Annotated in this window: 211 protein-coding genes, 1 other RNA gene and 2 pseudogenes (2 of these 214 cut by a window edge); 136 read left to right on the top strand and 78 right to left on the bottom strand. The window is 67.0% G+C overall.

Going from position 1 to position 226643, the window contains the following annotated elements; genetic code table 11:
* The 8 genes from CFB50_RS10365 to CFB50_RS10330 form a co-directional block, all read right to left on the bottom strand.
* Positions 1-433, bottom strand: the 5' end (the start) of a protein-coding gene (locus tag CFB50_RS10365) for a polysaccharide deacetylase family protein (RefSeq protein WP_089445789.1). 464 nt of this gene lie to the left of the window's left edge; only the first 433 of its 897 coding nucleotides appear in the window; the start codon lies at positions 431-433; its stop codon lies beyond the left edge, outside the window.
* Between the two features lie 13 nt (positions 434-446).
* Positions 447-1502 (bottom strand): bifunctional UDP-4-keto-pentose/UDP-xylose synthase, encoded by a 1056-nt coding sequence (locus CFB50_RS10360; RefSeq protein WP_006482864.1) that lies wholly within the window; start codon positions 1500-1502, stop codon positions 447-449.
* The gene (locus tag CFB50_RS10355) at positions 1499-2446 is read right to left on the bottom strand and encodes a formyltransferase (RefSeq protein WP_089425588.1); all 948 of its coding nucleotides are present in this window, start codon (positions 2444-2446) and stop codon (positions 1499-1501) included. The genes CFB50_RS10360 and CFB50_RS10355 overlap by 4 nt, the downstream gene beginning before the upstream one ends.
* A complete protein-coding gene (locus CFB50_RS10350; protein ID WP_069248138.1) occupies positions 2443-3480 on the bottom strand; it encodes a glycosyltransferase in 1038 nt (345 codons plus the stop codon). The genes CFB50_RS10355 and CFB50_RS10350 overlap by 4 nt, the downstream gene beginning before the upstream one ends.
* Positions 3481-3486: 6 nt before the next feature.
* Positions 3487-4638: a DegT/DnrJ/EryC1/StrS family aminotransferase gene (locus CFB50_RS10345; protein ID WP_089445788.1), complete on the bottom strand. Its 1152-nt coding sequence runs from the start codon at positions 4636-4638 to the stop codon at positions 3487-3489.
* Between the two features lie 133 nt (positions 4639-4771).
* Positions 4772-5143 (bottom strand): EamA family transporter, encoded by a 372-nt coding sequence (locus tag CFB50_RS10340; RefSeq protein WP_011352303.1) that lies wholly within the window; start codon positions 5141-5143, stop codon positions 4772-4774.
* A gap of 13 nt (positions 5144-5156) precedes the next feature.
* Positions 5157-6833 (bottom strand): glycosyltransferase family 39 protein, encoded by a 1677-nt coding sequence (locus CFB50_RS10335; protein ID WP_089445787.1) that lies wholly within the window; start codon positions 6831-6833, stop codon positions 5157-5159.
* A 124-nt stretch (positions 6834-6957) separates the two neighbouring features.
* A complete protein-coding gene (locus tag CFB50_RS10330) occupies positions 6958-7332 on the bottom strand; it encodes an Mth938-like domain-containing protein (protein ID WP_089445786.1) in 375 nt (124 codons plus the stop codon).
* 315 nt (positions 7333-7647) lie between these two features.
* Here CFB50_RS10330 and CFB50_RS10325 point away from each other — a divergent pair, with 315 nt between their 5' ends.
* The 6 genes from CFB50_RS10325 to CFB50_RS10300 all read left to right on the top strand — a co-directional run bounded on the left by CFB50_RS10325 (position 7648) and on the right by CFB50_RS10300 (position 13988).
* Entirely contained in the window at positions 7648-8886 is a 1239-nt protein-coding gene (locus tag CFB50_RS10325) for a pyridoxal phosphate-dependent aminotransferase (RefSeq protein ID WP_046545879.1), read from the top strand.
* Between the two features lie 52 nt (positions 8887-8938).
* The gene (locus CFB50_RS10320; RefSeq protein WP_089445785.1) at positions 8939-10267 is read left to right on the top strand and encodes a homoserine dehydrogenase; all 1329 of its coding nucleotides are present in this window, start codon (positions 8939-8941) and stop codon (positions 10265-10267) included.
* A gap of 12 nt (positions 10268-10279) precedes the next feature.
* The gene (thrC, locus tag CFB50_RS10315) at positions 10280-11731 is read left to right on the top strand and encodes a threonine synthase (protein WP_069248133.1); all 1452 of its coding nucleotides are present in this window, start codon (positions 10280-10282) and stop codon (positions 11729-11731) included.
* A gap of 245 nt (positions 11732-11976) precedes the next feature.
* On the top strand, positions 11977-13224 hold the full coding sequence (locus CFB50_RS10310) for a molybdopterin molybdotransferase MoeA (RefSeq protein ID WP_089445784.1): 1248 nt from the start codon (positions 11977-11979) through the stop codon (positions 13222-13224).
* Between the two features lie 19 nt (positions 13225-13243).
* Positions 13244-13501: a molybdopterin converting factor subunit 1 gene (moaD, locus tag CFB50_RS10305; protein ID WP_031403202.1), complete on the top strand. Its 258-nt coding sequence runs from the start codon at positions 13244-13246 to the stop codon at positions 13499-13501.
* 10 nt (positions 13502-13511) lie between these two features.
* A complete protein-coding gene (locus tag CFB50_RS10300) occupies positions 13512-13988 on the top strand; it encodes a molybdenum cofactor biosynthesis protein MoaE (protein ID WP_089445783.1) in 477 nt (158 codons plus the stop codon).
* A 66-nt stretch (positions 13989-14054) separates the two neighbouring features.
* Here CFB50_RS10300 and CFB50_RS10295 read toward each other — a convergent pair whose 3' ends face one another.
* Positions 14055-14615: a group III truncated hemoglobin gene (locus CFB50_RS10295; protein ID WP_089445782.1), complete on the bottom strand. Its 561-nt coding sequence runs from the start codon at positions 14613-14615 to the stop codon at positions 14055-14057.
* Between the two features lie 248 nt (positions 14616-14863).
* Here CFB50_RS10295 and CFB50_RS10290 point away from each other — a divergent pair, with 248 nt between their 5' ends.
* Together CFB50_RS10290 and clpB are read left to right on the top strand one after the other, a co-directional pair.
* Positions 14864-15379 (top strand): Rrf2 family transcriptional regulator, encoded by a 516-nt coding sequence (locus CFB50_RS10290; protein ID WP_089445781.1) that lies wholly within the window; start codon positions 14864-14866, stop codon positions 15377-15379.
* 157 nt (positions 15380-15536) lie between these two features.
* Positions 15537-18134, top strand: a complete 2598-nt coding sequence (gene clpB / locus CFB50_RS10285; protein WP_069248128.1) for an ATP-dependent chaperone ClpB — start codon at positions 15537-15539, stop codon at positions 18132-18134.
* 103 nt (positions 18135-18237) lie between these two features.
* Here the strand turns inward: clpB and CFB50_RS10280 are convergent, their stop codons facing one another.
* Positions 18238-18675 carry a YidB family protein gene (locus CFB50_RS10280; protein WP_069248127.1) on the bottom strand — a complete coding sequence of 146 codons (438 nt, stop codon included), beginning with the start codon at positions 18673-18675 and terminating at the stop codon, positions 18238-18240.
* A gap of 88 nt (positions 18676-18763) precedes the next feature.
* Positions 18764-19381, bottom strand: coding sequence for a ComEA family DNA-binding protein (locus CFB50_RS10275; RefSeq protein WP_089445780.1), 618 nt, complete (start codon positions 19379-19381; stop codon positions 18764-18766).
* Between the two features lie 295 nt (positions 19382-19676).
* Here CFB50_RS10275 and CFB50_RS10270 point away from each other — a divergent pair, with 295 nt between their 5' ends.
* Together CFB50_RS10270 and CFB50_RS10265 are read left to right on the top strand one after the other, a co-directional pair.
* Positions 19677-20138: a MerR family transcriptional regulator gene (locus tag CFB50_RS10270; RefSeq protein ID WP_089445779.1), complete on the top strand. Its 462-nt coding sequence runs from the start codon at positions 19677-19679 to the stop codon at positions 20136-20138.
* Positions 20122-20571 (top strand): carboxymuconolactone decarboxylase family protein, encoded by a 450-nt coding sequence (locus CFB50_RS10265; RefSeq protein ID WP_089445778.1) that lies wholly within the window; start codon positions 20122-20124, stop codon positions 20569-20571. Before CFB50_RS10270 ends, CFB50_RS10265 begins: the two co-directional genes overlap by 17 nt.
* A 23-nt stretch (positions 20572-20594) precedes the next feature.
* Here CFB50_RS10265 and CFB50_RS10260 read toward each other — a convergent pair whose 3' ends face one another.
* On the bottom strand, positions 20595-22511 hold the full coding sequence (locus CFB50_RS10260) for a sigma-54-dependent Fis family transcriptional regulator (protein WP_089445777.1): 1917 nt from the start codon (positions 22509-22511) through the stop codon (positions 20595-20597).
* Positions 22512-23046: 535 nt separating this feature from the next.
* Between CFB50_RS10260 and CFB50_RS10255 the strand changes: the two genes are divergently transcribed.
* The 6 genes from CFB50_RS10255 (at position 23047) to lipA (ending at position 29148) form a co-directional block, all read left to right on the top strand.
* Positions 23047-24105, top strand: coding sequence for an ATP-NAD kinase family protein (locus CFB50_RS10255; RefSeq protein WP_089445776.1), 1059 nt, complete (start codon positions 23047-23049; stop codon positions 24103-24105).
* Between the two features lie 58 nt (positions 24106-24163).
* On the top strand, positions 24164-24940 hold the full coding sequence (locus tag CFB50_RS10250) for an SDR family NAD(P)-dependent oxidoreductase (protein WP_089445775.1): 777 nt from the start codon (positions 24164-24166) through the stop codon (positions 24938-24940).
* Positions 24941-25017: 77 nt separating this feature from the next.
* Positions 25018-26001 carry a thiamine pyrophosphate-dependent dehydrogenase E1 component subunit alpha gene (locus CFB50_RS10245; protein ID WP_059233993.1) on the top strand — a complete coding sequence of 328 codons (984 nt, stop codon included), beginning with the start codon at positions 25018-25020 and terminating at the stop codon, positions 25999-26001.
* Between the two features lie 54 nt (positions 26002-26055).
* Positions 26056-27060, top strand: coding sequence for an alpha-ketoacid dehydrogenase subunit beta (locus CFB50_RS10240; RefSeq protein ID WP_069248121.1), 1005 nt, complete (start codon positions 26056-26058; stop codon positions 27058-27060).
* Positions 27061-27064: 4 nt separating this feature from the next.
* Positions 27065-28180 carry an acetoin dehydrogenase dihydrolipoyllysine-residue acetyltransferase subunit gene (locus tag CFB50_RS10235; RefSeq protein ID WP_089445774.1) on the top strand — a complete coding sequence of 372 codons (1116 nt, stop codon included), beginning with the start codon at positions 27065-27067 and terminating at the stop codon, positions 28178-28180.
* Between the two features lie 2 nt (positions 28181-28182).
* Positions 28183-29148 (top strand): lipoyl synthase, encoded by a 966-nt coding sequence (gene lipA, locus CFB50_RS10230; RefSeq protein ID WP_089445773.1) that lies wholly within the window; start codon positions 28183-28185, stop codon positions 29146-29148.
* 11 nt (positions 29149-29159) lie between these two features.
* Here lipA and CFB50_RS10225 read toward each other — a convergent pair whose 3' ends face one another.
* The 8 genes from CFB50_RS10225 to trxA form a co-directional block, all read right to left on the bottom strand.
* Entirely contained in the window at positions 29160-30521 is a 1362-nt protein-coding gene (locus tag CFB50_RS10225) for an MATE family efflux transporter (protein WP_089445772.1), read from the bottom strand.
* 2 nt (positions 30522-30523) lie between these two features.
* The gene (locus CFB50_RS10220) at positions 30524-32356 is read right to left on the bottom strand and encodes an ArnT family glycosyltransferase (protein WP_089445771.1); all 1833 of its coding nucleotides are present in this window, start codon (positions 32354-32356) and stop codon (positions 30524-30526) included.
* Between the two features lie 144 nt (positions 32357-32500).
* Complete coding sequence (locus CFB50_RS10215) at positions 32501-32761, bottom strand: type B 50S ribosomal protein L31 (protein WP_006753671.1); 261 nt, start codon at positions 32759-32761, stop codon at positions 32501-32503.
* A 157-nt stretch (positions 32762-32918) separates the two neighbouring features.
* Positions 32919-33752, bottom strand: a complete 834-nt coding sequence (locus CFB50_RS10210) for a zinc-dependent peptidase (protein ID WP_089445770.1) — start codon at positions 33750-33752, stop codon at positions 32919-32921.
* Positions 33753-33790: 38 nt separating this feature from the next.
* Complete coding sequence (locus CFB50_RS10205) at positions 33791-35347, bottom strand: MFS transporter (protein ID WP_089445769.1); 1557 nt, start codon at positions 35345-35347, stop codon at positions 33791-33793.
* Positions 35344-35844 carry a MerR family transcriptional regulator gene (locus CFB50_RS10200; protein WP_089445768.1) on the bottom strand — a complete coding sequence of 167 codons (501 nt, stop codon included), beginning with the start codon at positions 35842-35844 and terminating at the stop codon, positions 35344-35346. Before CFB50_RS10200 ends, CFB50_RS10205 begins: the two co-directional genes overlap by 4 nt.
* Positions 35845-35977: 133 nt before the next feature.
* Complete coding sequence (rho, locus tag CFB50_RS10195) at positions 35978-37240, bottom strand: transcription termination factor Rho (protein WP_006478662.1); 1263 nt, start codon at positions 37238-37240, stop codon at positions 35978-35980.
* Between the two features lie 193 nt (positions 37241-37433).
* Entirely contained in the window at positions 37434-37760 is a 327-nt protein-coding gene (gene trxA / locus CFB50_RS10190; protein WP_006402348.1) for a thioredoxin TrxA, read from the bottom strand.
* A 405-nt stretch (positions 37761-38165) separates the two neighbouring features.
* On the opposite strand from trxA, the gene ffs reads away from it, so the two are divergent.
* The 10 genes from ffs to CFB50_RS10140 all read left to right on the top strand — a co-directional run bounded on the left by ffs (position 38166) and on the right by CFB50_RS10140 (position 47748).
* An RNA gene (gene ffs, locus CFB50_RS10185) (signal recognition particle sRNA small type) lies at positions 38166-38264 on the top strand.
* 127 nt (positions 38265-38391) lie between these two features.
* A complete protein-coding gene (locus CFB50_RS10180; RefSeq protein ID WP_089445767.1) occupies positions 38392-40761 on the top strand; it encodes a DNA polymerase III subunit gamma/tau in 2370 nt (789 codons plus the stop codon).
* 92 nt (positions 40762-40853) lie between these two features.
* Positions 40854-41180, top strand: coding sequence for a YbaB/EbfC family nucleoid-associated protein (locus tag CFB50_RS10175; RefSeq protein ID WP_006482124.1), 327 nt, complete (start codon positions 40854-40856; stop codon positions 41178-41180).
* 31 nt (positions 41181-41211) lie between these two features.
* Positions 41212-41808: a recombination mediator RecR gene (gene recR, locus CFB50_RS10170; RefSeq protein WP_006478665.1), complete on the top strand. Its 597-nt coding sequence runs from the start codon at positions 41212-41214 to the stop codon at positions 41806-41808.
* Positions 41809-41856: 48 nt separating this feature from the next.
* On the top strand, positions 41857-43062 hold the full coding sequence (locus CFB50_RS10165; protein ID WP_089445766.1) for a CaiB/BaiF CoA transferase family protein: 1206 nt from the start codon (positions 41857-41859) through the stop codon (positions 43060-43062).
* 222 nt (positions 43063-43284) lie between these two features.
* Positions 43285-44046 carry a 5'/3'-nucleotidase SurE gene (gene surE / locus CFB50_RS10160; protein WP_089445765.1) on the top strand — a complete coding sequence of 254 codons (762 nt, stop codon included), beginning with the start codon at positions 43285-43287 and terminating at the stop codon, positions 44044-44046.
* Positions 44043-44975 carry a protein-L-isoaspartate(D-aspartate) O-methyltransferase gene (locus CFB50_RS10155; RefSeq protein WP_089445764.1) on the top strand — a complete coding sequence of 311 codons (933 nt, stop codon included), beginning with the start codon at positions 44043-44045 and terminating at the stop codon, positions 44973-44975. Before surE ends, CFB50_RS10155 begins: the two co-directional genes overlap by 4 nt.
* A 5-nt stretch (positions 44976-44980) precedes the next feature.
* Positions 44981-45868: a peptidoglycan DD-metalloendopeptidase family protein gene (locus CFB50_RS10150; RefSeq protein ID WP_069248110.1), complete on the top strand. Its 888-nt coding sequence runs from the start codon at positions 44981-44983 to the stop codon at positions 45866-45868.
* Positions 45869-45879: 11 nt separating this feature from the next.
* The gene (rpoS, locus tag CFB50_RS10145) at positions 45880-46968 is read left to right on the top strand and encodes an RNA polymerase sigma factor RpoS (RefSeq protein WP_069248109.1); all 1089 of its coding nucleotides are present in this window, start codon (positions 45880-45882) and stop codon (positions 46966-46968) included.
* 3 nt (positions 46969-46971) lie between these two features.
* A complete protein-coding gene (locus tag CFB50_RS10140) occupies positions 46972-47748 on the top strand; it encodes a 3'-5' exonuclease (RefSeq protein ID WP_039360281.1) in 777 nt (258 codons plus the stop codon).
* A gap of 33 nt (positions 47749-47781) precedes the next feature.
* Here the strand turns inward: CFB50_RS10140 and CFB50_RS10135 are convergent, their stop codons facing one another.
* A complete protein-coding gene (locus CFB50_RS10135; RefSeq protein WP_089445763.1) occupies positions 47782-48636 on the bottom strand; it encodes an endonuclease/exonuclease/phosphatase family protein in 855 nt (284 codons plus the stop codon).
* A 164-nt stretch (positions 48637-48800) separates the two neighbouring features.
* On the opposite strand from CFB50_RS10135, the gene rlmD reads away from it, so the two are divergent.
* Complete coding sequence (gene rlmD, locus CFB50_RS10130) at positions 48801-50255, top strand: 23S rRNA (uracil(1939)-C(5))-methyltransferase RlmD (protein WP_069248106.1); 1455 nt, start codon at positions 48801-48803, stop codon at positions 50253-50255.
* Between the two features lie 63 nt (positions 50256-50318).
* Here the strand turns inward: rlmD and CFB50_RS10125 are convergent, their stop codons facing one another.
* Complete coding sequence (locus tag CFB50_RS10125) at positions 50319-51017, bottom strand: Bax inhibitor-1/YccA family protein (RefSeq protein ID WP_006761414.1); 699 nt, start codon at positions 51015-51017, stop codon at positions 50319-50321.
* Between the two features lie 249 nt (positions 51018-51266).
* Between CFB50_RS10125 and ndk the strand changes: the two genes are divergently transcribed.
* The 18 genes from ndk (at position 51267) to CFB50_RS10030 (ending at position 71179) form a co-directional block, all read left to right on the top strand.
* A complete protein-coding gene (ndk, locus tag CFB50_RS10120) occupies positions 51267-51692 on the top strand; it encodes a nucleoside-diphosphate kinase (protein ID WP_006478674.1) in 426 nt (141 codons plus the stop codon).
* A gap of 55 nt (positions 51693-51747) precedes the next feature.
* Positions 51748-52887 carry a 23S rRNA (adenine(2503)-C(2))-methyltransferase RlmN gene (gene rlmN / locus CFB50_RS10115; protein ID WP_089445762.1) on the top strand — a complete coding sequence of 380 codons (1140 nt, stop codon included), beginning with the start codon at positions 51748-51750 and terminating at the stop codon, positions 52885-52887.
* A gap of 164 nt (positions 52888-53051) precedes the next feature.
* A complete protein-coding gene (locus tag CFB50_RS10110) occupies positions 53052-54077 on the top strand; it encodes a helix-turn-helix domain-containing protein (protein ID WP_089445761.1) in 1026 nt (341 codons plus the stop codon).
* Positions 54078-54189: 112 nt separating this feature from the next.
* The gene (gene ispG / locus CFB50_RS10105) at positions 54190-55494 is read left to right on the top strand and encodes a flavodoxin-dependent (E)-4-hydroxy-3-methylbut-2-enyl-diphosphate synthase (protein WP_089425933.1); all 1305 of its coding nucleotides are present in this window, start codon (positions 54190-54192) and stop codon (positions 55492-55494) included.
* A gap of 16 nt (positions 55495-55510) precedes the next feature.
* Positions 55511-56851: a histidine--tRNA ligase gene (hisS, locus tag CFB50_RS10100; protein WP_039360260.1), complete on the top strand. Its 1341-nt coding sequence runs from the start codon at positions 55511-55513 to the stop codon at positions 56849-56851.
* A gap of 55 nt (positions 56852-56906) precedes the next feature.
* Positions 56907-57536, top strand: a complete 630-nt coding sequence (locus CFB50_RS10095; protein ID WP_039360256.1) for a tetratricopeptide repeat protein — start codon at positions 56907-56909, stop codon at positions 57534-57536.
* Positions 57537-57577: 41 nt separating this feature from the next.
* Positions 57578-58723: an outer membrane protein assembly factor BamB gene (gene bamB, locus CFB50_RS10090; RefSeq protein ID WP_069248102.1), complete on the top strand. Its 1146-nt coding sequence runs from the start codon at positions 57578-57580 to the stop codon at positions 58721-58723.
* Positions 58724-58970: 247 nt separating this feature from the next.
* Complete coding sequence (gene der, locus CFB50_RS10080; protein ID WP_046197066.1) at positions 58971-60308, top strand: ribosome biogenesis GTPase Der; 1338 nt, start codon at positions 58971-58973, stop codon at positions 60306-60308.
* 154 nt (positions 60309-60462) lie between these two features.
* A complete protein-coding gene (gene hfq, locus CFB50_RS10075; protein WP_006399927.1) occupies positions 60463-60702 on the top strand; it encodes an RNA chaperone Hfq in 240 nt (79 codons plus the stop codon).
* Between the two features lie 72 nt (positions 60703-60774).
* A complete protein-coding gene (gene hflX, locus CFB50_RS10070; RefSeq protein ID WP_174946413.1) occupies positions 60775-61950 on the top strand; it encodes a GTPase HflX in 1176 nt (391 codons plus the stop codon).
* A 47-nt stretch (positions 61951-61997) separates the two neighbouring features.
* Positions 61998-63338, top strand: a complete 1341-nt coding sequence (gene hflK / locus CFB50_RS10065) for an FtsH protease activity modulator HflK (protein ID WP_089445760.1) — start codon at positions 61998-62000, stop codon at positions 63336-63338.
* Positions 63339-63353: 15 nt separating this feature from the next.
* The gene (gene hflC / locus CFB50_RS10060) at positions 63354-64253 is read left to right on the top strand and encodes a protease modulator HflC (RefSeq protein WP_089445759.1); all 900 of its coding nucleotides are present in this window, start codon (positions 63354-63356) and stop codon (positions 64251-64253) included.
* Positions 64254-64290: 37 nt separating this feature from the next.
* Positions 64291-64482: a DUF2065 domain-containing protein gene (locus tag CFB50_RS10055; RefSeq protein ID WP_011352254.1), complete on the top strand. Its 192-nt coding sequence runs from the start codon at positions 64291-64293 to the stop codon at positions 64480-64482.
* 113 nt (positions 64483-64595) lie between these two features.
* Positions 64596-65744, top strand: coding sequence for an ATP phosphoribosyltransferase regulatory subunit (locus CFB50_RS10050; RefSeq protein WP_069248098.1), 1149 nt, complete (start codon positions 64596-64598; stop codon positions 65742-65744).
* 113 nt (positions 65745-65857) lie between these two features.
* Positions 65858-67204, top strand: a complete 1347-nt coding sequence (locus CFB50_RS10045; RefSeq protein WP_069248097.1) for an adenylosuccinate synthase — start codon at positions 65858-65860, stop codon at positions 67202-67204.
* Between the two features lie 7 nt (positions 67205-67211).
* A complete protein-coding gene (locus CFB50_RS10040) occupies positions 67212-67808 on the top strand; it encodes a phosphoribosyltransferase (protein WP_011352251.1) in 597 nt (198 codons plus the stop codon).
* 276 nt (positions 67809-68084) lie between these two features.
* Positions 68085-70001: a potassium transporter Kup gene (locus CFB50_RS10035; protein WP_089445758.1), complete on the top strand. Its 1917-nt coding sequence runs from the start codon at positions 68085-68087 to the stop codon at positions 69999-70001.
* Between the two features lie 152 nt (positions 70002-70153).
* The gene (locus CFB50_RS10030) at positions 70154-71179 is read left to right on the top strand and encodes an IS110 family transposase (protein ID WP_089445757.1); all 1026 of its coding nucleotides are present in this window, start codon (positions 70154-70156) and stop codon (positions 71177-71179) included.
* A gap of 293 nt (positions 71180-71472) precedes the next feature.
* Here the strand turns inward: CFB50_RS10030 and CFB50_RS10025 are convergent, their stop codons facing one another.
* A complete protein-coding gene (locus CFB50_RS10025) occupies positions 71473-73797 on the bottom strand; it encodes a Tex family protein (protein ID WP_069248095.1) in 2325 nt (774 codons plus the stop codon).
* A gap of 160 nt (positions 73798-73957) precedes the next feature.
* Between CFB50_RS10025 and CFB50_RS10020 the strand changes: the two genes are divergently transcribed.
* The 3 genes from CFB50_RS10020 to CFB50_RS10010 all read left to right on the top strand — a co-directional run bounded on the left by CFB50_RS10020 (position 73958) and on the right by CFB50_RS10010 (position 77307).
* Entirely contained in the window at positions 73958-74710 is a 753-nt protein-coding gene (locus CFB50_RS10020) for a hypothetical protein (RefSeq protein WP_069248094.1), read from the top strand.
* 76 nt (positions 74711-74786) lie between these two features.
* Complete coding sequence (locus CFB50_RS10015; protein WP_006478692.1) at positions 74787-75002, top strand: YdcH family protein; 216 nt, start codon at positions 74787-74789, stop codon at positions 75000-75002.
* A gap of 55 nt (positions 75003-75057) precedes the next feature.
* Positions 75058-77307 carry an ATP-dependent DNA helicase gene (locus CFB50_RS10010; protein ID WP_089445756.1) on the top strand — a complete coding sequence of 750 codons (2250 nt, stop codon included), beginning with the start codon at positions 75058-75060 and terminating at the stop codon, positions 77305-77307.
* A 121-nt stretch (positions 77308-77428) separates the two neighbouring features.
* Here the strand turns inward: CFB50_RS10010 and CFB50_RS10005 are convergent, their stop codons facing one another.
* A complete protein-coding gene (locus CFB50_RS10005; protein ID WP_039360216.1) occupies positions 77429-78253 on the bottom strand; it encodes an outer membrane protein assembly factor BamD in 825 nt (274 codons plus the stop codon).
* A gap of 41 nt (positions 78254-78294) precedes the next feature.
* On the opposite strand from CFB50_RS10005, the gene CFB50_RS10000 reads away from it, so the two are divergent.
* The 8 genes from CFB50_RS10000 to CFB50_RS09965 all read left to right on the top strand — a co-directional run bounded on the left by CFB50_RS10000 (position 78295) and on the right by CFB50_RS09965 (position 87918).
* The gene (locus tag CFB50_RS10000) at positions 78295-79503 is read left to right on the top strand and encodes an RluA family pseudouridine synthase (RefSeq protein ID WP_089445755.1); all 1209 of its coding nucleotides are present in this window, start codon (positions 78295-78297) and stop codon (positions 79501-79503) included.
* Between the two features lie 6 nt (positions 79504-79509).
* The gene (gene pgeF, locus CFB50_RS09995; RefSeq protein ID WP_089446085.1) at positions 79510-80349 is read left to right on the top strand and encodes a peptidoglycan editing factor PgeF; all 840 of its coding nucleotides are present in this window, start codon (positions 79510-79512) and stop codon (positions 80347-80349) included.
* A gap of 360 nt (positions 80350-80709) precedes the next feature.
* Entirely contained in the window at positions 80710-82575 is a 1866-nt protein-coding gene (gene phaC, locus CFB50_RS09990) for a class I poly(R)-hydroxyalkanoic acid synthase (protein ID WP_089445754.1), read from the top strand.
* 99 nt (positions 82576-82674) lie between these two features.
* A complete protein-coding gene (locus CFB50_RS09985; protein WP_089445753.1) occupies positions 82675-83856 on the top strand; it encodes an acetyl-CoA C-acetyltransferase in 1182 nt (393 codons plus the stop codon).
* Between the two features lie 149 nt (positions 83857-84005).
* Positions 84006-84746 carry a 3-ketoacyl-ACP reductase gene (locus tag CFB50_RS09980; RefSeq protein ID WP_069248088.1) on the top strand — a complete coding sequence of 247 codons (741 nt, stop codon included), beginning with the start codon at positions 84006-84008 and terminating at the stop codon, positions 84744-84746.
* 119 nt (positions 84747-84865) lie between these two features.
* Positions 84866-85432, top strand: coding sequence for a polyhydroxyalkanoate synthesis repressor PhaR (phaR, locus tag CFB50_RS09975; protein ID WP_006485265.1), 567 nt, complete (start codon positions 84866-84868; stop codon positions 85430-85432).
* A gap of 411 nt (positions 85433-85843) precedes the next feature.
* Positions 85844-86689, top strand: coding sequence for a lysozyme inhibitor LprI family protein (locus CFB50_RS09970; protein ID WP_089445752.1), 846 nt, complete (start codon positions 85844-85846; stop codon positions 86687-86689).
* Positions 86690-86877: 188 nt separating this feature from the next.
* Positions 86878-87918 (top strand): NAD(P)/FAD-dependent oxidoreductase, encoded by a 1041-nt coding sequence (locus tag CFB50_RS09965; RefSeq protein ID WP_179254166.1) that lies wholly within the window; start codon positions 86878-86880, stop codon positions 87916-87918.
* 23 nt (positions 87919-87941) lie between these two features.
* Here the strand turns inward: CFB50_RS09965 and CFB50_RS09960 are convergent, their stop codons facing one another.
* Together CFB50_RS09960 and CFB50_RS09955 are read right to left on the bottom strand one after the other, a co-directional pair.
* Entirely contained in the window at positions 87942-88196 is a 255-nt protein-coding gene (locus CFB50_RS09960; protein ID WP_069248086.1) for a hypothetical protein, read from the bottom strand.
* A gap of 256 nt (positions 88197-88452) precedes the next feature.
* Positions 88453-91095, bottom strand: a complete 2643-nt coding sequence (locus tag CFB50_RS09955; RefSeq protein ID WP_256978871.1) for a M16 family metallopeptidase — start codon at positions 91093-91095, stop codon at positions 88453-88455.
* 553 nt (positions 91096-91648) lie between these two features.
* Between CFB50_RS09955 and rimO the strand changes: the two genes are divergently transcribed.
* The 4 genes from rimO to CFB50_RS09935 all read left to right on the top strand — a co-directional run bounded on the left by rimO (position 91649) and on the right by CFB50_RS09935 (position 95877).
* Positions 91649-93010 carry a 30S ribosomal protein S12 methylthiotransferase RimO gene (gene rimO / locus CFB50_RS09950; protein ID WP_027787268.1) on the top strand — a complete coding sequence of 454 codons (1362 nt, stop codon included), beginning with the start codon at positions 91649-91651 and terminating at the stop codon, positions 93008-93010.
* Between the two features lie 3 nt (positions 93011-93013).
* Entirely contained in the window at positions 93014-93940 is a 927-nt protein-coding gene (locus CFB50_RS09945) for a sugar kinase (RefSeq protein WP_089445749.1), read from the top strand.
* Positions 93941-94039: 99 nt separating this feature from the next.
* Positions 94040-94582: a hypothetical protein gene (locus CFB50_RS09940; RefSeq protein WP_089445748.1), complete on the top strand. Its 543-nt coding sequence runs from the start codon at positions 94040-94042 to the stop codon at positions 94580-94582.
* Positions 94583-94695: 113 nt separating this feature from the next.
* A complete protein-coding gene (locus tag CFB50_RS09935) occupies positions 94696-95877 on the top strand; it encodes a cystathionine beta-lyase (protein WP_069248082.1) in 1182 nt (393 codons plus the stop codon).
* 87 nt (positions 95878-95964) lie between these two features.
* On the opposite strand, the gene serB is transcribed toward CFB50_RS09935, so the two are convergent.
* The gene (serB, locus tag CFB50_RS09930) at positions 95965-96810 is read right to left on the bottom strand and encodes a phosphoserine phosphatase SerB (RefSeq protein WP_089445747.1); all 846 of its coding nucleotides are present in this window, start codon (positions 96808-96810) and stop codon (positions 95965-95967) included.
* Positions 96811-96976: 166 nt separating this feature from the next.
* Entirely contained in the window at positions 96977-97918 is a 942-nt protein-coding gene (locus tag CFB50_RS09925; protein WP_089445746.1) for a LysR family transcriptional regulator, read from the bottom strand.
* 122 nt (positions 97919-98040) lie between these two features.
* Between CFB50_RS09925 and CFB50_RS09920 the strand changes: the two genes are divergently transcribed.
* The 3 genes from CFB50_RS09920 to CFB50_RS09910 all read left to right on the top strand — a co-directional run bounded on the left by CFB50_RS09920 (position 98041) and on the right by CFB50_RS09910 (position 100477).
* Positions 98041-99057, top strand: coding sequence for a zinc-binding alcohol dehydrogenase family protein (locus CFB50_RS09920; RefSeq protein ID WP_089445745.1), 1017 nt, complete (start codon positions 98041-98043; stop codon positions 99055-99057).
* Positions 99058-99216: 159 nt separating this feature from the next.
* The gene (locus tag CFB50_RS09915) at positions 99217-99768 is read left to right on the top strand and encodes a DUF6013 family protein (protein ID WP_089446084.1); all 552 of its coding nucleotides are present in this window, start codon (positions 99217-99219) and stop codon (positions 99766-99768) included.
* 235 nt (positions 99769-100003) lie between these two features.
* Positions 100004-100477, top strand: coding sequence for a PliI family lysozyme inhibitor of I-type lysozyme (locus CFB50_RS09910; protein ID WP_069248078.1), 474 nt, complete (start codon positions 100004-100006; stop codon positions 100475-100477).
* 40 nt (positions 100478-100517) lie between these two features.
* On the opposite strand, the gene CFB50_RS09905 is transcribed toward CFB50_RS09910, so the two are convergent.
* Both CFB50_RS09905 and CFB50_RS09900 read right to left on the bottom strand, forming a co-directional pair.
* The gene (locus CFB50_RS09905; RefSeq protein ID WP_069248077.1) at positions 100518-101321 is read right to left on the bottom strand and encodes an ABC transporter permease; all 804 of its coding nucleotides are present in this window, start codon (positions 101319-101321) and stop codon (positions 100518-100520) included.
* Positions 101318-102019: an ABC transporter ATP-binding protein gene (locus tag CFB50_RS09900; protein WP_089445744.1), complete on the bottom strand. Its 702-nt coding sequence runs from the start codon at positions 102017-102019 to the stop codon at positions 101318-101320. The genes CFB50_RS09905 and CFB50_RS09900 overlap by 4 nt, the downstream gene beginning before the upstream one ends.
* A 152-nt stretch (positions 102020-102171) precedes the next feature.
* Here CFB50_RS09900 and CFB50_RS09895 point away from each other — a divergent pair, with 152 nt between their 5' ends.
* On the top strand, positions 102172-104463 hold the full coding sequence (locus CFB50_RS09895) for an AsmA family protein (protein ID WP_089445743.1): 2292 nt from the start codon (positions 102172-102174) through the stop codon (positions 104461-104463).
* Positions 104464-104469: 6 nt separating this feature from the next.
* On the opposite strand, the gene CFB50_RS09890 is transcribed toward CFB50_RS09895, so the two are convergent.
* Complete coding sequence (locus CFB50_RS09890; protein WP_089445742.1) at positions 104470-104922, bottom strand: lipocalin-like domain-containing protein; 453 nt, start codon at positions 104920-104922, stop codon at positions 104470-104472.
* Positions 104923-105092: 170 nt separating this feature from the next.
* Here CFB50_RS09890 and CFB50_RS09885 point away from each other — a divergent pair, with 170 nt between their 5' ends.
* From CFB50_RS09885 to CFB50_RS09860, 6 genes are all read left to right on the top strand, one after another.
* Positions 105093-106685 (top strand): ABC-F family ATPase, encoded by a 1593-nt coding sequence (locus tag CFB50_RS09885; protein ID WP_069248073.1) that lies wholly within the window; start codon positions 105093-105095, stop codon positions 106683-106685.
* A gap of 243 nt (positions 106686-106928) precedes the next feature.
* Entirely contained in the window at positions 106929-107678 is a 750-nt protein-coding gene (locus CFB50_RS09880) for an FkbM family methyltransferase (protein WP_089445741.1), read from the top strand.
* Complete coding sequence (locus tag CFB50_RS09875; RefSeq protein WP_089445740.1) at positions 107679-108671, top strand: phosphotransferase enzyme family protein; 993 nt, start codon at positions 107679-107681, stop codon at positions 108669-108671. It abuts the gene before it with no gap.
* A gap of 1 nt (position 108672) precedes the next feature.
* Complete coding sequence (locus tag CFB50_RS09870) at positions 108673-109551, top strand: 4Fe-4S cluster-binding domain-containing protein (RefSeq protein ID WP_089445739.1); 879 nt, start codon at positions 108673-108675, stop codon at positions 109549-109551.
* Positions 109548-110609, top strand: coding sequence for an asparagine synthase-related protein (locus tag CFB50_RS09865; RefSeq protein WP_089445738.1), 1062 nt, complete (start codon positions 109548-109550; stop codon positions 110607-110609). Before CFB50_RS09870 ends, CFB50_RS09865 begins: the two co-directional genes overlap by 4 nt.
* A gap of 7 nt (positions 110610-110616) precedes the next feature.
* Positions 110617-111825, top strand: coding sequence for a glycosyltransferase (locus CFB50_RS09860; RefSeq protein ID WP_089446083.1), 1209 nt, complete (start codon positions 110617-110619; stop codon positions 111823-111825).
* Here the strand turns inward: CFB50_RS09860 and CFB50_RS09855 are convergent.
* Entirely contained in the window at positions 111782-112471 is a 690-nt protein-coding gene (locus CFB50_RS09855; protein ID WP_089445737.1) for a cephalosporin hydroxylase family protein, read from the bottom strand. The genes CFB50_RS09860 and CFB50_RS09855 overlap by 44 nt on opposite strands.
* Between CFB50_RS09855 and CFB50_RS09850 the strand changes: the two genes are divergently transcribed.
* Positions 112470-113462: a phosphotransferase gene (locus CFB50_RS09850; RefSeq protein WP_256978868.1), complete on the top strand. Its 993-nt coding sequence runs from the start codon at positions 112470-112472 to the stop codon at positions 113460-113462. The genes CFB50_RS09855 and CFB50_RS09850 overlap by 2 nt on opposite strands.
* Positions 113463-113474: 12 nt before the next feature.
* On the opposite strand, the gene CFB50_RS09845 is transcribed toward CFB50_RS09850, so the two are convergent.
* A complete protein-coding gene (locus CFB50_RS09845; RefSeq protein WP_089445735.1) occupies positions 113475-114050 on the bottom strand; it encodes a polysaccharide deacetylase family protein in 576 nt (191 codons plus the stop codon).
* An 85-nt stretch (positions 114051-114135) separates the two neighbouring features.
* Positions 114136-114684 carry a hypothetical protein gene (locus CFB50_RS09840; RefSeq protein WP_089445734.1) on the bottom strand — a complete coding sequence of 183 codons (549 nt, stop codon included), beginning with the start codon at positions 114682-114684 and terminating at the stop codon, positions 114136-114138.
* 285 nt (positions 114685-114969) lie between these two features.
* Here CFB50_RS09840 and CFB50_RS09835 point away from each other — a divergent pair, with 285 nt between their 5' ends.
* Positions 114970-115440 carry a DUF2501 domain-containing protein gene (locus tag CFB50_RS09835; RefSeq protein ID WP_089445733.1) on the top strand — a complete coding sequence of 157 codons (471 nt, stop codon included), beginning with the start codon at positions 114970-114972 and terminating at the stop codon, positions 115438-115440.
* Positions 115441-115570: 130 nt separating this feature from the next.
* On the opposite strand, the gene CFB50_RS09830 is transcribed toward CFB50_RS09835, so the two are convergent.
* Together CFB50_RS09830 and CFB50_RS09825 are read right to left on the bottom strand one after the other, a co-directional pair.
* Positions 115571-115936, bottom strand: a complete 366-nt coding sequence (locus tag CFB50_RS09830) for a hypothetical protein (RefSeq protein WP_069248063.1) — start codon at positions 115934-115936, stop codon at positions 115571-115573.
* Positions 115937-116250: 314 nt separating this feature from the next.
* Positions 116251-117012: a hypothetical protein gene (locus tag CFB50_RS09825; protein ID WP_089445732.1), complete on the bottom strand. Its 762-nt coding sequence runs from the start codon at positions 117010-117012 to the stop codon at positions 116251-116253.
* A 124-nt stretch (positions 117013-117136) separates the two neighbouring features.
* Between CFB50_RS09825 and CFB50_RS09820 the strand changes: the two genes are divergently transcribed.
* The 3 genes from CFB50_RS09820 (at position 117137) to CFB50_RS09810 (ending at position 120593) form a co-directional block, all read left to right on the top strand.
* On the top strand, positions 117137-118573 hold the full coding sequence (locus CFB50_RS09820; RefSeq protein ID WP_089445731.1) for an aldehyde dehydrogenase family protein: 1437 nt from the start codon (positions 117137-117139) through the stop codon (positions 118571-118573).
* A 122-nt stretch (positions 118574-118695) separates the two neighbouring features.
* On the top strand, positions 118696-119886 hold the full coding sequence (locus CFB50_RS09815) for an NAD(P)H-dependent flavin oxidoreductase (protein ID WP_089445730.1): 1191 nt from the start codon (positions 118696-118698) through the stop codon (positions 119884-119886).
* A 65-nt stretch (positions 119887-119951) separates the two neighbouring features.
* Positions 119952-120593, top strand: a complete 642-nt coding sequence (locus CFB50_RS09810; protein WP_089445729.1) for an OmpW/AlkL family protein — start codon at positions 119952-119954, stop codon at positions 120591-120593.
* A 75-nt stretch (positions 120594-120668) separates the two neighbouring features.
* On the opposite strand, the gene CFB50_RS09805 is transcribed toward CFB50_RS09810, so the two are convergent.
* Positions 120669-120872 carry a DUF1289 domain-containing protein gene (locus CFB50_RS09805; RefSeq protein ID WP_010095552.1) on the bottom strand — a complete coding sequence of 68 codons (204 nt, stop codon included), beginning with the start codon at positions 120870-120872 and terminating at the stop codon, positions 120669-120671.
* A 420-nt stretch (positions 120873-121292) separates the two neighbouring features.
* Here CFB50_RS09805 and CFB50_RS09800 point away from each other — a divergent pair, with 420 nt between their 5' ends.
* The 4 genes from CFB50_RS09800 (at position 121293) to CFB50_RS09785 (ending at position 125375) form a co-directional block, all read left to right on the top strand.
* Complete coding sequence (locus CFB50_RS09800) at positions 121293-122387, top strand: polyamine ABC transporter substrate-binding protein (protein ID WP_069248058.1); 1095 nt, start codon at positions 121293-121295, stop codon at positions 122385-122387.
* Between the two features lie 86 nt (positions 122388-122473).
* Positions 122474-123634, top strand: coding sequence for an ABC transporter ATP-binding protein (locus tag CFB50_RS09795; RefSeq protein WP_089445728.1), 1161 nt, complete (start codon positions 122474-122476; stop codon positions 123632-123634).
* Positions 123631-124557, top strand: coding sequence for an ABC transporter permease subunit (locus tag CFB50_RS09790; RefSeq protein WP_069248056.1), 927 nt, complete (start codon positions 123631-123633; stop codon positions 124555-124557). Before CFB50_RS09795 ends, CFB50_RS09790 begins: the two co-directional genes overlap by 4 nt.
* The gene (locus CFB50_RS09785; protein ID WP_089445727.1) at positions 124554-125375 is read left to right on the top strand and encodes an ABC transporter permease subunit; all 822 of its coding nucleotides are present in this window, start codon (positions 124554-124556) and stop codon (positions 125373-125375) included. The genes CFB50_RS09790 and CFB50_RS09785 overlap by 4 nt, the downstream gene beginning before the upstream one ends.
* A gap of 175 nt (positions 125376-125550) precedes the next feature.
* On the opposite strand, the gene CFB50_RS09780 is transcribed toward CFB50_RS09785, so the two are convergent.
* Genes CFB50_RS09780 through CFB50_RS09770 form a run of 3 tightly spaced genes read right to left on the bottom strand, consistent with a single transcriptional unit; the run spans position 125551 to position 128957 of the window.
* On the bottom strand, positions 125551-126357 hold the full coding sequence (locus CFB50_RS09780) for a sulfite exporter TauE/SafE family protein (RefSeq protein WP_089445726.1): 807 nt from the start codon (positions 126355-126357) through the stop codon (positions 125551-125553).
* A gap of 18 nt (positions 126358-126375) precedes the next feature.
* Positions 126376-128043 (bottom strand): bifunctional protein tyrosine phosphatase family protein/NAD(P)/FAD-dependent oxidoreductase, encoded by a 1668-nt coding sequence (locus tag CFB50_RS09775; RefSeq protein ID WP_089445725.1) that lies wholly within the window; start codon positions 128041-128043, stop codon positions 126376-126378.
* Positions 128044-128072: 29 nt separating this feature from the next.
* On the bottom strand, positions 128073-128957 hold the full coding sequence (locus tag CFB50_RS09770) for an MBL fold metallo-hydrolase (RefSeq protein ID WP_089445724.1): 885 nt from the start codon (positions 128955-128957) through the stop codon (positions 128073-128075).
* Between the two features lie 249 nt (positions 128958-129206).
* Between CFB50_RS09770 and CFB50_RS09765 the strand changes: the two genes are divergently transcribed.
* Together CFB50_RS09765 and CFB50_RS09760 are read left to right on the top strand one after the other, a co-directional pair.
* Entirely contained in the window at positions 129207-130604 is a 1398-nt protein-coding gene (locus tag CFB50_RS09765) for a sigma-54 interaction domain-containing protein (RefSeq protein ID WP_179254165.1), read from the top strand.
* Positions 130605-130685: 81 nt separating this feature from the next.
* On the top strand, positions 130686-131216 hold the full coding sequence (locus tag CFB50_RS09760) for a M949_RS01915 family surface polysaccharide biosynthesis protein (RefSeq protein ID WP_089445722.1): 531 nt from the start codon (positions 130686-130688) through the stop codon (positions 131214-131216).
* A gap of 108 nt (positions 131217-131324) precedes the next feature.
* Here CFB50_RS09760 and CFB50_RS09755 read toward each other — a convergent pair whose 3' ends face one another.
* The 4 genes from CFB50_RS09755 to CFB50_RS09740 all read right to left on the bottom strand — a co-directional run bounded on the left by CFB50_RS09755 (position 131325) and on the right by CFB50_RS09740 (position 138283).
* A complete protein-coding gene (locus CFB50_RS09755; protein WP_089445721.1) occupies positions 131325-132353 on the bottom strand; it encodes a MerR family transcriptional regulator in 1029 nt (342 codons plus the stop codon).
* Between the two features lie 118 nt (positions 132354-132471).
* Positions 132472-134028, bottom strand: coding sequence for an efflux transporter outer membrane subunit (locus tag CFB50_RS09750; protein ID WP_089445720.1), 1557 nt, complete (start codon positions 134026-134028; stop codon positions 132472-132474).
* 2 nt (positions 134029-134030) lie between these two features.
* A complete protein-coding gene (locus CFB50_RS09745; protein ID WP_089445719.1) occupies positions 134031-137177 on the bottom strand; it encodes an efflux RND transporter permease subunit in 3147 nt (1048 codons plus the stop codon).
* Positions 137174-138283, bottom strand: coding sequence for an efflux RND transporter periplasmic adaptor subunit (locus tag CFB50_RS09740; RefSeq protein WP_089445718.1), 1110 nt, complete (start codon positions 138281-138283; stop codon positions 137174-137176). Before CFB50_RS09740 ends, CFB50_RS09745 begins: the two co-directional genes overlap by 4 nt.
* A 186-nt stretch (positions 138284-138469) precedes the next feature.
* On the opposite strand from CFB50_RS09740, the gene CFB50_RS09735 reads away from it, so the two are divergent.
* Positions 138470-139090: a TetR/AcrR family transcriptional regulator gene (locus tag CFB50_RS09735; RefSeq protein WP_069248043.1), complete on the top strand. Its 621-nt coding sequence runs from the start codon at positions 138470-138472 to the stop codon at positions 139088-139090.
* Between the two features lie 52 nt (positions 139091-139142).
* On the opposite strand, the gene CFB50_RS09730 is transcribed toward CFB50_RS09735, so the two are convergent.
* Positions 139143-140876 carry a ClcB-like voltage-gated chloride channel protein gene (locus CFB50_RS09730; RefSeq protein ID WP_218829064.1) on the bottom strand — a complete coding sequence of 578 codons (1734 nt, stop codon included), beginning with the start codon at positions 140874-140876 and terminating at the stop codon, positions 139143-139145.
* Between the two features lie 103 nt (positions 140877-140979).
* A complete protein-coding gene (locus CFB50_RS09720; protein WP_089445716.1) occupies positions 140980-142047 on the bottom strand; it encodes a YeiH family protein in 1068 nt (355 codons plus the stop codon).
* Positions 142048-142159: 112 nt separating this feature from the next.
* Here CFB50_RS09720 and CFB50_RS09715 point away from each other — a divergent pair, with 112 nt between their 5' ends.
* The 8 genes from CFB50_RS09715 to CFB50_RS09680 all read left to right on the top strand — a co-directional run bounded on the left by CFB50_RS09715 (position 142160) and on the right by CFB50_RS09680 (position 150171).
* Positions 142160-143053 carry a LysR family transcriptional regulator gene (locus CFB50_RS09715; RefSeq protein WP_089445715.1) on the top strand — a complete coding sequence of 298 codons (894 nt, stop codon included), beginning with the start codon at positions 142160-142162 and terminating at the stop codon, positions 143051-143053.
* A gap of 162 nt (positions 143054-143215) precedes the next feature.
* Complete coding sequence (locus CFB50_RS09710) at positions 143216-143980, top strand: sugar phosphate isomerase/epimerase family protein (RefSeq protein ID WP_089445714.1); 765 nt, start codon at positions 143216-143218, stop codon at positions 143978-143980.
* Positions 143981-144008: 28 nt separating this feature from the next.
* Positions 144009-145001: a sugar kinase gene (locus CFB50_RS09705; protein ID WP_069248038.1), complete on the top strand. Its 993-nt coding sequence runs from the start codon at positions 144009-144011 to the stop codon at positions 144999-145001.
* 212 nt (positions 145002-145213) lie between these two features.
* The gene (locus tag CFB50_RS09700; protein ID WP_046545793.1) at positions 145214-146494 is read left to right on the top strand and encodes an MFS transporter; all 1281 of its coding nucleotides are present in this window, start codon (positions 145214-145216) and stop codon (positions 146492-146494) included.
* A 5-nt stretch (positions 146495-146499) separates the two neighbouring features.
* Positions 146500-147465: a 2-hydroxyacid dehydrogenase gene (locus CFB50_RS09695; RefSeq protein WP_089445713.1), complete on the top strand. Its 966-nt coding sequence runs from the start codon at positions 146500-146502 to the stop codon at positions 147463-147465.
* A gap of 440 nt (positions 147466-147905) precedes the next feature.
* On the top strand, positions 147906-148949 hold the full coding sequence (locus CFB50_RS09690; RefSeq protein ID WP_089445712.1) for a LacI family DNA-binding transcriptional regulator: 1044 nt from the start codon (positions 147906-147908) through the stop codon (positions 148947-148949).
* Positions 148950-149003: 54 nt separating this feature from the next.
* Entirely contained in the window at positions 149004-149795 is a 792-nt protein-coding gene (locus CFB50_RS09685; RefSeq protein ID WP_089445711.1) for a YhfC family intramembrane metalloprotease, read from the top strand.
* A gap of 13 nt (positions 149796-149808) precedes the next feature.
* Positions 149809-150171, top strand: coding sequence for a DUF3022 domain-containing protein (locus tag CFB50_RS09680; protein ID WP_047850836.1), 363 nt, complete (start codon positions 149809-149811; stop codon positions 150169-150171).
* Between the two features lie 33 nt (positions 150172-150204).
* On the opposite strand, the gene CFB50_RS09675 is transcribed toward CFB50_RS09680, so the two are convergent.
* On the bottom strand, positions 150205-150636 hold the full coding sequence (locus CFB50_RS09675) for a PGDYG domain-containing protein (RefSeq protein WP_069248035.1): 432 nt from the start codon (positions 150634-150636) through the stop codon (positions 150205-150207).
* A gap of 130 nt (positions 150637-150766) precedes the next feature.
* Positions 150767-151321 carry a Spy/CpxP family protein refolding chaperone gene (locus CFB50_RS09670; RefSeq protein WP_089445710.1) on the bottom strand — a complete coding sequence of 185 codons (555 nt, stop codon included), beginning with the start codon at positions 151319-151321 and terminating at the stop codon, positions 150767-150769.
* Positions 151322-151576: 255 nt separating this feature from the next.
* Here CFB50_RS09670 and CFB50_RS09665 point away from each other — a divergent pair, with 255 nt between their 5' ends.
* The gene (locus CFB50_RS09665) at positions 151577-152041 is read left to right on the top strand and encodes an Lrp/AsnC family transcriptional regulator (RefSeq protein ID WP_006481526.1); all 465 of its coding nucleotides are present in this window, start codon (positions 151577-151579) and stop codon (positions 152039-152041) included.
* Positions 152042-152047: 6 nt separating this feature from the next.
* Here CFB50_RS09665 and CFB50_RS09660 read toward each other — a convergent pair whose 3' ends face one another.
* The 4 genes from CFB50_RS09660 to CFB50_RS09645 all read right to left on the bottom strand — a co-directional run bounded on the left by CFB50_RS09660 (position 152048) and on the right by CFB50_RS09645 (position 155456).
* Positions 152048-153472: a sensor histidine kinase gene (locus CFB50_RS09660; protein WP_089445709.1), complete on the bottom strand. Its 1425-nt coding sequence runs from the start codon at positions 153470-153472 to the stop codon at positions 152048-152050.
* Positions 153448-154113: a response regulator transcription factor gene (locus CFB50_RS09655; protein WP_089445708.1), complete on the bottom strand. Its 666-nt coding sequence runs from the start codon at positions 154111-154113 to the stop codon at positions 153448-153450. The genes CFB50_RS09660 and CFB50_RS09655 overlap by 25 nt, the downstream gene beginning before the upstream one ends.
* 81 nt (positions 154114-154194) lie before the next feature.
* Entirely contained in the window at positions 154195-154635 is a 441-nt protein-coding gene (locus CFB50_RS09650) for a hypothetical protein (RefSeq protein WP_089445707.1), read from the bottom strand.
* 38 nt (positions 154636-154673) lie between these two features.
* Positions 154674-155456 carry a COG4705 family protein gene (locus tag CFB50_RS09645; RefSeq protein WP_089445706.1) on the bottom strand — a complete coding sequence of 261 codons (783 nt, stop codon included), beginning with the start codon at positions 155454-155456 and terminating at the stop codon, positions 154674-154676.
* Positions 155457-155705: 249 nt separating this feature from the next.
* Here CFB50_RS09645 and CFB50_RS09640 point away from each other — a divergent pair, with 249 nt between their 5' ends.
* Positions 155706-156806 (top strand): saccharopine dehydrogenase family protein, encoded by a 1101-nt coding sequence (locus tag CFB50_RS09640; RefSeq protein ID WP_039357959.1) that lies wholly within the window; start codon positions 155706-155708, stop codon positions 156804-156806.
* Between the two features lie 96 nt (positions 156807-156902).
* Here the strand turns inward: CFB50_RS09640 and CFB50_RS09635 are convergent, their stop codons facing one another.
* A complete protein-coding gene (locus tag CFB50_RS09635; RefSeq protein ID WP_089445705.1) occupies positions 156903-157520 on the bottom strand; it encodes an AAA family ATPase in 618 nt (205 codons plus the stop codon).
* A complete protein-coding gene (gene cydX, locus CFB50_RS09630) occupies positions 157517-157663 on the bottom strand; it encodes a cytochrome bd-I oxidase subunit CydX (RefSeq protein WP_089445704.1) in 147 nt (48 codons plus the stop codon). Before cydX ends, CFB50_RS09635 begins: the two co-directional genes overlap by 4 nt.
* 174 nt (positions 157664-157837) lie before the next feature.
* Between cydX and corA the strand changes: the two genes are divergently transcribed.
* Positions 157838-158815: a magnesium/cobalt transporter CorA gene (gene corA, locus CFB50_RS09625; RefSeq protein WP_089445703.1), complete on the top strand. Its 978-nt coding sequence runs from the start codon at positions 157838-157840 to the stop codon at positions 158813-158815.
* Between the two features lie 7 nt (positions 158816-158822).
* Here the strand turns inward: corA and CFB50_RS09620 are convergent, their stop codons facing one another.
* Positions 158823-159116, bottom strand: coding sequence for a YciI-like protein (locus tag CFB50_RS09620; protein WP_069248031.1), 294 nt, complete (start codon positions 159114-159116; stop codon positions 158823-158825).
* A 222-nt stretch (positions 159117-159338) separates the two neighbouring features.
* A complete protein-coding gene (locus tag CFB50_RS09615) occupies positions 159339-159827 on the bottom strand; it encodes an adenosine-specific kinase (protein ID WP_089445702.1) in 489 nt (162 codons plus the stop codon).
* A 145-nt stretch (positions 159828-159972) separates the two neighbouring features.
* Between CFB50_RS09615 and CFB50_RS09610 the strand changes: the two genes are divergently transcribed.
* The 17 genes from CFB50_RS09610 to CFB50_RS09530 all read left to right on the top strand — a co-directional run bounded on the left by CFB50_RS09610 (position 159973) and on the right by CFB50_RS09530 (position 183103).
* Positions 159973-160950 carry a cysteine synthase A gene (locus tag CFB50_RS09610; RefSeq protein ID WP_069249305.1) on the top strand — a complete coding sequence of 326 codons (978 nt, stop codon included), beginning with the start codon at positions 159973-159975 and terminating at the stop codon, positions 160948-160950.
* Positions 160951-161074: 124 nt separating this feature from the next.
* The gene (locus CFB50_RS09605; protein ID WP_031401741.1) at positions 161075-161560 is read left to right on the top strand and encodes an aminoacyl-tRNA deacylase; all 486 of its coding nucleotides are present in this window, start codon (positions 161075-161077) and stop codon (positions 161558-161560) included.
* Positions 161561-162387: 827 nt separating this feature from the next.
* On the top strand, positions 162388-163086 hold the full coding sequence (locus CFB50_RS09600; protein ID WP_089425491.1) for an energy transducer TonB: 699 nt from the start codon (positions 162388-162390) through the stop codon (positions 163084-163086).
* Positions 163087-163171: 85 nt separating this feature from the next.
* On the top strand, positions 163172-164083 hold the full coding sequence (locus CFB50_RS09595; protein ID WP_089445701.1) for a MotA/TolQ/ExbB proton channel family protein: 912 nt from the start codon (positions 163172-163174) through the stop codon (positions 164081-164083).
* 20 nt (positions 164084-164103) lie between these two features.
* Complete coding sequence (locus CFB50_RS09590) at positions 164104-164526, top strand: ExbD/TolR family protein (protein ID WP_089445700.1); 423 nt, start codon at positions 164104-164106, stop codon at positions 164524-164526.
* 249 nt (positions 164527-164775) lie between these two features.
* Entirely contained in the window at positions 164776-165207 is a 432-nt protein-coding gene (locus CFB50_RS09585; protein WP_069248029.1) for an ExbD/TolR family protein, read from the top strand.
* A gap of 16 nt (positions 165208-165223) precedes the next feature.
* The gene (locus CFB50_RS09580) at positions 165224-166414 is read left to right on the top strand and encodes a tetratricopeptide repeat protein (RefSeq protein ID WP_089445699.1); all 1191 of its coding nucleotides are present in this window, start codon (positions 165224-165226) and stop codon (positions 166412-166414) included.
* 303 nt (positions 166415-166717) lie between these two features.
* Positions 166718-167293: a helix-turn-helix domain-containing protein gene (locus CFB50_RS09575; protein ID WP_069248027.1), complete on the top strand. Its 576-nt coding sequence runs from the start codon at positions 166718-166720 to the stop codon at positions 167291-167293.
* A 336-nt stretch (positions 167294-167629) separates the two neighbouring features.
* Positions 167630-170431: a TonB-dependent receptor gene (locus tag CFB50_RS09570; protein ID WP_089445698.1), complete on the top strand. Its 2802-nt coding sequence runs from the start codon at positions 167630-167632 to the stop codon at positions 170429-170431.
* 238 nt (positions 170432-170669) lie between these two features.
* The gene (locus tag CFB50_RS09565) at positions 170670-172592 is read left to right on the top strand and encodes an extracellular solute-binding protein (RefSeq protein ID WP_089445697.1); all 1923 of its coding nucleotides are present in this window, start codon (positions 170670-170672) and stop codon (positions 172590-172592) included.
* 13 nt (positions 172593-172605) lie between these two features.
* Positions 172606-173658 (top strand): microcin C ABC transporter permease YejB, encoded by a 1053-nt coding sequence (locus CFB50_RS09560; RefSeq protein WP_089445696.1) that lies wholly within the window; start codon positions 172606-172608, stop codon positions 173656-173658.
* On the top strand, positions 173612-174724 hold the full coding sequence (locus CFB50_RS09555; RefSeq protein ID WP_069248025.1) for an ABC transporter permease: 1113 nt from the start codon (positions 173612-173614) through the stop codon (positions 174722-174724). Before CFB50_RS09560 ends, CFB50_RS09555 begins: the two co-directional genes overlap by 47 nt.
* Complete coding sequence (locus CFB50_RS09550) at positions 174724-176367, top strand: ABC transporter ATP-binding protein (protein WP_089445695.1); 1644 nt, start codon at positions 174724-174726, stop codon at positions 176365-176367. The genes CFB50_RS09555 and CFB50_RS09550 overlap by 1 nt, the downstream gene beginning before the upstream one ends.
* Positions 176360-177811, top strand: coding sequence for a TldD/PmbA family protein (locus tag CFB50_RS09545; protein WP_089445694.1), 1452 nt, complete (start codon positions 176360-176362; stop codon positions 177809-177811). Before CFB50_RS09550 ends, CFB50_RS09545 begins: the two co-directional genes overlap by 8 nt.
* Positions 177811-179172: a TldD/PmbA family protein gene (locus CFB50_RS09540; protein WP_089445693.1), complete on the top strand. Its 1362-nt coding sequence runs from the start codon at positions 177811-177813 to the stop codon at positions 179170-179172. Before CFB50_RS09545 ends, CFB50_RS09540 begins: the two co-directional genes overlap by 1 nt.
* A gap of 21 nt (positions 179173-179193) precedes the next feature.
* Complete coding sequence (locus CFB50_RS09535; RefSeq protein ID WP_089445692.1) at positions 179194-182355, top strand: multidrug efflux RND transporter permease subunit; 3162 nt, start codon at positions 179194-179196, stop codon at positions 182353-182355.
* A gap of 100 nt (positions 182356-182455) precedes the next feature.
* Positions 182456-183103, top strand: a complete 648-nt coding sequence (locus CFB50_RS09530; protein ID WP_089445691.1) for a glutathione S-transferase family protein — start codon at positions 182456-182458, stop codon at positions 183101-183103.
* Between the two features lie 192 nt (positions 183104-183295).
* On the opposite strand, the gene CFB50_RS09525 is transcribed toward CFB50_RS09530, so the two are convergent.
* Positions 183296-184309, bottom strand: coding sequence for a hypothetical protein (locus CFB50_RS09525; RefSeq protein WP_089445690.1), 1014 nt, complete (start codon positions 184307-184309; stop codon positions 183296-183298).
* Positions 184310-184514: 205 nt separating this feature from the next.
* On the opposite strand from CFB50_RS09525, the gene CFB50_RS09520 reads away from it, so the two are divergent.
* Genes CFB50_RS09520 through CFB50_RS09495 form a run of 6 tightly spaced genes read left to right on the top strand, consistent with a single transcriptional unit; the run spans position 184515 to position 189986 of the window.
* On the top strand, positions 184515-185654 hold the full coding sequence (locus tag CFB50_RS09520; protein WP_089445689.1) for an acyl-CoA dehydrogenase family protein: 1140 nt from the start codon (positions 184515-184517) through the stop codon (positions 185652-185654).
* A 49-nt stretch (positions 185655-185703) separates the two neighbouring features.
* Complete coding sequence (locus tag CFB50_RS09515; RefSeq protein WP_069248017.1) at positions 185704-186606, top strand: HpcH/HpaI aldolase/citrate lyase family protein; 903 nt, start codon at positions 185704-185706, stop codon at positions 186604-186606.
* Positions 186607-186613: 7 nt separating this feature from the next.
* The gene (locus CFB50_RS09510) at positions 186614-187267 is read left to right on the top strand and encodes a pyridoxine/pyridoxamine 5'-phosphate oxidase (RefSeq protein WP_089445688.1); all 654 of its coding nucleotides are present in this window, start codon (positions 186614-186616) and stop codon (positions 187265-187267) included.
* Positions 187268-187326: 59 nt separating this feature from the next.
* Entirely contained in the window at positions 187327-188511 is a 1185-nt protein-coding gene (gene metC / locus CFB50_RS09505) for a cystathionine beta-lyase (RefSeq protein WP_089446082.1), read from the top strand.
* The gene (locus CFB50_RS09500; protein WP_089445687.1) at positions 188505-189149 is read left to right on the top strand and encodes a glutathione S-transferase family protein; all 645 of its coding nucleotides are present in this window, start codon (positions 188505-188507) and stop codon (positions 189147-189149) included. The genes metC and CFB50_RS09500 overlap by 7 nt, the downstream gene beginning before the upstream one ends.
* Positions 189150-189203: 54 nt before the next feature.
* A complete protein-coding gene (locus CFB50_RS09495; RefSeq protein WP_089445686.1) occupies positions 189204-189986 on the top strand; it encodes a glutamine amidotransferase in 783 nt (260 codons plus the stop codon).
* On the opposite strand, the gene CFB50_RS09490 is transcribed toward CFB50_RS09495, so the two are convergent.
* Complete coding sequence (locus CFB50_RS09490) at positions 189909-190643, bottom strand: autoinducer binding domain-containing protein (RefSeq protein ID WP_083265881.1); 735 nt, start codon at positions 190641-190643, stop codon at positions 189909-189911. The two genes, CFB50_RS09495 and CFB50_RS09490, sit on opposite strands and share 78 nt — an antisense overlap.
* Positions 190644-190751: 108 nt before the next feature.
* Between CFB50_RS09490 and CFB50_RS39945 the strand changes: the two genes are divergently transcribed.
* Together CFB50_RS39945 and CFB50_RS39940 are read left to right on the top strand one after the other, a co-directional pair.
* The gene (locus CFB50_RS39945; protein WP_256978861.1) at positions 190752-191162 is read left to right on the top strand and encodes a transposase; all 411 of its coding nucleotides are present in this window, start codon (positions 190752-190754) and stop codon (positions 191160-191162) included.
* Positions 191054-191569, top strand: a complete 516-nt coding sequence (locus tag CFB50_RS39940) for an IS5 family transposase (RefSeq protein ID WP_256978984.1) — start codon at positions 191054-191056, stop codon at positions 191567-191569. Before CFB50_RS39945 ends, CFB50_RS39940 begins: the two co-directional genes overlap by 109 nt.
* Before the next feature lie 77 nt (positions 191570-191646).
* On the opposite strand, the gene CFB50_RS09480 is transcribed toward CFB50_RS39940, so the two are convergent.
* From CFB50_RS09480 to CFB50_RS09465, 4 genes are read right to left on the bottom strand one after another with little or no spacing between them, the layout of a single operon-like run.
* On the bottom strand, positions 191647-192078 hold the full coding sequence (locus CFB50_RS09480) for a hypothetical protein (protein WP_256978860.1): 432 nt from the start codon (positions 192076-192078) through the stop codon (positions 191647-191649).
* Positions 192079-192137: 59 nt separating this feature from the next.
* Positions 192138-193676 (bottom strand): DHA2 family efflux MFS transporter permease subunit, encoded by a 1539-nt coding sequence (locus CFB50_RS09475; RefSeq protein ID WP_089445684.1) that lies wholly within the window; start codon positions 193674-193676, stop codon positions 192138-192140.
* Positions 193673-195052: an HlyD family secretion protein gene (locus CFB50_RS09470; RefSeq protein ID WP_089445683.1), complete on the bottom strand. Its 1380-nt coding sequence runs from the start codon at positions 195050-195052 to the stop codon at positions 193673-193675. The genes CFB50_RS09475 and CFB50_RS09470 overlap by 4 nt, the downstream gene beginning before the upstream one ends.
* 9 nt (positions 195053-195061) lie before the next feature.
* Positions 195062-196510, bottom strand: coding sequence for an efflux transporter outer membrane subunit (locus CFB50_RS09465; RefSeq protein ID WP_256978859.1), 1449 nt, complete (start codon positions 196508-196510; stop codon positions 195062-195064).
* Positions 196511-196664: 154 nt separating this feature from the next.
* On the opposite strand from CFB50_RS09465, the gene CFB50_RS09460 reads away from it, so the two are divergent.
* The gene (locus tag CFB50_RS09460) at positions 196665-197501 is read left to right on the top strand and encodes an AraC family transcriptional regulator (protein ID WP_089445681.1); all 837 of its coding nucleotides are present in this window, start codon (positions 196665-196667) and stop codon (positions 197499-197501) included.
* Positions 197502-197620: 119 nt separating this feature from the next.
* Positions 197621-198988, top strand: a complete 1368-nt coding sequence (locus tag CFB50_RS09455) for a glutamate--cysteine ligase (protein ID WP_089445680.1) — start codon at positions 197621-197623, stop codon at positions 198986-198988.
* Between the two features lie 19 nt (positions 198989-199007).
* Here the strand turns inward: CFB50_RS09455 and CFB50_RS09450 are convergent, their stop codons facing one another.
* Complete coding sequence (locus tag CFB50_RS09450) at positions 199008-200120, bottom strand: 3-deoxy-7-phosphoheptulonate synthase (RefSeq protein WP_089445679.1); 1113 nt, start codon at positions 200118-200120, stop codon at positions 199008-199010.
* Between the two features lie 382 nt (positions 200121-200502).
* Between CFB50_RS09450 and CFB50_RS09445 the strand changes: the two genes are divergently transcribed.
* The 4 genes from CFB50_RS09445 to CFB50_RS09430 all read left to right on the top strand — a co-directional run bounded on the left by CFB50_RS09445 (position 200503) and on the right by CFB50_RS09430 (position 203489).
* Positions 200503-200913, top strand: a complete 411-nt coding sequence (locus CFB50_RS09445; protein WP_089445678.1) for an acyl-CoA thioesterase — start codon at positions 200503-200505, stop codon at positions 200911-200913.
* A gap of 28 nt (positions 200914-200941) precedes the next feature.
* Positions 200942-201589, top strand: coding sequence for a hypothetical protein (locus tag CFB50_RS09440; RefSeq protein ID WP_144020644.1), 648 nt, complete (start codon positions 200942-200944; stop codon positions 201587-201589).
* Positions 201586-202149, top strand: coding sequence for a shikimate kinase (locus tag CFB50_RS09435; RefSeq protein WP_256978858.1), 564 nt, complete (start codon positions 201586-201588; stop codon positions 202147-202149). The genes CFB50_RS09440 and CFB50_RS09435 overlap by 4 nt, the downstream gene beginning before the upstream one ends.
* Positions 202150-202781: 632 nt before the next feature.
* On the top strand, positions 202782-203489 hold the full coding sequence (locus tag CFB50_RS09430) for an SDR family NAD(P)-dependent oxidoreductase (RefSeq protein WP_089445676.1): 708 nt from the start codon (positions 202782-202784) through the stop codon (positions 203487-203489).
* 31 nt (positions 203490-203520) lie between these two features.
* Here CFB50_RS09430 and CFB50_RS09425 read toward each other — a convergent pair whose 3' ends face one another.
* Positions 203521-204486, bottom strand: coding sequence for a LysR family transcriptional regulator (locus CFB50_RS09425; protein ID WP_089445675.1), 966 nt, complete (start codon positions 204484-204486; stop codon positions 203521-203523).
* A 213-nt stretch (positions 204487-204699) separates the two neighbouring features.
* On the opposite strand from CFB50_RS09425, the gene CFB50_RS09420 reads away from it, so the two are divergent.
* From CFB50_RS09420 to CFB50_RS09400, 5 genes are all read left to right on the top strand, one after another.
* Complete coding sequence (locus tag CFB50_RS09420; RefSeq protein WP_089445674.1) at positions 204700-205164, top strand: RidA family protein; 465 nt, start codon at positions 204700-204702, stop codon at positions 205162-205164.
* 265 nt (positions 205165-205429) lie between these two features.
* Positions 205430-205849, top strand: coding sequence for an organic hydroperoxide resistance protein (locus tag CFB50_RS09415; RefSeq protein ID WP_089445673.1), 420 nt, complete (start codon positions 205430-205432; stop codon positions 205847-205849).
* A gap of 70 nt (positions 205850-205919) precedes the next feature.
* Positions 205920-206246 carry a DUF4148 domain-containing protein gene (locus tag CFB50_RS09410; RefSeq protein ID WP_089445672.1) on the top strand — a complete coding sequence of 109 codons (327 nt, stop codon included), beginning with the start codon at positions 205920-205922 and terminating at the stop codon, positions 206244-206246.
* Between the two features lie 61 nt (positions 206247-206307).
* Entirely contained in the window at positions 206308-206637 is a 330-nt protein-coding gene (locus CFB50_RS09405) for a DUF4148 domain-containing protein (protein WP_069248003.1), read from the top strand.
* Between the two features lie 73 nt (positions 206638-206710).
* Positions 206711-207040, top strand: a complete 330-nt coding sequence (locus CFB50_RS09400; RefSeq protein WP_089445671.1) for a DUF4148 domain-containing protein — start codon at positions 206711-206713, stop codon at positions 207038-207040.
* Between the two features lie 346 nt (positions 207041-207386).
* On the opposite strand, the pseudogene CFB50_RS09395 reads toward CFB50_RS09400, so the two are convergent.
* Together CFB50_RS09395 and CFB50_RS09390 are read right to left on the bottom strand one after the other, a co-directional pair.
* A pseudogene (locus CFB50_RS09395) lies at positions 207387-207995 on the bottom strand (class I SAM-dependent methyltransferase); the annotation flags it as partial.
* Positions 207996-208038: 43 nt separating this feature from the next.
* Entirely contained in the window at positions 208039-208566 is a 528-nt protein-coding gene (locus CFB50_RS09390; RefSeq protein WP_089446079.1) for a DedA family protein, read from the bottom strand.
* A 284-nt stretch (positions 208567-208850) separates the two neighbouring features.
* On the opposite strand from CFB50_RS09390, the gene CFB50_RS09385 reads away from it, so the two are divergent.
* The 3 genes from CFB50_RS09385 (at position 208851) to CFB50_RS09375 (ending at position 211711) form a co-directional block, all read left to right on the top strand.
* Positions 208851-209516, top strand: coding sequence for a response regulator transcription factor (locus CFB50_RS09385; protein ID WP_089445669.1), 666 nt, complete (start codon positions 208851-208853; stop codon positions 209514-209516).
* Positions 209513-210898, top strand: coding sequence for an ATP-binding protein (locus tag CFB50_RS09380; protein ID WP_089445668.1), 1386 nt, complete (start codon positions 209513-209515; stop codon positions 210896-210898). The genes CFB50_RS09385 and CFB50_RS09380 overlap by 4 nt, the downstream gene beginning before the upstream one ends.
* A gap of 96 nt (positions 210899-210994) precedes the next feature.
* On the top strand, positions 210995-211711 hold the full coding sequence (locus CFB50_RS09375) for a GNAT family N-acetyltransferase (RefSeq protein ID WP_089445667.1): 717 nt from the start codon (positions 210995-210997) through the stop codon (positions 211709-211711).
* 48 nt (positions 211712-211759) lie between these two features.
* On the opposite strand, the gene CFB50_RS09370 is transcribed toward CFB50_RS09375, so the two are convergent.
* The 5 genes and pseudogenes from CFB50_RS09370 to CFB50_RS39930 all read right to left on the bottom strand — a co-directional run.
* Complete coding sequence (locus CFB50_RS09370) at positions 211760-212215, bottom strand: MarR family winged helix-turn-helix transcriptional regulator (protein ID WP_069247997.1); 456 nt, start codon at positions 212213-212215, stop codon at positions 211760-211762.
* A 102-nt stretch (positions 212216-212317) separates the two neighbouring features.
* Entirely contained in the window at positions 212318-212446 is a 129-nt protein-coding gene (locus CFB50_RS39935; RefSeq protein WP_256978857.1) for a hypothetical protein, read from the bottom strand.
* Complete coding sequence (locus CFB50_RS09365) at positions 212443-212814, bottom strand: GFA family protein (RefSeq protein WP_089445666.1); 372 nt, start codon at positions 212812-212814, stop codon at positions 212443-212445. The genes CFB50_RS39935 and CFB50_RS09365 overlap by 4 nt, the downstream gene beginning before the upstream one ends.
* Positions 212815-213009: 195 nt before the next feature.
* Positions 213010-214110 (bottom strand): NAD(P)H-dependent flavin oxidoreductase, encoded by a 1101-nt coding sequence (locus CFB50_RS09360; protein WP_089445665.1) that lies wholly within the window; start codon positions 214108-214110, stop codon positions 213010-213012.
* 263 nt (positions 214111-214373) lie between these two features.
* Positions 214374-214514 (bottom strand): annotated as a pseudogene (locus CFB50_RS39930) (MFS transporter); the annotation flags it as partial.
* Between the two features lie 186 nt (positions 214515-214700).
* Here CFB50_RS39930 and CFB50_RS09355 point away from each other — a divergent pair.
* On the top strand, positions 214701-215339 hold the full coding sequence (locus tag CFB50_RS09355; RefSeq protein ID WP_069247994.1) for a 5-formyltetrahydrofolate cyclo-ligase: 639 nt from the start codon (positions 214701-214703) through the stop codon (positions 215337-215339).
* Between the two features lie 128 nt (positions 215340-215467).
* Here CFB50_RS09355 and CFB50_RS09350 read toward each other — a convergent pair whose 3' ends face one another.
* Both CFB50_RS09350 and CFB50_RS09345 read right to left on the bottom strand, forming a co-directional pair.
* Complete coding sequence (locus CFB50_RS09350; RefSeq protein ID WP_089446078.1) at positions 215468-216601, bottom strand: AAA family ATPase; 1134 nt, start codon at positions 216599-216601, stop codon at positions 215468-215470.
* A gap of 41 nt (positions 216602-216642) precedes the next feature.
* Positions 216643-217512, bottom strand: a complete 870-nt coding sequence (locus CFB50_RS09345; protein WP_089445664.1) for an RNA ligase family protein — start codon at positions 217510-217512, stop codon at positions 216643-216645.
* A gap of 733 nt (positions 217513-218245) precedes the next feature.
* Between CFB50_RS09345 and CFB50_RS09340 the strand changes: the two genes are divergently transcribed.
* From CFB50_RS09340 to CFB50_RS09325, 3 genes are all read left to right on the top strand, one after another.
* Positions 218246-219394, top strand: coding sequence for an RNA ligase RtcB family protein (locus tag CFB50_RS09340; protein ID WP_089445663.1), 1149 nt, complete (start codon positions 218246-218248; stop codon positions 219392-219394).
* Complete coding sequence (prfH, locus tag CFB50_RS09335) at positions 219394-220002, top strand: peptide chain release factor H (protein ID WP_306426973.1); 609 nt, start codon at positions 219394-219396, stop codon at positions 220000-220002. The genes CFB50_RS09340 and prfH overlap by 1 nt, the downstream gene beginning before the upstream one ends.
* A 382-nt stretch (positions 220003-220384) precedes the next feature.
* Entirely contained in the window at positions 220385-221845 is a 1461-nt protein-coding gene (locus CFB50_RS09325; protein ID WP_089445660.1) for an MFS transporter, read from the top strand.
* Between the two features lie 541 nt (positions 221846-222386).
* Here CFB50_RS09325 and CFB50_RS09315 read toward each other — a convergent pair.
* The 5 genes from CFB50_RS09315 to CFB50_RS09295 all read right to left on the bottom strand — a co-directional run.
* Positions 222387-223280, bottom strand: coding sequence for a LysR family transcriptional regulator (locus CFB50_RS09315; protein ID WP_059495960.1), 894 nt, complete (start codon positions 223278-223280; stop codon positions 222387-222389).
* A 60-nt stretch (positions 223281-223340) separates the two neighbouring features.
* Positions 223341-224204 carry an alpha/beta hydrolase gene (locus tag CFB50_RS09310; RefSeq protein WP_089445658.1) on the bottom strand — a complete coding sequence of 288 codons (864 nt, stop codon included), beginning with the start codon at positions 224202-224204 and terminating at the stop codon, positions 223341-223343.
* 186 nt (positions 224205-224390) lie between these two features.
* Complete coding sequence (locus CFB50_RS09305) at positions 224391-224774, bottom strand: VOC family protein (RefSeq protein ID WP_089445657.1); 384 nt, start codon at positions 224772-224774, stop codon at positions 224391-224393.
* A gap of 22 nt (positions 224775-224796) precedes the next feature.
* On the bottom strand, positions 224797-225759 hold the full coding sequence (locus CFB50_RS09300; RefSeq protein ID WP_089445656.1) for a hydroxymethylglutaryl-CoA lyase: 963 nt from the start codon (positions 225757-225759) through the stop codon (positions 224797-224799).
* Between the two features lie 24 nt (positions 225760-225783).
* Positions 225784-226643 carry the 3' portion of a CaiB/BaiF CoA transferase family protein gene (locus tag CFB50_RS09295; RefSeq protein WP_089446077.1) on the bottom strand. The gene runs 331 nt beyond the window's last position, so the window shows 860 of its 1191 coding nt (coding positions 332-1191); the start codon falls outside the window, past its right edge — the gene reads right to left on this strand; its stop codon occupies positions 225784-225786.

The raw sequence follows: 226643 nt of genomic DNA, 5'->3' as shown, positions 1-226643 counted from the left end.
GCGGCGCGCCGAAGACCTCGATGAAGCGCGCGTGACTCTTCTGCATTTCACGCGCGGTCCAGTCACGATCGCGCACGCGGACGTTGTCCTGCCAGTACACGTGATCCCACGTGTGGATGCCGCATTCGAAGCCGGCCTCGTGGATCGCGCGCATGTCGGCGATCGCGCGGCGGCCGATGTCGGGACCCGGCAGCAGCACGCCATACATCAGCTGCTTCACGCCGTAGTGTTCGACCACCGACGTGCGCGACACCTTCTTCAGGAAGCCGGGGCGGAACACGCGCCGCAGCGCCCAGCCCGTGTGATCGGGCCCGAGGCTGAAGAGGAAGGTCGCGCGCGCACTGAAGCGGTCGAAGATGCGCGCGAGGTTCGGCACGCCTTCGCGCGTGCCGCGCAGCGTGTCGACGTCGATCTTGAGGACGATGCGAGCCAAGCGAACGTCCCGGTCAGCCTTGCTGTTCGACGAGCGCGCGCGCGTCGGCGACGTGGCCGCGATACGCTTCGAAGATGTTGCGCAGCGCGTCGTCGAACGTCGCCTGCGGCGCCCAGCCGAGTTCCTGCATCGTGTTGTCGATCTTCGGCACGCGGTTCTGCACGTCCTGGTAGCCGTTGCCGTAGTAGGCGCCGGACGTCGTTTCGACGAGCTTCACCTGCTTGGCCGAATCGGCGTACTCGGGGAATTCCGCCGCCAGTTCGAGCATCTTGTGCGCGAGTTCGCGAACCGAGAAGTTGTTCTTCGGATTCCCGATGTTGTAGATCTTGCCCGACGCGACGCCGTCCTTGTTCTCGATGATCTTCATCAGCGCGCTGATGCCGTCGCCGATGTCGGTGAACGCGCGCTTCTGCGAGCCGCCGTCGACGAGGCTGATGTTCTCGCCGCGCACGATGTGGCCGAGGAACTGCGTGACCACGCGCGAGCTGCCTTCCTTCGGCGTGTAGATCGAGTCGAGGCCCGGGCCGATCCAGTTGAACGGACGGAACAGCGTGAAGTTCAGGCCTTCCATCCCGTAGCCCCAGATCACGCGGTCCATCAGCTGCTTCGAGCACGCGTAGATCCAGCGCGGCTTGTTGATCGGGCCGTAGGTGAGGGCCGATGCATCCGGGTCGAACTGCTCGTCCGAGCACATGCCGTAGACCTCGGAGGTCGACGGGAACACGAGGTGCTTGCCGTACTTGACGGCCGAACGCACGATCGGCAGGTTCGCCTCGAAGTCGAGTTCGAACACGCGCAGCGGTTGCTGGACGTAGGTGGCGGGCGTCGCGATCGCGACGAGCGGCAGGATCACGTCGCACTTCTTCACGTGATACTCGACCCACTCCTTGTTGATCGTGATGTCGCCTTCGAAGAAATGCATCCGCTCGTGGTTGACGAGGTCGCCCAGCCGATCGGTCTGCATGTCCATGCCGAACACTTCCCAATCGGTGGTTTCAAGAATGCGCTTCGACAGGTGATGGCCGATGAAGCCGTTCACACCCAGGATCAGGACTTTTTTTGCTTTCATGAATGACGGGAAGAATGAATGAACTGCGCGAATTCCGCGGGCGTCACGACGGTTTCGCTGCCGTCGCGCTGCTGCCACAGCTCGAGAATGGATAGGGCGCGGCTGTCGCCGCAGACGCCGAATAGCGCATTATCGCTTACGTGCAGGCCGGGCGGCAAATCTGCCGCGGCGGCCGCCGCCGCGCTGCCGGGCGCCGCAAGGCGCGCGCGTGCGATCACGAAACGCGTGCCGTCGACGTCCGTGAACGCGCCCGGATACGGGGGCGCGACCGCGCGTACCAGGTTGTAGACCTGCGCGGCCGGCTTCGACCAGTCGACGCGGCCGTCCTCGGGCTTGCGCCCGCCGTAGTAGCTGCCGGTCGAGAGATCGTTCGGCAGGTGCGGCGCCTCGCCCGCGAGCAGCGCGGGCAGCACGCGCCAGAGCGTCTGCTCGGCCGCTACCGTGACCTTGTCGAACACCTGCGTGGCCGTGTCGTCCGGCAGGATTGGCACCGCGGTCTGGCCGATGATCGCGCCGGCGTCGGGTTTCGCCGCCATCTCGTGCAGCGTCGCGCCGGTTTCGGTTTCGCCGTTCAGCACCGCCCAGTTGGTCGGTACCCGACCCCGGTATTTCGGCAGCAGCGACCCGTGCATGTTGTACGCGCCCTTCGGCGCGATCGCGAGCAGGTCCACCGGCAGCATGTGGCGGTAGTAGAACGAGAAGATGAAGTCCGGCTGCGCGTCGGATACCGCGCGGCGTAGCGCCGGATCGGCCGGATCGGCCGGCGTGACGACCGGAATGCCGTGCTCGGCCGCGACGGATGCGACGCTGCCGAACCAGATGTTCTCGTTCGGGTTGTCCTCGTGCGTGACGACGAGCGCGACGTCGACGCCGCGCGCGAGCAGCACCTGCAGGCAGCGCACGCCGACGTTGTGATACGCGAAGACGACTGCGCGCGGCTTCATTGCGCGGTACCCGTGCGGTTTGCGTCGGCCGGCACTGGCGGCACGCCGTCGTGCTGCTCGAGCACGGCCTGGATCAGGTAGCGCGGCCGTGCACGCACCTGCTGGTAGATGCGGCCGACGTATTCGCCGAGCAGGCCGAGTGCGAAGATGATCACGCCGAGCAGGAAGAACGTGATGGCAAACAGCGTGAACACGCCTTGCACTTCCGCGCCGACGATGAAGCGTCGCACGAGCAGCAGCACGAACAACGCGGCGGAGCCGAGCGACAGGATCACGCCGATGAACGACAGCCACTGCAGCGGCACGACCGAGAAGCCCGTCACGAGGTCGAAGTTCAGCCGGATCAGGCTGTACAGCGAGTACTTCGACTCGCCGGCGAAGCGCTCCTCGTGCGCAACCTCGATTTCGGTCGGTTTCTGCGCGAACGTGTACGCGAGTGCGGGGATGAACGTGTTGACTTCGCCGCACACGTTGATCGTGTCGATGATGCGGCGGCTGTACGCGCGCAGCATGCAGCCCTGGTCGGTCATCTTGATGCGCGTGATGCGCTCGCGCAGGCGGTTCATCATCTGCGACGCCTTGCGCCGCCACAGGCTGTCCTGGCGCTGCTTGCGGATCGAGCCGACGTAGTCGTAGCCCTCGCGCATCTTCGCGATCAGCTTGCCGATTTCCTCGGGCGGGTTCTGCAGGTCGGCGTCGAGCGTGATGACGATCTCGCCGCGCGATTGCGCGAAGCCGGCGAGGATCGCCATGTGCTGGCCGTAGTTGCCGTTGAGCAGCACGATGCGCGTCGTGTCCGGACGTACGTGGAACTGATCGGCGAGCATCGCGGCCGAGCGGTCGCGGCTGCCGTCGTTGATCAGGATCACTTCGTATGACGTGTCGAGTGCGTCGAGCGCCGGATACAGCCGCGCGAACAGCGCAGCGAGGCCGTCTTCCTCGTTGTACACGGGGATGATGACCGATACTTCGGGCCGGCCGGCGTCCAGGTGCCCGGCGGCCGGGTGCCCGGCGCGTGCTTCAAGGTGACTCATGTACGCTTATTTTCCGTATTGTTCGCAAATCTGGTTGATGGCGTCGACCACGCGACGCACGTCGCCTTCCGTCATCTGCGTGAAGAGCGGCAGCGTGACCGTCGACGCGCCATACCGTTCGGCGTGGGGGAACATGCCCTCCTTGAAGCCGCGCGCACGGTACAGCGTGAAAAGATGGATCGCCGGGTAGTGGATACCCGTGCCGATGCCGCGTTCCTTCATCTGCGCCATGAACTCGGCGCGGGTGATCGTCAGGCGCTCGAGCGGCAGCGTGACCAGGAACATGTGCCAGTTGCCGTTCTCGAATTCGGCGATCGGCAGGCCGACGCCGAGCTTCACGGCTGCACTGCCGTCGAATTCGGCGAAGTATGCACGCGCAAGCGCGCGGCGCTGCGCGGTGAAGCGGTCGAGGTGCGGCAACTGGCCGAGGCCGACGCGCGCGGCGACGTCGGTCAGGTTGTACTTGCCGCCGAGCACGTCGCAGTCCATCCCGTCGAAGCCCGTGCGCGTGATGCCCTGCAGCCGGTACTTCTGCGCGAGCGTCGCTTCTTCCTCGTTGTTCAGCACGAGTGCGCCGCCTTCGATCGTCGTCAGGTTCTTGTTCGCGTGGAAGCTGAACGACACGATGTCGCCGATCGCGCCGATGCGCTTGCCGTTCCACGTCGAGCCGAATGCCTGCGCCGCATCCTCGATCACGCGCAGCTTGTGCGCGCGCGCAATGGCGTACAGGCGGTCCATGTCGACGGGCAGGCCGGACAGGAACACGGGGATGATGGCCTTCGTGCGCGGCGTGATCGCCTGCTCGAGCTTGTCGAGGTCGATGTTGCGCGTGACGGGATCGATGTCGGCGAACACGGGCGTCGCGCCCGTCTCGAGGATCACGTTGCTGGTCGAGACCCACGACGCCGGCGTCGTGATCACTTCGTCGCCGGGGCCGACGCCCGCGATGCGCAGGCCGATCTCCAGCGTGCAGGTGCCCGAATTGAACGCGCGGACCGGACGGCCGCCGCAGTACTCGGACAGCGCCGCTTCGAATTTCTGGCTCTGCGGGCCGGTGGTGATCCAGCCCGAGCGCAGCACGTCGACGACGCCCTGGATGGTTTCCTCATCGATCTCGGGGCGGGTGAACGGCAGAAACGGAGCGGTAGTCTGGCTCATGTACGCTTTGGCCTGTAATGGCGTGTAATAAAAGGGTCGGGCGATCCCGGCCGAAACCGGCATTAAACACCGGTTGGCGGAATCGCACCGTGATTTTTTGTAGGCAGACGCTTAATGCGCGCGGCGGGCATGCTCAGCTTCGCGCGAGCACCAGCACGCCGATCAGGATGATGCCGATGCCGACCAGCCGCTGGACCGACAGCACTTCGCCGAACAGGTACCAAGCCGCGAATGCGTTGACGACGTAGCCGAGCGACAGCATCGGGTACGCGATCGACACGTCGACCCGCGACAGCCCGACGATCCAGACCACGACGCTCAGCACGTAGCAGCCGAGGCCGCCGATGATCGGCAATTGGGTCGCGATCTTCAGGCCGACCGGGATGATGTTCGCACGGCTGAATTCGAAGTGTCCAACGGCGTTGACGCCGGCTTTCAGCAGAAGTTGCGCACAGGCGTTGAGCATCACGCCGGTGATGATGCAGACGAACGAAACGGGATTCATGCAGCGGGCGTCCTTACGATTGCGGTTTCTCGACGATCACGCGGCGGTTGTCGCGTGCAATCACGCGCATCGGCACGCCTTGCGTGACCAGGGTGTCGTACAGGCCGGGCGGCATGATCGCGAGCGCATGCGTTTCCTGCTTCCAGCGCGTGATCCACTCGTCGACGGTCGGAATCCACTTGTTCGGCTCCATCGAGATCCCGAACGCGAGCTCGTCCTGGCGCTGGACCATGATTGTCGTGTGGCCCATGTAGAACGGGAACGTGTGGTCGAGCATCTCGATCGAGTAGAACGGCGTGTCGGCCGGCAGTTTCGCCAGTTCGGCGCGCACGGTGGGCGCGAGCAGCGCGCCCGAGCTGTAGCGGCCGAATTCGTCGTGGCCGGTGCCGCCGATCGTGCCGAATGCGAGCCACGCGGCGCCGAATGCGGCGAGCGCGGCGGCCACGCCCGCGCGGCGGTTCAGCCATGCGGCCGCGAGCGTCAGCACGGCCGCGACCGCGAGGCCCGCGTACAGCCACATCTGGAACGCGCGGTACAGCGCGTTCGGCGTGCGGGCATCGCCCTGGTACGCAAGGAAGATGATCCCGAACGCCGCGACGACGAGGAACACGAGGTAGCCGAGCAGGTGGCGGCGGAACCGGTCGGCGCTCATCAGCGGCAGGTACGCGCCGATGATCAGCGCGAGCGCCGGCGCGACCGGCAGCACGTACGAGATCAGCTTCGAATGCGACGCGCTGAAGAACAGGAAAATGAATGCGCTCCAGATCAGCAGCACGAGCATCGGCGAGAAGCCGTTCGGCTGGCGCGGCATCCGCAGCGCATGGCGGATGCTCTGCCACGCGACCGACAGCCACGGCAGGAAGCCGACCAGCAGCACGGGCACGAAGTAGTAAAGCGGGCCCGGGCGGTTCTGTTCCGGGGTCAGGTACCGGCGGAACTGCTGGACGATGAAGAAGAAGTTAAAGAACTCAGGGTTGCGCTGCTGGACGAGCACGAACCACGGCGTGACGATCGCGAAGAAGATCACGAGGCCGCTCACCAGGTACAGGCGCTTCCACAGCGCCCAGTCGCGTGCGATCAGCGTATAGAGCACGAGCACGGCGCCGGGCAGGATCAGGCCGACGAGGCCCTTCGACAGCACCGCGAACGCCATCGCGGCCCAGCACGCCCACATCCAGCCGCGTGCCGCGGCCGGGCGCAGCCCGGGTCGCTGCGCGAGCAGCAGCGAGCACAGCGACAGCGACATCCAGAACGCGAGCCCCATGTCGAGCGCGTTGAAGTGGCCCATCAGGTTCCAGTACGGCGCCGACGCGAGCACGACGGCGGCGAGGAAGCCAGACAGCGGGTTGAACAGGCGCGCACCGGTGTAGCCGACCAGCAGGATGCCTGCGAAGCTCGCGACGGCCGTGTAGAGGCGCGCCTGCCATTCGCCGATGCCGAACCACGCGAACGTGAGCGCATTCAGCCAGGTCTGCAGCGGCGGCTTCTCGAAATACTTGTAGCCGTTGTAGCGCGGCGTGATCCAGTCGCCGGTGACGAACATCTCGCGCGCCATTTCCGCATAGCGGCCTTCGTCGCTCGGGATCAGGTGGCGCAGCCCGAGCGGCGCGAACCAGACGATCGCGAGTGCGACGACGAGGAGGACGAGCGTGATGCGATTGAGCGGTAGCCTCGACGGCGTATCGTTCATGGATTTTCAGCCTGTTGGTTATTGTGACGGGCCGCCGGCGGGTTGCGCCGGGGGCGGGCGGCCTGGCCGGGCCGATCCGGGGGATCGACCCGCTGCGCCGGCCCGAGTTTTACCGCATCCGGGATTAACGTTCAATTAAGAGCGCGGCGGCGACTTTGCGGCCCTCGGCCATCAGGATGTTGTAGGTGCGGCAGGCAGCCTGGAAATCCATCGTCTCGACGCCGATCCGCTTCGCCGTGAGCGCCGCGACGAGCCGCGGGTGCGGGAAGCGCAGCCGCGCGCCGCTGCCGAAGATCACGAGTTCGGGTGTCGGGTCGAGCAGCATCGCGAAATGCTCGGGCGCGAGCGCGTCGAACGACGACACGGGCCAGGCCCGGACCGGCGCGCCGGGCAGTACGATGACGCTCATTTCATGGCGTTCGAGATTGACGTCGACATAATCGGGGCCGTAGCCGGTGACGGTGTTGAGCGCGCCGCTCGTGTCCTGGTGCAGTTTCAAATCGGTATTCCGCGGTTCCGTAGGGGAATGTATCGCAGGGCCACACGGGCCCGGATGGCCGGTTTCGCTTGCCCGAGCACGCGGGACGCCTGACGGCGCGGGCCCGGCGCGGCTATGGTGCATTGCGAAAGTCAGCCAAAATCCGCTAAATTATAACTTTTTGGTCGCCCCCGGGCGCCACTTGCGTCGCGCGTCGCCACAAGCCGCGCCCGACCGCCCGCTTTTTCCCAGTCTAGACAGCGCGCACAGACCGGCCGCTTTCCAGTTTTGATCCCGTCCCCCCGGCCGCAAGGCCAACCCAGGAACCGTGTCGTCGTGAAACCGATTCAGAAGTCGAACAAGCTGCTCAACGTCTGCTACGACATCCGTGGCCCGGTGCTCGAGCACGCGAAGCGCCTCGAGGAAGAAGGCCACCGCATCATCAAGCTGAACATCGGCAATCTCGCGCCGTTCGGTTTCGACGCGCCGGACGAGATCATCCAGGACATGATCCGCAACCTGCCGACGTCGTCCGGCTATTCGGATTCGAAAGGCGTGTTCTCGGCGCGCAAGGCCGTGATGCACTACACGCAGGAAAAGGGCGTCGTGGGCGTCGGCCTCGACGACATCTACATCGGCAACGGCGCGTCCGAGCTGATCGTGATGGCGACCCAGGCGCTGCTGAACGACGGCGACGAAGTGCTGCTGCCCGCGCCCGACTATCCGCTGTGGACGGCGGCGGTCAGCCTGTCGGGCGGCACGCCGGTGCATTACATCTGCGACGAGCAGAACGCGTGGATGCCCGATCTCGACGACATCCGCCGCAAGATCACGCCGAACACGAAGGCGATCGTCGTGATCAACCCGAACAACCCGACGGGCGCGCTTTATTCGGACGAATTGCTGCTCGAGCTGCTCGAGATCGCGCGCCAACACGGGCTGATCGTGTTCGCCGACGAGGTGTACGACAAAATCGTCTACGACGGCCTCGAGCACACCGCGCTGGGTTCGCTGTCGGAGGACGTGATCACCGTCACGTTCAACAGCCTGTCGAAGAGCTATCGGTCGTGCGGCTATCGCGCGGGCTGGATGGCCGTGTCGGGCCTCGGCGGCGACAACCGCCGGCACGCGAAGGATTATCTCGAAGGGCTCGGCATCCTGTCGTCGATGCGCCTGTGCGCGAACGTGCCCGGGCAGTTCGCGATCCAGACGGCGCTCGGCGGCTACCAGAGCATCAACGAGCTGATCGTGCCGAGCGGGCGCCTGTACAAGCAGCGTGAACTCGCGTACGACATGCTCACGTCGATCCCGGGCGTGACCTGCGTGAAGCCGCAGGCCGCGCTGTACATGTTCCCGCGCCTCGACCCGAAGCTTTATCCGATCCAGAACGACCAGCAGTTCATTCTCGACCTGCTGCTCGAGGAGCGCGTATTGCTCGTACAGGGCACGGGCTTCAACTGGACGACGCCGGATCACTTCCGCGTGGTCTTCCTGCCGAACCTCGACGACCTGACCGATTCGATCAACCGGATCGCACGCTTCCTCGACGGCTACCGCAAGCGCCATTCGGCCTGAGCGGCAGGACCACACGGAATTCACTACTTCTTACTCATCGATCACACGCAGCATGGAACCGATCAAAGTTGGCCTGTTGGGCTTCGGCACGGTGGGCAGCGGCACCTTCACGGTGCTGGGCCGCAACCAGGAAGAAATCAAGCGACGCGCGGGGCGCGGCATCGAGGTGACCCGCATTGCGGTGCGCAACCCGGCCAAGGCGCTGGCTGCGCTCGGCGGCGGCGCCGGCGCCGCGCAGATCACCGACGATTTCAATTCGGTCGTCGATGATCCGTCGATCGCGATCATCGCCGAGATGATCGGCGGCACGGGCATCGCGCGCGAGCTCGTGCTGCGCGCGATCGCGAACGGCAAGCACGTCGTGACGGCCAACAAGGCGCTGCTCGCGGTGCACGGCACCGAGATCTTCGAGGCCGCGCGCGCGAAGGGCGTGATGGTCGCGTTCGAGGCGGCCGTCGCCGGCGGCATCCCGATCATCAAGGCGCTGCGCGAAGGCCTGACCGCGAACCGCATCCAGTACATCGCGGGCATCATCAACGGCACGACCAACTACATCCTGTCGGAAATGCGCGATCGCGGGCTCGACTTCGCGACCGCGCTGAAGGCGGCGCAGGAGCTCGGCTACGCGGAAGCCGATCCGACCTTCGACATCGAAGGCGTCGATGCAGCGCACAAGGCGACGATCATGAGCGCGATCGCGTTCGGCGTGCCGGTGCAGTTCGACCGCGCGTACGTCGAGGGCATCAGCAAGCTCGACGCGACCGACATCCGCTACGCGGAAGAACTCGGCTACCGGATCAAGCTGCTCGGCATCACGCGCCGCGCCGAAAACGGCATCGAGCTGCGCGTGCATCCGACGCTGATCCCGGAGAAGCGCCTGCTCGCGAACGTCGAAGGCGCGATGAACGCGGTCGTCGTGCACGGCGACGCGGTCGGCACGACGCTGTACTACGGCAAGGGCGCGGGCGCGGAGCCGACCGCATCGGCCGTGGTCGCGGATCTCGTCGACGTCACGCGCCTGCACACGGCGGACCCGGAGCATCGCGTGCCGCATCTCGCGTTCCAGCCGGACAGCCTGTCGAACACGCCGATCCTGCCGATCGAGGAAGTGACGAGCGGCTATTACCTGCGCCTGCGCGTTGCCGACCAGACCGGCGTGCTGGCCGCCATCACGCGCATCCTCGCCGAATCGGGCATCTCGATCGACGCGCTGCTGCAGAAGGAGTCGGAGCAGGTCGACGGTGCGAACGGCGAAACCGACATCATCCTGATCACGCACGAAACGGTCGAGAAGAACGTGAATGCGGCGATCGCGCAGATCGAGAGCCTGGCGACGGTGGTATCGAAGGTGACGAAGCTGCGCATGGAAGCGCTGAACTGAGCTGAGGACGACATGAACTACATCTCCACGCGCGGCGCCGGCATCGGCGAGCGCCACACGTTCTCCGACATCCTGCTCGGCGGTCTCGCGAAGGACGGCGGGCTCTACCTGCCGGCCGAGTATCCGACGGTGTCCGCCGACGAGCTCGCACGCTGGCGCACGCTGTCGTACGCGGATCTCGCGTTCGAGATCCTGTCGAAGTTCTGCGACGACGTGCCGGCCGACGACCTGCGCGCGATTACGCGCCGCACGTACACGGCCGACGTGTACCGCAACACGCGCCATGGCGAGAACGCGTCCGACATCACGCCGCTGAAGACGCTCGGTACCGAGAACGGCGCGCCGCTCTCGCTGCTCGAACTGTCGAACGGCCCGACGCTCGCGTTCAAGGACATGGCGATGCAGTTGCTCGGTAACCTGTTCGAGTACACGCTCGCGAAGCACGGGCAGACGCTGAACATTCTCGGCGCGACGTCCGGCGACACGGGCAGCGCGGCCGAATACGCGATGCGCGGCAAGGCCGGTGTGCGCGTGTTCATGCTGTCGCCGCACAAGAAGATGAGCGCGTTCCAGACGGCCCAGATGTTCAGCCTGCAGGATCCGAACATCTTCAACCTCGCGGTCGAAGGCGTGTTCGACGATTGCCAGGACATCGTGAAGGCCGTGTCGAACGATCACGCGTTCAAGGCGCAGCAGAAGATCGGCACGGTCAACTCGATCAACTGGGCACGCGTCGTCGCGCAGGTCGTGTACTACTTCAAGGGCTATTTCGCCGCCACTCGGTCGAATGACGAGCGCGTGTCGTTCACGGTGCCGTCGGGCAACTTCGGCAACGTCTGCGCCGGCCACATCGCGCGGATGATGGGGCTGCCGATCGCGAAGCTCGTGGTCGCGACCAACGAGAACGACGTGCTCGACGAGTTCTTCCGCACGGGCGCGTATCGCGTGCGCAGCGCCGAGAACACCTATCACACGAGCAGCCCGAGCATGGACATCTCGAAGGCGTCGAACTTCGAGCGTTTCGTGTTCGACCTGCTCGGCCGCGACCCGGCGCGCGTGATGCAGCTGTTCCGCGACGTCGAGGAGAAGGGCGGTTTCGATCTCGCGGCGAGCGGCGATTTCTCGCGCGTTGCCGAATTCGGTTTCGTGTCGGGCCGCAGCAGCCACACGGACCGCATCGCGACGATCCGCGATGTGTTCTCGCGCTACGACACGATGATCGATACGCATACCGCCGACGGCGTGAAGGTCGCGCGCGAGCATCTCGATGCGGGCGTACCGATGGTCGTGCTCGAGACGGCGCAGCCGATCAAGTTCGGCGAGACGATCCGCGAAGCACTCGATCGTGAAGCCGAGCGGCCGGCCGCGTTCGACGGGCTCGAGGCGCTGCCGCAGCGTTTCGAGGTCGTGAAGGCCGATGCGCAGCAGGTGAAGGACTTCATCGCCGCCCATACGGGCGCATGACGCACGGCCGGGCCTGCGGGCCCGGTTGCGCAGGGACGGCCGGAATGCCGATTCGTCGAACGGATCGGGGTTCCGGCCGTTTCGTTTGGCAGCTGCCAAGCGGCGGTCGTCACAACGCGTACGAAACAAGTGTCAGACCGGCGCGTTCGCGCGAATCACAGTTTCCGCATGTCGGCCATATCGCGCGCCCGCGCGACGGCGTCGCTACAATGACGTATTGAATCCAACGATCCCCGATTCCATCGATGTCGAACCCGAATCCCGCGGCGCCGCGCGCGCCGATGCTGTCGACCGCCGAGGCGCTCGCCGCGCTGCTCGATGCCGCGAAGCCGTTGCCCGGCGCCGAAACCGTCGCCACGCTCGATGCGCTCGGCCGCGTGCTGGCAGCCGACGTGAGCTCGCCGCTCGACGTGCCGCCGATGCATACGAGCGCGATGGACGGCTATGCGGTGCGCGTCGCCGACCTGCTGCATGGCGAGCGGCGCTTGCCGGTGTCGCAGCGCATTCCGGCCGGTCATCCGGCCGCGCCGCTCACAGCCGGCACGGCCGCACGGATCTTCACCGGCGCGACGGTGCCGCCCGGTGCCGACGCCGTCGTGATGCAGGAACAGGCGTCGGCCGACGGCGATGCGGTCGAGATCCTGCACACGCCGAAGGCCGGCGAATGGATCACCGCGCAGGGCGCGGATATCCGGCAGGGCTCGGTGATCCTGCCGGCCGGCACGCGGCTCACGCCGCAGGCGCTCGGCCTGGCCGCGTCGGTCGGCTGCGCGCAGCTGTCGGTGGCGCGGCGGATTCGCGTCGCGGTGTTCTTCACCGGCGACGAACTGACGATGCCGGGCGAGCCGTTGAAGCCCGGCGCGATCTACAACTCGAACCGGTTCACGCTGCGCGGGCTGCTGGAGCGGCTCGGCTGCCACGTGACCGACTACGGGATCGTGCCCGATTCGCTCGCCGCGACGCGCGACACGCTGCGCGAGGCCGCCCGCGATCACGACGTGATCCTGACGAGCGGCGGCGTGTCGGTCGGCGACGAGGATCACGTGAAGCCGGCCGTCGAGGCCGAAGGGCGGCTCGCGCTGTGGCAGATCGCGATGAAGCCCGGCAAGCCGCTCGCGTACGGCGCGGTGCGCCGCGGCGACGATCGCCCCGATGCACACTTCATCGGGCTGCCCGGCAACCCGGTGTCGAGCTTCGTCACGTTTCTGCTGTTCGTGCGGCCGTTCCTGCTGCGCCTGTCCGGCGTGCGCGACGTCGCGCCGCGCGCGCTGTCGCTGCGTGCCGACTTTTCGCAACACAAGGGCGACCGGCGCAACGAATTCCTGCGTGCGCGGGTCAACGCGGCCGGCGGCCTCGACCTGTTCCCGAACCAGAGCTCGGCGGTGCTGACGTCGACGGTGTGGGGCGACGGCCTCATCGACAATCCGCCGCAGCACGCGATCAGCGCCGGCGAGACCGTGCGTTTCATTCCGTTTTCCGAACTGCTGTCGTAACGCGACGGCTTCCCGAACCATGAAGATTCAACTGAAATTTTTTGCCAGCGTGCGCGAGGCACTGGGCGTCGCCGACGAGCAGGCCGACGTGCCGGACGGCGTCACGACCGTGGGCGACGTGCGCGCGTGGCTGCGCGTGCGCGGCGGTGCGTGGGCCGAGACACTCGCGGAAGGGCGCGCACTGCGCATGGCGTGCAATCACGAGATGACCGATCCCGACACGCGGCTGACCGAAGGCTGCGAAGTCGCGTTCTTTCCGCCGGTCACGGGCGGTTGAGGCACCGGCAATGGCAACGGTACGAATCCAGACCGACGACTTCGACCTGAACGCCGAGGTCGCGGCATTGCGTGCGCGCAACCCGAAGATCGGTGCGGTCGCGTGCTTCGTCGGCACGGTGCGCGACCTGAACGAAGGCGATTCGGTGGCCGCGATGGAACTCGAGCACTATCCGGGGATGACCGAGAAGGCGCTCGAGAAGATTGCCGCCGAGGCCGGCCGGCGCTGGCCGGGCATCGACGTCGCGATCGTGCATCGCGTCGGCAAGCTCCTGCCGCTCGACCAGATCGTGATGGTCGCCACGGTGGCGTCGCACCGCGGCGATGCGTTCGCGTCGTGCGAGTTCGTGATGGACTACCTGAAGACCGAAGCGCCGTTCTGGAAGAAGGAAACCACGCCGGATGGCGAGCGCTGGGTCGATGCGCGCAGCACCGACGATGCCGCGCTCGCGCGCTGGGGCATCGAATCGGGCAATACGCGGCGCTGAGCGTGGCGCCAGGGTAGTGCGGCGCGATGCCGCATGCGTGCAAGCGTCGCGCGCGCCGGCTGCCCGTTACGCGTCCGGATCGCCGCTGCGCCCGATAATCTTCGTCGGAAACGGCTCACCGCGGGCACGCGACGGCAACGCGTGCGGATCGTCACCTGCATCACGACGGCGTGGCGCGATCGCGTCGAGCAGCGCCTGCTGCTCGGGCGGAATCTGGTAGTCCCAGCCGAACCGGCTCAACTGGAGGCTCTGCGCGATGCGCAGTGCCGGCTCCATGAAGCGGATCGCCGCGGGCGGCGCGTAGCGCGTCTCCACGGTCTTCAGGAACAGCGACAGCCAGCGGCTGAAATGGGCGGGCTCGATCCCGTCGAGCGGCTGGTGCGCCTGCTGCACGTTGCCGCGATAGCCCTTGGTGCCGAGCACGAGGCTCGACCAGAACGTGACCATCTTCGGCAGGTGGTCGTCCCAGCGGCCGGCCAGCTTTGCGTCGAACACGGGCCCGAGCAGCGGATCGGCGCGCACGCGGTCGTAGAACGCGTAGACGAGATCGCGGATGTTCTCTTCGGTCGGCTCGGTGTCGCGAGGGCGGGCCGGTGCGGTATCGGGTGAGGCGGGCAGGACGGTCATGGCAAAAGGGCCGGCAGAAATAGGCAACGACAGGGGCGGCGCGGGCATCGAGTAGGACGCCGGCCGAATTTTGACGCAAAATAGCGTCCAACACCCCTGAAAAACGTGTAAGTGTCACGCATCTTATTGCGCGCGCGCCATCCCGGCAACCCGGAGCCGCGGAGCAGGGCCGTCAACCGGCCTCGTGCGCATCCCGATCGGCCCGGCTCACGTAATCGGGGCACGATCGATCTTTTCCGTATTCGCCCATGAGACTCACCGACTACACCGACTATTCGCTGCGCGTGATGCTGTACCTTGCCGTGCGCGGCGAGGGGCTCGCTACGATCCAGGAGATCTCGGACGCCTACGGCATCTCGAAGAACCATCTGATGAAAGTCGTGCAGCAGCTCGGCGAGCTGGGGTGGGTCGATACCGTCCGCGGTCGCAATGGCGGGCTGCGGCTGTTCCCCGAATCGCTGCAACTGACCGTCGGCCAGGTCGTGCGTGCGACCGAGAGCGATTTCGCGCTGGTCGGCTGCTTCTCGGCCGAGGGCGAGTCGCGCGGCTGCGTGATCGAGCCGCAGTGCCGGTTGAAGGGCGTGCTGGCGGCCGCGCGCGATGCATTCTTCGCCGAACTCGACCGTCACACGCTCGGCGAACTGGTCGAACCCGCTTCGCCGCTCGCCGCGTTGCTCGGTATCCACCCGGTCGTGCGCCTGCAGGCCGAGCCTTCGCCGGAAGGCGCACCTGCGTCCGTCGAGCCGCCGTCGACGGCCGGCTGAAACGCGCTCACCGCGCGTCTCGATCCGGTCGTGGCCCGTCCCGGGGCCGCTTCAAGGATATCCATCGATTTTTGCGCTGAATCAACCCGAATTTCGCTTGAAAGCCGCATGACCATCCTCATCTTGGTGTTAATCGAAAATTGGAGGTCTCGACTAAATGAGAATCGACAAGCTCACCACCAAGTTCCAGGAAGCACTCGCGGACGCGCAAAGCCTCGCGGCAGGCCGCGACAATCAATACATCGAACCCGTTCACGTTCTCGCGGCGCTGGTCGCGCAGCAGGACGGTTCCGCCCGCTCGCTGATGTCGCGCGCGGGCGTTCACATTCAGGCGCTGCAAGGTGCGCTGAACGAGGCCATTTCGCGCCTGCCGCAAGTGACGGGCACGGGCGGCGACATCCAGATCGGCCGTGAACTGGCCGGGCTGCTGAACCAGGCCGACAAGGAAGCGCAGAAGCTCAACGACACGTTCATCGCGAGCGAGATGTTCCTGCTCGCCGTGTCCGACGACAAGGGCGACGCCGGCAAGCTCGCCCGCCAGCACGGCCTCACGCGCAAGGCGCTCGAAGCCGCGATCGCCGCGGTCCGCGGCGGCTCGCAGGTGCACAGCCAGGACGCGGAAAGCCAGCGCGAGGCGCTGAAGAAATACACGGTCGACCTGACCGAGCGCGCCCGTGCGGGCAAGCTCGATCCGGTGATCGGCCGCGACGACGAAATCCGCCGTTCGATCCAGATCCTGCAGCGCCGCACCAAGAACAACCCGGTGCTGATCGGCGAGCCGGGCGTCGGCAAGACGGCGATTGTCGAAGGGCTCGCGCAGCGGATCGTCAACGGCGAAGTGCCCGAGACGCTGAAGGGCAAGCGCGTGCTGTCGCTCGACATGGCCGCACTGCTCGCCGGCGCGAAGTATCGCGGCGAATTCGAGGAGCGCCTGAAGGCGGTGCTCAACGACATCGCGAAGGACGAAGGCCAGACGATCGTCTTCATCGACGAAATCCACACGATGGTCGGCGCGGGCAAGGCCGAAGGCGCGATGGATGCGGGCAACATGCTGAAGCCGGCGCTGTCGCGCGGCGAGCTGCACTGCATCGGCGCGACCACGCTCGACGAATACCGCAAGTACATCGAGAAGGATGCCGCGCTCGAGCGCCGCTTCCAGAAGGTGCTCGTCGACGAGCCGAGCGTCGAGGCGACGATCGCGATCCTGCGCGGGCTGCAGGAGAAATACGAACTGCATCACGGTGTGGACATCACCGACCCGGCGATCGTCGCCGCGGCCGAGCTGTCGCACCGCTACATCACGGATCGCTTCCTGCCCGACAAGGCCATCGACCTGATCGACGAAGCCGCTTCGAAGATCAAGATGGAAATCGATTCGAAGCCCGAAGAGATGGACAAGCTCGACCGTCGCCTGATCCAGCTGAAGATCGAGCGCGAAGCCGTGAAGAAGGAGCAGGACGAAGCGTCGCAGAAGCGCCTGCAGCTGATCGAGGAAGAGATCGAGCGTCTCGGCCGCGAATATGCGGACCTCGAGGAAATCTGGACCGCCGAGAAGGCCGCGGTGCAGGGCAGCGCGCAGCTCAAGGAAGAGATCGAGAAGGTGCGGGCGGACATCGCGCGCCTGCAGCGTGAAGGCAAGCTGGAGAAGGTCGCCGAGCTGCAGTACGGCAAGCTGCCGCAGCTCGAGGCGCAGCTGAAGCAGGTCACGCAGGCCGAAGAGCAGGAGCAGCACAACCCGACGCGGCCGCGCCTGCTGCGCACGCAGGTCGGCGCCGAGGAAATCGCGGAAGTCGTGTCGCGTTCGACCGGGATCCCGGTGTCGCGGATGATGCAGGGCGAACGCGAGAAGCTGCTGCACATCGAGGAAAAGCTGCACGAGCGCGTGGTCGGCCAGGACGAGGCGATCAGCGCGGTGGCCGATGCGATCCGTCGTTCGCGCGCCGGTCTCGCCGATCCGAACCGTCCGTACGGCTCGTTCCTGTTCCTCGGCCCGACGGGTGTCGGCAAGACCGAGCTGTGCAAGGCGCTGGCGTCGTTCCTGTTCGACTCGGAAGAGCACCTGATCCGCATCGACATGAGCGAGTTCATGGAGAAGCACAGCGTCGCGCGGCTGATCGGCGCGCCGCCGGGCTATGTCGGCTACGAGGAAGGCGGCTACCTGACGGAAGCCGTGCGCCGCAAGCCGTACAGCGTGATCCTGCTCGACGAGATCGAGAAGGCGCATCCGGACGTGTTCAACGTGCTGCTGCAGGTGCTCGACGACGGCCGCATGACGGACGGGCAGGGGCGCACGGTCGACTTCAAGAACACGGTGATCGTGATGACGTCGAACCTCGGCTCGCAGGTCATCCAGGCGATGACGGGTGCGCCGCAGGAAGAGATCAAGGACGCCGTATGGCTCGAGGTGAAGCAGCATTTCCGCCCCGAGTTCCTGAACCGGATCGACGACGTCGTCGTGTTCCATGCGCTCGACCGCAGCAACATCGAGTCGATCGCGAAGATCCAGCTCGCACGCCTGCACGACCGGCTCGCGAAGCTCGACATGGCGCTCGACGTGTCGCCGGCGGCGCTCGAACAGATCGCGAAGGTCGGTTACGACCCGGTGTTCGGTGCGCGGCCGCTGAAGCGCGCGATCCAGCAGGAGATCGAGAACCCGGTCGCGAAGCTGATCCTCGCGGGCCGCTTCGGTCCGAAGGACGTGATCCCGGTCGACGTCAACGACGGCCAGTTCGTGTTCGACCGCGTCGTTCACTGATCGCAGGCCTTCGGCCGCCGCCCGGTTCGCGCCGGGCGCGCAAAAACAAACACCCCGCCTCGGCGGGGTGTTTGCTTATGGAGCGTCGCAACGACGCAGCGCGTCAGCCCTGCTTGTTGCCGCCGAACATGCCGGCGATCTGCGACAGCGAGCCGAGCACGTTCGACGGGTCGACCTGTGCCTGGCCATCGGCCGGCACCGCGCCGTCCGGCGTCGCGTGGTTGACGACGTGCGGCAGCACTTGCGCGAGGACGGTCGAGGCCATTGACGGATCGACACCGAACTTGCTCGCGAGCGCACCGATCGCGTCCGAGCCGAGCACGTTCTGCAGGGTGTCCGGCGAGATCGGCTGGTTCTGGCCGGTGCCGACCCACGAGCCGATGATGTCGCCGGCGCCGCCGGCCTTGAACTTCTCGATCAGGCCATTCAGGCCGCCCGGCTGGTTGTTGATGAATTCGAGCGCGGTCGTGATCAGCGCGCTTTGCGAGTTGCCGCCGGCCTGGCCGCCGAGCAGACCGCCAACGATGTCGAGGAGACCCATGGTTCTTTACCTTTACCGATAAGGGCGCCACGCCGTGGGCGCCCGTTGAACGAATGCCGCGCGCACGCCGTCGCGCGCGCGGCGCACATCAGGCGCCCGACGCCGCGGCGGCGGAGGCTGCCTTGTCCTTCTTGCTTTTCTTCTTCGAACCCTTCGTCGCTTTTGCCGACGACGCTGCGGCCGGTGCGCTCGCACCCGCATCGGCGGATGCCGCCGCTGCTGCGGCCGCTTTTTCCTTCTTCGTCATGCGCTTGGCCTTGGCCGGCTTCGCGGCCGCATCCGGTGCGCTTGCCGCCGGTGCCGGTGCGGTGGCCGTCGTGCCGGCCGTCGCGGTCGTGGACGTCGACGTCGACGCCGTGCCGGTCGACGTCGTGGCCGGCGTGGTGGCCGATGTCGTTGCGGCCGGCTTCGACAGCTTCACGCCCTTCGGCGGCGTCGACGCGCCGCCGATCGTCAGGCCGTTTTCCTCGAGATGCCCGACCGACTTCGTGCCGAGGCCCTTGACGCGGTTCGCGAGATCGTCCGCGTCCTTGAACGGGCCGTTCTTGGTGCGTTCGTCGATGATCGCCTTCGACTTCACGGGCCCGAGACCCTTCACGGATTCGAGCGCGGCCTGGTCAGCCGTGTTGACTTCGACGGCCGCGGCAAGGCCTGCGGCGAGCGACAGCGATAGCGCGACGAACAGCATCAGCAGCTTTTTCAGCATGGAAGGCTCCCTGGTTCTGACGGATGAATGGCTGTTGCAACGGACGGCGGGGTGACGCCCGGCCGGGCGTCGCCGTTAAGCATAGGACAAATGCGTGCCCTTTTTAAGACAGGCTGAACGAATCTTGCTGAAGGCTTGCGGCGCTGTAAAGACCAAACCTGCGCCGGGCGGCGGTTTTGACCATTCTTTACGGTGTCGCCGGGGTGTCGCCGTGGGTGTCACTGACAATCGTTGCACTGGCTGTTCGACAGGGCTTGACTTAGAGTGAACTCTAACTCCTAACCTTGTTCCTGCCATGTCGAAATCCGTATCCCAATCTTCCTCCACCGGCCCGCTGACGATCGGCCAGGTCGCCGAAATGACCGGCCTGTCGACGCATACGCTGCGGTACTACGAGCAGGCCGGCCTGCTGCGCGCGATTTCGCGCACGGCGGCCGGGCACCGGCTCTATGCACCGGCCGACCTTGACTGGCTGGCCTTCGTGATGCGCCTGAAGGCGACCGGCATGCCGATCGCGCAGATGCAGGCGTTCGCGGCGCTGCGCGCGCAAGGCGAACCGACCTTCGGCGCGCGGCGCAGCCTGCTGGTCGCGCATCGCGACGCGGTGCGCGCGCATATCGCGGAGCTGCAGGCGAGCCTCGACGTGATCAGCGACAAGATCGCGTATTACGAGGCTCAGGAGCGGGATACGGCGCGACGGGCGAAACCTTCTCACTCTCTATCGGAACAGGACGGACACAATGGAACGACTCGTTGAAGATCGCTACACGCGCGGCTGGAACAAACTGAAGGAAATCGACGGCGAAGCGGGCGAGCGTGTGATCGCGGCGCTCGCGCCGATCGCGCCGGACTTCGGGCGGCTCCTGGTCGAATTCGGTTTCGGCGACATCTACAGCCGGCCGCAGCTCGACCTGAAAGCGCGCGAGATCGCGACGATCGCGGCGCTGGCCGCGCTCGGCAACGCGCAGCCGCAACTCAAAGTGCATATCGAGGCCGCGCTGAACGTCGGCTGCACGCGCGACGAGATCGTCGAGGTGTTCATGCAGATGGCCGTATACGCGGGTTTTCCGGCCGCGCTCAACGCGCTGTTCGCCGCGCACGAGGTGTTTATGCGGCGCGATGAAATCGAAGCGGCCAGCAAGTCGGGTGACACCGCGAACGCGCGTGAAGCGGCGGCGCATGCGTCATGAGTGGTAGACGCGCCGGCGGCGTGTTACGCGCGGTGCGGCGCGACGATCCGGTGCTTCGCAATGCGCCGGTACAGCGTCGCGCGCGAGATGCCGAGCGCCTGCGCGGCCGCGTCCGGCCGCCAGCGATGCGCGGTGAGCGCCGCGACGATGCGGCCGCGTTCGTCGTCGGGCAGCGTGCCGGGCGCCATGCCGCCGAGCTGTGTGGCGATCTCGGCCGGCAGGTCATGCCGCGTCACGCGCGCGGCGTCGCACACCGCGCACGCATAGCGCAGCACGTTGCGCAATTGCCGCACGTTGCCGGGCCACGGATACGCGGCGAGCTGTTCGGCGAGCGTCGCATCGAGCGTCAGCACGTGGCCGGTGGCCTGCGCTTCCTCGGTGAATACGGCGGCGATCACGTCGCGCACGTCCGCGCGCTCGCGCAGCGGCGGCAGTTCGAACGTCGCGCCGCTCAGCCGGTAGTACAGGTCCTCACGAAACGTGCCGTCGGCCACCATCCGTGCGAGATCGCGGTGCGTCGCGCAGATCACGTCGAGATCGACGCGGACGGGCGTATCGCTGCCGAGCGGCACGACTTCGCCATCGGCGAGCACGCGCAACAGGCGCGTCTGCAGCGCGAGCGGCATGTCGCCGATTTCATCGAGGAACAGCGTGCCGCCGTCGGCGAGCGCGATCTTGCCGCGCGCGCCGTGCTTGCGTGCGCCGGTGAACGCGCCGGCCGCATAGCCGAACAGTTCGCTCTCGATCAGCGCTTCCGGCAGCGCGCCGCAGTTGACCGCGACGAACGGCCGCGTACGTCGCGCGCCGGCATCGTGGATCGCGCGCGCGAATACTTCCTTCCCCGCACCGGTTTCGCCGAGCACGAGAATCGGCAGCCGCTTGCTTGCGACACGCAGCGCGAGTTCGGCCTGCTGCGCGATATGCGCATCGCTGCTTTGCAGGAACGGCGTCAGCGCGCCGACGTGGCGTTGCGCGCTTCCCGGGCGGCGCGAGGCCGCGCCGGGCTCGCGGCCGGTGCGCCGTAGCGGCGCACGCAGCCGCGCATAGAGCGGCGCGCCGGTCGCGCGCAGCCGCAGCGCGACGATCGCATCGAGCCGCGCGGCATCGCGCAGCGGCATCTCGGTCGCATCGAAGATCTCGTCGATATGGCGCGGTTCGCGCAGTGCCGGCAGCGCGTCGCGCGCTTGCCGGTTCGCGGCGACGATGTTGCCGCATTCATCGAACGCGATCAGCCACTCGGGTTGCGCTTCGACGTAGTGACGATTCGGATGCCCGAACAGGATCCAGTGCTGCGCGGTGCTGTGCACGAAGTAGCCGTCCTCGATCAGCGCCGCGCTCTGCCGCACGAGCTGATAGACGAGACGCTGGCTGTCGCGGCCGTCGGGCGAATGAACGGCCGACGCGTCGAGCACGCCGATCAGCTCGCCGCCGGGCGAGAAGATCGGCGCCGCGCTGCAGGTGAGCGTCGTGAACGCCGCACGAAAGTGATCGGTCTTGTGCACGGTGATCGGCGCGAGATCGGTCAGTACGTTCGCGACGCCACAGGTGCCTTCCTCGCTTTCCGACCAGCACGAGCCGATGTGCAGCCCCGCATGACGGAAGTCGTTGCGGCGCTCGCGGTCGATCCGGTAGTCGATCGTCACGCCGTGCGCGTCGGTCAGCATCACGCAGTAGTCGGCGACGCGGATCATCTCGTGCAGCCGCGTCAGGCACTGGCCCGACGCGCGCAGGAAGGCCTCCTCCTTGTCGCGCACTTCGCGGAGCTCGGCCGCGGTCAGCACGCGCGGGCCGATCGACGAAGCGGGGTCGAGGCTGTAACGCTCCAGGGACCGCTGCCACGACGACACGAGGCGCGTGGAGTCGGCCGGCGCGGGCAGGCGTCCGGCGAGTGCGCCGAGCACGCGGTCGGCGTGCTGGGCCTGGGGGACGGCGTAGGGCATGGTCGGCTCCGGTTCCGTACGGCGGGGATGCGATGTTCTTGTAGCACATCCCGTTCGACGGATCACATTGCATCGCAGCACGCGGCGGGCCTGAGACGTTCGTCTCACCGGTATCGCGGGCTGTCTCGTGTCGTTGAGACGCGTTCATGTGCGACAGGCGGAGATCGTCCGGCATGACGCGGCCTGCGCGGCGCCGCGATACCGCGGGGTTTGCGGGCGGAACGGTGCGCCTGCACCGGCGTCGCGGTGGTCGTTTGGTCGCATCGGCGATGTGAGACGAACAGGCCGAATTGCCGCACGCTCCGTCGTTCCAGCATCGAATCAGGGACACCTGCAGGCCGGCTGCTCCAGTACCCACAAGGGTTTCACGTTCATCGCACGCACGATGGCACGCTGCTTGCAGATATCTCGGGCAAGTCGGCGCGGTCGCGTCGACGACGACGATCCGCCGCCCGGCGATGGCAGCGGACGAGACAGGCAGGACTGCGGCGCACGCGAATGCACTGCGGCCGGCCAACTGGATGGAGACGAACCCGTGACGATGCCCGTTACCGTCGGTGTGATCGCGAACCCCGCATCGGGGCGCGACATCCGCCGCCTCACGACGCATGCCTCCGTCTTTCCGACGGCGGAGAAGGCGAACATGATCGTGCGCCTGCTGGCCGGCCTCGGCGCGATGGGCGTCGAGCGCGTGCTGACGCTGCGCGACCGGACGGGCATCGCGACGCTGCTGCTGCGTGCGATCGACACGCACCGGGCGGTCGCGCCGCACGAGCGCTGGCCCGAGGTCGAATTCGTCGACCTGCCGATCACCGACACCGTCGCGGATACCCAGGCCGGCGCCGCGTACCTGCACCGGATGGAAGTTGCGCTGATCGTCGTGCTCGGCGGCGACGGCACCCATCGCGCGGTTGCCGCGCACTGCGGCGCGACGCCGCTCGTCGCGCTGTCCACCGGCACCAACAACGCATTTCCCGAACATCGTGAAGCCACCGTCGCCGGCGTCGCGGCTGGACTCGCCGCGACCGGCGCCGTGCCGGCCGAAGTCGCGTTCACGCGCAACAAGCGGCTCGTCGTGCGCTGCGTGGCGGGCGCGCAGCCGGGGCGCGAGGAGATCGCGCTCGTCGACGTGTGCGCCGCGCGGCAGCGCTTCATCGGCGCCCGCGCGATCTCGGGGTCGGACGACATCGATTCGCTCTACCTGACATTCGCGGAACCGGACGGAATCGGCCTGTCCGCGCTCGGCGGCGCGTGGGCGCCGCTCGAACGCAGCGCGCCGCACGGGCTGGCGATGCGCTTCGCGGCCGACGGCAAGACCGCCGGCACGCCGCTCGTCGCGCCGATTGCGCCGGGCCGTGTCGATCGCGTCGTGATGCGCAGTTGCGAGCGGCTCGAGCCGGGCGCCTGGCAGACGATTCCGTTCGAGCACGGCACGCTCGCGTTCGACGGCGAGCGCGAGATCGAGGTCGCGCGCGGCGATCGCTACGAGATCTCGCTCGACTGGCGCGGGCCGCTGACGGTCGACGTCGGGCGCACGCTGCGCTACGCGTCGTCACGCCAGCTGCTGCGCGATGCCGGCGAGTGGCGCTATTGAAACACCGTTTTACCGAGTGACATTTCGATATCCATAACGATCGTCAAGGAGACATCGCATGACAGCCCCACTCGAAGGACAGGTCGCCATCGTCACGGGCGGTGCGCGCGGCATCGGCCGCGGCATTGCACTGACGCTTGCCGGCGCGGGCGCCGACATCCTGCTGGCCGACCTGCTCGACGACGCACTCGACGCCACCGCGCGCGAGGTACGCGCGCTCGGCCGCCGGGCGGCGGTTGCGAAGGTCGACGTCACGCAGGCCGCGCAGGTCGACGCGATGGTTGCGCAGGCGCTCGCCGACCTTGGTCGGCTCGACATCCTCGTGAACTGCGCGGGCGTGATCAGCATTCATCCGGTCGGCGAACTGACCGAGCGCGACTGGGATTTCGTGATGAACGTGAACGCGAAAGGCACGTTCCTCGGCTGCCGCGCGGCGCTCGCGCCGCTGAAGGCGCAGGGCCGCGGCCGGATCATCAACGTCGCGTCGATCGCCGGCAAGGAAGGCTTTCCGAATCTCGCGCATTACAGCGCATCGAAATTCGCGGTCGTCGGCTTCACGAACGCGCTCGCGAAGGAGGTCGCGCGCGACGGCGTGACCGTCAACGCGATCTGCCCCGGCATCGTGCGGACCTACATGTGGGACCGGCTGTCCGACGAATGGAAGACCGACGGCGAATCGGTCGAGGAGTCGTGGCAGCGGCACCAGTTGACGCTGATTCCGCAGGGCCGCGCGCAGACGCCGGAGGACATGGGCCGGCTCGCGCTGTTCTTCGCGACGATGGACAACGTGACGGGCCAGGCCGTGAACGTCGACGGCGGCTTCACGTTCCACTGACGGCCGCGGGCCGTGAAATCCGTCGCCGTGGCCCGGCCGCGGCGGCATTCGCAGTCAGACCTACTCAGGAGACACACATGACCGCTTCGACACAGCTCAGCAGGGACAAACTGCTGGACGCCTACCGGCTGATGCGCACGATTCGCGAATTCGAGGAGCGCCTGCACGTCGAATTCGCGACCGGCGAGATTCCCGGCTTCGTTCACCTGTATGCGGGCGAGGAGGCGTCCGCGGTCGGCACGATACTGCACCTCGGCCTCGACGACTACGTGGCCACCACGCACCGCGGCCACGGCCATTGCATCGCGAAGGGCGTCGACGTGCACGGGATGATGGCCGAGATCTACGGCAAGAAGACGGGCGTCTGTCACGGCAAGGGCGGCTCGATGCACATCGCCGATCTGTCGATGGGGATGCTCGGCGCGAACGGGATCGTCGGCGCGGGCGGCCCGCTCGTCTGCGGCGCGGCGCTCGCGGCGAAGCACAAGAAGACCGGCGGCGTCGGCGTGTGCTTCTTCGGCGACGGCGCATCGAACCAGGGCGTGATCTTCGAATCGATGAACCTCGCGTCGGTGTGGCGGCTGCCTGCGATCTTCGTGGCCGAGAACAACGGCTATGCGGAAGCGACGTCGTCGAGCTGGTCGGTCGCGACCGACAACATCGCCGATCGTGCGAACGGGTTCGGGATGCCGGGCGTGATCGTCGACGGATTCGACTTCTTCGCGGTGCACGAAGCGCTCGGCGAAGCCGTCGAGCGCGCGCGCAACGGCGGCGGCCCGACGCTCGTCGAAGTGAAATTCACACGCTATTTCGGCCACTTCGAAGGCGATGCACAAACCTATCGCGCACCTGGCGAGGTGCAGAAGCTGCGCGACGAGAAGGACTGCCTGAAGCATTTCGAAACGCGCGTCGTGCGGGCCGAAGCGCTGACGACCGCCGACCTGCGCGCGGTCGATGCCCAGGTGAAGGCGCTGATCGACGACGCGGTCGCGCAGGCCAAGGCCGCACCGGTACCCGATGCGGCCGACCTGCTGACCGACGTCTACGTGTCGTACCCGTGAGCGCCGCCTGACACCACGGCCGACACGGCGAACCGAACATTCCAGGAGACAGACATGGCAAGGAAGATCACTTATTCGCAGGCGATCAACGAGGCGCTCGCGCAGGAAATGGCGCGCGACGACAGCGTGATCGTGATGGGCGAGGACAATGCAGGCGGCGCGGGCGCGCCGGGCGAGGACGACGCGTGGGGCGGCGTGCTCGGCGTGACGAAGGGGCTGTTCCACAAGTTTCCGGGCCGCGTGCTCGATACGCCGCTGTCGGAGGGCGGCTACATCGGCGCGGCAGTCGGCGCGGCTGCATGCGGGATGCGGCCCGTCGCGGAGCTGATGTTCATCGATTTCATGGGCGTGTGCTTCGACCAGATCTTCAACCAGGCCGCCAAGTTCCGCTACATGTTCGGCGGCAAGGCCGTGACGCCGGTCGTGATCCGCGCGATGTACGGCGCCGGCTTGCGCGCGGCAGCACAACACTCGCAGATGCTCACGTCGCTGTTCACGCACATTCCGGGGCTGAAGGTCGTGTGCCCGTCGACGCCGTACGACGCGAAGGGGCTGCTGATCCAGGCGATCCGCGACAACGATCCCGTGATCTTCCTCGAACACAAGCTGCTTTATACCCGCGAAGGCGAAGTGCCGGAGGAGTCCTATGCGATTCCGTTCGGCGAAGCGAACGTGCTGCGCGACGGCGACGACGCGACGATCGTCACGTACGGCCGGATGGTGCATCTCGCGATGGACGCAGCCGCGAAACTCGCGAAGGACGGCATCCAGGTCGATGTGATCGACCTGCGCACGACGTCGCCGCTCGACGAGGAAACGATCCTCGAAAGCGCGGAGCGCACCGGGCGCGTGGTGGTCGTCGACGAAGCGAACCCGCGCTGCTCGATCGCGACCGATATCGCCGCGCTCGTCGCGCAGCGTGCGTTCCATGCGCTGAAGGCGCCGATCGAGCTCGTGACCGCGCCGCATACGCCCGCGCCGTTCGCGAGCGTGCTGGAAGACCTGTATATCCCGTCCGCCGATGCGATTGCGCAGGCGGTCCTGAAGACGAGGAGCTGACACGATGTCGATTCACATGATCACGATGCCCAAGTGGGGGCTGTCGATGGAGCAGGGGCAGGTCAACGGCTGGCTGAAGGCGCTCGGCGAACGCGTGACGAAGGGCGACGAGGTGCTCGACGTCGAGACCGACAAGATCTCGTCGGGCGTCGAATGCGCGTTCGACGGCACGCTGCGCCGGCAGGTCGCGCAGGAAGGCGAGACGCTGCCGGTCGGCGCGCTGCTCGGCGTCGTCGCGGCCGCCGACGCGAGCGATGCCGACATCGACGCGGCGATCGCCGATTTCCAGCGCGATTTCGTGCCGAGCGCGGCGTCCGACGAAGCCGCGGGCCCGCAGCCCGAGAAGGCGCAGATCGGCGGCCGGACGGTGCGCTTCCTGAAGCTCGGTGAAGGCAGCGGCACGCCGGCCGTGCTGATCCACGGCTTCGGCGGCGATCTCAACAACTGGCTGTTCAATCATGCGGATCTCGCCGCGCACCGGCCGGTGTGGGCGCTCGACCTGCCCGGTCACGGCGAGTCGGGCAAGGCGGTCGAGACGGGCAGCCTCGATGAACTGGCTGACGCGGTGCTCGCGCTGCTCGATGCGAAGGGCATCGACAAGGCGCATCTGATCGGCCATTCGATGGGCGGTGCGGTCGCGATGGCGGCGGCCGAGCGCGCGCCGCAACGGGTCGCGTCGCTGACGCTGATCGCGAGCGCGGGGCTCGGCACCGACATCAACCGCGCTTACATCGACGGCTTCGTCGCCGGGAACAGCCGCAACACGCTGAAGCCGCACCTCGGCGCGCTGTTCGCGGACAACGCGCTGGTCACGCGGCAGCTCGTCGAGGATCTCGTCAAGTACAAGCGGCTCGAAGGCGTGCAGGCCGCGCTGGAGAAGATCGCGAATGCCGCGTTCGACGGTGCCGCGCAGCGGCGCGTGTTCCGCGACCGGCTCGCGACGCTTGCGCCGCGCACGCTCGTGATCTGGGGCGAGCGCGACCAGGTGATCCCGGCGCAGCACGCGCAGGGTTTGCCGGATGGCGTGCGTGCCGAGGTGATCGCCGGCAGCGGGCACATGGTGCAGATGGAGGCGGCCGCCGACGTGAACCGCCTGATCGTCGCGTTTCTCGGAGACTGACGATGACCGCCGCGCTCGAACGACCCAGCCTCACGGCGCTCGGCCAGCCGGGCGCGAGAAGCCGTGACAAGCTTGCGCGCATTCCGGTGCGCGTCGAGCCCGCGGCCGGTGCGGCGTTGCCGAAGCCGCCGTGGCTGCGCGCGCGGCCGATGATGAGCGCGGCGGTCGCCGACATGGCGGCCGTGCTGCGCGACCATCGGCTGCATTCCGTCTGCGAGGAGGCGATGTGCCCGAACATCGGCGAATGCTTCGCGCAGCGCACGGCGACCTTCATGATCATGGGCGGGCTGTGCACGCGGCGTTGCCCGTTTTGCGACGTCGCGCACGGCCGTCCGGAGCCGCTCGATCCCGACGAGCCCGCGCGGCTGGCCGACGCGGCGGCGGCGCTCGGGTTGCGCTACGTCGTGATCACGTCGGTCGACCGCGACGACCTGCGCGACGGCGGCGCCGCGCATTTCGCCGCATGCATCGCGGCGGTCCGCGCGAGCGTGCCGGGTATCGGCGTCGAAGTACTGACACCGGACTTCCGCGGCCGCGTGGCTCGCGCGCTCGATGCGCTGTCGACGGCCTGGCCCGACGTGTTCAATCACAACATCGAGACGGTGCCGTCGCTGTATCGCGCAGCGCGGCCGGGCGCCGACTATCGCGGCTCGCTCGATCTGCTCGCGCAGGCGAAGCGGGCACGGCCGGAGCTGGTGACGAAATCGGGGTTGATGCTCGGCCTCGGCGAGTGCGACGACGAAGTGCGCGACACGCTGCGCGACCTGCGTGCGCATGACGTCGACGTGCTGACGCTCGGCCAGTATCTCGCGCCGTCCGCGCACCATCTGCCCGTACGGCGCTACGTGAGCCCGGACGCATTCGCCGCGTGGCGCGACGAGGCGCTATTGCTCGGTTTCAGGGAAGTCGTCGCCGGCCCGCTCGTACGGTCGTCGTATCACGCGGCCGACGTGCTGGAGGAGACGTAGCGGCCAGCGCGTCAGGCGGACGTGGAAGCGGCGGCATGCGCACGACTGACGCGGCGCAGGTACAGCACGAGCCCGGCGCCCGCGAGCATCAGGCTGATCGTGTTCGCGAACCAGAAGCCGCGCGCGCCGGTTAGCCACGCGGGCGCGATCCCGCCCACGTCGAAGCCGAGCGCATAGCCGCCGCTGAGCCCGACGCCCCACAGCGCGACCGCATAGATCACGGTCGGCACGACCGCGACCTTGTAGGCGCGCAGCACGAACGCCGACGTGACCTGCAGCGCATCGAAGACGTGGTAGCACGCGACGATCGCGACGAGCGGCATCGCGGCCGCGGCGACGGCCGGGTTCGGCGTATAGCCGCCGATGATCAGCGGGCGCAGCACGAACACGAGCAGGCCGTAGGTCGCGGCGATGCCGCACGCGAAGATCACGCTGTGCCGGCCGAGCAGCCGGGCTTCCTCGGGCCGTCCCGCGCCGAGCGCGCGCGCGACCAGCGTCGATGCCGCCACGCCGATCGACAGCGGCGTCATGTACAGCACCGCGCCGATGTTGCCGGCGATCTGGTGGCCGGCGAGCGTCGTCGTGCCGAACTGCGCGATGAACAGCGCCATGCACGTGTACGACGTGACCTCGATCAGGTACGACAGGCCCATCGGCACGCCGAGTTTCAGGATCACCTTCTGGCGTTCCCAGACCGGCCAGCAGAAGCGCGAGAAGATCGCGAGCGGCGCGAACACGTCGAGCTTCGCGAGCAGCGTGTAGCCGATCAGCGCGAGCGCCCAGTTGATCAGCGTGCTCGCGAGCCCGCAGCCGGGGCCGCCGAGGGCCGGCACGCCGAACCCGCCGAAGATGAACCACACATTGAGCGGAAACTTGAGCAGCAGCGCGCCGATCTGCAGGATCATCGCGAGGCGCGGCTTGCCGGCCGCGTTGGTCAGCGCGTTGTAGATGCGGAAGACGAGGCTGGCGGGCAGCCCGTACGACAGGATGCGCAGGTAGTCGACGGTGCGGTCGTGCAGCGCGGCGGGCGTATGCGCGACGCGCAGCAGCGGTTCGGGAAAATGCAGCAGGAGAAAGCCGGGCACCGCGAGCAGCAGCGCGAGCCACAGCGCCTGGCGCACTTCTTCGCCGATCTCGGCATAGCGCCGCGCGCCGTACAGCTGCCCGGTGATCGGCTGCAGCGCCGACAGGATGCCCGTCAGGCCGATATAGATCGAAATGTAGATCGACGAACCGAGCCCGAGTGCGGCCAGATCGACGGCCGAGTAGCGCCCGACCATCGCGGTGTCGATCACGCCGAACGCGATGATCGCAAGCTGGCCGACGAGCACCGGCCATGCGAGACCGACGATCCGGCGGATGTCGCCGAACATCGTCAATCGGCCGGCTGGCGGCGCGGCTGACGCCGCTTGACGGGCGTCTTCGGCCGTTCGATGCGCTCGTACAGTCGGAAGCGCTCGTCACGGTCGGCGGCGCGGCGGCCTTCCCACACGAGACGCCACACGTATTGCGACATCGAGCTCGGCTCGCCGAAGTCCGAGCGGTCCTGGCGCAGGATCACGTCGCAGTCGCCGGAGAAGTCGAAGCGCATGTTGCCGAAATACGCGAAGGTCGCGATCTGCGCGTCACCGAGCCGCACCGGGGAGATGCACTCGTAGTCGGACGGCAGGTGCACGGCGATCTGCTGCGCGACGTCGCGATAGGTCCGGCCGTAGTTGACGATCGGCAGCCACAGCGTCATCAGCAGTACCCACATCAGCGTGGTGCCCGCACCCGACAGCACGACGCTGCGCCACAGCACCTTCGGCTGCCGCGAGATGCGCCAGCGCACCAGGAAGCACCAGCACACGGTGGCGATCACCGCGCAGATGAACGACAGGATCTTGAAGTGCGGCTCGTAGCCGGGCACGAGGCGGGCGAGGTTGCGCGCGAGCGGATGCGGGAAGCCCGTGATCGAGGCGAGCCACACGAGCCACACGAAGGTGCCGAGGATCGTGAAGCTCAGCACCGCGAACCAGTCAATCGCATTGATCGCGCCGCGCTTGAGGGTCGGCAGCGCGAACGTCGCGAGCACGGCGAGCGGCGGCAGCAGCAGCATGTACATGCGGTTCGACTGCTGGCTCTGCAGGATCACGAGCGCGACGAGCGGCACGGCGACCGACAGCGGAATCGCGACGTGCGCACGTCGGCGCATGCCGGCCCAGCTCCACCATGCCCAGATCGCGAGCGGCCACGCGGGCCACGTGAACAGCGGCAGGTTCTTCGCCGCATAGCCGAGCACCGCGGTCGGCGGGCCCGAAAAGCGCATCAGGCTGCCGTGGATCCACTGGTTGAAGAACCACGCGGCATCGTCGGGCGCCGCGACGAACGCTGCCAGCGGCCACAGTGCGAAGATCGCGGCCGCGAGCGGCACGCCGACCAGCGGCAGGCGCAGGTTGCGCATCTCGGGCGTGACGAGCCACAGCACGGCAGTGCCGGCGAGCAGCGCGACGACCAGCACCGGATTGCCGGACAGCGCGACGAGGCCCATCGCGAGGCCCCACCACAGCGCGCCCTGCATCGGCTTGTCGATGCCGCGCACGATCCCGTAGACGAGCATCGCGATCCACGCGAACTGCGCGAGCTGCGGCGTCGTTTCGTGCCCGCGCTCCGCGAGGCCGAAGCAGGCGACGAGCACCAGCAGCGCGCCGTCTGCGAGCGTGCGGCCGTAGTCGCGCGGCTCGGGCTCGCCGCCGAATGCGTATTTGAACGGCTGGACTTCGGCACGCCGGCCGAGCAGGTAGGCGGCATACCAGACGAATGCGCACGCGACGCAGAACAGCACGCCGGTGTCGACGCGCGACGCGTTGCTCGCGTCGACCCACGGGCCGAGGCCGCGGATCGACAGCGCGCCGAGCCAGTAGCCGAGCGGCCCGTCGGTCGTGATGAACTTGCCGACCAGGTTCGGCAGCAGCCAGTCATGCCAGCCGCCCTTGGCCATCGTCCACATCACGCCAAAGCCCGCCGCGTCCTCGTTCTTCCACGGGTCGCGGCCGAACAGGCCGAACGCGGCGTAGACGAAGCAGAGCGTGAGCAGCAGCCAGCGCGGTAGCGCGCGCGTGGCGGAGGCGGTGAGACGGACGACAGGCTTCATGCAGATGAGCGATTTGTTATGGGCGGGTGGCCGGCGCGGATGCGCGCGGTCGAGCCGGTTTCGAGCATCCGGCATTGTAGACGCGCCCGCTGTTGCGCGTCAGGTCGATGCCCGGGCGCCGGCTGGCGCCTGCCGGGCGAGCAGAGACAAAAAAGGGCAGCCTGGGCTGCCCTTTTGTGCGGTACCGGTGCGTTGCAACCACCGGATGCAGTGCGAAGCTTACTTCGCCTTGCCGCTGGCGCGAACGCCGAACTTGTTCTTGAACTTCTCGACACGGCCTGCCGTGTCCATGATCTTTTGCTGACCCGTGTAGAACGAGTGCGATTCCGACGACACTTCGATCTTGGCGAGCGGGTAGGTCTTGCCGTCGAGTTCGATGTTTTCACGCGTCTGGATCGTCGAGCGCGTGATGAACTTGAAGCCGTTCGACATGTCTTGGAAGACGACTTCGCGGTAGTTCGGGTGGATGCCTTCTTTCATGGTCTTTCCTTGGTGAGAGCGGTAGCCAACCCGCCGCTTGTCGTGCCGGAGCGCGCACATTGCGCAAACCAGATGACGCCAAGCCCGGCGCGAGCCACTTGCCTAAGGTCGAAAAACGGCGATTATGCCAGAAAATCAGATGGTTGACGAATAATTTTCACGGTGCGTCGAGCGCGCCGGTACCGGCCGGATCCTGCCGGTAATAGCGCGCGAGCAGCCGGTACAACTCCGGAAATTCGGACTCGAACGCTTTTGGCCTGACGAACAGCGCCTCGCTGCATACCGCGAAGAATTCCGACGGGTGGTCCGCGGCATAGGGATCGATCAGCGAATCCCGCTCGAAGCGCGCCCACGCACGGTCCGGCACCGCGTCGACGCGCACACAGAACTGGTCGTACGCGTGCTCGAACACGTCGGCCCAGGCTTGCGCATCGAGGTGTGGCGCGTGCCAGCGGCGAAATAGGGGCGGATAGCCGTCGGCCGCGCCGTTGACCATGTCGATCTTGTGCGCGAACTCGTGGATCACGACGTTGTACGCGTCGCGGCCGTCCGTCATCTGCGCGTCCTCCCAGGACAGGATCACGGGGCCGCCTTCCCAGGCCTCGCCGCTCGCGTCCTGCTCGACTTCGTGGACGACACCGTCCTCGTCCTGCACCGTCTTGCGGATCACGAATTCGCCCGGATACACGACGATGCCGACCCAGCCGTCGTACAGCGACAGGTCGAGATTCAGCACGGGCAGGCAGGCCTGCGCGGCGATCGCGACGATCATCGCGTCGGTCAACTCGAGCCCGTGAGCGGTCGAGAACGATTTCTTCGCGACGAACAGGCTCGTCAGTTCGCGCAGCCGGCCGAGCGCGTCGGGCGACAGCGCCGCGAGGAACGGCAGGCGCTCGACGGTGTCCTGCCACAGCGCGTCGGGAATCGGGTGGCTGCGCAGCGCGCGGTCGCGGCGGCGGTCGTCGAACCAGCGGGTCAGTTTCGAGAGCATGAAGGCGTTTCGCGGAAATCCAATGCCTGTCTTTTAACTCAATCGATCTCTTTTTGCCATGCCGCGAAGAGGCCGCCGACGAGCGCCACGCCCGCCAGGAAGTAAAAGCCGTCGAGCGATGCGAGGAACGACGCCTGTTGCGCGACCATGCGTGCGATCGACGCGATCGCGAGGCCGTGCGCCTCGTTCAGCGCGTGGCCGGCGGCGGCATAGCTGCGCGTCAGCGCATCGACGGTCTGCTGGAACAGCGGGTCGAACACGTTTGCACGTTCGACGAGCCGTGTCTGGTGCACGGCCACGCGGTGCTGTTCGACGATGATTACCGACGACGTCGCGAACGAGATCGTCAGTTGCCGCACGATGTTCTTCAGCCGGTAGCCGTGCGTGTATTCGTCGATCGCGAAGATCCGGAACGTCAGGTTGGCCACCGGCAGCACGATGAAGAGCAGCAGCAATCCGCGCAGCAGCAGCGGGACGATCAGCGCGGCTTCGCCGACCTGCGGCGTCATCCGCGTCATCCACAGCGCGGCCGTGATGGCGATCGCGAACCCCGGCACGACGAACCACTTCTTGTGCGTGACGAATTTCGCGTAACGCAGGTACGCGAACAGCGCGGTGGCCGAAATCAGCGACATCGTGCCCACCAGCCGCCCGGCGTTCTCGACCGGATAGCCGAGCCCGCTTTCGAGAAAACGCGACGTCAGGTAACTGAAGCCCGTCGACTCGTAGTAATAGAACATATAGAGCAGCAGCCCGACCTGGAACGTCCGCTCGCGGAACGCGTGCAGGCGCACGAGCGGCGTCGGATGATGCCACTGGTGATACGCGAACCACGCAAGCGCGCCGATCCCTGCGATCGTCAGCAGGATCAGCATCGGCGAGCCGCTGTAGAGCTGGTAATGCACCTGCTGCAGCACGATCTGCAGCGCGCCTTGCGCGAGCGCGAACACGACATACGGCCAGAAGTGTCCGGAGCCGCGTTGGTCGTCGGGTGTCCGGCCCGAATCGGGCAGCGTGAGCAGCGCGAGGATCGCGAACGCGATGCCGGCCGGCGCCGAGCACGCAAACAGCGCGCGCCACGTCGAATGTGCGACGAGCAGGCCGCCGATGATCGGCGCGAGCGCGCTCCCGAGCAGGATCATGATCAGGAACGCGCGCGTCGCGGGCGGCCGTTCCTGCGGCTTGAAACTGATCTGGATCAGGATCCGGCACGCGCCCATCATCGGGCCGATGAAATAGCCCTGAAAACCGCGCGCGAACGCGAGTTCGAGCGACGTGTCGGCGAGCGCGGCCGCGATCGCGCCGAACGAGAACATCAGCATGCAGCCGGCGACGTAGCGGCGATGGCCGAGCCGGTCGACCCACCATTGCTGCTGCAGGATGCCGAGCACGGCGGTGACCGCGTAGGCGCTCGACGACCACACGAGTTCGTCGGGCGATGCGTTGATGCCGCCCGCGATGTAGCTCGCGAAGAACGAGAAGATTGCGTTGTCGAAGTAGTCGATGCCGGTGACGAGCGCGAGCGCCCACGGGAACAGGTCCGCGCGCAGGTTTGCGCGGCTCCACAGTGGCGAGCGACCGGGCATCGCGTTCATTCGCGAGCCTTGCGCGTGCGCCGCGTGCCGGCTTCGGCCTGCCGCTGCGCGATCAGCGCATCGGCGATTTCGCCGGCAAGACGCCGTTCGACGTAGTCGATGTCGTGCTGCAATTCCTTGCGCAGCGCGACGGCTTCCTTCAGTTCGCGCTGGACGGCCGCGATCCGCCGGTCGAGCGTGTCGACCTGCTCGGCAAGGCCGGCGCGGATCTCACGCAGCGACGCGTCCGAATAGCGGCGCCGGCCGTCGCCCGTTTCTTCCAGCGGGCGCTTCAGCATCTCGGTGATGCCGTGCAACGAGAAACCGAGCGCGCGCAGCCGCAGGATGCGCGCGAAGCGCTCGAGGTCGGCTTCGTCGTAGAGGCGGTAACGGCCTTCGCTGCGCGACGGCGTGACGAGCCCGCGCTCTTCGTAATACTTCAGCGTGCGCGGCGTGACGCCGAGCCGTGACGCCGCATCGCTCACGGTCAGCAGCGGGGTGGAGGCGTCGTTCGGCATCGGGAGGAGGATTGGGTTTGGGCGATGACGCGATTATAGATCAACCTGTACGTTCACGTTCAGGTTGACACCGAAAAACGGCCGCCGGGCAGGATGCGCGGGCGGCCGTTTCCGGGGTGCGGGGCGGGGGTGATCAGCCGCCGCGGCGCATCAGGTCGAAGAACTCGGAGTTGCTCTTCGTCTGGCGGATCTTGTCGAGCAGGAATTCCATCGCTTCGACTTCGTCCATGTCGTGGATGAACTTGCGCAGCACCCAGATCTTCTGAAGGATCTCGGGCTTGATCAGCATTTCTTCGCGACGCGTGCCCGACTTGTTCAGGTTGATCGACGGATACACGCGCTTTTCCGCGAGGCGGCGCTCGAGGTGCACTTCCATGTTGCCGGTGCCCTTGAACTCTTCGTAGATCACGTCGTCCATGCGGCTGCCGGTTTCGATCAGCGCGGTGCCGATGATCGTCAGCGAACCGCCTTCCTCGATGTTGCGCGCCGCGCCGAAGAAGCGCTTCGGGCGTTGCAGTGCGTTCGCGTCGACACCACCCGTCAGCACCTTGCCCGATGCCGGGATCACGGTGTTGTACGCGCGTGCGAGACGCGTGATCGAGTCGAGCAGAATCACGACGTCATGCTTCATTTCGACGAGGCGCTTGGCCTTCTCGATCACCATTTCGGCGACCTGGACGTGGCGCGTGGCCGGTTCGTCGAACGTCGACGCGATCACTTCGCCGGCGACCGAGCGCTGCATTTCGGTCACTTCTTCAGGGCGTTCGTCGATCAGCAGCACGAACAGGATCACGTCCGGGTGGTTCTGCTTGATCGCGTGCGCGATGTGCTGGAGCATCACGGTCTTGCCGGACTTCGGCGACGCGACGAGCAGGCCGCGCTGGCCCTTGCCGATCGGCGCGATCATGTCGATGATGCGGCCCGTGACGTTTTCCTCGCCGCGCATTTCGCGTTCGAGCGACAGCGGCTTGTTCGGGTGCAGCGGCGTGAGGTTCTCGAACATGATCTTGTGTTTCGAGGCCTCGGGCGGCTGCCCGTTGACTTTGTCGACCTTTACCAGCGCGAAGTAGCGCTCGCCGTCCTTCGGCGTGCGGACTTCACCTTCGATGGTGTCGCCGGTGTGCAGGTTGAAGCGGCGGATCTGCGACGGGCTGATGTAGATGTCGTCGGTGCTCGCGAGGTACGACATTTCCGGCGAGCGAAGGAAGCCGAAGCCGTCCGGCAGCACTTCGAGCGTACCGTCGCCGAAGATCGTCTCACCCGTCTTGGCGCGCTTTTTAAGAATGGCAAACATCAACTCCTGCTTGCGCAGGCGGTTCGCGTTTTCGATCTCCAGGCCATTGGCCATTTCGATCAGTTCGGAGACGTGCAGAGACTTGAGCTCGGATAAATGCATACGGAGAACCCGCCAGGGAGGAGACGACGAAAGAAATAAAGGGAGGAGGGCGAGCGGAAGCGCTCAGAGACTTAAATGCGTCTTGTAGACGTTTTTTAATTCTAGCATAGGCCGATTCGCGCTTGAGCGAGCGATCGGCGGCTTGTCGACGGACGTGTTGCCGGCTGACAACACGTCCGCGGAGCGGCCTGTATTACAGGTGGCTGTCCAGGAATGCGGTGAGCTGCGACTTCGACAGCGCGCCGACCTTCTGCGCGGCGGCCGCGCCATTCTTGAACAGGATCAGCGTCGGGATGCCGCGCACGCCGAACTTCGCGGGCGTTGCCTGGTTGTCGTCGACGTTGATCTTCGCGATCTGCAGCTTGTCGCCGTAGTCCTTCGCGACTTCGTCGAGGATCGGGGCGATCATTTTGCACGGGCCGCACCATTCGGCCCAGAAATCGACGAGCACGGGCTTGTCGGATTTGACGACGTCCTGTTCGAACGATGCGTCGCTGATGTGTTTGATCTGTTCGCTCATTGGGTCAATACCTCTTACGGTTCGGGGACTGCCTGCTTGCGCGTTGCGGCGTACCGGCCGCCGTTGGCGGCCGGCCGCTGCGGCAGGTCACTCCACTCTCCGGAAAGGAGGCGTGTAAGCGCTGCATGCCGCGGCTCGCGGGTCGTTCGGGCGTCATATTAGCCTAAATTGCTATCTGCTGCGGGCGGCGATAGTAGCCGCTACGCGAGTAGGGGTACGACGCGACGTTCGACCGTTGTGTCCTGCAGGTGGAGGCCGGCTCGCAAATTACAAGGGGTAGACGCGCAGGCCATGCGCGTCGGGTGAGCTTCGCGGCGCCCGATGCGCGTCGATTTGTCGGGTCATATTCGCATTGGTGCGAACAAACGGTCGCATTCATCCGGAAGCGATGATAGAATATGCCGTGACGGGCCTCCTCGCATGGTGGGGCGGTGAACCTGGTCAGGTCGGGAACGAAGCAGCCACAATCGTTTTCCGCCAGTGCCGAGGGTTGGGCTCGTCACCTTCCTTCTCGCCCCGTTCGCCGGGCGTTTTTTATTTCTGCACCACACTCCGTTTTACCCGCGCGTTGCCTGTCTTCCGCACCGTTTCGCGTGTCGGCGCGACGCAGCGTTACTGATACAATTTCCTGATGACCTATCAAGTTCTCGCACGCAAGTGGCGTCCGAAGGATTTCGCTTCGCTCGTCGGCCAGGAGCACGTCGTCAGGGCGCTTACGCACGCGCTCGACGGCGGGCGTCTCCATCACGCCTATCTGTTTACCGGAACCCGCGGCGTCGGCAAGACGACGCTGTCGCGGATCTTCGCCAAGGCACTCAATTGTGAAACCGGCGTCACGTCGCAGCCGTGCGGCGTGTGTCGCGCCTGTCGCGAGATCGACGAAGGGCGTTTCGTCGATTACGTCGAGATGGATGCCGCGAGCAACCGCGGCGTCGACGAAATGGCCGCACTGCTCGAGCGCGCGGTGTACGCGCCCGTCGATGCGCGCTTCAAGGTCTACATGATCGACGAAGTGCACATGCTGACGAATCACGCGTTCAACGCGATGCTGAAGACGCTCGAAGAGCCGCCGCCGCACGTCAAGTTCATCCTCGCGACCACCGATCCGCAGAAAATCCCCGTCACCGTGCTGTCGCGCTGCCTGCAGTTCAACCTGAAGCAGATGCCGGCCGGGCACATCGTGTCGCATCTCGAACGGATCCTCGGCGAAGAGCAGATTACGTTCGAGCCGCAGGCACTGCGCCTGCTCGCGCGTGCCGCACAGGGCAGCATGCGCGACGCGCTGTCGCTCACCGACCAGGCGATCGCCTATTCGGCCAATGAGGTGACCGAGTCGGCCGTGTCGGGCATGCTCGGCGCACTCGACCAGACTTACATGGTGCGTCTGCTCGACGCGCTCGCCGCGGGCGGCGGCCCGGAAATCCTCGCGATTGCCGACGAGATGTCGCTGCGCAGCCTGTCGTTCTCGACCGCGCTGCAGGATCTCGCGAGCCTGCTGCATCGCATCGCGTGGGCGCAGTTCGCGCCGGGCTCGGTGCTCGACGAATGGCCCGAAGCGGGCGACCTGCGCCGCTTCGCCGAGACGTTGAGCCCCGAACAGGTCCAGTTGTTCTATCAGATCGCGACGGTCGGTCGTGCCGAGCTCGGCCTGGCGCCGGACGAGTACGCCGGTTTCACGATGACGCTGCTGCGGATGCTCGCGTTCGAGCCGGCGGTTGCCGCCGGCAGTGCGCCGGGTGGCCAGCCGTCCGTGCCGCGTGCGGTGCAGGGTCCTCGTGCGGTGGCGGCATCGGCCGCTGCGGCGAAGCCGGTATCGGCCGCACCTGCCGAAGCAGCGCGGCCGCAGGTTGCTGCACCGGCTGCGCCGGCTGCGCCCGCGGCACCGGTTGTGCGGGCCGTACCGCAGCCCGGCGACGACGCAGACAAGCCGCCCGTGAAGCCGGCTGCCGTTCAGACATCCGCGCCGGCCCCGGTTGATGCGCCCGTCATCGAGACGCCGCAGCCGCAGACGGCCGCAGCACCGCAAGCAGAGCCGGCCGGCGACAGGCCGGCACCCGTCCGCACGGAACCCGAACCGCCTGCTGTCGTTACGCAGCGAAGCGACGAGCCGGCTGCGCCGGCCGAACCGATGCCGCGCGCTGTGTCGCCTGAGCCCGCTGCGCGTCCGACAGCGCGCTCCGGAGGCGCTGCCGCCGCGCTCGACGTGTTGCGCAATGCGGGGATGCGCGTGTCGTCCGACCGCGGGCGCGCGGGCGCCGCCGCCGCGAAACCGGCAGCCCAGCCGGCTGCCGAGAAGCCGGCCGCGCCGCGTCCCGCTGCCGTACAGGTGCCGACGCCGCGCGCTGCGGCCCGTGCGCCGCAGGCGGCCGATTCGCGCCAGGCCACGCCGCCGTGGGAGGACATCCCGCCGGACGACTACGTGCCGCTCAGCGCCGACGAGATGTTCGGCGGCCCGCCCGACGACGGCTTCGTGCCGGTGTTCGACAGCGGCCCCGACGACGTGCGCGTCACGCCGAGGCCGGCGGAAACCCGTCCGTCCGCACCGGTCGACACGCGTCCGTTGCCGCCCGCGATCGCACTCGATCCGGTCGGCTTCGACGGCGAATGGCCGGCGCTGGCCGCGCGGCTGCCGCTCAAGGGCGTCGCGTACCAGCTCGCGTTCAACAGCGAACTGACGGCCGTCGATGCGACCACGTTGAAACTTTCCGTGCCGGTGCCGCAATATGCGGACGCCGCGCAGGTGGCGAAGCTGAAGGCCGCGCTGGCCGATGCGCTCGGCAAGCCGGTCGAGGTGGCCGTCGAAGTCGGGCCCGCACGGCGTACGGCGGCGGCGCTCGATGCGGCCGCGCGCGCGGCACGCCAGCGCGAGGCCGAGCAGGAGATTCACGGCGATCCGTTCGTCCAGCAGCTTGTGCGCGATTTCGGTGCGCGCATCGTCGAGGGTTCGGTGCGCCCGCTCGCCGATGCGGCGCCGGACGGCCCGCCGCCCACGCTGCATTGAACTGAGCGCCCCGCGACAGGCACAATCACGCCCACACATTGGCCGGCACGCGCCGCGTGCCGGTTTTCACACGATCAAGAAGGAGTATTCCCATGTTGAAAGGCAACCTCGCCGGTCTGATGAAGCAAGCGCAGCAAATGCAGGAAAACATGAAGAAGATGCAGGAGCAGCTTGCGCTCATCGAAGTCGAAGGGCAGTCGGGCGCCGGCCTCGTCAAGGTGACGATGACGTGCCGCAACGAAGTGCGTCGCGTGTCGATCGACCCGAGCCTGCTCGCGGACGACAAGGACATGCTCGAGGATCTCGTCGCGGCTGCGTTCAACGACGCCGTGCGCAAGGCCGAAGCGACGTCGCAGGAAAAGATGAGCGGCATGACGTCGGGCCTGCCGCTGCCCCCGGGCTTCAAGCTGCCGTTCTGAGCGCAGCGTCCGTGTCACTTTTTGCCGCCGTATGAAACAGCCGTCCGCCCTGTCCGCGCTCGTCGAAGCGTTGCGCGTGCTGCCCGGCGTCGGGCCGAAATCCGCCCAGCGCATGGCGGTCCACCTGATGCAGCACGATCGGGAGGGCGCGGAGCGGCTCGGCCGGTCGCTGCTGTTCGCGACCGAGCACCTGCAGCACTGCGAGAAGTGCAACACGTTCACCGAAGCGCAGATCTGCGAGGTCTGCAGCGACGAGGAGCGTGATCCGACGCTGCTGTGCGTCGTCGAGACGCCTGCCGACCAGATCATGCTCGAGCAGACGATGACTTACCGCGGGCTGTATTTCGTGCTGATGGGCCGGCTGAGCCCGCTCGACGGGATCGGCCCGAAGGAAATCCATTTCGACCGCCTCGTGCGGCGCGCGTCCGACGGTGTCGTCAAGGAAGTCGTGCTCGCGACCAACTTCACGAACGAGGGCGAAGCCACCGCGCACTACCTCGGCCAGACGCTGAAGGCGCGCGGGCTTGCGGTCACGCGCCTCGCGCGCGGCGTGCCGGTGGGCGGCGAGCTCGAATACGTCGACGCGGGCACCATCGCCCGCGCGATGCTCGACCGCCGCACGATGTAAGCCGGGCGCCGCCGGCCGGCGGCGCCGTTCCTCATGCCAGGGAGACACATGAGCACCAGCCAGGGCCCGCTCGCGGGCGTCAAAGTGCTCGAATTCGGAACGCTGATCGCGGGACCGTTCGCGTCGCGGCTGTTCGCCGAATTCGGCGCGGAAGTGATCAAGATCGAGGATCCGAACGGCGGCGACCCGCTGCGCAAGTGGCGCAAGCTCCATCCGGAGCAGGGCGGCACGTCGCTGTGGTGGTCCGTCCAGGCGCGCAACAAGAAATCGGTCACGCTCAACCTGAAGGCCGACGCCGGCAAGACAATCGCGCGGCAACTCGCGCGCGAGGCCGACATCGTGATCGAGAATTTCCGCCCGGGCCTGCTCGAAAAGCTCGGGCTCGGCTACGACGTGCTGTCGGCCGAGAATCCGGGCCTCGTGATGGTGCGCCTGTCCGGTTACGGGCAGACCGGCCCGTACCGCGACCGGCCCGGCTTCGGCGCGATCGCCGAATCGATGGGCGGGCTGCGTCACATCACCGGCTATCCCGAACTGCCGCCGCCGCGCATCGGCATCTCGATCGGCGATTCGATCGCCGCGCTGCACGGCGTGATCGGCGCGCTGATGGCGCTGCATCACCGCAAGGTCAACGGCGGTGCGGGGCAAGTGGTCGACGTTGCACTGTATGAAGCCGTCTTCAACATGATGGAAAGCGTGGTGCCCGAATACGGCGTGTACGGGATGGTGCGCGAGCGCACCGGCGCGTCGCTGCCGGGCATCGTGCCGTCGAATACGTATGCGTGCCGCGACGGCAGCATCGTGATCGGCGGCAACAGCGACCCGATCTTCAAGCGGCTGATGAAGGCGATCGAGCGCGACGACCTCGCCGACGATCCCGCGCTCGCGCAAAACGACGGGCGCGTGCCGCGCACGCAGGAGATCGACGATGCGATTGCCGCGTGGCTCGCGCCGCGCACGATCGAAGAAGCACTCGTCGTGCTCAACGCGGCCGACGTGCCGGCCGGGCGCATCTACAGCGCCGCCGACATGTTCACCGATCCGCAGTTCGTCGCGCGGCAGATGATCCAGCGCTTCAAGCTGGCCGACGGCACCGACATTCCGCTGCCGAACATCACGCCGAAGCTGTCCGACACGCCGGGCGAAACGCGCTGGCTCGGGCCCGAACTCGGCGAGCATACGGACGAGGTGCTGCGCGGCCTCGGCTACGATGCGCCGGCGATTGCCGCACTGCGCGACGCGGGCGCGATTTGAGCACCCTCGAGCCTGTCGCTTCGCGCCGGGCTCCCGGAACGGCGCATTCCCCAAGGGCGCTCCGTTGGCGGGGGAAAACCCGGGGCGGCGCGGCGTTTTCCTGAGCACGCGGAACGCCGCACCGCAACGCGATGGCGCAGCGTGTCCGGGTGCCCGCCGCCGCCCATCCGCAGTCGCCGGACTGTCGCTCTCGCGCCATCTTTCCTCGGTTACAATCGCCGGATGCGAATCCTACTCAGCAACGACGACGGCTATCTCGCCCCCGGTCTCGCCGCGCTCAGCGACGCGCTGCAGCCGCTGGCCGAGCTCACGGTGATCGCGCCCGAGCAGAACTGCAGCGGCGCGTCGAATTCCCTCACGCTGTCGCGGCCGCTGTCGGTGCAGCGCGCGTCGAGTACGGGTTTCTTCTACGTGAACGGCACGCCGACCGATTCGGTACACGTCGCGTTGACGGGGATGGTCGACGCCAGGCCGGACCTCGTCGTTTCCGGGATCAACAACGGCCAGAACATGGGCGAAGATACGCTCTATTCGGGGACAGTTGCGGCCGCCACCGAAGGCATCATGTTCGGCGTGCCGGCCATCGCATTCTCGCTGGTCGACAAGGGCTGGGCCCATCTGGCGGACGCCGCGCGCGTCGCCGCGGAAATCGTCGAGCACTTTCTCGCGCATCCGCTGCCGGGCCAGCCGCTGCTCAACGTCAATATTCCGAACCTGCCGTACGACGAACTGAAAGGCTGGAAGGTCACGCGCCTCGGCAAGCGTCATCCGTCGCAGCCGGTGATCCGCCAGACCGACCCGCGCGGCGAACCGATCTACTGGATCGGCGCGGCGGGTGAAGCGCTGGACGCCAGCGACGGCACCGATTTTCACGCAGTGGCAAACGGTTTCGTGTCGATCACGCCGCTGCAGCTGGACCTCACGCACACGCAGATGCTGCCTGCGACGCGCGAATGGGCGTGCGCCGGAGGGCGGGCTTCATGAGCGGCGAGCGCGCGAAGCGGTTCCCGCTCGCGCTCGAAGATCTCAAGCGAGCGCCACGCAAGTCGGAAGGTCGGGCCGGTGAACGCCATGCGGCGGTTGCGGTGTCGAAGGCCGCCGACAAGCCAGCGGCCGTGCTGAAACCGGTTGCGGTGAAGCCGGCTGCGACGCGATCGGCATTGCCCGGCTCCACCGCCGCGAAGCCGGCGACCGCACCGAAACCGACCGCACTGAAGCCCGCGATGCCGAAGCCGGCCGCGCCGAGCGTCGCGCCGGCCGGCGCGTTCGCGCTTACGTCGGAACGTGTGCGCGAACGGATGGTCGAACGGCTGCGCGCGAACGGTGTGACCGACGCGCGCGTGCTGGAAGCGATGGCCGCGGTGCCGCGACACATGTTCGTGGATCCGGGGCTCGCGACGCAGGCTTACGAGGATTCGGCGTTGCCGATCGGCCACCAGCAGACCATTTCAAAGCCGTCGGTCGTCGCGCGCATGATCGAGCTCGCGATGGCCGGCCGCACGCTCGAGCGCGTCCTCGAGATCGGCACGGGCTGCGGCTATCAGGCCGCCGTGCTGAGCCACGTGGCACGCGACGTGTATTCGATTGAACGCATCAAGCCGCTCTACGAGCGCGCGAAGCTGAACCTGCGGCCGCTGCGCGTGCCGAACATCCGTCTGCACTACGGCGACGGGCGTGTCGGCCTGCCGTCCGCGGCCCCGTTCGACGCGATCGTGATTGCGGCGGCGGGGCTCGACGTGCCGCAGGCGCTGCTCGAGCAGCTCGCGATCGGCGGGCGGCTCGTCGCGCCGGTCGGCGCGCAGAGCGGGCAGCACCAGGTGCTCACGCTCGTCGAGCGCGTCGCGCACGCGCAATGGCGAGAGTCACGGCTTGATCGCGTTTTCTTTGTCCCTTTAAAATCCGGAGTAATTTGAAACCGATGAGTATGTTGCGCGCGATGCAAAACAACCGTTCCAGGGAACCGCTCACGCTCGCCCAGCGGGCGATCTGCGTAGCTGCGTTCTCCACGCTTCTGGCCGCCTGTGCGACGCGGCTCGACAACGCGCCCGTCGTCGATCGCTCCGGTTCGCTCGGCACGACCGGCACCGCGCAGCCCGCGGCGCCGCTTCCCCCCGCGCCACCGGGTTACTACCGGGTGAAGCCGGGCGACACGCTGTACCGGATCGCACTCGAAAACGGGCAGAACTATCGCGACATCGCCGCGTGGAACAACCTGGCGAACCCGAATCAGATTGAAGTCGACCAGCTGCTGCGCGTTTCGCCGCAGGCCGGTGCCGCCGTTGCGGGCACGCAGGTCGCCGCGCCGATCGCGGGCGCCGCCGTTGCAACTGCGCCGCTCAGCAGCGGCCCGGCAACGCCGGCCGCCGGTACGTCGTCGTCGGTCGCGACGCCGCCTGCCGCGGCCGCCGCATCGAGCGATACGGCAGCCGCGCCGAGCGGCCCCGTGACGTTCGCATGGCCCGCGCGCGGTCCCGTGCTGAACGGTTTCGATGATGCGAAGAACAAGGGCGTCAATATCGGCGGGTCGGCCGGCGAGACCGTGAAAGCGGCGGCCGACGGTCGCGTCGTCTACTCCGGCAATGGCCTGCGCGGCTACGGCAACCTCATTATCATCAAGCACGATGCAACTTACCTCACGGCGTATGCACACAATCGCGCTTTGATGGTAAAAGAGGGGGATGCGGTAACGAAGGGGCAGAAGATCGCCGAGATGGGGAATAGCGATTCCGACCGCGTGATGCTGCATTTCGAGGTTCGCCGGCAGGGTAAACCTGTCGATCCGCTGAAGTATTTGCCGCCTCAATAACCGAGACGACCATGCCGAAATCGAAGCGCCACGAGCCGCAAGCCGAATCTGAGAAAATCAGTCGAGCCACGCAAGCATCGGTGGGGCGAGCTGGTGCTTCGACGGACGACGAAGACGACGTCGCGGACAACGAGCGTGACCTCGAGGCACGCGACTCTGAAGCGGACGGTGGCGACGACGAGCGCGAAGGCCGCGCCGAGGCGGTGCCCGACGTCGACGATTTCCGCACGATGCTGCAGGCCGAGCTCACGGCCGACACGATCCAGCATTACCTGAACCGCATCAGCGTGAAGCCGCTGCTCACCGTCGAGGAAGAGCAGCGCTATTCGCGTCTGGCCAAGGCCGGCGAATTCGAGGCGCGGCAGGTGATGATCGAGCGCAACCTGCGCCTCGTCGTCAGCATCGCGAAGGGGTATCTGAACCGTGGCGTGCCGCTGCTCGACCTGATCGAGGAAGGCAACCTCGGCCTGATGCATGCAATCGAGAAATTCGACCCGACGCGCGGCTTCCGTTTCTCGACCTACGCGACGTGGTGGATCCGGCAGAGCATCGAGCGCGCGATCATGAACCAGGCCCGCACGGTGCGCCTGCCCGTGCACGTGATTCGCGAACTGAACCAGGTGCTGCGCGCGAAGCGCCACCTCGAAAAGAACTCGATGTCGACGGGTGAAGCGGCCGAGCGCCGCGAAGCCAGCATCGACGACATCGCCTATCTCACCGGCAAGACCGCCGAGGAAGTCACCGACATCCTTGCGCTCAACGAGCACACGGCGTCGCTCGACGCGCCGCTCGACCTCGATCCCGCGAGCAGCCTGCTCGACCTGCTGCCCGACGACCAGAGCCAGTCGCCCGACGCGGAGGTTCAGCACCGCGAGCTCGAGACGCTGACGCGCGCGTGGCTGTCGCGGCTGTCCGACAAGCATCGGCATGTGATCGAGCGTCGCTTCGGCCTGAACCATATCGAACCGGCAACGCTCGAAGAGCTGGCCGACGAGATGGGGCTCACGCGCGAGCGCGTGCGCCAGATCCAGCAGGAAGCGCTGGTGCGCCTCAAGCGGTTTTTCGCCTCCAACGGCGTGCGCAAGGACGCCGTTCTGTAACCGATGACTCCGATTCTTGTTTTTGACATCGAGACGATTCCCGATGTCGACGGCATTCGCCGTCTGGAAGATCTGCCTGCGACGCTCGACGATGCCGCGGTGGCCGAACATGCGTTCGCCGCCCGCCGCGAGAAGACCGGCGGCGATTTCCTGCCGCACCACCTGCAGCGCATCGCGGCGATTTCGTGCGTGTTCCGCGACAACAACGGTTTTCGCGTGCGCTCGCTCGGCACGCCGCAGGACAACGAAGCGACGCTGATCCAGTCGTTCTACCGCGTGATCGAGAAATACACGCCGCAGCTCGTGTCGTGGAACGGCGGCGGCTTCGATCTGCCGGTGCTCCATTACCGCGCGCTCGTGCACGGCATCCCCGCCAGCCGCTACTGGGATCTCGGCGAGGACGACCGCGATTTCAAGTGGAACAACTACATCTCGCGCTACCACTCGCGGCATACCGACCTGATGGATGTGCTCGCGATGTATCAGGCGCGTGCGAACGCGCCGCTCGACGCGCTCGCGAAGATGTGCGGTTTTCCGGGCAAGCTCGGGATGGACGGCAGCCAGGTGTGGCCGGCGTTCCAGGCCGGGCGGATCGAGGAAATCCGCAACTATTGCGAAACCGACGTCGTCAATACCTACCTGTTGTATTGCCGGTTCCAGTTGATGCGCGGCGGCCTGACGCCGAGCGAGTATGCGGACGAGATCCTGCTCGTGAAGAACTCGCTTGCACAGGAGCCTGCGTCGCACTGGGCCGAATACCTGGCCGGTTTCGACGCATAGCGCGGGCGACGTGCACCGCGGCCGGTGGGGCGATCATGCCAGTTCGAGCAGCACCGGCTGGTGATCGGACGCCCGCACGTCGCCGTCGATCTCGCAGCGCGTGACGCGCGGCAGCAGCGTATCGGTCACGAACACGAAGTCGCACGCGAGCGGCCCATCCGACCATTGCACCGTATCGTAGACACCCGCCGTCGGCGGTGGCACGCGACCTGGGTGCCGAGCGACCCAGGCGTCGATGAAGCGCGGCGCGTCCGGGATCGGCTCCAGGAGTCGGCAATAGGCCTCGCTGCCGAACGCGCTGTTGAAGTCGCCGCAGATGATCGCATCGCATGGCTGGCCGGTCGCGCTGAACGGCCCCTCGGCGGTTTCGGCGGGTGCCGGTCGTGCCGCGTGCGCGCAGGCCTCGCGGTGCCGGTCGCGCAATGCGTCGACCTGGGCGCGCCGCTGGCGCGCCGAATAATATTCCAGATGCGTGGTGACTACCCGCAGTGGCCCGACAGGCGTCTGCAACTCGACGTCGAGCGCGACGCGTGGCATCGACGGCGCGCCGGCGTCGGCAGGCCACGGCAGCAACTGGCGGAGCACGCGCCCGACCGGCAGCCGGGTCGCGATTGCGTTGCCGAACTGGCGGCGCGGTGCGCCCGGCTCGATGGCCGGCAGGTCGGCGCCGATCGCTTCGACGATCATATATCCGGGCAGCAGCGCCGCGAGCTCGGCAAACTGGTCGGCGCCGGGCCGGCCGGGCAGTGCGCCAAAGCCGCGCGTGACTTCCTGCAGGCACAGCACGTCGAAGTCGCCGAGCGCGCGGATCGCCGCGACGGTGCGTGACAGATCGACGCCGCCGTCCGCGTCCCGACCCCATTGGATGTTCCAGTCGATCAGTTGCATGGTCGAATCTCCTATCTGGCGGATCTCGGGCCCAGGGCCGCTCCTGAGTCGGCGCCACGGGCCACGCGGCCGCTGGTCTCTCGGGGCCGCCTGTCCGGCCGATCCGGCGCAATGCCGGGCCGTCTATGCTTAAGTATCGACCCTTGCCGCATCCAAAGCGGGCGATGCGGGCCCGCGTCGTCTACAATCTCGCCTTCTTCAACGTTTGTCAGGAAAAGCTGGTGTCCGAAGCCGTCCCCACTTCTGCGCGCAAATCAAGAAACGCGCCCGTCGCGCCCGGAATCGCCCCGGTTCTCGAGATCGAATCGCTCGACATGGAAGCGCGCGGTGTCGGCCGCACGATCACCGAGGACGGCGAGCCGGGCAAGGTCATCTTCGTCGAGGGTGCGCTGCCGGGCGAGCGTGTGACCTATTCGAGCTTCCGCCGCAAGCCGAGCTACGAGCAGGCGACGGTCGTCGACATTCTGCGCCCGAGCGTGATGCGCACGAAGCCTAAATGCGCGTTCTTCGGTACCTGCGGCGGCTGCTCGATGCAGCATCTCGACATGCGGGCACAGGTGGCGGTCAAGCAGCGCGTGCTCGAAGACAACCTGTGGCACCTGGCGAAGCTGCGCGCGGAAACGATGTTCGCGCCGATTCACGGCCCGTCGTGGGGCTATCGCTACCGCGCGCGCCTGACCGTGCGCAACGTCGCGAAGAAGGGCGGCGTGCTGGTCGGGTTCCACGAGAAGAAGAGCAGCTACGTCGCCGACATGACGAGCTGCGAAGTGCTGCCGCCGCACGTGTCGGCGATGCTCGTGCCGCTGCGCCGGCTGGTCGAGGGGCTGTCGATCCGCGATCGGATGCCGCAGATCGAGCTCGCGGTCGGTTCGGAAGTCACGGCGCTCGTGCTGCGCGTGCTGGAGCCAATCAATGCGGATGACGAAGCGCTGCTGCGCGCGTTCGCTGACGAGCACAAGGTGCAGTTCTGGCTGCAGCCGAAAGGGCCGGACACGGTGACGCCGTTCTATCCGCTCGACGTGTCGCTCGACTACACGCTGCCGGAATTCGGCATTCGCATGCCGTTCAAGCCGACCGACTTCACGCAGGTCAACCATCAGATCAACCGCGTTCTGGTGGGCCGTGCGCTGCGCCTGCTCGCGCCGTCGCGCGACGACCGCGTGCTCGACCTGTTCTGCGGGATCGGCAACTTCACGCTGCCGCTCGCGCGGCTGTCGCGCGAGGTGATGGGCATCGAAGGCAGCGATACGCTGACGACGCGCGCGCTGGCGAATGCGCGCGAGAACGGTGTCGACGGCCACACGACGTTCGCATGCCGGAACCTGTTCGAAGTGACGGGCGACGACATGCGTGCGCTCGGCGCATTCGACAAGTTCCTGATCGATCCGCCGCGCGAAGGCGCGCTCGCGGTGTCGAAGGCGCTGGCCGAGATCGCGCAGAGTGGCGAAGGCCCGCTGCCGAAGCGTATCGTCTACGTGTCGTGCAACCCGTCGACGCTGGCGCGCGACGCGGGCCTGCTCGTGCACGAGGCCGGCTACCGCCTGAAGGGCGCCGGTGTCGTGAACATGTTCCCGAATACGTCGCACGTCGAATCGATCGCGCTGTTCGAGCGCGACTGAGCCCGGCGGCGGACGTAAAAAAACCGGCCCGCGGGCCGGTTTTTTCATGGTGTGTAGCGAACGTCAGTTGCGGTTGCCGCCGAAGATGCCGAGCAGCGCGAGCAGGTTCGTGAACACGTTGTACAGGTCGAGGTAGATCGCGAGCGTGGCCGAGATGTAGTTCGTCTCGCCGCCGTTCACGACGCGCTGGACGTCGAACAGCATGTAGGCGGAGAAGATCGCGATCGCGAGCACCGACACGGTGAGCATCAGCGCCGGGAGTTGCAGGAAGATGTTCGCGACCGATGCGAGCAGGATCACGATCACGCCCATGAACAGCCACTTGCCGAGCCCCGAGAAGTCACGCTTGCTGACGGTGGCGATCGTCGCCATCGCGGCGAAGATGATGCCGGTGCCGCCGAACGCGAGCATGATCAGCGACGGGCCGTTCGAGAAGCCGAGAATGAAGCTCAGCAGCCGCGACAGCATCAGGCCCATGAAGAACGTGAAGCCGAGCAGCACGAACACGCCGGCCGCGCTGTTTTTGGTCCGCTCGATCGCGAACATGAAGCCGAATGCGATCGCGAAGAACGCGAGCAGGCTCATCATCGGGCTCGTGGCCGCGAACAGCGAGAAGCCCGTCGCGACGCCGACCCAGGCGCCCAGCACGGTCGGCACCATCGACAGCGCGAGCAGCCAGTACGTGTTTCGCAGCACGCGGTTGCGAACCTCGGCGGTGCTGACGGAACCGCCGCGGCCGAAATTGTACGGATAGTCGTTCATGGTTTCTCCTAACATTGAACGCGTGGGCGTCCGGGGCCGGTTCGGCACACGCGGTGTGCGGCGCAGCAAACCGGAGCAGCTATGGCTAAGATACGTTCCGTGCCGGGAGGTTTCAATGGCCAGGCGGCACAAAACATATGGATTCGGAACCTTTCACGTGTGTAAGGGTTCAATCGCAATGATACACGGGATCGTGCTACAATAGCGGATTCATTTGAACCTGTAACTTCTTAATTTTTTGGAGTTTTTATGGCAATCGAGCGCACCCTGTCGATCATCAAGCCGGATGCGGTGGCAAAGAACGTGATCGGCCAGATCTACAGCCGTTTCGAAGGCGCCGGCCTGAAGATCGTCGCATCGCGCATGGCACACCTGTCGCGTGCTGACGCAGAGAAGTTCTACGCGGTTCACGCAGCGCGTCCGTTCTTCAAGGACCTCGTCGATTTCATGATCTCGGGCCCGGTGATGATCCAGGTTCTGGAAGGTGAAGGCGCGATCCTGAAGAACCGCGACCTGATGGGCGCGACGGATCCGAAGAAGGCGGAAAAGGGCACGATCCGCGCCGACTTCGCCGACAGCATCGACGCGAATGCCGTGCACGGCTCGGACGCTGCTGAAACGGCAGCGGTCGAAATCGCGTTCTTCTTCCCGGAAATGAACGTTTACTCGCGCTAAGCCCTGGCTGGCAGCAAGTAGGCAGGATTCAGCGCACGCGGCAAGGCAGCACATCATGACGAGCGAAACTTCCGTCAATCTTCTCGACTTCGATGCCGAGGGTCTTGTCGCGTACTGCGGCAGCCTCGGCGAGAAGCCGTTCCGCGCCAAGCAGTTGCAGCGCTGGATCCACCAGTACAACGCTGGCGACTTCGACGGCATGACCGATCTCGCGAAGTCCTTGAGAGAAAAACTCAAGGGCCGCGCGTCGATCGGCATGCCCGAGATCGCCAGCGATCACGTTTCCACCGACGGCACGCGCAAGTGGCTGATCGACGTCGGAAACGGCAATGCGGTCGAAACCGTGTTCATCCCGGAAGAGACGCGCGGCACGCTGTGCGTGTCGTCGCAGGCCGGGTGTGCGGTCAACTGCCGCTTCTGTTCGACGGGCAAGCAGGGCTTTTCCCGCAACCTGTCGACAGCTGAAATCATCGGCCAGCTCCGGATGGCCGAATTTGCATTGCGAGCGTCACTGGGCCGCGCGCCCGGTCCGAACGGCAAGGCCGAACGGGTCGTCACCAACGTCGTGATGATGGGCATGGGCGAGCCGCTGCTGAATTACAGCGCGGTCGTGCCGGCGATGCGGCTGATGCTCGACGACAACGCGTACGGCCTGTCGCGCCGCCGCGTCACGCTGTCGACGTCCGGCGTGGTGCCGATGATGGACCGCCTCGGCGCCGAGCTGCCAGTCGCGCTGGCCGTTTCGCTGCACGCACCGAACGATCCGCTGCGCGACGAGCTGGTGCCGCTCAACAAGAAGTATCCGCTGCGCGAGCTGATGGCGGCTTGCCAGCGTTATCTGAAAGTCGCGCCGCGCGACTTCATCACTTTCGAATACTGCATGCTGGACGGCGTCAACGACACCGAAGCGCATGCACGCGAACTGCTGGCCGTCACACGCGACGTGCCGTGCAAGTTCAATCTGATCCCGTTCAATCCGTTTCCGGAATCGGGCCTCATCCGCTCGAAACCGGAGCAGATCAAGCGCTTTGCACAGATCCTCATCGACGCGGGTGTCGTCACGACCGTGCGCAAGACGCGCGGTGATGACATCGATGCCGCATGCGGCCAGCTGGCCGGCGCGGTGAAGGATCGCACGCGCCTCGCGGAACGGACGGGCGCAGCAGGAAAAATCATCGAAGTTCGGGCGATTTGACAGGGACGCCTAGCCGGGGATGCTAGGGCCTTTGAGCGGTACAACACGCGAATAGCGATCGGTCGCGGCGCCTCGGCGTCGCGCATGGTTAGGACAGTTGCGGGTGCCGGCCGGCGGGAACCGGCGGCGGCCGCCAGTGAAGAAGAATCGACGCGAGGACAAGGATGAGTGAGCCGCAGCCGTCTAACGGCGCAGAGACGAATGGCGCGAAGCCGGCACCGGCAGGGTTGGAATCGCTTGCGGCAGTCGGCAGCCGACTGGCGCAGCTTCGGGAGACAAGGGGTTGGACCGTCGACGACGTGTCGGCGCGACTCAAGGTCGCACCGCAGAAGCTTCGGGCACTCGAGGCCGGTGACATCAGCCATTTGCCCGGCGTGACGTTCGCGCTCGGTGTCGTGCGCAGCTACGCGAAGATGCTCGGCGTCGATCCGGAGCCGTTCGCGCAGGCGTTGCGCCGCGAGCGCGGCGTGCCGGAAGTCGACCTGTCGATGCCCGCGTCGTCGGGCACGGATCTGCCGCGTGGCCGCGTGTCGATTCCGCTGGGCGGGTCGTCGCGGCATCACCCGTGGCTCTGGGGCACGGGGATCGTCGTCGTCGCGGTGGTTGCCGTACTGATGTGGCACACTGGCGGCGATTCGTCGAGCCTGCTCGCGCGCTTCAAGAGCGGCGATGCCGAGCATGCGTCGGCCGCGAGCGCGCCGGCGGCATCGTCGTCTTCCGTCGAAGAGGCGGCCTCGAGCGGTGCGTCTGCCGGAGTCGCGAATGAGGTTCCGGCCCCGGCTGTTGCGTCTGCAGCCCCGGCACCGACAGTTGCATCGGCTGCTCCGGCGCCTGCGCCCGTGGCGCCGGTCGTGACGGCAGCCGCATCGCAGCCCGTCGTGGCAACGACGGCGGCCAGTGCCGCCGCGCCGGCCCAGCCGGCGAGCGTCGTGGTGGCGGCCGGCCAGTCGATGATCGAACTGAAGGTCAAGCAGGACAGCTGGTTCAGCGTGCGCGACAAGAGCGGCAAGGAGCTGTTCTCCGGGCTGGTGCACGGCGGCGAGGCGAAGCAGGTCGCCGGCGACGGCCCGTTCAAGGTCACGATCGGCAACAAGGCGGGCCTCGACGCGATCGCGTTCGACGGAAAACCTGTCGATCCGGCAAAATATTCGGCAGCGCGGGGTAATGTGGCGCGGTTCACGTTGCCCTGACGTCAAGCGCCGTGGCGAAGGCCTGTCGTCGATATCGGCAGGCCGTGAGGGCACGGCGCTTTTTCAATTCATGCGCCGCGTCGCGGCGCATTCCGCGTAAATGGATCTATCGATGCAATCCGAAGCTCAATCCCCACGCAGCAGTCAGATTTGTTCAACCGAGCCGGTGTTCGGCGGGCACCAGCCGCGCCGTGTATCGCATGCGGTGGATGTCCGCTGGGGCGGGCAGCTCGTGACGATCGGCGGCGACGCGCCGGTGCGCGTGCAGTCGATGACGAATACCGACACGGCCGACGCGATCGGCACGGCAATTCAGATCAAGGAACTCGCGAACGCGGGCTCCGAACTGGTGCGCATCACGGTCAACACGCCCGAGGCCGCGGCCGCCGTGCCGGCGATCCGCGAGCAGCTCGACCGCATGGGCGTAACCGTGCCGCTCGTCGGCGATTTCCACTACAACGGTCACCTGCTGCTGCGTGACTACCCGGGCTGCGCCGAGTCGCTGTCGAAGTACCGGATCAACCCGGGCAACGTCGGCCAGGGCGCGAAGCGCGATACGCAGTTCGCGCAGATGATCGAGGCCGCGGCCAAGTACGACAAGCCGGTGCGGATCGGCGTGAACTGGGGCAGTCTCGACCAGGACCTGCTCGCGCGCATGATGGACGAGAACGGTGCGCGTTCGCAGCCGTGGGATGCGCAGAGCGTGATGTACGAGGCGCTGATCCAGTCGGCGATCGGCTCGGCCGAGCGTGCGGTCGAACTGGGCCTCGGCCGCAACCGCATCATTCTGTCGTGCAAGGTCAGCGGCGTGCAGGACCTGATCGCCGTGTACCGCGAACTCAGCCGCCGCTGCGGCTTCGCGCTGCACCTCGGGCTGACCGAGGCCGGCATGGGCTCGAAGGGCATCGTCGCGTCGACGGCTGCACTCGGCGTGCTGCTGCAGGAAGGGATCGGCGACACGATCCGCATCTCGCTGACGCCGGAACCAGGCGCGTCGCGCACGGGCGAAGTGATCGTCGGCCAGGAAATCCTGCAGACGATGGGCCTGCGCTCGTTCGCACCGATGGTGATCGCGTGCCCGGGCTGCGGCCGTACGACGAGCACGCTGTTCCAGGAACTCGCGATGCAGATCCAGACCTACCTGCGCGAACAGATGCCGGTCTGGCGCAAGGCGTATCCGGGCGTCGAGAAAATGAACGTCGCGGTGATGGGCTGCATCGTCAACGGCCCGGGCGAATCGAAGCACGCGAACATCGGCATCAGCCTGCCGGGCTCGGGCGAGAACCCGGCTGCGCCTGTCTTCATCGACGGCGAGAAGGTCAAGACGCTGCGCGGCGAGCGGATCGCCGAGGAATTCCAGCAGATCGTCAGCGACTACGTCGAACGCAACTACGGCCGCGCTGAGGCCACGAACTAATTCGTCCACACACACGATGACTGAACAAAAACGCAAGATCGAGAAGCTCACCGGCGTCAAGGGCATGAACGACATCCTTCCGCAGGATGCCGGCCTTTGGGAGTTCTTCGAAGCTACGGTGAAATCGCTGCTGCGCGCCTACGGTTACCAGAACATCCGCACGCCGATCGTCGAGCACACACAGCTCTTCACGCGCGGCATCGGCGAGGTCACCGACATCGTCGAAAAAGAGATGTACAGCTTCACCGACGCGCTGAACGGCGAGAACCTGACGATGCGCCCGGAAAATACCGCGGCCGTCGTGCGCGCGTCGATCGAGCACAACATGCTGTACGACGGCCCGAAGCGCCTGTGGTACATCGGCCCGATGTTCCGTCACGAGCGTCCGCAGCGCGGCCGCTATCGCCAGTTCCACCAGGTCGGCGTCGAGGCGCTCGGCTTCGCGGGCCCCGATGCGGACGCCGAGATCATCATGATGTGCCAGCGCCTGTGGGACGACCTCGGCCTGACCGGCATCAAGCTCGAGATCAACTCGCTCGGCCTCGCCGAAGAGCGCGCCGCGCATCGCGTCGAACTGATCAAGTACCTCGAGCAGTTCGCCGACGTGCTCGACGAGGATGCGAAGCGCCGTCTGTATACGAACCCGCTGCGCGTGCTCGACACGAAGAACCCCGCGCTGCAGGAAATCGCGCAGAACGCGCCGAAGCTGATCGACTTCCTCGGCGACGAATCGCGCGCGCATTTCGAAGGGCTGCAGCGCCTGCTGCTCGCGAACAACATTCCGTTCAAGATCAACCCGCGTCTCGTGCGTGGCCTGGACTACTACAACCTGACCGTGTTCGAGTGGGTGACCGACAAGCTCGGCGCGCAGGGCACGGTCGCAGCCGGCGGCCGCTACGATCCGCTGATCGAGCAGCTCGGTGGCAAGCCGACCGCCGCGTGCGGCTGGGCGATGGGCATCGAGCGGATCCTCGAGCTGCTGAAGGAAGAGGATCTCGCACCCGAGCAGGAAGGCGTCGACGTGTACGTCGTGCACCAGGGCGAAACCGCGCGTGAACAGGCGTTCATCGCGGCCGAGCGCCTGCGCGACACGGGCCTCGACGTGATCTTCCACTGCAGCGCCGACGGCGCGCCGGCGAGCTTCAAGTCGCAGATGAAGCGGGCCGACGCAAGCGGCGCCGCGTTCGCGGTGATCTTCGGTGAAGAAGAGGTTGCAAACGGCACGGTGGGCGTGAAAGCGCTGCGCGGTGCGGGCGGAGACGGGGAAAAGAACGTTCAGCAGACCGTACCGGTCGAAGGCTTGACCGAATTCCTAATCAATGCGATGGTTGCATCCGCCGAAGACGGCGACGACTGATCGCGCTGGCATCCGCTCGACAAGAAAAGCCTGAACAGGAAGGAATCGCTCGCCGATGAGTTATCACGACGAACAAGAATCGATTGAAAGTGTCAAGGCGTGGTGGGCCCGCTGGGGCAATCTCACCACGTGGATCGTGCTCGCGGCGCTCGTCGTCGCGGCCGGTTTCAACGGCTGGAACTACTGGCAGCGCCGTCAGGCTGCCGAGGCGTCCGGGCTGTACGAACAGGTCCAGAAGGCCGCCGCCGCGAACGACAAGGCGACGATCGCTCGCGCGGCCGCCGACATGGAAGACAAGTTCGGCAGCACGCCGTATGCGCAGATGACTGCACTCTCCGCTGCGAAGACGCTGTACGCGGCCGGCGACTCGGCCGGTGCGAAGGCGCAGCTGCAATGGGCCGTCGATCACGCCAAGGATGACGAGTACAAGCAGATCGCGAAGCTGCGTCTCGCGTCGCTGCTGCTCGACGAGAAGGCGTACGATGCGGGCCTCGCGCTGCTGTCGGGTACGCCGGTCGATGCATTCAAGGGCCTCGTGGCCGATCGCCGCGGCGATCTGCTTGCCGCGCAAGGCAAGACCGACGATGCGCGCGCAGCTTACAAGCTCGCGCTCGACGGCCTGTCGAAGGACGACCAGTCCGCGCGTCAGCTCGTGCAGTTCAAGCTGGACGCGCTCGGCGGCTGAACCCCGGTCCCCTCAACCTCTTAACTCTGCTTCGCTAACCGATGAATTTGCTGAAACGTTACGCTGTGCCCGTTGCCTGCGCGGCGGCTGTCCTCGCACTGGCGGCTTGCTCGTCGTCGAAGGATGCGCGCCGCGTGCCGACGCCGCTCACCGAGTTCAAGCCCGTGATGGACGTGCAACAGGTCTGGAAGGCGAGCGTCGGCAAGGGCGGACGCTACCTGTTCTCGCCGGTGGCCGTGGGTGACGCCGTCTACGCGGCGGGCGAAAACGGTTCGGTCGAGAAGATCGACGCGAAGACGGGCCAGACGCTCTGGCGCGCGAAGGTCGGCTCCGACCTGTCGGCCGGTGTCGGCAGCGACGGCAACCTGACCGCGGTCGGCGCGTTGAAGGGCGGCGTGTTCGTGCTGGGTCCGGACGGCAAGCAACTGTGGAAGACCACCGTGCAGGGCGAGATCTTCTCGCCGCCGCTCGTGGGCAACGGCCTCGTGGTCGTGCGCACGATCGACGGCCAGGTGATCGCGTTCAACGCGCAGACGGGCGAGCAGAAGTGGAACTACCGTAACCGCGCGGTGCCGCTGAACCTGCGCGTGTCGGCCGGCATGACGTTTGCGGGTGACGCGGCGGTGCTGGCGGGCTTCCCGGGCGGCGGGCTGGTCGCGATCAACCTGCAGACGGGCGAGCCGTTCTGGCAGACGCCGGTGTCGTTCCCGAAGGGTGTGACCGAGGTCGAGCGCATCAACGACGTCAGCGGTCCGCCGACGCTCGTGGGCGCGGAAGCCTGCGCGGTGACGTTCCAGGGTCAGCTTGGCTGCTTCGATGCGAACTCGGGCCGCCCGCTGTGGGAAAAGCCGTTCTCGAGCCGTAGCGGCCTCGCGCAGGACGATTCGGTGGTCGCCGGCGGCGACGACTGGTCGGTCGTCACTGCGTACGACGCGGCCACGGGCAACCAGCTGTGGCGCAACGACAAGCTGAAGAGCCGTGACGTCGGCGTGCCGTATCTGCTCGGGCACGCGGTCGTGATGGGCGATTACAAGGGCTTCGTGCACTTCCTGTCGCGCGAAGACGGCAGCTTCATCGCACGGATGAAGACCGACGGCAGCGCGATTACGGCGGCGCCGGTCCTCGCGGGCAATACGCTCGTCGTGCAGACGAAGGACGGCGGCCTGTACGGATTCCGTCCGCGCTGACGCGCAGGAAACATGCGCGGCCGTGGCGCGACGGGCTTGTCCCGCGCGCCGCGGCCGCGCGACTTGAAGGCGGCCGGTGCTCCCGGCCGCTCGGTATTTGAAAGGCAGTTCGAGACGAAAGACGACGGCGCGCGACGCGCGCCAGGCGCGCGCATCCGGCGCGGCGCGAATTCGTGATATTTTCATTCAGCGCAGCCGCCCGCAGCAGCGGGCCTCCCGCTGCTGCGCTTCACCGTAGAAAACACAGATGAAACCGGTCATTGCCCTCGTTGGGCGCCCCAATGTGGGGAAATCCACGCTGTTCAACCGGCTCACGCGCTCGCGCGATGCGCTGGTTGCCGACTTGCCGGGCCTGACGCGCGATCGCCATTACGGCGAAGGGCGCGTCGGCGAGCGGCCGTACTTGGTCGTCGATACGGGCGGCTTCGAGCCCGTCGCGAAGGACGGCATCCTGCACGAAATGGCCCGCCAGACGCGGCAGGCGGTCGAGGAAGCCGACGTCGTCGTGTTCATCGTCGACGGCCGTAACGGGCTCGCGCCGCAGGACAAGTCGATCGCCGACTACCTGCGCAAGACCGGCCGGCCGATCTTCCTCGTCGTCAACAAGGCCGAGGGGATGAAGTACACGGCGGTCGCGACGGACTTCTACGAGCTCGGGCTCGGCGATCCGCGTGCGATCTCGGCTGCGCACGGTGACGGCGTCACCGACATGATCAACGAGGCGCTGGACGTCGCGTATGCGGACCGTCCGGAGGAAGAGGACGAGAACGATCCTTCGCGCGGCATCAAGATTGCGATCGTCGGCCGCCCGAACGTTGGCAAGTCGACGCTCGTGAACGCGCTGATCGGCGAGGATCGCGTGATCGCGTTCGACATGCCGGGCACGACGCGCGATTCGATCTACGTCGACTTCGAGCGTAACGGCAAGAAATACACGCTGATCGACACGGCCGGCCTGCGCCGCCGCGGCAAGGTGTTCGAAGCGATCGAGAAGTTCTCGGTCGTGAAGACGCTGCAGTCGATCTCCGACGCGAACGTGGTCATTCTTCTGCTGGATGCGCAGCAGGATATTTCCGACCAGGACGCACACATCGCCGGCTTCGTCGTCGAACAGGGCCGTGCGCTCGTGATCGGCGTCAACAAGTGGGACGGGCTCGACGAGCATGCGCGCGATCGCGCGAAAGCGGATTTGACCCGCAAGCTGAAATTCCTCGACTTCGCGAAATCGCACTTCATTTCGGCCACGAAGAAGACGGGCATCGGCACGCTGATGCGCTCGGTCGACGACGCATACGCGGCGGCGATGGCGAAGCTGCCGACGCCGAAGCTTACGCGCGCGCTGATCGAGGCGGTCGAGTTCCAGCAGCCGCGCCGTCGTGGCCCGGTGCGTCCGAAGCTGCGCTACGCGCACCAGGGCGGCCAGAATCCGCCGATCATCGTCATCCACGGTAACGCGCTCGACGCCGTGACGGAAACGTACAAGCGTTACCTGGAAAACCGGTTCCGCGAAACTTTCTCGCTGACCGGGACTCCATTGCGCATAGAGTTCCGTTCGTCGAACAATCCGTACGCGGACAAGAGCTGAAGACGTCTGTTACACGCGTCACGCAAGGGGTTGGCCGCAAGGCCTATGCCCCCGGCGGGCCAGACAAAATCGGCTATAGTGTAGCGATTGGCGCCGGATCTCTTTTTCTTCGCCGCCAATCCAGATCAACCTGCAAAAAAAGATGGAGTACGCCATGAGCAACAAAGGGCAATTGTTACAAGACCCGTTTTTGAACGCACTGCGCAAAGAGCACGTTCCCGTTTCGATCTACCTCGTCAACGGCATCAAGCTTCAAGGGAACATTGAATCGTTCGACCAGTACGTCGTGTTGCTCCGTAATACGGTGACCCAGATGGTGTACAAGCACGCCATCTCGACGGTCGTACCGGCGCGCCCGGTGAATTTCCACCCGGACGCGGAAGCCTCGTCCTAACCTATCGCAGCGGCCGGCATCCGGTCGCCGCGAGCGACCGATGCCAGCCGCCTTATCTTGACACCTGAAAATTTGATCAACGCAGCGCTCGTCGGCATCGATTTCGGCAAGACCGATTTCGAAGCCAGTCTCGAAGAACTCAGTCTTCTCGCCTCCAGCGCGGGGGCCCGTCCCGCAGTCACCCTCACGGGTCGTCGTTCCAGTCCCGATGCCAAGATGTTCATCGGCAGCGGCAAAGCCGAAGAACTCCGGCTCGCCTGCGACGCGCACAACGTCGAAATCGTCATCTTCAACCACGCATTGGCGCCCGCCCAGCAACGTAATCTGGAGCAGGCACTTAACAGGCGCGTGGTCGATCGCACCAGCCTCATCCTCGACATCTTTGCACAGCGTGCCCGCAGCCACGAAGGCAAGCTGCAGGTCGAACTCGCGCAGCTTCAGTACCTGTCGACGCGGCTCATTCGCGCGTGGACCCACCTTGAACGGCAGAAGGGTGGTATCGGCCTGCGCGGCCCCGGTGAAACGCAGCTCGAAACCGACCGCCGGCTGATCGGCGAACGCATCAAGATGCTGAAGTCGCGGCTCGACCGGCTGCGCCGGCAACACAGCACGCAACGCCGCCAGCGCGCGCGCAGCGGCACGATGTCGGTGTCGCTCGTCGGCTATACGAACGCGGGCAAGTCGACGTTGTTCAACGCGCTGACGAAAGCGCAGGCCTATGCGGCCGACCAGCTGTTCGCCACGCTCGATACGACGTCGCGGCGCGTGTACCTCGGCGACGAGGTCGGCCAGATCGTCGTGTCGGATACGGTCGGGTTCATCCGCGAGCTGCCTCACCAGCTGGTCGCTGCATTCCGCGCGACCCTCGAGGAAACGATCCACGCGGATCTGCTGCTGCACGTGGTCGATGCGTCGAGCGCGGTCAGGCTTGAACAGATCGAGCAGGTCAATGGTGTGCTGCACGAGATCGGCGCGGACACGATCCGCCAGGTGCTGGTGTTCAACAAGATCGACGCCGTGCCTGAGCTGGCGGCCCGCGGCGACGCGGTCGAGCGGGACGAGTATGGTAATATTTCGCGCGTCTTTTTGAGCGCGCGCACCGGTCAGGGTCTTGACGCGTTGCGTGCCGCCATCGCCGAAATCGCCTCCGCGGAACACCTTTCCAGCGCGACGTTACCCAACGGCGCGCTCGACGGCGCCCCCGCTGAACCACACGAAGACCACACGATTTCCGAACACGGGCGCTAACCGGTCCCGGCCGGTTCGTCGGCGTCTAATCTGGTGAACAAACTCTGGTGAACGAATACAACGAGCGGAGTACCTGGCGGCGGATGCGCGCCTTGCTGTCGATCAACGATCCCCGCTGGGGACGCGGCGAAGGCAATGGCAAAGACGGATCCCGTCCCCGCCTGAACGAATCGAAGCGTCCGCAAGGCGGCGACGGCGATGGTCCGCCCGATCTCGACGAGATGTGGCGCAACTTCAACAGGCGCCTGAACGGCCTGTTCGGCGGCAAGGGCGGAAACGGCTTCCGTCCTGACAACGGGCGAGCCGCGCGCGTCGGCGTCGGCATCGTGATCGGCGTGCTGGTCGCGGTCTACGCGGGCAGCGGGCTGTTCGTCGTGCAGGAAGGGCAGACGGGCGTCGTGCTCCAGCTCGGCAAGCTGTCGGGCACGGTCGGCCAGGGCGTGCACTGGCGCGCGCCGTATCCGTTCGCGTCGCACGAAATCGTCGATACGTCGCAGGTCCGCTCGATCGAGATCGGCCGCAACAACGTCGTGCGTCTTGCGAACGTGAAGGAAGCGGCGATGCTGACGCGCGATGCCGATATCGTCGACGTGCGCTTCATCGTCCAGTACCGCATCCGTTCCGCAACCGATTACCTGTTCCGCAGTGTCGATCCCGAGCGCAGCGTCTCGCAGGCCGCCCAGGCCGCGGTACGTGCGATCGTCGGCACGCGCAGCGCGGCCGACGTGCTGAACCAGGAGCGCGACGCGCTGCGTGGGCAGCTCTCCGCCGCGATCCAGCGCGATCTCGATCGCTACCAGTCGGGGCTCGAGGTGACTGCCGTCACGATGCAGAGCGTTGCGGCGCCCGAGCAGACGCAGGCCGCGTACGGCGAAGTCGCGAAGGCGCGCGACGAGCGCGAGGCCGCGAAGCGTGCGGCGCAAGCCTATGCAAACGATCTGCTGCCGAAGGCGCAGGGCGATGCGGCGAAGCTCGTCGACGAAGCGAAGGCGTATGCCGATCGCGTGGTCACGGAAGCCGAAGGCGATGCCGACCGCTTCAAGCAGGTCTATGCGCAGTACTCGAAGGCGCCCGCGGTGATCCGCGAGCGGATGTATCTCGAGACGATGCAGGAAATCTATTCGAATTCGACGAAGGTGTTCATCGGCAACAAGGGCGGCAACAGCGTCGTGTATCTGCCGCTCGACAAGCTCGTCGAGCAGGGGCGGCAAAACGCCGCGGCGTCCACCGGCGCATCCGCGCCCGATGCGGCGTCGGCACCGGCGGCCGTCGCGCCGGCAGCAGCGGCACCCGCGAGTGCGGCGTCGGCCGCGGCCGCGTCGGGCAACGACGTGCTGCGATCGCGCGAAGCGTTTCGCAGCCGGTCGCGCGAAGACGATACGAAGTAACGGGGAGCGCAGAACATGAACCGAATCATTGCGCTCGTCGTCGCAATCGTGATCGTTGCCTTCGCGGCATCGTCGACCGTCCTTACCGTCGATCCGCGCCACACGGCCGTGCTGTCGGGGCGTGACGGCGCGCAGCCCGAGCTGGCGGGCCCCGGCATCCATTTCAAGTTGCCGCCGCCGCTGCAGACGGCCACGCTGATCGACACGCGCCTGCAATCGCTCGAGTCGTCGGATCCGCTGCAGCTGGCAACCGAAGGCAAGCACGACCTGCTCGTCGCTTACGCGGTGAAGTACCGGATCAGCGATCCGATGAAGTACTTCACGACGACGGGCGGAGACCCGTCGGCAGCCGGCGACCGTCTCGCCGGCGCGCTGAAGAGCGCACTCGGCGACGCGTTCGGCAAGCGTGCGCTCGACGACGCGCTCGGCGGCCAGCGTGCGATCGCCGATGCGGCACGTGACGAAGTGAAGGCGAAGGCGTCCGGTTTCGGCGTCGACGTCGTTGACGTCCAGCTGACGCGTGTCGACTTGCCGGCCGCTCAGACCGACGCCGTCTATCAGCGGATGATCGGCGCGCTGCGCGATCAGGCGGCGCAGGTGCGTGCGCAAGGCGCGGCCGACGTCGAGCAGATCAAGGCCGACGCCGAACGCGAGCAGCAGGCCGTGCTCGCGAACGCGTACAAGTCCGCGCAGACGATCAAGGGCGAGGGCGACGCGAAGGCCGCGACGATTGCCGCCGACGCGTTCGGCCGCGATCCGCAGTTCTACCAGTTCTACGCGAGCCTGCAGGCTTACCGGAACACGTTCAAGCGCAACGACATCATCGTCGTCGATCCCGACAGTGAGTTCTTCCGCTTCATGCGCAGCCCGACGGGCGGTGCCGCACCGGCGGCGCCTGCTCCCCGCAAACACTGACCTTTGGGGCGCCGCGTCGAGCGGCGCCGTCGCTCGCATGGACCTGGCTGGCTCGTTGTTGCTCGCAGTAGCGCTGATGCTGATCATCGAGGGGGCGTTCCCCTTCGTGTTTCCCGTCGCCTGGCGCGACACGTTTCGTAGAATAGCTGAGCGGCCGCCGCATCATATCCGGATCGGCGGGCTGATCGTGATGGTGCTCGGGCTCATACTGCTGCTGCTCGCCACCTGACCGGGACCTGATCCAGCCGGCTTATCCGCCGTTCGTCCCGCCCGAATTCAGAATTTCCGATTCACATCGCGGCGCGCGTGTCGCGCGCTGTTTCCCGTCGTAGGACCGTACCGATGTCGACCTGGTTACTTCCCGAGAATATCGCCGACGTACTGCCGTCGGAAGCGCGCAAGATCGAGGAGCTGCGCCGCAGGCTGCTCGACCGCTTCCGTTCGTATGGCTACGAAATGGTGATGCCGCCGCTGCTCGAGTATCTCGAGTCGCTGCTGACGAGCGGCGGCGCAGACCTGCGCCTGCGCACCTTCAAGCTGGTCGACCAGCTGTCGGGCCGCACCCTCGGCCTGCGTGCGGACATCACGCCGCAGGTCGCGCGGATCGACGCGCACCTGTTGAACCGCCAGGGCGTGACGCGCCTCTGCTATGCGGGCCACGTGATGCATACGCGTCCGCGCGGCCTGCACGCGACGCGCGAGCAGATCCAGATCGGCGCCGAAATCTACGGGCATGCGGGGCTGGAAGCCGACCTCGAGATCCAGCAACTGATGCTCGACGCGCTGCATCTCGCAGGCCTGTCGCGCATCCGTCTCGACCTCGGCCACGCCGGCGTGCTCGCTGCGCTGCTGGCGCGCGACGCGCAGGCCGCCGAGCGCGGCGAGTCGCTGTACGACGCGCTGTCGGGCAAGGACGTGCCGCTGCTGAACGAGCTCACCGACGATCTCGGTGCCGATACGCGCGCCGCGCTGCGCGCGCTGCCGCATCTCTATGGCGACGCGAGCGTGCTCGCCGAGGCGCGCGCACGTTTGCCGGTGCTGCCCGAAATCACGCGGGCGCTCGACGATCTGGCGCAGCTCGCAGCACAGGCGAAAGGTGTCGAAGTGGCGATCGATCTCGGCGACCTGCGTGGCTATGCGTATCACAGCGGCGCGATGTTCAGCGCCTACATCGACGGCGTGCCGAACGCGATCGCGCGGGGCGGCCGCTACGACCACGTCGGCCAGGCGTATGGCCGTGCCCGTCCCGCTACCGGCTTCTCGCTCGACCTGCGCGAGCTCGCGCGGATTTCGCCGGTCGAGGCGCGCGGCACCGCGATTCTCGCGCCGTGGGCGCAGGACGATGCGCTGAGCGCGGCCGTCGCGGCGCTGCGCGATGCGGGTGAGGTCGTGATCCAGGCGCTGCCGGGCCACGATCATGTGCTCGACGAATTCGCGTGCGACCGCTCGCTCGTCGAGCGCAACGGCGCATGGGTGGTCGAACCCCGATAAACAGGCGTTCGCGGGACGTGCTTCGGCGTGCATATCGTTGAAGCGAAACGGAAAAATTCGGAATCGCCCGCGAACATAGGTAGAATACGTTTTTAACCAGCTAACGAATCAACATGTCTGCCAGCGCAGTGAACGTGACTCCCGGGCGCAATGTCGTCGTCGTGGGAACGCAATGGGGTGATGAAGGCAAGGGCAAGATCGTCGACTGGCTGACGGACCACGCTCAGGGCGTCGTGCGTTTCCAGGGCGGTCACAACGCCGGCCACACCCTCATCATCGGCGGCAAGAAAACGATCTTGCGCCTCATTCCGTCGGGCATCATGCGTGAAGGCGTCGCCTGCTACATCGGCAACGGCGTCGTCCTGTCCCCCGAAGCACTGTTCAAGGAAATCGGCGAGCTCGAAGAAGCCGGCGTGAACGTACGCGACCGTCTGTTCATCTCCGAAGCCACGACGCTGATCCTGCCGTACCACATCGCGATCGACCAGGCGCGCGAAGCGCGCAAGGGCGCGGGCAAGATCGGCACGACGGGCCGCGGCATCGGCCCCGCATACGAAGACAAGGTCGGCCGCCGCGCGCTGCGCGTGCAGGACCTGTTCGACGCGAAGACCTTCGCCGACCGCCTGCGCGAAAACCTCGATTTCCACAACTTCGTGCTGACCCAGTACCTGGGCGGCGCGGCTGTCGATTTCCAGGCCACGCTCGACACGATGCTCGGTTATGCCGACCGCCTGAAGCCGATGGTGGCCGACGTGTCGCGCCGCCTGTACGACGCGAACAATGCGGGCCAGAACCTGCTGTTCGAAGGCGCACAAGGCACGCTGCTCGACATCGACCACGGCACCTATCCGTTCGTCACGTCGAGCAACTGCGTCGCAGGTGCGGCGTCGGCTGGCGCGGGCGTGGGTCCGCAGAAGCTCAACTACATCCTCGGCATCACGAAGGCATATTGCACGCGCGTCGGCTCGGGCCCGTTCCCGAGCGAACTGTACGATGCGGACAATCCGCAGCGTCAGGACCAGGTCGGCGTCACGCTCGCCAACGTCGGCAAGGAATTCGGTTCGGTCACCGGCCGTCCGCGCCGTACGGGCTGGCTCGACGCAGCCGCGCTGCGCCGCTCGATCCAGATCAACGGCGTGTCGGGCCTGTGCATGACGAAGCTCGACGTGCTCGATGGCCTCGACGAAGTCAAGCTGTGCGTCGGCTACAAGATCGATGGCAAGGATGCGGACATCCTGCCGCGCGGTGCCGCTGATGTGGCCCGTTGCGAACCCGTATACGAAACGTTTGCCGGCTGGAAGGAAAGCACGGTCGGCATCAAGACGTGGGAAGCGCTGCCGGCGAACGCGCAGGCTTACCTGAGCCGCGTCCAGGAAGTGGCTGGCGTGCCGGTCGACATGGTGTCGACGGGTCCGGACCGCGACGAAACGATCCTGCTCCGCCATCCGTTCAAGGTGTAATTTTCAGATGACGCAGCAAATCACGATGACGGCGGCAGACTTGATGACTGATCCGCGCAACGACGACAAGAATCTGTGGGTAGGCTGGGACGAGTATCACCGTCTCATCGAGCTGCTCGCGCTCCAGGTGCATGCATCGGGCTGGAAGTTCGACCAGATCCTGTGTCTCGCGCGCGGCGGCCTGCGCGTCGGCGATCAACTGTCGCGCATCTACGACGTGCCGCTCGCGATCCTCGCGACGAGTTCGTACCGCGAAGCGGCCGGCACGGAGCAGGGCGACCTCGACATCGCACAGTACATCACGATGACGCGCGGCAACCTGGCGGGTAACGTGCTGCTGGTCGACGATCTCGTCGATTCGGGCGTCACGCTTGCGCGCGTGCAGGAGCACCTTAAGGAGCGCTATCCGTCGGTGACGGCCGTGCGCTCGGCCGTGCTCTGGTACAAGGGTTGCTCGAAGGTCAAGCCCGACTATCACACGCAGTTCCTGCCGACGAATCCGTGGATTCATCAGCCGTTCGAGGAGTGGGACACGGTTCGCCCGCACAACCTCGAGGCGTGGATCAAGCGCGGTCGCGCACAGCGCGACGGCTCGGGCGCATAAGCGGCCGGCCAATCGAAGGAAAGCCTTGTACGGCGCCGCTTGCGGCGCCGTTTTTCATTGGGGCGCGATGCGCGCCGGCGCCGCGTGTACCGTGGATCCGGTAGGCAGACGGTGCTGCCCCGGCTATGATTGACGGCCCTGCCACAGCTCGCGCCGGATTGCATGCGCAGCGTGGATCGCGTGGTTACAAGGCAACAGAGCAGGGCGGTGTTTCACGGGGGCGCGAGTAGAATAGCGCTCGTTTTGTCCGACCCGGACCCGATTATTACGCTTCATATGAACGACACGATCCACGCGACCGACGCAGCACACGCGCCGCATTCGACGCAACAACACTCGATGCGGGCGCTGGCGATAGCAGCCATCGGCGTCGTGTTCGGCGACATCGGCACCAGCCCGCTGTATTCGCTCAAGGAGGCGTTCAGCCCCGCACACGGCATTCCGCTCACCGAAGGATCGATTCTCGGCGTGATCTCGCTGCTGTTCTGGGCAATCATCCTGGTGGTCGGCATCAAGTACCTGCTGTTCGTGATGCGCGCGGACAACAACGGCGAAGGCGGCGTGCTCGCGCTGATGGCGCTGTCGTTGCGGCCGCTCGACTCGAAGACCCGGGTCGCGGGCGCGCTGATGGCGCTGGGGATCTTCGGCGCGTGCATGTTCTACGGGGACGCGGTGATCACGCCGGCGATCTCGGTGATGTCGGCGGTCGAAGGTCTCGAAATCGCGACGCCACACCTGTCCCATCTCGTGTTGCCGATCACGATCGTGATCCTGATCGCGCTGTTCTGGATCCAGCGTCACGGTACCGCGCTGGTCGGCAAGCTGTTCGGCCCGATCATGGTGCTGTGGTTCGTCGTGATCGCGGCGCTCGGCGTGTACCACATCGTGCGCGTGCCGGGCATCATGGCCGCCATCAACCCGTATTACGCGGCGTCGTTCATGGCCGATCACCTGCTGCAGGCGTACGTCGTGCTCGGCTCGGTCGTGCTGGTGCTGACCGGTGCGGAAGCGCTCTACGCGGACATGGGTCACTTCGGCGCGAAGCCGATCCGCATCGCCGCGTACGGGCTCGTGATGCCGTCGCTCGTGCTGAACTACTTCGGCCAGGGCGCGCTGCTGATCCAGAACCCGAAGGCGATCGAGAACCCGTTCTTCCTGCTGGCACCCGAATGGGGGCTGCTGCCGCTCGTCGTGCTGTCGACGGTCGCGACCGTGATCGCGTCGCAGGCGGTGATCTCGGGTGCGTATTCGCTGACGTCGCAGGCCATCCAGCTCGGCTACGTGCCGCGCATGAAGGTGCTGCACACGTCGGAACTCGCGATCGGTCAGATCTACGTGCCGGTGGTGAACTGGCTGCTGCTGTTCGTGATCCTCTGCATCGTCATCGGCTTCAAGAGTTCCGACAACCTCGCGGCCGCGTACGGTATCGCGGTGACGGCGACAATGGTGATCACCACCGTACTCGCCGCGGTCGTGATGGTGAAGGTATGGAACTGGAACCGGCTGCTGGTCGGCGCGATCATCGCGGTGTTCCTCGCGGTCGACCTCGGCTTCTTCGGCGCGAACCTGCTGAAGGTCGCGCAGGGCGGCTGGCTGCCGCTCGGCATCGGCGCGCTGCTGTTCTTCCTGCTGATGACCTGGTACAAGGGGCGTCACATCGTCAAGGAGCGCACGGCGGCCGACGGTATCCCGCTCGAGCCGTTCCTGCAGGGGCTGCTTGCGCATCCGCCGCATCGCGTGTCGGGTACGGCGATCTACCTGACCGGCAACGACAAGCTCGTGCCCGTCAGCCTGCTGCACAACCTGAAGCACAACAAGGTGCTGCACGAGCGCACCATTTTCCTCACGTTCGTCACGCGCGACTTTCCTTACGTGCGCGACGACAAGCGCCAGACCTCGCGTGATGCGGGCGGCGGGTTGTATATCGTCAAGGCCGAGTACGGCTTCAACGAGACGCCGGACGTGAAGGCCGTGCTCGAGGAATTCGGCCGTACGCACGACATGACATTCGAGCTGATGGATACGTCGTTCTTCCTCGCGCGCGAAACGGTCGTGCCGACGCATCTGCCCGGGATGTCGATCTGGCGCGAGCGCGTGTTCGCATGGATGCACCAGAATGCCGCGAAGCCGACCGACTTCTTCTCGATCCCCGCGAACCGCGTGGTCGAGCTCGGGACGAAGATCGAAATCTGACCAAGGTGTGGCGCGCGGGCCGTCCGGCCGCGCGCCGTGTTTGCCGAAGTCATAAAAAAGCCCGCCTTTCGGCGGGCTTAATAGGATGGTCAGCCCGATCCTCACTCAGTGGACTACGCTGAGTGAGGATTTTGTCCTTCTGGAGGGCCATCATGGACACGGTATCGCTGATCGGAATCGATCTCGGCAAGCACTGCTTCCACCTGCATGGACAGGATGCGTCAGGCAGGATGGTGTTCCGTAAAAAGCTCACGCGTAGCCAGATGTTCACGCTGCTGGGCAATTTTCCGCGTTGTATTGTGGTCATGGAGGCCTGCGCCGGTGCTCACTGGATCGCACGTCGACTTCAAGCGCTGGGCCATGAGGCCAAGCTGATTTCTCCGCAATTCGTCAAACCGTTCCGGCAAGGCAACAAGAACGATTTCGCGGACGCCCAGGCGATCTGCGAAGCAGCCGCTCGTTCGAGCATGCGTTTCGTGAGCCCGCACAACGAAGCCCAGCAGATCGTTTCAGCCTTGCACCGTGTGCGCGAGCGGCTGGTGCGTGACCGCACCGGCACGATCAATCAGATTCATGCGTTTCTGTTGGAGTTCGGTATCAGCTTGCCGCGCGGCATGGCAGTGATCCGGCGACTGCCTGCCGTGCTCGAGGCAGAATCGTTGCCGCCGAGGCTGGTGGTCGTGCTCGAACGTTTGCAGGCGCACTTCAGGTATCTGGACGAGCAGATCCACCAGCTCGAACGTGAGTTGCTTACCCAGCTACACGAGGATGAACGCAGCGAACGACTGCTCGAGATTCCTGGCATTGGCCCGATGACCGCCAGCGTGTTGATGTCAGAGTTGGGCGATGCCCAGCAATATGGCTCAGCAAGGCAGTTTGCAGCTTCGGTCGGTCTGGTGCCGCGGCAGTACAGCACCGGCGGCAAACCAACGCTACTGGGCATCAGCAAGCGTGGCGACAAGGAACTGCGACGGCTGCTGGTGCAATGTGCGCGGGCCATCATGCAGCGCATCGAGCACCGCACGGATGCATTGGGCGTCTGGATTCGCAGCCTGTTGGCGCGACGACACTCGAACGTGGTGGCCTGTGCCCTGGCCAACAAACTGGCGAGGATCGCCTGGGCCATCCTCGCCAAAGGGACACACTACCGGAGCATCGAGGCTGTTCCCTCAGTCTGACGCTTCCTATCGCTTACGGCTTCAGCTTCAGTAGTCACCTCTGGTTTTGCGACGCGAGATACGTGAAGGCATAAACGACTCAACGGCCGGGCAAGTAACCTGACACAAAAAACAGCACCTCAATGCTGTGGGCTTTTTGAGGTTTGCCCGGCGCGGCTCCCATCATGGGGCGGGATCTTTCCCATCCGCGACCCCGGATAGATTCGAGCAAGTCCACTTTAGGTCAACACTGCCTCGCTTGCAAAAATCGGGCTGACCATAGATTTTTGTCTGTCGCGAAAGCTTGCGGGTGCTCAGCGCTTCAGCTTGGCGAACGCCGCGGCCATTGCGCCAGCCGGTTCCGGCTCGCGCGAACGCTGCGGGCGGGCCGCGCCGCGCCCTGCGTTGCCACGATCCTGGCCGCCGCGCGACGACATGCCGGGCGCTGCCGCGTCGTCGTCGAGGCGCATCGTCAGAGCAATGCGCTGGCGCTTCACGTCGACGTCGAGCACCTTCACCTTGACGACCTGGCCGGCCTTCACGACTTCGTGCGGATCCTTGATGAACTTGGTCGACATCGCGGATACGTGGACGAGGCCGTCCTGGTGGACGCCGATGTCCACGAACGCACCGAACGCGGCGACGTTCGTCACAACGCCTTCGAGCGTCATGCCGGGCACGAGGTCCGACACCTTTTCGACGCCTTCGCGGAACGTCGCGGTCTTGAATTCGGGGCGCGGGTCGCGGCCCGGCTTCTCCAGTTCGGACAGGATGTCGCGCACGGTCGGCAGGCCGAAACGTTCGTCAACAAATTCCGCGGGGGACAGGCCCGACAGCGCTTCGCGGTTGCCGAGCACGTCGTCGATGCGCTTGTTGATCTTCGCGAGCATCCGCTCGACGACCGGATACGCTTCCGGGTGCACCGACGAGCGGTCAAGCGGATTCTCGCCGCCGTTGATGCGCAGGAAGCCAGCGGCCTGTTCGAAGGTCTTGTCGCCGAGGCGCGGCACCTTGCGCAGGTGCTCGCGCGACGGGAACGGGCCGTTCGCATCGCGGTAGTCGACGATGTTGCGCGCGAGCGTCGCGTTCAGGCCCGATACGCGGGCGAGCAGCGGGGCCGACGCGGTGTTCGCGTCAACGCCGACCGCGTTCACGCAATCCTCGACGACCGCGTCGAGCGAGCGGGCGAGTTCGCGCTGGTTCACATCGTGCTGGTACTGGCCGACGCCGATGGCCTTCGGCTCGATCTTCACGAGCTCGGCGAGCGGATCCTGCAGGCGGCGTGCAATCGAGACGGCGCCGCGCAGCGACACGTCGAGCTCCGGGAATTCCTTCGCGGCCAGCTCGGATGCGGAATAGACCGATGCGCCGGCTTCCGACACGACGATCTTCTGCAGGCGCAGCTCCGGGTGTTTCGCGATCAGTTCGCTCGCGAGCTTGTCGGTTTCGCGCGACGCGGTGCCGTTGCCGATGCTGATCAGCTCGGCCTGCGTCTGCGCGGCGATGCGTGCGAGTTTCGCGATCGAGCCATCCCAGTCGCGGCGCGGCTCGTGCGGGTAGATCGTGTCGGTCGCGAGCACCTTGCCGGTGCGGTCGACGACCGCGACCTTCACGCCCGTGCGCAGGCCGGGGTCGAGACCGATTACGGCCTTCGGGCCGGCCGGCGCGGCCAGCAGCAGGTCGTTCAGGTTGCGCGCGAACACGCGGATCGCTTCCGTTTCGGCCGTTTCGCGCAATTGCGTGAGCAGCTCGTTCTCGATGTGCGGCTGCACCTTCACGCGCCAGCACCAGCGGCATACGTCGGACAGCCATTTGTCGGCCGGGCGGTTCTGGTTCGCGATGCCGAAATGGCGCGCGATCATCGCCTCGCCGGGGTGCGGCACCTGCGCGTCGAGTTCTTCGCCGAGGCCGAGCTTGACCGTCAGCACGCCCGCGTTGCGGCCGCGGAACAGCGCGAGGGCGCGGTGCGACGGCACGGTCTTGATCGTTTCCGCGTAATCGTAATAGTCGCGGAATTTCTCGCCTTCCTCGTTTTCCTTGCCCTCGACGACGGCCGACGACACGACGCCCTGGTTGTGCAGATAGTCGCGCAGCTTGCCGAGCAGCTCGGCCGTCTCGCCGAACTGTTCGGACAGGATGTCGCGCGCGCCGTCGAGCGCGGCTTTCACGTCGGCGACGCCCTTGTCGGCGTCGACGTACGCGGCTGCCTCGGCCTGCGGGTCGAGCAGCGGGTTCGCGAGGAGCGCCTGGGCGAGCGGCTCGAGGCCGGCTTCGCGGGCGATCTGCGCACGCGTGCGGCGCTTCGGCTTGTACGGCAGATAAAGGTCTTCGAGCACCTGCTTGCTGTCGGCCGCGTCGATCGCGGCGCGCAGTTCGTCGGTCAGCTTGCCCTGTTCGTCGATGCTCGACAGGATCGACGCGCGCCGATCCTCGAGTTCGCGCAGATACAGGAGGCGTTCCTCGAGCTGGCGCAACTGCGTGTCGTCCAGGTTGCCGGTCACTTCCTTGCGGTACCGGGCAATGAACGGAACGGTCGAGCCTTCGTCGAGGAGTTGCACGGCCGCCGCGACCTGGCGCGGCTGGACGGACAGTTCGGTGGCGATGCGCTGTACGATCTTGAGTGCTACGGTTTCCGTCATGTCGTGGATGATCTGCCTGCTGAAATCGCGGCGGGGGCCGGCAGGCCCGAAGCGGCGGGCTGCGTGGCGGGCCCGACGGGCCGGATGCCGCGGGTGAGTGAAGCGGGGCATTTTGCCATAAATGGCGGAGCGTCCAGCCGGGGGTGATAGAATTTGATACATGTCCCGCAGCTTTCCTACGACGTTGCCAACTTCCCGAATTTCTCTCGTCGCGCTCGGCGCAGCGCTCGCCGCGGCTTTGTCTGCCGGGCCTTCCGGCGCGTTCGCGCAAGCTTCGGACGCAACCGCCCCGGCCGCCGCCGCGGCTGCGCCCGTGACGGCCACGGCCGCACCGGATTTCGACGCCCGTCAAAAAGTGCTCAATCAACGCTCCGCAGAAAACGATTATCGTTATGCGGTGGCCGAGCACGATTGCTACAGCAAGTTCTTCGTCAATCACTGTCTCGGCAAGGCGCGTGAACAGATGCGCGACGAGCGGGCGAGCATCCGCCAGGAGCAGCTCGCACTCAACGACGAGCAGCGGGCGGTGCGTGCGCAGCAGCGCGACCAGCAGCAGGCGCTGAAGGCGGCGCAGAACGCGGCGGAAGCACCGCAGCGCGCGGCGAACGATGCGGCAAACGCGGCGGCGTTCCGCGACAAGCAGGAGCAGAATGCTTTGAAGCAGGCGCAGCGTGGCGCGGAAGGGCCGCAGCGCGCGGCGAACAAGCAGGCATACGACCAGAAGCAGGGCGACTTCCAGCGCAAGCTCGACCAGGCGCACCAGCAGGCCGCGCAGAAGGCGCAGGAGCGGGCGGACAACGCCGCGCGCTACGAGCAGAAGCAGAAGGAGGCCGTGCAGCACAAGGCCGATGTCGAGCGGCGCCAGAAGGAAGCGGCCGAGAAGGCGCAGCAGAAGCAACAGCAGGGGCAGTAACGTGTTGGATTGATCGAGATCAGTCTCGGGCGCGCTGGCACGCCAGTCGGCGCGCTGCTTCGATGAGGAGGCAAGTATGCAAAACCGTCACACGGAACAGCAGCAGGAATTGCACAACCGTTTGGCTGCATTGCAGGAGCAGCACCAGCAGCTCGCTCGGGAGATCGAGCTGAAGGAAGGACACTCCGACATCGACGACATCACGCTGCACCGGCTGAAGAAGGAAAAGCTGGCGGCCAAGGACAAAATCATTTTGCTGCAATCGCAGCTGGAACCGGATAAGCGCGCCTGAGCGCGGCCTGGCAAGCGCCGGCGCCGCCCGGGCGCTGGACACAGGAACGCTTGCCTTGAATTCACCGCTTGAAGCCACCCCCGATGCCCGGCGCGACGTGTCGTCCGCCGGGCGCGCTCGTGCGCCCGAAGGCACCTTTGAGCTGAGCCGCAAGCGCGTCGACGAACTCGACACGATCTTCGGCGAAGGCGGACTGCTGGCGCGTGCGATCGACGGCTATCGGCCGCGACTGTCGCAGATCGAGATGGCGCGCGCCGTCGCGTCCGCGATGGAAGCGTCCGCGCGCCGGATGCCCGAGCCTGAGATCTTCGAAACCCGCAAGCGGCCGGCACGTCGCCTCGGCGACGGCGACAAGGCGGCCGAAACGGGCGCGGACGCCGCCGCGCCAGCCGAAGTCGACAGCGATGCCGGCGACAACACGCTGATCGTCGAGGCCGGTACGGGTACCGGCAAGACCTATGCGTACCTCGTGCCCGCGATGCTGTGGGGCGGCAAGGTGATTGTGTCGACCGGCACGAAACACCTGCAGGACCAATTGTTCGCGCGCGACATCCCGACCGTGCGCAACGCGCTGGCGGTACCGGTGTCGGTCGCGATGCTGAAGGGGCGGGCCAACTACCTGTGTCACTACTACCTGCAACGCACGGCCGACAACGGCCGGTTGCCGTCGCGGCAGGATACGGCCTATCTGCAGGAAATCGTCCGCTTCGCAAAGATCACGAAGAGCGGCGACAAGGCTGAGCTCGCGAGCGTGCCGGAAACGGCGCCCGTGTGGTCGATGGTCACGTCGACGCGCGACAACTGCCTCGGCCAGGAATGCCCGCATTACAAGGATTGCTTCGTGATGCAGGCACGGCGCGAGGCGCAGCAGGCCGACGTCGTCGTCGTCAACCACCACCTGTTCTTCGCGGACATCATGCTGCGCGATACGGGGATGGCCGAGCTGCTGCCGAACGCGAACACGGTCATCTTCGACGAAGCGCACCAGTTGCCGGAAACGGCGACGCTGTTCTTCGGCGAAACGCTGTCGACGACACAGATTCTCGAGCTCGCCCGCGATACGGTGGCGGAAGGCCTGAGCCATGCACGCGACGCGGTCGAGTGGGTGAAGCTCGGCGGCGATCTCGAGCGCGCGGCGCGCGACTTGCGCCTGGCGTTCGCGAACGACCAGATCGTCCGCATGTCGCTCGCCCAGCTCGGCGACGATCACCCGATGTTCGGTGCGCTCGACGCGCTCGAGGCTGCGCTCGACGCGCTGGCGTCGGCGCTTGCCAGCCAGGCCGAACGGGCGGAATCGCTCGGCGCGTGCCTGCGGCGCGCACGCGAGCTGCAGGACCTGCTGGCCGGCTGGGTCGCACCCGGCGCGACGGAAGCGGCGGCGAAGGCCGACGCAACGGCGGCCGGCGACAAGGCGGCATCCGACGGTGATCCGAACGAGAAGGTGCGCTGGGTCGAAGTGTTCGCGCATACGGTCCAGCTGCACGAAACGCCGCTGTCGGTCGCGCCGATCTTTGCCAAGCAGCGCGCGGGCGTGCCGCGTGCCTGGGTGTTCACGTCGGCCACGCTGTCGGTGCGCGGCGACTTCACGCACTATGCGGCGCAAATGGGCCTCAGCTCGCGTCGCTCGATGACGCTCGCGAGCCCGTTCGACTATCAGACGCAAGGGCTGCTGTACGTGCCGCGCAACCTGCCGCAACCGTCTTCGCCGGCGTTTACCGATGCCGTTTTCGACGCCGCGCTGCCGGCGATCGAGGCTTCTGGTGGCGGCGTGTTCATGCTGTGCACGACGCTGCGCGCGGTCGACCGGATCGCGTCGAAGCTGCGTGACGTGATCGAATCGCGCGGCTGGAACACGCCGCTGCTCGTGCAGGGCGATGCAAGCCGCACCGAACTGCTCGACCGTTTCCGTGCGTATGGCAACGCGATCCTGGTCGGCAGCCAGAGTTTCTGGGAAGGCGTCGACGTGCGCGGTGACGCGCTGTCGCTCGTCGTGATCGACAAGCTGCCGTTCGCGCCGCCGGACGATCCGGTGCTGGCCGCACGGCTCGACGCGCTGACGAAGAAGGGGCTGAGCCCGTTCGCCGTGCACCAGTTGCCGCAGGCCGTGATCACGCTGAAGCAGGGCGCGGGCCGGCTGATCCGTGCGGAGACGGATCGCGGCGTGCTGATGATTTGCGACACGCGGCTCGTCGACAAGCCCTACGGGCGCCGGATCTGGCAGAGCCTGCCGCCGTTCAAGCGGACCCGCGAGATCGCGGTCGTCCAGGACTTCTTCGACGAGCATCGTTCGGCAAAGCGCACCTGACGGTGCGTGCGGCGATCGTCGCGCGATCGCACTGGCGCCGCCTGAATGCGGCGCCAATAAAAAACCCGGCTCGATGGCCGGGTTTTTTTGTTCGTGCAGCGCGGGCTGTACGGTGCTTGCGTCAGAACTGCCACCACGACTTCTTCGAGCCGGGGCGCGAGTGGCCCGTGACATACGGGCTGTCGGGGAACGTGCCGGCGAGCACGCGCTTCGTGTCCTCGGCGAGTTCCGGCTGGTTCAGCTTGCCGTACGACAGGATCATGATGTGCAGTGCGTCCTCGATCGCCGGCGCGCCCTTGTAGTCCTTGATCGCGAGCTGCGCGCGGTTGATGGCCGCCACGTAGGCGCCGCGCCGGTAGTAGTAGTCGGCCGCGTGCACTTCGTGCGATGCGAGCGCGTTGACGATGTAGCGCATCCGCGCGGCGGCGTCGGGCGCGTACTTGCTCTTCGGGAAGCGGTCGACGACGACCTTGAACGCATCGTACGATTCGCGCAGTGCCTGCGGATCGCGCTCGCTCATGTCCTGGCCGGAGAAGCGGCCGAACAGCCCGAGATCGTCGTTGAAGTGGATCATCCCCTTCAGGTAGTACGCGTACGGGATATCCGGATGATCGGGGTGGAGCTGGATGAAGCGATCGACGGCCTGGTCGGCGGCGGCCGCTTCGTTATCCTTCCAGTTGCAGTATGCAACGTTGATCTGCGCCTGCTGCGCGAAATGGCCGAACGGATCGCGACCTTGCAGCGATTCGAAATATTTCGCGCACTTGCCCCAGTCGCCGCCGGACAGTGCGTCCTGGGCCTCTGAGTATAATTTGTTGTTCGACCAGGTAGCCGTCTCGTCCTGCTTCTGCGGCAAGCCGTGGCAGCCGGCGATGAGGGCCGCGGCCGCTACCGCCGCAGCCCGGGCGGCGACGGTTCTGGCCGTGCGTTTGGTCGAATTCATCATGCTCGCATGTCCTAGCTTCAAGTCTCGGTGACCCAGTCTAAATGACCCGTTCAAGTTCGCAGAATGCCCAGCCGGGCACACCAAATCGCGAAGATTATAGCCCAAGCGATCGGCCCGCCGACGCTGCCTCGGGGGATTCCCTCGATGACGATCTGACCGGCGACGCAATGCAGCCGCCCGTCGTGCCGTCCGCAGCGGTCGATGAAGCGCCGCGCGTCGTCGAAGTGCCGATGGCGCTCGCGGGCGAACGCCTCGACAAGGCGCTCGCCCAACTGTTCCCCGAATTCTCGCGCAGCCGCCTGCAGAGCTGGATCGAGGCGCAGCGCGTGCTCGTCGACGGCGCGCCGGCGAAGATCCGCCAGCCGGTGCCGCTCGGCGCGAAGATCGAGCTCGTGCCCGACCTGCTCCCCGAGCAGCTCGCTTTCACGCCGGAGCCGGTGCCGCTCGACGTGATCTACGAGGACGACGTGCTCGTCGTCATCAACAAGCCGGCCGGCCTCGTCGTGCATCCGGCCGCCGGCAACTGGAGCGGCACGATCCTCAACGGGCTGCTGCATCGCTACGGCGACGCGGCGGCCGGCCTGCCGCGCGCTGGGATCGTCCACCGGCTCGACAAGGAAACGTCGGGCCTGATGGTGGTGGCGCGCACGCTGGCCGCGCAAACGGACCTCGTGCGCCAGCTACAGGCCCGCACAGTGAAGCGCCGCTATTTCGCGCTCGTGTGGGGCACGATGCCCGAGGAAGGCACGATCGACGCGCCGATCGGCCGCGATCCGCGTGAACGCACGCGCATGGCCGTCGTCACGGGCGCATCGGGCAAGCCCGCGCGCACGCATTTCCGCACGGTTGACACATGTCTGTGGCAACGTCAGCCGGTTTCGGCGATCCAGTGCGATCTCGAGACCGGTCGCACGCACCAGATCCGCGTGCACTGCGCGCACGCCGGGCATCCGCTGCTCGGCGATCCCGTGTACGGGCGTGCGCGCGGCAAGCGCTCGGTCACGCCGCTGCCGGACGGGTTCGCGCGACAGGCGCTGCATGCATGGCGGCTCGGTCTCGTGCATCCGGTCACGGGCAAGGCGATGCAATGGCGCTGCCCGCTGCCGGACGACATGAACGCACTCGTCGCGGCGCTCGGCTTCGGGCAGGGCGACGAGGAATTCGACGACGATGACGGTGTCTACGACGATGACGATTTCGGCGGCGAGTATCACGATGACGAGCCGGACCTGGACGATGAGGAGGAGTGAGTGCCGATGACGAACCTGGCGCCGTTGACGTGGCAGGACTGCGTACAGCCCGACTGGCAGGTGTCGCCGCGCGTGCGCGCGCTGATCACGACGCGCGACGGCGGGGTGAGCGAAGGCCCGTACGGGCGCTGGCAGGGCGGAGACGCGCTGCCGGGCGGGATGAACCTCGGCCTGCATACCGGTGACGACCCAGCCCATGTCGCGGGGAACCGCGCGCGCTTGCTGGCGCTGGCCGGCCAGTCGAGTGCTGCGTGGCTCGAGCAGGTTCACGGCGCGCAGATCGTGCGTGCGGACGAGGTGATCGCGGCGGCGCCCACGGCTACGGCGCCGGTGCAGGCCGACGCGAGCGTCACCGACCGGGCGGGTGCCGTCTGCGTCGTGATGGTCGCGGATTGCCTGCCCGTGCTGCTGTGCGACACGCAGGGCCGCGCGGTCGGCGCCGCACATGCGGGCTGGCGCGGGCTGGCGGCCGGCATCGTCGAGCAGACCGCGGCGCGTGTCGCGGCACTCGCGGGCAGTGCGACGGACGCGCTTCATGCGTACCTCGGGCCGGCGATCGGCCCGCGGGCGTTCGAGGTCGGCGCCGACGTGCGTGACGCGTTTCTCGACACGGCCCCGCAGTCGGAGCATGATGAAACCCGGCTTGCGTTCGTCGCGATCGATGGCGCGCCGGGCAAGTTCCTCGCCGATCTCTATGCGCTCGCGCGCCTGCGTCTCGCACGTGCGGGCGTTGCGCACGTGAGCGGCGGGACGGCCTGCACGGTCACCGAACAGGCACGCTTCTATTCGTACCGGCGCGATCGCGTGACGGGCCGCATGGCAGCAGCGATCTGGCTGGCCGATTGACGAAATGCGCATGCGCGTGGAATTTGTTGCGCCGCAAAATCGGGTTATCTCGATATTTCGGCAGCCATGCCGCGCTGCATGCGCGATTGAATGAAAAATCCCGAAGTCAAGTCAACCAAAATGTTTTATGTTTCGCCGGAACCCTTGTCCCGTCTGTTGTGCGAGGATTATCTCCGTACCAAAATGTTCAACGGTTTGACATGGCGCTTCACATGGGGAAAACGATAATGATAAAAATACCGCACTGCGGCAGAATCTGGAGACGCCTCTCCAGAGCATGACGGCCCGGCTCGCAACCGGCATGCCGCGCGCGAGCAGGATTTCACGATAGACGCTCACGAATCACCGGTAAGGCAGGTAATGACAGCATCGAAAAAATCGTCGACGTCCGCTCAGGCGGGCACTTCTCCGGGCAGCATTGGTTTCGATCCGGCCGCCCAGCCGATGCAGCAGATGTTCGAGTCGTGGTTGAACGCGTGGCGCGGTTTTGCAGATCCGGCGCGCGCCGCGACTGCGTCGGCCACCGTGAATCCGTTCGCGACATTCCAGTTTCCGACATCGTTCCCGTTCCAGATGCCGTCGATGCCCGATTTCGGCGCGATGGCGTCGCCGTTCGCCGGGTTGAAGCTGCCGGCCGCCGCGATTCCGCCCGAGCGGCTGCAGGCGCTGCAGGCCGACTACGCGCGTGACTGCATGGCGCTGATGCAGCAGGCTGCCGCGGCGAAGCTCGAGTCGCCCGAACTGAAGGACCGCCGTTTCAGCGGCGATGCGTGGAAGGCGTCGCCGGCGCATGCGTTCGCGGCGGCCTGGTATCTGCTCAACGCGCGCTATCTGCAGGAACTGGCCGACGCGCTGCAGACCGATCCGAAGACGCGCGAGCGCATTCGTTTCACGGTCCAGCAGTGGACGGCCGCGGCCGCGCCGAGCAACTTCCTCGCACTCAATCCCGACGCACAGAAATCGATCCTCGAAACGCAGGGCGAAAGCCTGCGGCAAGGGATGATGAACCTGCTCGGCGACATGCAGCGCGGCAAGATTTCGCAGACCGACGAATCGCAGTTCGTGGTCGGCAAGAACCTCGGGTGTACTGAAGGCGCGGTCGTGTACGAGAACGACCTGATCCAGCTGATCCAGTACACGCCGAAGACGGACAAGGTGTTCGAGCGGCCGCTGCTGATCGTGCCGCCTTGCATCAACAAGTTCTACATCCTCGACCTGCAGCCCGAGAATTCGCTCGTCGCGCATGCGCTGTCGAGCGGCCATCAGGTGTTCCTCGTGTCGTGGCGCAACGCGGACGCATCGGTCGCGCACAAGACGTGGGACGACTACATGAACGAAGGGCTGCTCGCGGCGATCGACGCCGTGCAGCAGGTCAGCGGCCGCGAACAGATCAACACGCTCGGCTTCTGCGTCGGCGGCACGATGCTCGCGACCGCACTCGCGGTGCTTGCCGCGCGCGGCGAACATCCGGCCGCGTCGATGACGCTGCTCACCGCGATGCTCGACTTCACCGACACCGGCATTCTCGACGTGTTCGTCGACGAGGCGCACGTGCAGATGCGCGAGCAGACCATCGGCGGCAAGAACGGCACGCAGCCGGGGCTGATGCGCGGCGTCGAATTCGCGAACACGTTCTCGTTCCTGCGGCCGAACGACCTCGTGTGGAACTACGTCGTCGACAACTACCTGAAGGGCCGCACGCCGGCGCCGTTCGACCTGCTGTACTGGAACAGCGATTCGACGAGCCTGCCGGGCCCGATGTACGCGTGGTACCTGCGCAATACCTATCTCGAGAACAAGCTGCGCGAACCGGGCGCGCTGACCGTGTGCGGCGAGTCGGTCGACCTGACGCTGATCGACGTGCCGACCTTCATCTACGGTTCGCGCGAGGATCACATCGTGCCGTGGCAGACGGCCTATGCGTCGACGTCGATCCTGTCGGGCCCGCTGAAGTTCGTGCTCGGCGCGTCGGGGCACATCGCGGGCGTGATCAATCCGCCGGCGAAGAAGAAGCGCAGCTACTGGGTCAACGACAGCGACCTGCCCGAATCGGCGGACGACTGGTTCGCCGGTGCAACGGAGCACCCGGGAAGCTGGTGGACGACCTGGGTCGAATGGCTCGACCAGTACGGCGGCCGCAAGGTGGAGCCGCCCGCCCAGCCCGGTAACGCGCAGTTCCCTGTGATCGAGCCGGCGCCGGGCCGCTACGTGTTGCAGCGCGATTGACGAAAACCGGACAGCGGCGCAGGCTGTCCGGTGCACCGCAGTTTTTTTAACAGGGCCGGTAGCGATGCGCCGTGTCGTGCGGGCCTGGAGGAAAGGGAAATGACGGACGTAGTGATCGTATCGGCCGCGCGGACCGCGGTCGGCAAATTCGGCGGCTCGCTTGCGAAGATTGCGGCGCCCGAGCTGGGCGCGACGGTGATCCGCGCGGTGCTGGAGCGTGCGGGCGTGAAGCCCGAGCAGGTCAGCGAAGTGATCATGGGCCAGGTGCTGACGGCCGGTTCTGGGCAGAACCCGGCACGGCAGTCGCTGATCAAGGCCGGGCTGCCGAGCGCAGTGCCGGGGATGACGATCAACAAGGTGTGCGGCTCGGGCCTGAAGGCCGTGATGCTGGCGGCGAACGCGATCGTCGCGGGCGACGCGGAGATCGTGATCGCGGGCGGCCAGGAGAACATGAGCGCGTCGCCGCACGTGCTGCCGGGCTCGCGCGACGGGTTCCGGATGGGTGACGCGAAGCTGGTCGACACGATGATCGTCGACGGCCTGTGGGACGTGTACAACCAGTACCACATGGGCATCACGGCGGAGAACGTCGCGAAGGAATACGGAATCACGCGCGAAGAGCAGGACGCATTCGCGGCGCTGTCGCAGAACAAGGCGGAAGCCGCGCAGAAGGCCGGCCGCTTCGACGACGAGATCGTGCCGGTGGCGATTCCGCAACGCAAGGGCGAGCCGCTGCAGTTCGCCACCGACGAATTCGTGCGTCACGGCGTGACGGCGGAATCGCTGGCCGGGCTGAAGCCGGCGTTCTCGAAGGACGGCTCGGTGACGGCGGCGAACGCGTCGGGGCTGAACGACGGCGCGGCGGCGGTGCTGGTGATGTCGGCGCAGAAGGCGGCGGCACTCGGCCTGACGCCGCTGGCGCGGATCAAGGCGTACGCGAACGCGGGCGTGGATCCGAGCGTGATGGGGATGGGCCCGGTGCCGGCATCGCGCCGGTGCCTGGAGCGCGCGGGCTGGACGCCGGGCGACCTGGACCTGATGGAAATCAACGAGGCGTTCGCGGCGCAGGCGCTGGCGGTGCACAAGCAGATGGGCTGGGACACGTCGAAGGTGAACGTGAACGGCGGGGCGATCGCGATCGGCCACCCGATCGGCGCGTCGGGCTGCCGGATCCTGGTGACGCTGCTGCACGAGATGGCCAAGCGCGACGCGAAGCGCGGGCTGGCGTCGCTGTGTATCGGCGGCGGGATGGGTGTCGCGCTCGCGGTCGAGCGTCCGTAAGCGGCCCTCCGTAACCGGCCGTCCGTAACCGGCCATTCGCGACCAGCGAACCGAATCCGTGTGCCGGCCGATGGCAGCTTCGGCCGGCGTCACGTGAAGTCAGAGGGGGCCTCCGGCAGCTCTCGAAACCAAAAAATGGAGTGAGATTTATGTCTCAGCGAATTGCGTACGTAACGGGCGGGATGGGCGGCATCGGCACCAGCATCTGCCAGCGCCTGTCGAAAGACGGCTTCAAGGTGGTCGCAGGTTGCGGCCCGAACTCGCCGCGCCGTGTGAAATGGCTCGAGGACCAGAAGGCGCTCGGGTACGATTTCATCGCGTCGGAAGGCAACGTCGGCGACTGGGACTCGACCAAGGAAGCGTTCGACAAGGTCAAGGCTGAAGTCGGCGAAGTCGACGTGCTGGTCAACAACGCGGGCATCACGCGCGACGTCGTGTTCCGCAAGATGACGCACGAAGACTGGACCGCCGTGATCGACACCAACCTGACGAGCCTGTTCAACGTGACGAAGCAGGTGATCGACGGGATGGTTGAACGTGGCTGGGGCCGCATCATCAATATTTCGTCGGTGAATGGCCAGAAGGGGCAGTTCGGCCAGACCAACTACTCGACCGCGAAGGCCGGTATCCACGGCTTCACGATGTCGCTCGCCCAGGAAGTCGCGACGAAGGGCGTGACGGTCAACACCGTGTCGCCGGGCTACATCGGTACCGACATGGTGAAGGCGATCCGGCCGGACGTGCTCGAGAAGATCGTCGCGACGATCCCGGTGCGGCGTCTCGGCGGGCCGGAGGAAATCGGTTCGATCGTCGCGTGGCTCGCGTCGAACGATTCGGGTTTCGCGACGGGCGCAGACTTCTCGCTGAACGGCGGCCTGCACATGGGCTGAGCGTCCGCGCTGCGCGGGCCGGGTGGCCGCGCAGCCGGGCGTTTTCCGAAGGCCCCCGCCTCCCGGATTCGGGCGGCGGGGATTCGTCACTTCCGCTACGCTGCACTCAAAGGCGTTACATGACTACTACAAAGAAGACGGCCGAACGGCTCATCAAGAAGTACCCGAACCGTCGGCTCTACGATACCGAGACAAGCACGTACATTACGCTGACCGACGTGAAGCAACTCGTGCTGGAGCAGGAGGACTTCAAGGTCGTCGATGCGAAATCCAACGAAGACCTGACGCGCAGCATCCTCCTTCAGATCATCCTCGAAGAGGAAAGCGGCGGCGTGCCGATGTTCTCGTCGTCGATGCTGTCGCAGATCATCCGTTTCTACGGGCATGCGATGCAGGGCATGATGGGCACGTACCTGGAAAAGAACATCCAGGCCTTCATCGACATCCAGAACAAACTCGCGGATCAGTCGAAGAACCTGTACGAAGGCAATGCGATGAATCCGGAAGTCTGGTCGCAGTTCATGAACATGCAGGCGCCGATGATGCAAGGGATGATGACCAGCTACATCGAGCAGTCGAAGAACATGTTCGTGCAGATGCAGGAGCAGATGCAGAACCAGGCGAAGTCGATGTTCAGCACGTTCCCGTTCAAGCAGCCGGGCGCGTCGGAGCCGGAAAAGAAGTAGCGGTTTCGCGGCAGGCCGACCGCGGCGGGCAACCCGTCGGGCGTCGGTGCCGCGAAGCAGTGCGGCGCGGGTCGGCCGATCGTGCATTCGGGCGCGACGATGTGCGGCCGTCGCCTGCCTGACCCTCTCGCCGACGGTCGTTCATGACCGTCGGCATCGAATGCGCATGCCGGGTTCGTTCGGGCGTGCGTGGTCGTTGTTCAGTCGATCGAGATCCCGTCACCAGCGAAGGAACACCGGCGCGTGTCGCGCCTGGTGGTGCGCGTTCGTGCAGGCACGCGTACCATGAGCGGCGCTGCGCGGTGTGGCAGCTGCGTTCGGCGAAATGCACTACCGGCGGGCACGACAGGCCGTGATGGGTGATGCCGCATCGGGGCAGTGCGACCAAGAAAAAACCGACTGAGAGAAAGCATGCGTGGGATTCGAATGGCATCGGCCGGCCGGCTGGCCGGTTTTGCTTCGATGTTCATGATGGGCGTTGGCGTCGCGGTACCTGGCTTTGCGATGGATTGCGCGAAAGCCGTGCAGCCGGTCGAGAAGCGCATCTGCGCGAGCCCCGTGCTGCGCGCAGCCGACACGCGGATGAATTCGGCGTACGCGGGCGCGCTGAAGGCCGCACCGGACACGGCTATCCGCGACATGCTGGTGCGCAGCCAGCGCCGCTGGATCGACGCGCGCAACAACCGTCTCGATGCCGATTACGAAGGTCGTCCGCTCGCCGTCGACGAAGTGCGCAATGCAATCGATCGGCGCACCGCCGTACTGGCCGATCAATCGAACAAAGGGTTGATCGCGCGTGCGCAGGCCGAGCGCCAGTGGCTCGCGAAATACACGGGCGGCCCGCTTACCGGTTTCGATGCAAACTGCGACTTCATTCCCGACGATGCGACCGGGGCGCACGTTTCCTATGCGTGTTTCGGCGCGGTCCATGTGCAGCATCGTGCGCGGGTCTGCAGCCAGAGCGAGGACTGGGCGACCGGTGCGGTCTATCAGTACCGGTCGGTGAGCACGGCCGATGGCGGGAAGGTGCGACCCGTTGCGTACTGCGAAGCGCAGGCCCATGGGAGTGCGTGCGACACCGGTGGCGTGCACTCGGCGTGGATGCGTGCGGGGGCGTCCGGTGGCGATAACCGCGCGTCAGCGCCGGTTGCCGGGTTGCCGCAGCTCGATGCGGAAATGTGGCCGATCGGCGATGGAGACGATGCTTTGTGGTTCGATCGATGCCTGAAGGCGCCGGTGTTTCCGGACATGCGGTGACCAATTCCGCGCACGAGCACGGCCCGCCATGGCGGGCTTTTTGTTTTTTTGAGCCCGAGCGTCGTGCGCGGCGGATGTCGATCAGGCGACTGCTTCGATGCCGGGCGCGAGAGGGCGGCGAGCAACCGCACAGCGGTGAAGCGGGGCGGACGGTATAGTCGGAACCCCGCAACTTCCGAATGTCACTCATGGGACACAAGCTGCTGCGCGTCGTCGTGATCGGTGGTGGCATCGTCGGTGCTTCCACCGCATGGCATCTTGCGCGATCGGGCGCACAGGTCACGCTGCTGGAACAGCAGACGGTGCCCGCGGGCGGCGCGACTCACTGGTCGTTCGGCTGGGTGGGTACCGGCAGCGCGCTTCCTTCTGAAAACCCGCCCGGGTTCTCCCGCACGCTCGGAGCGCTCCCGGCGTTCGCCCGGCTCGAGCGTGAGCTGGGCCCGTTGCCGGTGACGACGCGCGGGGCACTTGTCTGGCTGGACTCGGATGCGCAGACCGCTGCCCTGATCGACGCGCAGCGCGCGGCGGGCGTGCACATGGAAGCGTTGGGGCGTCGAGAGGTGGCCCGGATGGAGCCGCGTCTTGCACGGCTTCCCGAGTTGATCGCGTGGGCACCGGATGATTTCGTGGTCGAGCCGATCGACCTGACGCATCAGTTGCTGGCCGGTGCACAAGCGGCCGGCGCGGAGATCCGGTACGGTTGTGCAGTCGAAGCGGTCGAAACGCGCAATGGGCACGCTGTCGGTGTGCATACCGCGCACGGGCATGTGCCGGCGGATGTTGTCGTCCTGGCGAATGCGGCTTCCGCGGTGGCCATTGCCGCGAGCCTGGGCGTGTCGTTGCCGGTTCGCGAGGAGCCGGCCGTCTTGATGCGGTTTGCTGCCGAGCCGGGGCTCATCAGCCACTTGCTCTATGGGCAGGATCTCGAAGTGCGGGTCGGCCCGTCGGGTAGCCTGCTGTCAGCCGCGGATCTTCCGGAAGAGGGAGACAGCGGGCTTGCAGCGCTTGTTGCGCGCACGGCCTCGGACATTTCGGCGCTGTTTGCCGAGCCGCCGACCCTCACGCTGCTTTCCGCGAAATCGGCGCTTCGGCCGATGACGAACGACGGGGCGCCGATCAACGGATTTTTGCCGGGTGTTGGAGGGGTTTATGCCGTTGTCGCGCATCCCGGCGTGATCCTGGCGCCCCAGCTTGGGCGCCTGGCAGCGACCGCGATCATGGACGCGTGACGGGTCACGCGTCTCGTCGTCCGTCAGTGCGTCTGATCGAAATCCTGCTCGCCGTCCGACGGAGGAAGGTCGAGCACGAGCTTGACGGCGCTGTAGTTGGCCTTGAGCGAAAACACGCGGCCGATCACGAGGAACGTCTGCCGCGAATTCTCGAGTTCGACGAAGTCGCCCGGTTGCGGTACGTGCGCGCCCTGGTCGTAGGAGAAGCTGGTGCTGGTTTGCTCGCCAATGGCTTCGGCTGCGTGTTCGGTGAATTCGATCGTAATGTGGGTGGTCATGCGAGCCCCGTCATGGCTGAAGTGAAGCGGTTGGAGGTTCCGATTCTCGCATAATGGCAGTTCGCGCCCGGGGCGATTGTCGTGCGCTGATGGTTGCGGACCGTGCTTGCCCGCCGGGCTCCGGCTCACTCGAGTGCGCCCGCGTCGAGGGCTTCCCACGAGCGCTGCAGCGAACCGCCCTCTGGCGATGCGCGGCAGTGCGATGGCAGCGGCCCGGCCGAAGCCGGGCGGGGTGCGGAACGAAGCGAGGCGGCGGTTATTTCTCCGCAAACGTGCCTGCTTCCACCAATGTCATCTTGTCGGGGTCCAGGTACGTGCGGATGGCGGTGTTGACCTGCTCGACGGTCAACGCGCGGACGCGCGCGGGATAGGTGTCCAGGCCACTCAGCGGACGGTCCTGGAGCACCGTCTGGGCGATCATGGCGGCCATCTGCCCGGTGGTTTCCATCGCGACTTGATGGCGGCCGATCATGCCGTCCTTGCGTGCATCCAGTTCCGTTTGGGTAACGCCCTGTTTCCACCAAGCATCCAGAATCCGGCGCGTGCTGGCGACGCCCTTGTCCAGCAGGGGCGGGGCGAAGCTGCTGGTGATGACGAATCCGCCGTCCATCAGGGAGAGCCCGGACAGGCCGGCGCGGATGCCATAGGTCAGGCCTTCCTTGTCGCGGACCCCTGCCATCAGGCGGCCGGTGAAGCCGTTGCCCAGGATGTTGACGGCCGCGCTGAGGGGCAGATAGTCGGCATCGTTGGCGCGCAGGTCGATGGCCTGACCCAGCATCACGCTGATGGATTCCTTGTCCCCCATGGCGATGCGCTGCGTGTCGGGCCGGCTTGCTTTGCGTGGCGGGCCCTGTCGCACGAGTGCCCGGCCCCCGCTCCAGCCCGCGAAGGCTTCGGTCACCATGGACTGCAGGCGGCGAGGGTCCGCGCCGCCGACCACGACCAGCGTCATGTGGGCGGGCCCGTAATAGGCTTGATGAAAGGCCTTGATGTCGTCCAGCGTGGCAGCGGCGATCGCATCGAGCATCCGTTCGCGCGGCACCGGTGCGTTGAGGTGGGCATCGGGGTAAATGGACCGATTCAGCGCCTCGCTGGCCCGAGCCGATGGGTTTTCTCCGGCGTTACGGACCGCGGCCTCCAGCCGGCTCTTGGCCTTGGCCAGCTCCTCCGGCTTGAAGGCCGGCAGGCGCAACTGCTCGGCCATCAGGTCGATCAGCGTCGGCAAATCCTTGGTCAGGCTTTGGCCGTGTATGCCGACATAGCCGCCGTCGGTCTGGAACGACAACTGAGCGCCCAGGCTTTCCAGCAGCGCGGAGATCGCCACCTTGTCGCGACGGGTGCTGCCCTCCTGGAGCAACATGCCCGTCAGCAACGGCGCGGCGGGATTGGCCGCCTTGCTGGCCGTGTCGGCATCGCCCAGGGGCATCACCCCGGTAAGGGACACCATTTCCTGCGGCGACATCGAATAGGTCAATAGCGTGATGCTGCCGGCCTGGGAGCGCACGACGCGGTCGGCGATGCCTGCCTGAGCCGCAACAGGCAGGCATAGCACGGCGAACCACACGAACCACGTCCGCAGATGGTTGAAACGAACATGCTTCATGAAGTTCTCCGGGACGAACCAGCCGGTGGTGCTCTGGTTTTCAATGAGGTACTTGCGGGCGACGCGCTGCACATCGGCGGGCGTCACCTTTTCCAGTTCTTCAAGCTCGGTGACGAACCGTGTCCAGTCGCCCTGCGAGACCGCGTTGCCCAAGCGGGCGGACGTCGAGCGGACGCCGTCACGCTGGTAGACCTGATCGGCCCGGTAAGGGCCCAGCACTCGCTGGATATCCTCGCGAGTGACGCCCTCGGTCTTGATCCGCTCCAGTTCGGTCCAGGCGATTTTCTCGGCCTGCTCGTGTTTCGCGTCGGGCGGCAGGCTGACCGTCACGACGAACGGACCGGGATCGCGCAGCGCATGGAAGCCGGCGCCGGCTTGCGTGGCAACCGTGGTGTCGACCAGTGCGCGATACAGCCGGCTGCTCTTGCCCTGGCTCAATACCAGGCCCAGTACGGTCAACGCAGCCGCATCGGGGTCGAGCGCGCGCGGCCCCTTGAAGGCGATGATCAGATTGCCCGTTGCGCCCGCGCGTTTGAGCACCAGCCTTCGTGGCCCCTGCTGCGGCGGCTCTTCGGTCGTGACGGCGGGAATGGCCTTGGGCGCGCGCGGGATGCCGCCGTAATACTGCCTGACCCACCCCAACGCCTGGTCCGGCCGGAAATCGCCGACCAGGATGACGGTGGCGTTGTCCGGCCAGTAGAAGGTGTCGTAGAAACGGCGCAGCTTGTCCACGCTCGCATGCTCGATGTCGCTACGCCAGCCGATGGTCGGATGGTGGTAGGGGTGTGCCTGGTAAGCCGTGGCCATGACCTGCTGGAACAAGGCGGTGAAAGGACTGTTCTCGCCTCGCTCGTACTCGTTGCGTACCACCGTCATCTCGCTCGCCAGGTCTTCCGGGCGCAGCAGGAGGTTGCGCATGCGGTCGGCCTCGATCGCGATGTAGCCTTCCAACGCATCGCGCCCGAGCGTGCCGAAGTAGTTGGTGCGGTCCATCGAAGTGGTGGCGTTGAAGGTCGCGCCCACTCGCTCCATGTAGCTGTTCAGTGAATTGCCGAGCGCCTTGTTGTAGTGCCGGCTGCCCTTGAACATCAGGTGCTCGAGCAGGTGAGTGTCGCCGGTCGTGCCCGCGGCTTCGTTGCGTGAACCCACCTGGTACAACACCTGGAAACTGACCACCGTCGCAGCGGAATCGGGCACGGCAAGCACGGTAAGGCCATTGGCATCCAGACGGTATTCGTCGATACCGCCCAGGGAGCGCACGTGGGTAAAGCCCGGTACCTCGACGGGTTGGGCCATCGCCGTGCCTGCAATCAACGGGCACAGCGAGAGCCAGGTGCATATCAAACGTCGTACTGACATGTAGCGTCCTTTTGTGTAGGCCGGATGAACGCGGAATAGCTGATGAGCCAGATTCGACCCCATGCGGCAATGCAGCCGGGGGCAGGGAGACTCATGCGCGATGCTACTTTGCGCCCCATTATCGTGAAATGAGACGAGTTTGAATGTTTGGGACAGAACCGGCGCACTCGTCCGCAGGACCCGGCCATGAAAGATCGTGAATGCGGGTGCGCGTTGCGTTCCGCTCGATCGAGCGTCTCACCGGGATCAAAGAAAGCGCGGCGCCGTCAGCGCTTCAAATGCGTTGGTTTCGGACATCGCGTGAGCGGGTCGCGCGGCAATTCTCTGTTTCAAATTGAAAGGGACGCATCAGGCACCCATCGCGTGACGGCCCGCCGGCGCGTCGTGCATCCGATTCGACGGTCGATGCCGCCGCCGATCGCCTGTTTTGCCTCGCCACCCCTAAATGGCTGTAAACTCACGCTTTTGCTGCCACGCCCCCACATTCCAGATGTCCCAATCCCCCAAAGTAGGCTTCGTCAGCCTTGGCTGCCCTAAGGCTTTAGTCGACTCCGAACAGATCATCACGCAACTGCGCGCCGAAGGTTATGAAATTTCCGGCACCTACGACGGTGCCGACCTCGTCGTCGTGAACACCTGCGGCTTCATCGACGAAGCCGTGCAGGAAAGCCTCGACGCGATCGGCGAAGCGCTGACCGAGAACGGCAAGGTGATCGTCACCGGCTGTCTCGGCGCCAAGTCGAGCGCCAGCGGGTCGAACCTGATCGAGGAAGTCCACCCGAAGGTGCTCGCCGTCACCGGCCCGCACGCGGTGGGCGAAGTGATGCAGGCCGTGCATTCGCACCTGCCGAAGCCGCACGATCCGTTCACCGATCTCGTGCCCGCCGCCGGCATCAAGCTCACGCCGCGCCACTACGCGTACCTGAAGATCTCCGAAGGCTGCAACCACCGCTGCACGTTCTGCATCATCCCGTCGATGCGCGGCGACCTCGTGTCGCGTCCGGTCGCGGAAGTGATGCTGGAAGCCGAGAACCTGTTCAAGTCGGGCGTGAAGGAACTGCTCGTGATCTCGCAGGACACGAGCGCGTACGGCGTCGACGTGAAGTACCGCACGGGCTTCTGGAACGGCAAGCCGATCAAGACGCGCATGACCGACCTGGTCGCCGCGCTCGGCGAACTCGCCGCGCAGTACGGCGCATGGGTGCGCCTGCACTACGTGTACCCGTATCCGAGCGTCGACGAAGTGATTCCGCTGATGGCCGAAGGCCCGTTCAAGGGCCACGTGCTGCCGTACCTCGACGTGCCGTTCCAGCATGCGCACCCGGAAGTGCTGAAGCGCATGAAGCGTCCGGCGAACGCCGAGAAGGTGCTCGAGCGCGTGCAGAAGTGGCGCGAGATCTGTCCGGACCTGACGATCCGCAGCACGTTCATCGCAGGCTTCCCCGGCGAGACGGAAGAGCAGTTCGAAACGCTGCTGGACTTCATCCGCGAGGCGGAACTCGATCGCGTCGGCTGCTTTGCCTACTCGCCGGTCGAAGGCGCGACCGCGAACGAACTCGACGGCGCGCTGCCGGATGAAGTCCGCGAGGAACGCCGCGCGCGCTTCATGGAAGTCGCCGAGGAAGTGTCGGCGAATCGCATCCAGCGCAAGGTCGGCAAGACCCTCAAGGTGCTGATCGACGAAGTGAGCGAGGAAGGCGGGATCGGCCGCACGGCGGCGGATGCGCCGGAGATCGACGGCGTCGTCTATGTCGAACCGGCGGCGAAGGCATCGAAGCGCTACAAGGTCGGCGATTTCGTGTCCGTGAAGATCACGGGCGCCGACGGCCACGATCTGTGGGGCGAGGTGTAAGCGATGACCGCGGCATTCCCGGAGATCCTCGCGCTCGGCGAGGCGATGATCGAATTCAACCAGTCGCAGCCGGGCCGGCCTGAATTCCTGCAGGGCTTCGGCGGCGACACGTCGAACTTCTGCATCGCCGCGGCGCGCCAGGGCGCGTCGACGGGCTTCGTGTCGGCGATCGGCGACGATCCGTTCGGCCGTCTGCTGGCCGACATGTGGCGCGCGGAACGCGTCGACACGACGTACGTGCGGATCGACCGCGCGGCGCCGACCGGCGTGTACTTCGTCACGCACGGCGCCGACGGTCACCAGTTCGACTACCTGCGTGCGGGCTCGGCGGCGAGCCGTTACGCAACGGGGGACCTGCCGCTCGATGCACTGGCCGCCGCGAAAGCCGTGCATCTGTCGGGCATCAGCCTCGCGATCAGCACGGCCGCGTGCGACGCCGCATTCGCGGCGATCGACCACGCTCGCCGCAACGGCGCGAAGGTCAGCTTCGATACGAACCTGCGCCTGAAGCTGTGGCCGTTGCCGCGGGCTCGCGCGGTGATGCGCGAGGCGCTGCGCCAGACGGACATCTGCCTGCCCAGCTGGGACGACGTGACGGCGCTCACGGGCGCGAACGATCGCGATGCGATCGTCGATGCGATGCTCGAACACGGGCCGCAGGTCGTCGCGTTGAAGCTCGGCAAGGAAGGCGCTTACGTGGCGACGCCGAACGAGCGGCGCGTCGTGCCGGGCTTCACGGTCGAAGCCGTCGATGCGACGGGTGCGGGCGACTGCTTCGGCGGCGCCTTCGTCGCGCGGATCGTCGCGGGCGACGATCCGTTCGTGGCGGCGCGTTATGCGAACGCCGCGGCGGCGCTGTCGACGACGGGCTACGGCGCGGTCGCGCCGATTCCGCACCGCGATGCGGTGGAGCGCCTGATGCAGGGCTGATGCGGCATGCGCACGCCGGCCACGGCACCGCAGGGCGGGCAGGGCATCGCCGCGGTTTCCGCGGTTTTCGAGCGAATCTGAAGCAAGGAGCAACACACGGTGGGTCGATATTCGCAATGGCAACGGGCGCTCGTCGTCGCGGGCGCGCTGGCGGCGGGCATGGCGATGCCGGGCGTCTCCGCGGCACAGGCCGTCACGCCGGGCGTGCAGCAGGATGAACCGGCAACGGCGCGGCCGCTGAAGCCGAATCCGGAGTTCGCCCGCCTGCCGCGCTACGAAGGCACGCTCGGTGACCGGCCGATCGTCGTGCATCTCGGCCCGAAGACGGACGAGGAAGGCGTGCACGGCGAATACCAGTTCGCCGATACAGGCGAGGTCGTGCTGCTCGCGGGCGATCGCGATGGCGACACGCTCGAAATCGAGGAATCGAACGACGGCACGAACATCACGGGCGTGTGGATCGGCCGCTTCGACGCGACGGGGGACCTGAAGGCCGACCGGATGAATTCGGACGAGTCGGATCCGCAGCCTGTCGTGCTGCGTCACGCGCCGGGCAAGCGCGCGGCGCTGCAAGTGCGCGACGGCCGCGTGCAGGAAATCGAGACGGTGGGCGGCGTCGTCAATCTGCGCACCGACGACTGAACCCGCGCTGGCTCGGTGCGCGCGGCGCGCATTGTACCGGGCCAATTGCGCCGATTTTGGCTAATCTAGCTGCATATTCCGCAACCGAACGGCCTCGTGCCCGGCTTCCAGTCATGACTGCATCCACTCCCAAGCGCGCACTGCAAACCCGCATCGTTCAACCCGACGACGTGATCCCGGAAGGCTTCCGTTCGTTCGTGCCGCCGGTCGCGCGCGCGTCGACGGTCGTGTTTCCCGATCTCGCGACGATGCGTGCGCTCGTCTGGCACAACGACAACCAGTGGCGCTACGGCCTGCATGCGACGCCGACGTCGCTCGCGCTCGCGCAGCGGCTCGCCGAGATCGAGGGCGGGACGCATGCGCTGCTGCAGCCGTCGGGTCTCGCGGCGATCATGAACGTCTACTTCGGGATCGTGAAAGCCGGCGACGACGTGCTGATTCCGCACAACGTGTACGGGCCGAACGCCGATTTCGGCAACTGGCTCGCGAAGGATTTCGGCATCACCGCGCGCTTCTACGATCCGCTGATCGGCGCCGGCATCGCCGACCTGATCCAGCCGAACACGCGGCTGATCTGGATCGAGGCGCCCGGCTCGGTGACGATGGAAGTGCCGGACGTGCAGGCGATTACGGCGGCCGCGAAGGCGCGCGGCATCGTTACCGCGATCGACAACACCTTTTCGGCCGGGCTCGCGTTCAAGCCGTTCGAACACGGCGTCGACATCTCGGTGCAGGCGCTGACCAAGTACCAGTCGGGCGGCAGCGACGTGCTGATGGGGGCGACGATCACCGCGAACGCGGCGCTGCATGCGCAGCTGAAGCTCGCGCGGATGCGCTGCGGCGTCGGCGTGTCGGTCGACGATTGCTCGCTCGTGCTGCGCAGCCTGCCGAGCATGCAGGTGCGTTTCGACGCGCACAGCAAGAGCGCGCTTGCGCTCGCGCAATGGCTGAAGGCGCGGCCGGAGATCGCGGCGGTATTGCACCCGCAGATCGCCGATTGCCCGGGGCACGCGTCGTTCATGCGCGATTTCACCGGCGCGGGCGGGTTGTTCTCGGTGGTGTTCGACGAACGCTACAGTGCGGAGCAGGTCGACCGCTTCGTCGAGTCGCTCGAGCTGTTCGCGATCGGCTGGAGCTGGGGCGGCGCGTGCAGCCTCGCGATGCCTTACGACGTCGCGTCGATGCGTCCGGACTGGGCGCATCGCGGCACGCTGGTGCGTTTCTATGTCGGCCTGGAAGACGAGGGCGACCTGCGCGCGGACATCGAGCGCGCGATGCAGGCTGCGCTGGGCTGATCGCCAGCCGCCCACTTTCGGCAGAAAAACAAAACGCCGGCGCGATGTTGCATCGCGCCGGCGTTTTTCATTTCGGATTGCGCGGGATCAGAACAGCCGCAGCAGCCCGTCGAGGCCGACGTGATCGAATGCGACCGTCGCCGCATCGCGCACGACGGGCTTCGCGTGGTACGCGACCGACAGCCCGGCTTCGGCCATCATCTTCAGGTCGTTCGAGCCGTCGCCCATCGCGATCGCGCGGCTCGGCTCGAGGCCGAGCGACGCGCACGTCTCGCGCAGCAGGCGCGCCTTCACGTCGGCGTTGACGATCTCGCCGAGCACCTTGCCGGTCAGCTTGCCGTCGACGATCTCGAGCGTGTTCGCATGCGCGTAGTCGAGGCCGAGGCGCGCCTTCAGCCGTTCGGTGAAGAACGTGAAGCCGCCGGACACGAGCAGCGTCTTCATGCCGGCGGCCTTCACGCCGGCGAGCATCTTCTCGGCGCCCGGCGACAGTTGCAGCCGTTCCTCGTACACGCGTTCGAGCGCGTGCGCGTCGAGCCCGGCGAGCAGCGCGACACGGCGCGTGAGGCTTTCGTTGAAGTCGCGGATCTCGCCGCGCATCGACGCTTCGGTGATCTCCGCGACCTGCGTTTTCAGTCCGCAGAAATCGGCGATCTCGTCGATGCACTCGATCGTGATCAGCGTCGAATCCATGTCCATCACGGCGAGCCCGAAGTCGCCGAGCGAGAGGCCGGCCTCGACGAACGCGAAGTCGAGCGCGTGCGTGCCGCAGTAAGCGTCGATGTCGACGCGTTGCGCCGGGTTCGCGTTGTCGATCCGCAGCGCATGATCGTCGGTCTGCACGATGCGGGTGCCGCGCGACAGCGCGAGCAGCGGTTTGTGATGGGCGTCCGACAGCGGCGCAAGACTCTGGATGACGAGGTTGTGGGTCATGACGGGATGGTTGGGAAGCGAATGAAATGCGTGTGCGGCCAACGGGCGGCCGCCTGCCGATGCGGGCCCCGTCCGGCGTCGGGCCGTTGCGTGGCGAACGCGCCATTGTAGCCGGTTGGCCGCACGCGGCGGCGGGGGCGGATCGAAAGCGTGCGCGGCGCCGCGGTCATTGCCCGTCCGCGCGATCCCAGTACGGCGGATCGCCGAAATGCTCGGCCAGGAACGTGATGAAGGCGAGCGTCTTCAGCGGAACGTGCGCGCGGCTCGGGTAGACGGCCCAGATCGCGATGTCTTCCGCGAACGGATAGTCGTCGAGCACCGTGACGAGCGCGCCGCTCGCGAGCAGCGGGCCGACGTCCCAGGTCGACTTGATCGCGATCCCGAAGCCGTCGACGAGCGCTTCGCGGATCGCCTCGCCGTTGCTTGCGACGAGCCGGCCGCCGACCCGCACGGTGAGCGGGCCTTGCGGTGTGGCGAACGACCAGTCGCGTTGGTCGCCGAGGATCACGCACTCGTGCTGCGCGAGGTCGGCCGGATGGCGCGGCGTGCCGTGTTCGGCGAGATACGCGGGCGAGCAGCACAGCACGCGACGGTTCGTGGCGAGCTTGCGCGCGACGAGCGTCGAATCCTTCAGCGCGCCGAGGCGGATCGCGACGTCGTAGCCGTCGTCGACGAGGTCGACGATCTCGTCCGACAGCCGCAGGTCGAGCGACACGGACGGATAGCGGCGCAGGAACGCGGGAATCACCGGCGCGACATGCTGGCGGCCGAACGACGACGACATTGACACCTTCAGCCGCCCGTACGGCTCGGTGCGGCCGTGGCCGACCGATGCGCGCGCGGCATCGGCGGCCGACAGCAGCGTGTCGGCGTGCGCCATGAAGACTTCGCCGTCCTGCGTGAGGCTGATGCGGCGCGTGGTGCGGTGCAGCAGCCGTGCGCCGAGCTGGCGTTCGAGCTGCGCGATGCGCGCGCTCGCGACCGCGGCCGACACGCCGAACTCGCGCCCGGCCGCCGTGACGTTCGCGAGCAGCGCCGCGCGCACGAACAGCGCGACGTCGAGCAGGTCGAGCGGCTTGTCGGGGGCCGGAATCGGATCGGAGGCCATTATTCTGAAATTCCTGAAAATGTTTCAGGAAATATAGCGCTTTTCTCGAATGATCGGGTTGCCTACGATGACGTTCATGGGGCTGCGCCGCGGCCCACAGGTTTCCTTGAAGGAGTGTCGTGATGAAAGCCGTTGGACTGATCCGTTATCTGCCGATCGACGACCCGCAAGCGCTGCTCGACGTGGAGCTGCCGCAGCCCGTGCCGGGCCCGCGCGACCTGCTCGTGAAGGTCGAGGCGATTTCCGTGAACCCGGTGGACACCAAGGTGCGCGCGCCGAAGCCGCAGGTCGAGGACACGCCGCGCGTGCTCGGCTGGGATGCGGCCGGCACGGTGGTCGCGGTCGGCGCCGACGTCACGCTGTTCCGGCCCGGCGACGAAGTGTTCTACGCGGGCAGCATCACGCGGCCGGGTGCGAACAGCGAATTCCATACGGTCGACGAGCGGATCGCCGCGCTGAAGCCGCGCACGCTCGATTTCGCCGCATCCGCCGCGCTGCCGCTCACCGCGCTGACCGCATGGGAGGCACTGTTCGACCGGCTGCGTGTATCGCCGCAGGGCGCGGACGCCGGCAAGTCGGTGCTGATCATCGGCGGCGCGGGTGGCGTGGGTTCGATCGCAATCCAGCTCGCGAAGGCGCTCGGCAAGCTGCACGTGATCGCAACGGCATCGCGGCCGGCGTCGGCCGAGTGGGTGCGCTCGCTGGGCGCGGACGCGGTGGTCGACCATTTCGGCGACCTGCCCGCGCAGCTGCGCGAGGCCGGGCATCCGAACGTCGACTACGTGCTGATTTTCAACGACACGGATCGTCACTTTCCGGCCGCTGCGGAGGTCATCCGGCCGCAGGGCGGCATTTGCACGATCGTCGAGAACGACAAGCCGGTGCCGGTCGAACTGCTGAAGGCGAAGAGCGCGGCGTTTCACTGGGAATTCATGTTCACGCGTGCCATGTTCGAGACGCCGGACATGATCGAGCAGCACCGGATCCTCGGCGAAGTCGCGCGGCTCGTCGACGGCGGCACGCTGCGCACGACGCTCGGCGAGCAGCTCGGCACGATCAACGCGGCGAACGTGCGGCGCGCGCACCAGTTGCTCGAGGCCGGGCGTTCGATCGGCAAGCTCGTGCTGAGCGGCTTCTGAGCCGGCATCGCGCGTAAGGTTGCGGCGCCGCGAACGCAAGCGGGGTAACACCCGATGCGTTTGCGGCGCACTGCATGCCGCTTGGCGGTAGACTGGCAGCGCATCATGCATCGAAAACCGCGCGGCACGCGCGTGCCGCCGCATACCAAGGAGGTCAGCATGAGCCAACGCAGCTTGTCAGTCGCCGCAACGTGGTCGGTCGTGTTCGCGGCGGCGTGCGTCAGCGCGAGCGTATTCGCGGCGCCGCCGGTCAAGGGCAGTCTGAAGGGCGGCGGTACCGGACAGCTCGAATACACCGTCAAGGTCGACTCGAAGAGCTTCGGCAATACGCAGGAGACCCGCAAGATCCGCTCGGGCGAGACGGACGACTTCAACTGGAAGTCGGTGCCGCCGAGCGGGGCGGTCGCGATGCCGGAAGGTTGCCCGAACGCCGAGAACCTGCCGCGCGACGAGAACGGCGCGATGGTGCGCCAGACCCAGGTGCGGCTCGCGCCGTCGATCGACGCGAAGGGGATCGCCAACGTGCAGTTGAGCTTCCAGGCGGCCGCGCCGAAAGGCACGCGCAACGTGACGGCCGGCGGCAAGTCGCTGCAGTGTCCGGACGTCGTGTCGGTGAGCCAGGTGAAGTGGGTGTCGATCTCGACCAACGGCGGGTCGAAGTCCGTCACGATGAGCGATGGCTCGAAGGTAACGGTGTCGATCAAGCGTTGAACGGCGCGGGCGGCCCGGCGTCGGAGCCGGTGCGCGCGCAACGGATTCGACTTGCTGCAATACCACGCGGCGACACGTGACCGTTCCGTGTCGCCGTCACAATGCTTTCTTGCGACCTGCTTCAACGGCATGGCAGCCGTTCGCCGTGCAACAGCGTCGCAAAGCGACCCGCATGACGTCATGCGAATGTCACGCTATGCTCGCCCGCATCATCACCTTCCTGTCACGACATCCGATGAAATACCGAATGCGCGCGCTGTTGTGTGCCCTTGCGTTCGTCGCTGCGCCCGCGCACGCGGCCGACGATTGCGGTTTCGTGAAGAAAGTCGAGCTGCCGTCGCGGCAGCAGGTGGCGGTCGTGTCGAGCGGCGCGCTCGAACCGTGCTCGACCGGCAGCTACGCGGTGCGCGTGTATTCGACCGCGCATGCCGCCCCCGGCTTCGATACCGACGATTACGTGACGGGCGCGCTGCATGCGCGTGATGGTACGGTCACCGATGCATTCACGGCCGACCTCGGTGCACGTGCGCCGCAGGCGCTCGTCGTGACGACGCGCTCGGCCGGCAGCGGCGGCTATGTCGGCGCGCAGGCCTATGTGACGACATCGCGTGCGGTAAGGCTCGTCGCGTCGGTCGACGGGCTCGCGCCGGACGCGGACATCGCAGCCGCGTTGCGGCAGGCGATCGGCAAGCGCCGCAGCGCGCGCTGACTGCGAACCGCGCGAACGCATCGCGCGATGGCGCCGCGTGTCAGTGCGCGCGTTCTTCGAGCCGCGCCGCGAGAAAGCGGTGATCCGCCGAGAACAGCCGGCGATAGGTCATCAGCACCGCGCCGACCGTGCCGAGCGCGGAGGCCGCGGCGATCAGGAACATGATCACGATCTGGTAGCGCACGGCCTGCAGCGGTGATTGCCCGGCCAGCACCTGGCCCGTCATCATCCCCGGCAGGCTCACGACGCCGACGACGGCCATCTGGTTCAGCGTCGGCAGCATGCCGGCGCGCACGGCCTGGCGCGCGGCGTCCTGCGCGGCTTCCCAGCGCGTCGCGCCGAGCGCGAGTGCGGTCTCGACGCGGTCGCGGCGCGCCGTGAGTTCCTCCATCATCCGCTCGACGCCGAGCGACACGCCCGTGAGCGTATTGCCGAGAATCATCCCGAGGATCGGAATCGCGTATTGCGGCGCGTACCACGGATGGATGCGGATCACGACGAACAGGCCGACCGCCGCGACGAACCAGCTGCTGAACCAGATCGACGCGATGCTGTCGATGCGCTGGCCGCGATACGTGCGCTTGCCGCGCCCCGCGCCGGCGAGCCCGGCGATCAGCGTCATCAGCGCGGTGAGCGGCAGCACGACGTACCAGTGAGGATGACCGAATACCCAGCCGAGCACGTAGCCGATCGCGAGCAACTGCACGACGGTGCGTACGGCCGCGAGCGCAAGCTTGCGGCCGAGGCCGAGCGACAGGGCCATCGAGATCGCGCCGTTGACCGCGACGAGCGCGGCGGCGATGCCGACGTCGACGAGGCTCAGGTCCTGCAGGGCGGGGCTCATTGCGTTGCCTCCGTCGGGTTGGCCGCGTGCATCACGCCGGCCTGCATCACGAGCCGCATCGTGCCGATCCGCGCGGCCTGGGCCGGATCGTGCGAGATCCACATGTATGCGCGGGCGTCGGGCGCGGCGTCGAACCACGCGCCGACGAGCGCCTCGATCGCGCGCGCCGATTCGGGATCGAGCGCAGACGTCGGCTCGTCGAGCAGCAGCACGTCGGGATCGAGCTGCAGCACGCGCAGCAGCGCGGTGATCTGCGCTTCGCCGCCGGACAGGTCGCTCGCGCGCTTGTCGAGAAAGTCGGGACCCCGGCCGGCCTGCGCGGCGAGCGCTTCGGCGCGCGCGCGATCGAACGCGACGTCGCGATAGATCGCGAGCGAATACGGATAGCGCAGCTGCGATTCGACGGTGCCGTCCATCTGCGCGGGGCGCTGGCGCACATAGGCGACGCTGCGCCGGTAACGCGGGATCGCGTTGCGCCGGATCCGCTTGCCGCGCCACAGGATGTGGCCGCCGTCGAGCGGATCGAGCAGCGCGAGCGCGCGCAGCAGCACGCTCTTGCCCGACCCGGACGGCCCGGTGATAGCAATTCGCGAACCCGCCGCGAGGCTGAAATCGGTCGGGGCGAGCAGGGTCTTGCCGCTGCTGGCATCGCGCCGCGTGATGCGCGCTGCATCGATGAGGCCGGTGGGGGCTGTCATGTCACAAATGAAAAAAAGCGTTAATGGCGCCGAAACGTCACCATGGCGTGCGTCATAATACCGATTGAAAAGCCGCGGGTGTCGTGCGCCGTTCGTCCACGCAAGCGGCCCGGCATGGCGCGGCAACATTTCAGAACAACAACGGAACCGCCATGACGCTAGCCCGAGCCATCGGCAAATCGGCTGCATGGATCGTCGGTATCGTCGCGGTGCTCATCGCGGCGGCCGGCGTCTTTCTCTTTATCTTCGACTGGAACCGCGCGAAGCCGTGGGTCAACGAACAGGTCACAGCCGCACTCGGCCGCCCGTTCGCGATCAACGGCGACCTGAAGGTCGGCTGGCGCCGCCCCGACGGCGAAACCGGCTGGCGCGCATGGGTGCCCTGGCCGAGCTTTACGGCCACGCAGCTCGAGATCGGCAACCCCGATTGGGCGAAGATGCCCAAGTTCGTCACGCTCGACGCCGCGCACTTCGATCTCGCGATCCTGCCGCTGCTCGCGCATGAAATCGTGATCCCCTCGATCGACGTCGTGAATCCGGCAATCGACCTCGAGCGGCTTGCCGACGGCCGCAACACGTGGACCTTCCAGTTCAAGCAATCGTCGCAGCCGTCGCCGTGGAAGGTGCGGCTCGACAGCTTCGGCTTCGCGAAGGGCACGGTCACGTACCGCGACGCGATCACGAAGGCCGACCTGACCGTCGCGATCGATACGCTCGGGCAGCCGATTCCGCTCGGCGACGTGCTGAAGGAGCAGGAGCAGACATCGCGCGCGGCATCGGCGCAGCGTGTCGGCAAGCATGGCGCCGCGCAGTTGAGCGCGAAGGCCAACGCCGAGGCCGCGTCGAGCGCTTCTGCGGCGCAGCCTGCGAGTGCGGCGTCGGCCATCGGTGTTTCGGCCGGGTCTGCCGTGGTGTCGGCTTCTTCGTCTACCGCTTCGGCATCGGTTGCTGTTGCCGCGTCTGGTGCAAGCGGCGCAAGCAGCGTTGCAGCGCCCGCGAAGCCGTCCGGCCCGACCTATGCGTTCGGGCTGAAGGTCGACGGCCGCTACAAGAACGTGCCGATCAGCGGCACCGGCAAGCTGGGCGGCGTGCTCGCGATCCAGGACGCGTCGCGGCCGTTCCCGTTGCAGGCCGACGTGAAGGCCGGCGACACGCGGCTCGCGATCGTCGGCACGCTGACCGATCCGATGCACCTCGCGGCCATCAACCTGCGACTGTGGCTGCAGGGCACGTCGATGTCGCACCTTTACCAGCTGACGGGCATCACGCTGCCCGATACGCCGCCTTACGCGACGGAAGGGCGGCTGATCGGCAACTTCAAGCGGAAGGCCAGCACCTTCCGCTACGAGAACTTCAACGGTCGCGTCGGCGGCAGCGATCTCGGCGGTACGCTCACCTACGAGCAGCGCGAGCCGCGACCGAAGCTGTCGGGCGAGCTCGTGTCGAACCTGCTGCAGTTCTCCGATCTCGCCCCGGTGATCGGCGCGGATACGGCCGCGAGCAAGGCCAAGCGCGGCGACACGACGAAACAGCCGGCGGGCCGCGTGCTGCCGGTCGAGACGTTCCGCACGGACCGCTGGCGTGCGCTCGACGCGGACGTCAAGTTCACGGGTCGCAAGCTGGTCAAGAGTTCGGACCTGCCGATCACCAACCTGTACACGCACATCGTGATGACGGACGGCGTGTTGTCGCTCGAGCCATTGCAGTTCGGCGTCGCGGGCGGCACGCTCGCGACGACCGCGCATCTCGACGGCAGCGGTGCGCCGCTGAAGGGCCGCTTCACGGTGGCGGCGCGGCACCTGAAGCTCAAGCAGTTGTTCCCGGCGCAGAAGGTCATGCAGTCGGCGCTCGGCGAGATCAACGGCGATGCGTCGCTGTCGGCGACCGGCAACTCGCCGGCCGCGCTGGCCGCGACGTCGACCGGCGAGGTGAAGGCGCTCGTGACGGATGGCCGCATCAGCCGCCTGCTGATGGAAGCGGCGGGGCTGAACGTCGCGAACGTCGTCTACGAGAAGCTGTTCGGCAACAACGACGTGAAGATCAACTGCGCGGCGATCGACTTCGTCGCGACCAACGGCATTCTCGACCCGAAGGTGTTCGCGCTCGATACGGACGACGCGCTGATCAACGTCGACGGCCCGATCAGCCTGCGCGACGAAACGCTGAACCTGAAGATCCATCCGCACACGAAGGGTTTCCGGATCTTCTCGCTGCGCTCGCCGCTGTATGCGAAGGGCACGTTCAAGAATCCGGACGTCGGCGTCGATGCGGGGGCGCTCGCGCTGCGCGCCGGTGCAATGGTCGGCCTCGGGCTGATCAACCCGTTCGCGGCCTTGATTCCGCTGATCGCGCCGAGCAACAACCGCGACGTGCCGTGCTCGGAGCTGTTCGGTCAAATGAATGCGAAGGCGGCACAGCGGGCGGCGGCGAAGGCCGGCAAGTGACGGGCGTCAGCGGCCCGCGCGCACCCAGAGCAGCACGACTTCGACTTCCCGCCCGTCGATCCTGACCGGTGCCGCGGGGCCGAGTTGGAGGCGATCGCCGTCGAGCACGGCGATCCGCTGCTGGATGTTGCCGACCCAGTTCGGGAACAGGCTGACGTCCATTTCGTGAGTCAGCATGCCGTCGTCGGCGACCTGAAAGGGGCCCGAATAGGCGAGGTAGCCGCGCGCGGCCGCCGCGCACGCGTCGTCGGCGCCGTGGTGCGGGTCGCCGATCGCGTAGGGCGGCCGGCCGGCGGCCATCAGCTGGGCGGACATGTAGCCGTCCCGCGTATAGAGGAGCCAGCCGCGCACGTCGCGACCGAGCGGATAGGCGGCCGCGCTGCCGTCACAGGGGCGGACTTCGTAGGACACGAGGCGCCACGCGCCGACGAGTTGTTCGCGAAGCTGGCTGGCGAGCATGCAGGATTCCCATAAGGCGGCGGTGGGGCGCGTGCCGTCGTATTGGCGGGCCGCCGGGCGGCAGGCCAGGGGGCCGGAAATGCGTTGCCGGAACGGCGTGGTCGGCAGTTTCTCCGACACCTGCTAAAATACACGGTTTTCCGTCGATTTATCCTTTAACGGGACCTGCCGTGCTTTCTACTGCCAACATCACGATGCAATTCGGGCCGAAGCCCTTGTTCGAGAATATCTCGGTCAAATTCGGCGAGGGCAACCGCTATGGTCTGATCGGCGCGAACGGCTGTGGCAAGTCGACGTTCATGAAGATCCTCGGCGGTGACCTCGAGCCGAGCGCCGGCAACGTCGCGCTGGAGCCGAACGTGCGTCTCGGCAAGCTGCGCCAGGACCAGTTCGCGTACGAAGACGTGCGCGTGCTCGACGTCGTGATGATGGGCCACACCGAAATGTGGGCCGCTATGACCGAGCGTGACGCGATCTACGCGAACCCGGAAGCCACCGACGACGACTACATGCACGCCGCCGAGCTCGAAGGCAAGTTCGCCGAATACGGCGGCTACGACGCCGAGGCGCGCGCGGGCGCGCTGCTGCTCGGCATCGGCATCGAGGAGAAATTCCACAACGGCACGATGAGCGACGTCGCGCCGGGCTGGAAGCTGCGCGTGCTGCTCGCACAGGCGCTGTTCTCGAAGCCGGACGTGCTGCTGCTCGACGAACCGACCAACAACCTCGACATCAACTCGATTCGTTGGCTCGAGCAAACGCTCAACGAGTACAACTCGACGATGATCATCATCTCGCACGATCGTCACTTCCTGAACTCGGTGTGCACGCACATGGCCGACATGGACTTCGGCACGCTGAAGGTCTGGCCGGGCAACTACGACGACTACATGCTCGCCTCGGCACAGGCGCGCGAGCGCCAGGCCGCGGCGAATACGCGTGCGAAGGAGCGTGTCGCCGAACTGCAGGACTTCGTGCGCCGCTTCTCGGCGAACAAGTCGAAGGCCCGTCAGGCGACCAGCCGTGCGAAGCAGATCGACAAGATCAAGATCGAGGAATTCAAGCCGTCGTCGCGCCAGAACCCGTTCATCCGTTTCGAGTTCGAGAAGAAGCTGCACAACGTCGCGGTGGTCGCTGAAGAGATCACGAAGAAGTACGAGCGCACGATCTTCCAGAACTTCAACCTGTCGGTTCAGCCGGGCGAGCGGATCGCGATCATCGGCGAGAACGGCGCGGGCAAGACGACGCTGCTGCGTTCGCTGCTCGGCGCGCTCGAGCTCGAGCACGGCACGGTGAAGTGGTCCGAGAACGCGAACGTCGGCTACATGCCGCAGGACACGTACGAGGAGTTCCCGAACGACATCACGCTGATGGACTGGATCGACCAGTACCGCAAGGACGGCGACGACGAAACGATGGTCCGCGGCACGCTGGGCCGCCTGCTGTTCACGTCGGACGACATCAAGAAGTCGGTGAAGGTGCTGTCGGGCGGCGAGAAGGGCCGCATGATCTGGGGCAAGCTGATGCTCGGCCGCCACAACGTGCTGCTGATGGACGAACCGACCAACCACATGGACATGGAGTCGATCGAGTCGCTGCAGATCGCGCTCGAGCAGTTCGAAGGCACGCTGATTTTCGTGTCGCACGACCGTGAGTTCGTGAGCGGGCTGGCGAACCGGATTATTGAAGTGCGCACCGATGGCACGCTGTTCGACTTCGGTGGCAATTACGAGGAGTTCCTGACGAGTCAGGGGCAGGAGTAATTGTCCTGACGCTTCCGTTCATGTGTTGCGGCCTGGCAGTGGTACGAAGCCGGAGCGCATAGCAGCGCGAAGCCGTGAGAAACGCATCGGGCCCGCATCGACAACACTGTCGATGCGGGCTTTTTCATTTGCGTGCCAGTGAAGCCGGCGGTGTCGCGAATCGGAGTTTCCTTCCGTCAATCGACTTCGGGTAAATTACGCACCGAATACCACCCTCAATTCCGACCCGGAGCCGCTCCCTCGATGCAGGACCGTCCTTTCCCGCTCGACCTGTCCGGCCTTGCGCCAAGCCTGTACGCGCAGGGCACCGAGGAAGGCATCCTGGCGCGCCTGATGGAGCGGATCGCGCCGACCAACCGCTTCTGCGTCGATATCGGCGCAAGCGACGGCCTGCGCAACAGCAACACCGCGCGGTTGCTGCGCGAACAGGATTGGTCCGGCGTGCTAGTGGAAGGCAGCGCGTACCGGTTCGGCAAGCTGGCCGCCCACTATGCGGGCGCCGATCGCGTTCGCTTGCATCATGATCGCGTTCAGCCCGACACGATCGACACGTTGCTCGCCGACGCAAACACGCCAACCGACTTCGACCTGCTGTCGATCGACATCGACGGCAACGACTACTGGGTCTGGCGCGGCCTTCAAGCGTTCCAGCCGCGCATCGTCGTGATCGAATACAACCCGTACTACACACCGCCCGAGCGTTGGGTCATGTGCTTCAACCCGGATCACGAATGGGACGGCTCGACGTATTACGGCGCGAGCCTCGAATCGCTCGTCCATCTCGGCCGGCAGAAGGGCTATGAACTCGTCTGCTGCGACGACATGGGCAACAACGCGTTCTTCGTGCGGCAGGATCTGTATCCGCTGCTCGGCATCGCGAACAACGATCCCTCGGTGCTGTTCCGCCCGGCGATGTATAAGGTGCGCTACGTCGGGCACAACACGTTCCTGAGCGGTCATCCGTATCGATACGGGCCGGCCGAGCACATCTGAATGGACTCGCTCGCCGCGACCTTCGACGAGATCCGCGATGCCTATGCGCTGGGCCGAAGCGGGCCGCCGCGCCAGGTCGGCGAACGCGTGTGGCACCTGCCGACCGATGACGGCGGCGTAGCGGTCAAGCTCTACGCGTGCGGGCATCATGCGCGTGCGGCCAAGGAGGCCGCCGTGCTCGCGCACTTCGAGACGCATGGCGATGCGCGTTTCCATGTGCAGACGCTGAAACGCACGACGTCCGGCGAGCCGCTGTGGACGGGCCAAGGTTCCCACGCGATGCTGACGCACTGGGAAGCCGGGCAGTTCAGAACCTACGACACGTTTTCGCCGGCCGAATGGGATGCGCTGGGCGCGAGTCTGGCAGCGCTGCATCTGAGTCTCGAGCAGCTTCATTTGCCGCAGCTCGACACGATCCGCGCACGCCTGACCGCGATCGACGCGGACGCAGTGCGCCGCGGCCTGCATGACGCACTCGATCGCGCATGCGCGAACCACGCCGCCGACAACCTGCGCCGCTACGTCGATCTCGCGCTGCGCCTGCTCGACCGCTACTATCCGGGCAGCATCGACGCGTTTCCCGCCGACGATCCGCAGCACCCGATCCACAACGACTACAACCAGTTCAACTATCTGTTCACGGGCACGCTGCCGCCGCTCATCCTCGACTGGGAAGCGTCGATCGGCGCACCGCGTGAATACGAACTGGTGCGTTGCCTGAACCATCTGCCGCTGGAGGCGCCGCATCTGGCGGAGGCGTTCGTGCTGGCCTATCGGCGGACCCGGCCGGTCGATCCCGCGCGCATTGCCTGGGCGGTCGACGCCGCGTGTCTGCAGCACGCGCTCAAGCTCTGGATCGTGCAAGGCTGGCTCGACGATCCGTCGCGCTTTGCATCGCATCTGAACGGCGCGGTGACGATGGCCTCCGCGATGGTGGATGCGCGCGACCGTCTGGTCGATTTCTTTTCCCGTTGCATCGAAGCAGGACGCTGAAGTGAATGCGAATCTGAACCGGATGTCGAATCCGACGCCGCCGGCCGAGCGGCAGCATGTGTTTCCGCCGCCGCTGGATCGCGATTACCGTGTCGAAGACGGTCGCGTGCTGACGCGCTCGCTGGAAGCGCATATCGTCGACCACTGCAACCTGACCTGCGCAGAATGCTGCTCGCTGTCGCCGTTGCTGCCCGAGTGGTATGCGCGCCCCGAATCGATCGAGGCCGATCTGCGCAAGGCCGCGAAAGTGCTGCACCCGCGCATGTTCAAGCTGGTCGGCGGCGAGCCGCTGCTGCACCCGGCACTCGTCGAACTCGTCCAGCGCGTGCGCGCCACGGGCATCGCACCCGTGATCTCCGTCACGACGAACGGCCTGAAGCTCGGCGAGATGACCGACGCGTTCTGGCACGCGGTGGATGCGCTGACGATCTCGCGCTATCCGAAGCCGTCGCTGTCGCCCGACCTGGTCGCGCACATCGAGCGCCAGGCCGTGCGCTTCGACGTGCGCCTGAACTGGAAGGTGCAGGACGTGTTCACGACGATGAACCGCGCGCAGCCCGGCACCGATCGTGACGAAGCGCAGCGCCTTTATCACGATTGCTGGATCCGCGAGCGCTGCCATATGATTCGCGACGGCATGTTCTACACCTGCACGCGTCCGGCGCATTTCCATACGCTCTACAAGGGCGAGAAGGATTTTCAATCCGACGGCCTGCCGCTGCGCGACGACGCTGGCATGCTCGACGCGATGCTCGCCTATCTGCAACGCGAGGCGCCGCTCGAAGCGTGCCTGCATTGCCAGGGCGGCAGCGCACCGGTGGCGCCGCATCGCATCCTCAAACGCATTGAAGTGGACGCCTTGAAGGCTCGTTATCCATGATCGTCGGCACGCGCGACCTGTTCGGCTTCGACCGGCTTCACTATCATCCACGCAGCGGTGCGGCGGCGTCCGGCATCCGGGCCGTCCTGCACGCGTCGGGGCAACCGGCCGGCGAGCCGGACGCGGCGGCCATCGCGGGTTACCTGAGCGGCGAGCGGCTGGTTGGCCGCACCGTGTTGCGCGACGTGCGCGCGGTTCCGCCCGGCCATGCGCTGGTCCGTTGGCCGCAAGGGCTGACCGTGCAGCCGGCACCCGGGCAGCCGCAGCACGCCGATCTGGAAACCGTGCTGCGCGCATCGCTGCAGCGCGCGCTCGACAGCGGCAAGCGCGTCGCGCTGGCGCTGAGCGGCGGGCTCGATTCGGCGCTGCTGCTCGCGTTGCTGCGCGAACTCGGCGCGCAGCGGCACGTGACGTCCTACGTCCTCGTGACCGACATGCCGGACTATTGCGAACGCGATGCCGCACTCGAACTGGCCGCGCAGATGCAGGCGAACGTGAAGATCGTGCGCGCGAACGAGGCCGATTTCGTCGCGGCGCTGCCGAGAACGACGCATGCGGTCGAGGAGCCGATGTTCAACCTGCATCCGGTCGCGAAGCTGCTGCTCGCCGAGGCGATGGCCGCGGACGGCGTCGAGGTGGCCATCACCGGCGACGGCGCGGACCAGGTGATGCGACGCGATCAATCGGCCAACTATCTGCCGCTGTGCCATGCGCTGTTCGACGCGGCGTCGGTCGACCTGCATCCGCCGTTCGTCGACGCCGCCGTCGTCGCGCATCTGACGAGCATCGCGCCCGACCCGGACAAGCAATGCCTGCGCGATCTCGGCGCGCGTCTGAACCTGCCGGACCGTCTCGTGCACGGCCCCAAGCGCGGGCGGCTCGCCCCGGCCATGGATCTCGCGGCGCTGCTCGATCGCGACCGCACGCACGCGCTGGCCGATACCCTCGGCCTGGCTGCGCCCACGCTGCAGGCGGATACCGAACGCGTGCTGTGGACGACGCTGTCGCTGATCCTCGATCATTTCGACCATCTCGATGCCGCGCATCGCCCAACCTGAATCGTTCATGAAACGCATCCTGTTCTGCGTGGTGCCCGAAAAGGGGCACGTCAATCCGTGTATCGGCCCGGCCCAGCATCTGCGCACCGCCGGGTGCGACGTCGCGTTCTATGCACCGGCCGACATCAGCGCACAGCTCGACGGTGCCGGCGGCTTCGAATTCGTCGGGCCGCGCGAGACGCCCGAGCGCCACGACCTGTCGCGTGGCGCGAGCTTCGCCGCGAACATTCGCGACGCGGACTGGCTGCGGCACTGGATCCGCACGCTGCTGATCGATCTCGCGCCCGCACAGGTGGACGGCATCCGCGCGGTACTGCGCGACTGGCGGCCCGACGTGGTCGTGATCGATCCGCTGCTCTATGCGGCGGCGATTGCCGCTGAACTGGAAGGGCTGCCGTGGGTCTCGATGTCGAATTCGCTGAATCCGGTGTTGCCGGACGATCTCGATTCGGAACTGCTGCGCACGGTGCGATGGCTCACGCCGGAACGCACGCGACTGTTCGCGCGCTACGGGCTCGACGCGCGTTTTCGCGGTTGCGACATCCTCTCGCCGCACCTGACGCTCGCGTTCACGACCGACGCGCTGGTCGGTGCGCCGCCGCCCGGTGTCGAGCTGGTCGGTCCGGCAATGCCGTCCGGGCCGCGCGGCGACGAGACGCCGTTCCCGTGGGAACGCCTCGATGCGGATCGTCCTTTGGTCTACATGTCGCTCGGCAGCCAGCTTTACTACCATCCCGATGTGTTTGCGAAGGTCATCGAGGCGACGCGCGCGACGTCGGCGCAACTGGTGCTGTCGGTGGGCGAACTGGTCGATTCGGATCTGCTGCCAGCCGACGACGAGCGTGTGGTCGCCGTGCGTTACGTGCCGCAACTGGCGCTGCTGCAGCGCACGCACGCGTTCGTCAGTCATGGCGGTGCGAATTCGGTGATGGAGTCGCTTGCGTGCGGCGTGCCGATGCTGCTGTCGCCGTTCTGTAACGACCAGTTCCATTCGGCGCACTTCGTCGAGCGGGCCGGTGCGGGGTGCGTGCTGGATCTGCAGCAAGCCGGCGTGGCGGACATTGCCGGTGCGCTCGAACGTCTGTTGCGGCCCGGGACGCTGCGCGAGCAGGCGGCGCGGATCCGCGCGAGCTATGCGTCGCGCGACGGTTCTGCCGAGGCGGCGCGCCTGATCAGCGCACTCGCTTCAGGAAACCGCCAGGCGACAGCGTCATGAGGACGCGGTCCTCGATGTCGTAGTCGACCTCGAAGCGGTTGTCGCGAGCGAGGAATGCATGCGCGGCGGTGGCCGGGTTGTTGCCTTTGCCGTACGGCTTGCCGTCGAACATCGACTCGGGCAGGTACTCCATGATGGTGTCCATCACGATCGCGTAACTACCTGGCGTCACGAGCGGCGCATAGCATTCGAGTTCGCGCAGCACGTGCGCGTGGGTGTGCGTGAGATCGAGGATCGCCATCACGCGCGCGCCGTCACCGATCTGTGCGCGCACCGATGCGAGCGTGTCGGCCGCGCATGATTCGCCTTCGATCAGCGTCATGCGGTGGGCGAGCCGGTGCGATTGCAGGCGCTGCCTGACCTCGTCGCGCAGGCGCGGTTCGATCGCGACAACACGGCCGCTGTCGCCGGCCAGTTCCAGCATCGACGCGGAGAATACGACGCCGCCGCCCGCCGCGATTCCGGTCTGCACGATGCAGTCGGGACGCTCGCGCCAGATCAGCTCCTGGAGCGCGAGCATGTCGCCGGGCAGGTGGAAGAAGCGCTCGCCGAGCCAGCGCGTCTGGAACAGATGGTCGAATTCGGCGGCACGCGTCAGCCATTCGATATTGATGTCCCGCATGCGGGCCGAGGGACGCTCTGACATGGTCAATGCAACGAGTAGGAGTGACGTGAAAACGCTGGAACCGTGGCTTCACCGGTACTGGAACATCGGGCCGGCGCACCTGCAGGCGCTGGCGTCGGGCCATACTAACAAAACGTATCTCGTCGAGTGCGATGCGGGGCGCGCGGTGCTGCGCGTGTCGTGGTCCGGCAAGGCGGTCGAGCAGGTGCATCACGAGGCGGCGATACTCGGCCATCTCGGCCCCTCGCGTACGGCACCGATGCTGCCTGCACTGCCGAGACTGCGGCCGACCGTGGATGCACAGTCCGGTGTACAGCTGTCCGATGGGCGCTGGCTGCATCTGTTCGAGCATATCGACGGCCGCCCCGGCCTGCCGGACGATGCGGAGGCGGGCGCGATCGATGCGATGCGTGCACTCGCGCATCTGCACGCGGCGATGGCGGCGATGCCCGTGACCGAATCGGCGCCGCTGGCCTGGGTGTTTGCGCGCCACGCACGTGTAGCGGCGCGAGCGGCACCGTCGTTGCCGGGTGACTTGAGCGGCCACTACGAGACGATGATCCGTCGGATCGGCGCACATCTCGACGCTGCTGCCCGCTGGCTGACGGGGGCGGTGCACTGGCTGCACGGCGACTATCACGCGGGCAACCTGCTGTACGTGGGGCGCGCGGTGAACGGCGTGCTCGATTTCGACGATGTCGGGCAGGGCGCGCAGTGGCTCGAAGCGGCTTTTGCGCTGTTCGCGCTGTCGCGCGATGCGGGCAGGGACGATCGCTTCGTATTCGATGCGCGGCGCTGGGACGCCGGTCTGCAAGCCTATGCCGCGACGCGGCCCGATGACGTACCGGACTGGATGCACGACCGACGCGATGCGCTGATGGCCCTGTTCTGCGCGGACCAGACGCTGATCCATCTCGAAGCCGCACAACGCGGCCTGTGGACACCGGGGCCCGGCATTGGCTTTCTCGGCGGCTGGTGGCAGTTGCTCGGTGGTGCGGCGCCGGGACGTTAACCGGCTGCTTCGTCAGCGCGGCCGATTCAGGAACAGGCGCACCGCTTCGACCGTATTGGGCCGCGCTTCGCCATGCCGCGATCCGTCGTGCATGCAGAACAGCACGTCCCGTTGCCGTGCCGCGCTGGCGTCGACGTGCGCGCACATCGCGTCGAACAGCGCCTGCGGCGACGGCGCCGGCCGCTGCCAGTCGTCCAGTATCGCGGTCCATCCCGTGTGTTCGCGCCGCAGCCGCGCCAGCACGCCGGCGCGACCGTCCTGCGGCATCAGGCCGTAAGGCAGGCGCAATGGAATCGTGTCCGGAGCTGGAACGCCGGCGCGGCGATAGGCTTCGCGAATCAGCGCATCGGTTGCGTCGATTTCGTCGATCAGGGCGTCATCCGCGAGCGCGCCCGGCCTTGCGTGCGAATGCGTGTGATTGCCGAGTAGGTGGCCTTCGCTCGCCATTCTTGCCGCGACGTCGAGTGCGCCTGCGAGACTCTGGCCGAGCAGGAAGAAGGTCGCCTGGCAGGACGCGGCGTACAGGACATCGAGCAAGGAGAGTGTCGAGGGACCGGGCCCGTCGTCGAAACTGAGGCGAATGGACATCGCGGATGGGTGCGCCGTTCAAGGTGTACCGGACGAACGATAGCGCAAGTCGCGGCGAGCGGCGGCCGGCGCTCTCATCGTTCGGCTACTGGAGCGGCTCGATCGCCAGCGGACAGGTGCCGATCCGGCGCAACTGCGTGCCGGTCCATTCATAGAAGAACCGGGCGGCCTTCGCGCTGTTGTCGTCGCATTCGTCGTTGAAGCAGCCCGCGACGATCAACAGCCTGCTGCCGGGGCGGAAATCGACTCGCTCCTCGTCGTTGCCCATCACGCCTGCGATTTCCTGCACGCCGGGCATCGTGTACGTCGCGCCCGTGTACTTGTCGACGATCGCGAAATTCCGGCAATCCGTTCCGCAGCCCCAGGTCGCGACCCGGTAGTGGCCGGCAAAATTGGCCGGTTGCGTGAATTCGTCGCGGATGACGGTGCGGTAGAGGCGGGCTTCCCTGGTGGTCAGGCGTGGTGCCGCGGCCGGCTTGCGCGGCGCGCTTGCAGCGAGTGCCGGATAGCGGTCGAACGAAGGCGACGGGCATGCGGCGGCCGCCGTGGCCGTCGCCGCGCGGGCAGTGCCGGAGCCGCACAGCAGCGCGGCCGATGCGCCGGCGATCAGCAGAAATCGATGGGCAAGCATCACGCGAGCATCCTTCAGGTTCGGGAGTGGGATCGGGCCGGTGGGTCCGAACGGCCGGCGACGACGATTCTATGACGCTTCACGCGCGCCGGCGACCCGGCGCAGCGATCGCGAGCCTGCGTCAACCCGACGTTCCGCACACGGCCCGCCGTCAAGCTTTGTCAAATCGTGGCGATATCACGATGCCTAACGTTTCAGGCCGCCTTCGAAGGCTGTCCTGCACGGGTCGATTGGGTATCCTTGGATTCGATTCGCGGTACTCATGCCATCACAACCGGGAGGCTTCACATGAATGCACGTCTATACCGCGCGACCGTTGCCGGCGCGCTGATCGGATTGCTCGCGCCGTTTTCGCCGGCGCATGCGCAGTTGGGCGATGTCCTGAAGCAGGTCGGCGGTGGTGGCGACGCAGGCGGCAGCGCGGGCGGTGCGCTCGGCAATCTCGGCGGTGCATTGACGGGCGGGGGCGGTGCATCGCTGATGCCGGGCAGCACCGGCAACGTCGCCGGCCTGCTGCAGTTCTGCATCCAGAACAACTATCTCGGCGGGGCGTCCGGCGGAGCGTCGTCGGTGAAGGACGCGCTGATGGGCAAGCTCGGCGGCAATGCGTCGTCCGACAGCGGCTATACCAGCGGCGCGAGCGGGGTCCTCGACGCCGGCAACGGCAGCAAGCTCGACCTGAGCGGCGGCGGCCTGAAGCAGCAGGTGACCAAGCAGATCTGCGACAAGGTGCTGACGCAGGCGAAGTCGCTGCTGTAAGTGTCGCGGTGCATGGCGGCGAAGGGGGGGCGGTGCGACGCATACCGCGCCCGTCGATCATCGCGACTGCCACGCGCGCATCGACGAACAGACGGGCGGCCGTGCGATGCCGCGGCCCGCACGCATGGACTCAGTCGGCCAGCCGCTTGTCGGCGAGCGCCTTGCAGCAGTCTTCGTAGACCCATTGCACGAGTTTCGCCCGATAGTCGAGATCGTCGGTGTCGACGATTTCCTCTACCGCGTCGCGCGCCCATGACGCATCGACGAACCCGGCATGCCGCTTCGCGATGTCCTGCGCGAGCGCCGCGAGCTTGGCAACGGCCAGCCAGTCGGCCTGGCGATGATGGCGGTCGAGCCAGCGGTGCGCGGCCTGGACCTGGAACGTGGCGTCCGGCCACGATTCGTTGAGGTAAAACGCGCCGAGATTGCCGCAGGTGAGCCAGCAAAGCAGTTCCAGGCGATCTTGCGAGCCGAGGATATGGGGTGCGTCGGACATGGCAGCGCTCACGAAATACGTCGATTCCGGGCGGCGCCGGTTGCAGTGAGCCGGTGCCGATAGTAAAAACATAGCACGATGCGGGCCCGACCGCGCACCCGGGCGGATGCTGACATGGCGGTGGGGAAGCGGACGCTGCGCCGGCGAGGATCGCCGACGGCGAAGCGAGGGGGCAGCGGGAACGGAAAGTGCGGGAGCGCGTGAGGAACGACGCGGGATGAGGCGCCCGGGGAGCGGCCGCTGGCGCCGTGAAGCGGGCCCGTCGCCGGGCCCGCCGCAGCCCGGCGTGCGGCCCGGGCTGCCGATGAGCGAACTCAGGTCGTCGTGTGCGTGGCGCGCGCGATCGAACGGATGCTGCGCTCGACGCGGATCAGGATGATCAGCACCGCGAGCGACACGAACGAATACAGCGCGACGAGCGCGGCGACGCCCGCGTAGCGCGCGGTCTGGCCGTTCTCGGCAGCGGTTTCTTCCGCGGCCTTCTTCTCGTTGTCGATCGCGGTGCGGCGTGCGTCGTAGCGCTCGGAGAAGTCGCGCATGACGGCCGATACGACGTCGGTGTACGCCTGCTCGCGCGCATATTCGTCGCCGTGAGCGGTGACCTTCTTCTTGACGCTGGCCGCGACGTCCGTGCGCGACAGCACCTTGTCGAGATACGCGATCTGCTGCTCGTAGTACGCGACATCCGGATGGTCGTCGTCGCCGAGCACGCGCTGGAACGATGGCTCGTACGCGTCGTGGTCGACCGCGTAGTCCGGCGACAGGGCCGCCCGGCCGTGCTTCTGCACGATGCCCGACAGTCGCGTCGACAGGCGCAGCGCGGGCGACGCATCGTCGGCCTTGGCTGCGGCGCCGTCGGCGGCCGGCGTGGCCTTGGCGGGCGCATCGTTCTCCCACGCGAACGATGCAGGATCGACCTGGATGGCCGAATCGACCTTCGGCGGTTTCGACAGGCGCGCATCGAGTGCGACCGCGCCGAATATGACCCCGCCGATCAGGACTGCGGTCGCGAACAACAGCACGATCACGCGCAATACCTGAAGATAGCCGCCCTCGATTTTGGTCAGGATGCTCAAGGCATTCTCCTTTCTTATGATGAATGAGGCGCCGAGGCTAAAGACCTTTCTAATGGCTGTCAATCGTCACACCGGCGGACCGAAACGCTCGCTAGAATGTCGGCTTTCCTGGAGGCGGAAAGCGATGAAAATCTACGACCAGTTCTATATCGACGGCGCGTGGCGCAAACCGGCCGGCACCGGCACGATCGACGTGATCGACTCGGGCACCGAGGCCGTGATCGGCCGGATTCCGGAAGGCGTCGCGTCCGACGCGCAGGACGCGATCCGCGCGGCGCGCGCAGCCTTCGACGCGTGGGCGGCCACGCCGCCCGCGACGCGCGCGGGCTACCTGCGCAAGATCGTCGAGCATCTGCAGGCGCGCAGCGAGGAGCTCGCGCAGTCGATCACCGGCGAAGTCGGGATGCCGATCAAGCTGTCGCGCGCGATCCAGGTCGGCGGCCCGATCTACAACTGGAAGGCGTACGCGAAGCTCGCCGAATCGTTCGAGTTCGAGGCACAGGTCGGCAACTCGCTCGTCGTGCGCGAGCCGGTCGGCGTCGTCGCGGCGATCACGCCGTGGAACTACCCGCTCAACCAGGTCACGCTGAAAGTCGCGCCGGCGCTCGCGGCCGGCTGCACGGTCGTCCTGAAGCCGTCCGAAGTCGCGCCGCTGAACGCGTTCATGCTCGCCGAAGCGATTCACGAAGCCGGGCTGCCGGCCGGCGTGTTCAACCTTGTGTGCGGCTACGGCCCGGTGGTGGGTGAAGTGCTGGCCACCGATCCGGACGTCGACATGGTGTCGTTCACGGGCTCGACGCGCGCGGGCAAGCGCGTGGCCGAGCTGGCGGCCGCGGGCGTCAAGCGCGTCGCGCTCGAGCTGGGCGGCAAGTCGGCCTCGGTGATCCTCGACGATGCCGATTTCGCGACGGCGGTGAAGGGCACGGTCAACGCGTGCTACCTGAACGCGGGGCAGACCTGCTCGGCGCACACGCGCATGCTGGTGCCGGAAGCGCGCTACGACGAGGCGCGCGCGATCGCGAAGGCGGCGGCCGAAACCTACGTCGCCGGTGATCCGCGGCAGGATGCGACGCGCCTTGGCGCACTGGCATCGGCCGTCCAGCAGCAGCGTGTGCAGGACTACATCCAGCGCGGGATCGACGAAGGCGCCGAACTCGTGACGGGCGGCACGGGCCTGCCGGAAGGGCTGGACAAGGGCTTCTTCGTGAAGCCGACTGTGTTCGGCCGTGTCGATCCGAAATCGACGATCGCGCAGGAAGAAATCTTCGGGCCGGTGCTGTCGATCATCACGTATCGCGATGAAGACGAGGCCGTGCGGATCGCGAACGATTCGCCCTACGGGCTCGGCGGTGCGGTATGGGCCGGCAGCGACGAACGCGCGATGGGCATCGCGCGCCGCATCCGCACCGGGCAGGTCGACATCAACGGCGGCGCGTGGAACATGGCCGCGCCGTTCGGCGGCTACAAGCAATCGGGGCACGGCCGCGAGAACGGCGTGTACGGACTCGAAGAATATCTCGAGTACAAGTCGATGCAGCTCAAGCCCGCGAAGCCGGCCTGAGCGTTTCTCACGGCCTGAACCGGAAACGGCACGCTCGCGTGCCGTTTTTTATTGACGGCCGTCAAGGTGCGCGTCGGTGGATCGTCGATCATCGCGGTTCCGATGTTCCGACGAGGTTTCAGATGACCGTACGCACTTCCTTTCCGCCGCTGACGATTCGCGGCCGCACCTTGTTGCCCGTCGTGCAGGGCGGCATGGGCGTCGGCATCTCCGCGCACCGGCTGGCGGGCAGCGTCGCGCGCGAAGGTGCGGTCGGCACGATCGCGAGCATCGACCTGCGCCACCATCATGCGGATCTGCTCGCGCGTTGCCGTGCGCAACCCGATCGCGCGACGCTCGAGACCGCGAACCTCGAGGCGCTCGCACGCGAGATCCGCCTCGCGAAGACCTACAGCGAAGGGCGCGGGATGATCGCGGTCAACGTGATGAAGGCCGTGAGCGCGCATGCCGACTACGTGCGGGTCGCGTGCGACGAGGGGGCCGACGCGATCGTGATGGGCGCGGGCTTGCCGCTCGACCTGCCCGATCTCACACAAGGACACGACATCGCGCTGATTCCGATCCTGTCGGACAGCCGCGGGATCGCGCTCGTGCTGAAGAAGTGGATGAAGAAGGGGCGCCTGCCCGACGCGATCGTGATCGAGCATCCGGCGCATGCGGGCGGCCATCTCGGCGTCACGCAGATCGACGACATGCACGACCCTCGCTTCGACTTCGCACGCGTGCTCGACGAGACCGCCCAGGTGATGGCGTCGCTCGGCCTCGCGCGCGAAACGATCCCGTTGATCGTTGCGGGCGGGATCAACGGTCACGACACGGTGCGCGCGGCGTTCGACGCCGGCGCGAACGGCGTGCAGGTCGGGACGCCGTTCGCGGTGACGGAAGAGGGCGATGCGCATCCGCACTTCAAGCGCGTGCTGGCCGACGCGACGCCCGAGGACATCGTCGAATTCGTCAGCGTGACGGGGCTGCCCGCGCGCGCGGTGAAGACGCCGTGGCTCGATCGTTACCTGCGCAACGAAACGCGCATCCGCACCAAGCTCGGCGCGCTTAAGCAGCGCTGCCCGACCGCGCTCGAATGCCTGAGCGTATGCGGCTTGCGCGACGGCATCGAGAAGTTCGGCCATTTCTGCATCGACACGCGGCTCGCGGCCGCGCTGCGCGGCGACGTGGCGAACGGGCTGTTCTTCCGCGGCCGCGAGGCGTTGCCGTTCGGCCGTGCGATCCGCAGCGTGCGCGATTTGCTCGACCTGCTGCTGACGGGCTGTGCGACCGAGCCTGCGGCAAACCGTCCCACGTTTACGTTGGCTTGACGGATATCAAGATAAAAAAAAGACCCTACAGGGAGAATGGAAACCATTCTTTGGGGGTCCGTACCATGCATGAAACGATTCGAACTTGTGTCACCGCTGCCGCCGTTGCAGCCGCTTTCGCCGCGATGCCTTCGCTGTCGCACGCTGCCTCGCCGGGCGACGGCATCAACCAGGGCGACGTCCTGGTCCGGCTGCGCGCGATCAGCATCCAGCCGAACGAACGCGCGAGCGATACGCTGGGCGCGCTCAACGTCGGGGTGAACAACGCGATCGTGCCCGAGCTCGACTTCACGTACATGATCCGCGACTACCTCGGCGTCGAGCTGATTCTCGGCACGTCGCGGCATCAGCTGACGTCGAGCCTCGGCAATCTCGGCGGCGTGGGCGTGCTGCCGCCGACGCTGCTGCTGCAGTACCACTTCAACCATGCCGGCAAGGTGCGTCCGTATGTGGGTGCAGGCCTGAACTACACGTACTTCTACAACAACGGGCTCAACGTCGGCGGGCAGGGCGTGTCGATCAACAAGAGCAGCTTCGGCCCCGCGCTGCAGTTCGGCGTGGACGTGCAGGTGACGAAGAAGATTTTCATGAACGTCGACGTGAAGAAGATCTGGATGAGCACCGATGCGACGCTGGGCGACAAGGGCATCGGCACGCTGCACATCGATCCGCTGATCGTCGGCGTGGGCGTCGGGATGAAGTTCTAGACGCGGCGGGAAAAGAATAGAGTTGGGGTTGGCGGCATGTCGGTCGGCATGCCGCTTTTTTTATGCGCGGCGGATTTACAGCTTGTCGTACTGGAAGCGCATCGCGGTGCCTTCGCGCGAGATGCGCTCCCACACCGCGCGCTTTTCGTCGTCGCTCAGGAACACCCAGTTCGACACTTCGGCGGCCGTGCGGCCGCAGCCCTTGCAGACTTCGTCGAAGAGGGTCGAGCATACGCCGATGCAGGGGCTGTCGGGCAGGTCGTGGAGATTGGAGGCCATCGGAAGGGTTCACGCAGTTGAATCGTCAGCCGCCATTTTAATGCATCGCGGTCGGACGGTCGGACGGGTGCGGCCGGCATGCCGTACCGGTGCAGCGGCGTGACAATACGGCGGGGTTCGGGCGCAGCCGCCAGGCGGTTCGCGCCCGGCCGGCGAACGCGGTTGCGCCGCCGCCCGTTTTTCCCGGTGGACAGCCGCCGATTAACCGATAGAATTCCCCGGGAACGCCCCGCCGCATGGGCGGCCAGCCTGGCCGGCAGCGGGAATCTGTTCCGTTTGCGCGACACCGGCATGATTTTTTTGTGACGGGGCGCGAATGATGGTAGTTTTCGGGGTTTTCGAGGGGCGGCGCGCCAGAATGCGCCGTCATGACGAGGCAGACGGCAGCCGGACACACGGTCCGGCCGTAGGGAGAACGGGATGAAAGCAAAGGTAGTGGGCCGGTTCGCAGCGCTCGCGCTGTGCGTGGGTGCATCGGCGGCAGCGGCGAAGGATACGCAGCTCAATGTCTATAACTGGTCGGACTACATTGCGAAGGACACGATCCCGAACTTCGAGAAGCAGGCAGGCGTCAAGGTCCGCTACGACAACTACGACAGCGACGACACGCTGCAGGCGAAGCTGCTGACGGGCAGCTCGGGCTACGACATCGTCGTGCCGACCAGCAACTACGCGGGCAAGCAGATCGCCGCCGGCATCTTCACGCCGCTCGACAAGTCGAAGCTGCCGAACCTCAAGTACCTCGATCCGCAACTGATGGCGCTCGTCGCCGGCGCGGACCCGGGCAACAAGTACTCGGTGCCCTGGGCGTACGGCACGACCGGTCTCGCGTACAACCTGACGAAGGCGCAGCAGGCGCTCGGCAAGGTGCCGCTCGACAACTGGGACATCCTGTTCAAGCCGGAAAACATCTCGAAGCTGAAGACCTGCGGCGTGTCGGTGCTCGACGCGCCCGACCAGATGTTCGCGGCGACGCTGCACTACATCGGCAAGGATCCGATGAGCACGAACCCGGCCGACTACAAGGCCGCGATGGAAGTGCTGAAGAAGATCCGCCCGTACATCACGCAATTCAACTCGTCGGGCTACATCAACGACCTGGTCGGCGGCGACATCTGCTTCGCGTTCGGCTGGTCGGGCGACGTCGTGATCGCGAAGCATCGCGCGATCGAGGCGAAGAAGCCGTACAAGGTCGAGTACTACATTCCGAAGGGCGGCGCGCCGGTGTGGTTCGACGTGATGGCGATCCCGAAGGATGCGAAGAACAAGGATGCCGCGCTGCAGTGGATCAACTACATCGAGGATCCGAAGGTGCACGCGGCGATCACGAACGCGGTGTACTACCCGAGCGCCAACGCAGAGGCCCGCAAGTATGTGCGGCCCGACGTCGCGAACGACCCGGCCGTCTATCCGCCGGCCGACGTCGTGAAGACGCTGTTCCTGCTCAAGCCGCTGCCGCCTGAAATCCAGCGTCTGCAGACGCGTCTGTGGACCGAGCTGAAGTCGGGCCGCTGACGCGAACCGGAGTGAATCAGCAGTCATGAAGCCCCTGGTACCCCCGGGGGCTTTGTTCGTTCAACGCAGGAGAGAAGCAGCACATCATGAATAGCCAGTCGGGTGCGCCGGTCGCGGGCGCACCGTCCTCAGTTTCCTCCTCCGGCGCCGATGCGCGCGCCGAGAACTTTGTCCAGATCGTCGACGTCGTCAAGAAATTCGGCGACACCGAAGCCGTGCGCAGCGTCAACCTGACCGTGCGCCAGGGCGAGCTGTTCGCGCTGCTCGGCAGCTCGGGCTGCGGCAAGTCGACGTTGCTGCGGATGCTCGCGGGCCTCGAGACGGTCACGTCGGGCAAGATCCTGATCGACGGCGAGGACCTCGCGCAGATGCCGCCGTACAAGCGGCCCGTGAACATGATGTTCCAGTCGTATGCGCTGTTCCCGCACATGTCGGTCGAGTCGAACGTCGCGTTCGGTCTCAAGCAGGAAGGCACGCCGAAGGCCGAGCTGAAGGCGCGCGTCGCTTCGGCGCTCGAACTCGTGCAGATGAGCAAGTACGCGAAGCGCAAGCCGCATCAGCTGTCCGGCGGCCAGCAGCAGCGCGTCGCGCTCGCGCGCTCGCTGGTCAAGCGGCCGAAGCTGCTGCTGCTCGACGAGCCGATGTCCGCGCTCGACAAGCAGATCCGCCAGCGCACGCAGATCGAGCTCGTCAACATCCTGAACAAGGTCGGTGTCACCTGCATCATGGTCACGCACGACCAGGAAGAAGCGATGACGATGGCCAATCGCCTCGCGGTGATGAGCGAAGGGCAGATCGTGCAGATCGGCTCGCCGAACGAAGTGTACGAATATCCGAACAGCCGCTTCTCGGCCGAATTCATCGGCTCGACGAACCTGTTCGAAGGCGTGACCGTCGAGGACGAACCCGACCACGTGTACATCGAGTCGCCCGAGCTGCCGAGCCGGCTGTACGTGAGCCACGGGATCTCGGGCCCGCTCGGGATGCCGGTCACGGTATCGGTGCGCCCCGAACGGATCGCGCTCACGCGCAAGCCGCCCGAAGGCGCGTTCAACTGGGCGCGCGGCCGGATCAGCAACGTCGCGTACATGGGCGGCTACTCGCTGTATCACGTGAAGCTCGACGGCGGCAAGACGGTGATCGCGAACGTGTCGAGCCTCGCGATTTCGGAGCTCGAGACGCCGGCGCTCGGCGACGAGATCTACGTGCGCTGGAGCGCGACGGCCGGCGTGGTGCTGACGTCATGACCGCGTTCAAGTCCATGCTCTCGTGGCCGGTGCGGCGCTTCAACCTGACGGGCGCCACGGCGGTCGTCGCGGGGCCGTTCACGTGGCTCGTGCTGTTCTTCCTCGTGCCGTTCGTGCTGGTCGTCAAGATCAGCTTCGCGGAGCTGCAGCTCGGCATCCCGCCGTACACGGAGCTCGCGTCGTACGCGGACGGCGTCGTGCACGTCGCGCTGAACCTGTCGCACTACGCATTCCTGTTCACGGACAGCCTGTATTTCGCGACCTACGTGAACTCGGTGTGGGTGGCAGCGATCACGACGCTGCTGTGTCTGCTGATCGGCTATCCGATGGCGTACTACATCGCGCGCTCGAACCCGGCGACCCGCAACCTGCTGATGATGGGCGTGATGCTGCCGTTCTGGACGTCGTTCCTGATCCGCGTGTACGCGTGGATCGGCATCCTGAAGAACAACGGGCTGCTGAACAACTTCCTGATGTGGGTCGGGCTCACGCATACGCCGATCGAGCTGTATCGCACCAACTACGCGGTGTACATCGGGATGGTCTATTCGTACCTGCCGTTCCTCGTGATGCCGCTCTACGCACACCTCGTGAAGATGGACCTGCGCCTGCTCGAAGCCGCGTACGACCTCGGTGCCAAGCCGTGGAAGGCGTTCGTGCAGATCACGCTGCCGCTGTCGAAGAACGGGATCATCGCGGGTTGTCTGCTCGTGTTCATTCCGGCGGTCGGCGAGTACGTGATCCCCGAACTGCTCGGCGGCGCGAACACGCTGATGATCGGCCGCGTGATGTGGAACGAGTTCTTCAACAACGCAGACTGGCCGATGGCGTCGGCGGTGACCTGCGCGATGGTGCTGCTGCTGCTCGTGCCGATGGCGATGTTCCAGCACTTCCAGGCGAAGGAGCAGGGAGGCCGCCGATGAAGCCGAATCGTTACCTGCAGTTCGCGGCGCTGTTCGCCGGCTTCGCGTTCCTGTACATCCCGATCATCAGCCTGATCGTCTATTCGTTCAACGAGTCGAAGCTCGTCACCGTGTGGTCGGGCTTCTCGTTCCGCTGGTATGCGGCGCTCGTCGAGGACGACGAGCTGCTGACGGCCGCGTGGCTGTCGCTGAAGATCGGCGTGCTGACCGCGTTCGCGTCGGTGTTCATCGGCACGTGGGCCGGCTTCGTGCTCGCGCGGATGGGGCGCTTCCGCGGCTTCGCGCTGTTCAGCGGGATGATCAACGCGCCGCTCGTGATTCCCGAGGTGATCCAGGGGATCTCGCTGCTGCTGCTGTTCATCGAGCTGGCGAAGTGGATCGGCTGGCCGGCCGAGCGCGGCGTGTTCACGATCTGGCTCGGCCACGTGATGCTGTGCATCTCGTACGTCGCGATCATCGTGCAGTCGCGCGTGCGCGAGCTGAACCCGTCGCTGGAAGAAGCCGCGCTCGATCTCGGTGCGACGCCGTTGAAGGTGTTCTTCACGATCACGCTGCCGCTGATCTCGCAGGCGCTGATCGCGGGCTGGCTGCTGTCGTTCACGCTGTCGATCGACGACCTCGTGCTGTCGGCGTTCCTGTCGGGCCCCGGCTCGACGACGCTGCCGCTCGTGGTGTTCTCGCGTGTGCGTCTCGGCCTGAACCCGGAGATGAACGCGCTCGCGACGCTGTTCATCATCGCGGTGACGGCCGGCGTCGTGATCGCGAACTTCGTGATGCTGCGCCAGGAGCGCAAGCGGATGGCGGGGTTCGCGACCTGACGTTCGGGTTGTGATCGACGTGAAAAACGCCCGGTGCCGACGACGAGTCGGACCGGGCGTTTTGTTTTGGTGGCGCCGCGTGTAGATCGGTGCCGGTCAATACGCGATTGCGACGGATGAACCGGCATCGCGGGCGGGACGCGGATTCGATTCCCGCGCCTGACTGCGCACCGCCTCACGCGCCGAACGCCGCCTTCGCCAGCAGCCCGAGCGCGACGCACACGAGCACGGCCGCGAACCCGGCCTGCACGTGCCGCGCGGCGAGGTGGCGCGACGCGCCGCGGCCGGCGGCCATGCCGAGCGCGGTCGCGACGGTGAACCACAGCGTCACGTCGAGCGGTGCGCGCGTGCCCGACACGAGCGTCGCGAACACGCCGCCGGTGCCGACGAGCGCGATCACCATCAGCGACGTCGCGACGACACCGTGCATCGACACGTTCGTGAACTTGCGCAGCATCGGCACGATCACGAAGCCGCCGCCGACACCGAGCAGTCCCGTCATCAGGCCCGTCATCGCGCCGGTCGACGCCAGCGCGACGCCGACCGGCCAGGACCACACGAGCCGGCCCGTATCGGGATTCACGCGGCCGACGCACAGCGGCGACGCTTCCGCGTCGACCGGTGCGTGCCGCAGCGCCTGCCGCAACAGGCGGCCGGCGACGACCAGCATCGTCAGCGCGAACAACGCGAGCAGCAGGCGTTGTGGCAGCACGTGCGCGAGCCGTACGCCGAGCGTGGTCAGCGGCACGCCGGCCACGGCCATCAGCAGCGCCGCGCGGTAGCGCACGAGCCCGCGTCGGAAACCTTCGAGCGCGCCGAGCGCGGCGCTGCCCGCCACCGCGACGAGCGCGACGGGCGTGGCCTGCTGCATCGGCCAGCTCATGCCGACGACGAGCGCGGGCACCGCGAGGATGCCGCCGCCGGCGCCGGTCAGGCCGAGCACGGCACCGACGAAACCGCCCAGTACGAGGGAAATCAGCATGGCGTCACCGCGCTCCGGTCAACGTGCGATCGCGGGCTTCGCGAGCCATTCGCGGCCCTTGAGCATCGCCTTCCAGTAGAGCGGCGGCAGCACGCGTTCCTTGAGCAGCCACGCGAGCCGCGACGGGCGCTTGCCGTCGATCAGCCACGCGGGGAAGGTCGGCGCGACCTTGCCGCCGTACAGGAACTCGGCGAGCACGATCTTGCCGCGCTCGACGGTGAGCGGGCACGAGCCGTAGCCGTCGTACGCGGCGTCGCCGTGCGCGCGGCCGAGCGACGCGAGCAGGTTGTGCGCAACCACCGGCGCCTGCTTGCGGGCGGCCGCGGCCGTTTTCGCGTTGGTCGTGTTGGTGGCGTCGCCGAGCGCGTAGACGTCCGGATACTGCTTGTGCCGCAGTGTCGCCGGATCGACGTCGATCCAGCCGGCCGCGTCGGCGAGCGGGCTCGAACGCACGAAGTCGGGCGCCTTCTGCGGCGGCACGACGTGGATCATGTCGAACGCACGCACGACGGTTTCCTTGCCGCCGTCCGGCAGCGCGCGCGCGAACGTCGCGCGGCGCGCGGGCCCGTCGATCGACACGAGGTTGTGGCCGAACGACAGCGCGATGTCGTAGCTTTTCACGTATTCCATCAGCGCGGGCACGTAGTCGGCAACGCCGAACAGCGCGGCACCCGCATTCAGGAACTCGACGTTCGCGGCCTCGAGGTGGCCCGCGCGCCGCCAGTGATCGCACGACAGGTACATCGCCTTCTGCGGCGCGCCCGCGCACTTGATCGGCATCGGCGGCTGCGTGAAGAGCGCGTCGCCGCCGCGGAACGCGCGGACCAGCTCCCACGTGTACGGCGCGAGATCGTAGCGGTAGTTCGACGTGACGCCGTTGCGGCCGAGCGTGTCGGCGAGGCCTTCGATCCCGTGCCAGTCGAGCTTGAGCCCCGGGCACACGACAAGCTTGCGATACCCGATGCGGCGGCAGCCGTCGAGCACGACCGTGTGCGTGTCGGGCTCGAAGCCTGCGACGGCGGCCTGGATGTGCTGCACGCCGCGCGGCAGCACGTCGGTCATCCGGCGTGCGGTGGTCTCGGGCCGGAACACGCCCGCGCCGACCATCGTCCAGCCGGGCTGGTAGTAGTGGACGTCGGCCGGATCGATCACCGCGATGTCGAGTGACGCGTCACGCGCGAGCAGGCTCGACGCGACCGCGATGCCGGCCGCGCCCGCACCGACGATCACGATGTCGTGCCGCGCGTCGACGGCCGGTGCCGCCTGCCTGCCGCCTTGCGCGACCCGCGAGGCGAGCGCGCGCAGGTCGTAACCGGCTGCGCCGGCCGTCGCGACGATGTCGTTCAGCGGACGCAGGCCGGCTTGCGACAGCGCCCACAGCGTGGCCGAGCGCGTGCCGCTGCGGCAGTACGCGAGCACCGGGCCTTCGAGCGATGCGACGAGCGCGCCGAACTGCGCGGCCTGGTCGTCGGTCACCTTGCCCGTGTCGACCGGCAGGTAATGCACGTCGATGCCGAGCGGCGCGGCGGCCGCGCGGATCTCGGTGACGGTCGGCTGGTCGGGGCCTTCGCCGTCGGGGCGGTTGCAGATGATCGCGCGGATGCCGGCCGCGTGAAGCGCGGGCAGGTCGGCCGCCGCGATCTGCGGCGAGACCGACAGCGTGTCGGTCAGCTTGCGGATGGTCATGTCGGGGGTCTCCGGGTGGGGCGCGCGGCTCAGATCGCGTCGAGCGGGATCTTCAGGTAGCGCACGCCGTTGTCTTCGGGCTCGGGCAGGTGGCCGGCACGCATGTTGACCTGCACGGACGGCAACATCAGCACGGGCATCGCGAGTGTGGCGTCGCGCGCGGTGCGCATCGCGACGAAATCGTCCTCGGTCACGCCGTCCCTCACGTGCACGTTCGCGCGGCGCTGTTCGGCCACGGTCGTCTCGAACTGCACGTCGCGCCCGCCCGGCTGGTAGTCGTGGCACAGGTACAGGCGCGTGTCGGGCGGCAGGCCGAGCACGCGCGCGATCGAGCGGTACAGCGTGCGCGCGTCGCCGCCGGGGAAATCGCAGCGCGCCGTGCCGTAGTCGGGCATGAACAGCGTGTCGCCGACGAAGGCCGCGCGCTGCGTCGCGTCGTCGACGCAGTAGGTCATGCACGCGGGCGTGTGGCCCGGCGTATGCAGCGCGCGGATCGTCAGCGCGCCGAGCGCGAGCGTGTCGCCGTCGTCGAGCAGCCGGTCGAACTGGCGGCCGTCCTGCGCGAAACCGGGACCCGCGTTGAACAGCGTGCCGAACACATGCTGCACGCGGCATACGTGCGAACCGATCGCGATCCGGCCGCCGACGTGTTCCTTCAGGTACGGCGCGGCCGACAGGTGGTCGGCGTGCACATGGGTTTCCAGCAGCCAGTGCACGTCCGCGCCGAGTTCGGCGACGCGGGCGATCAGCCGATCGGCGCTCGCGGTGTGTGTGCGGCCGGACTTCGGGTCGTAGTCGAGCACGCTGTCGATCAGCGCGCACGCGCGGCTCGCGATATCGAGCAGCAGATAGCTGACGGTGTGGGTCGCCGGGTCGAAAAAGCCTTCGACCGACAGCGTGGTGGCATGGCTCACGGGGTGTCCTCGATCGGGTTCTGCATCTGCAATCGGGATCGGTAACTCAAGAAGCGTGCCAGCCTGCGCCAAGGTACCGGCCGATCTGCCAGGGACTTGATTCGGCTCGGGTTTTCGGTGCGGCTACAGCGATGCGCGAGTGTCGTCGGCCTCCGTCTGCCACCGTGGACTGCCACAATTGGCAGTGTCGTGGCAGAATTGGCGACCTGCCTGGCAGTTCGTCAGGCAACGCTTTCACCGAGCATCCGCATGAATCCGCACGACACCATCCCGATCGTCCCCGCGCCGCGCCGCGACGCCATGCCCGACGTGCGCGCGCTCGTCGCGTATCTCGAGCAGGATCCGCAGCCGATGATCGTCGTCGATCCCGACTACCGCATCCTCGCGGCGAACGATGCGTACCGGCGCCAGTTCGGCGTCGCGGGCGTCGAGCACGTGGGCCGGCACTGCTTCCAGGTCTCGCACCACTACGACGTGCCGTGCGACCAGGCCGGCGAGCATTGCCCGATGAAGCAGGCGCTCGAATCGCGCGGGCTGAACCGCGTGCTGCACATCCACCATACGCCGCGCGGCCCCGAGCATGTCGACGTCGAATTGCGGCCGATCTTCGATGCCGACGGCAACGTGATCGCCTATGTCGAGCGCCTGACGACAGTGCGCAGCGCATCCGCGCAGCCGAGCGCGGAAGGGCTCGTCGGCGGCGCCGACGCGTTCAACGCGGCGCTCGGCGCATTGCAGCGCGTCGCTCCGTCGATGCTGCCGGTGCTGCTGCTCGGCGAATCGGGCACCGGCAAGGAGCTGTTCGCCCGCGCGCTGCACGAGGCGAGCGACCGCGCGATGGGGCCGTTCGTCGTCGTCGATTGTTCGGGGATCGCCGAGACGCTGTTCGAGAGCGAACTGTTCGGTTACGAGAAGGGCGCGTTCACGGGCGCGAACCAGCGCAAGCCGGGCCTCGTCGAGACCGCGCAGGGCGGCACGCTGTTTCTCGACGAGATCGGCGACGTGCCGCTGCCGATGCAGGTGAAGCTGTTGCGCCTGATCGAATCGGGCACGTTCCGGCGCGTGGGCGGCGTCGAGGCGCTGCGCGCGGATTTCCGGCTGGTCGCGGCCACGCACAAGCCGCTGCGCGAGATGATCGACGACGGCCGGTTCCGGCAGGACCTCTACTACCGGATCAACGCGTTTCCGATTCCGTTGCCGGCGCTGCGCGACCGGCGCGGGGACGTCGCGCTGCTGGCCGAGTCGATCCTGCGGCGGATCGCGAACGCGCGCGCCAGCGCGGGCGATGCGGGCGCGCGGCCGTTCGCGGCCCGGCCGTTCGTGCTGACCGAGCGCGCGCTCGCGTGTCTCGATGCGTACGCGTGGCCGGGCAATATCCGCGAGCTGCGCAACGTGCTCGAACGCGCGTGCCTGTTCGCGGACGACGGGACGATCCGGATCGAGCATCTGCCGGCCGAGCTGGTCGCCGCGTCGGCCGCGCCGCAGGACCGGGCTGCCGATGCGCGCGGCGTGTCGGACGCGGAGCTCGTGCGGATCGCGCGCAGTTTCGACGGCACGCGCAAGGCGCTCGCCGAGCGCGTCGGGATGAGCGAGCGGACGTTGTACCGGCGGATGAAGGCGCTGGGGCTCGGGACGCGCGAGCGCTGAGCGGGCGCATGCGACGGTTGGCTGGCAGCGGCAGGCGGCTTTGTCGATAATGGCGCGTTCGAATCTGCATCCCCCTCGCCAATGAAGAGACGTTTCCTGTCGCCTTGCCTGTTTCTCGCAGCCACTGCGCTGTGCAACCTGGCGCAGGCCGCCGCCGAGTACACGTGGACCGACGCGGCCGGCGCGCACGCGGTGACGCTCGCGAGAACCGAGTCCGGCGACGACGTCGAGCTCAAGGTCGCCGCGACGCTCGACGGCCGACCCGACTGGACCGTGCGCGACTACGTGAAGGCCTGCCCGGTCGACGTGATTCTCGACGTCGTCCCTGCGTCGATCGAAATGCGCGACCTGCTCGGCAACGGCCGCAAGCAGTTCCTGTTCGCGTACAAGATCGGCTGTCGCGGCGATGTGAGCGCCGACCAGGTCAAATACTTCCTGATCGACCAGGGCACGAAGTACGTGCTGCGCGGCGAGGAGACGGTCACGATCAACGGCAAGTTCATGGACGGCGGCGCGGCGCCCGTGCCGAATGCGGACCTGAAAGCCCAACCGGCGTTTCTGCGCTACATGACGAAGCACTGGCACGGGATCAGCGCGCGCGACTATCGGTAGGCATGCGCGCGGCGGCCGCGACGGTGCGTTCGACGTGCGCCTGTCGGTGAAGCGGGCGGCACGCGGAAAAACCCGCCTGCCGCCCGCAACCTCATGCGTTCAACCCGCTCAGCGCGCCGGCGCCAGCTGCGCCATCGCCTCCCGCACGAAGCCGATCAGCGTGTCGTCGATCCACGAATCCTTCGTCAGCGACGGCTCGTTCATCATCGCCTGGCGGAATTTCGCATGCGTAGCCGGATCGTTGCCGGCATAGCTGCAGAACAGCGTGAGCCAGCGCTGCGCGAGCGCGCGGCCTTCCGGTGAATCCGGCCTGGCGCCCGCCTCGATCGCGTCGCGCACGTCGCCCATCAGTTGCGGCCATGCCATCGCGCTTTCACCGTAGTGCGCCCGCATGAAGCGGATCTCGTCCGGCGCGAGATACTTCTCGAAGATCTGCATCTTGGTTTCCGACGACGCGCGCAGCACATAGTCGCGCAGGGCGGTCGAAATGCCGATCTTCGACTGCATCGCCGGTTCGTGTTCGTGCATCAGGTTCAGCTTCGCCAGCAGCCGCGGATCGTTGTTCGTGTCGCGCACGAGCAGCGCCATCCAGCGGCTGGCGAGCGCACGGGTGCGTTCGTCCTCGGCGGGCACGCCCGCGTCGTGCAGCGCACGCACCTCGTCGACGAGGGCGATCCATTCGGCGTCGCCCGCCTGGCTCTTCTGGTACATCGGCAGGCGCGCGAGTTCTTCCTCGGAAAAATATTTGTCGTACACGGTCATCAACTCCAGTGTGGTGAGCCAATCGGCCAGCTCCGGCTCCGTGCCCGCGGCGAGCTGCGCATGCAGGTTCACGAGCCGCTCGCGCAGCTGCGCGGTCTGCGCAAGCTGACGGTCGAGCAGCGCGATCTGCTTCGCGACGATCTCGACGAGCGGCGTGTCGGGCTGGTTCAGGTGATCGCCGATTTCGGCAAGCGACAGGCCGAAGCGACGCAGCGCCTGGATCTGGTGGAGCCGGGCGATGTCGTGGCGGTCGTACAGCCGGTAGCCGTTGTCGGCGCGCGCCGAAGGCGTCAGCAGACCGATCGCGTGATAGTGATGAAGCGTGCGGACGGTCAGCCCGCTGCGTTTCGCCAGTTCTCCCACTTTCAGTCGCATTCGTTCCTCCATTCGGGTCGCACACTGGAGTCTCGAACGTTACGCTACGTGAGGGTCAAGCGGAAGATCGGAAATCGGGTGCGCGGCGGGATTCCGCGCACCCGATGGCAGGGCCGGCCTATTGCGGCGAAGGCGGGGTGTCGGCGCCGGCGGCGCGCGCTTGCCGGCCGGTGGCGGAAGCGTCGGCCGCCTTGTCGGTCTTGCCGGACTTGTCGACCGGCGGCGTGCCCATCGCCTGGTAAAGCCGTGCGGTATCCGCGAACCGCGCGCCGGTCGCACGGATCTCGTCGAGCCGCGCGTTGCGATACTGCAACTCGCTGGCGCGCGCGGCCGACGGCGGCAGCGCGCCGAGCCGCACGCGGGCTGCCGCGTCGTCGTACGCGCCGCGCGCGGACAGCGCGGCGCGGGACGACGCATCGAGCGCTTCCGCATCGTGCTCGAGCGCGGCGAGCGAATCGGCGACGTTCTGGAATGCGCCGAGCACGGCCTGCTTGTACTGGTCGACGGCGGCCTCGTAGGTCGCCTTCGCCGCGCGGCGCTGCGCGAGCAGCGCGCCGCCGTGGAAGATCGGCTGGCTCAGCGACGCGCCGATGTTCCAGATCGAGCCGGCGCCCGACAGCATCGTCGGCCAGCTGAAGCCGCCTTTGCCCATCGCCGCCGACAGCGACAGCTGCGGGAACATCTGCGCGGTCGCGAGGCCGACTTCGGCCGCGGCCGCCTTCAGCCCCGCGTCGGCCGCCTGGATGTCCGGGCGGCTTTGCAGCAGGTCCGACGGCACGACGACGGGCACCTGTTCGGGCAGGTGCAGGTCGGCGAGCGTGAGATCGGCCGGCGGCCGGTCGGGCGTGCGGCCGACCAGCACCGCGAGCGCATGGCGCGCCGAGTCGCGCTGCTGGCGGAGGGCGGGCAGGCTCGCCGCGAACGTGTCGGCGCTTTGCCGCGCATTCAGCGCGTCGCTGCGCGAGGCGGAACCAAGCGCGTAACGGCGTTCGGCATCGTGCGCCTGGTCGTTGGCGAGCGCGACCAGCCGCTCGGTCGTGTTGATCTGCGCATTCAGCACCGACACCGTGATCGACGCGGTGACGATGTTCGCGGCCAGCGCGCGCCGTGCGGATTCGAGCTGGAACGCGCTGACGTCGACGCGGCGGGCCAGCGCGCGGTTCGCGAAACGCGACGCGCCGAACAGGTCGATCGTGTAGCTCGCCTGCAGCTGCCCGACGAACGTGTCGTACAGCAGCGTCGGCGCGCCGAGCGCGGGAATCGGCACGCCGAGCGCACGCTGGCGCGTGGCCTGGCCGCCCGCGTCGATCGACGGCAGCATCGAGCTGCCGATCTGCCCGCGCAACTGTTCGCGCGCGGCATCGAGCGAATGCGACGCCGCGCTCAACGTCGGGCTGTTGCGCAGCCCTTCGTCGACGAGCGCGTTCAGTGCGTCGGAGCGGTACTGTTTCCACCAGTCGGGCACCGGTTTTGCCCCGACTTCGAACTGCTGCGTGACGCCTTGCGCGGACACGGTCTGCTGGACTTGCGGCGTGGCGCCGTAGTGCGCGGGCGACGGCATCGCGGGCGGCTCGCCGCTCGGCGCGAACCAGGCGCAGCCCGCGAGCGGGCCGGCGAGGCTCGCCACCGCGAGTGCCCGCACGGCTTGTGTTTTCAGGTTCATCGATCGATCCATGGTCAGGCTCCCGACGGCGCGGCAGGGGTGCCGCCTGGCGGCGGGCCGTCCTGCGGGTCGCGTTCGTCGCGCTTCACGCGGAACCACGTCGCATACAGCGCGGGCAGGTAGAACAGCGTCAGCACGGTCGCGCTCGTGATGCCGCCCATCAGCGCGGTCGCCATCGGCCCGAAGAAGTTCGAGCGCAGCAGCGGGATCAGCGCGAGCACGGCGGCCGCGGCCGTCAGCGTGATCGGGCGGAACCGCCGCACGGTCGCGCCGATGATCGCGTCGATGCGGCGGTGGCCGACCGCGATGTCCTGCTCGATCTGGTCGACGAGGATCACCGAGTTGCGCATGATGATCCCGAACATCGCGATCACGCCGAGCATCGCGACGAAGCCGAACGGCTGGCCGAACAGCAGCAGCGTGGCGACCACGCCGATCAGCCCGAGCGGCGCGGTCAGCACGACCATCAGCACGCGCGAGAAGCTCTGCAGCTGGATCATCAGCAGCGTGAACACGGCGATCGCCATCAGCGGCATCTGCGCATTGATCGACTTCTGCGCCTTCGCGCTTTCCTCGACCGAGCCGCCGATGTTGATCTGATAGCCGACCGGCAGTTGAGCGCGCAACGTGTTCAGCTTCGCGTCGACCGCATGGGTGACGTCGATGCCTTGCGCGCCGGCGCGCACGTCCGACTGCACGGTGATGGTCGGCTGGCGGTCGCGCTCCCACACGACGCCGTACTCGAGCGTCGGCTTGAAGCGGCCGAGCGAGCCGAGCGGCACGGGGCCGTTCGGGGTCGGCAGCGCGAGGCCGGCGAGCTTCCCCGGATCGACGCGGTCCGCCCGCGGCGCGCGCAGGTCGACCGCGATCAGCTTGTCGCGCTCGCGGTACTGCGTGACGGTCGTGCCGGACAGCGTCATCGCGAGGAAGCTCGACACGTCCTGCGACGTGACGTTCAGCTCGCGCGCCTTCTTCTGGTCGATCTCGAAGCGCACCGAGCGCTCGGCCGGCTCGTCCCAGTCGAACTGCACGTTGACGGTGCGCGCATCGCCGCGCATCGTCGCCGCGACCTTCTCCGCGATCGAGCGCACCGTCGCGATGCTGTCGCCGCTCACGCGGAACTGCACCGGATAGCCGACCGGCGGGCCGTTCTCGAGCCGCGACAGCCGCGAGCGCACGGCCGGGAACTGCTCGCGCAACGTGGTTTCGAGCCAGGTCGCGAGCTTTTCGCGGTCCTTCACCGATTTCGCGGTGATCACGAACTGCGCGAAGTTGGGCAGCTGAAGCTGCTGGTCGAGCGGCAGGTAGAAGCGCGGCGCGCCGCTGCCGACGAAGTTCACCGAATGATCGATCTCGGGGCGCTTGTCGATCACCTTCTCGAGGCGTTCGGTTTCGCGCAGCGTCGCCGCGAACGACGCGCCTTCGGGCAGCCGCAGGTCGACCAGCAGCTCGGGGCGATCGGAGCTCGGGAAGAACTGCTGCGGCACGAGCGAGAAGCCCATCAGCGCGACCACGAAGAGCGCGCCCGTGATCAGCAGTACGACGAAGCGCCGCTCGATGCACCAGTCGATCCAGCCGCGCAGCCGCCGGTAGAAACGCGTGTCGTAGATGTCGTGCTCGTGGTCGTCGGGCAGGTGCGCTTCATGTGCTTGCCGCTTGCGCTCGGGCAGCAGGTGGAAGCCGAGCAGCGGGATCAGCACGACCGCCGCGAACCACGACGCGATCAGTGCGATCGCAGACACCTCGAAGATCGAGCGCGTGTATTCGCCGGTGCTCGATTTCGCGAGCGCGATCGGCAGGAAGCCCGACACGGTGACGAGCGTGCCCGTCAGCATCGGGAACGCGGTGCTCGTATAGGCGAACGCGGCGGCGCGTGCACGGGTATAGCCCTGTTCGAGCTTCACGGCCATCATCTCGACCGCGATGATCGCGTCGTCGACGAGCAGCCCGAGCGCGAGCACGAGCGTGCCGAGCGACACCTTGTGCAGCCCGATGTCGAACAGGTACATGAAGAGGGCGGTGACCGCGAGCACGACGGGAATCGAGATCACGACCACCATCCCGGTGCGCAGGCCGAGCGACACGAGGCTCACGACCAGCACGATCGCGACGGCTTCCGCGACGGCTTCGAGGAAGTCGTCGACCGAATGCGCGACCGCATGCGGCATGCTCGATACCAGCGTCAGCTTGAGGCCGGCCGGCAGTTGCGCCTGCAGGTCCTTCGATTCGGCGTCGAGCGCCTTGCCGAGCCGGATCACGTCGCCACCCGGCTGCATCGTGACGCCGATGCCGAGCACCGCCTTGCCGCCCGCGCGCATCTGCGTGACGGCCGGATCGTCGTAGCCGCGCTTCACCGTCGCGAGATCGCCGAGCCGGAACGTGCGGCCGTTGATGCGGATCAGCGTGTCGGCGATCGCGTCGACGTTGTCGAACTGGCCGCTCGGCCGCACGAACACGCGATCGTCGGCGGTCGTCAGCGTGCCGGCCGACGAGATGTCGTTCTGCGCGTTGATCGCCTGCCCGAGCTGCTGCGGCGAGATGCCGAGGCGCGTGAGCTGCGCGTTGTTGACCTCGACGAAGATCCGCTGGTCGGGGTCGCCGAAATAGTCGACCTTGCCGACCCCCGGCACGCGCAGCAGCACGGTGCGCAGCTGGTCGGCGTAATTGTGGAGCTGCGCGGGCGTGAAGCCGTCGCCTTCGAGCGTCCAGATATTGGTGTAGACGTCGCCGAATTCGTCGTTGAAGAACGGACCCTGCACGCCGGGCGGCAGCGTATAGCCGATGTCGCCGACTTTCTTGCGGATCTGGTACCAGGTTTCAGGCACGTCCTTCACGGGCGCCGAATCCTTCATCGTGAAGAAGATCAGCGATTCGCCGGGGCGCGAGTAGCTGCGCAGGAAGTCGATGGCCGGCGTTTCCTGCAGCTTGCGGCCGATCCGGTCGGTGACCTGTTCCTGCACCTGCCGCGCGGTCGCGCCGGGCCAGAACGTGCGGATCACCATCACGCGGAACGTGAACGGCGGGTCTTCGGATTGCGCGAGGCGGGTGTAGGCCAGAATGCCCGCGAGCGTCGCGAGCGCGATCAGGTAGACGACCAGCGCCTGGTGGCGCAGCGCCCACGCCGACAGGTTGAAGCGGCCTTCTTCGTAGGAAACGCTCACGATGCGAAGTCCTCCGGATGCAGCGGCGCGATCGCGCGGACTTTCTCGCCCGCGCTGACCGTGTGCACGCCCTGCAGCACGACGCGTTCACCGGGCTGCAGCCCGTGCGACACCGTCACCGTGTGCTCGTTGAAGCGCGCGACGTCGACGCGGCGCAGCTCGAGCGTGTCGTCCTTCGTGCGCACGACCCACACGGCCGGTTGCTGGCCGTCGTGGAACAACGCGGTCGCGGGCAGCGTGATCGACTGCGCGTCGCCGGCGGCCGGTGCGCCGTCGAACGCGACGCTGGCCGTCATCCCGAGCCGGATCGCCGGATCGGGCGCGGCGAGCGTGAGCTTCACGCGATACGTGCGGCTTTGCGGATCGGCGGCCGGCGCGATTTCGCGGACCTTCGCGGCGAACGGGCGGCCCGGCAGCGACGGCAGCGTGACGGTGGCCGCGTGGCCCGGCGTGAGCGATGCAAGCGCGGCCTCGGGCACGTCGCTGACGACGTCGACGTCGCCGGACCACGCGAGCTGGTAGACGGCCTGGCCGGCCGATACGTTCTGGCCGGTGTCGGCCTGTTCGGCGGTGATATAGCCCGCATGATCGGCGACGAGCGTCGCGTAGCGGAGCTGGTTCTTCGCGAGCGCGAGTTGCTGCTGCGCCTGGTCGCGCTGCGCGAGCGCCGACGTGTAGCTGTTCTCGGTCTGCTCGAGCTGCGCGGTCGCGATCAGGTTTTCGCGCGCCTGCGCGCGATCGCGGTCGAGCTGCTGCTTCGCGAACGCGAGGCTGTGCGTCGCGGCATCGAGTTGCGCCTGCGCGCTCGCGGCGTTCTTCTCGACGTCGGACGGATCGAGCAGCGCGACGACCTGGCCGACCTTGACCGCATCGCCGAGGCGCACCTTGCGCTCGATGATCTTGCCGGCGATGCGGAACGACAGCGGGGTGGCGTAGCGCGGCTGGATCTCGCCGGGGAGCGTGCGGGCGACGGCAGCGTCGTCGGCATGGGCGGGCAGCGCAACGACGGGGCGCGGGGCAGGCGGCGCGGATTCTTTCGGATGACAGGCGGCGACGACGAGCGCGGCGCCGACCAGCAGCGCGACGCGGGAACCGGAGCGATTCACGAAACCCCCAGATGAGGTGAGAGCGAGAGCGGAACGAAGCCGGCAAGCGCGGCGGGCGCTTGCCCCGAGCGGCGCCGGCACGGGCGTGCGGACACCTTCTTTCAGAAACTGTGGCGAATTCTAATACACACCTGTATCTGAATGCAAAGATGAATCCGAAAGGTAAAGGGTGCTAGACTGCGCGCCATGAAACCACAGCGCTTAACTCGCGAGCAGAGCAGGGACCAGACGCGCGAACGTCTGCTGATTGCCGCGCACCGTATTTTTCTGAAGAAAGGTTTTGTCGCCGCGAGCGTCGAGGACATCGCGGCGGCGGCCGGCTATACGCGCGGCGCGTTCTACTCGAATTTCCGCAGCAAGTCCGACCTGCTGCTGGAATTGCTGGAGCGCAATCACGCGGAGGTGCAGGCCGATTTCCAGGCGATCTTCGACGGGGGCGGAACGCGCGAGCAGATGGAGTCGATGTCGCTCGCGTATTACCGGACGCTGTTTCAGGACGACGAATATTCGCTGCTGTGGGGCGAGGCGAAGCTGCAGGCCGCGCGCGACGCGAAATTCCGCGTGCGCTTCAACCAGTTCCTGCATGGCAAGCGCCTGCAGATGGCCGAGTTCATCCGGCGCTTCTCCGAGCGCGCCGGCACGCCGTTGCTGCTGCCGGCGGAGACGCTGGCTTTCGGGTTGATGTGCCTGTGTGATGGCGTGCAGTCGTACTACACGGCTGATCCGCAGCACGTGTCGGCCGAGGTGGCCGAGTCGGTGCTGGCGGGGTTCTTCGCGCGCGTCGTGCTCGGGCGCGCACCGGACTGAGCGGGCCTCGGGCCGCGCTCGCGCGGCGGGCGGCGGGCGGCGAATCGCCCGGTCAGCGTTCGCCAGTCATCCGCCGGTACGCATCGAGCAGCGACGTCTTGTAGACGACCCCGGCGAGCGTCGGCTCCGCTTCGCTTTCGATCACCGGCAGGCGTTCGCCCTGGAACGCCATGAAGCGTTCGAGCGCAGTGGCGAGCGGCATGTCGGGCGTGAGCAGCGGAAACGGCGTGTGCGCATAGTGCGCGGCCGTCTTGTCGGCCGTGTCGCGCTTGTCGAGCAGGTCCGACGTGATGTCCTTCAGCGCGACCGCACCGCGAAAGCGTCCGGCGTCGTCGGTCACGTACAGATACTTCACCGGATATTCGAGGAACACGCGCGTCATGTCGGCGACGCTCGCAGTGAGCGGCACGACCGTCTGCGCGGGCTGGATCAGTTCGCGCATCTGCGTGGTGCGGATCCGGCTGCGTTCCTCGGCATCCTGGTGGTGATGCAGGGTGATCTCGTACATCGACGTCGTGCCGGTCGCGCGCGCGACGAAGTACGCGAATACGCAGGACACCAGCAGCGGCAGCACGACCTGGTAGCTGAGCGTCATCTCGAAGATCATCAGGATCGCCATCAGCGGCGCCTGCGTGGCGCCTGTCAGGAACGCGCCCATCCCGACGATTGCGTACGCGAAGTACGCCGACGTATGGCCGGGCCACACGGCTTGCATCGCGAGTCCGAACAGCGAGCCGAACACCGCGCCGACGAACAGCGTCGGCGTGAACACCCCGCCGATCGCGCCGGAGCCGACGGTGGCGGAGGTCGCGATCACCTTGAACACGAGCACCGCGACGAGTGCCTGCCAGGTCCACGGCGAATGGAGGATGAGGTTCACCACGCTGTAGCCGTTGCCCCACACGTCCGGCACCCAGACCGAGATCACGCCGACGACGAGGCCGCCGAGCGCGAGCCGCACGGGCAGCGGCACGGGCAGCCGCTTGAACTGGTTCTTCGATGCATCGAGCAGGTGCAGGAACTGCGGCGCGAGCACGCCGCACAGCGCGCCGAGCACGACGAACAGCAGCACTTCGGGGCCGGTGACGGCTGGAAACACCGGCATCTCGTACGGCGGCCGGTAGCCGACAAATTCGCGCATCACGATGTTCGCGACGACCGACGAGACGATCATCGGCCCGAGACTTTCCATCGCGATGCCGCCGAGCACGATCTCGGACACGAAGAAGGCACCGGCGATCGGCGCGTTGTACGCGGACGTGATGCCGGCGGCCGCCCCGCAGGCGACCAGCAGGCGCAGGCGCGGCGGGTCGAAGTGCACGAAGCGGCCGACGAGCGACGCGGCGAGCGCCGCGAGCTGCACCATCGGGCCTTCGCGGCCGATCGAGCCGCCGCTGCCGATCGTCAGCAGCGACGACACGCTGCGCCACAGGCTCTGGCGGACCGGCACGATGCCATTGCCGAGCGCGACCGATTCCATGTAGTCGGTCTTGGCGGCCTGCTTGGCGCCGCGGGTCGCGAGCAGCAGCACGCAGCCGGCGAGGAAGCCGCCCGCGGCCGGCATCCAGAACCGCACGTACCACGGCAGGCGCTTGGCCATCTGCACGAAGCTGCCGCTTTGCCCGGAGATCAGGTGCTGCATCAGGTCGATGCCTTCGCGGAACGCCATCGTGGCAAAGGCGCCGCCGACGCCGACGATGGCCGACCAGATCAGCATCGTATGGGCGTCCGACAGGCGGAACAGCGTTTGGGCGCGAGTGCGCAGCTTCAGCAGGAACGAGAGCACGGCTGAAAGAGGGCGATGGAAAACGACGCGAAGCATAGCACTGCGCCGCGCCCGCGGGACCTTCCCGTCGGGCGCGGCGCGCGAAGTGTCACGGGCGGGCAACTCAGCCAAGCCAGTGCTGCACGGCCCAGGTGATCCCGTAGCCGCCGGCGATCAGCCACACGTACAGGATCAGGCCGGTCATCAGCGCCCGGGGGCCGGCTGCGCGGATCTGCGCGACGCGGGTTTCGATGCCGAGTGCGGTCATGGCCATCGTCAGCGCGAAGGTGTCGAGCACGTTCAGCGTGTGGGTGACGTCGGTGGGCAGCACGTTCAGCGAATTGACGATCACGAAGCCGAGGAAACCGAGTGCGAACCAGGGCACGGCCACCTTCCGCTTGCCGTGCGCGCCGGCGGCGGTGGCACGGGCCGAGCGGGCCAGCCACCAGCCGAGCGCCAGCAGCACCGGCACCAGCAGCATCACGCGGGTCATCTTGACGATCGTCGCGATGTGCGCGACCTGCGGGCTGATGTCGCTCGCCGCGCCGACCACCTGTGCGACCTCGTGGATCGTGCCGCCGAAGAACAGGCCGAGGCCGGCCGGATCGAGGTTCAGCAGCCCGGCGTGATACGCGATCGGGTACAGGAACATCGACAGCGTGCCGAACAGCACGACGCTGCCCACGGCCATCGCGCTCTGGTGCGGCTTCGACTGCAGCGTCGATTCGAATGCGAGCACGGCGGCCGCGCCGCAGATCGCGCTGCCGGCGGCGGTCAGCAGGGCGGAATCGCGGTCGAGCTTCATGATCTTCATGCCGGCCCAGGTGCCGATCACGAGCGTGCTGACGACGACCAGTACCGACACCGTCAGGCCCGGCAGCCCGACCTGCGCGATTTCCTGCAGGCTCACGCGCAACCCGAAGAACGCGACCGCGATGCGCAGCAGCTTGCGCGCGGAGAAATTGACGCCGGCTGCCCAGCTGGCCGGCATGCCGTCGCGCAGCGCGTTGCCGTACAAGGCGCCTGCGACGATGCCGACGATCAGCGGCGACAGGCCGAGCCCCGCGATCGCGGGAAGCTGGGACAGGCTCGTGACGGCCGCGGCGAACAGCGCGACGAACAGCACACCGTTCAACTGGCCGCGCATCGACGGCGCGGCGGGGCTGAGATGGGGACTCGGAGCAGTGGACATGGAAGCACCGTGATGGAGCGTGTTGCGATGCTGTAATCCTAATTTCGTTATATCGATATGAAAAATTGTGATTTGTGACGTAAACTATCCGGAAAGCTGATAATTTATCCCCATGACCCCGGATCAACTGATAACGTTCGCCGCCGTCGCCGAGCACCTGAACATCAGCCACGCCGCCGTGGCGCTGCATCTGTCGCAGCCGGCCGTGTCGGGCCAGTTGCGGCTGCTGCAGGACGAATTCGGCGAGCCGCTGTACCAGCGCGAAGGCCGCGGCATCCGCCTGACCCCGGTCGGTGAACAGCTCGCGCAGTACGCGAAGGCGCAGCGCGACACGTTTGCGCAGGCGCGTGCGTTTCGTGACGCGGTACGCGGGCTCGAGGCCGGTACGCTGCGCATCGGCGCGAGCACGACGCCCGCGAGTTACCTGTTGCCGTACCTGATCGCGGCGTTCCAGCCGCGCGCGCCGCGCGTGGCGATCCAGACGATGAGCGGCAACACGGCCGACGTGGTCGCCGCGCTGCCGTCGCTCGATATCGCGATGATCGAAGGGCCGCCCGGCGAGGCACTGCCGCCGGGCACCGCGGTGCACGCGTGGCGCGAGGACGAGATCGTGGCGATCGTGCCGACCGGCCATCCGCTGGCCGCTCCGGAATATGCGTCGGGGGTCACGCTCGACGCGCTGGCCGCCCATCCGCTCGTGCTGCGCGAGGCGGGCTCCGCGGTGCGGCAACTCGTCGAGCGCGCGTTCGCGCAAGGCGCGGCGCCGATGCGCGTCGCGTTCGAGATCGCGGGCGTCGAGGCGGTGAAGGAAGCCGTGCGGGCCGGGATGGGCGTCGGGTTCGTCTCGGCGATGTCGTTGCGTCACGACGATGCCGCGCTCGTCCTGCGCTCGCTCGCGCCCAAGCCGCTCACCCGTCACTTCTCCATCCTCGTGCCGCACGGCAGTGCGCCGTCGCGGGTCGCCGCCCAGTTCCTCGAAATGAGCCTCGCGCACGACCTCGCCTGAGCGGCCGAACCCGGCCCGGGAACGCGCGATGCGCGCCGTCGCGCGCGCGCGTTTGCGTCATGCCCCGTCTTAGGGATTTCCTCTATGGCGTGGGTCTGACGCGAAGCGCACCATCCGTCTCAAGCAAATGGAACCGGTTCCATTCCGGTGAAAAAGGGCAACATGACAGACATCGTGATCGTGGCGAGCGCATTCGGGATGGACCGCGTGCGTCAGGAGGGCCACAGCGCATTCATCGCGACCGCGGCGGCGTCCGGTGCGACCGGCTTCGAGGTGCGGCGCGAACTGTTCGCGTCGGAAGAGGCGGCCGCGCCTGGCGCGCTGGCCGTGCTCGGCGCGCAACTGGCCAGCCATGGTCTGTGGTCGGTCTTCTCGACGCCGGCCAACCTGTACACGGAAACGGGTGCGCTCGATGCGGACGCATTGCGCAGCGCGCTCGCCGAAGCCGACGCGCTCGGCGCGCGCTTCGTGAAATTCCAGCTCGGCGGCTTCGCCGGCGACGCGCACGCGGCCGACATCGTCGCGCTGTCGCGCGGCGCGCGGGCCCGCGTGGTGGTCGAGAACGGCCAGCTTCCGGTCGGCGGCGCGCTCGCGCAGTTCCGCGGGCTGTTCGACGCACTGGCCGCGGCCGGCGTGCCAGATGCGCTCGGGATGACCTTCGACATCGGCAACTGGCAGTGGCCGGGCGAAGCGCCGCTTGATTGCGCGCAAGTGCTCGCGCCGCATGTGGAATACATTCACTGCAAGGCGGTTGCGGGCGAGGGCGCGCGCCGTTTCGCCACCGCGCCGGCCCCGAACGATCCGCTCGTGACCGGCGTGCTCGCGGTGCTGCCGCAGCACGCGCCGCGCGGCATCGAGTTCCCGTTCGACGCGGCCGACCTGGCGGGCGATGCATGCCGGCGCGTTGCATGGCTCGCCACCGCGTGACGGTGGAAGGATCCTGGAGAGTTCATTCATGAAAGCAGCACTCGATGTCGTGACCTACGGCGAAGCGATGGCGATGTTCGTCGCGACCGAGCCCGGCCATCTCGCGCACGCGACGCAATTCACGAAGCGGGTCGCGGGCGCCGACCTGAACGTCGCGATCGGCTTGTCGCGGCTCGGCTTCCGGGTCGGCTGGATGAGCCGCGTCGGCCGCGACTCGTTCGGCGGCTACGTGCTCGACACGCTGGCGCGCGAAGGCATCGACGCGTCGTGCGTGACCGTCGATCCGCGTTATCCGACCGGCTTCCAGCTGAAGTCGCGCAACGACGACGGCAGCGACCCGACCGTCGAATATTTCCGCAAGGGCTCGGCCGCGAGCCACCTGTCGTGCGACGACTACGTGGCCGACTACGTGCTCGGCGCGCGCCACCTGCACCTGACGGGCGTCGCGCCGGCGATCTCCGCGACGTCGTGCGAGCTCGCGTTCAGGCTCGCGCGCGAAATGCGCGCAGCCGGCAAGACGATCTCGTTCGACCCGAACCTGCGCCCGACGCTGTGGCCGTCCGCCGACGTGATGGCGAAGACGCTGAACGCGCTCGCGTCGCTCGCGGACTGGGTGCTGCCGGGCATCGCCGAAGGGCGGCAGCTGACCGGGCACGACACGCCGGCCGACATTGCGGGCTTCTATCTTGCACAGGGCGCGCGCGGTGTCGTGATCAAGCTTGGTGCGGAAGGCGCGTACTACCGGACGGCCGACGGCCGTGACGGAACGGTGACGGGCGAGCGCGTGCAGAACGTCGTCGACACGGTTGGCGCCGGCGACGGCTTCGCGGTCGGCGTGGTCAGCGCGTTGCTGGAGGGCAAGACGATCGAGCAGGCGGTGGCGCGCGGCAACCGGATCGGTGCGCTCGCGATCCAGGTGATCGGCGACTCGGAAGGGCTGCCGACCCGCGCCGCGCTCGATCGGTTCGAAAACGTCAGCAATCGCGCCGATCGCTTAGAGGAAACCTTCACCGCGCAATGAGAGGCCGGACACGGCACAATCCGCGGACTCAATTCGTCGTGCATGCGCACGGCAAGGTACGGGACCAGAGTAAGCGCTAAAGCGCCAACTCTGGTCGACCGCGATGCATGGGACCAGAGTAAACGCTGAAGCGCTAACTCTGGTCGACCGCGAAGCATGGGATCCAAGTAAGCGCTGAAGCGCTAACTTGGATCGACACAGGAGACACTCTGATGGCCAACACACTCGCTGCCCGCCGCTGGTGGACGATCATGCCGATCGTCTTCATCACGTACAGCCTCGCCTACCTCGACCGCGCGAACTACGGGTTCGCGGCCGCGGCCGGCATCAACCAGGACCTCGGGATCAGCAAGGGCCTGTCGTCGCTGATCGGCGCGCTGTTCTTCCTCGGCTACTTCTTCTTCCAGATTCCCGGCGCGATCTATGCGGAACGCCGCAGCGTGAAGAAGCTCGTGTTCGTCAGCCTCATCCTGTGGGGCGCCTGCGCGGCGCTCACGGGCGTGGTCAGCAACATCCCGTCGCTGATGGCGATCCGCTTCGTGCTCGGCGTCGTCGAGGCGGCCGTGATGCCGGCGATGCTGATCTACATCAGCAACTGGTTTACGAAGAACGAACGCTCGCGCGCGAACACGTTCCTGATCCTCGGCAACCCGGTCACCGTGCTGTGGATGTCGATCGTGTCGGGCTATCTCGTGCACGAATTCGGCTGGCGCCACATGTTCATCGCCGAAGGCGTGCCGGCCGTCCTCTGGGCCGTGTGCTGGTGGTTCCTCGTTCAGGACAAGCCGGCCGATTCGCCGTGGCTCAACGCGCAGGAAAAGCGTGATCTCGACGCCGCGCTCGCGGCCGAGCAGGCAGCGATCAAGCCCGTGCGCAACTATGGCGAAGCGTTCCGCTCGCCGGCCGTGATCAAGCTGTGCGCACAGTATTTCTGCTGGAGCATCGGCGTGTACGGCTTCGTGCTGTGGCTGCCGTCGATCGTCAAGAACGGCTCCGACCTCGGGATGGTCGCGACCGGCTGGCTGTCCGCGCTGCCGTATCTCGCCGCGACGATCGCGATGATCGCCGCGTCGTGGGCGTCCGACAAGGTCGGCTCCCGCCGCGGTTTCGTGTGGCCGTTCCTGCTGATCGGCGCGGCTGCGTTTGCCGCATCGTACGCACTCGGCTCGTCGCACTTCTGGATCTCGTATGCGCTGCTGGTCGTGGCAGGCGCCGCGATGTACGCGCCGTACGGCCCGTTCTTCGCGATCGTGCCGGAACTGCTGCCGAAGAACGTCGCCGGCGGCGCGATGGCGCTGATCAACAGCATGGGCGCGCTCGGTTCGTTCGTCGGCTCGTACTTCGTCGGCTACCTGAACGGGGCGACCGGCTCGCCTGTCGCGTCGTATGCGTTCATGAGCGCCGCGCTCGTCGCCGCGGTGATCCTCACGCTGTCCGTCAAACCCCAGGCGCGCGATACGCATCCGCTCGCGACGCCGCTGCAAGGAAAGTGAATCAGATGAAGCCCCGTATCGTCGCGTACAAGCCGCTGCCCGATGACGTCCTCGCGTACCTGCGCGAGCATGCGGACGTCGTGCAGGCCGACGGCGCCGCCGCCCTTGCCGATGCGCTCGGCGACGCGGACGGCGCGATCGGCGCGAGCCTGAAGGTCACGCCGCAGATGCTCGACCGCGCACCGCGGCTGAAGGCGTGGTCGACGATCTCGGTGGGCTACGACAACTTCGACGTCACGGATCTCACGCGGCGCGGGATCGTGCTCGCGCATACGCCGGACGTGCTGACCGAGTCGACCGCCGATACGGTGTTTTCGCTGATCCTCGCGTCCGCGCGACGCGTGGTCGAGCTGGCCGAATGGGTGAAGGCCGGCCACTGGCATCACAGCATCGGCCCCGACCTGTACGGCACCGACGTGCAGGGCAAGACGCTCGGCATCGTCGGGCTCGGGCGGATCGGCGGCGCAGTCGCGCGCCGCGCGGCGCTCGGCTTCCGGATGCAGGTGCTGTACGCGAACCGTTCCGCGCATGCGGAAGCCGAGTCGCAGTACGGCGCGCGGCGCGTCACGCTCGACGAACTGCTCGCGCAGTCGGATTTCGTGTGCCTGCAGGTGCCGCTTTCGCCGGAAACGCACCACCTGATCGGTGCGGCCGAATTCGCGAAGATGAAGCGCGGTGCGATCCTGATCAACGCATCGCGCGGGCCGGTAGTCGACGAAGCCGCGCTGATCGACGCGCTGCGTGCGGGCACGATCCGCGGCGCGGGGCTCGATGTGTTCGAGAAGGAACCGCTGGCGGCCGATTCGCCGCTGCTGCAGATGAAGAACGTCGTCGCGCTGCCGCATATCGGCTCGGCGACGCACGAGACGCGCCATGCGATGGCGCGCTGTGCCGCGGAAAACCTGGTCGGCGCGCTGGCCGGCACGCTGCGCACGAATCTCGTCAATCCGGATGCGCTCGCGCACGCGTGAGCCGCGGCGGGTCGCGGGTCGGCCACCGGCCGATGTCCGTCCGGCGGGGGGCCGGCTTCGTTAGAGTCGATGATCTTGGTGCCGGCGGGCTGGCTGCGTTATGATCGCCCGCGCGTCGCATCGACGGCCCGGCAACGCTGCCGGCGGCGTCCCGCGACGGGTATCCGCGCCAGGTCCGGTGCGGCCGACTGCTTTTGCAGGTGACCGGGGCGGGTGCCGACGCGCCGGTGCTGAAGGGCAGACGCTGATCGACCGCGAAGCATGGGATCCACGTAAGCGCTAAAGCGCCAACGTGGATCGACCGCGAAGCATGGGGTCAGCGTAAGCGCTAAAGCGCTAACGCTGACCGACAGGAGATTCCACCGGGTGGCTTACGTTTCCAACAACAAAGGTCCGTCTGCTCACGAAGCGGCGCGGATCCTACGTCGCGAGGCACGACAGTGACCGATTCGCAACCAACCACGACGCGTCCGGCGACGATCAGCGATGTCGCGCGCGAGGCCGGCACCGGCAAGACCAGTGTGTCGCGCTACCTGAACGGCGAGACGCACGTGCTGTCCACCGATCTGCGCCAGCGGATCGAAACGGCCATCGCGCGGCTCAACTACCGGCCGAACCAGATGGCGCGCGGGCTCAAGCGCGGCCGCAACCGCTTGCTCGGCATGCTCGCGGCCGACCTGACCAATCCCTATACCGTCGAAGTGCTGCAGGGTGTCGAGGCCGCGTGCCACGCGCTCGGCTACATGCCGCTGATCTGTCACGCGGCGAACGAAATCGAGATGGAGCGCCGCTTCCTGCAGCTGCTCACGACCTACCGCGTCGAAGGGCTGATCGTCAACGCGCTCGGCGCCGATGAGGACGTGCTGCGCCCGCTGCGCGGCGCCGGCATCCCGGCCGTGCTCGTCGACCGCACGGTCGAAGGCTTCGAGGCCGACCTGATCGGCCTCGACAACGCCGACGCGATCGAGACGGCACTCGCGCACCTGGTCGAACACGGTTTCGACGCAATCCATTTCGTCGTGCAGCCGTTCGAGCGCGTCAGCTCGCGGCGCCTGCGCGAGGCCGCGTTCCGCACGGCACTGGCGGCGCGCGGGCTGACGGTGCCGTCGACGGTCGTGCTCGACCTGAACGCGCCCGACGCGGTCACGGCGGCGCTCGCCGATATCGATGCCCGCATCGACGACGCGGCACGGCGCGGCGTGCGCGCGGCGCTGTTCGCCGCGAACGCGCCGGTCGCACTCGCGATCGCGCGCCACCTGCGCGCGCGTTTCGGCTCCGCATGGCAGCAGAGGGCGGCGCTGCTGTCGATCGACGATCCGGAATGGGCCGAGCTGATCGGGATCACGACGATCCGCCAGCCGACCTACGAAATCGGCTACAAGGCCGTCGAATTCGTGCACGAGCGGATCGACGGCGCGGCGGGCGACGTACGCGTCTCGCTGTTGCCGGGCGAGCTGGTTGCGCGCGCGTCGACCGCAAGCTGAGTATCATTCGGGGCACGCAGCGCGTCAGGTGCGCTGCCCCGAACAAGGAAATACATGACTGTCGCTCCCGTCACGCTGGCGGTGCTGATCGCCGCCACGCTGATCATCGCGCTCCTGCCGCTCGTCCTCTACCGATTCCTGCGCAAGCCGCTGGCGCTGAACCGCCGCGACACGATCGTCGGCGTGGCCGTCTTCACGCTGTTTGCGATGATCCTCGAACGCGCGTTCCACGGGCTCGTGCTGAGCCAGACGCCGCCGGACGGCTGGCTCACGCAGCCGCTCGCGTTCGTCGCGTACGGCGCGCTCGCAACGGCCGTATTCGAGGAAGTCGGCCGCTATCTCGGGATGCGTTTCCTGAATCGGCGCTATGGCCCGTCGCCGGCCGGCGACAGCCGCGGAATCGGCTACGGGATCGGTCACGGTGGCGCCGAAGCATGGTTCATCGGCGTACTCGTATGGGGCCAGTGGTCGTATCTCGCGTGGCTCGCGAGCCGCGGCCAGCTCGAGACGCAGCTCGCCGACCTGCCGGGCGATACCGTCGTGCGCCTGCATGTGATGCTTGCGACGCTGTCGGCGCAGTCGATGCTGCTGTTGCTGCTCGAACGCTGCACGGCATTCGTGCTGCAGCTCGCGCTGTCGGTGCTGGTCTGGCGTGGCGTGCGCGCCGGCCGCGCGGGCGTGTTGCCGCTCGCGATCGTGCTGCATGCGCTGGCGGCCGCGCCGGCATTGCTGTACCAGGTGCGCGTGCTGCCGGCCGGCTGGGTCGAGGCCGCGTATTTCGTGCTCGTCGCGATCCTGGTCGTCGTGCTGGTGAAGGCATGCCGGCCGTCGCAATCGGCAGCCTGACGGGAGAGACGGGATGGATGACTATCTGATCGAATGCCAGAGCGCGGAATTCGACGCGCTCGCACGCGTGATCTGCGATCTCTTTCCGGAGCAGACGCGTTTCGCCGAAAGCAGCGACGCACGCGGGCGGTTCCTGTCCGTGCAGTGGCTCGCGATGCGTTTCGGCTCGGCGCCGAAGCGGATGACGCTCGATATCCGGATCGTGCCGGCCGCGCTCGCGCGCTACCTGGCGCTCAAGCCGATGCAGCGGGCGCGCAGCCATGCGGTGCTGCATGCGTATACGGAAGCGATGCTCGGGTCGCTCGAGGAGCGTCACGCGGCCGGCGAGGCCGTCGAGCGCGACGCTGAACTCGTACTCGACGAAGACTTTGCGTGACAGTTCGCGCCGGCGCCATGCCGGCGCACTGCATTACGCGTCGCGGTAGACCTGCGCGAAGCGCTGCGCCTGCACGACACCGTAGTCGCCGGGCGCGTACTGCATCACCCAGTCGCCGGCGACGCCGCGCAGCGTGTCGCCGTTTTCCGAGCGGGCGATCGTGAACGGCTCGTCCATCCGGCGGGCGAGCACGACGGCCGGCCGGTTCCGGTAGGCGCCCGGTTCGCCGTGTGCGCGTGCCGGATCGGCGGGCAGGTATTTGGCGTCGAAGCGCGCGCGTGACACGACCCAGCGGTCGCCGGTCGAGCCCGTGATCAGCGCGTCGCCCGCCACATAGCGGTTCGGGCCTTCGAGGCTCATCAGTTCGCCGTCGGCCTCCGCAAAGGCAACGGCGACGGTTTCGTCCTTGACGACGCGACGGGCCTGCGGATCGGTACGCAGGTCGAGGTGCTTGAGTTCGAGCATGGCGGGGAAGGGCGGGAAAGCGGTAAAAGCCGGGAGCTTATCCCGAATCCGGCGCGCCGTGTGACGCGCCGGTCGCCTGGCGCGGCGCCGTTCGGCCCGGACGGGCGGTACGGCGCCGGCACGGAGGGTGTCAGGGCTGCGCGGGGGCGCTGGCGGCCGGCGCGGCTGCTGCCTTGCCTTCCTTGCCTTCCTTGCCCTTCGTCTTGCCCTTGCGCTCGCCGTCGTGGTGCAGCCAGCTGCGGAACGTCGTGTCGGCCAGCGCCTTCTGGTCGGCCGGGAAGCTCTCGTAGAGCGGTGCGAAGGCGTCGGCGAGCTTCTTCGCGCCGTCGGCGTTCGCCTGCGACAGTTCCGCGTACTGCTTCATGTCGTCGATCGCGGAGACGTCGTGCTTGGCCATCCGTTCGCGATAGAGGCGGCCCATCGTGTCGCCGTTGTCGCGCATCGTGTCCGCGAACGTCTTCCACTGGGGTTCCTGCGCCGACGTGATCTTCAACTGGTCGTGCAGGTACTTGATGCGTTGCTCGACGCGCGCTTCGTGGCGCGCCGCGCGCTGCTCGGCGGTCGGGGCCGACGCCGCGGCCGTCGTTGCGGGGGCCTGGGCGGGCGCCTGCGGCTGCGCCGGGGTTTGCGCGAACGCGCTGGCTGCAACGACGAGCGTAGCGAGGGTGAGCGAGATTTTCTTCATGGTTGGCTCTCCGGGGTGGTGTCTTGCGAGCGGGCGCGGCGGCAACTGCCGCAAGCGCGCTTCTCGCGTCGCCTGCTATTAGTAGCACGTTGAATGCGGTGCAGCAGTGAATGCGACACTTGCTTACATCCGATACGAATCGAAATTGAAAGGTTCGTATCGGCTCCGGGCGATGGCGTTTGGGTGGGCCGGCGTTCGGCGCTATCATCGCGTCACCTTCCACTCAGCCGGCGCGTCGTGCCCCGGCCCAGCCTCATGCGTCCACCCCGCCTCGACCAACTCGACGATCTCGACCGGCAATTGGTCGCGCTGCTGCAGGCCGATGCGCGCGCCAGCGTCGCGGATCTCGCGCGCCAGCTCGACGTCGCGCGCACGACGGTCGTCGCCCGCATCGCGCGGCTCGAACGCACCAACGTGATCGCCGGCTACAGCGTCCGGCTCGGGCAGGACGTGCTCGACGCGAGCATTTACGCGTACGTCGGCATCATCCTCACGCCGAAGTTCGGCAAGGACGTGTTGCGCAAGCTCGACCGGATGCCCGAGGTGCAGCTGCTGTGCGCGGTGAGCGGCGAGTACGACTACGTCGCCTGGCTGCGCGCCGATTCCCCGGAACGGCTCAACGACCTGCTCGACCAGATCGGCACGCTCGAAGGTGTCGAACGCACGACGACGTCGATCATCCTGTCGCGCAAGATCGATCGCGGGACGATCGGCGGCTGACGCGCGTCAAGCGCGGTGTCGGTCGCGCCGAGCGTGCTGCGCCGGCGTATCGGTCCGGCTGTCGGGCTGCGTCGTGCCGGACGGACGCGCAAGCGGAATCCGTACCGAGATGCGCAAGCCGCGCGATTCCGCTTCGTTCGCATAGGCGAGCGTGATGTCGGCACCCATCCGGTCCGCGACGATCTTCACGATCGACAGGCCGAGCCCGGAGCCGATCTGCGCGCTGCCGGGCACCCGGTAGAACGGGTCGAACACACGTTCGCGTTCGTGCGGTGCGATGCTCGGCCCGGTATCGGCGATCGTCACGCACGCGTGCGTGTCCGTGCAATGCGTCGACAGGTCCACGCGACCGCCCGGCGGCGTGTAGCGGATTGCGTTGTCGACCAGGTTCATCACGAGCGACACGAGTTCGAGCTCGTCGACAGGCACGTGCGCGTCCGGTCCGTCTTCGATGCCGATGTCGATGGTTTTCGCGTCGGCGAGCGGCATCAGGTCTTCGAGCACGCGGCGATAGACGGCATGAACCGACACGTCGCCGGGCGGCGCGGCCGGCGCGCTTTGCGCCCGCGCGAGCGCGAGCAGCTGCCCGATCAGGTGGCGGCTGCGGTCGAGCCCGCCGCGCAGCGCGGCGAGCCGTGCGCGCGCATCGTCCGGCAGGTCGGCCTCGGCGAGGCGCTCGGCCTGCAGCGACATCGCCGTGAGCGGCGAGCGCAGTTCGTGCGCGGCGTCGGCGACGAAGCGACGCTGCGCGGCGACCGACTGCGCGACGCGCGCCAGCATGCGGTTGATCGCGACGACGAATGGCCGTACCTCGACCGGCACGTGCTCGGCCGGCACCGGGCGCAGGTCGTGCTCGTCGCGGGCGTCGATGCCGGCAGACAGCGCGGCCACCGGGCGGAACAGCTTGCGCACGAGATCGGCGACGAGCAGCAGCAGGATCGGGACGAGGATCAGTAGCGGCAACGCGGTGCGCCATGCGCTTTCGCGTGCGACATCGTCGCGCATGCCGGCTTCCTGCGCGACCGCGATGCGCTCGCCGTTCGCGAAGGTCCGGACCATCACGCGATACGTGCTGCCGCCGGCATCGACCGTATGTAGCCCGTCGGCGAGCGTCGGCGCCAGCGCGAGCGGCGGCGTGCCGTCGCGGCCCGGCTGCGGTGCACCGCCGAGCGGTTGCACGATCACGCGCGACAGCTCGTCGCTTTCGCGTGCGGGCCCGGTGCCGTCGGCATGGAGCGATGACGCGTGCGCGCGGTCGAGCAGCGTCGCGACCTCGCGCAGCACGTCGTCCTGCAGTTCGTGCGCTTCGTCGAATGCCGATGAAAACGCGAACGCGGCCGCGGCCGTCGCGACGACCAGGATCGCGGCCGACAGCGCGACCGACAGGCGCAAGCCGATCGACTCGCTCAGGCGCTTCTTGAAACCATCCATCCCGCACCCCTGACGTTCTTGATCACGGTGCTGCCGAGCTTGCGGCGCAGCGAATGGATCAGGAATTCGACCGCATTGCTTTCGACTTCCTCGCCCCAGCCGTACAGGCGATCCTCGAGCTCGCGCCGCGACAGGATCGCGCCCGGGCGCACCAGCAGCGCGCGCAGCAGCGAGAATTCGCGATTCGACAGCGGCACCGGCGCGTGCCCGTCGACGGCGGCCTCGCGTGTCGCCGGGTCGAGCGACACGATCCCGTTGCTCAACAACGGCGCGGCCGAACCGGCCCGGCGCCGGATCGCGACGCGAATCCGCGCGAGCAGCTCGGCCATCTCGAACGGCTTCACGATGTAGTCGTCGGCGCCGCCGTCGAGGCCTGCCAGTCGATCGTCGAGCCCGTCGCGGGCGGTGACGATCAGCAGCGGCGCGCTGGCGTCCTTCGCACGGATGGCGGCCAGCACGTCGAGCCCGTCGCGGCCGGGCAGGCCGAGATCGAGCAGGACCAGGTCGTAGGGCTGCGCGGCGAACGCAGTCAACGCGCGCACGCCGTCGGTGACCCAGTCGGTGGCGTACGACGCGTCCTTCAGCGCGGCATGGACAGCCTCGCCGATCATCGGGTCGTCTTCGACGAGCAGTATTCGCATGCGTGTTCTCCGTGCCGCGCAAACGCCGCCAGCGTATGCGATTCCCGCACGGGCGTCACGTGTCGCGGCGTGCTGCGATCCTTATTTGCCGCTGAACCGGTCGAGCGCCGCGAGCAGGTCCTTCATCGCGGCGGCCGAATCGGCCTGGGTCGGATGGTCGGCACGCAGCGCGGAAAGCGCGCGGTCGATCGCCTGGTCGACGATGTGCCAGTCGGCGGCGGCGCGCGGCTTGAGGCCGGCTTCGGCCGAGTCCCACGCGATCTCGAGATCCTTGATGCGCGTTTTCGCACCGGGCAGGTCGCCCTTGGTGACGAGCGTGTTCACGTCGACGGCGATCGTGCGGAACTGCGACAGGTCGCCGAGCTTCGATGCGTGGGCCGCTGCGGGCGATGCGGCGGCCGAGGCGGGTACCGGCGTTGCTGCGATTGCATCCTGCTGCTTCGAGCAGCCGGCGGCGCCGCTCAACAGGGCAATCGTGGCCGCGGTAACGGCGAGACGGGAAACGGGATGGGGGATGCGCATGGCGTGTCCTCGATTCGATGAAGGGAAGGAAATGGGCGTCATTCGGCGGTACCGGTACGCGTGCGCGGGCCGCTGCCGAACTGCGCGACGGCGACGAGCAGCACGATCACGGTCAGGAACAGCAGGCTCGTCCAAGCGGCGCCGAAGCCGAGCCCGCCATAGGTGCGGGCCTGCGTGAGCAGGTCGCCGAGCGATGCGCCGAACGGGCGCGTCAGGATGTACGCGATCCAGAACGCGAGCACCGCGTTGGCACCGAGCCGCCACATCACGAACACGGCCGCGATCAAACCGCCGAAGCACAGCGCACCGAGCGTGAAGCCGAGCCCGAGCGCCTCGGTCGCGAGATCGCCCGCGGCGGTGCCCAGCGCGAACGTGCAGAGGATCGCGGCCCAGTAGAACAGCTCGCGCCGCGGCGTGACGATCGTGTCGATCGACAGCGTGCCTTCGATGCGATGCCACACGAAGAAGATCGCGGCGAGCGCGACGGCAAACGCGGCCGTGCTCGCATAGAGGCTGACGTTCAGGCCGTCGGTGAGCAGGTCGGTGATCTGCGTGCCGACGATGCTGACCAGCACCACCGTGAGCCAGTAGATCCACGGCACGTAGCGGCGCGTACGCAACTGCAGCCACAGCGCGATCGCGAGCAGCGACGCCATCGCGACGCGCGTGACGGTCTGGCCGAGCCCTGCGTTGACCGCGAGAAAGTCCGCGCCGGTTTCGCCGACCGTGGTCGACATGATCTTGATGATCCAGAACGACAGCGCGACGTCAGGCACCTTGTTCAGCCAGTGCGGCGTGCGATGGACGGGCAGGGATTGCATGCGATGCCTCCTTGGAAATCGGGTGGTCGGCATGCAGTCTGAAACGGAAGACTTAGGCCAGCCATAGCGAGGCCGGCAGCGGGGAAAAAAACACCATTTCGACATTTCGACGAAAGGTGTCGTCGGAACGTCGAAATTATCGGTCGTTTCGCATCATTCTTCGTCTTGGAACTGATTTTGCGCGTCCCTACACTGTGTTCATGGCTCAACGCCGTTCACAACACCAACCCATCATCAGGAGATAAGCGCATGAAAATCGCCATCGTCGGCGCAGGTCTGATCGGCCACACCATTGCTCACATGCTGCGTGAAACGGGCGACTACGAAGTCGTCGCGTTCGACCGTGATGCGGATGCGCTTGCGAAGCTGTCGCGCGAAGGCATCGCGACGCAACGGGTCGATTCGGCCGATGCAAACGCGATTCGCGAAGCCGTGAAGGGCTTCGATGCGCTCGTCAACGCGCTGCCTTACTACCTCGCGGTCAACGTGGCCGCCGCCGCGAAGGCTGCCGGCGTCCACTACTTCGATCTGACCGAAGACGTGCGCGCGACCCACGCGATCCGCGAACTGGCCGAAGGCTCCGACCGTGCGTTCATGCCGCAGTGCGGCCTCGCGCCGGGCTTCATCGGTCTCGCCGCACACGAACTGGTGAACGGCTTCAGCGAAGTGCGCGACGTGAAGATGCGCGTCGGCGCGCTGCCCGAGTATCCGACCAACGCGCTGAAGTACAACCTGACGTGGAGCGTCGACGGCCTGATCAACGAATACTGCCAGCCGTGCGAAGCGATCCGCGACGGCCGCAAGCAGTGGGTGCAGCCGCTCGAAGGCCTCGAGCACTTCTCGCTCGACGGTACCGAATACGAAGCGTTCAACACGTCGGGCGGCCTCGGCACGCTGTGCGAGACGCTGTCGGGCAAGGTCGAGACGCTCGACTACAAGTCGGTGCGCTACCCGGGCCACCGCGATCTCGTGCAGTTCCTGCTCGAAGACCTGCGCCTGTCGACCGACCGCGACACGCTGAAGTCGATCATGCGCCGCGCGGTGCCGTCGACGAAGCAGGACGTCGTGCTCGTGTTCATCACGGTGACGGGCGTGAAGGACGGCCAGCTGGTGCAGGACGTGTTCACGCGCAAGATCTTCGCGAAGGACGTGTGCGGGATGCACATGAGCGCGATCCAGATCACGACGGCCGGCGCGATGTGCGCGGTGCTGGATCTGTTCCGCGAAAAGAAGCTGCCGCAGAGCGGTTTCATCCCGCAGGAAAAGGTGTCGCTGAAGGCGTTCCTGTCGAACCGCTTCGGCAAGCTGTACGAAGGCGGCACGATGGAGCGCGTGCACGAAGTGGCCTGACCACCCGTCAGCCTCTGGCACGAGGGCCGTACGACGCCGGGAGCGCAGCAGCGCTTCCGGCGTTGTTTTTTGCGGGTGACGAAAAAGAGGAGCCGGTCAGGCCGGCAGCGGCGGGACGATCGTGGCCGCCGGCGGGGGCGGCGCGATGCGGTACAGCAAGGTATCGACGTCGGCGTCGGAGGGCGCGGTGTTGTCGAACATCACGATGCCGTCGCATTCGTGGCCGGTCGGCACGAAGCGGCGCTGCCGGTATTCGTCCCAGTGCGCGAGCTTGTATGCGTCGTTCGGGTTGCCGCGCGCGATGATCCGCTGATGCGCGACGTCTTCCGACGTGTGGACCCAGACGACCGTCAGCTTGACGTCGGGCGCGATGCCGAGCCACGCGCGATCGAGAATGCGGCGATCGCGCACTTCGCGCGACAGCGGGCCGACCACGAGCGCGCCGATGCCGAGCGCGAGATTTTCACGGGCCGTGTCGAGCAGGCCCTGGTATTCGGGATCGCGCAGGTGCTTCAGGTAGAGCGGGCTGTCGCGGTCGTTCGGATTCTCGGTGAGCGCACCCATCGCGGCCGAGCTGTAGCGGCCGTACAGCGTGTCCTTGTCGAGCAGGCAGAAGGCCTCGCCGGTTGCGCGCATCAGCGGCCCGATGAGCCGCTTCGCGAGCGTGGTCTTGCCGGTGCCGGCGTGACCGCAGAAGAACACCAGATGCGTCACGAAGCCTTGCCTCCCGGGCGCGGGCTCGACGCGCCGTTGCGCTTGTCGCCGCGCGAGAAGACTTCCGCTTCCAGCCACATCGCGTTGATGATGCCGAAGCCGAGCGCCACGCCGATGCCGAGTATCCACGAGAAATACCACATGGGTCCGTCTCCTGGTTGGGCCGCACGGCCGTGCGGCTTGGGGGCCGAATGTTCGGGTGCGCATGCTGCGGCGCACGCAGCCCGATCATGACCAATATCGCCGTGCCGCGCAAGACGGGCCGCCCGCGCAGCAAACCGGTAAACTGATGCGCAAACCGCAACGTCACGAACACCATGCTGATCAACTGTGCTGCATACCAGGACGGCCGCAAGCTGGCCGACATCGATATCGACGCCATCAGCGACTACGTGTCGAAGCCCGAGTGCTTCGTGTGGGTCGCGCTGAAGGATCCGACACCCGAGGAACTCGACCTGATGGGCGAGGAATTCGGGCTGCACGAACTGGCGCTCGAGGATGCCCGCAAGGGGCATCAGCGACCGAAGATCGAGGAGTACGGCGATTCGCTGTTCGCGGTGCTGCATACGGTCGAGCTGGACCACGACGGTGAATTCAATGTCGGCGAGCTGAACGTGTTCGTCGGCCCGAACTACGTGCTGTCGATCCGCAACCATACCGAGCAGGATTTTCGCGACGTGCGCAAGCGCTGCGAGCGCGAGCCGCATCTGCTCCGGGAAGGCTCGGCATTCGTGTTCTACGCGCTGATGGACCAGGTCGTCGACCGCTATTTCCCGATCCTCGAAACGCTCGGCACCGAACTCGAGGAACTCGAGGACCGCATCTTCGCGAAAGCCACGCCCGCGTCGTCGCGCGCGATCATCGAGGATCTCTATTCGCTGAAGCGCCGGCTCGTGATGCTGTACCAGCACACGGCGCCGCTGATCGAGCCGCTGGCGAAGCTCACCGGCGGGCGCATTCCGCAAATCTGCAGCGGCATGGAGCCGTACTTTCGCGACGTGTACGACCATCTGCAGCGGATCGTGAAGACGATCGAAGGGCGGCGCGAGATGGTGGTCACGGCGATCCAGGTCAACCTCGGGATGATCTCGCTGGCCGAGAACGAGGTGACGAAGCGGCTCGGCTCGTTCGCCGCGCTGTTCGCGATCCCGACGATGATCGCCGGCATCTACGGGATGAACTTCGCGAACATGCCCGAATTGCACCTGAAATACGGCTTCTACGGCTGCATCGCCGTGATGGTCGTGGCCGACTTCGCGCTGTGGTGGCGATTCAAGCGGGCAGGGTGGCTGTAGTCTCGCTTCACGCGCGGGGCGGCGCGTGCTTGCCGACCACGACGCGCCACGGACGCACGCGCCACGATTTCACGAGGCCGTTCTGCACGTACGGATCGGCGCGCGCGAACGACTCGGCCGCCTCCGGCGAATCCCCTTCGAACACGAGCACGGCCTGGTCGGCCGGGTCCGACAGCGCGCCGGCGAGCACGAGTTCGCCGCGCTCGGTCGCAGCCTGCGCAAGCGCGAGGTGCTGGGCGCGGAACGGTTCGCGACGGGACAGGTAATCGTCGACGAGTTCGTAGGTCAACTGGTAATACATGGCGACTCCGGGAAGATTCGCGGCGGCCGGTGCGTCAGCGCGCCGTCAGTCAGTCTGCTGCGGGCAGTATAGGGCAGGCGGACGGCAGCGACACGACGCGCAGGGCGGCGCGCTTCTGTGGCTGTAAACGCAACTAACAGTCTGAGCGTCGCCCGTCCTGAAATCCCGGCCGCAACGCGCCTTCCATGCAGCCAGGTCTACAGGCCGCGGGCGGGGGCATCCCTACGCCTTGTAGCCGATCGTGCGCAGCAGGTCCTTGCGCCAGCGGATGTCGTCGTCATTTTCGACACCGAGCGGCCCAAAGCCGTCGACGACGCCGACGATCCCGCGTCCTTGTGCGGTTTCCGCGACGATCACCTCGGTCGGGTTCGCGGTCGCGCAATAGATCCGGCAGACCTCCGGCACCGCCTTGATCGCGTTGAGGACGTTGACCGGAAAGAATCCGTCGCCGAGGAACACGATGAACGCGTGACCGGCGCCGATCGCGCTGGCGTTGCGGCATGCAAGGTCGACGAGCGCCGCATCGGTGCCGGAGTGGCGCACCAGCCGCTTGCCCGACGCCTCGCAGAATGCGAGCCCGAAGCGGATGCCGGGCACGGTGCCGACCAGCGCCTCGTGGATGTCCTCGACGGACTTGATGAAATGCGACTGGCCGAGGATGAAGTTCATGGTCTCGGGCTTGTCGACGGCAACGGTTTGCAGTTGCAGCATGGCGGACCTCGTCTCGCGATGCGGCGCGTGCGCCGCAATGGGCTCTTCAAGCTTAATACGCGGCGTCCGGCGACGAAAGCCGCGAGGGCGGCCTATCCTTCGTTGTGTGTGGCGCGTGCGCTGCACGAACGCAACGGAGGAAGACATGGACGTGCGACAAGGCTTCGTCGACTGCGTGGGGCGCACGCCGCTGATTCGCTTGACGAAGCTCAGCGCCGAGACGGGCTGCGAGATCCTGGGCAAGGCGGAATTCATGAATCCGGGCGGGTCGGTGAAGGACCGCGCGGCACTCTACATCATCCGCGACGCCGAGCGGCGCGGCGTGCTGACGCCCGGCGGCACCGTGGTCGAGGGCACCGCGGGCAACACCGGCATCGGTCTGGCGCATATCTGCGCGGCGCGCGGCTATCGCTGCGTGATCGTGATTCCCGACACGCAATCGCCGGACAAGATGGCGATCCTGCGCACGCTCGGCGCCGAGGTGCGCCCGGTGCCCGCGGCGCCCTACCGTGATCCGAACAACTATCAGAAGATTGCCGGGCGGCTCGCGGACGAACTCGACAACGCGGTGTGGGCCAATCAGTTCGACAACGTCGTCAATCGCCAGGCGCACTACGAGACGACCGGGCCCGAGATCTGGCGCGATACGGCGGGCACGATCGATGCGTTCGTATGCTCGACCGGGACGGGCGGCACGCTGGCAGGCGTGAGCCGTTACCTGAAGGAGCAGAATCCGAACGTCCGGATCGTGCTGGCTGACCCGCACGGCAGCGGGCTCTACGGTTACGTGAAAACGGGCGACCTCGCCGCGGAAGGCAGCTCGATCACCGAAGGCATCGGATCGACGCGCGTCACGATGAACCTTGCGGACACGCCGATCGACGACGCGGTGCGGATCGACGATCAGCAGTGCGTGACGATGGTCTACCGGTTGCTGCGCGAGGAGGGGCTGTACGTCGGTGGATCGAGCGGCATCAACGTCGCGGCGGCGGTCTGGCTGGCCCGACGGATGGGCCCGGGGCACACGATCGTGACCTTGCTGTGCGACCGTGGCGACATCTATCGCGCGCGGCTGTTCAATCGGGAATGGCTGCGCGAAAAGGGACTCGACCCTGGGGACTGAACGCGTGAGTCGAGTCCGTGCAACGCGCGGGCGAGGCGAGGTTTTCCATCCGCCGGAATGCGACCTATGCTGAACGAATCCGGAGCGAACGCCGTTCGCCCGTTTCGCCCAGACGAGGTGTGCCATGCCTGTGTCAGCCACCCTGCAGGATTGCCTGCGTCAGAAGTCATCGCGGTACGAAGTGGTGTACCACCCCTATAGCCATACGAGCATGGAGACGGCCGCCGCCGCGCATATTCCCGGCGATCGCCTCGCGAAAACCGTGCTCCTCGAAGACGACGAAGGCTACGTCGCCGCCGTATTGCCGACCACGCACGCCGTGCGCCTGTCGGATCTCTGGGTGAAGACGGGACGCCATCTCGTGCTCGCCCGGGAGGTCGAGCTGCGCGAGCTGTTCAAGGATTGCGACATGGGCGCGTTGCCGCCGGTGTGCATGGCGTACGGCATGAAGACGTTTCTCGAGGAACGTCTCGCGCAGCAGCCGGAAGTCTATTTTGAGGCCGGCGACCACGAAGCACTGATCCACATGATGCAGGACGAATTCCTGATGCTGATGGAGACGGCCGAGCGCGCGCATTTCTCGCACAAGATGCAGGGCATGCACTCCTGACGCGCGCGGCGCAAGGGTGCTGGTCGATGCCCGGGTGACAGGGTCGAGTGTCCGGGCAGGGGCCTTGTCGCGGCATGGTTAATTCGATGTGCGAAGTTATCGTGCTGGATTCTATGGTAGAGATTTCGACGTGAATATTGAATCGCATTCCGAATTAACTGTTCGGATATCCGTGGTGCGTCGGATGTTTCGAGGAAGCCGTGTCGGCTGGCGTGATGTGGCCGAGCAGCGCATCGCGTGACCGATGCGGACGTTGACGAGGGAAGGGCATGCACCGTTCCGGCCGCTTCCATGGCAGCTGGTTTTGATGCGATGCAGGAAATATGCCGATATTTATGTCGAAACAACCAAATATCCGTTTTCGCATATATCCATACAATTCAATTACCGTTTTTATAACAAAAGTTTTATTTGTGCTTACCGGAATATTATTTGAATAAACCCTCCAAACTTTGTATTCGGGCATCAAATAAAGTTTGACGTCAAAATTTTTTCCTTGCTATCGTCTGCACCCAAGTGAACGGCGCCATTGACATCACCGCGTAACGAATGACCAATCGTCAGACGAAACACGAGGTGCCGCCCGCTCAGCTGACAATTGCCTGAACGTGCAGGCGCGTGGTTTTCCGGTGTAAAGCCGGGCCGCGCCGGCCGGAACGATTCCGTGAAAAAGAATGAATTGGAATTCGAATGTGATTCTTTCAATTCGGATTGCTAATTGAATTTGAAATGAAATGTTCGGGTAGTTGCGGTGGCGATGCCGACCTGGCTTCGCCGCCGGCAGCGATCCGAAACTGGGCGAATCGCTTGGGGGATGGATGGTGGGCATGAAAGTCGAAGAACGTCTGGCTACGTCGAACAGCGGACTGGCTACGCTGGGCCGTCCGCGAGAGTTCGGCAAGAAGCAACAGAATCCGGTACGCCGGTTCGGCGGCATCGGGATCGTGCTGGTGCTGCATGCCGTGCTGATCTACGCGCTGCTCAACGGCCTCGCGACGAAAGTCGTGCAGGTGATCCAGCACCCGATCGAAACCCGCATCATCGAGCCGGTCAAGCCGCCGCCGCCACCGCCGATGCCCGTGGTCAAGCTCCCACCGCCGAAATTCGCGCCGCCGCCGCCGCCGTTCGTCCCGCCGCCGGAAGTGCCGGTGCAGGCGCCGCCGCAGGCGACGATCACGCACCAGTCGGCCCCGGTACCGTCCGCGCCGGCCGTGCAGGCGCCGGTCGTGGCGCCTCCGGCCCCGGCCAAGCCTGTCAGCCATGACGTAGGTGTGGTCTGCCCGAATTCGGACACGCTTCGCGCGTCGATCCAGTATCCGAAGGAAGCGCAGGAAAACAACATCACGGGCGACGTGACGATCGAGTTCGTCGTGGATGCGGAAGGGAACATCACGAACGAGCGCGTGGCGCAGTCGGCTGATCCGATTCTCGATCGTGCTGCCTTCAACACCGTGAAGCGCTTCAAGTGCGTCGCGCAGGGCCAGTCGGTACGGGTCCAGGTTCCGTTCTCGTTCAATCTGAATTGATGCAGTGGGCGGCCCGGTGCGATCCGGGCCGGAAAAACCATCTCGAACTTACGTATTAAGTTCACCGAAATAACTGGAGTGGGGTATGACGAAGCGTTCACTGGCCGCGCTGGCGGCAAGCATCCTGATGTCCGTCGCCGCAATCGACGGGTTCGTTGCACCGCAGCTCGCCCACGCGCAGGCAAGCGGCGCGGCCGGCACGTCGGCGCAGGCCGCGGCGCCGTCGGCCGCACCGGCTCCGGCCGCTGCCGAGCCGGCTCCGCCGCCTGCACCGGCCACGACCGAAGCGGTCGAGAATCCGTACGGGCTCGGCGCGCTCTGGAAGAACGGCGACTTCGTCGCCCGGTTCGTGCTGATCCTGCTCGTGATCATGTCGATGGGCAGCTGGTACATCATGATCACGAAGTTCCTGGAGCAGTTGCGCGCCAATCGCCGCGCGAAGCTGGCGGACGCGCAGCTCTGGACCGCGCCGTCGCTGGCCGAGGGCGCCAAGCTGCTCGACGAGGCATCGCCGTTCCGGTTCATCGCCGAAACGGCGATCGAGGCCGGCGAGCATCATGAAGACGCGCTGCTGGAAGCGGTGGACCGCAACACGTGGATCGACGTCTCGGTCGAGCGCTCGATCACGAACGTGTCGAACCGGATGCAGGACGGGCTCGCCTTCCTGGCCACGGTGGGCTCCACCGCGCCGTTCGTCGGGCTGTTCGGCACGGTCTGGGGGATCTATCACGCGCTGACGGCCATCGGCATCGCCGGGCAGGCGTCGATCGACAAGGTCGCGGGCCCGGTGGGCGAGGCGCTCATCATGACCGCGATCGGCCTCGCCGTCGCCGTGCCGGCGGTGCTCGGCTACAACTTCCTGGTCCGGCGCAACAAGTCGGTGATGGAGCGGGTGCGCAACTTCGGCGCGCAGCTGCACACGGTGCTGCTGGCCGGCAATCGGCGACCGGTACGCGCGTCGTCATCGTCGCCGGCCGCTGCGTCGCTCGCGAACTGATCGGTTGACGGAGACGCGCGATGGCCATGAACGTCGGGCAGGACGATAGCGACGAGGTGATCGCCAACATCAACACGACGCCGCTCGTCGACGTGATGCTGGTGTTGCTGATCATCTTCCTGATCACGATTCCGGTCGTGACGCACACGATCCAGCTTCAGTTGCCGAAGGAGACGGTGCAGCCGCTGCAGACGACGCCGAAGAGCATCGAGATCGCGGTGAACCGCGATGGCGATTTCTTCTGGGGCGAGCAGTTGGTGGATGCACAGACGCTGCTCGCGAAACTGAAGGACGTGTCGCAGCAGCAGCAGCAGCCGAGCGTCCACGTGCGGGGCGATCAGAACACGCGCTACGAGTTCATCGGCCGGGTGGTCACGATGTGCGAGCGCGCGGGGATCGCGAAGCTGTCGTTCATTACGGAACCGCCGGCGCGCGGGGGATAGTCGCACGGCGGAATCGTGGTGGAGCAAGGGGCTGGCGACGAGCGTTGAAGCGCTGACGCCGGTTGACCGTGAGTGCTGACGCCGATCGACCGCGAAGCATGGGACCCACGCAAGCGCTGAAGCGCCAACGTGGATCGACCGCGAAGCATGGGGCCCGCGTAAGCGCTAAAGCGCTAACGCTGGATCGACCGCGAAGCATGGGATCCACGTAAGCGCTAAAGCGCCAACGTGGATCGACAGGAGTCGACGATGGGAATGAATGTGCCTTCGGGCGGGAGCAATGCCGAACCGGAAGTGATGGTCGATATCAACACCACGCCGCTGATCGACGTGATGCTGGTGTTGCTGATCATGCTGATCATCACGATCCCGATTCAGATGCATTCGGTGAAGATGGACCTGCCGGTGGGTAATCCGCCGCCGCCGGCCGCGCCGCCGGAAATCGTGCAGATCGACATCGATTTCGACGGCACGACGACGTGGAATGGCGCACCGGTGCCGGACCGTGCGGCGCTCGAGTCGAAACTGACCCAGGTGGCGGCGGAACCCGTGCAGGCGGAGATCCATCTGCGCCCCAACAAGCTGGTGCCGTACAAGGACGTGGCCGCCGTGCTCGCCTCCGCGCAACGCGTGGGCGCGACCAAGATCGGCCTGATCGGTAACGAACAGTTCATGCAATGACGACACGGACGAGCCGATGAACCAGCGACGATGGAAACGGATGATGGCGGTGACGGCGCTCGGCGCGGCGGGCCTGCTCGGCCGCCCGGCGCTGCCGGCGGACGCGCTCCGGCCGGACGTGGCGAAACCGTTGGCGGCTGCACAGGAGCTGTACCGGGCGCACAAGTATCGCGACGCGCTGGGCAAGATCGCCCAGGCGGCCGCCGTGCCGAACCGGACGCCGTACGAAACCTATATGGTGGAAGAAATGCGCGGCGCGGCAGCGATGGCGGCCGGCGACTCGGCCATGGCCGCGCAGGCGTACGAGAGCGTGCTGAACTCGGGGCGGCTCTCGGGCGACAACGAGCAGCGGACCACGGCGGCGCTGGCCGGCATCTACTTCCAGCAGAAGAACTACCCGCTGGCGATCCGCGTCGCGCAGCGCTACCTGAAGGCGGGTGGCTCGGATCCGGAAATGCGCACGCTGCTCACGCAGTCTTACTACCTGTCGAACGATTGCGCACCGCTCGTGAGCCAGTTGAAAGCGAGCACCGACGCGCAGGCGAACGGCGGACACGCACCGGATGAAGGGCAGTTGCAGATGCTGGCGACCTGCGCGCAGAAAGTGAAGGACGGCAACGCATATCGCGGTGCGCTCGGGCTGCTGGTGGCCTACCACCCGAGCCCCGCGTACTGGGACGAAATGGTCACGGCCATTCGCGGCAACCCGGGGTATCTGCCGTCGCTCGACCTCGACATCTACCGGTTGCGCCGCGCAACGGGCTCGCTGTCGACCGCCAACGCGTACATGGAAATGACGCAGCTCGCGCTGGTGGCGGGGTCGCCCGCCGAGGGCAAGCAGGTGATCGATCAGGGGTTCGCATCCGGCGTACTCGGCAAGGACGCGCAGGCGGATCGCGAGAAGCGGCTGCAGACGCTAGCGGCGAAGCGCGCGCAATCGGGCGGAGACGCCACGACACCGGTAGCGCCGATCGACGCGGGCATGAACCTCGTCTTCGAGGGCCAGGCGCAGCAGGGGCTGCCGATGATGGAGCAGGCGATCGCGAAGGGCGGTCTCGAACATCCCGATGCGGCGCGGCTGCGGCTCGGCGAGGCGTATTACGTGGCCGGCCAGAAAGCGCGTGCGGTCCAGGTGCTGCGCACGGTCAAGGGCACCGACGGTTCCGGTGACCTCGCGCGGCTCTGGACGGTGGTGGCCTCCCGGTAACACAACGGAAGTTGCACGGCCGCGCGCGACGCGGGCGCGGTCGGCAAGCGGCGTGCCGCCGCGATCGCACCGATGCACGACGGGCAGGTCAGCCAATGGAAAGGGGTAACCTTGTTAATTAGTAAACCGAATGAAATGGGCGAGTGCTGCGCGACCGCACGACGCGAGTGCGCTGCCGCACCGCGCGTGGCATGCACGTCGCGACAGCGTGCAGCGGGGGATCGTGCCGGGCCGGTCGTGTCACGGCATCGGTCGAGGCTTGACGACATCAAACCGATTTCGACTGCGAGGGACCGTCTTTCCATGGTTTTGCCCCCTGATGAGTCGGTGCTCGTCGCCGTGTCGCTCGGCAACAAGATCCGGGCGCTGCGCCAGCGCCTGAAACTCACGCTTGACGAAACGTCGACGATTGCCGGCATTTCGAAGCCGTTTCTGTCGCAGGTCGAGCGCGGGCGGGCGACGCCGTCGATCACGTCGCTGGTGCGGATCGCGAAGGCGCTGGGCGTGACGATGCAGTACTTCATCGACACGCCGACGGAAGCACGCTCGGTATGCCGCGGCAACGCGCTGCAGTATTTCCAGTTCACGAACTCGGCCAGCCGGTTCGCGAGGCTGACGAACCTGGTGGACGGCCGCAAGCTTGACGCGATTCTCGTCCGGATGCCGACGGGGCAGTTGTCGTCCGAGATGACGACGCATGCGGGCGAGGAGTTCGTCTACGTGTTGCGCGGGCAGGTGGCGCTGACGCTCGAGGATTGCACGTTTACGCTGAACGAGGGCGATACCGCGCATTACGAATCGACGATGCCCCATGCGTGGCGCAATACGGCCGACGAAGAGGCGGTGATCGTCTGGGTCGGCACGCCGAGGCTGTTTTAGCGAAGGCGGCCGGCAGGAAGGAGAAGTACCCGATCGACGGCAGAGGGTGCGCAGAACGGCGCGCACACAGGTTCGCGTTGTACGGAACCCGCTGCCCGTCGAATCGGGAAGATGCAGGCAATGCGCTCAATGTAGGTGTTTAGCATGTCGAATCAAAATAGAAAACGACGGTGACGCTGGATGGTGCGGGTGACCCGAGGCCGATCCGTTCGAGTCGTGGCAGTCGAAAGCGTGGCAATCGCGGGTTCCGGTACACGGGCACCCAGGACGCGCAAGGAATTCACAAGGTTCCGGCGCACAGCAGGTGGGGTCTTACTACGAGCGAGAGGGAACAAGATGAAGCAGAGAGTGTTGGCGTTGGCCATCAAGAGGATAGTCTGGGCGGAACTCGCGTTGACGGCCGTACTGGCGCCGCCGGCGTTCGCCCAGAGCCAGCCGGCGCCGGGCGCCGTTGCGATCGCGGATGCGGTCGCGAGCGGCGCGCCCGTGACCGTTGCACAGGCCGGCGGCACGGCGGGTGCCGCCGCTGCCACGGGCACCGAAGCGCCCACGGCGCCCGATGCGTCGGCCGGCGCGGCAGCCGACGCGACGCCTGCCGCACCCGCCGCGAACGGGCAGGGCAAGGTCGCGCAGATCAAGCGGTTCGAAGTGACGGGCTCGCTGATCCGGCAAGCCGACAAGACCGGCTTCCAGCAGGTGCAGACGATCACGCCGAAGGAAATCCAGGCCAGCGGCGCGGTGACCGTCGCCGACTTCCTGCGCGATGCGGCTGCCAACTCGGCGAACAGCTGGGGCGAAGGGCAATCGGGCAACTTCGCGGCCGGCGCGGCCGGCATTGCACTGCGCGGCCTCTCGGAGAAGTACACGCTCGTGTTGGTGGACGGCCAGCGCGTCGCGCCGTATGCATTCTTCTCGAACAGCGTCGATTCGTTTTTCGACCTCAACACGATCCCGCTCAACGACATCGAGCGGATCGAAATCGTGAAGACGGGCGCCGTGTCGCAGTACGGTTCGGACGCGATCGGCGGTGTCGTCAACATCATCACGAAACACAATTTCCGCGGCCTGCAGCTCGACGGCAGCCTCGGCAGCGCGATCAACGCCGGCAACGGCGACGGCACGATGAAATTCGGCGTGCTCGGCGGCTTCGGCGACCTGAACGCCGACCGCTTCAACGTGACGGCCGCGCTCAGCTACTACAAGTCGAACGGCTTCACGCTGGCCGACCGTGATTCCACGCGCAACCAGGACTTCACGGGCAAGCCGGGCGGCTTCTCGCTGCTCGCGCCGTCGTACTGGAACATGCCCGACGGCAGTGCGCAGGCGCTGAACGGCGGCTGCCCGTTCGGCGGCTCGGTTCATCCGGCCGCGTCGAATTCGCTGTCGGCCGGGTTGCCGGGCACCATCTGCGGGTACAACACGGCGGAAAGCACGTCGATCCTGCCGATGACCGAGCGCCTGAACGCGAAGCTCCATGGTGACTTCAAGATCGACGACAAGACGACCGCGTTCGCGGATTTCCTCGAGAGCTACAACACGACCACGACCAACGACGGCCTGTGGAACAACGTGATCGGCAACTCGCAGAACCCGGCGCTCGTCTGGAATCCGCAGACGAAGCTGCTGTCGCCGTTCAACTACACGGTACCGGCCAGCAACCCGTACAACACGACCGGCGCGGCCACGCCGCTCACCTACGCATTTCCGAACACGGTCGCGCAAAAGACCTGGGCCAACTACTGGCGGGCGGCCGCCGGCATCAAGGGGTCGTTCACGTTGCCGTACGGCGACTGGGACTGGGCGACGTCGGTCAGCCATTCGCAGAGCACGGTGTCGAACGTGTTCACGAACCAGCTGAACGTGAATGCGCTGAACAACATCTACCAGAACGGCACGCTGAATTTCGCTAACCCGGCCGCGACGCCGAACGCATTCAACGGTCTCTATCAGGAAGCGAACAACCTCGGCATCTCGAAGCTCGACACGATCGATGCGACGCTGTCGACGCCGAACCTGTTCCATCTGCCGGCCGGCGACGTCGGCATCGGCTTCGGCGCGCAATTCACGCACCAGAGCGAAACGCTGACGCCGGGTTCCGAGTACCTGAGCGGGGCCGTCATCACGCCGGACCTCGAGACGGTGGATGGCCAGCGCAACGTCGCGGCCATCTATTACCAGATCAACATACCGATCATCGAGAACCTGACGTTCAGCCAGGCAGGCCGCTACGATCACTACACCGACGTGGGCGGCGCTTTCTCGCCGCGCTTCGCGTTGCGGTACCAGCCGATCAAGGCGCTCACGTTGTATACGTCGTACAACCGCGGCTTCCGCGCGCCGACCTTCGTCGAGGACAGCAAGTCGCAGACGCTCGGCATCCAGGTCGATCCGGCCACCGGCCAGAACTACACGTCGATCACCGTCGGCAACCCGAACCTCGCGCCGGAACGCACGCGCAACCTCAATATCGGCTTCCAGGTCTCGCCGAGCCGTTACACCGACCTCGGCTTCGACTGGTACAAGATCCGCATCGACAACGTGATCGGCCAGGGCAAGCCATCGCAGGTCGTGACCGACCCGACGACCGGCCAGCTGCTGTACAAGGTGATTCCGTACCAGAACCTCGGCTACCTCGACACGAACGGCTTCGAAGGCACGTTCCGCCAGGGCCTGCCGCTGAAGGGCTGGGGCACGATTACGCTGTCGGGCGACTGGGCTTACGTCAACAGCTACAAGATCGGCTTCCCGGGCGCCGCGCCGATCAACGGCGCGGGCAACAACTTCACGATCACGCAGCCGTTCGGCGGCAGCTTCCCGCGCTGGCGCGGCAACACGACGCTGGACTGGAACTACCGGAAGTTCGATGCGGCGCTGACGTGGCAGTTCACGGGCCCGTACGCGCAGAACCTGATGCCCGAGCCGAGCAAGGTCGGTTCGTACAGCCAGTTCAACCTGATGGTGACGTACACGGGCTTCAAGAACTGGACGATCTACGGCGGCATCGACAACCTCTTCAACCGCACGCCGCCGTACGACCCGATCTTCGCGAACGGCACGCTGAGCCAGAGCGGGTACGACACGTCGGTGTACTCGTACATCGGCCGGTTCGCGCAGGTCGGCGCGACGTACAAGTTCTGACGGCGATCGCGATGCACTGACAGGCTTTGGACAGGCCGCTCCACGTCCACTACCCCCTTTTCGGGGCGGCCTTTTTTCGCCTGGCGCCACGACGGCCCGCAACCGGGACGCGCGGCGGTGCAGTTCATCCGATCTTGACCAGCACGAACCATCCGCGGGGCGCGGCCGTATGCGGCGTCCGGCACGGGCATCGATTGCGTGCAGGCTTCACACCCGCACGCTTCCGGACAGACTGACCATGAGACTGTTGAATGGGCGACGGGCACGCGTGCCGCGCCACTCGCACCTGACGCGCACGCACGGGCGGATGCGCACCGCCACGCGCGCCGCGCTGCTCGCGTGCGCCGTGTGGCTCGTGTCGGGCGGCGTCATGCCGCAGGCCGCGCTCGCGGTGCCGGCGATCTCGCAATACGACCATCCGAAGTATCCGCCGGGCTTCACGCATTTCGACTACGCGAATGCGGATGCGCCGGACAGCGGCACGCTCCAGTTCGAAAACTACGACGAAGCGCAGAGCTACGATTCGCTGAACCCGTTCCTCGTGCGCGGCGCGCCCGCACCGGACATCAAGAACCTGATGTTCGACACGCTGATGCAGCGCAGCTGGGACGAGCTTGCATCCGAATACGCGCTGATCGCCGACGACGTCGACATCGCGCCCGACGGGCTGTCGGCGACGTTCCGCATCAACCCGGCCGCACGCTTCTCGAACGGCGATCCGATCACCGCGGCCGACGTCAAATATTCGTTCGACACGCTGACGAGCCCGCAGGCGTCGCCGCTGTACAACGCGCAGTTCGCGATCATCAAGCGTGCGGTGGTGGTCGACGGCCACACGGTGCGCTTCGAGTTCAAGCACGCGGAGCGCGACGCCGCGCTGATCGCGGGCGACCTGCCGGTGTTCTCGCCGAAATGGGGGCAGCACGCGGACGGCACGCGACCGCCGTTCGACCAGATCGCGAACGTGCCGCCGATCGCGAGCGGCCCGTACCTGATCGACCAGCGCAAGAACGACAAGCAGATCAGCTACGTGCGCGACCCGCACTACTGGGCAGCGAACCTGCCGTCGCGACGCGGCATGTTCCGCTTCGCGCACGTGTCGTTCAAGCTGTACCTGGATCAGTACACGGCGCTCGAAGCGTTCAAGGCTGGCGACATCGACGCGCGCATGGAATACAGCGCGACGCAGTGGGCGCGCAAGTACGTCGGCAAGAATTTTCGCAACGGCATGCTGAAGCGCGGCGAGTTTCCCGACGGCCCCGCGCAGATGCAGGGCTTCCTGATGAACATGCGCAAGCCGATGTTCCAGGACGTGCGGGTGCGGCATGCGCTCGCGCTGGCGTTCGATTTCGACTGGATGAGCCGGATGATGTTCTACGGGCAGTATCGCCGCACCAACAGCTTCTGGGAGGCGAGCCCGTTCGCGGCATCCGGCATGCCGAGCGCGAAGGAACTCGCGCTGCTCGAACCGTTCCGTTCGACGCTGCCGCCCGAGGTGTTCGGCCCGATGGTCCGGCAGCCGTCGACGCTGCCGCCGAACTCGCTGCGCGCGAACCTGAAGCAAGCGCGCGACCTGCTCGCGCAGGCCGGCTGGCATTACCGCGACGGCGCGCTTCGCGACGCGAACGGCACGCCGATGACGATCGAGATCATCGACGACCAGCCCGGCATGGACCGCCTGATCCTGCCGTACACGCAGGCACTCGCGATGCTTGGCATTCAAGCCTACCTGCACGAGATCGACAGCGCGGTCTACCTGAAGCGCCTCGACAATTTCGAGTACGACATGACGACGTACATCTACCTGCCCGTGACGATTCCGGGCGCGGAGCTGACGCGCCGCTTCGGCAGTGCGGCCGCGTCGCAGCCGGGCTCCGAGAACTATCCGGGCGTGAAATCGAAGGCGGTCGATGCGCTGATCCGCGCGGCGCTCGCGGCCGACACGCTCGACGATCTCGAGACGGCCACGCACGCGCTCGACCGCGTGCTGATCAACCTGTACGCGCTGATCCCGCAGTACTACCTGCCGAATGCGCGGATCGCGTACAAGGCGACGCTCGGCCACCCGGCGATCGTGCCGGACTCCTATCAATACGAGGACTGGATCATCGACTACTGGTACGTGAAGCAACCGGCGGCGAAACCCGCGCCGGCCGCCTGACGGAGGAACGACGATGCTGGCATACATACTCAGGCGATTGCTGCTGATGATCCCGACGCTGATCGGGGTGGTGACGATCACGTTCGCGGTCACGCAGTTCGTGCCGGGCGGCCCGGTCGAACAGGTGCTCGCGCAGTTGCGCCACGGCAGCGCGCGCGGCGGGGAGGCGGGCGGCGGAGGCGGCGGCTACCACGGCAGCCAGGGCGTCGATCCGCAGCAGATCGAGCAGATCCGCAAGCAGTTCGGCTTCGACAGGCCGCCGCTCGAACGCTACGTGCTGATGCTGAAAAGCTATGCGACGTTCGACCTCGGCCAGTCCTATTTCGCGCATCGCAGCGTGTGGGCGGTGATCCGCTCGAAGCTGCCGGTGTCGATCACGCTCGGGATGTGGACGGTGATCCTCACGTACCTGGTGTCGGTGCCGCTCGGCATCGCGAAGGCGGTGCGCAACGGGTCGCGGTTCGACACCGTGACGAGCGTGCTGGTGCTGGCCGGCTACGCAGTGCCGGGCTTCGTGCTCGGCGTGCTGCTGCTGATGCTGTTCGGCGGCGGCACGTTCTGGCAGGTGTTCCCGATGCGCGGGCTCACGTCCGACAACTTCGACGACCTGACGCTGATCGGCAAGGCGCTCGACTATCTGTGGCACATCGTGATGCCGGTGACGGCGTCGGTCGTCGGCAACTTCGCGATCGTCACGATCCTGACGAAGAACACGTTCCTCGAGGAAATCGGCCGGCAGTACGTGCTGACCGCGCGCGCGAAGGGCGCGCCGGAGCGCGACGTGCTCTGGAAGCACGTGCTGCGCAATGCGGCGATCCCGTTGCTCACGGGGCTGCCGGCCGCGTTCGTCGGCGCCTTCCTGAACGGCAACCTGCTGATCGAGACGCTGTTCTCGCTCGACGGCATGGGGCAACTGTCGTACGACTCGGTGATCCGCCGCGACTATCCGGTCGTGCTCGGCTCGCTGTTCCTGTTCACGCTGATCGGCCTGCTGACCAAACTCATCGCGGATATCTGCTATGTCCTCGTCGACCCCCGTATCCAGTTCAACCGCCTGGACCACTGACCAGGCCTGTGCCGCGTGCGCGGCCTCGCCGTCGCCGTGGCGGCGCACGTGGCTGCGCTTTCGCGCGCAGCCGCTCGGCTACTGGAGTCTCGTGATCTTCGCGGTGCTGTTCGCGCTCAGCCTGGGTGCGGACCTGCTGTCGAACGACCGGCCGCTGATCGTGCGCTACGACGGGCACTATGACTTCCCGATCGTGAAGGACTATCCGGAGACGGCGTTCGGCGGTGACTTTCCCGCGATGACGAACTATCTCGATCCGTATATCCGCACGAAGCTCGAGTCGCACGGCAACTTCGCGATCTATCCGCCGAACCGCTATCGCTACGACACGATCGACTATTTCGCGTCGCGGCCGTATCCGGCGCCGCCGTCGTCGAGCAACTGGCTCGGCACCGACCAGTTCGGGCGCGACGTGCTCGCGCGGCTGCTGTACGGGTTCCGGCTGTCGGTGCTGATGGCGTTCGCGCTGACCGTATCGGGCGTGCTGGTCGGCGTGCTGACGGGCGCGCTGCAAGGTTTCTACGGCGGCCGCACGGACCTGGTCGGACAGCGCCTGATCGAGATCTGGAGCGCGCTGCCTGACCTGTACCTGCTGATCATCTTCGCGTCGATCTTCACGCCGTCGCTGTGGCTGCTGTTCATCCTGCTGTCGATGTTCGGCTGGCTCGTGCTGTCCGACTACGTCCGCGCCGAATTCCTGCGCAATCGCGCGCTCGACTACGTGAAGGCCGCACGCACGATGGGGCTGACGAACGCGCAGATCATGTGGCGCCACGTGCTGCCGAACAGCCTCACGCCGGTGATCACGTTCCTGCCGTTCCGGATGAGCGCGGCGATCCTGTCGCTGACGAGCCTCGATTTCCTCGGCCTCGGCGTGCCGCCGCCGACGCCGAGCCTCGGCGAGCTGCTGCAGGAAGGCAAGAACAACCTGGACGCGTGGTGGATCTCGATCGCGGCGTTCGCGGCGCTGGTGGTGACGCTGCTGCTGCTCACCTTCATGGGCGATGCGCTGCGCAACGCGCTCGACACGCGCACGCGCGGTTCGGCATTCGGCGGAGGGCGGTGATGACGAAACCGTTGCTGCAGATCGAGGATTTTTCCGCGCATTTCGGCGCGAACGCGGTCGTACAGGATCTGAACCTGTCGATCGGCCGCGGCGAGCGCGTGGCGCTTGTCGGCGAATCGGGGTCGGGCAAGAGCGTGACCGCACTGTCGATCCTGAGGCTCGCGCAGCAGGCGACGCTGTCGGGGCGGATGCTGTTCGACGGCCAGGATCTGCTCGCGAAGACCGAGCAGCAGATGCGCGGGATTCGCGGCGCCGACATCGCGATGGTGTTCCAGGAGCCGATGACCGCGCTCAATCCGCTGTATACGATCGGCAAGCAAATCGCCGAGAGCCTGCGGCTGCACGAGGGGCTGCGCCCGGGCGACGCGCGTGAGCGCGGGATCGCGCTGCTGCGGCGCACCGGGATTCCGGAGCCCGAGCGGCGCATCGACAGCTTTCCGCACCAGCTGTCGGGCGGGCAGCGGCAACGCGCAATGATTGCGATGGCGCTGGCGTGCCGGCCGCGCCTGCTGCTCGCGGACGAGCCGACCACCGCGCTCGACGTGACGGTGCGCCAGCAGATCGTCGACCTGCTGATCGAGCTGCAGGAGCAGGAGGCCGCCGCGCGCGGGATGGCCGTGCTGCTGATCACGCACGACCTGAACCTCGTGCGGCGCTTCGCGCAGCGCGTGGCCGTGATGGAGAAGGGCGTGCTGGTGGAGACCAACACGACGGCCGACCTGTTCGCGGCGCCGCAGCATCCGTATACGCGCCGGCTGCTCGACAGCGCGCCGCAACGGGCGGTCGAGCCGGTTGCCGCCGGCGCGCAGACGATCCTCGACGTGCAGCATCTCGCCGTCGACTACCGCATCGCGGCGAAGGGCTGGCGCTCGGTGCTCGGCAAGACGACGTTCCGCGCCGTGCACGACGTGCAGCTGAGCCTGAAGCGCGGCGAAACGCTCGGGATCGTCGGCGAGTCGGGTTCGGGGAAATCGACGCTGGCGTCGGCCGTGCTCGGCCTGCAGCGGCCGGCGTCGGGCGGGATCGAGATCGACGGGATGCCGCTGGCGTCGCTGCGCACGACGCAGGGCCGCCGTACGCTGTACGGGCGGATGCAGGTGGTGTTCCAGGATCCGTTCGGCTCGCTGTCGCCGCGCATGACGGTCGAGCAGATCGTCGGCGAGGGGCTGGGCGTGCACCGGCCGCAGGTGGCCGGCGACGCGCGGCGGGCGCGGATCGCCGCGCTGCTGCAGGAGGTGGGCCTGCCGCCCGAGGCGATGCTGCGCTATCCGCACGAGTTTTCCGGCGGGCAGCGGCAGCGGATCGCGATCGCGCGGGCGCTGGCGGTGGAGCCGGAACTGCTGGTGCTCGACGAGCCGACGAGCGCGCTCGACGTGTCGATCCAGAAGCAGGTGCTGAATCTGCTGACGAATCTCCAAAAGAAGTACAAACTCAGCTACCTGTTCATCACGCACGATCTGGCGGTGATGCGCGCGATGGCCCACCGGGTCATCGTGATGAAGGCAGGGCGCGTGGTCGAGGCGGGCGAGACGCTCGACGTGCTGCACGCGCCATCCCATCCGTATACGCGGGCGCTGCTCGCGTCGTCCATGCTGGCGCCTGAGCGCGGCCCGCAGGAGAGGCAAGAGAGAACCGATGATTGACGAGAACCGGGCGCCGGGCGCCCGAGCCGTGCAGGCGGCGCAGGCATTGCGCAGCGACGCCGATTTCTGGTCGCTGCGCATCGTCGACGAGACGATCGACGAACATGCGGTGCGCAACGACGTCGCGCAGCCGTTTTCGCGCACGCGCGAGCGCGGCGCGATGCTGACGGCGTGGGCCGGCACCGGCGCGGGCTATGCGGCGACGCCCGACCTGTCCCCGGCCGGGCTGCAGGCGGCGCTCGACATCGCGACCGCGCGGGCCCGTGCCAGCGCGCCGTGGGCGCTGGTCGATCATCGCCAGGCCGCGCGCCCGCAGGCGAGCGGCACCTATGCGTCGCCCGATGTCGATGCGGCGCTGCCATCGCGCGCGGAATGGATCGAGCGTCTCGCGCACGAATGCGCGGCGGCGAACCTCGGCGCGCGCATCGTCGAGCGTTCGGCGAGCGTCATGATCGTGCACACCGAGCAAAGTTACGTGACGAGCGACGGCGTGCGGATCGACCAGCGCTTCCGCTTCCTGATGCCCGAGCTGCAAGCCGTCGCCCATGGCGACGGCGACACGCAGACGCGCTCGCTCGGTCAATCGGGCACGCTGGCGCAGGGCGGCATCGACGTGCTGGCACGCTACGGCTTCGACGGCGCCGGCGCGCGCGTCGCCGACGAGGCGCTGCAGTTGCTCGCCGCGCCGAACTGCCCGACCGGCCGGCGCGACCTGCTGCTGATGCCGGACCAGATGATGCTGCAGATCCACGAGTCGATCGGCCATCCGCTCGAACTCGACCGGATTCTCGGCGACGAGCGCAACTTCGCCGGTTCGAGCTTCGTCAGGCCGGAGATGGTCGGCCACTATCAATATGGCTCGCCGCTGCTGAACGTCACGTTCGATCCGGAGCCGACGGCCGAAGCCGCGTCCTACGCATTCGACGACGACGGCACGCCGGCGCGCAAGCAGTACCTGATCCGCAACGGCGTGCTCGAACGGCTGCTCGGCGGGGCGCTGTCGCAGCAGCGCGCGGGCCTGCCGGGCGTGGCCAACTCGCGCGCGTCGAGCTGGAACCGCGCGCCGATCGACCGGATGGCGAACCTGAACGTCGAACCCGGCGACCAGTCGCTCGATGCGCTGATCGCGGGCACCGAGCACGGGATCCTGATGCGCACCAACACGTCCTGGTCGATCGACGACCACCGCAACAAATTCCAGTTCGGCTGCGAATTCGGGCAACTGATCGAGAACGGCCGGCTCACGCAGGTCGTCAAGCGGCCGAACTACCGCGGCATCTCCGCCCAGTTCTGGCGCAGCCTGCGCGCGGTCGGCGATGCGAGCACGTTCGGCATCTACGGCACGCCGTACTGCGGGAAGGGCGAGCCTGCGCAGATCATCCGTGTCGGCCACGCCGCGCCGGCCTGCGTGTTCGCCGGCGTCGACGTCTTCGGAGGCGCGTGATGACGGGATTCGATCCGATGGCACGCCGCGCCGGAATCGACTGGCACGCGTATTTCGCCCGGCTCGCCGACGACGCGCAACGGCTGACGACACCGGCCGAAACCGTCCTGCTCGGCTTCTCCGGCGAAACGTCCGACTTCATCCGTTTCAATGGCGGCAGGATTCGCCAGACCGGGCGCGTCACGCAAGGGCGATTGTCCGTGCGACTCATCGACGGGGCGCGGCAGGCGCACTCGGCGCTGACCGTCTGCGGCAATCCGGCGACCGACCTGCGCGAACTGGCGGACGCGCTCGCCGTGCTGCGCGACGGCCTGCGCGATGCGCAGGACGACCCGCACCTGCTGTTCGATACCTCGTCGTGGGTGCAGGAAACGCGCCGCACCGGGCGCTTGCCCGATGCGGACGGGCTCGCGCGAATCGTGGCCGAATGCGCGCGCGGGCTCGACTTCGTCGGCTTTTACGCGGGCGGCACGCTGGCGCGCGGCTTTGCATCGTCGACCGGCAGCCGCGGCTGGTATGAGGTCGAGAATTTCAACTTCAGCTGGTCGCTGTACGACCCGAGCGGCCGCGCGATCAAGACCGTCTATGCGGGCGACGACTGGCGCGATGCGGCATTCGCGGCCAAGGTCGACGCGGCCGCCGCGCGGCTGCCCGTGCTCGGCCGCACGCCGAAGGCGCTTGCGCCCGGGCGCTACCGCGCGTATTTCGCGCCGGACGCCATTCACGAGATGACGAGCCTGCTCGGCTGGAGCGGCTTCTCGGCGCGCGCGGTGGCGAGCGCCCGCAGCCCGCTGCATCGCCTGTATGCCGGCGAGGTCGCGCTCGATCCGCGCGTGTCGATCACTGAGGATTTCTCGCTGGGCATCGCGCCGGCGTTCAATGCCGATGGCTACCGGCGCGACAGCGTGCCGCTCGTCGTCGAAGGGCGGGGCGCCGGGCAGCTCGTATGCGCACGCACCGCACGCGAGCACGGGCGCACACCGAACGGCGCGGACAATGCCGAAGCGCCGCAGTCGCTGTCGATCGCGGGCGGCACGCTCGCCGACGCCGACGTGCTGGCCGCGCTCGACACGGGGCTCTACGTCGGCAACCTCTGGTACCTGAACTTCTCGGACCCGATCGCGTGCCGGATGACGGGGATGACGCGGTTCGCGACGTTCTGGGTCGAAGGCGGGCGCATCGTCGCGCCGGTCGACGCGATGCGGTTCGACGACAGCTTCTACCGGCTGTTCGGGTCGGAGCTCGAGCAGCTCGGCGCGGTGCCGGCGCTGCTCGCGAACGACGACACGTACGGCGAGCGCGCCACCGGAGGCGCGCAGCTGCCCGGCCTGCTCGCGCGTTCGTTCGAGCTCACGCTGTAGCGCGTTCGCCGACACTCGCCGATGCCGTCATTCTTCATCGACCGTCCCGTCTTTGCGTGGATCGTCGCACTCGCGATCGTCGTCGCGGGCGTGCTGGCCATTCCTCAACTGCCGATCGCGCAGTATCCGCGCCTGGCGCCGCCGCGGGTCGTGATCACCGCGTCCTATCCGGGCGCGTCGACCGAGACGGTCGATGCCGACGTCGGCAGCATCATCGAGGAAAGCCTCGACGGCGCCGACGGGCTGCTGTACTACGAGACGAGCAGCGACGGCCACGGCAACCTCGAGATCGACGTGACGTTTTCGCCGAGCACCGATCCGGACATCGCGCTCGTCGACGTCAACAACCGGTTGAAGCAGGTCGAGCCGCGGCTGCCGCAGCAGGTCGTCCAGCAGGGGATCGGCGTGTTCAAGGCGGCGAACACGTTCCTGATGCTCGTCACGCTGACGTCGACCGACGGCACGCGCGATTCCGCGCAGCTCGGCGATTACCTGAACCGCTACGTGCTGCGCGAGCTGAAGCGTGCGCCGGGGGTGGGCGCGGCCGAGCTGTGGGATGCCGACGAGGCGCTGCGGGTCTGGCTCGATCCGGTCAAGTTGCGCGAATACGACCTCGGCGCCGACGACGTGATCACGGCGATCAGCGCGCAGAACGCGACGGTCACGGCTGGCGCGATCGGCGATGCGCCGTTCGTGCGCGGCCAGCAGCTCACCGCGACGGTCGTGGTCAAGGGCCAGCTCACGTCGCCCGAGGAGTTCGGCCGGATCGTGCTGAAGTCGAAACAGGACGGCTCGGTAGTGCGCGTGGGCGATGTCGCGCGCGTCGAGATCGGCCGCGACGACTATTCGTTCTATTCGCGACTGAACGGCCGGCCGGCCGCGACGGTCGGCATCCAGCTCGGCCCGCGCGGCAACGCGCTCGAAACGTCGAATGCGATCCGCGCGCGGCTCGCGGAGCTGTCACGGACGCTGCCGCCGGGCGTCGCCGTCGAGATTCCGTTCGACGGAGCGCACTTCGTCAAGATCGCGATCCACGAAGTCGTGCTGACGCTCGTCGAGGCCGTCGTGCTGGTGTTCTGCGTGATGTGGCTGTTCCTGCGCGACCTGCGCTACACGCTGGTGCCGACCGTCGTGATTCCGGTCACGTTGATGGGCGCGTTCGTCGCGATGTGGGCGTTCGGGCTGTCGATCAACGTGTTCACGATGTTCGGCCTCGTGCTGGCGATCGGCATCCTGGTCGACGATGCGATCGTCGTCGTCGAGAGCGTGCATCGCGTGATGGAGGAGGGCGTGTCGCCGCGCGACGCCACGCGCCGGGCCATGAAGCGGATCGGCGGGGCGATCGTCGGCGTGACCGCGGTGCTGACCGCCGTGTTCGTGCCGATGGCGTTTTTCCCGGGCAGCGTCGGCGGCATCTACCGGCAGTTCGCGGTCGCGATGATCGCGTCGATGCTGGTGTCGTCGTTCATGGCGCTGTCGCTCACGCCCGCGCTGTGCGCGAACCTGTTGAAGCCGGTCGCGCGACACGATGGCGGCGCCGGCCGTGCGCGCCGACGCGGCATCGGCGCGCGCCTGGCCGACCGCTTCGGTGCGGCTTTCGCGCGCGCCGAAACCGATTATCGCCGCGTCGCCGTGTTTGCCGTGCGCCGCACCGGCATGGTCGTGGCCGTCTATGCGGTGCTCGTGATCGGATGCGGGCTGCTGTACTGGATGATGCCGGGCGGCTTCCTGCCGACCGAGGACCAGGGGCAACTGCAGGTGATGATCCAGTTGCCGGCCGGCGCCACGCAGGCGCGCACGCTCGCGGTCGTCGAGCGGGTGGAGGCCATCCTGCACGGGGAGCCGGCGATTGCGAACGTGACGAGCGTGATCGGCTGGAGTTTCGTCGGCAGCGGGCAGAACGTCGGGATGGCGTTCGTGGAACTGAAGGACTGGGCGAAGCGCGACGTCGATGCAATGGCGTTGCGCGACCGGCTCAACGGGCGGTTCAGTGCGATCCTCGACGGCGACGTCGAGGCGGCGCTGCCGCCTTCGGTGCGCGGTATCGGGCATTCCGACGGCTTCACGTTCCGGCTCGAGGATCGCGGCGGGGTCGGGCTCGACGCGTTGAAAGCGGCCCGCGAGCAGCTTGCCGAGCGCGCGAAGGCGAGTCCGTTGCTCTCGGCCGTGCATTTCGAAGACCTGCCGGACGCACCGCGTATCGAGCTCGATGTCGATCGCGCGAAGGCGTACGCGCTCGGCGTGCCGTTCGAGCGGATCGCGGGGCTGCTGGGCGGCACGTTCGGCTCGAACTACATCAACGACTTTCCGGCGTCGGGCCGGATGCGGCGGGTGATCATCGAGGCCGATCCGGTCGCACGCGCGACCGATACGCAGCTGATGGCGCTGACGGTGCCGAACCGCACCGGCGACATGGTGCCGCTGTCGGCCATTGCCGCGCCGCACTGGACGATCGGGCCGGTGATGCTGAACCGTTACAACGGCTATCCGTCGCTCGACATCAGCGGCCGGGCAGCGACCAGCACGAGTTCGGGCGTGGCGATGGCGGAGATGGAGCGGCTTGCCGCTGCGCTGCCGGCCGGGATCGGCTTCGACTGGGTCGATGCGGCGCGCGAGGAGCAGGTCGCCGCGCGGCAGACGCCGCTGCTCGTCGGGTTGTCGGTGCTCGCGGTTTTCATGGCGCTGGCCGCGCTGTACGAAAGCTGGACGATTCCGCTGTCCGTGCTGACGATCGTGCCGCTCGGCATGATGGGTGCGATCGCGGCGGCGCTCGCGCGCGGGATGCCGAACGACGTGTATTTCAAGGTCGGGATGATCACTGTGGTCGGGCTGGCCGCGAAGAACGCGATCCTGATCGTGCAGTACGCGCGCGATCTCGCCGGGCACGGCGTGCCGTTGCGGCAGGCGGTGGTCGATGCGGCCGCCGCGCGCTTCCGGCCGATCGTGATGACGTCGATGGCGTTCTTGCTGGGCGTCGTGCCGCTGGTGCTGGCGACGGGCGCGGGGGCGGAAAGCCGGCGGTCGATCGGCACGGGCGCGTTCGGCGGTGTGCTGGCGGCGACGGTGTTCGGGCTCGTGTTCGCGCCGGTGGCGTTTCGGGTCGTGGCGTCGGTCGGGCGACGCGGCAGGCGGGTGGCGGTGGCAAAGCGGGACGATCGGCAGGCGGAGGTGGTGGGGGAGTGAGATCGCTTCGACAGGTGATTGTCGAGCGTTGTGTTGATTAAATGCGATTGCCGTGCAGACGGTTCAAAGACGATTCAATTCAAGGAGACGAATTCAGACGATGTCCTACGTTCTGTATTACTCGCCCGGCGCGGCAAGCATGGCCGTGCACTGGATGTTGATCGAACTCGGCGTGCCGTTCGAAACGCGCCTCGTCGATATCGATACGGGGGCGCAGCATACGCCCGAGTACCTGCGGTTGAATCCCGCGGGCCGAGTGCCGACGCTGGTCGTCGACGGCGTACCGCGGACCGAATCGACCGCGTTGCTGATGCTGCTCGCCGAACGTCATCCGGAGGCGCGCCTGGCTCCGCATCCGGGCTCGCCTGAACGTGCCGAGTGGTTCGAGATGATGATCTATCTCGCCAATTCCGTCTTGCCGGCGATGCGAAACTGGTTTTATGCGGAGACGGATGGCGATCCGCGGTGCGCTGAAATGGTGAAGGCTTTTTCGCAGGGGCAAGTCGAGGCGTCGATGGCGCATCTCGACGATCTGCTGTCCGATGGCCGTTCGTATTTGATCAACGATCGGTTGAGCACGGTCGACTTCCTGGCGCTGATGCTCATGCGCTGGACGCGCAACATGCCGCGCCCGGCAACGACGTGGGCGAATCTGGGGCGCTATATCCACAAGCTTCGCGCGATGCCGACGTTCCTCGAGTTGAACGCGCGTGAAGGGCTGACGGAGTGGTTGAATCCGGTTGCCTGAGCGTTTCGAAGGCGCTCAAAAGTGCGGCAGCGGTCGGTTGGAGGCTGCTTGCCGTGGGGTTTGGGGCTGAAATATCGCATTTGACATAATCAACATTATCACCGGAAAAATCGCGAACTAAGTAGGCATCGTGGGCCAGCCTGGACTGATCACCATGAGCATGCGCGAGCCGAACCGATTCAAGGTCATCCCCTAGAAATTGTGCGCCACGCCGACCATGAACATGTCCTGGTCCTTGTCGTTGCGGGTTGCGACACGATTGAAGCGCAAGCTCGCCTCCCAATCGTTCGTAATCTGATAGGCCACTTGCGCGCTGAGCAACGCATTGAGTCGCGTCCTGCCCGAGACCTCGTTCCGATCCCGCGAGAGATACGGACCGACGCCTGCCGAAAGCGTCCATTTGCTCTTGATCGGCGCGACGTACCAGAATTGCGCGGCCACGCCTCGTCGGCCGGCAACGCCATTGTTGCCTTCATAGACGAAGCTCGCCGAATAGGCCCACGCATTGCCGAGCGGCCGCTTGACTTCGACCATGTATCCCTTTTCGATCGGCACTTGAGGACGGTTCGTCTGCGATGTTCCGGCCCAAACGCCGAGCTGCGTCTTGCCGTCCGAAAACGCCGGGCCAGGATTGCCGCCGAAATCCGAGCCGATACCGAAGAGCACCGCGTCGGAATTGAATCCGCCGATCATCTGAACGTGGTTGTACTGCAGCTTGAGGAAGAAGCGATTGGGAACGACGTAATACCGCACCGCTGCCGACGCGCGCACGCCCCAGCGCTTGTCATTGCGTGGCTGGTCGTCGACATGTGTCGTGTCCATGCTGAAATACGGGCCCGCCGAAAATTCGAGCGCCAGACGACTGCCGACCGGCCAGCGAAACGAACCCAGGGCGGCAAAACCGTCACGGTGGTGATCCAGCGGATGCCCCTCGTTCATGTACGCGAGGTAGACCGACAGGTAATCGTTCAAGACGTCACCGAAGCCGACTTCGTACGCACGCCAATGCATGTCGCCACCCTCGGTCGCGCGTCCGTCGCCATACACCGCATACACGTTGAGCGTTCTCCCCGATGGTTTGAGTCCGCTCGGCGAACTCGAAGGATCCTCCTCGGCGCGCGCGTGTCCCGGGCACGCCAGTATTGTCAGACCAGCGATCGAGCTTGCGAGGACGAAGCGCGAACAGATGCGACGGCACTGTCCCATTTGGACACCCCCCACCTTGGTAACCGCGATTTCTTGGAGAAGCTGATAGCGATTATAGGCGGCGTCCGGTCAGGCGGCTGACGTCGCTCATTCACCGTGCAACTACCACTATTGCCAGTACCTGCACTGTCCCTGCCCCCGTAACCTTGTCGGCATCGCTGGCGCGCCGTCCAAGGCCGCGCCGCTTCGACCGGAGACACGACAGATGCCCTTTGACTGGACGCAGGAACAGCATGCGACGCTCGCGCGCTTTCGCGACATCGGCACGGAGATCGCCGCCGCGGAGCGCGACGCTCGCACGCCGGCCGGATTTGACCAGGCCGGCTGGACCCGGCTTGGCCAGGAAGGACTGTGGGACATGATCGTGCCGGAGACATACGGCGGCGACGGTCACGGCTGGTGGCACTTTTCCGCGGCGCTCGAGGGGCTCGCATCGTCGATCCGCCGCCCGGCGCTGCTGCTGTCGGTGATCGCGCAGGCCGGCATGGTGCGTGCGCTCGAGCGATACGGCACGGCGACCCAGCAGGACCGCTATTTCGGCGCGATCCTGCGCGGCGAACTGAGCGCGACGGCGATCGCCGAACCGGGCACCGGCACCGACGTGCGCAGCATCGCGACGAAGCTGGCCGAGCACGGTGACGGCTACCGGCTGACCGGCAGCAAATTCAACATCGCGCACGCGCCGCTCGCGCGCTTCATCCTCGTCGTCACGCGCATCGAGACGCTCGGCCGACGCAACACCGCGCTCGTGATCGTCGATCGCGACCAGCCGGGCATGACGGTCGCCGAACCCGACCGCAAGCTCGGCCTCGACGACCTGCCCACCGGCGCGCTGCACTTCGACGACTGTCCGATTACGCGCGGCCAGCTGCTGGGCGAACCGGGCGCGGGACTCGGCAACCTGATCGACATCATCTCGCTCGGCCGCCTCTACTACGGGCTCGTCGCCGCGCAGGTGACGGCACCGTATCTGCGCGACGCGATCAACTATTGCCGCGACCGGCGCAGCTTCGACAGCACGATCGACGCGCACCAGTACGTGCAGCGCCGTCTGGTCGACCTGCAGATCGGCATCGAGCGCGGCACGTGGCTCGCGCGCGGCGCGCTCGCGCAGTTGCTGACGGATCACCCGCAGGCACTGATGACCTGCTCGATCGCGAAGCTGGTCGGCGCGCAGGACCTCGTCGACGGCGCGCTCGGCCTCGTGCGGCTGTACGGCAGCCTCGGCTACCAGGCCGGGCCGGTGGCCGCATTCGCGTCGGACGCGCTGGGTTTCATGAGCGTCGGCGGCACCGAGGAAATGCATCGCAAGAACATCTTCAACCAGATGATGCGTGCCGGCTGAACGCCCGCGCCGTCGATACGCGTACCACACGCCCTACAGGAAACCACGCATGACAACGACCCACCGACGCCCTTCCCGCCTGCGCCGCTCCTGGCTGTTCCTCGCCGGCGCCGATCACGATGCGCTCGTCGACGGCGCCGCGAGCGGCGCTGACGTATTGATCCAGGAACTCGAAACCTTTACGCCGCCGGACCGTCGTCCGGCCGCGCGCGAACTCAGCGAACGCGTGCTCGCGGGCTGGCGCGAGGCCGGCATCCTTGCGTCCGTGCGCGTGAATCCCCTCGATGCGGGCGGTATCGACGACCTGCGCGCCGCGATGCGCGGCCGGCCTGACATCGTGATGATGTCGTACGTCGCCACGCCCGAGCAGGTCGTCGCGCTCGACGAAGCGGTCACGCGGTTCGAGCGCGAATACGATATCGCGCCCGGCTCGACCGAACTGGTGCCGAACATCGAGACGACGCTGGGCCTCGTGAACACGATGGCGATCGCGCGCTCGAGCCCGCGCGTGTCGGCCGTGCTGGTCGCGACTGAGGACATGGTGGCCGACATGGCGGCCGAGCGCACCCGCGCGGGCCGCGAGCTCGACTACGTGCGCTCGCGCTTTCGGGTGGAATGCGCGGCGGTCGGCGTCACCGCGATCGACTGTCCGTACAGCTATGCCGACAACGAAGGCGCGGAACTCGACATGCGCGTGTCGCGCGGCCTGGGATACCAGGCCAAGGCGATCGTCAACGGGCAGTTCGTGCCGGTCGTGAATCGCGTGCTGACGCCGACGGCCGATGAAGTCGCCCTCGCCCGCCGCGTGATCGACGCGTTCGACACCGCACGACGCGAATCCGGCGGCCGCCGCGTGGCCGCGGCCGTCGTCGACGGTTTCCTCGCGGAAGTCCCCGACTATCTCGCCGCGCATCGGCTGATCGCCCGCGCGACGCAATTCGGCATCGCCTGAGGCCCGCATGGATACGATCGCCACGCGCCTGAAGGCGCTGAAAACCCTCGCACATGCGGCGCCGCACGTTCCGGCCGAGGACTGGCCCGACACGCCGCAAGCGCAATTCGAACGCTGGCTCGACGAAGCCGTTGGCGCAGGCGCCGTCGAACCGCAGGTGATGACGCTGTCGACGGTTCGCCCGGACGGGCGGCCCGATGCGCGCTCCGTCGTACTGCTGAACGTCGACGCGCGCGGCTGGCATTTCGCGGCGAGCACGCGCAGCCCCAAGGGGCGCCAGATCGAAAACCGGCCGTTCGCCGCGCTGACGTTCTATTGGCCGGCGATCGCGAGCCAGGTCCGCCTGAGCGGCCCGGTCGAGCGGCTGCCGGCCGCCGAAGGCCGCGCGGATTTCGCGGGCCGCCCCGAGCGCTCGCGCGCGAGCATCCTGGCCGGCCGGCAAAGCGAGCGGCTCGACGATCCCGCCGACCTGACGCGCGCGATCGACGCGCAGCTCGCGCGGCTGGTCGCCGACCCTGCCCTCGTGTCGGACGACTGGCACCTGTACACGCTCGCGCCGGACGAAGCCGAATTCTGGCGTGCCGACAGCGCGCGTCGTTTCGCGCGGCAGGCGTATCGTCGCGCCGGTCAGCGCTGGGAACGGTGCGCGCTATGGCCTTGAAGTCCGCCGCACATCCGTCGCAATCGGGCGGCACCCTGCGTGATCGATTGAACGACGGCATGCACGAAGACACGCGGCTCATGCACGCGGGCCGCGATAGCGCGGCCTGGCACGGCTTCGTCAATCCGCCCGTCTATCACGCGTCGACCGTGCTCAGCCCGACGGTGTCCGATCTGCTGAACCGCACGCAGCCGTATATCTACGGCCGCCGCGGCACGCCGACGACCGACGCGCTCGAGCGCGCGGTGACGCGCCTCGAAGGCGGCGCCGGCGCGGTGCTGTGCCCGTCGGGTTTGTCCGCGTGCACGCTCGCGCTGCTGTCGTGCCTGAAGCCCGGCGATCACCTGCTGATGACGGCATCGGTCTACGGCCCGGTGCGCCATGCGTGCGAAGGCGTGCTCGCGCGCCTCGGCGTCGAGACGACCTGGTACGACGGCAGTACGCCCGTCGCGGCCGCATTCCGTGCGAACACGCGTGCGTTGTACATCGAAGTGCCGGGCTCCTACACGTTCGACATGCACGATATCCCGGCACTCGTCCGCCTCGCGCAGGCGCACGGCGCGCTGGTCATCGCGGACAACAGCTGGGCCACGCCGCTCTTCTTCCAGCCGCATGCGTTCGGCATCGACCTGTCGATCCAGGCCGGCACCAAGTATCTGGTCGGGCATTCCGACGCGATGCTCGGCACCGTGTCGGCCAGCGAGCGCGCCTGGCCCGCGTTGAAGCAACTGCATGGCGATCTCGGGCTGTGCGCCGGCCCCGACGACGTCTATCTCGCCCTGCGCGGGTTGCGCACGCTCGGCGTGCGGTTGCGGCAGCACCAGCGCAATGCGCTCGCGGTCGCGACCTGGCTCGCAGCGCGCCCCGAAGTGCAGCGCGTGCTGTATCCGGCCCTGCCCGGCGACGACGGACATGCGCTGTGGCGCCGCGATTTTCGTGGCGCGTCGGGGCTGTTCTCGATCGTGCTGCAGCCGGCGCCGCCGCACGCGGTCGAAGCGTTTCTCGACCACCTCGCGCTGTTCGGGCTCGGCTATTCGTGGGGCGGCTACGAGAGCCTCGCGTTGCCGTTCGAGTTGGACGCGCACGGCCTCGCGGCACGCTGGCCGGCCGACAGCTGCGGCGTGCGCCTGCATATCGGCCTCGAGGATCCGGACGACCTGATCGCCGATCTCGCGGCCGGTCTCGATCGCTATGCGGCGTGCGCGCAGCAGGCCACCGCTTGCGAGGATGCCGCGCGATGCTGACCGTCTGGGGCCGCCGCACGTCGTTCAACGTGCAGAAGGTGTTGTGGCTGATCGGCGAGCTGGGCGTGCCGTACCGGCACATCGCGGCCGGCGGCGAACACGGTTCGCTGCAGACGCCCGCGTTCGCGGCGCTGAACCCGACCTGCCGGATTCCGGTGATCGACTGGGACGGCGACGTCGTGTGGGAGTCGCACACGATCCTGCGCTATCTCGCCGCGCGCGTGCCGAACAATCCGTTCTGGTGCCGCGACGCGTTCGCCCGTTCGCGCGCGGAGCGCTGGATGGACTGGTCGCAGACCGCGCTCGAACCCGACGTGATGACCGGGCTGTTCTGGGCGCTCGTGCGAACGCCGCCGGAGCGGCGCGACGACGCGCTCGTGCGCGACAAGGCCGCGCGCAGCGCGACGCATTTCCAGCTGCTCGACCGGCTGTTGTCGACCCAGCCCTTCCTAGGCGGGGCGACGCCGGGCCTGGCCGACATTCCGGCCGGCGCGACGCTGTTCCGCTATTTCGCGCTCGACGTCGAGCGGCCGCCATTGCCGCACGTCGAGGCCTGGTATGCCCGGCTGTGCCGACGGCCCGCGTATCGCGAACAGGTGATGGTGTCGTTCGACGCGCTGCGCGGCCAGCCGGGCTGACGTCCTGCATGACGACCGTCACGACCTCCCGAACTCACGACCCTCCCGACCGACATGACGCACTCCGCCCTTCGTCCGATCCTGATCGTCCTGCATCGCGAACAGTCGAGCCCTGGCCGGATCGGCCGGCTGCTGGCCGCTCGCGGCCGTCCGCTCGACATTCGCCGCCCGCCGCTCGGCGATCCGCTGCCGGCAACGTTGTCCGACCATGCGGGGGCCGTGGTGTTCGGCGGCCCGATGAGCGCCAACGACGGCGATCGCTGGATTCAGGACGAAATCGACTGGATCGGCGTGCCGCTGTGCGAGTCTGCGCCCTTCCTCGGTGTCTGCCTCGGTGCGCAGATGATGATCCGTCACCTGGGCGGCCGCGTCACCGCGCATCGCGACGGGCGCGCGGAAATCGGTTATTGGCCGATCGCCGCGACGCCCGCCGGCCGCCGGCTCGGGTCGTGGCCGTCGCACGTCTACCAGTGGCATCGCGAGGGCTTCGAGCGCGTGGCCGGGCTCGAGATCCTCGCGACCGGCGAGCACTTCGAGAACCAGGCCGTGCGCTACGGGCCGCGCGCGTATGGCGTCCAGTTCCATCCGGAAGTGAGCTATCCGATGATGCGGCGCTGGAGCACGGCCGCCGCGCACAAGCTGTCGGCGCCCGGTGCGCAGGATCTCGCGACGCAGGCACGCGAAGGCCGGCGGCACGACCGCGCGACGGCCGCATGGCTCAGCGCGTTTCTGGACCGCTGGCTCGACGACGCACCGGCATCAGGTCGGCACCGTCACGTCGGAAATGCTGATCAAGCCCCACTCGACCGCACGCAGCACGGCTTCATGCCGACGTGACACGTTGAACTTGCGGCGGATGTTCATGAAGTGGAAATTGATGCACGACTCGGTCACGTTCAGGATGTGGCCGATTTCCCATGACGTCTTGCCGGCCGCGTGCCAGCGCAGGCATTCGACTTCCCGACGGCTGAGCCTCGGCACGCTGTCCGGCGGCGCATGGCAGCGCGTGCCGGCGATCGCTTCGCACGCGACGTCGCGCAGCAGCGTCAGCACCGCGAGATGGCGGTCGCAGTGCTCGCGCGTGGCAGCGAGCTCGTCCGTACTCGCGCACAACAGCATGCCGACCTCCCCCTTCGCGCCGCGCACCGGCAGCACGACGCCGCTGCGCATGCCGTACGCGGCGGCCGCTTCGTAACACGGGCGCTGCTCCGGCAGCGCGAACAGTGCGTCGTCCCAGACGAGCGGCAGTGCCGAACGGAAGCAGTGCCGCAGCATCGGGTCGACGCGGTCGAACTGGCGCTGCCGGTACAGCGCCGTCCAGCCGGGCACGCCGCTGCTCCATTTGCGCGCGAGATCGAACGACGCGCCGGCAAACGGCAACACGATCAGCACGACCTTGTCGAACCCCATTCCGGCGGCTGCGTCGGTCATTCTCTGCCATGACGCGTCCGTGTCGCCGGGTACCAACCATTTCAGACAATCCAGTCCATACATACAAGCCACCCCGTTCGTTTAGAGGTCAGTTCAAAAACCCCGTGAGGGGGCTGTTTACTTCCTCGGCGAGCTGTTAACCTTGGGCACCAGAACAACGGAAGCCCAAGGATGGAAGCGCCGATCATTGACGACGAACTGTGGATACTGATCGAACCATTGCTGCCGCCCGCGAAGCCTCGTGCGAAGAGCGATCCTGGTCGTCCGCGCGTTTGCGATCGTGCGGCGCTCAACGGCATCCTGTTCGTGTTCAAAACGGGAATCCGCTGGAACCACTTGCCGACTCGGCTGGGCTTCGGCTCGGGCGCAACTTGCTGGCGGCGATTGAACGACTGGCAAAAGGCTGGTGTATGGGACCAACTGCACGAGTTGCTGCTCGACAAGTTGCGTGCGGCCGGCCAGATCGATCTGTCATACGCTGCGGTCGATTCGTCGTCCGTGCGCGCCGTTGGGGCGGGCGAAAAACTGGCCCGAACCCCACGGATCGTGCGCGACCCGGTTCCAAGCACCACATCCTCGTAGACGCCAACGGCGTTCCCGTCGTCGCGATCCTGACCGGCGCGAACGCCAACGACGTCACGCAGTTGCTGCCGCTCGTTGATGCAATTCCGCCGATTCGCGGTGTCCGTGGCCGACCACTTCAGAAGCCCGGCGTCGTCTACGCCGATCGCGGCTACGATTCCACACGACACCGACGTGCGCTGCGTGAGCGCGGCATCAGGCCCGTGATCGCGAAGCGCCGGACCGAACACGGCAGCGGGCTCGGCAAGTATCGTTGGGTGGTCGAGCGTACGCACTCCTGGCTCCATAATTTCCGTCGTCTACGCACGCGCTTCGAGCGACGTGCCGACATTCACGAAGCATTCTTGAAACTTGGCTGCTCGCTCGTCTGCTGGAACGTCTTCAGGCGAGCTGAGCAAGGTTTTTGAACTGGCCTCTTAGTTGGAATCTGCATTCAGGCGGACTTGCGCAAACGGTTCGAGACGTTGCGCGCGAACGGGCCGCGCTAGACCGCCTCAGCCAGACGTTGCCGGCCTGCCTGCTTCGCGTCGTCGAGCGAAGCCACCACGTCGAACGGAATGCCGAACGCCTTTTCGATACCGGACGCGTTCGCGCGGGCCGCTTCACGTTCGGCCGGGTCCGGTTCGATCGTGATGAGCGCACGGCAGACCGCGGCGAGCGCGGCGCGGTTCTGCTTGAGCCACATGCCGCGTTCCTTGCGGTCGTCGTGCGCTTCGTCCGGGCGGGCCGGCGGAAAGATCATGACAAACGGCTCGCCGTGCCGCATCAGCACGTGCATGTCGTCGAGCCAGCGCTGCGCGTAGCCGGTGGATGCGATCGCATCGTTGCGCACGACGACGAACGGAAATTCCGTCACGTCGAATACGGCGAGCGTCGCCAGGTCGGGCGGCATGGCGCCGGCGTGGTGGGTAGGCATCGGGACAACCTCCATCGAATTGAACAGCATGGGTCGGAACGGGCCGCGCAGCGCCCGCTTCATCGTTTCGCGGCCGCGCCCGGGCCGAACGGCGGACGGGCGAGCCAGACCACCGCGATCACGGCGAGATACACGCAGCCGAGCGCGAACGAAACGTCGTTGAACGAGATCTGGTACGCCTGCGCATCGACCAGGTTGCTCAGCAGCGTGGCCGCGCGTTGCGGATCGCCACCGCCGAGCCGGGCGACTTCGGCACGCACGGCCGGATCGAACGCGCTCACGTGCTCGCTGAGCTGGGCGTGGTGCAGAATGGCGCGCCGGTCCCACAGGAACGACGTGATCGACACCGCGAAACTCGCGCCGAGCGTGCGCAGGAACGTCGACAGGCCGGAGCCGGCGGCGATCTCGTCCGGCTTCAGGTCGGACAGCAGGATGCTGTTGATCGGCATGATGAACAGCGCGAGGCCGAGGCCCTGCAGCAGCTGGATCAGCGCGATGTGCGTGAAGTCGATGTCGGGCACGAAACCCGCACGCAGGAACGACGACGTGCCGAGGATCGCGAATGCGCAGCACACGAGCACGCGCATGTTGAAGCGCGGCGCGTACTTGCCCATGAACGGCGTCATCAGCACCGGGATCACGCCCATCGGCGCGACCGCGAGCCCGGCCCAGAACGCCGTGTAGCCGAGCGTGCGCTGCAGCCACTGCGGTACGATCACGTTGACCGCGAAGAACGCCGAATAGGCGAGCACGAGCGTCAGCGTGCCGGCCGCGAAGTTGCGACGCGCGAAGAGCCGCAGGTTCACGATCGGATTCGGCTCGTTGAGCTCCCAGATCACGAACAGCGCGATGCCGAACGCCGCGACCACCGACATCACGACGATGAACGTCGAGTTGAACCAGTCGGCTTCGTTGCCCTTGTCGAGCACGATCTGCAGCGCGCCGACGCCGACGATCAGCGCGGCGAGGCCGACATAGTCGACACGCGCGGCGACCGTCGTCTCGACGCGCGCACGCATCTGCGCGAACACGCACATCGCGGCGAACACGCCGATCGGCAGGTTGATCAGGAACGCCCAGCGCCACGAGTAATGCTCGGTGACCCAGCCGCCGAACACGGGCCCCGCGATCGGCGCGACGACGGTGACCATCGCGATCATCGACAACGCGAAGCCGCGCCGCTGCGGCGGGTAGATCGACAGCATCAGCGCCTGCGTTGTCGGGATCATCGGCCCGGCCACCAGGCCCTGCAGCGCGCGGAACGCGATGAGCTGCGGCAGGTTCTGCGCGAAGCCGCACAGGAGCGACGCGAACGTGAACGCGAGCGTCGCCCACACGAACAGCCGCACCTGCCCGACGCGCTTGACGAGAAACCCGGTCAGCGGCAGCGCGATCGCGTTGCTGACCGAGAACGTCGTGACGACCCACGCGCTTTGCGTCGTGCTCACGCCGAAGTTGCCGGCGATCGTTGGCAGCGACACGTTCGCGACGGTGCCGTCGAGCACCTGCATGAAGACCGCGAGCGCGAGGCCGAAGGTCGTCAGCCCGACGCTCGACGGACGAAAGCCGCTGTCGGCGGCCGCCATCGGGCCGCTCATCGCACGGCCTCCGCGCGCACCGCCGCCGGCTGGTTCGCATGGATGACGTCGGCGATCAGGCTGTCGGCACGCGCGAGCTCGTCGCGGTACACGTCGGTCCGGAATACCGGCGCGCGCTGCTCGCGATGCGCCAGCATCGCCCCGCTGCGGTCGTGCTGGTCGACGCGTGCATGCATCGACAGGCCGATGCGCAGCGGATGCGCGTCGAGCTGCGCCGGGTCGGTCAGTTCGATGCGGACCGGCAGCCGCTGCACGATCTTGATCCAGTTGCCTGTCGCGTTCTGCGCGGGCAGCAGCGAGAACGCGCTGCCGGTGCCGACGCCGAGGCTCTGCACGCGGCCGGTATAGCGCACCGCGTCGCCGTACAGGTCGGCGGTCAGTTCGACCGGCTGCCCGATGCGCATGTGCTCGAGCTGCTTCTCGGTGAAGTTCGCGTCGACCCACAGCTCGCGCAGCGGCACGACCGCGAGCAGCGGCACGCCGGGCGACACGCGCTGCCCGACCTGCACCGTCCGCTTCGCGACATAGCCGGTGACGGGCGTGACGATGTCGGTGCGGGCATGCGCGAGGTAGGCGGCTCGCAGCCGTTCGGCCGCAGCCTGCACGTCCGGGTGCGACGCGACTGCGGTGTCGTCGATCAGCGCCTTGCTCGTCTGGTGCTGCTCGCTCAGCGTCGCGAGCGCGCTTTGCGCGGCCGCGTATGCGCTTTGCGCGGACGTCAGCGTGTCGCGTGCATGCGCGAGCTCCTCGCGTGAAATCGCGCCGGAGCGGCCGAGATCCTCGCGGCGGCTGTAGTCGGCTTTCGCCTTGTCGAGCGCGGTGCGTCGCGTATCGAGTTCGGCGCGTGCGCCATCGATGCTGTTCGCGAGCCCGCGCTCGTTGCTGTACAGGCCGCGCACCTTGCGCACCGTTGCCGCGAGATCGGCCTGCGCGGTCGCGAGTGCGATCTGCGCGTCGCTCGGGTCGAGGCGGACGAGCGGCGTGCCGGCGTGCACGAAGTTGCCGTCGTCCGCGTCGATCGATACGACGGTGCCCGTCACCTGCGGCGTCAGCTCGACGACGTTGCCTTGCGCGTACGCGTTGTCGGTGGATTCGTACCAGCGTCCGACGATCACGTACCAGATGCCCCAGCCGATGATGCCGAGTACGAACACGGCGACGAGCGCGCGCACCAGACGCTTGCGCCGTGCAGGTGGTGCCGGCGGCGTTGCGGGTGCACCACCGCCCGGTGCCGGTTGCGTGCGGGCATCAGGACCACCTGGGCCGCCCGGTGCGCGCGGCGCGGCGGTGTGGTCGGCCGCCGGCTGCTGGCGGGCGCTGGCGGGATCGACGGTGGCCGGTCGCGCGGGAGTCTGCAAGGAGTTGTCGCTGCTCATGGTTCGATGTCAAGGACGTTGGGAAGGAGTGGCGGCAAGCGCGGCGTCGTCCGGCTCGGCGCGGAAGCCGCCGCCGAGCGCGGCGACGAGTTGCAGCGACTGGTCCGCGCGCTGCGCGCGCAGCGCGGCGACCTCGCGGCTCGCGACCAGCAGTTGCTGGCGCACGACGAGCGCGTCGAGGTAGCTGCCGACACCGGCCCGGTAACGCGCGTCGGCGAGCCGCCACGCATCGGTGGCGGAGTCGAACGCACGCTGCTGCGCGTCGGTCTGCACGCCGAGCGAATGCAGCCGGTGCAGGTCGTCGGCCACCTCGCCGATCGCACCGATCAGCGTCTTGTTGTAGCCGGCGACCGCGAGGTCGTATTGCGCGTCGCGCCTGCGCAGCACACCGCGCCGTTCGCCGCCGTCGAAGATCGGCAGGCTCACGGCCGGGCTGGCGTTGTAGGTGCGCGACGCGGCCTGGAACAGCGAGGCGCCGCCACGCGTCGCGAGCCCGATCAGCGCGGTGAGGCTGACGTTGGGCAGGAAATCCGCACGGGCGGCCGCGACGTTGCGGCTGGCGGCCTCGACCCGCCAGCGCGCGGCGACGAGGTCGGCGCGCCGGCCGAGCAGCGCGGCCGGCAGGTCGGCCGGCACCGCGAGCGCGGCGGCCGGCAACGGCGCGGGGCGCACCAGCGCGAGGCCGCGATCGGGGCCCGCGCCGAGCAGGATCGCGAGCGCGATGCGTGCACTGTCGATCGCCTGCGCGGCGCGGGCCTGCTCGCGCATCGCGGCCGCGACTTCACTTTCCGCCTGGCGCTGCTGCGCGACGTTGTCGATGCCTTTCGTGACGCGCTGGCGCGTGAGCGTGAGCGCTTCTTCGGCACGTTCGTATTCGGCCCGTGCGACGTCCTGCTGATCGAATGCGTACGCGAGATTCACGTAGGCGCGCGCAACGTTGACCGACAGCAGTACGCGTGCGGCCTGCGCATCGACTTGCGCGGCCCGCGCTTCGCCGAGCGCGGCTTCCCACGCGGCACGGCGGCCGCCCCACAGATCGAGATCCCAGCTCAGGCCGAGATTGATCTCGCGCGTGTGGCTGAAGAAGCCGCCGCCCTCGCCCGACGAAAACTGGGTGCCGGACAGCCGCTCGGCCTTCGCGCTCGCGCGGCCGACGAGGTGCGGCAGCCGCGCGGCCCGCGCCTCGATCACCAGTGCCTGCGCTTCGCGTGCCCGCGCATCGGCGGTCGCGAGATCGGGGTTGCCGGCGAGTGCCTCGTCGATCAGCGCGCTCAGTTGCGCATCGTTCAGCGCGCGCCACCAGTCGGCGGCCGGCCAGTCGGCGGTCGGTGCGTGCGCGAGACTGCGCGATGCGGCGAGCGTATCGGCGCCGCGCAGCGTGCCGGCCGGTGCGAGCCCGTCGCGGCTCGCGCACGCGCCGAGCATGACGAGCGCCGCGGCGACGGCGATTCGCGACATGGCGCGCAGTGCGCCGGCATCGCGTGTCCAGGGAGCAAGTGCTGCATGCATCGCATTCCTCTGCTTCGTATCGGTTTGAACACGACACGCATTGTTGGACGCCCCCGGACAAAGCTGATAATGTTGTTTAGACAAAAAATAATGAATTCCGGCCATGCCCATCCGAGACACCTCTCCCCCGCGCACCGTGCAGCGCGCCGACTCCGATCCGAGCGAGCGCGAGGACGGCCCGTCGCTGATCGCCGTCTGGGGCGAGGACGACGGCAGCAACACCTACCGGCTCGGCACCCGCGAGGTCGACTGGCACAGCCATTTGCGCGGCCAGGTGTTCTGCGTGGAAAGCGGTTTCGCGCACGTGCGCACGCCGCATGGTTCGTGGCTGTTGCCGCCGCATCGCGCGGGCTGGATTCCGCCGGGCGAGCAGCACAAGGTCAGCATCAGCGGCGCGTTGAGCGGCTGGAGCGTCGTGATCGCACCGGCCGCGAGCCGGCGCATGCCGGATCAGCCGTGCGTGATCGCGATCACCGAGCTGATGCGCGCGCTCGTGCGGCGCGCGGTGTCGTGGGCCGACCAGGATCGGCTCGACATCGAGCAGGCGCGCATCAGCCTCGTGCTGCTCGACGAGATGCGCCGTGCGCCGCACGAGCCACTGCACCTGCCGATGCCGCGCGACCGGCGGCTGCTGCGCATCGCGAACGCGATCCTCGGTCAGCCGCACGACAGCCGCACGCTCGAAGCGTGGGCCGAATGGGCCGGGCTGTCCGCCCGCACGCTGAGCCGGCTGTTCGTCGCGGAAACCGGCACGAGCTTCGCGCAATGGCGTCAGCAGGCGCGCCTGACGCACGCACTCGAACGCCTCGCGAGCGGCGACAGTGTCGCCAACATCGCCGACGCGCTGGGCTATGCGACGCCGAGCAACTTCATCGCGATGTTCCGCCGCGCGTTCGGCGATTCGCCCGCGCATTACTTCGCGAAGCGCCGTCAACCGTAGCGCAGTGCGGTTTTGCCCCGCCCCTATCACCCCTGCCAGTACAGCACCCGCATCGACGTCGCTATAGTCGCCTCGTGACCGACCGGTCGGTCGCTCAATGTGACTTGTGGAGAGTGTCGATGTCGAATGCCGTTGGGTCGGACCACACGCCGATCGTCTCCGAGCAACAGCTCGCCGATCATCTGGCCGCCGGCTGCAAGCCGGCCGCGCAATTCCGGATCGGGACCGAGCACGAGAAGTTCGTCGTCGCGCGTGCGACGCACGCAGCCGCGCCTTACGACGGACCCTCGGGGATCGCCGCGGTGCTCGCGCGGCTGCAAGGCGACGGGACGCCGATCGTCGATGCCGGACGGATCGTCGGCGTGATCCAGCGCGACGGCGCCGCGATCTCGCTCGAGCCGGCCGGCCAGCTCGAACTGTCGGGCGCGCCGCTCGATACGCTGCACGACACGCATGCCGAACTCCATGCGCACCTTGCCGCGGCCCGCGACGCGTGCGAGCCGCTCGGCCTGCGCTGCGCGCCGCTGGGTTTTCACCCTCACCTCGCGCGCGCGGCGCTGCCGTGGATGCCGAAACAGCGTTACGGGATCATGCAGCGCTATATGCCGCGCGTCGGCACGCGCGGGCTCGACATGATGCAGCGCACCTGCACCGTGCAGGTCAACCTCGATTTCGCGTCGGAAAGCGACATGGCGCGCAAGATGCGCGTGTCGCTCGCGCTGCAGCCCGTTGCCACCGCGCTGTTCGCGAATTCGCCGTTCGCGGAGGGCCGGCCGACCGGCCTGCTGTCGACGCGTGCACACACGTGGCTCGACACCGACGAGGATCGCTGCGGGGCGCCGGCGCTGTTCCTGTCGCGCAGCTTCGGTTTCGAGCGCTACGTGAGCTGGCTGCTCGACAACGTGCCGATGTACTTCGTGCGGCGCGGCGACCGCTACACGGATGCGACGGGATGGACGTTCCGCGATTTCATGCGACGCCGCATTCCGCACCTCGAGGGCGACACGCCGACGCTCGGCGATTTCGACGACCATCTGACGACGGTCTTCACCGAAGTGCGGCTGAAGCGCTATCTCGAGATGCGCGGCGCCGATGCGGGCTCGCCCGCGATGATGGTCGCGCTGTCCGCGTTCTGGACCGGCCTGCTGTACGATCCGGCCGCGCTGTCGGAGGCCGAAACGCTGGCCACCGTGATCGACCGCGGCGCATTGCTGACCCTGCGTCGCGACGTGCCGCGTTTCGGGCTGGGCGCATCGGTCGACGGCCGCTCGTTGCGCGCATTCGCGGCCGATGCGCTGGCGATCGCGCATCGCGGCCTGCGCGCGCGGGCACGCAGGGACGCGGCCGGCCGCGACGAATCCGTGTATCTCGCGCCGCTCGACGAGATCGTCGCCGGTGCGCCGACCCAGGCCGAGCATTGGCTCGCCCGCTATCGCGACGCGTGGGCCGGCGACGCGACACGGATCTACGACGAAGCCGCAATCTGACTCCGCCGCGCCGGGCCGCTCACGCGCAGCACGCGAGCAGCGGCTCGTGCGCGAACTCGAGGTCCGGCGCCAGCGCATGGCCGCGCCGGCGCGCGCGCACCGCGTAGGCGAGCGTCTCGAGGAGCTGCGTGGTATCGGCGAACGACAGGCACGCATCGGTGATGCTCTGCCCGTAGCGCAGCGGCATGCCGGGCACGAGATCCTGGCGCCCTTCGATCAGGTTCGACTCGATCAGCACGCCGACGATGCGCGTGTCGCCGGCCGCGACCTGCGCGGCGACGGTCGTGCCGACGCCCAGTTGATTGCGGAACTGGCGGCGGCTGTTGCCGTGGCTGACGTCGATCATCACGCGCGGGGCGCATTTCGCGGCCACCATGCGCTCGCATGCGGCATTCACGGCGGCCGCGTCGAAGTTCGGTTCGCGCCCGCCGCGCAGCACGACATGCGTATGCGGATTGCCGGGCGACGCCGTCGCACATAGCCGCCCGCCCGCATCGACCGACAGGAAGCGATGCGCTCGCGCGGCCGCACACATCGCATCGACCGCCACCTGGACGTTGCCGTCGGTGCCGTTCTTGAAGCCGATCGGGATCGGCAGCGACGACGCCAGCTCGCGATGCACCTGCGATTCCACCGTGCGCGCGCCGATTGCTCCCCATGCGACCAGGTCGGCCAGATAGCGCGGCGACAGTGGATCGAGAAACTCGGTCGCCGCCGGCATCTCCGCCCCGTTGATGTCGCACAGCAGCGCGCGGGCCGTATGCAGCCCCGCGTCGATCCGTTCGCTGCCGTCGAGCAGCGGATCGTTGATGAGCCCTTTCCAGCCGACCGTCGTGCGCGGCTTTTCGAAGTACACGCGCATCACGATTTCCAGCTCGTCCGCGAATCGCGCGCGTTGCAGCGCGAGCCGCGCCGCATAGTCGCGCGCCGCGGCCGGGTCGTGCACCGAGCACGGGCCGGCGATGACCACGAGACGGTCGTCCGTGCCGTTCAACACGTCGACGATCGCGTGGCGAGCCAGATGAACCGTGCGCGACGCGCGCAACGCAGGCTGCAGCGCGCCGGCCAGATCCGCGGGGGACGGCAAGTGCAGCACGGCGTCACGGTGCGTCGTCCAGGTATTCGCATGCATGGGGACTGCCCTCCTGTCGATAATTCGGTGGATTTTTTACTACAGCGCGACTGTATTGAATGGCTCTTTACGAGCGCAACTAACATATTTACCAGTTTCTAATTCATAACCTTATGAATGACAGAGATAAGCGAGATTTACGGGAATTGACGCTTCGGTTCAGCCTTTTTTGAGGTGTCTGGCAAGGTGGAATTTCCATTTTCAACCGGGAACTCGGGATTCCTTGCTCGGACTGAGGTTGCGGAGTACGTGGCGCATCCGGGCGGATCGCTATTCGTTCTGATAGTGGCGTCCCGATAGGCGTTCGATTAATTTTTCAAATTCCTGACGGGCCAATCAGGAACAAATATATAAATCAACCCAGTCATTGCGGAGAATCACCATGTCGAAGCGTCATTATGAAACGCCCATTCACGTCAAGTATCGCGATACGGATTCGATGGGGCATGTGAGCAGTCCCGTCTATTACGACTATCTGCAGCATTCGTACCTCAGCTACATGTTCGATCTCCTCGGCCTGCCGCGGAGCGAGAAGCTGCCGCACATCATGGTGAAGACGCAGTGCGAGTACCTCGCACCGGCGCAATTCGGCGACAACCTGACGGTCCGGTCGAGCATCGTGCGTTTCGGCAGCAAGAGCTTCGATCTCGAACACCTGATGGAGCGCGACGACCAGACCATCGTCGCGCGCGGCATGTCGACGCACGTGATGTTCGATTACGCGAACAACACGACGCAGGCCGTGCCCGACGAGTTCAAGGCACGCGTGCTCGAATTCCAGGGTTCGCTGTGATGCGCGCGCGCCATGTCGGGAGCGGCACGTGAGCGCCGGGGTGGCGCGCGCCCGGCGCTGGGTCGGTGCGATCGTCGAGCGTCGCGACGATCGCGCGCTCGTCATCGTCCGGCAGGCCGCGCAGGCGTTGCTCGAGCCGGCCGCGCTCGAGCGGCACCGCGCGCTCGTCGACCGTCACGAGGACGAACTCGAAGTGCTGCTGCAGCCATGCGGGGGCGCGCACGACGGCGTGCGGCCGCTGCTCGGGCGGTTGCGGGATGCCGGCGTGACTGTCGCGCTCGACGCGGCGACGCTCGCTCACGACGCGTCGCTGCTCGAGTTCGCAAGCTGGGTCACGCAGTGCGCGACGCCTGGCGACGCGGCGGCGCCGGGCGATGACGCAACCGTGCCGGGCGGCGGGCTGTTCTGCGGCCTGGTCGTGCGATGGCGCGACCTGCGCAACGGCTGGCGGCGGCCCGAGCACGACGAGGCGCCCGAGCGCACACCGCAAACCATCGCGGCGGATGCGGCCGAGCACATTGCGGCGGGCGATCCGGACGGGCAGGTGCTCGGCGCGCTGCTCGATGCCGACGACGCAACCACCGGCGCGGCGCTCGACACCCTGTCGGACGCGGTGCGCGCGCGGCGGATCTGTGCAGCGACGCGGGCCGGCTGGCCGCTCGCGCGGCGCCTGTGAGCACCGTCGTCGCGGCGGCCGACGCGTGCGCCCTGCCCGCCCGCGCATTCCTGGTCGGCATGATGGGCGCAGGCAAGTCGACGCTCGGCCGCGCGCTCGCGGCGTCGCTCGGCTGGACGTTTGTCGACAGCGACGACGAGATCGAGCGGCGCACCGGACGTTCGGTCGCCGCGCAGTTCGATCAGATCGGCGAAAGCGGCTTTCGTTTGCTCGAGACGCACATCGTCGACGAACTGACGCAGCGCCCGAACGTCGTCGTGGCGACCGGCGGGGGCGCGGTGCTGAATCCGCGCAACCGCGCGCGCCTGAACGAGCGTGGCTGCGTGATCTACCTGCATGCGGACCCGGACGCGCTGTGGCGCCGCACGCGCGACGACACGCGCCGGCCGCTGCTGCGGGTGGCCGACCCGCGGCAAACGCTCGCCGCGTTGTACCGCTTGCGCGACCCGCTGTATCGCGAATGCGCGCATGCGCTCGTCGACACGACTTCGCAAGGTGTCGCGCGTGCGACGGCCGATGTGTTGACGGTGCTGCTGGCGCGGATCAACGCACCGGATTGAGGGCGTGCACGACGAATGTTCGCTTCCCTGCCCTCGGTTCGACCGCGAGAAGCATGAGGGCGGCCTGGACGATGAACATCAGACGCGTTTTCGAATCGGCGAGTTTTGATTTTTAATCGTGCTGTTGTGATAAGAAAAGTTATCCAGACGTCATCGTTGTGTTATCCAACTGCGTGTTCCGTGGCAGACGAATCGGCTCATCACGCCGTACGAAAATCGGTCACCTTCGGTGAGGTGTCGCCACGCTTGAACATTCGCGCAGCGCATCGAGGCGCTTGAGTGCGACGTCGAGCGCCGATTGGCGCGGGTAGCCGCCGCAGTGGTGGCGCATCGCAGTTCAGCCGCGAATATCACGGGCATTTCGGCTGACATGACAGTGAAGAGGCCCCGTGCAGCCGGGCGACGCCGCGCCGCGATCCCCGGCCTTTGACCGCCTACTCCACGCCTCCACGTCCCGACGGGCCACCCTGACCGCAGTCCCGCACCCCTCCCCGCATTTGTTCCCCCGACGCAAGACTGTTGCTCCACGGTGGGTATTCGAGATCGCAACCGGCGCGCCTACAGTTCGCCCATCGGATTCACGGATCCGGTCGGCATCGAGGCCGAGAACCCTTCACCCATCGAGGCAAATCATGAGCGCATCCAAAGTCATCATCGTCACCGGGGCATCGCAAGGCATCGGCGCGGCAACGGTCGACGCATTCCGGGCCCGCGGCCATCGCGTCGTCGCGACGTCACGTTCGATCGGGCCGTCGAACGATCCCGACCTCGTCACCGTCGCGGGCGACATCGGCGACGCGGCCGTCGCACGGCGCGTGGTCGACGCCGCCATCGAACGCTTCGGCCGCGTCGACACGCTCGTCAACAACGCGGGCATCTTCATCGCGAAGCCGTTCACGCAGTACACCGCGGACGACTATGCGCAGATCACGAACGTCAACCTGAGCGGCTTCTTCCACGTCACGCAGCATGCGATCGCCGCGATGCAGAAACACGGCAGCGGTCACGTGGTCAGCATCACGACGAGCCTGATCGATCACGCGAACAGCAACGTGCCGTCGGTGCTCGCGTCGCTGACGAAAGGCGGATTGAATGCGGCGACGAAGTCGCTCGCGATCGAGTATGCGAAGGCCGGCATTCGCGTGAACGCGGTGTCGCCCGGGATCATCAAGTCGCCGATGCACGCGCCCGAAACGCACGCGACGCTCGCATCGCTGCATCCGGTCGGCCGCATGGGCGAAATGAGCGACATCGTCGACGCGATCCTGTACCTGGACTCGGCGCCGTTCGTCACGGGCGAGATCCTGCATGTCGACGGCGGCCAGAGCGCCGGCCATTGAGCCGCGGCGTCGAAACCGCAAGCCGGCGCGCCTAGCGCGATGCGCCGGCTCGTTTGGTGCGTTTCTCGGCCGGCTGCGTGGCCGGCGCGCGCGCCAGATGCTCGACGAGAAAGTCGACGAACACGCGCACGCGCGACGACAAAAAGCGCGCATGCGGATACAGCAGCATGAACGGCAACGACCGCCCGCCGAGGCCGGGCAGCACTTCCACGAGCGTGCCGGCCCGCAGATCCTGCTCGACGACGAAGCGATAGGTCTGGAACAGGCCCGCGCCGCTGCGCGCGAGCGTCACACCGGCAAGGTAGTCGCCCGATGTACCGTAACTGCCGGTCGTCGCGACGTCGATCCCCTCCGATCCATCGTTGAACAGCCACGGAATCGTCCGCCCGCTGCTCGGCAGCTCGAACTGGATGCATTCGTGCGCATGCAGGTCGTCGACGGCGGTCGGCGTGCCCGCGCGCTTCAGGTAGCCGGGCGTCGCGACGATCACGAGTTCGGCATCCTCCAGCTTGCGTGCGATCAGGTTCGAATCGGCCGGCGCGCGGCCGCGGATCGCGAGGTCGTAGCCTTCCTCGGCGAAGTCGATGTTGCGGTTGCTCAGGTGGGTGTCGACGCGCACGTCTGGATAGCGCTCGCGAAACGCCGGCAGCAGCGGCAGCACGCGATAGTGCCCGTACGGTGTCGGCATGCTGATCCGCAGCACGCCGGCGGGCGTCGCCTGCTGGCCGGTCGCCTCGCGCTCCGCGTCGACGAGTTGCGACAGCGCGTCGCGACATTGCTCGAAATAGCGGCGGCCGGAATCGGTCAGGCGGATCTGGCGTGTCGTGCGCACGAACAGCCGCACGCCGAGACGCGCCTCGAGCCGCGCGACCGACCGGCTGACCGCAGCCGGCGTGACGCTCGCCGCGTTCGCCGCCAGCGTGAAGCTGCCGAGTTCGGCGGCGAGGCAGAACAGCTCGATGCTGCCCAGCAGCAGATCGTCGAATTGTCGTTGCATGAGGCGATTCCTGCCGTCTCCGGCGCGTGGCGCGCGATGACGCCGAGTGTGCATGAATCTCGCGCGGGAAACCAGCGGACGCACACGGCGCGATTCGTTACACCGCGTCGTGAATCAATTGCGCTGCTGACATTTACCGGCTTCGGCCGCATGACTACAGTGACTCACAGGCAGCACCGATCGCCCGAACCCTTTTCCCGCAAGGAGCAAGACATGACCGTCGAACAGAAACTGGCCGACCTCGGCCTCGCGTTACCCGAGCCGCCGAACCCGCTCGGCAGCTATACGGCCGTCAGCGAAGCCGGCAACCTGCTGTTCGTTTCGGGACAACTGCCGCTGGTCGACGGCAAGGTCGCCTATACGGGCCGCGTCGGCGAACAGTTGAGCGTCGACGAAGGCAAGCATGCCGCCCGGGCCGCGGCGCTGAACGTGCTCGCGCAGATCCGCCGACACCTGGGCGGGTTCGAGCGTCTGCGCAAGATCGTGCGCGTCGAGGGGCACGTGAGTTCGGCCGACGGCTTTTTCGGGCAGCCGGCCGTGATCGACGGCGCGTCGGACCTGTTCGCCGCCGTGCTGGGCGGCAAGGCGGGCCATGCGCGCTCGGCTTTCTCCCAACGCCAGTTGCCGGCCGACGCGGCCGTGATCCTCGTCGTGATCGCCGAGATCGACCCGGCCTGACCGATCGGCCGCCCTGCGGGGCGGCCAGCCATTCCCGGGGGCGTTTTCGCCTGCCCTGCCCGGATGCGTCGCGCGTCGAATATCGGGGATCGATCGCCGGAAAGCCTTGTCGGGCAAAGCTGTACACGTTCCAGATACATTGAAATACAAAATATCGCATGCGATTTAATCGAATGCGCTTGACGGAGGGGGTCGTCTCGACGAAACTCCATCGCATGCGATCGAATCGCATCTGAAACAAACCACCCAACTGACGGAGCAAATGATGAGCAAGATCGAAAAAGTGCTGTACACGGGCAAGACGCATACGACTTCGGGCGGCCGCGACGGCTCGGCGCGCAGTGCCGACGGCCGCCTCGACATCCAGTTGTCGTCGCCGGGCAGCGCCGGCACCGGCACCAACCCGGAACAACTGTTCGCGGCCGGCTGGTCGGCCTGCTTCATCGGCGCGATGCAGCTTGCGGCGCGTGCCGCGAAGGTGACGCTGCCGGCCGATCTCGCGGTCGACGCCGAAGTGGATCTCGGCACCGCCGGCAATGCGTACTTCCTGCAGGCCCGGCTGAACGTGAGCGTGCCGGGGCTCGATCGCGACGTCGCGCAGCGCATCGTCGATGCGGCACACCAGACCTGCCCGTATTCGAAGGCGACGCGCGGCAACATCGACGTCGACATCCGTATCGCTTGAACGATGCACCAGGCGGCCGAGCGCCGCCTGCTGAATGCCCGATTCCTTTTCTTTCTTTTCGAGGTGAATGATGAAAACCCAATTGATCGCCGCACTTCTCGTCGCTGTTTCGGCCACGGTTGCCGCACCGGCGTTCTCCAGCGAATCCACCGTGACGCGTGCGCAGGTGCGCGCCGAGCTCGCGCAGTTGCAACAGGCCGGCTACCCGCTGAATCGCGCGACCGACGCCACCTATCCGAATGATCTCCAGGCTGCCCTCACGCAGATCCGTGGAGCCGATGCGGTTGCCGGCAACGAGCAGGCGTCCGGCTACGGCAGCAATGGCGAGGCGGTAACGCAATCGGGCCGCCGGCATGCGGTCAGCGTGGCCGACCGCTCGGTGTATTTCGGTCATTGAGCGCGACGCATCGTCGATACGCGAACCCTGAATGTCTTCTATTTCTCTTCTGTCGAGGTAAATGATGAAAACCCAATTGATCGCCGCCCTTCTCGTGGCCGTTTCCGCATCCGCTGCCGCACCGGCGTTCGCCGATGCAGCCGCCGTGTCCCGCGCGCAGGTGCGTGCCGAGCTCGTCCAGCTCGAACAAGCCGGCTACCGGCCGGGCCGCGCGAACGATCCGCACTATCCGGACGATCTGCAGGCCGCACTGACGCGCATTCACGCGAACGACACCGCGGTGGCCGAGGCCGCGACGTCCGGTTACGGCAGCGATGCCGCCGCCGCGACGCAGTCGGGCAGCCGGCCCGCGACGCGGATCGCCGAGCGCTCGATCTACTTCGGTCATTGAACGAAACCGCGCACGGCGCCGATGGCCGGCGCACGATGCGCAACCCCTGAATTCCATTTTCTTGTCGAGGTAAATGATGAAGACCCAACTGATCGCTGCCCTTCTCGTTGCCGTGTCGGCTGCCGTTGCCGCGCCGGCGTTTGCTGGTGACGGCCCCGTGACGCGCTCGCAAGTGCGTGCGGAACTGGCCGCGCTGCAGAAGGCCGGCTACCTGCCAAACCGGCCCAACGACCCGAACTATCCGGACAATCTCCAGGCTGCGCTGCGCCGGGTTCACGACAACACTGCAGTCGCGGCCGATTCGCAGGTGTCCGGTTACGGCAGCGACGCCGGCAGTGCGACGCAGTCGGGCAGCCGCAGCGCGGTTCGCACGGCCGAGCGGTCGATCTACTTCGGCCATTGAGCATGGCGCGTCGGAATCGTCGCGCAAGGCCGGGCAACGTGTGGGAAACGGGGGCGCGCGGGCACGGTGCGTTCCTCGTCGGCCTGCGATGGAACGTAGCGTTGCAACTTGACATGCCCTGCGCGTTTGCATCCGTTCGGGATTCGATAGCGTGCGGTGCCAACGCCGATAGCGGTTTTCGAGACCAGCGGCCGGCCAGACAGCAACCCATACCCGAACGCGCTCACGATGATGGGCGTCCATCCGTCGATGGCCCGACGCCGCTCGAATGGCGTGATGGCGCATGGGGAAACCGGGTGATATCGATGCCGCGCAAAGTGGTTGCCTCCGCAATCACATCGAGCTGCGGCCGTGCACCGGGCCACTGATGTCGGGCCCTGTCGATCCGGCGTTCGAAGCGATACACGATGGCGGGCGGGAAGTTCATCCACGCGACGCCGACCCGGACGGTACGAATACGCATGGCCTCCAGATAGCGCGCCGGAATCGGGCAGCGCGGCACGTAGGTGAACTGGTAGAACGCGCCATCGGCCGCCAGATGACGCGCGAACGCGCCGTGAACGATCGCGACGGCCTGTTCGACCGGCATCGCGACGAGCGGCAGCCCGCTCACGATCGCATCCGCGCGCGCCCCGCCGAAGAAATCCCCTGTCATGCCGAGCTGCGCCGCATCCATCTGCATGATCCGCAACGCGGGAAACCGATGTCGCAACGCGTCCGCGAAAGCCGGATCGGCTTCCACCAGCACGAGCCGGTCGCTCGCGACGCCGCGCGCGAGCAGCGCCCGCGTGAACACGCCGGTGCCCGCACCGAGTTCGATCACGGCGGCGCCGTCGCGCGGGATATCGGCGGTGATCAGTGCGGCGAGCGCGGGGCCGGATGGCGCGAGCGCGCCGACCCGGCGCGGATTGCGCATCCAGGTACGCAGGAACAGCATCCATTCAGGGATTCGCATCGACAGGCTCCAGGCGGGATCGATCGGTCAACGACATGTCGGGCTAGGCGGCCGCTTGCGCGGCCAGGTAGCCAGCCGTGATGAACAGCGTGTTCCAGAGCGCGATGCCGGCCGCGGCGCCGGACGCGAATCGCGCGAAACTCGTTTCCAGCAAGCCGGCGAGCGGCGGCGCGACGAGCCGGACGAACGGCACCAGTTGCGACCAGAGTGCGAGCCGCGTGGGCCGCGCGCGGATGCCGTCGATCAGCGCGTCCATTCGTGCGGGCTGCAGCCTGCCCAGCGGCGCGACGCGGCGCAGCAGGGCCAGCACGCTGTCTTCCGGCCACAGGTTGCCGAGCGCGTAATGCAACAGGCAGCCTGCGAAGCTGCCGAGCGCCGTGACGACGATGGCTTCCGGCAGTGTCCATGCGCCCTGCGCGCTGGCGACGCCGATCATCGTGAGGAGCACGTGGGACGGCAGCACCGGAATCAGCCGCTCGATCAGCGACAGGCCGACGAGGCAGGCGATGCTGTTGGCGCCGGCCACGCTGAGCGCGAGGCCGAACGGGACGAGCGTGGCGAGCTGGTTCATCGCGCCGCTCCCGCGCGGCGGGCGCGCAACGCGCACAACGCGCGCGACCTTCCATGCCAGAATGGCCCGCACCCGAACGGCGCGCAGGTGGAGCCTCGCGCCGCATTGCATTGCAGCAACGGAATTGAAGGACGTGACACGGTCATTGCGGGCCTCTCGATAAAACGCCGGATGCATTGCACCGGCAATGCGGCGAATGGCACGCATCGTGGCCCCCGGGCTTTAAGAAGTTTTTAATCGCGGTCGGTCAGGCTGGCGACCTCGACAGTCGAGGAGCGAAACCGATGGATATCCTGCTGGTGGAAGACGATGTCATGCTGGCCGACGCCGTTTGCGCGGGCCTCAGGCAGAACGGCTGGCGCGCGGACTGGTCGGCCGACGTGCCGGCCGCGCGGCTCGCGCTCGTCGGCCACGACTACGACGCGGTGCTGCTCGACCTGCAACTGCCAGGCGCGTCCGGTTTCACGCTGCTTGCCGCGATGCGCGCGAACTACGACCCGACGCCGGTATTGATCGTGACCGCGCGCGATCAGCTGAGCGACCGGATCCGCGGCCTCGACGCAGGCGCCGACGACTATCTCGTGAAGCCGTTCCAGCTCGACGAGCTCTATGCACGGCTACGCGCGCTGACGCGCCGCAGCCAGGGCCGCGTATCGGAGCGTCTGGTCTACCGCGACGTGCACGTCGATCCGGCGCGCAAGGAAGTCACGCGCGCCGGCGAACCGGTTCCGCTCAGCATCCACGAGTACCGCACGCTGCTCGCGCTGATGGAGCGGCAAGGCCGCGTCGTCACGCGCACGCAGCTCGAAGCGCGCGTCTACGGCAACGACAGCGAAATCGAAAGCAACACGATCGCGGTCTACATCCATCAACTTCGGCGCAAGCTCGGCGACGAGCTGATCGTGACGGTGCACGGCTTCGGCTATCGCGTCGGGGAGCGCCCCGCATGAAGTCGCTACGCATGCGCCTGCTCGCGACCGTGATGGCGGCGGTCGTCGTGTTCTGGGCGAGCTGGGGGGCGTTTCTCGGCATCGGCCTGTGGCGCGAACAGCGCGGCTGGCGCGACGGCATGCTCGAGAGCGCCGCGCAACTGCTGCTCCTGTCGTTGCCGGATACGATCGATCGCCTGCCCGAAGCTAACGCCCAGGCGGTGGTGCCGGACACCGCATATGGCAAATACGACGTCGCATTCCAGATCTGGGTCGATGGCCGCAACGTGATGCACAGCGCGGATGCACCGGGGCCGGCGCTCAAGGCGGACCTGCGGGACGGATATGGGGTGAGCACCGGTCGCGGCGCCGCGCACGACGAGACCTGGCGGGTCTATTCGCTGTCGGATTCGGCGGGCCGGATTCACGTTCAGACGGGCGGCCCGGCCACGACCTGGCAGGAGAAGGCGAGCAATGCGCTGCAACTCGGCCTGTTCAATACGGTGGTGATGCTCGGGATGCTGGGCGTCGTGATCTGGTGGGTGATCCGCTGGTCGTTCGGGCCGGTGCGCGAGGTCCAGCGAGCGATCCAGCACAAGGCCGCGTTCGATTTCTCGCCGCTGCCGCTGGTGACGCTGCCGCGTGAACTCCGCCCGCTCGTCGAGTCGTTCAACCGCCTGCTCGCGCGGCTGAGTCAGGCCGTCGACACCGAACGCCGCTTCATCGGCGATGCCGCGCACGAGTTGCGCACGCCGCTGGCGGCGTTGTCGGCCCAGGCGGAAGTCGCGTTGCAGGCGGACAGTCTGGCGGAGAAGAACGAAGCACTGCGTCGGCTCGCAACGGGCGTCGAACGCAGCGCGCGGCTCTCCGGGCAATTGCTCGAACTGGCGCGGCTGGATGCCGGGTCGCGCGTCGACCAGCACGGGCCGGTCGACCTGTCGCGGCTCGTTGCGCTGATCGCGAGCGACTTCGACGCGGCCGCGCATGCACGCCGACAGACGGTGCGGGTCGCGGTCGAACCGGTGCGCGTCTGGGGCGATCTGGACGAGATCGCGATTGCGGTGCGCAACCTGATCGACAACGCGCTGCGTTACGGCCGTGACGGCGGGCAGGTCGAGATCACGTGCGACGTCCCTGCCGATGCGGGCGGGACGCGGGTCAGGCTGCGGATCGCGGACGATGGGCCCGGCGTGCCGATGCACGAGCGCGAGCGGATTTTCGAACGCTTTTATCGCGTACCGGGGACGGTGCAGCCGGGCAGCGGCATCGGCCTGTCGCTGGTCGCGCGAATCGCCGCGTCCCACGGCGGGTCGGTCGAGGTGACGGCCGGAATCGGGGGAAATGGGCTGGCGGTGGTCCTGTCGTTCCCGATATGGGTGGATCCGGAGCGCTGGCAGCGGTAGCGCGGGCCGCGGCAGGTCGCGCTGTGCGGGCCGCGCCCTGCCCGCCCGATCCCGGTCTATGCTGTGCCATCGAAACCTTCACTCGAGGAGCAGTCGATGTCCGATGCAATGACCGGAACCGCGCCAGGCAGTGCGCACCCGCTCGACCAGGTGGTGTGGAACGCGCTGGCGGGCAGGCAGCGCCGCTTTGCGCTCGGCCACGACCGTGCGTGGCGGTTCCCGGCGGCCATCGCGCCGTTTGCCGCGATCGAGGACACGAGCGTGGCATCCTTCGACGCGTTGCGCGCGCTGATCGCCGCACACGGGCCGGCGGCGCTGGTCACGCCGGACGAGATCGAGCCGCCGGCGGGATTGTCGGTGATCCGGCGCGCGAACCTGTTGCAGATGGTCTGGCAACGGACGCTCGACCCGGCGCCTGAATCGGGTTACGTCACGCTCGCTGAAGCCGATGTGCCGGACATGCTCGCGCTGACCACGGCCGCGCAGCCCGGCCCGTTCGGCCCGCGCACGTTCGAGCTTGGCCATTACATCGGCATTCGCAGCGAAGGCAGGCTGGCCGCAATGGCCGGCCAGCGGATGCAGGTCGACGGGTATACGGAGATCAGCGCCGTCTGCGTGGACGCCGCGTTCCGGCGGCAAGGGCTGGCGGCGCGCCTGATGCGGGCGTTGATTGCGGAGATCGATGCGCGCGCGGATACGCCTTTCCTGCACGTCCTCACGTCGAACCAGGTGGCGATCGAGCGCTATCTCGCCCTCGGTTTCGTCGTCCGCCGCGAGATGAACCTGCTGGTGCTGGGCGACGGGCACGCATGACGACGCGGCCGGCACGATGCACGTACCGGCCGCAGTGTGGCTGGGCGTTTATTCGTCGGTCGACCGGATCAGGTTGCCGCGCAGCGTGACGATCGCCTTCTGCATCTTCGCGAATTCGTCCGGCTTCAACCCGGTGGCTTCGACCAGGTTCATGTCGAGCCCCTTCTCGCGCAGGCGGCGGCCGCTCTTCGTCAGGCTGACGAGCACCTGGCGTTCGTCCGACGGATCGCGGTGCCGCTCCAGGTAGCCCATCGTCTCGAGCTTCTTCAGGATCGGCGTCAGCGTATTGGATTCGAGGAACAGCTTCTCGCCGAGCTGGCCGACCGTCTGGTTGTCCTGCTCCCACAGCGCAATGATCGTGATGTATTGCGTATACGTGAGGCCGAGTGCTTCGAGGATCGGCTTGTACGCCTTGCCGAATGCGAGATTCGTCGAGTAGATCGCAAAGCACAGGAACTCGGACAGCTTCGGTGCAGTGTCGGATGGGGCTTCGGTCGGTTTCATGAACGTCCTCCAGCGACGCGAACGGTCGCAGATGGACGCATTATATATCGCGTGCGATCTTATCGGAAGCATGATAATCGTTCTCGATGAACCGGCGCGCCGTCAGTCGGCCCTGCGGCGCTTGCCGGTCTGTGTGCGGCTGACCGACAGCAGCGTGCATTGCACGGGATGCGCGATTTCGGTCGCGAGCCCGCCCGCGGCAAACAGCAGGATCATCAGCCAGCGTTTCATGCGTCCTCCACGACCGAGAGGCTCGCGCCGTCGGCGACCGTTGCATCGAGCGCATACGGGTCGACGCCATCGAGGCAGCCGAGATTGACGCGCCAGCAGGCGGGGTCCCTGCGCGTCTGATGGAACGGATAGATGCCGCAACGGCTGCAGAAATAGTGACGGGCCGTGCGCGTGTTGAATTGGTAGCACGTCAGCGCGCCCTCGCCTTCGACGATCTTCAGTTCGCTGGCGGCGAACATCGGGCTCATCAATGCGCCGCGCCGGCGGCACAGGCTGCAGTTGCAGCGGGTCGCCGGCGTCAAGGCCGTTCTGACTTCGAATTTGACGGCCCCGCAATGGCAGGACCCTTTGAACCAGGTTGCAGACATGGTGCACTCCCGAAGAGGTCATGCCTGCTTTATAGCGGACGCCCGAAGCTGCGTTGTATCGCGATGTATCCGCGGTTCGTGCAGATACAGAACTTTGCAAATCTGCGGTGGCCGGCGAAGTATCGGTGCGGTGATCGGGGTGCGTTCACCGATCGCCGGCATGGGGCCGCGGCCCGTTGCCCGCGAATCGGGCGATCAATCCAGCACGTGCTGCATCCGCTCGATCGCCGCCCGCGTTTCGCGTTCGAGCGCGGCGAACAGCTCGGCCGCCGGCAGCGACCGCGCGAGCGGCGCCGCCTGTCCGGCCCACTGCGCGCCGTAGCCGAATTCGCCCTTTGCCTTTGCAGCCGCATGCAGCGCCTTGCCGGCGCCGTACGCGATCGGGTATGCGGGCGTGGCCGGCGCGCGCGGGTCGTCGCCGAGCGCGGTCAGGCGATTCGCGAGGCCGCGTGCGATCCGGCCCGAGATCGCGGCGGTGAAGGTCGTGCGGCGTGCCGCGTCGCCCAGCAGCGCGCGGCGATAGCCGTCGTCGATCGACGTCTCCGGGCATGCTACGAACGCGGTGCCGAGCTGGGCGGCCTGCGCGCCGAGCGCGAGCGCGGCGGCGATCCCCTCGCCGTCCATGATGCCGCCGGCGGCGATCACGGGCAGCGCGCATTCGCGCACGATCAGGCGCGTAAGTGCGAACGTGCCGAGGCGATCGTCATGCGCGGTCGAATCGAACACGCCGCGATGCCCGCCCGCTTCGATCCCCTGCGCGACGATCGCGTCGATGCCGGCGGCGGCGATCTGGCGTGCTTCGTCGAGGTTCGTCGCGGACGCGAACAGCGTGACGCCCGCGCGCTTCAGCGCGGCGATCACGTCCGCGGACGGCAGCCCGAAATGGAAGCTGACGACGGCCGGCTTTTCTTCGACGAGCAGCGCCTGCATGGCTTCGTCCGCGACGAAGCTCGTATAGATCTCCGACAGCGACGCGGGCGGCGTCGCGCCGTATTCGCGGAACACCGGCGCGAGCCATTCGAGCCACGCGCGTTCGACGGCCGCGTCGGCGTGCGCCGGCTGATGGCAGAACACGTTGATGTTGAACGGCCGGTCGGTGAGCGCGCGCGTGTCGCGGATCATCTTGCGGGCACCGTCGGCGTTCGTCGCACCCACGCCGAGCGAGCCGAGCCCGCCCGCATTCGACACGGCGGCCGCCAGCGCCGGCGTGCTGACGCCGGCCATCGGCGCCTGGATGATCGGGGCGCGCATGCCGAGCGTGCGCAACAGCGTCCGGTTGTCGGTCGATTGATTCATGTCGCTTGCCTCCTGCAAGATTCGTCATCGAAATGCGTCGGCCGGATGCGGGCCGACGCGCGTGTGTCGGGTTCGGATCGGTGCGCGTTCGTCGTGCGTTGCACGCGACCGGTCACGTGAGCGTCATGTCGAAAACGATGGGTCGCCGTGCGGTGCGGCGGTGTTAGCAACTGTGGCGACGGTGCACGTTGTCGCCGCCTCCCGGCGCGAAACCGGTAACTGCGCTCATCCTACGCCAGCCCGCGTTCAGCCGGCCAGAGCCGCTATCGACCACGCGCCCGATGCGCGAGCCCCGCGCAGGCCGCCAGCAGCGCGCCCGTCACGAAGAACACCGAATGCAGCCCGAGCGCGACGCCGGTCTGCCCGCCGATCACCGGGCCGACGACCTGCCCGCTGAACTGCGCGGGCCACGGCCGGATGGCGTTCGATGGTGGGGCGCTTTGCCGGGGGATACTGCGCTTGCCGTTTTGGCCCTACAATGCGCAGGCGAAGCAACCGCATGATCGGCCGTCAGGGTGCCGCGTTCGTCGAACGCAGCGTCCGACATTCAAGCGGTTCCGCTGATAACCAACAATATCCAACCAGCACACATGAAAAGAAGAACATTTCTCGCGCTGCCCGCCGTGGCAGCGTCCGCCATGCTCGCCGGCTGCGCCGACGCCGACATCGGCCCCATCACCAATCGCATGATGAAGGATCCGGAATACCGTGAAACGCTCTCGGCATTTCTGATCAGCGCGGACGGAAAGAGTCTCGTCGTCATCGGCAAGCAGTATCACTACATTTTCGATGTGCCGCCGGCCCTCGCCGTCAATCTCACGGCACCCTATCGCTCCAAGCTGTATACCGATTTCGATGATTTCGAGACGCACGGCGACAAGATCTCGGGGCGTTACGTGTTGCGGCTCGCGCGCGAGGACGCACCGGCCGGCTCCGAGCTTCGCGCGCGCGCGCTTGCCGATGGTTTCAAGGACCAGCGGTTTGAACTGACGGAGAGCGGCACGATCACCGGAAAGCGTTACCAGCCGAACGATGTCACGCCTTCGTCGATCCCCCAGGCGTTCAATCACGCGTACAACGTCACGGTGATCGAGCGACCGTCGGTGCTCGGTAAGGGAGCGAAGATCGCGCTGTCGCCGATCACGATTGCAGCCGATGGTGCGCTCGGCCTGCTGGGTGTCGCGCTGGCGCCGATCGCACTTACCACGATCCTCATCCTGGCCCACTAGGGCCACGGCATCGTGGCGTCACTGAGCTGCGCGCTTGCGCGACGCAGCGGAATGCATCGCTGAAATGAAACGAGCCGGTACGCCGCGGTGAATTGCGGCGTACCGGCTCGGGTTGCGACGTTGTCGCATCAGACTTCATACCGCACCGCATGCGCTTCGGTCGGCAATGGCAGATCCCAGCGCAGCAGCATCGCCTCGAGCGCGCGATTCGTCAGCGACGTGTCGCGCCGCGCGTTGCGACGCAACAGTTCCTCACGCGGCTGTTCGAGGTAGACGAGCGTCACGTCGGCGTTGTACGCAAACAGCAGGTCGAGCGTCTTCTTGCGCATCAGCGGCGACAGGTTCGTCGCATTCCACACGAACGGCTGTTGCGCGCGCAACAGTGCCTTCGCGGCGTCGACCGCATGGTGCGCGACCGCGCCCTCGTTCTGGCCATGACGCAGCCCCAACGCATCGCGCGCATCGTCGAACGACACGACCGGCAGATCCGGATGATGCCGCGCAACCCACGTGTTCTTGCCCGACGCGGGCAGGCCCGACATCACGACGACCCGCGAGCCCGGTGTACGGAACAGCGGATAGTCGGGATGCACGTCCGCGCCGCGAAAGTAGCTGAGCGCCGTGTGCGCGTCGGCGAATGCACGCGGCTGGCCGTAGCAGCCCTCTTCCCGCGCCAGTTCACGCAACAGTTCGATGTTGTCGAGCACGCGCTGCGTGTCGTCGCAGATGCGCCCGCGGATATCGGCTTCGGCAAGCAGGCACAGCAGCGGCAGGCTGACCTGCCACGACAGCTCGCGCGCGATGAACTCCGGTGTGCCACGGCGCGACCCGCTCATCGCGAAGAACGGTACCTGGTGCACGGCGATCATCCGGCAGATCGCCTCGCGCACCGCGAACGGCACGCCGGCATCCCACAGGGCAATCCGCGCATCGATCGCGCCCTTGCGCGAGTGGCCGGGATGGCCGATCGCGCCGGTAACGGGATCGACGACCGTCGTGCCGTGCTTCGCGATGTCGTGCAGCAGCGCGGCCAGGAACACGCTCTCCTGGTCGGCGCGCGACGCGGCCTGGTACTCGGGCAGCGCGAGCAGCGCATCGATCACCATCATCGTATGCGTCCACACGTCGCCTTCGCCGTGGTGCGCGGGCTCCTGCGGTGTCGTTTTCGCGTGTTCGAGCGCGGGAAATGCCGCGAGACACGCGTGATAGTCCGGCTGCCGGCCGGGCGCAGGCACGAGTGCCTGAAGTTGTTCGTACTTCATGATCAAGACTCCTCTCGAAACGGCGCACGGCCGTTCCACATTCATGGGTTCGGGTGCGCGGCGGAGATCGATGCCCACGTTACCGTCGGGCGCGGCGCATACAGGTCGACACCCGGCGCGAGCCGATTCGGGATGAACGGCTGCTCCGAGTGATGGCGCGCCGATTCGAGAATGGCCTGCACGAAATCGTGGCGCACCCACTTCAGGCGCGCGGTCGTCGTGTCGTCCGCCTCGACCTTCACGTAGAGCCCTTCGGAGCGCTCCGACTTGTCGCACTGCTGCCATGCACGCGCGAGGTCGAGCCCCTGCCGACGCACCGTTTCCTCGAACGCGCGACGCCAGTCCGGCGTCTTCGCGAGCGACGGGCCAAGCATTGCCTTCAGGTCCGCGAGTCGCGCCGGCGCGATGCCTTCGTACAGCACGGGCACCGACAGCACGGGCCCGTCGGCGAGCAGCGCGCGACGCGCGGGTGTCGACAGGAAACGGCCCGTTGCGCGATCGAACACGTCGAACTCGAAAAAGTGATGCGGCAGCGCGTCGTAGAACACCGCGTGCTTCTTGCTCATCGTCTCGCCGTACATCACGTAGCGATCGCCGAGGCGGTCGAGCAGCCAGCCCGCATGGGCGGCGGCCCAGGTCTTCACGAACCCGAACTGCCGCTCGCGGCCGCCGCCGGCCAGATAGTGGCCGCGCGACTGCAGCAGCAGTTCGCCCGCGGGGCTGAAGCTGATGCCCGTGTTCGCGCCGTCGAGTTTTTCCTCGACGACGAGATGGGCGCCCGCGAGGGTGCGATACGGAACGTGGTCGTGACCTTCGTCGCCGTCCTGCAGGCGCGAGCCTTCGAGGTGCGGCGTGCGCGGGTAGCGGGCGAGGTCGAGCGATTGCGCGTAGGCGCGGAAATCCAGCGTCATGGTCTTTCTCCGGAAACATCAGAAAAAGCCGACGACGTGAACGAACGATGGGGTGTGCGTTGCGGTGTCAGTGCGTGTCCGGGCGCGGCCCTGCGATCACGGTTCCGGCGCCGCGAGGCAGACGGGAACGGGCAGGACGACACGCGGCCGGGACGGCAGTCGTCGGCGTATCAGGCGAAGGGACGAATGTTTGCGGGCACTTGGATCACCGATTCGATGAGGGTTCAGGGATGAAGCAGGCGGATGCTACGAAACGGCATGTGTGCTGTCAAGCGCGGTCGGGTACAGCCGATGCGGTTGTCGGCGTGCGTCGAATGCCTGCTGCGGCGCGTCGTGTGCGCCGTCGACACAGGAATGATCCGGATTCCTATTTGTGTGTTTTTCGCCACATCGAACGGTGATTCGATGGGCAACGCCACGCCACCCGCTTGCTGCGCCGGTCGCGCGCATGCTAGAGTCGCCGCCATTCCGATCAACCCCTCACTCGCAAGGAGAAAAAATCATGACGTCACGCCAGCACTCCTCCCGTCGCGGGTCGTAGTTCGGGTTTTTCGCGTCCGTTCGTTTCATCGTTCACGCCAAGCAGCACCACGTATCGCCGTCACGGCGATGAACCGGGTCGTTCCGATCCGGTCGTGCCGCCCTCTTCCCGACTTCCGATGTCGGGCAGCGCATGTGTGCGCTGCCTGCGCCATGGCCCGCCGTTCTTCCTTTTCATCGAACGGAAACCTCCATGGGCAATTCCATGCAATACCTGGGCGAGCGCATCACGTTGTGCGCTTGCGCCACCACCTGGATCGAAGGTGAGGCCATCCGGCAGCTCGAACACGCTGCCACCCTCCCCGGCATGCGGCGCGTCGCCGGCATGCCCGATCTTCACCCCGGACGCGGCTACCCGGTGGGCGCCGCGTTCTTCTCGACGGGCCGGCTATATCCGGCTCTGATCGGCGGCGATATCGGCTGCGGGATGGCGCTGTGGCAAACCGCGCTCGATGCGCGGCGCGCCAGTGCGTCGAAGCTCGCGAGCCGGCTCGGCTCGATCGACGCCACGCCCGATGCAAGCTGGCAGCCGCTCATTGCGGCCGCCGGGTTCACGGATCACGCGTACGCGGCATCGCTCGGCACGATCGGCAGCGGCAATCATTTCGCGGAAGCGCAGCGGATCGACGCGGTGTACGACACCGATGCCGTCGTGGCGCTCGGCCTCGATCCCGATCGCCTGCTGCTGCTCGTGCATAGCGGATCGCGCGGCTTCGGCCAGTCGATCCTCGAGCAGCACATGCGCGAGCACGGCTACAACGGCCTCGACGATACGGATGCCGCGTGCACGGCGTACCTCGCGCGTCACGACGCGGCATTGCGCTACGCGATCGCGAATCGCGACCTGATCGCGCGGCGCATGCTGGCGCGCTGGCGCACCGACGGCCGGTGCGTGCTCGACGTGAACCACAACCTGGTGAGCCGCGCGAGCGTCGACGGCGAGCCGGGCTGGCTGCATCGCAAAGGTGCGACGCCGGCCGACGCGGGGCCGGTCGTCATTCCCGGATCGCGCGGCGACTACAGCTACCTCGTCGCGCCGGTGCGGTCGGACGATGCGGCCAGCCTGGCGTCGCTGGCGCACGGTGCGGGCCGCAAGTGGGCCCGCGGCGATTGCAAGGGGCGCCTCGAACGGCGCTTCACGCCGTCTCAGCTCACGCGCACGCCGCTCGGCAGCCACGTGATTTGCGAAGACCGCGAACTGCTGTACGAGGAAGCACCGCAGGCCTACAAGCCGATCGACAGCGTCGTCGACGCGCTCGACGCGGCCGGGCTGCTGCGCAAGCTGGCGCGGCTCGCGCCGGTGCTGACCTACAAGACGTCCGGGGAGGCTGGCCGATGCTGATGCAGATTTCTTCGGCGCATGGCCCGCTCGAGTGCCAGCTGGCCGCGGCCAATGCGTTGCGGCGCCTGCAGGCGGAAGCCGATGCGCAGCGCGTCGTCGTCACCGTGCTCGATGCGCAGCCGGGCGAACGCTCCGGCACGCTGCGCTCGGCGCTGCTCGACCTGGACGGCGAAGGCGCGCAGGCGCTCGCGGACCGCTGGACGGGCACGCTGCAATGGATTTGCGCGAGCCCGTACCGGTTGCGCCATCCGCGCAAGAACTGGTTCATCGGTGTTACGCGCTGTGCCGACGCGCAGCCGCTGCCGGACGGCGATGTGCGGTTCGAAGCGATGCGCGCGCGCGGGCCGGGCGGCCAGCACGTGAACAAGACGAGCTCCGCGATTCGTGCGACCCATGTCGCGACCGGCCTGTCGGTGCGCGTGGAAAGCGAGCGCAGCCAGCACGCGAACAAGCGCCTGGCGCTGCAGTTGCTGCAGGTTCGACTGCAGCAGGAAGCCGACCGTCACGCGTCCGATGCGCGCCGGCAGCGGCGGATGCAGCACTTTGCGCTGGAGCGCGGCAACCCCGTGCGCGTGTTTTACGGGGCGGCGTTCGTGCCGGCTGACTAAGCACGAACGCCTGGCCGCCGGCGGTTTTCGCACCGGCGGCCAGGCCATCGGCCTCATGGTTTTCCCGGCCTGCGGGTTGCGCGAGCGCGCAATCGGCTCCGGTGCATGACCGCGCGCCAGGCAGGCTGCACGGGCCTGCCGCGTGCATGCCGGCTGCCGCGTGTTCCGCACCCTTTCTGCGCAGGAAAGGACGCTTGAGACATCCGCAATTATCACGTGCCGCGGATTTGCCCACCATGTGTCGGACGATCGGTACAGCCCGCCTGTCCGGCCCCTTCACCGGCCTTGCGGTACCTGCCGCCACGTCGTGCGACCGGATGCATCGCGCCGGTCGCGAACGGCCGGGCCTCGCGCCACGGCGTATCGATAATCAGGAGACACGATGAACAGCCATTCCCTCGATCTCGGCGGCAACGCGGGCGGACCCGCGTCCGCACGACCGCCGGCCGCTGCCGGCGTCGGCGCCGATGCGTCGGCCCTCCCCGCCCGCCGCGTCACGCTCGGCGATTTCATGGACGACCTGCCCGTCGGCGCGTTGCACCGGTTCGTCGTCTGGGTGATCGGCATCGGGCTGTTCTTCGACATGTACGAGATTTTCCTCGTCAGCACGATCGGTTCCGCGTTGCAGAACGAATACGGGCTGAGCCGGCAGAGCACCGATTTCAAGCTGCTGCTCGCATCGGCGTTCATCGGCATGTTCTTCGGCGCGATGTGCCTCGGCAGCCTCGCCGACCGCATCGGCCGGCGCAAGGCGTTCCTGCTGACGCTCACGTGGTACAGCGCGTTCTCGCTGGTCGGTGCGTTTTCGGTGAATGCCGACATGCTCGTCGCGTGCCGGTTCCTGACCGGCATCGGCGTCGGCGCAATCTATCCGGTTGCCGACAGCTTCCTGTCCGAGATCCTGCCGAAGGAAAAGCGCGGGCGGCTCGCCGCGTGGGCCTATACGACTTCCTATGTCGCGGTACCGCTCGTCGGGTTCCTCGCGCTGTGGCTGAACCCGTTGCATGTGGGCGGCGTGGCCGGCTGGCGCATCATTCTCGCGATCGGCAGCCTCGGCGCCGTGTACGTACTGCTCGTCCAGCACCGGCTGCCGGAGAGCCCGCGCTGGCTGCTCGCGCAGGGTCGCACCGCCGACGCGCATGCGGCATTGCGGCGCTTCGCGGAAGGCACCGGTGTGCGCGTGCCCGAGCAGTTCGCGGAGCCGGTCGAGCCGCAACGGCCGCTCGGGCTTGGCGAGCGCATCGCGCTGCTGCGGCGCGAACCGTACGGCGCGCGCTACGTGATGCTCGCGATCTTTCACCTGTTTCAGGGCTTCGGCTATTACGGGTTCGGTACGCTGGCCGGCACGGTCGTGAAAAGTCGCGGCTTCGACGTGACGGACAGCACGCTGTTCATCGCGCTGTCGTTCGTCGGCTATCCGGTCGGCTCGCTGCTGTCGATTCCGCTGCTCAACTGGATCGAGCGTCGCACGCTCGTGATCGTGTCGATCCTGTCGATCGCCGGGTTCGGGCTGTGCTTCGCGTATTCGGGCAATACCGCGTTGATCGTCGGCTTCGGATTCCTGACGACCTGCGCGTCGAACGTGTTCAGCAACGCGTATCACGTGTACCAGGCGGAGATTTTCCCGGCGCGGGTGCGCTCGACGGCGATCGGCAGTACCTATGCGCTGTCGCGGATCGTCAGCGGTGTGCTGCCGTTCGTGTTGTTGCCGGTGCTCGGCAGTTATGGCGCGGGTGCGATGTTCGGCGTGATTTCGGTAGCGCTTGGCATCGTTGCCGTCACGCTGCGTGTGCTCGGGCCGCTGACTACGCGGCGTAGTCAGGATGAGATCAATCCGGTTTGAGCGGGGGAATGCGGGGGCATGGGAGCGTGCGCCCGCATCATTTTCGATGGCTGCTGGATTTCCTGGGCGATATGTTGCCAGTCATCTGTGGTGACACGTTCGCCCGATCCCCAAAGGCGCGCTCATGAATGCGCGAGCAGGTGACGCCTCGCTACCTGCGGAACAGGAAGCCCCACATAAGGACCGTACAGAACACCAGCCCCACCCATCCCCGGAATCGGGTGATTCGAACCATTTTGGCCGACATGATGTCTTCGGTAGACATGTTGTAAAAGAATTTGTACGACCATCGCCAGGCCCTCGATCGGCAATAGAAGGCCAAGATCCGTTCCGGACGAAATGCCATGATGGCGGACATCGCGATGCCGTAAGCGACAACGACAAAGCCGGCAATAAGGCGGTAGTTCAATTCGTGCATATAGCGGCCCCGGATCCAGTTGTTGAGGGATTGGACAGAACGTTGGAAAGCGGTGCGAACGTGGACCGATGATCGTGTTTTCCGGAATCCGGGCCGAACCGGCTTTGCGCACGCAGCCCCGCCTCACCTTGCCGACATGAAATCGAACAGCTTCGCGATATCGGTCGTCAGCACGGTGCCCGCCTTCACCCCCACCCACAGCGTGCGTGTGGCCCACGCATCGTCGAGCTTCACGACCCCGAGCCGCGCCGCGCGCTCGCCGGTCACCGCATCGCGCGGCAGGATGCCGATGCCGAGCCCCGCCTCGATCATCCGGCTCACGCCGTCGAAATTCGATACCTGGATCCGCAGCTTCAGCGAGCGCTCGACCGCGAACGCCGCGTCGGTCATGCGCGCGAGCAGCGAACTGCCGTCGCTGAGCCCCACGTAGTCCTCGTCGAGCGTATCCGCGAAGCGGATGCTGTCGCGCGCGGCGAACCGGTGCGTGCGCGGCACGAGCAGCACGAGCTCGTCGCGCCGGTACAGCCGCCGTTCGATGCCGGGGGCCGGCACGTTGTCGGCGAACACGCCGAGATCGGCCTTGCCGGATGCGAGTGCGTCGACGATCTCGTGGCTCAGCCGCTCTTCGAGGCTGACCTTGATGCCCGGATTGTCGGTGAGGAACGCGGCGAGATCGGCGGGCAGGAACTGGACGATCGCGGACGTGTTGGTCCACACGTGGATGTGGCCGCGCACGCCGGCGACGTAGTCGCTCATCTCGTGCGCCATCCGGTTGACCTGCTCGATCACCTTCGCCGCATGGTCGAGCAGCGCACGGCCCGCGGGCGTCAGCTCGACGCCGCGCGCATGCCGGATGAACAGCGCACTGCCCGTCACGCTTTCGAGCTCGGCGATGCGCTTGCTGACCGCGGACAGCGTGAGCTGGCCGTGTTCGGCCGCTTTCGTCAGGCTGCCGTGCTCGGCGACGAGCGCGAACACGCGCAGCGACTGCAGATCGAAATGAAGCGGGTTCACCATGTCGTGTTTCCTGGGAGTGCCGTGCCGGCGCTTGCCGTCAACGCAGCGGCCTGACGCCGATCATACGCCCGGCCGTGTGAGCGCGAAACGGCACGCCTGGCGCGGCGCGATCGACCGTAATGCGGCAAGCATCGCACCGTCCGGCTTCGCGAGATCGTCGAGCACGTCGAAGTGCTTCATGCCGGGCAACCCGACATGGACGATCCGTTCGCCGGCCGCGTCGCACGCTGCTGCGTAGTCGCGTGCCTGCCGGACGAGTTCGGGCAGCTCCGCATCGCCGACCGCAATGACCGTCGGCGCGCCGGGCCCGACATGGCGCAACGGGCTGTACGTTTCGACTTCGTGCGCTGTGAGCTGCAGCTTGTCGTTCAGGCAGCACAGCGAGATCGGTTCGAGATCGACGAGCGGGCTGATCGCGAGTGCCGACACGACGGCCGGATGCGCGCGGTGCACGGCCGTCAGGTGGCCGCCCGCCGAATGGCCGCTCAGGTGAATCGGCCGCTTCGCCGTGCCGAGGCCGTCGGGGTCGTTCGCCAGGTAGTCGAGCAGCGCGCCGATCTCGCCGACGATGTCGGTCATCGTCGCGACCGGTGCAAGCGTGTATTCGGCGAGTATCACGTCGAAACCGCGCGCGAGCGGCCCGCTTGCCGCGTAGGCGAAATCCTCTTTCGCGCAGTGCTGCCAGTAGCCGCCATGAATGAACACGAACAGCGGCGCATCGGGCTGACCACACGACAGCCAGTCGAAACGCTGCGCGGGTTGCGCGCCGTAACGCAGGTCGCGCCTGACGGACGCGGCTTCATAGAGCGTTGCGCTGCGCGCCTGCATCGACGCCAGCAATGCAGGGAAATCGGGCACTACCTTCGTGTTCAGATAGGCGGCGTCGAGCGCCGCGCGGTCCATGCCGCGATAGAGGATCGTCATCGTGAATTGCCTGGGTCGGGTTGCGGAAGCGCGGACGCAAGCGTTGCGTCCGGTGCGAAGGCGGCTTCTCAGTCGCCGATGCCTGCATTATCCGCAGCGCGGCACGGGCCGGCTATCCGGAATCGGCGAGCGCGGAAACCGGCTGTCCGTTTTCGGCGGGAGATCGGCGCGGCTGTGCGCCGGCACTCAGATCAACTCGGAGATCTCGATCAGGTTCAGGTCGGGATCGCGCACGTAGACCGACCGGATCTTCTGCGTCGCGCCCGTGCGCTCGACGGGCCCTTCGACGATCGGCCAATCGACGCGCTTCAGGTGTGCGATCACGTCGTCGAGCGGTACCGACGCGATGAAGCACAGATCGAGCGCGCCGGGCACCGGCACATGCGCTTTCGGCTCGAACTCCGCGCCGCGAACGTGCAGGTTGATCTTCTGGTTGCCGAAGCGGAATGCGATCCGGCCCGCGCCGAAGGTTTCGAGCTGCATCTGCAGCACCTCGGTGTAGAAATGCCTGGTCCGGTCGGGATCGACGCAGGTCAGCACGAGATGGTCGAGGTGGTCGATCAGCGCCATGAGGTTCGCTCCTGTTCGTGGTTCATGAGAACGCGCGTTGCGCGGGCATGTCGCCGGCGTCCGCGCGCGGCGGCAGATGAAGGTCCGAGCGGCGCCCGGCCTTCAGGATCTGGCTCGGCACGTCATGCCCGATCAGCGCGGGCAGCCGTGCCGACGCGGCCAGCACCGCCGCGAGATCGATGCCCGTATCGTAGCCGTCGAGTTCGAGCATGTGCACGAGTTCTTCGGTGCACGTGTTGCCGGTCGCGCCCGGCGCGTACGGGCAGCCGCCGAGCCCGCCGAGCGACGCGTCGAAGCGGTCGATCCCGGCGTCGAGCGCCGCGAGTGTATTCGCGAGCGCCATCCCGCGCGTGTTGTGGAAGTGCAGCGTGAGCTGCAGCGCGCCGAAGCGCTCGCGGGCCCGTGCCGACAGGTCGCGCACTTGCGACGGAAACGCCATGCCGGTCGTATCGCACAGCGTGAAGCCGTGCACGCCGAGATCCGCGAAGCGCTGCATCCATGCGAGCACGCCTTCGGCCGGTACGTCCCCTTCCATCGGGCAGCCCATCGCGGTCGACAGCGACACGTTGATCGCGACGCCCGTGCCGCGTACCGCGTCGATCACGTCGCGCAACTGCGCGAACGATTGCTCGCGTGTCATCCGCAGGTTCGCGCGGTTGTGGCTTTCGCTCATCGACATCACGAGGTTCACTTCGTCGACGCCGCACGACAGTGCGCGCTCCGCGCCGCGCACGTTCGGCACGAGCACCGTATAGACCACACCCGATGCACGCGTGATGCCACGCATCACGGCCTCCGCGTCGCGCAACGCGGGGATCGCTTTCGGCGACGTGAACGACGTGACCTCGATCTTCGCGTAGCCGCACGCGCTCAGCGCGTCGACGAGTGCGATCTTGTCGTCGGTGTCGACGAATGCCGCTTCGTTCTGGAAACCGTCGCGGGTCGCGACTTCGTGGAGGTAGAGGCGTTTGCGTTGGCTGCTCATGTTGTCTGCTCCTGTTTCCGCATCTCAGATCACGCCGCGCGTGCGCCAGTCGCCGCGCGTCGCTTCATCGATACCGAGCGATTCGAGTACCGCGTCGGTATCCGCGCCGAGCGCGGGCGCCGCGTGTTCGATGCGCCCGGGCGTCGCACCGAGCTTCGGCACGATGCCTGGCACGAGCACCGGCGTACCGTCGGGCAGCGCGGCATCGACGAGCATGTCGCGTGCGCGGTAATGCGGGTCGGCCGCGATGTCGGCCACGTCGTAGATGCGTCCAGACGGAATGCGTGCTTCGTTCAGCGCGGCCAGCACGGCGTCGAGATCGTGCCGCGCGCTCCATTCGCCGATTGCCGCGTCGATGCGCTCGACCTGCGCGACGCGCCCGTCGTTGTGCGCGAGCGCGGGATCGTTGCCGAGATCGGGCCGGCCGATCAGCTCCATCAGGCGCCGGAAGATGCTGTCGCCATTGCCGGCGATCAGCGCGTACTTGCCGTCGCGGCAGCGGTACGCGTTGGTCGGCGCGATGCCGGGCAGGCTGCTGCCGGCCGCCTCGCGGACGGCGCCGAACGCCGAGTATTCGGGCAGCAGGCTTTCCATCATGTTGAAGACCGACTCGTACAGCGCGACGTCGACGACCTGCCCCTTGCCGCCCTGCTGCTCGCGATGCCGCAGCGCAAGCAGCACGCCGATCACGCCGTGCAGCGCCGACAGCGAATCGCCGAGCGAGATGCCGACGCGCACCGGTGTGCGGCCGGGCTCGCCGGTCAGGTGCCGCAGGCCGCCCATCGCCTCGGCGATCACGCCGAAGCCGGGGCGGTCGCGGTACGGGCCCGTCTGCCCGAAGCCCGACACGCGCAGCATCACGAGCCCCGGGTTGATCGCGGACA

This window comes from Burkholderia sp. AU33423 (assembly GCF_002223135.1).
GTDB classification, from domain to species: Bacteria; Pseudomonadota; Gammaproteobacteria; order Burkholderiales; family Burkholderiaceae; genus Burkholderia; species Burkholderia lata_D.
This window is presented reverse-complemented; position numbering and strand designations above follow the sequence as displayed.

What these genes read in the sequence shown, in the direction of transcription:
- CFB50_RS10350 (WP_069248138.1), bottom strand. Translation starts at nt 3,480, where the DNA reads ATGAGTCACCTTGAAGCACGCGCCGGGCACCCGGCCGCCGGGCACCTG.
- CFB50_RS09565 (WP_089445697.1), top strand. Translation starts at nt 170,670, where the DNA reads ATGAGACTGTTGAATGGGCGACGGGCACGCGTGCCGCGCCACTCGCAC.
- corA (WP_089445703.1), top strand. Translation starts at nt 157,838, where the DNA reads ATGCTGATCAACTGTGCTGCATACCAGGACGGCCGCAAGCTGGCCGAC.
- CFB50_RS10045 (WP_069248097.1), top strand. Translation starts at nt 65,858, where the DNA reads ATGTCTGCCAGCGCAGTGAACGTGACTCCCGGGCGCAATGTCGTCGTC.
- CFB50_RS09800 (WP_069248058.1), top strand. Translation starts at nt 121,293, where the DNA reads ATGAAAGCAAAGGTAGTGGGCCGGTTCGCAGCGCTCGCGCTGTGCGTG.
- CFB50_RS09955 (WP_256978871.1), bottom strand. Translation starts at nt 91,095, where the DNA reads ATGGCCCAACCCGTCGAGGTACCGGGCTTTACCCACGTGCGCTCCCTG.
- CFB50_RS09580 (WP_089445699.1), top strand. Translation starts at nt 165,224, where the DNA reads ATGAACCAGCGACGATGGAAACGGATGATGGCGGTGACGGCGCTCGGC.
- CFB50_RS10250 (WP_089445775.1), top strand. Translation starts at nt 24,164, where the DNA reads ATGACAGCCCCACTCGAAGGACAGGTCGCCATCGTCACGGGCGGTGCG.
- CFB50_RS10030 (WP_089445757.1), top strand. Translation starts at nt 70,154, where the DNA reads ATGGACACGGTATCGCTGATCGGAATCGATCTCGGCAAGCACTGCTTC.
- CFB50_RS09795 (WP_089445728.1), top strand. Translation starts at nt 122,474, where the DNA reads ATGAATAGCCAGTCGGGTGCGCCGGTCGCGGGCGCACCGTCCTCAGTT.
- CFB50_RS09665 (WP_006481526.1), top strand. Translation starts at nt 151,577, where the DNA reads ATGCGTCCACCCCGCCTCGACCAACTCGACGATCTCGACCGGCAATTG.
- CFB50_RS09525 (WP_089445690.1), bottom strand. Translation starts at nt 184,309, where the DNA reads ATGGGACAGTGCCGTCGCATCTGTTCGCGCTTCGTCCTCGCAAGCTCG.
- bamB (WP_069248102.1), top strand. Translation starts at nt 57,578, where the DNA reads ATGAATTTGCTGAAACGTTACGCTGTGCCCGTTGCCTGCGCGGCGGCT.
- CFB50_RS09830 (WP_069248063.1), bottom strand. Translation starts at nt 115,936, where the DNA reads ATGTCCGACGCACCCCATATCCTCGGCTCGCAAGATCGCCTGGAACTG.
- CFB50_RS09370 (WP_069247997.1), bottom strand. Translation starts at nt 212,215, where the DNA reads ATGAAACCGACCGAAGCCCCATCCGACACTGCACCGAAGCTGTCCGAG.
- recR (WP_006478665.1), top strand. Translation starts at nt 41,212, where the DNA reads ATGAAACAGCCGTCCGCCCTGTCCGCGCTCGTCGAAGCGTTGCGCGTG.
- CFB50_RS09965 (WP_179254166.1), top strand. Translation starts at nt 86,878, where the DNA reads ATGGGACACAAGCTGCTGCGCGTCGTCGTGATCGGTGGTGGCATCGTC.
- CFB50_RS10015 (WP_006478692.1), top strand. Translation starts at nt 74,787, where the DNA reads ATGCAAAACCGTCACACGGAACAGCAGCAGGAATTGCACAACCGTTTG.
- CFB50_RS09460 (WP_089445681.1), top strand. Translation starts at nt 196,665, where the DNA reads ATGCCCATCCGAGACACCTCTCCCCCGCGCACCGTGCAGCGCGCCGAC.
- CFB50_RS09845 (WP_089445735.1), bottom strand. Translation starts at nt 114,050, where the DNA reads ATGTCCATTCGCCTCAGTTTCGACGACGGGCCCGGTCCCTCGACACTC.
- CFB50_RS09380 (WP_089445668.1), top strand. Translation starts at nt 209,513, where the DNA reads ATGAAGTCGCTACGCATGCGCCTGCTCGCGACCGTGATGGCGGCGGTC.
- CFB50_RS10050 (WP_069248098.1), top strand. Translation starts at nt 64,596, where the DNA reads ATGTCGACCTGGTTACTTCCCGAGAATATCGCCGACGTACTGCCGTCG.
- CFB50_RS09475 (WP_089445684.1), bottom strand. Translation starts at nt 193,676, where the DNA reads ATGAGCGGCCCGATGGCGGCCGCCGACAGCGGCTTTCGTCCGTCGAGC.
- CFB50_RS10355 (WP_089425588.1), bottom strand. Translation starts at nt 2,446, where the DNA reads ATGAAGCCGCGCGCAGTCGTCTTCGCGTATCACAACGTCGGCGTGCGC.
- CFB50_RS09680 (WP_047850836.1), top strand. Translation starts at nt 149,809, where the DNA reads ATGGATGACTATCTGATCGAATGCCAGAGCGCGGAATTCGACGCGCTC.
- CFB50_RS10300 (WP_089445783.1), top strand. Translation starts at nt 13,512, where the DNA reads ATGGCAACGGTACGAATCCAGACCGACGACTTCGACCTGAACGCCGAG.
- CFB50_RS10005 (WP_039360216.1), bottom strand. Translation starts at nt 78,253, where the DNA reads ATGATGAATTCGACCAAACGCACGGCCAGAACCGTCGCCGCCCGGGCT.
- clpB (WP_069248128.1), top strand. Translation starts at nt 15,537, where the DNA reads ATGAGAATCGACAAGCTCACCACCAAGTTCCAGGAAGCACTCGCGGAC.
- rimO (WP_027787268.1), top strand. Translation starts at nt 91,649, where the DNA reads ATGTCCCAATCCCCCAAAGTAGGCTTCGTCAGCCTTGGCTGCCCTAAG.
- hfq (WP_006399927.1), top strand. Translation starts at nt 60,463, where the DNA reads ATGAGCAACAAAGGGCAATTGTTACAAGACCCGTTTTTGAACGCACTG.
- CFB50_RS10280 (WP_069248127.1), bottom strand. Translation starts at nt 18,675, where the DNA reads ATGGGTCTCCTCGACATCGTTGGCGGTCTGCTCGGCGGCCAGGCCGGC.
- CFB50_RS09550 (WP_089445695.1), top strand. Translation starts at nt 174,724, where the DNA reads ATGACGAAACCGTTGCTGCAGATCGAGGATTTTTCCGCGCATTTCGGC.
- CFB50_RS10210 (WP_089445770.1), bottom strand. Translation starts at nt 33,752, where the DNA reads ATGCTCTCGAAACTGACCCGCTGGTTCGACGACCGCCGCCGCGACCGC.
- CFB50_RS09645 (WP_089445706.1), bottom strand. Translation starts at nt 155,456, where the DNA reads ATGCAATCCCTGCCCGTCCATCGCACGCCGCACTGGCTGAACAAGGTG.
- CFB50_RS09400 (WP_089445671.1), top strand. Translation starts at nt 206,711, where the DNA reads ATGATGAAGACCCAACTGATCGCTGCCCTTCTCGTTGCCGTGTCGGCT.
- CFB50_RS10200 (WP_089445768.1), bottom strand. Translation starts at nt 35,844, where the DNA reads ATGCCGAACGACGCCTCCACCCCGCTGCTGACCGTGAGCGATGCGGCG.
- CFB50_RS10320 (WP_089445785.1), top strand. Translation starts at nt 8,939, where the DNA reads ATGGAACCGATCAAAGTTGGCCTGTTGGGCTTCGGCACGGTGGGCAGC.
- CFB50_RS09760 (WP_089445722.1), top strand. Translation starts at nt 130,686, where the DNA reads ATGAAGAGACGTTTCCTGTCGCCTTGCCTGTTTCTCGCAGCCACTGCG.
- CFB50_RS09315 (WP_059495960.1), bottom strand. Translation starts at nt 223,280, where the DNA reads ATGGTGAACCCGCTTCATTTCGATCTGCAGTCGCTGCGCGTGTTCGCG.
- CFB50_RS10140 (WP_039360281.1), top strand. Translation starts at nt 46,972, where the DNA reads ATGACTCCGATTCTTGTTTTTGACATCGAGACGATTCCCGATGTCGAC.
- CFB50_RS09465 (WP_256978859.1), bottom strand. Translation starts at nt 196,510, where the DNA reads ATGTCGCGAATCGCCGTCGCCGCGGCGCTCGTCATGCTCGGCGCGTGC.
- ndk (WP_006478674.1), top strand. Translation starts at nt 51,267, where the DNA reads ATGGCAATCGAGCGCACCCTGTCGATCATCAAGCCGGATGCGGTGGCA.
- CFB50_RS10110 (WP_089445761.1), top strand. Translation starts at nt 53,052, where the DNA reads ATGAGTGAGCCGCAGCCGTCTAACGGCGCAGAGACGAATGGCGCGAAG.
- moaD (WP_031403202.1), top strand. Translation starts at nt 13,244, where the DNA reads ATGAAGATTCAACTGAAATTTTTTGCCAGCGTGCGCGAGGCACTGGGC.
- CFB50_RS09365 (WP_089445666.1), bottom strand. Translation starts at nt 212,814, where the DNA reads ATGTCTGCAACCTGGTTCAAAGGGTCCTGCCATTGCGGGGCCGTCAAA.
- CFB50_RS39935 (WP_256978857.1), bottom strand. Translation starts at nt 212,446, where the DNA reads ATGAAACGCTGGCTGATGATCCTGCTGTTTGCCGCGGGCGGGCTCGCG.
- CFB50_RS09340 (WP_089445663.1), top strand. Translation starts at nt 218,246, where the DNA reads ATGGGCAATTCCATGCAATACCTGGGCGAGCGCATCACGTTGTGCGCT.
- CFB50_RS09765 (WP_179254165.1), top strand. Translation starts at nt 129,207, where the DNA reads ATGAATCCGCACGACACCATCCCGATCGTCCCCGCGCCGCGCCGCGAC.
- CFB50_RS39945 (WP_256978861.1), top strand. Translation starts at nt 190,752, where the DNA reads ATGGAAGCGCCGATCATTGACGACGAACTGTGGATACTGATCGAACCA.
- CFB50_RS09700 (WP_046545793.1), top strand. Translation starts at nt 145,214, where the DNA reads ATGGCCAACACACTCGCTGCCCGCCGCTGGTGGACGATCATGCCGATC.
- phaR (WP_006485265.1), top strand. Translation starts at nt 84,866, where the DNA reads ATGACTACTACAAAGAAGACGGCCGAACGGCTCATCAAGAAGTACCCG.
- CFB50_RS09355 (WP_069247994.1), top strand. Translation starts at nt 214,701, where the DNA reads ATGAAAAGAAGAACATTTCTCGCGCTGCCCGCCGTGGCAGCGTCCGCC.
- CFB50_RS09325 (WP_089445660.1), top strand. Translation starts at nt 220,385, where the DNA reads ATGAACAGCCATTCCCTCGATCTCGGCGGCAACGCGGGCGGACCCGCG.
- CFB50_RS09410 (WP_089445672.1), top strand. Translation starts at nt 205,920, where the DNA reads ATGAAAACCCAATTGATCGCCGCACTTCTCGTCGCTGTTTCGGCCACG.
- CFB50_RS09980 (WP_069248088.1), top strand. Translation starts at nt 84,006, where the DNA reads ATGTCTCAGCGAATTGCGTACGTAACGGGCGGGATGGGCGGCATCGGC.
- CFB50_RS10295 (WP_089445782.1), bottom strand. Translation starts at nt 14,615, where the DNA reads ATGACCGTCCTGCCCGCCTCACCCGATACCGCACCGGCCCGCCCTCGC.
- CFB50_RS09540 (WP_089445693.1), top strand. Translation starts at nt 177,811, where the DNA reads ATGACGGGATTCGATCCGATGGCACGCCGCGCCGGAATCGACTGGCAC.
- CFB50_RS09910 (WP_069248078.1), top strand. Translation starts at nt 100,004, where the DNA reads ATGAAATACCGAATGCGCGCGCTGTTGTGTGCCCTTGCGTTCGTCGCT.
- CFB50_RS09510 (WP_089445688.1), top strand. Translation starts at nt 186,614, where the DNA reads ATGGATACGATCGCCACGCGCCTGAAGGCGCTGAAAACCCTCGCACAT.
- CFB50_RS09585 (WP_069248029.1), top strand. Translation starts at nt 164,776, where the DNA reads ATGGGAATGAATGTGCCTTCGGGCGGGAGCAATGCCGAACCGGAAGTG.
- CFB50_RS09500 (WP_089445687.1), top strand. Translation starts at nt 188,505, where the DNA reads ATGCTGACCGTCTGGGGCCGCCGCACGTCGTTCAACGTGCAGAAGGTG.
- CFB50_RS09360 (WP_089445665.1), bottom strand. Translation starts at nt 214,110, where the DNA reads ATGAATCAATCGACCGACAACCGGACGCTGTTGCGCACGCTCGGCATG.
- CFB50_RS09775 (WP_089445725.1), bottom strand. Translation starts at nt 128,043, where the DNA reads ATGACCATCCGCAAGCTGACCGACACGCTGTCGGTCTCGCCGCAGATC.
- CFB50_RS10125 (WP_006761414.1), bottom strand. Translation starts at nt 51,017, where the DNA reads ATGAACGACTATCCGTACAATTTCGGCCGCGGCGGTTCCGTCAGCACC.
- CFB50_RS09405 (WP_069248003.1), top strand. Translation starts at nt 206,308, where the DNA reads ATGATGAAAACCCAATTGATCGCCGCCCTTCTCGTGGCCGTTTCCGCA.
- CFB50_RS09655 (WP_089445708.1), bottom strand. Translation starts at nt 154,113, where the DNA reads ATGCGAATACTGCTCGTCGAAGACGACCCGATGATCGGCGAGGCTGTC.
- CFB50_RS09350 (WP_089446078.1), bottom strand. Translation starts at nt 216,601, where the DNA reads ATGAAGTACGAACAACTTCAGGCACTCGTGCCTGCGCCCGGCCGGCAG.
- CFB50_RS09895 (WP_089445743.1), top strand. Translation starts at nt 102,172, where the DNA reads ATGACGCTAGCCCGAGCCATCGGCAAATCGGCTGCATGGATCGTCGGT.
- CFB50_RS09900 (WP_089445744.1), bottom strand. Translation starts at nt 102,019, where the DNA reads ATGACAGCCCCCACCGGCCTCATCGATGCAGCGCGCATCACGCGGCGC.
- rpoS (WP_069248109.1), top strand. Translation starts at nt 45,880, where the DNA reads ATGCCGAAATCGAAGCGCCACGAGCCGCAAGCCGAATCTGAGAAAATC.
- rlmN (WP_089445762.1), top strand. Translation starts at nt 51,748, where the DNA reads ATGACGAGCGAAACTTCCGTCAATCTTCTCGACTTCGATGCCGAGGGT.
- CFB50_RS09450 (WP_089445679.1), bottom strand. Translation starts at nt 200,120, where the DNA reads ATGCATGCGAATACCTGGACGACGCACCGTGACGCCGTGCTGCACTTG.
- cydX (WP_089445704.1), bottom strand. Translation starts at nt 157,663, where the DNA reads ATGTGGTATTTCTCGTGGATACTCGGCATCGGCGTGGCGCTCGGCTTC.
- CFB50_RS10275 (WP_089445780.1), bottom strand. Translation starts at nt 19,381, where the DNA reads ATGCTGAAAAAGCTGCTGATGCTGTTCGTCGCGCTATCGCTGTCGCTC.
- CFB50_RS10055 (WP_011352254.1), top strand. Translation starts at nt 64,291, where the DNA reads ATGGACCTGGCTGGCTCGTTGTTGCTCGCAGTAGCGCTGATGCTGATC.
- serB (WP_089445747.1), bottom strand. Translation starts at nt 96,810, where the DNA reads ATGACCCACAACCTCGTCATCCAGAGTCTTGCGCCGCTGTCGGACGCC.
- CFB50_RS10150 (WP_069248110.1), top strand. Translation starts at nt 44,981, where the DNA reads ATGAGTATGTTGCGCGCGATGCAAAACAACCGTTCCAGGGAACCGCTC.
- CFB50_RS10240 (WP_069248121.1), top strand. Translation starts at nt 26,056, where the DNA reads ATGGCAAGGAAGATCACTTATTCGCAGGCGATCAACGAGGCGCTCGCG.
- CFB50_RS09855 (WP_089445737.1), bottom strand. Translation starts at nt 112,471, where the DNA reads ATGTCAGAGCGTCCCTCGGCCCGCATGCGGGACATCAATATCGAATGG.
- CFB50_RS09670 (WP_089445710.1), bottom strand. Translation starts at nt 151,321, where the DNA reads ATGAAGAAAATCTCGCTCACCCTCGCTACGCTCGTCGTTGCAGCCAGC.
- CFB50_RS10215 (WP_006753671.1), bottom strand. Translation starts at nt 32,761, where the DNA reads ATGAAAGAAGGCATCCACCCGAACTACCGCGAAGTCGTCTTCCAAGAC.
- CFB50_RS10040 (WP_011352251.1), top strand. Translation starts at nt 67,212, where the DNA reads ATGACGCAGCAAATCACGATGACGGCGGCAGACTTGATGACTGATCCG.
- CFB50_RS09535 (WP_089445692.1), top strand. Translation starts at nt 179,194, where the DNA reads ATGCCGTCATTCTTCATCGACCGTCCCGTCTTTGCGTGGATCGTCGCA.
- CFB50_RS09595 (WP_089445701.1), top strand. Translation starts at nt 163,172, where the DNA reads ATGACGAAGCGTTCACTGGCCGCGCTGGCGGCAAGCATCCTGATGTCC.
- CFB50_RS10035 (WP_089445758.1), top strand. Translation starts at nt 68,085, where the DNA reads ATGAACGACACGATCCACGCGACCGACGCAGCACACGCGCCGCATTCG.
- metC (WP_089446082.1), top strand. Translation starts at nt 187,327, where the DNA reads ATGCACGAAGACACGCGGCTCATGCACGCGGGCCGCGATAGCGCGGCC.
- CFB50_RS09560 (WP_089445696.1), top strand. Translation starts at nt 172,606, where the DNA reads ATGCTGGCATACATACTCAGGCGATTGCTGCTGATGATCCCGACGCTG.
- CFB50_RS09600 (WP_089425491.1), top strand. Translation starts at nt 162,388, where the DNA reads ATGAAAGTCGAAGAACGTCTGGCTACGTCGAACAGCGGACTGGCTACG.
- CFB50_RS09415 (WP_089445673.1), top strand. Translation starts at nt 205,430, where the DNA reads ATGAGCAAGATCGAAAAAGTGCTGTACACGGGCAAGACGCATACGACT.
- CFB50_RS10220 (WP_089445771.1), bottom strand. Translation starts at nt 32,356, where the DNA reads ATGCCGGATGCTCGAAACCGGCTCGACCGCGCGCATCCGCGCCGGCCA.
- CFB50_RS09905 (WP_069248077.1), bottom strand. Translation starts at nt 101,321, where the DNA reads ATGAGCCCCGCCCTGCAGGACCTGAGCCTCGTCGACGTCGGCATCGCC.
- CFB50_RS09345 (WP_089445664.1), bottom strand. Translation starts at nt 217,512, where the DNA reads ATGACGCTGGATTTCCGCGCCTACGCGCAATCGCTCGACCTCGCCCGC.
- CFB50_RS09750 (WP_089445720.1), bottom strand. Translation starts at nt 134,028, where the DNA reads ATGGATCGATCGATGAACCTGAAAACACAAGCCGTGCGGGCACTCGCG.
- CFB50_RS09785 (WP_089445727.1), top strand. Translation starts at nt 124,554, where the DNA reads ATGAAGCCGAATCGTTACCTGCAGTTCGCGGCGCTGTTCGCCGGCTTC.
- CFB50_RS09890 (WP_089445742.1), bottom strand. Translation starts at nt 104,922, where the DNA reads ATGCTCGCCAGCCAGCTTCGCGAACAACTCGTCGGCGCGTGGCGCCTC.
- CFB50_RS09985 (WP_089445753.1), top strand. Translation starts at nt 82,675, where the DNA reads ATGACGGACGTAGTGATCGTATCGGCCGCGCGGACCGCGGTCGGCAAA.
- CFB50_RS09925 (WP_089445746.1), bottom strand. Translation starts at nt 97,918, where the DNA reads ATGGCCTCCGATCCGATTCCGGCCCCCGACAAGCCGCTCGACCTGCTC.
- CFB50_RS09615 (WP_089445702.1), bottom strand. Translation starts at nt 159,827, where the DNA reads ATGCTGCAACTGCAAACCGTTGCCGTCGACAAGCCCGAGACCATGAAC.
- CFB50_RS09755 (WP_089445721.1), bottom strand. Translation starts at nt 132,353, where the DNA reads ATGCGACTGAAAGTGGGAGAACTGGCGAAACGCAGCGGGCTGACCGTC.
- thrC (WP_069248133.1), top strand. Translation starts at nt 10,280, where the DNA reads ATGAACTACATCTCCACGCGCGGCGCCGGCATCGGCGAGCGCCACACG.
- CFB50_RS09780 (WP_089445726.1), bottom strand. Translation starts at nt 126,357, where the DNA reads ATGCTGATTTCCCTCGTACTGGGCGGTTTCGTCGGTGCCGTGCTCGGC.
- hisS (WP_039360260.1), top strand. Translation starts at nt 55,511, where the DNA reads ATGACTGAACAAAAACGCAAGATCGAGAAGCTCACCGGCGTCAAGGGC.
- CFB50_RS09605 (WP_031401741.1), top strand. Translation starts at nt 161,075, where the DNA reads ATGCCTGTGTCAGCCACCCTGCAGGATTGCCTGCGTCAGAAGTCATCG.
- CFB50_RS09620 (WP_069248031.1), bottom strand. Translation starts at nt 159,116, where the DNA reads ATGTATTACCAGTTGACCTACGAACTCGTCGACGATTACCTGTCCCGT.
- CFB50_RS09835 (WP_089445733.1), top strand. Translation starts at nt 114,970, where the DNA reads ATGAATGCACGTCTATACCGCGCGACCGTTGCCGGCGCGCTGATCGGA.
- CFB50_RS09495 (WP_089445686.1), top strand. Translation starts at nt 189,204, where the DNA reads ATGACGCACTCCGCCCTTCGTCCGATCCTGATCGTCCTGCATCGCGAA.
- trxA (WP_006402348.1), bottom strand. Translation starts at nt 37,760, where the DNA reads ATGAGCGAACAGATCAAACACATCAGCGACGCATCGTTCGAACAGGAC.
- CFB50_RS10180 (WP_089445767.1), top strand. Translation starts at nt 38,392, where the DNA reads ATGACCTATCAAGTTCTCGCACGCAAGTGGCGTCCGAAGGATTTCGCT.
- CFB50_RS09610 (WP_069249305.1), top strand. Translation starts at nt 159,973, where the DNA reads ATGGACGTGCGACAAGGCTTCGTCGACTGCGTGGGGCGCACGCCGCTG.
- CFB50_RS09850 (WP_256978868.1), top strand. Translation starts at nt 112,470, where the DNA reads ATGGTCAATGCAACGAGTAGGAGTGACGTGAAAACGCTGGAACCGTGG.
- CFB50_RS09815 (WP_089445730.1), top strand. Translation starts at nt 118,696, where the DNA reads ATGACCGTACGCACTTCCTTTCCGCCGCTGACGATTCGCGGCCGCACC.
- CFB50_RS09685 (WP_089445711.1), top strand. Translation starts at nt 149,004, where the DNA reads ATGACTGTCGCTCCCGTCACGCTGGCGGTGCTGATCGCCGCCACGCTG.
- CFB50_RS10340 (WP_011352303.1), bottom strand. Translation starts at nt 5,143, where the DNA reads ATGAATCCCGTTTCGTTCGTCTGCATCATCACCGGCGTGATGCTCAAC.
- CFB50_RS10265 (WP_089445778.1), top strand. Translation starts at nt 20,122, where the DNA reads ATGGAACGACTCGTTGAAGATCGCTACACGCGCGGCTGGAACAAACTG.
- CFB50_RS09545 (WP_089445694.1), top strand. Translation starts at nt 176,360, where the DNA reads ATGATTGACGAGAACCGGGCGCCGGGCGCCCGAGCCGTGCAGGCGGCG.
- CFB50_RS09590 (WP_089445700.1), top strand. Translation starts at nt 164,104, where the DNA reads ATGGCCATGAACGTCGGGCAGGACGATAGCGACGAGGTGATCGCCAAC.
- CFB50_RS10345 (WP_089445788.1), bottom strand. Translation starts at nt 4,638, where the DNA reads ATGAGCCAGACTACCGCTCCGTTTCTGCCGTTCACCCGCCCCGAGATC.
- CFB50_RS10095 (WP_039360256.1), top strand. Translation starts at nt 56,907, where the DNA reads ATGAGTTATCACGACGAACAAGAATCGATTGAAAGTGTCAAGGCGTGG.
- CFB50_RS09490 (WP_083265881.1), bottom strand. Translation starts at nt 190,643, where the DNA reads ATGTATGGACTGGATTGTCTGAAATGGTTGGTACCCGGCGACACGGAC.
- CFB50_RS10260 (WP_089445777.1), bottom strand. Translation starts at nt 22,511, where the DNA reads ATGCCCTACGCCGTCCCCCAGGCCCAGCACGCCGACCGCGTGCTCGGC.
- CFB50_RS09705 (WP_069248038.1), top strand. Translation starts at nt 144,009, where the DNA reads ATGAAAGCAGCACTCGATGTCGTGACCTACGGCGAAGCGATGGCGATG.
- CFB50_RS09375 (WP_089445667.1), top strand. Translation starts at nt 210,995, where the DNA reads ATGTCCGATGCAATGACCGGAACCGCGCCAGGCAGTGCGCACCCGCTC.
- CFB50_RS09970 (WP_089445752.1), top strand. Translation starts at nt 85,844, where the DNA reads ATGCGTGGGATTCGAATGGCATCGGCCGGCCGGCTGGCCGGTTTTGCT.
- CFB50_RS09470 (WP_089445683.1), bottom strand. Translation starts at nt 195,052, where the DNA reads ATGAGCAGCGACAACTCCTTGCAGACTCCCGCGCGACCGGCCACCGTC.
- CFB50_RS09455 (WP_089445680.1), top strand. Translation starts at nt 197,621, where the DNA reads ATGTCGAATGCCGTTGGGTCGGACCACACGCCGATCGTCTCCGAGCAA.
- CFB50_RS09530 (WP_089445691.1), top strand. Translation starts at nt 182,456, where the DNA reads ATGTCCTACGTTCTGTATTACTCGCCCGGCGCGGCAAGCATGGCCGTG.
- CFB50_RS09430 (WP_089445676.1), top strand. Translation starts at nt 202,782, where the DNA reads ATGAGCGCATCCAAAGTCATCATCGTCACCGGGGCATCGCAAGGCATC.
- CFB50_RS09935 (WP_069248082.1), top strand. Translation starts at nt 94,696, where the DNA reads ATGACTGCATCCACTCCCAAGCGCGCACTGCAAACCCGCATCGTTCAA.
- CFB50_RS09305 (WP_089445657.1), bottom strand. Translation starts at nt 224,774, where the DNA reads ATGGCGCTGATCGACCACCTCGACCATCTCGTGCTGACCTGCGTCGAT.
- CFB50_RS09390 (WP_089446079.1), bottom strand. Translation starts at nt 208,566, where the DNA reads ATGAACCAGCTCGCCACGCTCGTCCCGTTCGGCCTCGCGCTCAGCGTG.
- CFB50_RS09640 (WP_039357959.1), top strand. Translation starts at nt 155,706, where the DNA reads ATGAAAATCGCCATCGTCGGCGCAGGTCTGATCGGCCACACCATTGCT.
- CFB50_RS09300 (WP_089445656.1), bottom strand. Translation starts at nt 225,759, where the DNA reads ATGAGCAGCCAACGCAAACGCCTCTACCTCCACGAAGTCGCGACCCGC.
- CFB50_RS09675 (WP_069248035.1), bottom strand. Translation starts at nt 150,636, where the DNA reads ATGCTCGAACTCAAGCACCTCGACCTGCGTACCGATCCGCAGGCCCGT.
- CFB50_RS09710 (WP_089445714.1), top strand. Translation starts at nt 143,216, where the DNA reads ATGACAGACATCGTGATCGTGGCGAGCGCATTCGGGATGGACCGCGTG.
- CFB50_RS09695 (WP_089445713.1), top strand. Translation starts at nt 146,500, where the DNA reads ATGAAGCCCCGTATCGTCGCGTACAAGCCGCTGCCCGATGACGTCCTC.
- CFB50_RS09945 (WP_089445749.1), top strand. Translation starts at nt 93,014, where the DNA reads ATGACCGCGGCATTCCCGGAGATCCTCGCGCTCGGCGAGGCGATGATC.
- CFB50_RS10245 (WP_059233993.1), top strand. Translation starts at nt 25,018, where the DNA reads ATGACCGCTTCGACACAGCTCAGCAGGGACAAACTGCTGGACGCCTAC.
- CFB50_RS09720 (WP_089445716.1), bottom strand. Translation starts at nt 142,047, where the DNA reads ATGTCCACTGCTCCGAGTCCCCATCTCAGCCCCGCCGCGCCGTCGATG.
- CFB50_RS09570 (WP_089445698.1), top strand. Translation starts at nt 167,630, where the DNA reads ATGAAGCAGAGAGTGTTGGCGTTGGCCATCAAGAGGATAGTCTGGGCG.
- CFB50_RS10165 (WP_089445766.1), top strand. Translation starts at nt 41,857, where the DNA reads ATGAGCACCAGCCAGGGCCCGCTCGCGGGCGTCAAAGTGCTCGAATTC.
- CFB50_RS10225 (WP_089445772.1), bottom strand. Translation starts at nt 30,521, where the DNA reads ATGTTCGGCGACATCCGCCGGATCGTCGGTCTCGCATGGCCGGTGCTC.
- rlmD (WP_069248106.1), top strand. Translation starts at nt 48,801, where the DNA reads ATGCGGGCCCGCGTCGTCTACAATCTCGCCTTCTTCAACGTTTGTCAG.
- CFB50_RS09715 (WP_089445715.1), top strand. Translation starts at nt 142,160, where the DNA reads ATGACCCCGGATCAACTGATAACGTTCGCCGCCGTCGCCGAGCACCTG.
- ispG (WP_089425933.1), top strand. Translation starts at nt 54,190, where the DNA reads ATGCAATCCGAAGCTCAATCCCCACGCAGCAGTCAGATTTGTTCAACC.
- CFB50_RS09960 (WP_069248086.1), bottom strand. Translation starts at nt 88,196, where the DNA reads ATGACCACCCACATTACGATCGAATTCACCGAACACGCAGCCGAAGCC.
- CFB50_RS09650 (WP_089445707.1), bottom strand. Translation starts at nt 154,635, where the DNA reads ATGCGCATCCCCCATCCCGTTTCCCGTCTCGCCGTTACCGCGGCCACG.
- CFB50_RS09810 (WP_089445729.1), top strand. Translation starts at nt 119,952, where the DNA reads ATGCATGAAACGATTCGAACTTGTGTCACCGCTGCCGCCGTTGCAGCC.
- CFB50_RS09575 (WP_069248027.1), top strand. Translation starts at nt 166,718, where the DNA reads ATGGTTTTGCCCCCTGATGAGTCGGTGCTCGTCGCCGTGTCGCTCGGC.
- hflC (WP_089445759.1), top strand. Translation starts at nt 63,354, where the DNA reads ATGAACCGAATCATTGCGCTCGTCGTCGCAATCGTGATCGTTGCCTTC.
- CFB50_RS09480 (WP_256978860.1), bottom strand. Translation starts at nt 192,078, where the DNA reads ATGCCTACCCACCACGCCGGCGCCATGCCGCCCGACCTGGCGACGCTC.
- prfH (WP_306426973.1), top strand. Translation starts at nt 219,394, where the DNA reads ATGCAGATTTCTTCGGCGCATGGCCCGCTCGAGTGCCAGCTGGCCGCG.
- CFB50_RS09790 (WP_069248056.1), top strand. Translation starts at nt 123,631, where the DNA reads ATGACCGCGTTCAAGTCCATGCTCTCGTGGCCGGTGCGGCGCTTCAAC.
- CFB50_RS09515 (WP_069248017.1), top strand. Translation starts at nt 185,704, where the DNA reads ATGACAACGACCCACCGACGCCCTTCCCGCCTGCGCCGCTCCTGGCTG.
- CFB50_RS10235 (WP_089445774.1), top strand. Translation starts at nt 27,065, where the DNA reads ATGTCGATTCACATGATCACGATGCCCAAGTGGGGGCTGTCGATGGAG.
- CFB50_RS09805 (WP_010095552.1), bottom strand. Translation starts at nt 120,872, where the DNA reads ATGGCCTCCAATCTCCACGACCTGCCCGACAGCCCCTGCATCGGCGTA.
- CFB50_RS09880 (WP_089445741.1), top strand. Translation starts at nt 106,929, where the DNA reads ATGCAGGACCGTCCTTTCCCGCTCGACCTGTCCGGCCTTGCGCCAAGC.
- CFB50_RS09920 (WP_089445745.1), top strand. Translation starts at nt 98,041, where the DNA reads ATGAAAGCCGTTGGACTGATCCGTTATCTGCCGATCGACGACCCGCAA.
- CFB50_RS09310 (WP_089445658.1), bottom strand. Translation starts at nt 224,204, where the DNA reads ATGACGATCCTCTATCGCGGCATGGACCGCGCGGCGCTCGACGCCGCC.
- CFB50_RS10175 (WP_006482124.1), top strand. Translation starts at nt 40,854, where the DNA reads ATGTTGAAAGGCAACCTCGCCGGTCTGATGAAGCAAGCGCAGCAAATG.
- lipA (WP_089445773.1), top strand. Translation starts at nt 28,183, where the DNA reads ATGACCGCCGCGCTCGAACGACCCAGCCTCACGGCGCTCGGCCAGCCG.
- CFB50_RS09520 (WP_089445689.1), top strand. Translation starts at nt 184,515, where the DNA reads ATGCCCTTTGACTGGACGCAGGAACAGCATGCGACGCTCGCGCGCTTT.
- der (WP_046197066.1), top strand. Translation starts at nt 58,971, where the DNA reads ATGAAACCGGTCATTGCCCTCGTTGGGCGCCCCAATGTGGGGAAATCC.
- CFB50_RS10205 (WP_089445769.1), bottom strand. Translation starts at nt 35,347, where the DNA reads ATGAACGCGATGCCCGGTCGCTCGCCACTGTGGAGCCGCGCAAACCTG.
- surE (WP_089445765.1), top strand. Translation starts at nt 43,285, where the DNA reads ATGCGAATCCTACTCAGCAACGACGACGGCTATCTCGCCCCCGGTCTC.
- rho (WP_006478662.1), bottom strand. Translation starts at nt 37,240, where the DNA reads ATGCATTTATCCGAGCTCAAGTCTCTGCACGTCTCCGAACTGATCGAA.
- CFB50_RS09915 (WP_089446084.1), top strand. Translation starts at nt 99,217, where the DNA reads ATGAGCCAACGCAGCTTGTCAGTCGCCGCAACGTGGTCGGTCGTGTTC.
- CFB50_RS10360 (WP_006482864.1), bottom strand. Translation starts at nt 1,502, where the DNA reads ATGAAAGCAAAAAAAGTCCTGATCCTGGGTGTGAACGGCTTCATCGGC.
- CFB50_RS10135 (WP_089445763.1), bottom strand. Translation starts at nt 48,636, where the DNA reads ATGCAACTGATCGACTGGAACATCCAATGGGGTCGGGACGCGGACGGC.
- CFB50_RS09860 (WP_089446083.1), top strand. Translation starts at nt 110,617, where the DNA reads ATGAAACGCATCCTGTTCTGCGTGGTGCCCGAAAAGGGGCACGTCAAT.
- CFB50_RS09385 (WP_089445669.1), top strand. Translation starts at nt 208,851, where the DNA reads ATGGATATCCTGCTGGTGGAAGACGATGTCATGCTGGCCGACGCCGTT.
- phaC (WP_089445754.1), top strand. Translation starts at nt 80,710, where the DNA reads ATGACAGCATCGAAAAAATCGTCGACGTCCGCTCAGGCGGGCACTTCT.
- CFB50_RS10025 (WP_069248095.1), bottom strand. Translation starts at nt 73,797, where the DNA reads ATGACGGAAACCGTAGCACTCAAGATCGTACAGCGCATCGCCACCGAA.
- CFB50_RS09445 (WP_089445678.1), top strand. Translation starts at nt 200,503, where the DNA reads ATGTCGAAGCGTCATTATGAAACGCCCATTCACGTCAAGTATCGCGAT.
- CFB50_RS10310 (WP_089445784.1), top strand. Translation starts at nt 11,977, where the DNA reads ATGTCGAACCCGAATCCCGCGGCGCCGCGCGCGCCGATGCTGTCGACC.
- CFB50_RS10270 (WP_089445779.1), top strand. Translation starts at nt 19,677, where the DNA reads ATGTCGAAATCCGTATCCCAATCTTCCTCCACCGGCCCGCTGACGATC.
- CFB50_RS10000 (WP_089445755.1), top strand. Translation starts at nt 78,295, where the DNA reads ATGACCCGTTCAAGTTCGCAGAATGCCCAGCCGGGCACACCAAATCGC.
- CFB50_RS09735 (WP_069248043.1), top strand. Translation starts at nt 138,470, where the DNA reads ATGAAACCACAGCGCTTAACTCGCGAGCAGAGCAGGGACCAGACGCGC.
- CFB50_RS10290 (WP_089445781.1), top strand. Translation starts at nt 14,864, where the DNA reads ATGAGACTCACCGACTACACCGACTATTCGCTGCGCGTGATGCTGTAC.
- CFB50_RS09865 (WP_089445738.1), top strand. Translation starts at nt 109,548, where the DNA reads ATGATCGTCGGCACGCGCGACCTGTTCGGCTTCGACCGGCTTCACTAT.
- CFB50_RS10155 (WP_089445764.1), top strand. Translation starts at nt 44,043, where the DNA reads ATGAGCGGCGAGCGCGCGAAGCGGTTCCCGCTCGCGCTCGAAGATCTC.
- CFB50_RS09555 (WP_069248025.1), top strand. Translation starts at nt 173,612, where the DNA reads ATGTCCTCGTCGACCCCCGTATCCAGTTCAACCGCCTGGACCACTGAC.
- pgeF (WP_089446085.1), top strand. Translation starts at nt 79,510, where the DNA reads ATGACGAACCTGGCGCCGTTGACGTGGCAGGACTGCGTACAGCCCGAC.
- CFB50_RS10020 (WP_069248094.1), top strand. Translation starts at nt 73,958, where the DNA reads ATGTCCCGCAGCTTTCCTACGACGTTGCCAACTTCCCGAATTTCTCTC.
- CFB50_RS09420 (WP_089445674.1), top strand. Translation starts at nt 204,700, where the DNA reads ATGACCGTCGAACAGAAACTGGCCGACCTCGGCCTCGCGTTACCCGAG.
- CFB50_RS09660 (WP_089445709.1), bottom strand. Translation starts at nt 153,472, where the DNA reads ATGGATGGTTTCAAGAAGCGCCTGAGCGAGTCGATCGGCTTGCGCCTG.
- CFB50_RS09425 (WP_089445675.1), bottom strand. Translation starts at nt 204,486, where the DNA reads ATGCAACGACAATTCGACGATCTGCTGCTGGGCAGCATCGAGCTGTTC.
- CFB50_RS09875 (WP_089445740.1), top strand. Translation starts at nt 107,679, where the DNA reads ATGGACTCGCTCGCCGCGACCTTCGACGAGATCCGCGATGCCTATGCG.
- CFB50_RS10335 (WP_089445787.1), bottom strand. Translation starts at nt 6,833, where the DNA reads ATGAACGATACGCCGTCGAGGCTACCGCTCAATCGCATCACGCTCGTC.
- CFB50_RS09820 (WP_089445731.1), top strand. Translation starts at nt 117,137, where the DNA reads ATGAAAATCTACGACCAGTTCTATATCGACGGCGCGTGGCGCAAACCG.